At 73.5% G+C, this 230,686-nt stretch carries 190 protein-coding genes and 1 pseudogene (2 of these 191 running past the window's edge); 104 read left to right on the forward strand and 87 right to left on the reverse strand.

What is annotated here, in order from left to right; all coding sequences use genetic code 11:
• On the forward strand, positions 1-448 hold the end of the coding sequence (locus ACTEI_RS14295; RefSeq protein WP_122978112.1) for a hypothetical protein. Its footprint begins 668 nt before the window's first position; only the last 448 of its 1,116 coding nucleotides appear in the window; the start codon falls outside the window, past its left edge; the stop codon is at positions 446-448.
• Positions 449-563: 115 nt separating this feature from the next.
• Here ACTEI_RS14295 and ACTEI_RS14305 read toward each other — a convergent pair whose 3' ends face one another.
• The 8 genes from ACTEI_RS14305 to ACTEI_RS38320 all read right to left on the reverse strand — a co-directional run bounded on the left by ACTEI_RS14305 (position 564) and on the right by ACTEI_RS38320 (position 9,906).
• Positions 564-1,778, reverse strand: coding sequence for an MFS transporter (locus ACTEI_RS14305; RefSeq protein ID WP_145831085.1), 1,215 nt, complete (start codon positions 1,776-1,778; stop codon positions 564-566).
• Positions 1,779-1,845: 67 nt separating this feature from the next.
• Complete coding sequence (locus ACTEI_RS14310; protein ID WP_122978114.1) at positions 1,846-3,048, reverse strand: LCP family protein; 1,203 nt, start codon at positions 3,046-3,048, stop codon at positions 1,846-1,848.
• Between the two features lie 615 nt (positions 3,049-3,663).
• A complete protein-coding gene (locus ACTEI_RS14315) occupies positions 3,664-4,947 on the reverse strand; it encodes a TIGR04053 family radical SAM/SPASM domain-containing protein (RefSeq protein WP_122978115.1) in 1,284 nt (427 codons plus the stop codon).
• A 171-nt stretch (positions 4,948-5,118) separates the two neighbouring features.
• Entirely contained in the window at positions 5,119-6,069 is a 951-nt protein-coding gene (locus ACTEI_RS14320; RefSeq protein ID WP_164465946.1) for an SDR family NAD(P)-dependent oxidoreductase, read from the reverse strand.
• A gap of 293 nt (positions 6,070-6,362) precedes the next feature.
• The gene (locus ACTEI_RS14325) at positions 6,363-7,157 is read right to left on the reverse strand and encodes a tyrosine-type recombinase/integrase (protein ID WP_239082631.1); all 795 of its coding nucleotides are present in this window, start codon (positions 7,155-7,157) and stop codon (positions 6,363-6,365) included.
• The gene (locus ACTEI_RS38315) at positions 7,154-7,900 is read right to left on the reverse strand and encodes a tyrosine-type recombinase/integrase (RefSeq protein ID WP_239082630.1); all 747 of its coding nucleotides are present in this window, start codon (positions 7,898-7,900) and stop codon (positions 7,154-7,156) included. The genes ACTEI_RS14325 and ACTEI_RS38315 overlap by 4 nt, the downstream gene beginning before the upstream one ends.
• A gap of 256 nt (positions 7,901-8,156) precedes the next feature.
• A protein-coding gene (locus ACTEI_RS14335; RefSeq protein ID WP_372443324.1) for an IS5 family transposase occupies positions 8,157-9,028 on the reverse strand; the annotation gives its coding sequence in 2 pieces (ribosomal slippage) (positions 8,157-8,686 and positions 8,686-9,028; 873 coding nt in all).
• Between the two features lie 539 nt (positions 9,029-9,567).
• A complete protein-coding gene (locus ACTEI_RS38320; RefSeq protein WP_239082602.1) occupies positions 9,568-9,906 on the reverse strand; it encodes a DUF1963 domain-containing protein in 339 nt (112 codons plus the stop codon).
• 249 nt (positions 9,907-10,155) lie between these two features.
• Here ACTEI_RS38320 and ACTEI_RS14345 point away from each other — a divergent pair, with 249 nt between their 5' ends.
• From ACTEI_RS14345 to ACTEI_RS14360, 3 genes are all read left to right on the forward strand, one after another.
• Positions 10,156-11,613, forward strand: coding sequence for an aldehyde dehydrogenase family protein (locus ACTEI_RS14345; protein ID WP_187645989.1), 1,458 nt, complete (start codon positions 10,156-10,158; stop codon positions 11,611-11,613).
• Between the two features lie 68 nt (positions 11,614-11,681).
• Complete coding sequence (locus ACTEI_RS37765) at positions 11,682-12,470, forward strand: putative antibiotic biosynthesis monooxygenase (RefSeq protein ID WP_203723767.1); 789 nt, start codon at positions 11,682-11,684, stop codon at positions 12,468-12,470.
• Positions 12,467-13,705: a low temperature requirement protein A gene (locus ACTEI_RS14360; protein WP_122978118.1), complete on the forward strand. Its 1,239-nt coding sequence runs from the start codon at positions 12,467-12,469 to the stop codon at positions 13,703-13,705. Before ACTEI_RS37765 ends, ACTEI_RS14360 begins: the two co-directional genes overlap by 4 nt.
• Positions 13,706-13,759: 54 nt before the next feature.
• Here ACTEI_RS14360 and ACTEI_RS36970 read toward each other — a convergent pair whose 3' ends face one another.
• Positions 13,760-13,933 (reverse strand): hypothetical protein, encoded by a 174-nt coding sequence (locus ACTEI_RS36970; protein ID WP_164465947.1) that lies wholly within the window; start codon positions 13,931-13,933, stop codon positions 13,760-13,762.
• A 77-nt stretch (positions 13,934-14,010) separates the two neighbouring features.
• Between ACTEI_RS36970 and ACTEI_RS14365 the strand changes: the two genes are divergently transcribed.
• The 4 genes from ACTEI_RS14365 to ACTEI_RS14380 all read left to right on the forward strand — a co-directional run bounded on the left by ACTEI_RS14365 (position 14,011) and on the right by ACTEI_RS14380 (position 18,646).
• Positions 14,011-16,779, forward strand: coding sequence for an ATP-binding protein (locus tag ACTEI_RS14365; RefSeq protein ID WP_203723768.1), 2,769 nt, complete (start codon positions 14,011-14,013; stop codon positions 16,777-16,779).
• A gap of 159 nt (positions 16,780-16,938) precedes the next feature.
• Complete coding sequence (locus ACTEI_RS14370) at positions 16,939-17,763, forward strand: alpha/beta fold hydrolase (protein WP_122978120.1); 825 nt, start codon at positions 16,939-16,941, stop codon at positions 17,761-17,763.
• A 55-nt stretch (positions 17,764-17,818) separates the two neighbouring features.
• Positions 17,819-18,142, forward strand: coding sequence for a putative quinol monooxygenase (locus tag ACTEI_RS14375; RefSeq protein WP_122978121.1), 324 nt, complete (start codon positions 17,819-17,821; stop codon positions 18,140-18,142).
• A gap of 171 nt (positions 18,143-18,313) precedes the next feature.
• Entirely contained in the window at positions 18,314-18,646 is a 333-nt protein-coding gene (locus tag ACTEI_RS14380; RefSeq protein ID WP_122978122.1) for a hypothetical protein, read from the forward strand.
• Positions 18,647-18,686: 40 nt separating this feature from the next.
• Here ACTEI_RS14380 and ACTEI_RS14385 read toward each other — a convergent pair whose 3' ends face one another.
• The 4 genes and pseudogenes from ACTEI_RS14385 to ACTEI_RS14400 all read right to left on the reverse strand — a co-directional run bounded on the left by ACTEI_RS14385 (position 18,687) and on the right by ACTEI_RS14400 (position 22,112).
• Entirely contained in the window at positions 18,687-19,802 is a 1,116-nt protein-coding gene (locus tag ACTEI_RS14385) for a hypothetical protein (RefSeq protein WP_122978123.1), read from the reverse strand.
• A 49-nt stretch (positions 19,803-19,851) separates the two neighbouring features.
• Positions 19,852-20,100 (reverse strand): annotated as a pseudogene (locus tag ACTEI_RS14390) (hypothetical protein); the annotation flags it as partial.
• Positions 20,101-20,430: 330 nt separating this feature from the next.
• Positions 20,431-21,378, reverse strand: a complete 948-nt coding sequence (locus tag ACTEI_RS14395; protein ID WP_122978125.1) for a sensor histidine kinase — start codon at positions 21,376-21,378, stop codon at positions 20,431-20,433.
• Positions 21,375-22,112 (reverse strand): MEDS domain-containing protein, encoded by a 738-nt coding sequence (locus ACTEI_RS14400; protein WP_164465949.1) that lies wholly within the window; start codon positions 22,110-22,112, stop codon positions 21,375-21,377. Before ACTEI_RS14400 ends, ACTEI_RS14395 begins: the two co-directional genes overlap by 4 nt.
• A gap of 166 nt (positions 22,113-22,278) precedes the next feature.
• On the opposite strand from ACTEI_RS14400, the gene ACTEI_RS14405 reads away from it, so the two are divergent.
• The 5 genes from ACTEI_RS14405 to ACTEI_RS14425 all read left to right on the forward strand — a co-directional run bounded on the left by ACTEI_RS14405 (position 22,279) and on the right by ACTEI_RS14425 (position 26,554).
• Positions 22,279-23,196: an alpha/beta hydrolase family protein gene (locus ACTEI_RS14405; RefSeq protein WP_122978127.1), complete on the forward strand. Its 918-nt coding sequence runs from the start codon at positions 22,279-22,281 to the stop codon at positions 23,194-23,196.
• Between the two features lie 133 nt (positions 23,197-23,329).
• Positions 23,330-23,887: a DUF892 family protein gene (locus ACTEI_RS14410; protein ID WP_122978128.1), complete on the forward strand. Its 558-nt coding sequence runs from the start codon at positions 23,330-23,332 to the stop codon at positions 23,885-23,887.
• 188 nt (positions 23,888-24,075) lie between these two features.
• Positions 24,076-24,543 (forward strand): aromatic ring-opening dioxygenase LigA, encoded by a 468-nt coding sequence (locus tag ACTEI_RS14415; RefSeq protein ID WP_122978129.1) that lies wholly within the window; start codon positions 24,076-24,078, stop codon positions 24,541-24,543.
• A 189-nt stretch (positions 24,544-24,732) separates the two neighbouring features.
• Positions 24,733-26,004, forward strand: a complete 1,272-nt coding sequence (locus ACTEI_RS14420; protein ID WP_122978130.1) for an amidohydrolase family protein — start codon at positions 24,733-24,735, stop codon at positions 26,002-26,004.
• A gap of 82 nt (positions 26,005-26,086) precedes the next feature.
• On the forward strand, positions 26,087-26,554 hold the full coding sequence (locus ACTEI_RS14425) for a MarR family winged helix-turn-helix transcriptional regulator (RefSeq protein WP_122978131.1): 468 nt from the start codon (positions 26,087-26,089) through the stop codon (positions 26,552-26,554).
• Between the two features lie 98 nt (positions 26,555-26,652).
• On the opposite strand, the gene ACTEI_RS14430 is transcribed toward ACTEI_RS14425, so the two are convergent.
• From ACTEI_RS14430 to ACTEI_RS14460, 7 genes are all read right to left on the reverse strand, one after another.
• The gene (locus tag ACTEI_RS14430; RefSeq protein ID WP_122978132.1) at positions 26,653-27,150 is read right to left on the reverse strand and encodes a hypothetical protein; all 498 of its coding nucleotides are present in this window, start codon (positions 27,148-27,150) and stop codon (positions 26,653-26,655) included.
• Positions 27,151-27,213: 63 nt separating this feature from the next.
• Positions 27,214-27,561: a transcriptional regulator gene (locus tag ACTEI_RS14435; protein WP_122978133.1), complete on the reverse strand. Its 348-nt coding sequence runs from the start codon at positions 27,559-27,561 to the stop codon at positions 27,214-27,216.
• Positions 27,558-28,169 carry a hypothetical protein gene (locus ACTEI_RS14440; RefSeq protein WP_122978134.1) on the reverse strand — a complete coding sequence of 204 codons (612 nt, stop codon included), beginning with the start codon at positions 28,167-28,169 and terminating at the stop codon, positions 27,558-27,560. The genes ACTEI_RS14435 and ACTEI_RS14440 overlap by 4 nt, the downstream gene beginning before the upstream one ends.
• A gap of 83 nt (positions 28,170-28,252) precedes the next feature.
• Positions 28,253-29,059, reverse strand: coding sequence for a PAS domain S-box protein (locus tag ACTEI_RS14445; protein WP_164465950.1), 807 nt, complete (start codon positions 29,057-29,059; stop codon positions 28,253-28,255).
• 268 nt (positions 29,060-29,327) lie between these two features.
• Positions 29,328-30,512, reverse strand: a complete 1,185-nt coding sequence (locus ACTEI_RS14450; RefSeq protein WP_122978136.1) for an EAL domain-containing protein — start codon at positions 30,510-30,512, stop codon at positions 29,328-29,330.
• 110 nt (positions 30,513-30,622) lie between these two features.
• Entirely contained in the window at positions 30,623-31,153 is a 531-nt protein-coding gene (locus ACTEI_RS14455) for a hypothetical protein (RefSeq protein WP_145831083.1), read from the reverse strand.
• The gene (locus ACTEI_RS14460) at positions 31,150-32,754 is read right to left on the reverse strand and encodes a protein kinase domain-containing protein (RefSeq protein WP_122982142.1); all 1,605 of its coding nucleotides are present in this window, start codon (positions 32,752-32,754) and stop codon (positions 31,150-31,152) included. Before ACTEI_RS14460 ends, ACTEI_RS14455 begins: the two co-directional genes overlap by 4 nt.
• A gap of 211 nt (positions 32,755-32,965) precedes the next feature.
• Between ACTEI_RS14460 and ACTEI_RS14465 the strand changes: the two genes are divergently transcribed.
• The gene (locus ACTEI_RS14465) at positions 32,966-33,136 is read left to right on the forward strand and encodes a hypothetical protein (RefSeq protein ID WP_164465951.1); all 171 of its coding nucleotides are present in this window, start codon (positions 32,966-32,968) and stop codon (positions 33,134-33,136) included.
• A 47-nt stretch (positions 33,137-33,183) separates the two neighbouring features.
• On the opposite strand, the gene ACTEI_RS14470 is transcribed toward ACTEI_RS14465, so the two are convergent.
• From ACTEI_RS14470 to ACTEI_RS14490, 5 genes are all read right to left on the reverse strand, one after another.
• Complete coding sequence (locus ACTEI_RS14470) at positions 33,184-33,513, reverse strand: STAS domain-containing protein (RefSeq protein WP_122978139.1); 330 nt, start codon at positions 33,511-33,513, stop codon at positions 33,184-33,186.
• Entirely contained in the window at positions 33,510-33,935 is a 426-nt protein-coding gene (locus ACTEI_RS14475) for an ATP-binding protein (protein WP_122978140.1), read from the reverse strand. Before ACTEI_RS14475 ends, ACTEI_RS14470 begins: the two co-directional genes overlap by 4 nt.
• A gap of 233 nt (positions 33,936-34,168) precedes the next feature.
• Positions 34,169-34,414: a hypothetical protein gene (locus ACTEI_RS14480; protein ID WP_122978141.1), complete on the reverse strand. Its 246-nt coding sequence runs from the start codon at positions 34,412-34,414 to the stop codon at positions 34,169-34,171.
• On the reverse strand, positions 34,411-35,955 hold the full coding sequence (locus ACTEI_RS14485) for a radical SAM protein (protein WP_203723769.1): 1,545 nt from the start codon (positions 35,953-35,955) through the stop codon (positions 34,411-34,413). Before ACTEI_RS14485 ends, ACTEI_RS14480 begins: the two co-directional genes overlap by 4 nt.
• A complete protein-coding gene (locus ACTEI_RS14490) occupies positions 35,952-36,707 on the reverse strand; it encodes a prolipoprotein diacylglyceryl transferase (protein WP_203723770.1) in 756 nt (251 codons plus the stop codon). The genes ACTEI_RS14485 and ACTEI_RS14490 overlap by 4 nt, the downstream gene beginning before the upstream one ends.
• A gap of 57 nt (positions 36,708-36,764) precedes the next feature.
• Here ACTEI_RS14490 and ACTEI_RS14495 point away from each other — a divergent pair, with 57 nt between their 5' ends.
• Positions 36,765-37,400, forward strand: coding sequence for a hypothetical protein (locus ACTEI_RS14495; RefSeq protein WP_122978142.1), 636 nt, complete (start codon positions 36,765-36,767; stop codon positions 37,398-37,400).
• Positions 37,401-37,546: 146 nt separating this feature from the next.
• Entirely contained in the window at positions 37,547-38,002 is a 456-nt protein-coding gene (locus tag ACTEI_RS14500) for a GNAT family N-acetyltransferase (RefSeq protein ID WP_122978143.1), read from the forward strand.
• A 302-nt stretch (positions 38,003-38,304) separates the two neighbouring features.
• Here the strand turns inward: ACTEI_RS14500 and ACTEI_RS14505 are convergent, their stop codons facing one another.
• The gene (locus tag ACTEI_RS14505; RefSeq protein WP_122978144.1) at positions 38,305-39,420 is read right to left on the reverse strand and encodes a mannosyltransferase family protein; all 1,116 of its coding nucleotides are present in this window, start codon (positions 39,418-39,420) and stop codon (positions 38,305-38,307) included.
• A gap of 462 nt (positions 39,421-39,882) precedes the next feature.
• On the opposite strand from ACTEI_RS14505, the gene ACTEI_RS14510 reads away from it, so the two are divergent.
• Positions 39,883-40,098: a hypothetical protein gene (locus tag ACTEI_RS14510; RefSeq protein WP_145831082.1), complete on the forward strand. Its 216-nt coding sequence runs from the start codon at positions 39,883-39,885 to the stop codon at positions 40,096-40,098.
• A gap of 162 nt (positions 40,099-40,260) precedes the next feature.
• On the opposite strand, the gene ACTEI_RS14515 is transcribed toward ACTEI_RS14510, so the two are convergent.
• Genes ACTEI_RS14515 through ACTEI_RS14525 form a run of 3 tightly spaced genes read right to left on the reverse strand, consistent with a single transcriptional unit; the run spans position 40,261 to position 43,333 of the window.
• Entirely contained in the window at positions 40,261-41,301 is a 1,041-nt protein-coding gene (locus ACTEI_RS14515; RefSeq protein ID WP_372443289.1) for an NAD(P)-dependent alcohol dehydrogenase, read from the reverse strand.
• A 29-nt stretch (positions 41,302-41,330) separates the two neighbouring features.
• Complete coding sequence (locus ACTEI_RS14520) at positions 41,331-42,044, reverse strand: SDR family oxidoreductase (protein WP_164465952.1); 714 nt, start codon at positions 42,042-42,044, stop codon at positions 41,331-41,333.
• Between the two features lie 5 nt (positions 42,045-42,049).
• Complete coding sequence (locus ACTEI_RS14525; RefSeq protein ID WP_122978146.1) at positions 42,050-43,333, reverse strand: glycosyltransferase; 1,284 nt, start codon at positions 43,331-43,333, stop codon at positions 42,050-42,052.
• A 356-nt stretch (positions 43,334-43,689) separates the two neighbouring features.
• On the opposite strand from ACTEI_RS14525, the gene ACTEI_RS14530 reads away from it, so the two are divergent.
• Positions 43,690-44,517 carry an MTAP family purine nucleoside phosphorylase gene (locus ACTEI_RS14530; protein WP_164465953.1) on the forward strand — a complete coding sequence of 276 codons (828 nt, stop codon included), beginning with the start codon at positions 43,690-43,692 and terminating at the stop codon, positions 44,515-44,517.
• Between the two features lie 50 nt (positions 44,518-44,567).
• Here the strand turns inward: ACTEI_RS14530 and hisG are convergent, their stop codons facing one another.
• Complete coding sequence (gene hisG, locus ACTEI_RS14535; protein WP_122978148.1) at positions 44,568-45,224, reverse strand: ATP phosphoribosyltransferase; 657 nt, start codon at positions 45,222-45,224, stop codon at positions 44,568-44,570.
• A 363-nt stretch (positions 45,225-45,587) separates the two neighbouring features.
• Here hisG and ACTEI_RS14540 point away from each other — a divergent pair, with 363 nt between their 5' ends.
• The 16 genes from ACTEI_RS14540 (at position 45,588) to ACTEI_RS14615 (ending at position 60,211) form a co-directional block, all read left to right on the forward strand.
• Complete coding sequence (locus ACTEI_RS14540) at positions 45,588-46,595, forward strand: Gfo/Idh/MocA family protein (protein ID WP_164465954.1); 1,008 nt, start codon at positions 45,588-45,590, stop codon at positions 46,593-46,595.
• A 101-nt stretch (positions 46,596-46,696) separates the two neighbouring features.
• Positions 46,697-47,794: an inositol-3-phosphate synthase gene (locus tag ACTEI_RS14545; protein ID WP_122978150.1), complete on the forward strand. Its 1,098-nt coding sequence runs from the start codon at positions 46,697-46,699 to the stop codon at positions 47,792-47,794.
• The gene (locus tag ACTEI_RS14550; RefSeq protein ID WP_122978151.1) at positions 47,791-48,444 is read left to right on the forward strand and encodes a DJ-1/PfpI family protein; all 654 of its coding nucleotides are present in this window, start codon (positions 47,791-47,793) and stop codon (positions 48,442-48,444) included. The genes ACTEI_RS14545 and ACTEI_RS14550 overlap by 4 nt, the downstream gene beginning before the upstream one ends.
• Complete coding sequence (locus tag ACTEI_RS14555) at positions 48,441-49,190, forward strand: SDR family NAD(P)-dependent oxidoreductase (protein WP_122978152.1); 750 nt, start codon at positions 48,441-48,443, stop codon at positions 49,188-49,190. Before ACTEI_RS14550 ends, ACTEI_RS14555 begins: the two co-directional genes overlap by 4 nt.
• Positions 49,187-49,606: a RidA family protein gene (locus ACTEI_RS14560; protein WP_122978153.1), complete on the forward strand. Its 420-nt coding sequence runs from the start codon at positions 49,187-49,189 to the stop codon at positions 49,604-49,606. Before ACTEI_RS14555 ends, ACTEI_RS14560 begins: the two co-directional genes overlap by 4 nt.
• Entirely contained in the window at positions 49,603-50,586 is a 984-nt protein-coding gene (locus ACTEI_RS14565; protein WP_164465955.1) for a carbohydrate kinase family protein, read from the forward strand. The genes ACTEI_RS14560 and ACTEI_RS14565 overlap by 4 nt, the downstream gene beginning before the upstream one ends.
• A complete protein-coding gene (gene ahcY, locus ACTEI_RS14570) occupies positions 50,583-51,836 on the forward strand; it encodes an adenosylhomocysteinase (RefSeq protein WP_122978155.1) in 1,254 nt (417 codons plus the stop codon). Before ACTEI_RS14565 ends, ahcY begins: the two co-directional genes overlap by 4 nt.
• A gap of 1 nt (position 51,837) precedes the next feature.
• Complete coding sequence (locus ACTEI_RS14575) at positions 51,838-53,268, forward strand: phosphohexomutase domain-containing protein (protein ID WP_122978156.1); 1,431 nt, start codon at positions 51,838-51,840, stop codon at positions 53,266-53,268.
• A 48-nt stretch (positions 53,269-53,316) separates the two neighbouring features.
• Entirely contained in the window at positions 53,317-54,129 is an 813-nt protein-coding gene (locus tag ACTEI_RS14580; protein WP_122978157.1) for an S-methyl-5'-thioadenosine phosphorylase, read from the forward strand.
• 67 nt (positions 54,130-54,196) lie between these two features.
• Positions 54,197-54,868 (forward strand): histidine phosphatase family protein, encoded by a 672-nt coding sequence (locus ACTEI_RS14585; protein ID WP_203723771.1) that lies wholly within the window; start codon positions 54,197-54,199, stop codon positions 54,866-54,868.
• A 30-nt stretch (positions 54,869-54,898) separates the two neighbouring features.
• Entirely contained in the window at positions 54,899-55,648 is a 750-nt protein-coding gene (locus tag ACTEI_RS14590) for a phosphoribosylaminoimidazolesuccinocarboxamide synthase (protein WP_122978158.1), read from the forward strand.
• 2 nt (positions 55,649-55,650) lie between these two features.
• Positions 55,651-56,040: a hypothetical protein gene (locus ACTEI_RS14595; RefSeq protein WP_145831080.1), complete on the forward strand. Its 390-nt coding sequence runs from the start codon at positions 55,651-55,653 to the stop codon at positions 56,038-56,040.
• Positions 56,037-56,894 carry an HAD-IIB family hydrolase gene (locus ACTEI_RS14600; RefSeq protein ID WP_145831079.1) on the forward strand — a complete coding sequence of 286 codons (858 nt, stop codon included), beginning with the start codon at positions 56,037-56,039 and terminating at the stop codon, positions 56,892-56,894. Before ACTEI_RS14595 ends, ACTEI_RS14600 begins: the two co-directional genes overlap by 4 nt.
• Positions 56,895-57,007: 113 nt before the next feature.
• On the forward strand, positions 57,008-58,003 hold the full coding sequence (gene add / locus ACTEI_RS14605) for an adenosine deaminase (protein WP_122982147.1): 996 nt from the start codon (positions 57,008-57,010) through the stop codon (positions 58,001-58,003).
• Complete coding sequence (locus ACTEI_RS14610) at positions 57,993-59,423, forward strand: GuaB1 family IMP dehydrogenase-related protein (RefSeq protein ID WP_122978161.1); 1,431 nt, start codon at positions 57,993-57,995, stop codon at positions 59,421-59,423. The genes add and ACTEI_RS14610 overlap by 11 nt, the downstream gene beginning before the upstream one ends.
• 53 nt (positions 59,424-59,476) lie before the next feature.
• Positions 59,477-60,211 carry an HAD family hydrolase gene (locus ACTEI_RS14615; RefSeq protein WP_164465956.1) on the forward strand — a complete coding sequence of 245 codons (735 nt, stop codon included), beginning with the start codon at positions 59,477-59,479 and terminating at the stop codon, positions 60,209-60,211.
• 33 nt (positions 60,212-60,244) lie between these two features.
• Here the strand turns inward: ACTEI_RS14615 and ACTEI_RS14620 are convergent, their stop codons facing one another.
• The 3 genes from ACTEI_RS14620 to ACTEI_RS14630 are packed head-to-tail and all read right to left on the reverse strand — an operon-like array spanning position 60,245 to position 64,041.
• Entirely contained in the window at positions 60,245-61,264 is a 1,020-nt protein-coding gene (locus ACTEI_RS14620) for an LLM class flavin-dependent oxidoreductase (protein ID WP_122978163.1), read from the reverse strand.
• Positions 61,261-62,790, reverse strand: coding sequence for a cupin domain-containing protein (locus ACTEI_RS14625; protein WP_122978164.1), 1,530 nt, complete (start codon positions 62,788-62,790; stop codon positions 61,261-61,263). The genes ACTEI_RS14620 and ACTEI_RS14625 overlap by 4 nt, the downstream gene beginning before the upstream one ends.
• A 33-nt stretch (positions 62,791-62,823) precedes the next feature.
• The gene (locus ACTEI_RS14630; protein WP_164465957.1) at positions 62,824-64,041 is read right to left on the reverse strand and encodes an MFS transporter; all 1,218 of its coding nucleotides are present in this window, start codon (positions 64,039-64,041) and stop codon (positions 62,824-62,826) included.
• 259 nt (positions 64,042-64,300) lie between these two features.
• Here ACTEI_RS14630 and ACTEI_RS14635 point away from each other — a divergent pair, with 259 nt between their 5' ends.
• On the forward strand, positions 64,301-65,800 hold the full coding sequence (locus ACTEI_RS14635; protein WP_164465958.1) for a GMC family oxidoreductase: 1,500 nt from the start codon (positions 64,301-64,303) through the stop codon (positions 65,798-65,800).
• 186 nt (positions 65,801-65,986) lie between these two features.
• Here ACTEI_RS14635 and ACTEI_RS36975 read toward each other — a convergent pair whose 3' ends face one another.
• The gene (locus tag ACTEI_RS36975) at positions 65,987-66,268 is read right to left on the reverse strand and encodes a hypothetical protein (RefSeq protein WP_145831078.1); all 282 of its coding nucleotides are present in this window, start codon (positions 66,266-66,268) and stop codon (positions 65,987-65,989) included.
• A gap of 27 nt (positions 66,269-66,295) precedes the next feature.
• On the opposite strand from ACTEI_RS36975, the gene ACTEI_RS14640 reads away from it, so the two are divergent.
• The 8 genes from ACTEI_RS14640 to ACTEI_RS14675 are packed head-to-tail and all read left to right on the forward strand — an operon-like array spanning position 66,296 to position 80,455.
• Positions 66,296-67,876, forward strand: a complete 1,581-nt coding sequence (locus tag ACTEI_RS14640) for a condensation domain-containing protein (protein ID WP_122978167.1) — start codon at positions 66,296-66,298, stop codon at positions 67,874-67,876.
• A 40-nt stretch (positions 67,877-67,916) separates the two neighbouring features.
• A complete protein-coding gene (locus ACTEI_RS14645; protein ID WP_122978168.1) occupies positions 67,917-68,648 on the forward strand; it encodes a hypothetical protein in 732 nt (243 codons plus the stop codon).
• 19 nt (positions 68,649-68,667) lie between these two features.
• Complete coding sequence (locus ACTEI_RS14650) at positions 68,668-72,156, forward strand: non-ribosomal peptide synthetase (protein ID WP_122978169.1); 3,489 nt, start codon at positions 68,668-68,670, stop codon at positions 72,154-72,156.
• 3 nt (positions 72,157-72,159) lie between these two features.
• The gene (locus ACTEI_RS14655) at positions 72,160-75,147 is read left to right on the forward strand and encodes a type I polyketide synthase (protein WP_122978170.1); all 2,988 of its coding nucleotides are present in this window, start codon (positions 72,160-72,162) and stop codon (positions 75,145-75,147) included.
• Entirely contained in the window at positions 75,144-76,607 is a 1,464-nt protein-coding gene (locus ACTEI_RS37770; protein WP_203723772.1) for a thioesterase II family protein, read from the forward strand. Before ACTEI_RS14655 ends, ACTEI_RS37770 begins: the two co-directional genes overlap by 4 nt.
• Positions 76,604-78,421, forward strand: a complete 1,818-nt coding sequence (locus ACTEI_RS14665) for a non-ribosomal peptide synthetase (RefSeq protein WP_164465959.1) — start codon at positions 76,604-76,606, stop codon at positions 78,419-78,421. Before ACTEI_RS37770 ends, ACTEI_RS14665 begins: the two co-directional genes overlap by 4 nt.
• The gene (locus ACTEI_RS14670) at positions 78,414-79,202 is read left to right on the forward strand and encodes a hypothetical protein (protein WP_122978172.1); all 789 of its coding nucleotides are present in this window, start codon (positions 78,414-78,416) and stop codon (positions 79,200-79,202) included. Before ACTEI_RS14665 ends, ACTEI_RS14670 begins: the two co-directional genes overlap by 8 nt.
• Positions 79,199-80,455 carry an MFS transporter gene (locus ACTEI_RS14675; protein ID WP_122978173.1) on the forward strand — a complete coding sequence of 419 codons (1,257 nt, stop codon included), beginning with the start codon at positions 79,199-79,201 and terminating at the stop codon, positions 80,453-80,455. Before ACTEI_RS14670 ends, ACTEI_RS14675 begins: the two co-directional genes overlap by 4 nt.
• 64 nt (positions 80,456-80,519) lie before the next feature.
• Here the strand turns inward: ACTEI_RS14675 and ACTEI_RS14680 are convergent, their stop codons facing one another.
• On the reverse strand, positions 80,520-81,008 hold the full coding sequence (locus ACTEI_RS14680; protein ID WP_122978174.1) for a MarR family winged helix-turn-helix transcriptional regulator: 489 nt from the start codon (positions 81,006-81,008) through the stop codon (positions 80,520-80,522).
• A 96-nt stretch (positions 81,009-81,104) separates the two neighbouring features.
• On the opposite strand from ACTEI_RS14680, the gene ACTEI_RS14685 reads away from it, so the two are divergent.
• A complete protein-coding gene (locus ACTEI_RS14685; RefSeq protein ID WP_122982149.1) occupies positions 81,105-81,737 on the forward strand; it encodes an NADPH-dependent F420 reductase in 633 nt (210 codons plus the stop codon).
• Between the two features lie 223 nt (positions 81,738-81,960).
• On the opposite strand, the gene ACTEI_RS14690 is transcribed toward ACTEI_RS14685, so the two are convergent.
• The 4 genes from ACTEI_RS14690 to ACTEI_RS14705 all read right to left on the reverse strand — a co-directional run bounded on the left by ACTEI_RS14690 (position 81,961) and on the right by ACTEI_RS14705 (position 86,176).
• Positions 81,961-83,532 carry an ABC-F family ATP-binding cassette domain-containing protein gene (locus tag ACTEI_RS14690; protein ID WP_122978175.1) on the reverse strand — a complete coding sequence of 524 codons (1,572 nt, stop codon included), beginning with the start codon at positions 83,530-83,532 and terminating at the stop codon, positions 81,961-81,963.
• Between the two features lie 355 nt (positions 83,533-83,887).
• On the reverse strand, positions 83,888-84,631 hold the full coding sequence (locus ACTEI_RS14695) for a hypothetical protein (protein ID WP_122978176.1): 744 nt from the start codon (positions 84,629-84,631) through the stop codon (positions 83,888-83,890).
• 67 nt (positions 84,632-84,698) lie between these two features.
• Positions 84,699-85,838 carry a hypothetical protein gene (locus ACTEI_RS14700; RefSeq protein WP_145831077.1) on the reverse strand — a complete coding sequence of 380 codons (1,140 nt, stop codon included), beginning with the start codon at positions 85,836-85,838 and terminating at the stop codon, positions 84,699-84,701.
• The gene (locus ACTEI_RS14705) at positions 85,835-86,176 is read right to left on the reverse strand and encodes a hypothetical protein (protein WP_122978178.1); all 342 of its coding nucleotides are present in this window, start codon (positions 86,174-86,176) and stop codon (positions 85,835-85,837) included. The genes ACTEI_RS14700 and ACTEI_RS14705 overlap by 4 nt, the downstream gene beginning before the upstream one ends.
• A 774-nt stretch (positions 86,177-86,950) precedes the next feature.
• Here ACTEI_RS14705 and ACTEI_RS36980 point away from each other — a divergent pair.
• Positions 86,951-87,559 carry a Pycsar system effector family protein gene (locus ACTEI_RS36980; RefSeq protein WP_145831076.1) on the forward strand — a complete coding sequence of 203 codons (609 nt, stop codon included), beginning with the start codon at positions 86,951-86,953 and terminating at the stop codon, positions 87,557-87,559.
• A gap of 237 nt (positions 87,560-87,796) precedes the next feature.
• On the opposite strand, the gene ACTEI_RS14715 is transcribed toward ACTEI_RS36980, so the two are convergent.
• Positions 87,797-88,417, reverse strand: a complete 621-nt coding sequence (locus ACTEI_RS14715) for a TetR/AcrR family transcriptional regulator (RefSeq protein WP_122978180.1) — start codon at positions 88,415-88,417, stop codon at positions 87,797-87,799.
• An 89-nt stretch (positions 88,418-88,506) separates the two neighbouring features.
• Here ACTEI_RS14715 and ACTEI_RS14720 point away from each other — a divergent pair, with 89 nt between their 5' ends.
• The gene (locus ACTEI_RS14720) at positions 88,507-89,415 is read left to right on the forward strand and encodes a zinc-binding dehydrogenase (RefSeq protein WP_187645986.1); all 909 of its coding nucleotides are present in this window, start codon (positions 88,507-88,509) and stop codon (positions 89,413-89,415) included.
• A gap of 567 nt (positions 89,416-89,982) precedes the next feature.
• On the opposite strand, the gene ACTEI_RS14725 is transcribed toward ACTEI_RS14720, so the two are convergent.
• Positions 89,983-90,810 (reverse strand): aldo/keto reductase, encoded by an 828-nt coding sequence (locus tag ACTEI_RS14725; RefSeq protein WP_122978181.1) that lies wholly within the window; start codon positions 90,808-90,810, stop codon positions 89,983-89,985.
• A gap of 87 nt (positions 90,811-90,897) precedes the next feature.
• Positions 90,898-92,076 carry an MFS transporter gene (locus ACTEI_RS14730; protein ID WP_122982151.1) on the reverse strand — a complete coding sequence of 393 codons (1,179 nt, stop codon included), beginning with the start codon at positions 92,074-92,076 and terminating at the stop codon, positions 90,898-90,900.
• A gap of 102 nt (positions 92,077-92,178) precedes the next feature.
• On the opposite strand from ACTEI_RS14730, the gene ACTEI_RS14735 reads away from it, so the two are divergent.
• Positions 92,179-92,646 (forward strand): MarR family winged helix-turn-helix transcriptional regulator, encoded by a 468-nt coding sequence (locus ACTEI_RS14735; RefSeq protein ID WP_239082604.1) that lies wholly within the window; start codon positions 92,179-92,181, stop codon positions 92,644-92,646.
• A gap of 150 nt (positions 92,647-92,796) precedes the next feature.
• Here the strand turns inward: ACTEI_RS14735 and ACTEI_RS14740 are convergent, their stop codons facing one another.
• From ACTEI_RS14740 to ACTEI_RS14755, 4 genes are all read right to left on the reverse strand, one after another.
• Positions 92,797-94,341 (reverse strand): peroxidase family protein, encoded by a 1,545-nt coding sequence (locus tag ACTEI_RS14740; protein WP_122978183.1) that lies wholly within the window; start codon positions 94,339-94,341, stop codon positions 92,797-92,799.
• A 289-nt stretch (positions 94,342-94,630) separates the two neighbouring features.
• Complete coding sequence (locus ACTEI_RS14745; protein ID WP_122978184.1) at positions 94,631-95,062, reverse strand: carboxymuconolactone decarboxylase family protein; 432 nt, start codon at positions 95,060-95,062, stop codon at positions 94,631-94,633.
• Entirely contained in the window at positions 95,059-95,523 is a 465-nt protein-coding gene (locus ACTEI_RS14750) for a MerR family transcriptional regulator (RefSeq protein WP_122978185.1), read from the reverse strand. Before ACTEI_RS14750 ends, ACTEI_RS14745 begins: the two co-directional genes overlap by 4 nt.
• Positions 95,524-95,602: 79 nt before the next feature.
• Entirely contained in the window at positions 95,603-98,512 is a 2,910-nt protein-coding gene (locus ACTEI_RS14755) for a sensor histidine kinase (protein ID WP_122978186.1), read from the reverse strand.
• A gap of 172 nt (positions 98,513-98,684) precedes the next feature.
• Here ACTEI_RS14755 and ACTEI_RS14760 point away from each other — a divergent pair, with 172 nt between their 5' ends.
• Positions 98,685-100,331 carry an ATP-binding protein gene (locus tag ACTEI_RS14760; RefSeq protein WP_239082605.1) on the forward strand — a complete coding sequence of 549 codons (1,647 nt, stop codon included), beginning with the start codon at positions 98,685-98,687 and terminating at the stop codon, positions 100,329-100,331.
• Between the two features lie 72 nt (positions 100,332-100,403).
• Here the strand turns inward: ACTEI_RS14760 and ACTEI_RS14765 are convergent, their stop codons facing one another.
• Positions 100,404-100,994, reverse strand: a complete 591-nt coding sequence (locus ACTEI_RS14765; RefSeq protein WP_145831075.1) for a fascin domain-containing protein — start codon at positions 100,992-100,994, stop codon at positions 100,404-100,406.
• A 470-nt stretch (positions 100,995-101,464) separates the two neighbouring features.
• Complete coding sequence (locus tag ACTEI_RS14770; RefSeq protein ID WP_122978188.1) at positions 101,465-101,920, reverse strand: carbohydrate-binding module family 20 domain-containing protein; 456 nt, start codon at positions 101,918-101,920, stop codon at positions 101,465-101,467.
• 471 nt (positions 101,921-102,391) lie between these two features.
• On the opposite strand from ACTEI_RS14770, the gene ACTEI_RS14775 reads away from it, so the two are divergent.
• From ACTEI_RS14775 to ACTEI_RS14785, 3 genes are all read left to right on the forward strand, one after another.
• A complete protein-coding gene (locus tag ACTEI_RS14775) occupies positions 102,392-103,204 on the forward strand; it encodes a DUF4142 domain-containing protein (protein WP_239082606.1) in 813 nt (270 codons plus the stop codon).
• Positions 103,205-103,433: 229 nt separating this feature from the next.
• Complete coding sequence (locus tag ACTEI_RS14780; RefSeq protein WP_122978190.1) at positions 103,434-104,222, forward strand: SDR family NAD(P)-dependent oxidoreductase; 789 nt, start codon at positions 103,434-103,436, stop codon at positions 104,220-104,222.
• Positions 104,219-104,770 carry a hypothetical protein gene (locus ACTEI_RS14785; protein ID WP_122978191.1) on the forward strand — a complete coding sequence of 184 codons (552 nt, stop codon included), beginning with the start codon at positions 104,219-104,221 and terminating at the stop codon, positions 104,768-104,770. The genes ACTEI_RS14780 and ACTEI_RS14785 overlap by 4 nt, the downstream gene beginning before the upstream one ends.
• Here the strand turns inward: ACTEI_RS14785 and ACTEI_RS14790 are convergent.
• Positions 104,752-106,497: a glycoside hydrolase family 3 protein gene (locus tag ACTEI_RS14790; RefSeq protein WP_122978192.1), complete on the reverse strand. Its 1,746-nt coding sequence runs from the start codon at positions 106,495-106,497 to the stop codon at positions 104,752-104,754. The two genes, ACTEI_RS14785 and ACTEI_RS14790, sit on opposite strands and share 19 nt — an antisense overlap.
• Positions 106,498-106,588: 91 nt before the next feature.
• Positions 106,589-107,860 carry an MFS transporter gene (locus tag ACTEI_RS14795; protein WP_122978193.1) on the reverse strand — a complete coding sequence of 424 codons (1,272 nt, stop codon included), beginning with the start codon at positions 107,858-107,860 and terminating at the stop codon, positions 106,589-106,591.
• 261 nt (positions 107,861-108,121) lie between these two features.
• Between ACTEI_RS14795 and ACTEI_RS14800 the strand changes: the two genes are divergently transcribed.
• Positions 108,122-110,602 carry an ROK family protein gene (locus tag ACTEI_RS14800; RefSeq protein WP_122978194.1) on the forward strand — a complete coding sequence of 827 codons (2,481 nt, stop codon included), beginning with the start codon at positions 108,122-108,124 and terminating at the stop codon, positions 110,600-110,602.
• Positions 110,603-110,699: 97 nt separating this feature from the next.
• On the opposite strand, the gene ACTEI_RS14805 is transcribed toward ACTEI_RS14800, so the two are convergent.
• From ACTEI_RS14805 to ACTEI_RS14815, 3 genes are all read right to left on the reverse strand, one after another.
• Positions 110,700-112,148 (reverse strand): glycosyl hydrolase family 18 protein, encoded by a 1,449-nt coding sequence (locus ACTEI_RS14805; protein WP_122978195.1) that lies wholly within the window; start codon positions 112,146-112,148, stop codon positions 110,700-110,702.
• 77 nt (positions 112,149-112,225) lie between these two features.
• Entirely contained in the window at positions 112,226-113,032 is an 807-nt protein-coding gene (locus ACTEI_RS14810; protein WP_122978196.1) for a molybdate ABC transporter substrate-binding protein, read from the reverse strand.
• A gap of 74 nt (positions 113,033-113,106) precedes the next feature.
• Complete coding sequence (locus ACTEI_RS14815; RefSeq protein ID WP_122978197.1) at positions 113,107-113,832, reverse strand: lytic polysaccharide monooxygenase; 726 nt, start codon at positions 113,830-113,832, stop codon at positions 113,107-113,109.
• Positions 113,833-114,189: 357 nt separating this feature from the next.
• Between ACTEI_RS14815 and ACTEI_RS14820 the strand changes: the two genes are divergently transcribed.
• A complete protein-coding gene (locus ACTEI_RS14820) occupies positions 114,190-115,851 on the forward strand; it encodes a hypothetical protein (RefSeq protein WP_145831074.1) in 1,662 nt (553 codons plus the stop codon).
• Between the two features lie 44 nt (positions 115,852-115,895).
• On the opposite strand, the gene ACTEI_RS14825 is transcribed toward ACTEI_RS14820, so the two are convergent.
• Entirely contained in the window at positions 115,896-117,260 is a 1,365-nt protein-coding gene (locus ACTEI_RS14825) for an AfsR/SARP family transcriptional regulator (RefSeq protein ID WP_145831073.1), read from the reverse strand.
• Between the two features lie 291 nt (positions 117,261-117,551).
• Here ACTEI_RS14825 and ACTEI_RS14830 point away from each other — a divergent pair, with 291 nt between their 5' ends.
• The 7 genes from ACTEI_RS14830 to ACTEI_RS14860 all read left to right on the forward strand — a co-directional run bounded on the left by ACTEI_RS14830 (position 117,552) and on the right by ACTEI_RS14860 (position 124,219).
• Entirely contained in the window at positions 117,552-118,670 is a 1,119-nt protein-coding gene (locus ACTEI_RS14830) for an NAD-dependent epimerase/dehydratase family protein (RefSeq protein WP_122982153.1), read from the forward strand.
• The gene (locus ACTEI_RS14835) at positions 118,663-119,814 is read left to right on the forward strand and encodes a glycosyltransferase (RefSeq protein WP_239082607.1); all 1,152 of its coding nucleotides are present in this window, start codon (positions 118,663-118,665) and stop codon (positions 119,812-119,814) included. The genes ACTEI_RS14830 and ACTEI_RS14835 overlap by 8 nt, the downstream gene beginning before the upstream one ends.
• Before the next feature lie 12 nt (positions 119,815-119,826).
• Positions 119,827-120,558 carry a hypothetical protein gene (locus ACTEI_RS14840; RefSeq protein ID WP_122978200.1) on the forward strand — a complete coding sequence of 244 codons (732 nt, stop codon included), beginning with the start codon at positions 119,827-119,829 and terminating at the stop codon, positions 120,556-120,558.
• Complete coding sequence (locus tag ACTEI_RS14845; protein WP_122978201.1) at positions 120,555-120,893, forward strand: hypothetical protein; 339 nt, start codon at positions 120,555-120,557, stop codon at positions 120,891-120,893. The genes ACTEI_RS14840 and ACTEI_RS14845 overlap by 4 nt, the downstream gene beginning before the upstream one ends.
• Positions 120,893-122,005 carry a glycosyltransferase family 4 protein gene (locus ACTEI_RS14850; protein ID WP_122978202.1) on the forward strand — a complete coding sequence of 371 codons (1,113 nt, stop codon included), beginning with the start codon at positions 120,893-120,895 and terminating at the stop codon, positions 122,003-122,005. The genes ACTEI_RS14845 and ACTEI_RS14850 overlap by 1 nt, the downstream gene beginning before the upstream one ends.
• Positions 122,002-122,826, forward strand: coding sequence for a hypothetical protein (locus tag ACTEI_RS14855; protein WP_122978203.1), 825 nt, complete (start codon positions 122,002-122,004; stop codon positions 122,824-122,826). Before ACTEI_RS14850 ends, ACTEI_RS14855 begins: the two co-directional genes overlap by 4 nt.
• A 559-nt stretch (positions 122,827-123,385) precedes the next feature.
• Positions 123,386-124,219, forward strand: coding sequence for a DUF6209 family protein (locus tag ACTEI_RS14860; protein ID WP_145831072.1), 834 nt, complete (start codon positions 123,386-123,388; stop codon positions 124,217-124,219).
• A gap of 118 nt (positions 124,220-124,337) precedes the next feature.
• Here the strand turns inward: ACTEI_RS14860 and ACTEI_RS14865 are convergent, their stop codons facing one another.
• From ACTEI_RS14865 to ACTEI_RS14880, 3 genes are all read right to left on the reverse strand, one after another.
• On the reverse strand, positions 124,338-124,856 hold the full coding sequence (locus ACTEI_RS14865; protein ID WP_164465960.1) for a hypothetical protein: 519 nt from the start codon (positions 124,854-124,856) through the stop codon (positions 124,338-124,340).
• A 106-nt stretch (positions 124,857-124,962) separates the two neighbouring features.
• Positions 124,963-126,960, reverse strand: a complete 1,998-nt coding sequence (locus ACTEI_RS14870) for a M4 family metallopeptidase (protein WP_122978206.1) — start codon at positions 126,958-126,960, stop codon at positions 124,963-124,965.
• 586 nt (positions 126,961-127,546) lie between these two features.
• On the reverse strand, positions 127,547-128,224 hold the full coding sequence (locus ACTEI_RS14880) for a response regulator transcription factor (RefSeq protein ID WP_122982155.1): 678 nt from the start codon (positions 128,222-128,224) through the stop codon (positions 127,547-127,549).
• A gap of 27 nt (positions 128,225-128,251) precedes the next feature.
• On the opposite strand from ACTEI_RS14880, the gene ACTEI_RS14885 reads away from it, so the two are divergent.
• Together ACTEI_RS14885 and ACTEI_RS14890 are read left to right on the forward strand one after the other, a co-directional pair.
• Entirely contained in the window at positions 128,252-128,836 is a 585-nt protein-coding gene (locus ACTEI_RS14885; protein WP_145831071.1) for a hypothetical protein, read from the forward strand.
• 230 nt (positions 128,837-129,066) lie between these two features.
• Positions 129,067-130,422: a sensor histidine kinase gene (locus ACTEI_RS14890; protein WP_164465961.1), complete on the forward strand. Its 1,356-nt coding sequence runs from the start codon at positions 129,067-129,069 to the stop codon at positions 130,420-130,422.
• Between the two features lie 203 nt (positions 130,423-130,625).
• Here ACTEI_RS14890 and ACTEI_RS14895 read toward each other — a convergent pair whose 3' ends face one another.
• The gene (locus tag ACTEI_RS14895; protein WP_122978210.1) at positions 130,626-131,342 is read right to left on the reverse strand and encodes a spermidine synthase; all 717 of its coding nucleotides are present in this window, start codon (positions 131,340-131,342) and stop codon (positions 130,626-130,628) included.
• A gap of 258 nt (positions 131,343-131,600) precedes the next feature.
• On the reverse strand, positions 131,601-134,777 hold the full coding sequence (locus ACTEI_RS14900) for a LamG-like jellyroll fold domain-containing protein (protein WP_239082608.1): 3,177 nt from the start codon (positions 134,775-134,777) through the stop codon (positions 131,601-131,603).
• 230 nt (positions 134,778-135,007) lie between these two features.
• Here ACTEI_RS14900 and ACTEI_RS38955 point away from each other — a divergent pair, with 230 nt between their 5' ends.
• Entirely contained in the window at positions 135,008-135,136 is a 129-nt protein-coding gene (locus ACTEI_RS38955; protein ID WP_262384837.1) for a hypothetical protein, read from the forward strand.
• Between the two features lie 9 nt (positions 135,137-135,145).
• On the opposite strand, the gene ACTEI_RS14905 is transcribed toward ACTEI_RS38955, so the two are convergent.
• Together ACTEI_RS14905 and ACTEI_RS14910 are read right to left on the reverse strand one after the other, a co-directional pair.
• Positions 135,146-136,330 (reverse strand): spore photoproduct lyase family protein, encoded by a 1,185-nt coding sequence (locus tag ACTEI_RS14905; protein WP_239082609.1) that lies wholly within the window; start codon positions 136,328-136,330, stop codon positions 135,146-135,148.
• A gap of 43 nt (positions 136,331-136,373) precedes the next feature.
• Complete coding sequence (locus ACTEI_RS14910; protein WP_122978212.1) at positions 136,374-138,392, reverse strand: prolyl oligopeptidase family serine peptidase; 2,019 nt, start codon at positions 138,390-138,392, stop codon at positions 136,374-136,376.
• Between the two features lie 199 nt (positions 138,393-138,591).
• On the opposite strand from ACTEI_RS14910, the gene ACTEI_RS14915 reads away from it, so the two are divergent.
• Positions 138,592-140,187 (forward strand): methyl-accepting chemotaxis protein, encoded by a 1,596-nt coding sequence (locus ACTEI_RS14915; RefSeq protein WP_122978213.1) that lies wholly within the window; start codon positions 138,592-138,594, stop codon positions 140,185-140,187.
• Positions 140,188-140,278: 91 nt separating this feature from the next.
• Here the strand turns inward: ACTEI_RS14915 and ACTEI_RS14920 are convergent, their stop codons facing one another.
• Positions 140,279-141,457 carry an MFS transporter gene (locus ACTEI_RS14920; protein WP_164465962.1) on the reverse strand — a complete coding sequence of 393 codons (1,179 nt, stop codon included), beginning with the start codon at positions 141,455-141,457 and terminating at the stop codon, positions 140,279-140,281.
• Between the two features lie 16 nt (positions 141,458-141,473).
• Between ACTEI_RS14920 and ACTEI_RS14925 the strand changes: the two genes are divergently transcribed.
• Entirely contained in the window at positions 141,474-142,571 is a 1,098-nt protein-coding gene (locus ACTEI_RS14925; protein ID WP_122978215.1) for a LacI family DNA-binding transcriptional regulator, read from the forward strand.
• 269 nt (positions 142,572-142,840) lie between these two features.
• A complete protein-coding gene (locus ACTEI_RS14930) occupies positions 142,841-143,572 on the forward strand; it encodes a class I SAM-dependent methyltransferase (RefSeq protein WP_122978216.1) in 732 nt (243 codons plus the stop codon).
• Positions 143,573-143,612: 40 nt separating this feature from the next.
• Here ACTEI_RS14930 and ACTEI_RS14935 read toward each other — a convergent pair whose 3' ends face one another.
• On the reverse strand, positions 143,613-144,965 hold the full coding sequence (locus ACTEI_RS14935) for an exo-beta-N-acetylmuramidase NamZ family protein (protein WP_239082610.1): 1,353 nt from the start codon (positions 144,963-144,965) through the stop codon (positions 143,613-143,615).
• A gap of 414 nt (positions 144,966-145,379) precedes the next feature.
• On the opposite strand from ACTEI_RS14935, the gene ACTEI_RS14940 reads away from it, so the two are divergent.
• Both ACTEI_RS14940 and ACTEI_RS14945 read left to right on the forward strand, forming a co-directional pair.
• The gene (locus ACTEI_RS14940) at positions 145,380-147,212 is read left to right on the forward strand and encodes a serine hydrolase domain-containing protein (protein ID WP_122978217.1); all 1,833 of its coding nucleotides are present in this window, start codon (positions 145,380-145,382) and stop codon (positions 147,210-147,212) included.
• A gap of 89 nt (positions 147,213-147,301) precedes the next feature.
• Entirely contained in the window at positions 147,302-147,757 is a 456-nt protein-coding gene (locus tag ACTEI_RS14945) for an ATP-binding protein (protein WP_122978218.1), read from the forward strand.
• Positions 147,758-147,766: 9 nt separating this feature from the next.
• Here ACTEI_RS14945 and ACTEI_RS14950 read toward each other — a convergent pair whose 3' ends face one another.
• Complete coding sequence (locus ACTEI_RS14950; protein ID WP_122978219.1) at positions 147,767-148,561, reverse strand: RNA polymerase sigma factor SigF; 795 nt, start codon at positions 148,559-148,561, stop codon at positions 147,767-147,769.
• 253 nt (positions 148,562-148,814) lie between these two features.
• Here ACTEI_RS14950 and ACTEI_RS14955 point away from each other — a divergent pair, with 253 nt between their 5' ends.
• Positions 148,815-153,305: a HAMP domain-containing protein gene (locus tag ACTEI_RS14955; protein WP_122978220.1), complete on the forward strand. Its 4,491-nt coding sequence runs from the start codon at positions 148,815-148,817 to the stop codon at positions 153,303-153,305.
• 107 nt (positions 153,306-153,412) lie between these two features.
• Positions 153,413-154,579 carry a glycosyltransferase family 4 protein gene (locus tag ACTEI_RS14960; protein WP_164465963.1) on the forward strand — a complete coding sequence of 389 codons (1,167 nt, stop codon included), beginning with the start codon at positions 153,413-153,415 and terminating at the stop codon, positions 154,577-154,579.
• 34 nt (positions 154,580-154,613) lie between these two features.
• Here the strand turns inward: ACTEI_RS14960 and ACTEI_RS14965 are convergent, their stop codons facing one another.
• Positions 154,614-154,820: a hypothetical protein gene (locus ACTEI_RS14965; protein ID WP_122978221.1), complete on the reverse strand. Its 207-nt coding sequence runs from the start codon at positions 154,818-154,820 to the stop codon at positions 154,614-154,616.
• Positions 154,821-154,877: 57 nt separating this feature from the next.
• Positions 154,878-155,528 carry a sensor histidine kinase gene (locus tag ACTEI_RS14970; RefSeq protein ID WP_239082611.1) on the reverse strand — a complete coding sequence of 217 codons (651 nt, stop codon included), beginning with the start codon at positions 155,526-155,528 and terminating at the stop codon, positions 154,878-154,880.
• A 30-nt stretch (positions 155,529-155,558) separates the two neighbouring features.
• Here ACTEI_RS14970 and ACTEI_RS14975 point away from each other — a divergent pair, with 30 nt between their 5' ends.
• Positions 155,559-156,203: a response regulator gene (locus tag ACTEI_RS14975; RefSeq protein ID WP_122978222.1), complete on the forward strand. Its 645-nt coding sequence runs from the start codon at positions 155,559-155,561 to the stop codon at positions 156,201-156,203.
• Positions 156,204-156,239: 36 nt separating this feature from the next.
• Here the strand turns inward: ACTEI_RS14975 and ACTEI_RS14980 are convergent, their stop codons facing one another.
• A complete protein-coding gene (locus ACTEI_RS14980) occupies positions 156,240-157,481 on the reverse strand; it encodes an Nramp family divalent metal transporter (RefSeq protein WP_122978223.1) in 1,242 nt (413 codons plus the stop codon).
• A 112-nt stretch (positions 157,482-157,593) separates the two neighbouring features.
• On the opposite strand from ACTEI_RS14980, the gene ACTEI_RS14985 reads away from it, so the two are divergent.
• Positions 157,594-158,511 (forward strand): manganese catalase, encoded by a 918-nt coding sequence (locus ACTEI_RS14985; protein ID WP_122978224.1) that lies wholly within the window; start codon positions 157,594-157,596, stop codon positions 158,509-158,511.
• Between the two features lie 54 nt (positions 158,512-158,565).
• Here the strand turns inward: ACTEI_RS14985 and ACTEI_RS14990 are convergent, their stop codons facing one another.
• Entirely contained in the window at positions 158,566-158,754 is a 189-nt protein-coding gene (locus ACTEI_RS14990; RefSeq protein ID WP_122978225.1) for a hypothetical protein, read from the reverse strand.
• A 144-nt stretch (positions 158,755-158,898) separates the two neighbouring features.
• Here ACTEI_RS14990 and ACTEI_RS14995 point away from each other — a divergent pair, with 144 nt between their 5' ends.
• On the forward strand, positions 158,899-159,981 hold the full coding sequence (locus ACTEI_RS14995; protein WP_122978226.1) for a glycoside hydrolase family 130 protein: 1,083 nt from the start codon (positions 158,899-158,901) through the stop codon (positions 159,979-159,981).
• On the opposite strand, the gene ACTEI_RS15000 is transcribed toward ACTEI_RS14995, so the two are convergent.
• Entirely contained in the window at positions 159,879-160,430 is a 552-nt protein-coding gene (locus ACTEI_RS15000; protein ID WP_122978227.1) for an ATP-binding protein, read from the reverse strand. The genes ACTEI_RS14995 and ACTEI_RS15000 overlap by 103 nt on opposite strands.
• Before the next feature lie 319 nt (positions 160,431-160,749).
• Between ACTEI_RS15000 and ACTEI_RS36985 the strand changes: the two genes are divergently transcribed.
• The 6 genes from ACTEI_RS36985 to ACTEI_RS15030 all read left to right on the forward strand — a co-directional run bounded on the left by ACTEI_RS36985 (position 160,750) and on the right by ACTEI_RS15030 (position 165,530).
• Positions 160,750-160,956, forward strand: a complete 207-nt coding sequence (locus tag ACTEI_RS36985) for a hypothetical protein (RefSeq protein WP_145831070.1) — start codon at positions 160,750-160,752, stop codon at positions 160,954-160,956.
• A gap of 75 nt (positions 160,957-161,031) precedes the next feature.
• Positions 161,032-162,198 carry a GTPase HflX gene (gene hflX, locus ACTEI_RS15010; RefSeq protein WP_122978229.1) on the forward strand — a complete coding sequence of 389 codons (1,167 nt, stop codon included), beginning with the start codon at positions 161,032-161,034 and terminating at the stop codon, positions 162,196-162,198.
• Between the two features lie 785 nt (positions 162,199-162,983).
• Positions 162,984-164,174 (forward strand): cytochrome P450, encoded by a 1,191-nt coding sequence (locus ACTEI_RS15015; protein ID WP_122978230.1) that lies wholly within the window; start codon positions 162,984-162,986, stop codon positions 164,172-164,174.
• The gene (locus ACTEI_RS15020) at positions 164,171-164,380 is read left to right on the forward strand and encodes a ferredoxin (RefSeq protein ID WP_222942293.1); all 210 of its coding nucleotides are present in this window, start codon (positions 164,171-164,173) and stop codon (positions 164,378-164,380) included. Before ACTEI_RS15015 ends, ACTEI_RS15020 begins: the two co-directional genes overlap by 4 nt.
• Positions 164,381-164,548: 168 nt before the next feature.
• Positions 164,549-164,845, forward strand: a complete 297-nt coding sequence (locus tag ACTEI_RS15025) for a hypothetical protein (protein WP_122978231.1) — start codon at positions 164,549-164,551, stop codon at positions 164,843-164,845.
• A 418-nt stretch (positions 164,846-165,263) separates the two neighbouring features.
• Positions 165,264-165,530, forward strand: a complete 267-nt coding sequence (locus ACTEI_RS15030) for a hypothetical protein (protein WP_145831069.1) — start codon at positions 165,264-165,266, stop codon at positions 165,528-165,530.
• Between the two features lie 174 nt (positions 165,531-165,704).
• On the opposite strand, the gene ACTEI_RS15035 is transcribed toward ACTEI_RS15030, so the two are convergent.
• Genes ACTEI_RS15035 through ACTEI_RS15050 form a run of 4 tightly spaced genes read right to left on the reverse strand, consistent with a single transcriptional unit; the run spans position 165,705 to position 170,341 of the window.
• Entirely contained in the window at positions 165,705-166,640 is a 936-nt protein-coding gene (locus tag ACTEI_RS15035) for a pectate lyase family protein (protein WP_122978233.1), read from the reverse strand.
• Positions 166,640-167,608 carry a pectate lyase family protein gene (locus ACTEI_RS15040; protein ID WP_122978234.1) on the reverse strand — a complete coding sequence of 323 codons (969 nt, stop codon included), beginning with the start codon at positions 167,606-167,608 and terminating at the stop codon, positions 166,640-166,642. Before ACTEI_RS15040 ends, ACTEI_RS15035 begins: the two co-directional genes overlap by 1 nt.
• A gap of 4 nt (positions 167,609-167,612) precedes the next feature.
• Positions 167,613-168,692: a pectate lyase family protein gene (locus tag ACTEI_RS15045; RefSeq protein ID WP_122978235.1), complete on the reverse strand. Its 1,080-nt coding sequence runs from the start codon at positions 168,690-168,692 to the stop codon at positions 167,613-167,615.
• Between the two features lie 59 nt (positions 168,693-168,751).
• Positions 168,752-170,341 (reverse strand): pectate lyase family protein, encoded by a 1,590-nt coding sequence (locus tag ACTEI_RS15050; RefSeq protein WP_122978236.1) that lies wholly within the window; start codon positions 170,339-170,341, stop codon positions 168,752-168,754.
• 573 nt (positions 170,342-170,914) lie between these two features.
• On the opposite strand from ACTEI_RS15050, the gene ACTEI_RS15060 reads away from it, so the two are divergent.
• Positions 170,915-172,120 (forward strand): ROK family transcriptional regulator, encoded by a 1,206-nt coding sequence (locus tag ACTEI_RS15060; protein ID WP_122978238.1) that lies wholly within the window; start codon positions 170,915-170,917, stop codon positions 172,118-172,120.
• A 37-nt stretch (positions 172,121-172,157) separates the two neighbouring features.
• Here the strand turns inward: ACTEI_RS15060 and ACTEI_RS15065 are convergent, their stop codons facing one another.
• The 4 genes from ACTEI_RS15065 to ACTEI_RS15080 all read right to left on the reverse strand — a co-directional run bounded on the left by ACTEI_RS15065 (position 172,158) and on the right by ACTEI_RS15080 (position 177,054).
• Entirely contained in the window at positions 172,158-172,829 is a 672-nt protein-coding gene (locus ACTEI_RS15065) for a hypothetical protein (RefSeq protein ID WP_203723777.1), read from the reverse strand.
• Positions 172,826-173,275 carry a hypothetical protein gene (locus tag ACTEI_RS15070; protein WP_122978240.1) on the reverse strand — a complete coding sequence of 150 codons (450 nt, stop codon included), beginning with the start codon at positions 173,273-173,275 and terminating at the stop codon, positions 172,826-172,828. Before ACTEI_RS15070 ends, ACTEI_RS15065 begins: the two co-directional genes overlap by 4 nt.
• Complete coding sequence (locus ACTEI_RS15075) at positions 173,272-175,692, reverse strand: glycoside hydrolase domain-containing protein (RefSeq protein ID WP_122978241.1); 2,421 nt, start codon at positions 175,690-175,692, stop codon at positions 173,272-173,274. Before ACTEI_RS15075 ends, ACTEI_RS15070 begins: the two co-directional genes overlap by 4 nt.
• A gap of 312 nt (positions 175,693-176,004) precedes the next feature.
• Positions 176,005-177,054 (reverse strand): CE1 family esterase, encoded by a 1,050-nt coding sequence (locus ACTEI_RS15080; RefSeq protein ID WP_122978242.1) that lies wholly within the window; start codon positions 177,052-177,054, stop codon positions 176,005-176,007.
• Between the two features lie 522 nt (positions 177,055-177,576).
• Here ACTEI_RS15080 and hppD point away from each other — a divergent pair.
• The 12 genes from hppD to ACTEI_RS15140 are packed head-to-tail and all read left to right on the forward strand — an operon-like array spanning position 177,577 to position 207,281.
• Positions 177,577-178,587, forward strand: coding sequence for a 4-hydroxyphenylpyruvate dioxygenase (gene hppD, locus ACTEI_RS15085; RefSeq protein WP_244940681.1), 1,011 nt, complete (start codon positions 177,577-177,579; stop codon positions 178,585-178,587).
• The gene (locus ACTEI_RS15090; RefSeq protein ID WP_122978244.1) at positions 178,571-179,716 is read left to right on the forward strand and encodes an alpha-hydroxy acid oxidase; all 1,146 of its coding nucleotides are present in this window, start codon (positions 178,571-178,573) and stop codon (positions 179,714-179,716) included. Before hppD ends, ACTEI_RS15090 begins: the two co-directional genes overlap by 17 nt.
• Entirely contained in the window at positions 179,706-181,055 is a 1,350-nt protein-coding gene (locus ACTEI_RS15095) for an aminotransferase-like domain-containing protein (protein WP_122978245.1), read from the forward strand. The genes ACTEI_RS15090 and ACTEI_RS15095 overlap by 11 nt, the downstream gene beginning before the upstream one ends.
• The gene (locus ACTEI_RS15100) at positions 181,052-181,267 is read left to right on the forward strand and encodes an MbtH family protein (RefSeq protein WP_122978246.1); all 216 of its coding nucleotides are present in this window, start codon (positions 181,052-181,054) and stop codon (positions 181,265-181,267) included. The genes ACTEI_RS15095 and ACTEI_RS15100 overlap by 4 nt, the downstream gene beginning before the upstream one ends.
• The gene (locus ACTEI_RS15105) at positions 181,264-182,868 is read left to right on the forward strand and encodes an AMP-binding protein (protein ID WP_122978247.1); all 1,605 of its coding nucleotides are present in this window, start codon (positions 181,264-181,266) and stop codon (positions 182,866-182,868) included. The genes ACTEI_RS15100 and ACTEI_RS15105 overlap by 4 nt, the downstream gene beginning before the upstream one ends.
• A 12-nt stretch (positions 182,869-182,880) precedes the next feature.
• Positions 182,881-184,122, forward strand: a complete 1,242-nt coding sequence (locus ACTEI_RS15110; RefSeq protein WP_122978248.1) for a threonine synthase — start codon at positions 182,881-182,883, stop codon at positions 184,120-184,122.
• On the forward strand, positions 184,119-185,240 hold the full coding sequence (locus tag ACTEI_RS15115) for an NAD(P)/FAD-dependent oxidoreductase (protein ID WP_122978249.1): 1,122 nt from the start codon (positions 184,119-184,121) through the stop codon (positions 185,238-185,240). The genes ACTEI_RS15110 and ACTEI_RS15115 overlap by 4 nt, the downstream gene beginning before the upstream one ends.
• A gap of 43 nt (positions 185,241-185,283) precedes the next feature.
• A complete protein-coding gene (locus ACTEI_RS15120; RefSeq protein WP_203723778.1) occupies positions 185,284-186,294 on the forward strand; it encodes a pyridoxal-phosphate dependent enzyme in 1,011 nt (336 codons plus the stop codon).
• A 26-nt stretch (positions 186,295-186,320) separates the two neighbouring features.
• A complete protein-coding gene (asnB, locus tag ACTEI_RS15125; RefSeq protein WP_239082612.1) occupies positions 186,321-188,117 on the forward strand; it encodes an asparagine synthase (glutamine-hydrolyzing) in 1,797 nt (598 codons plus the stop codon).
• Complete coding sequence (locus ACTEI_RS15130) at positions 188,117-200,578, forward strand: non-ribosomal peptide synthetase (RefSeq protein ID WP_122978252.1); 12,462 nt, start codon at positions 188,117-188,119, stop codon at positions 200,576-200,578. Before asnB ends, ACTEI_RS15130 begins: the two co-directional genes overlap by 1 nt.
• On the forward strand, positions 200,575-206,352 hold the full coding sequence (locus ACTEI_RS15135; protein ID WP_164465964.1) for a non-ribosomal peptide synthetase: 5,778 nt from the start codon (positions 200,575-200,577) through the stop codon (positions 206,350-206,352). The genes ACTEI_RS15130 and ACTEI_RS15135 overlap by 4 nt, the downstream gene beginning before the upstream one ends.
• Positions 206,349-207,281: a methyltransferase domain-containing protein gene (locus ACTEI_RS15140; RefSeq protein ID WP_122978254.1), complete on the forward strand. Its 933-nt coding sequence runs from the start codon at positions 206,349-206,351 to the stop codon at positions 207,279-207,281. The genes ACTEI_RS15135 and ACTEI_RS15140 overlap by 4 nt, the downstream gene beginning before the upstream one ends.
• Before the next feature lie 132 nt (positions 207,282-207,413).
• On the opposite strand, the gene ACTEI_RS15145 is transcribed toward ACTEI_RS15140, so the two are convergent.
• Together ACTEI_RS15145 and ACTEI_RS15150 are read right to left on the reverse strand one after the other, a co-directional pair.
• Positions 207,414-208,193, reverse strand: a complete 780-nt coding sequence (locus ACTEI_RS15145; RefSeq protein ID WP_122978255.1) for a hypothetical protein — start codon at positions 208,191-208,193, stop codon at positions 207,414-207,416.
• A 135-nt stretch (positions 208,194-208,328) separates the two neighbouring features.
• Positions 208,329-208,607: a hypothetical protein gene (locus ACTEI_RS15150; protein WP_145831068.1), complete on the reverse strand. Its 279-nt coding sequence runs from the start codon at positions 208,605-208,607 to the stop codon at positions 208,329-208,331.
• Positions 208,608-209,026: 419 nt separating this feature from the next.
• Here ACTEI_RS15150 and ligD point away from each other — a divergent pair, with 419 nt between their 5' ends.
• Entirely contained in the window at positions 209,027-210,244 is a 1,218-nt protein-coding gene (gene ligD / locus ACTEI_RS15155) for a non-homologous end-joining DNA ligase (protein WP_239082615.1), read from the forward strand.
• A gap of 182 nt (positions 210,245-210,426) precedes the next feature.
• On the opposite strand, the gene ACTEI_RS15160 is transcribed toward ligD, so the two are convergent.
• The 3 genes from ACTEI_RS15160 to ACTEI_RS15170 all read right to left on the reverse strand — a co-directional run bounded on the left by ACTEI_RS15160 (position 210,427) and on the right by ACTEI_RS15170 (position 212,900).
• Complete coding sequence (locus ACTEI_RS15160; protein ID WP_164465965.1) at positions 210,427-212,043, reverse strand: methyl-accepting chemotaxis protein; 1,617 nt, start codon at positions 212,041-212,043, stop codon at positions 210,427-210,429.
• 71 nt (positions 212,044-212,114) lie between these two features.
• Positions 212,115-212,396: a hypothetical protein gene (locus tag ACTEI_RS15165; protein ID WP_122978258.1), complete on the reverse strand. Its 282-nt coding sequence runs from the start codon at positions 212,394-212,396 to the stop codon at positions 212,115-212,117.
• A gap of 57 nt (positions 212,397-212,453) precedes the next feature.
• Positions 212,454-212,900, reverse strand: coding sequence for a MarR family winged helix-turn-helix transcriptional regulator (locus ACTEI_RS15170; protein WP_122978259.1), 447 nt, complete (start codon positions 212,898-212,900; stop codon positions 212,454-212,456).
• 139 nt (positions 212,901-213,039) lie between these two features.
• On the opposite strand from ACTEI_RS15170, the gene ACTEI_RS15175 reads away from it, so the two are divergent.
• The 4 genes from ACTEI_RS15175 to ACTEI_RS15190 all read left to right on the forward strand — a co-directional run bounded on the left by ACTEI_RS15175 (position 213,040) and on the right by ACTEI_RS15190 (position 219,090).
• Entirely contained in the window at positions 213,040-214,215 is a 1,176-nt protein-coding gene (locus ACTEI_RS15175; RefSeq protein ID WP_122978260.1) for an EAL domain-containing protein, read from the forward strand.
• Positions 214,216-214,381: 166 nt separating this feature from the next.
• Positions 214,382-215,080: a cutinase family protein gene (locus ACTEI_RS15180; protein ID WP_122978261.1), complete on the forward strand. Its 699-nt coding sequence runs from the start codon at positions 214,382-214,384 to the stop codon at positions 215,078-215,080.
• 275 nt (positions 215,081-215,355) lie between these two features.
• Entirely contained in the window at positions 215,356-216,075 is a 720-nt protein-coding gene (locus ACTEI_RS15185; RefSeq protein ID WP_122978262.1) for an aspartate/glutamate racemase family protein, read from the forward strand.
• 291 nt (positions 216,076-216,366) lie between these two features.
• On the forward strand, positions 216,367-219,090 hold the full coding sequence (locus ACTEI_RS15190) for a TIM-barrel domain-containing protein (protein ID WP_122978263.1): 2,724 nt from the start codon (positions 216,367-216,369) through the stop codon (positions 219,088-219,090).
• A gap of 161 nt (positions 219,091-219,251) precedes the next feature.
• On the opposite strand, the gene ACTEI_RS15195 is transcribed toward ACTEI_RS15190, so the two are convergent.
• Positions 219,252-219,833 (reverse strand): TetR/AcrR family transcriptional regulator, encoded by a 582-nt coding sequence (locus tag ACTEI_RS15195; RefSeq protein ID WP_122978264.1) that lies wholly within the window; start codon positions 219,831-219,833, stop codon positions 219,252-219,254.
• A 61-nt stretch (positions 219,834-219,894) separates the two neighbouring features.
• Between ACTEI_RS15195 and ACTEI_RS15200 the strand changes: the two genes are divergently transcribed.
• The 3 genes from ACTEI_RS15200 (at position 219,895) to ACTEI_RS15210 (ending at position 222,601) form a co-directional block, all read left to right on the forward strand.
• Positions 219,895-221,091 (forward strand): FAD-dependent monooxygenase, encoded by a 1,197-nt coding sequence (locus ACTEI_RS15200; protein WP_122978265.1) that lies wholly within the window; start codon positions 219,895-219,897, stop codon positions 221,089-221,091.
• The gene (locus tag ACTEI_RS15205; protein ID WP_122978266.1) at positions 221,088-221,540 is read left to right on the forward strand and encodes an LIC_13387 family protein; all 453 of its coding nucleotides are present in this window, start codon (positions 221,088-221,090) and stop codon (positions 221,538-221,540) included. The genes ACTEI_RS15200 and ACTEI_RS15205 overlap by 4 nt, the downstream gene beginning before the upstream one ends.
• 401 nt (positions 221,541-221,941) lie before the next feature.
• Positions 221,942-222,601, forward strand: coding sequence for a hypothetical protein (locus tag ACTEI_RS15210; RefSeq protein WP_122978267.1), 660 nt, complete (start codon positions 221,942-221,944; stop codon positions 222,599-222,601).
• A gap of 48 nt (positions 222,602-222,649) precedes the next feature.
• Here ACTEI_RS15210 and ACTEI_RS15215 read toward each other — a convergent pair whose 3' ends face one another.
• Both ACTEI_RS15215 and ACTEI_RS15220 read right to left on the reverse strand, forming a co-directional pair.
• A complete protein-coding gene (locus ACTEI_RS15215; protein ID WP_239082669.1) occupies positions 222,650-223,474 on the reverse strand; it encodes a cysteine/serine endopeptidase inhibitor in 825 nt (274 codons plus the stop codon).
• Between the two features lie 28 nt (positions 223,475-223,502).
• Positions 223,503-224,633 (reverse strand): chitinase, encoded by a 1,131-nt coding sequence (locus tag ACTEI_RS15220; RefSeq protein ID WP_122978269.1) that lies wholly within the window; start codon positions 224,631-224,633, stop codon positions 223,503-223,505.
• Positions 224,634-224,997: 364 nt separating this feature from the next.
• Here ACTEI_RS15220 and ACTEI_RS15225 point away from each other — a divergent pair, with 364 nt between their 5' ends.
• Positions 224,998-225,426: an SRPBCC family protein gene (locus ACTEI_RS15225; RefSeq protein ID WP_164465966.1), complete on the forward strand. Its 429-nt coding sequence runs from the start codon at positions 224,998-225,000 to the stop codon at positions 225,424-225,426.
• Between the two features lie 124 nt (positions 225,427-225,550).
• On the opposite strand, the gene ACTEI_RS15230 is transcribed toward ACTEI_RS15225, so the two are convergent.
• Positions 225,551-226,417: a universal stress protein gene (locus ACTEI_RS15230; protein ID WP_239082668.1), complete on the reverse strand. Its 867-nt coding sequence runs from the start codon at positions 226,415-226,417 to the stop codon at positions 225,551-225,553.
• Positions 226,418-226,626: 209 nt separating this feature from the next.
• Between ACTEI_RS15230 and ACTEI_RS15235 the strand changes: the two genes are divergently transcribed.
• From ACTEI_RS15235 to gap, 3 genes are all read left to right on the forward strand, one after another.
• Positions 226,627-227,031: a universal stress protein gene (locus ACTEI_RS15235; protein ID WP_122978271.1), complete on the forward strand. Its 405-nt coding sequence runs from the start codon at positions 226,627-226,629 to the stop codon at positions 227,029-227,031.
• Between the two features lie 132 nt (positions 227,032-227,163).
• The gene (locus tag ACTEI_RS15240; RefSeq protein ID WP_122978272.1) at positions 227,164-227,424 is read left to right on the forward strand and encodes a hypothetical protein; all 261 of its coding nucleotides are present in this window, start codon (positions 227,164-227,166) and stop codon (positions 227,422-227,424) included.
• Positions 227,425-227,721: 297 nt separating this feature from the next.
• Positions 227,722-228,738 (forward strand): type I glyceraldehyde-3-phosphate dehydrogenase, encoded by a 1,017-nt coding sequence (gene gap / locus ACTEI_RS15245; RefSeq protein WP_122978273.1) that lies wholly within the window; start codon positions 227,722-227,724, stop codon positions 228,736-228,738.
• 86 nt (positions 228,739-228,824) lie between these two features.
• Here the strand turns inward: gap and ACTEI_RS15250 are convergent, their stop codons facing one another.
• Positions 228,825-230,686, reverse strand: the 3' portion of a protein-coding gene (locus ACTEI_RS15250; protein ID WP_122978274.1) for a GNAT family N-acetyltransferase. Its footprint extends 418 nt past the window's final position; 1,862 of the gene's 2,280 nt are visible here — the last part of the coding sequence; the start codon falls outside the window, past its right edge; the stop codon is at positions 228,825-228,827.

A 230,686-nucleotide genomic window follows, 5' to 3' on the forward strand; every position in this document is an offset into this window, starting at 1 on the left:
ACTGGCCGACCTGATCCATGTGCAGACCGTGCAGACCGCTCACCGTTACCGTCAGCTGGCGTACGCGGCCGGCTGGTCCGCCGGCGACCGCGCGACGATCCTGTCGAGGGGCTGCCGCCTGCAGGGCGCGTTCGATGACTACCGGCACGCGCTGCTGGACGTGACCAGCCAGCGCGAGTACGACGCGCTGCTGGACCGGGCCACCTCGCAGACGGCGGCGCTCGCCAACAAGAACTGGGACGGCCTGCCGGAGGGCGGCCAGAGCCGGACCGCGAATCTGGCGGCGGGCGCGTTGTACAGCACCACCCTGGGCACACTGAGCGGCCTGGCGGTGAACGCCGCGTCCGAACACCTGCCGGATCCGTTCGGCGAGGCCCGGCCCGCGTGGATCGCGCTGCTCGTCTCGGTGGCTCTGCTCGGCATCAGCGCCTGGCGGAGCGCCCGGTAGCCCCGCGCCCGGTAGCCCCGCGCCCGGAAGCCGCCGGGGCCCCGCCCCCGCACCACGCGCCGCGCCGGCCGGGGCGGCGCCGGTGTCCGGCGGGCGCCGCGCCGGCCGGGCGCCGCTAGCCGGCGGTGGCGCGGTCCGGTTCGGTCTCGCGGGCGGCCAGCGGCGTACGCAGGGTCCACATGACCGCGGTGGCCGCGGCCGTGACCACGGCGAGGCCCAGCCACGGCGCGGCCGGCCCGCGCGCGTGCAGGGCGGTGAAGAAGGTCGGCGCCAGGATGTTCGCGAAGGCGAACGTGTACTGGTAGACCGCCAGGTAGCGGCCGCGCTGCGCGGATGGGGCCGCCGCCGCCGACAGGGCGTTGGAGATCGGCGCGTGGATCAGATCGGCCGCGGCATAGAAGATCATGCCGGCCATCAGGTACGGCACCAGGGCCCAGTCCGGGACGCCGACCGCCGCCGCGTAGACCAGGGCCCACACCGCCCAGAGCGCGCCGGCCAGCACCAGGCTCTGTGCCCGGGACAGCGGCCGCACCAGCCGTACGGCGAGGCGCTGGCCCACGGCGAGCAGCACCGTGTTGGCGGTCAGCAGCGGGCCGACCAGCCAGTGCGGCGCGTGCAGGCCGTCGATCAGGAAGACCGGCACGGCGACGCCGACGAAGATGCTGCACAGCGCGAAGACCGTGTTGACCGCGATCAGCAGCAGGTAGGGCCGGTCGCGCAGGAGCGGGCGGTAGCCGCCGCGCATCTGCTCGCCGGCCGGTGGCGTGGCCTCGCGCGGCACCAGCAGCAGCAGGAGCGCCGAGATCAGGAAGCTGGCCGCGTTCAGGTGGACCACCGGCTGGTACCAGGAGTACGTGACCGCCACGCCGCCGAGCAGCGCACCGACCCCGGTCGCCGCCATCTGCACCATGCCGGCCACGGCGAAGCGGCGGTCGGCGTGGCGGGGGTCCTCGCCCGGTTCGGCCAGGCCCGCCACGACCGAGAAGAACGAGGACCAGAACAGCCGCTGCCCGATCGCGGCCACGACCGCCACGAGCAGCAGGGAGGCCGGTCCGCGCACCAGCCCGTACGCCGCGTAGGCGGCGGCCTGCAGCACCTGCGCGGCCAGCACCCGGTCGAGCGGGCGCGTGCGGTCGGCGAAGTGACCGACGATCAGTGGCACCGGCAGCGAGACCAGGGCCGCGATGCTCAGCAGCGGTCCGACGGTGCTCAGCCGCAGCCCGGTGACGTGGGTGAAGTAGAGCAGCGACACCGGGAGCAGCAGGCCGCTGCCGAGCATGTCGACCGCGAGGGCCAGGGTCAGTGGGACAACCTTGCGTCGAGCGGTCACCCGCAGTGTTCTAGCAACCCGGCCGGCCCGTCTCCACCCATTTATCCCGGGTGATCCGCGCCCCCGGCTACTTGGTCGCGGTGCTGTCGATGACCAGCTCCGGGTGGTTCAGCAGGAACGGTTCCATCTGGTCCTTGGCGGCGGCGTCGAACAGCTGGCGGGTGACGTCGTTGATGCCTTCGCCGTTGCCGTTGGTGACGAAGCTGCCGCTGTTGGTGCGGATCGGCAGCAGGTCGGCGGTGGCCAGCCCCTTGAGGCCGTAGAAGAAGTCGGTGGTGGAGACGCCGTTGGTGTCCATCTTCAGCGAGGAGCCGGCCGCGGCGAGCAGTTTCGACACCTTGCCCAGGTCGGTCAGCACGCCGCTGCTGGTCGCCTTCTTCGCCATGGCGCGCAGCAGCTGCTGCTGGTGGCGCTGGCGGTCGTAGTCGCCGTTCGCGGAGTGCCGCAGCCGTGAGTACTCCAGCGCCTCCCACGGCTTCATGTTGCGGCAGCCCTTGCGGAACCACAGCGCGTTGCGGGGCGGCGAGGTCGGGTCGGCGCCCTTGGCGTACTGCACCTTGCCCTTGGCGTCGATGATGTAGTGGCTCGACCACATGTCCATGTCGACGCACATGTACACGCCGCCGAGCGCTTCCAGGATGTCCTTGAAGCCGGAGAAGTCGATGACCAGGACGCCGTTGAAGCTGATCCCGGTCAGCTCGTGGACGGCCTTGGCGGCGAGCTTGGCGCCGCCGGTCCAGCCGTGCCCGTTCTGCGACCCGAAGTAGAAGGCTGAGTTGATCTTGTCGGTGGCGCCGTCGAAGCCGATCGACCGGTCCGCCGGGATCCGCGCCATCGTGTCCCGCGGAATGGAGATCATCTCGGCCTTGTCGTGTGAGGCCGGGATGTGCAGGACGATGATGGTGTCCGAGCGGGAGCCCTCACCGGTCTTCTCCCAGTCGGTCCGGGTGTCCAGCCCGAGCATCAGCAGGTTGATCGCGCCGTCGGGCAGCTTGCCCCCGGCGCCGGTCTGGGCCACGCCCACGCCGTCGCCGGCGCCGAGCACCGACGCGGTGGTCTGCACGTTGTCGGTCACCTGGTTGAGGAGGTATTTCGCGGCGGCGCCGGTGCCCACGCTGAGCACCACCAGCAGCGCCCCGAACGCGGTGGCCAGCTTGGTCCACCACGGGGCGCGGGGGCGCCTGCGGCGTGCCGGGCCGCCCTTCGGCCGGCCCGCGGGGCCGTCCGCCGGGTGCGGACGGCCGTCGGTCCGGTCGGTTGCCACTGGCATGCGATGACTCCTCGACTGAACGGCAAGGCCCGGCAGACCTCGGAGCGAGGTCTGCGTCCCGCCCGTGGCGGGAAAGAGTAGTGAACCGATCTCACGCTTCCGAGATCGGGCTCTGGCTTGATGCCAGCTGTGAACCTCCTGAGCATCGAGCCGGCCCGGGGCGGGCGTCGCGGGGTCGCCCGGCTCCGGCGCGCGGATCGAGCCCGGAGCGTACCCCGATGGCTCAAGCCCGGCTGACGACCCGCGTCCGGGCCCGGCATCGCCGGGGTCGCCGCGCCGGAGCCGAGCCACCTGAGCAGGCGGGCGACGGCTCGGGGGCGCCTCGCGCCGCGCCGTCGGCCTGTGGACCCGGGGGCGCGCCGTCGGCCTGTGGACCCGGGGGCGCGCCGTCGGCCTGCGGGAAGAACGCTCAGCCGCGACCGACCTGCGAGCGCGCGGACGCCGGACGCCTGCGGAAGCGGCCGTGCCGACCGGCGTCGGGCCGGTGTCCGCGATCCGCCGGGGCCGGGCCGGTGACGCGCTCCCGCGGGCTCGCTCAGCGTGGTGCGGGCTCGCTCAGCGTGGTGCGGGCTCGCTCAGCGTGGCGCGGGCTCGCTCAGCGCGGCGCGGGCTCGCTCAGCGTGGCGCGGGCACGGCGGCGGGTGCGCCGGGCGGTCGGCGTCCCGAGCCGACCGCGGACAGGGCCGCGGCCACGTCCGCGGGGAACGGGAACGAGCCGGGCTGGTACGCGCAGATCGGCTCCTCCGCGTACAGGTCGGCGGTGGCCGCGTACGCCCGGGCCCGCGAGCCGCCGCACACGGTACGGAATTCGCAGGCCCCGCAGCGGCCCCGCAGGCGGTCCGGCTCGCGCAGCGTGGTGAACATCGGCGAGGTGCGGTAGATCTCGGTCAGCGGCTGCTGCCGCACGTTGCCGGCCGGGACCGGCAGGAAGCCGCTGGGGTACACGTCGCCGCGGTGGCTGATGAAGACGAACCCGTTGGCGGCGCTGACCTGCAACGGGGCGCGGCGTACCCGGCGTGGTCCGGTGGCCAGGCCGAGCTCGTCGAGCCGCTGCCGGAGCTGGTGGTACAGCGGGCCCAGATCGAGGTGGTCGGCCGCGGACAGGCCGCGGCGGTCCAGGATCGCGCGCTGCAGGCAGACCCGGCGGAAGTGGTGCGCCTCGGTGGTCTTCACCGGCACGATCTCGCCGAGGTCGTACAGGGTGTGCAGGACGTCCTCGGTCTGCGCGGCGTCCAGCCCGCGCAGCCCGCGACCGCGGCCGGTGGGGACCAGGAAGAAGACGCTCCACAGCAGGGCGCCGCGGTCGCGGATCAGTGCGGCGATGCCGGGCAGGTCGGTCACCGTGTCGGCGGTGACGGTGGTGTTGATCTGCACTTTCAGGCCCAGCGCGTCGGCCTCCCGCCAGGCGCGCATGGTGGCGGCCCAGACGCCGTCGAAGCCGCGGAAGCCGTCGTGCGCGGCCGGCCCGGCGGCGTCGACGCTCAGCGAGATGGCCCGGGCGCCCGCCTGGTGCAGCATGCCCAGCGCCTCCGCGGTGAGCGTCGGCGTGCCGGACGGGGACACCGACATCGCCAGGCCCAGCTCGGTGCCGCGGCGTACCAGGGTGGCCAGGTCGGGCCGCTGGAACGGGTCGCCACCGGTGATCACGAACAGCGGCGACGGCCGGCCGAACGCGGCGACCTGGGTCATCAGGTCGACGGCCTCGTCGGTGCCGAGCTCGCCCGCGTCGCGCAGCGGCTGGGCGGAGGCGCGGCAGTGCCGGCAGGCCAGGGGGCAGGCCTGGGTGGCCTCCCAGATGACGATGAAGGGGCGGTCGGCGCCGCTGCTGCGCGGAATCCGTACGTCGCGGGCGCGGCCCGCGGCCACCGGCCCGGCGGCGCCCTCACTGCCCGGCTGCATCCCGGCCTCCCTCGCTTCGTCGCACCCTGCACTGTCGTCGCGCCGGGGGTCGACGGACAAGGGTCCCGAGGTCCCGCGTCCGGGTGCCCGAAGTCCTGTCCGGGCGGCGGCGGCCGGGGGAGCGGACCGCCGCCACCGGCGAGATGGGCCGGATCACCGGCGCGGACGCGGTCACCGCATGACGCGGTGGGTGAGCGAGCGTACGGCCCGGGTCACCTCCGGGGTCACGTACCGCAGCAGGCCGGCCGCCCCGACGACGGCTCCCGGCCGGAGGCGCGCGTCGGTGGCCGCGCGGATGATCACCTGGGCCGCGTCGGCATTCCGCGCTGTGTCGGCGTCCCGTGCTGTGTCGGCGTCCCGTGCTGTGTCGGTATTCCGTGCTGTGTCGGTATTCCGTGCTGTGTCGGTACTCCGCGCGGTGTCGGCGATCCGCGCTGTCCCGGCATTTCGTGCTGTGCCGGTGTCCCGTGCCGTGCCGGTGTCGCGCGCCGGGTGGGCGGCCGGGGACGGTGTCCGCGCGGCGGCGCCGGACGCCGTGGCCGTGCCGGGATCGGCGGCCACCAGCGTGATCCCCCGCTCGTGCAGCGGCCCGGCCACGTCCAGCGCCCACGCCAGGTTGGCCAGCCGGGCCCGGCCGGCGACCGCCAGCCCGTGGTACTCGCCCGGCGGTTCCACCTCGCTGAAGTCGGGCACCGCGGCCGTGATCGACGAGGAGGTGACCTGGACGACGCGGCTGGGCGCGGCCGCGGCCAGCGCGTCGAGCAGCGCCTGGGTCAGCAGGAACGGCGAGAGGTGGTTGAGCACGAAGCTGCCCTCCAGGCCGTCCACCGTCGTCCACCGGTCGGCGAACACCCCGCCCACGTTGTTGACCAGCAGGTGCAGCGGACCCTCCGCGCTCAGCGTCGCGGCCAGCAGCCGGACCTCGGCCAGCGAGGACAGGTCCGCCCGTAGGAATCGGGCCGCGGGCTCGGCGGCGCCGGCGCACAGGGCCCGCGCCGCCCGGTCACCCCGCCCGGCGTCGCGGCCGACGACGGTCACCGCGTAGCCCGCGTCGAGCAGGCCGCGCGCGGTCTCGTACCCGGGTCCCGCCGTGCCCGCGGTGACGACCGCCCTGGGTCTCATGGTCCGCCTCGCCTCGCCGTGGGGTCGCTGCATCCGCCGGGCCCGGCGGCGTCTCCGATTCTGTCCGCCGGGCGGCGCCCCCGGTGGACGTTCGCGCGTATGACGACCGGGCCGCGCGCCGGCCGGCGGGGCGGTGCGCTTCGTTGACACGGCAGAGGTCACTGGTTCGATCCCAGTATCGCCCACCAGAGTTTGTGCAGGTCAACGGCTCGTTACCGGATTTCCGGTAACGAGCCGTTGCTGTTCGGTGCTTACTGTGGGAGCGGAATGGGAGCGCAAGATCACCTTCGCGGTTATGGTGCTCCAGCCCTGCCGGAGTGGGCGTGTGGTGCGGTCAGGCCGCGTGAAGCCGGCGGTGGCGGCTGGCGGCGGTGCGGGTGGCTTCCCAGCGTGCTTGGAGGCTGTTGGTGATGCGGGCGGTCATGGCGGGGGTGACGTGGCTGTAGACGCCGCGGACGCCGGGTAGGCGGTGGCCGAGTCTGCGGGCTTGGGCTACTTCGGGGGATGTCGTTTTCGATCAGCCAGGTTTTGTGGGTGTGCCGTAGGTCGTGCAGGTGCAGATTTTCGATGATCGGTGGCGTGCGGGTGGCGGGGTCGCCGTTGACGGCGGGTCGCCAGGCTCGCCGCGACATCGAGGAGCGGCGTAGGAAGGCTCCGCGGGCGCCGCAGAAGACCAGGGGATGGTCGTGGCTGTCGATCACGGTCTGGAGCAGTTCGGTCAGGAACGGTGGTAGGTGGATGTCGCGGACGGCGGCGGTGGTCTTCGGCGGTCCGAGGTAGAGGGTGCCTCTGACCTCGTGGAGCGCGCCGTGCTCGGGGTGGATGCGGATGAGGCAGTCGCCGAGGTGGGTGTTTTTCTTGGCGAGGCCGGCGAGTTCGCCCCAACGCATGCCGGTGTAGGCGGCGGTGATCACGAGGACCTGGTCGCTGTGGCGGGAGATGCGCTCGGCGATCCGGTTCACCTGGCCCGCGGTGGCGGTAGGTCGCTCGGCGGGGTGGCGGGTGAGGATGCGGACGCCTTGACAGGGGCTGAACCCGAGGCGTTCGTCGGCGACGGCTTCACGCAGCAGAAGGCCGAGCAGGCTCATGACGCTGGCTGTGCTGCTCTCGGCAAGGCTCCTTTGAGGGTCTTGACGAAAGCCTTGATGTCTTGCCGGGCGATCTTGTTGAGGGGGACGTTGCCGAAGCGGGGGAGGATGTGGTTACACAGGTGGCTGTGGTAGGCCGCCCATTTGGCGTCGCCGGCCTCGTGTCCGGGTTCCCAGATGGTGATCCATTCGGCGAGGGTGATCCGGCCGCGGGCGGGGTCGATGTAGGCGTCGCGGGCGTGTTCGATGTCGACTTGCTTGCTGCGGAGTTCGGCGGCTGCCCAGGTGGGGTGGCTGGAGTCGGTGACGACGTTGCCGTCGGCTTTACGGAAACGCACTCGGAAGCTGTCACCGCGCTTTTCTACCCATGCCATGGGGTGCTTCCCTTTCGATTCGGGGTCATCGCGGTGTGCATGGACGCTTCGCTGCGGGGGTGTTGGCAAGTCGGCGTCGGGACGCGGCCGGGGTGTGCGGCGCTGGGTCTTGCGGCCGATCGGGGGACGTGCCGCCGGGGTGATGATCGCGGTGAGGTCCGCTGGCGAGAACCGCAGGTGCTTGCCGAGGAAGGTGCACGGAATCTGGCGCGCGGCGGCCTTCTTGCGCAGCCATGACTCGCGGACTTTCGAACGGTCGGCCGCTTCGGCGGGTGTGTAGAGGATGGGCCGGCCGGTGACGGGGTTTGGTGGCCGGGGACATCGGTGTCGGTCCGGCGGGGCAGCGGTCGTGGTGACCTGGGCATGCAAGCACTCCTTGGATGAGGACGTGGTGATCGATGCCGAGACGTGAAGAAGCCCGGCGCCACTGGTGCGCCGGGCCGAATGAGGTGCGAAATCTTTCCGCTATCTGCAGGGCTTCGAGCTGGAGTGATCGAGAATCTGACTACGGATCAAAAGGTTAGGGGTTCCCTTTCAGGCGCACAAAAGATCAAGGCCTTGACCTGCGGAAACAAGGGTCACGGCCATTTTTCCCTCTGTCGGCCCCTAGGGAGTGTTTGGTAAGTCATCGGAGCCATTCGCCGATCGCGGCGATTCGCACGGTGGCGAGGTAGCGGACGGCCAACTTGTCGTAGCGAGTCGCCACGGCTCTATACCGCTTGAGGCGGTTGATGCCGCACTCAACGGCATGACGCTGCTTGTAGATCTCGCGATCGAACGCGGGTGGCCGGCCACCGGCGGTGCCACGTCGTTGTCGATGCCCTGCTTGGTCCGAGGGCTCGCTGATAGTGGCCCGGATCCCGCGTCGGCGCAGGTGAGCACGGTTGCTGCGGGAGCTGTAAGCCTTGTCGGCAAGGACCCGGTCTGGACGGGTCCTTGCCGCTCCCCGGCCCAGGCGCGGCACCCGGATCCCCGCCAGGACCGCCTCGAACTGCGGGCTGTCACCGGCTTGACCAGCCGTGACCAGCATCGACAACGGCCGCTGGCCCTGCTCGCAGGCCAAGTGCAACTTGGTACTCAGCCCGCCACGTGACCGGCCGAGGGCATGGTCGTTGGGTTCGGTGTCCACCCCACCCGGCGGATGTTTCTGATCGTCCCCCTTTTCCGGGCGCCGGCGGCATGCTGATGTGCACGGCACACGGTCGAGTCGACGGATACGTCCCAGGTGATGATGTGGTCGGCATCGGCGGCGGCCTGCAGCCGAGTGAGGACCTCGGCCCAGACACCGTCGCGTTGCCACTGCCTGAACAGCCCGTATGCGGTCTCCCACGGCCCATAGCGTTCCGGCATGTCCCGCCACGGCGACCCCGTCCGGACCCGCCACCGGATCCCGTTGATCACCGTCCGGCGATCCCGTGGCGGACGCCCCATCCGTACCGGCGGAAGCACCGCCGACAGCCGAGCCCATTGAGCATTGGTCAGGTCACCACGCGCCACGCATGCTCAACGAACGATCAACAATCCAAACACTCCCTAAACCCACTATGTGGGATCGTGGTGATCGCATGTCGCTGACGTGGTCCGTCCATAGTGATTCGCGCATTGAGCTGGGCCTTCGCTTGGAATCATGGCCGGACCTGAGCCCGACCCGGTTACTGTGCGTGATGCCCGAAGGGGTGTTTGTCTTCTCAATCAGGGCGGCCACGAGTCATGTATGTCAGTGTTTGACGCGGAAGCCGATGGTCGGCACGAGGCGAGACATGTGCGGCTACCGGGGCAGTGTCGCGCCGCCGAGGAGCCTGCATCACCGCGGTGTGGTGACGGCGGCGGCCGGCCCGGCGCCACATCTGCGCCATCCTCGTCGCTCGTGGCAGCTTGAATGGCGGGCGCAGGGACCGAGGTGCGGTGCCGACCCAGCCCCCATGTAGAAGTCCCGACCAGCGGCGCGCAGTAGTACACAGGTATGACATCGACCATTTACAACGGATGTAACGCCGGATTTCTACCCGCCGGGACCGGTAGCTGAAGTCGCCGGTCTATTCGAGAAACGCGGCGAATGACACGGCCTGGTCGAATCGGTGGGCGGCCAGATCCTCGACGCGAATCAGGAATTTGCCCCGGTAGACGTCGTCACCGGGATCGAACTGGACGAGCGGCAACCAGTCATGCCACACCCGGTGTAGTTCCTTCTCCAGCAGGTAGTCCGTCTGCTCCGGCTTGCTGACGGGATCGCCGGCCTGCTCGCGGGGGTCCGGCAGCACTGACACCGGCTCGGTGACCAGTCCGGACAACACCTCCTGCGTGATCGTCAGCCGTTCGATCTCCCGTTGGCACTCCTCGATCAGCCCGGCGATCTGCGCGGCTTCCTCTTCCAACCGCAGCAACTCGACCCGAGCCGCCGCCTCCCGCTCCGCAAGGACATCGATGCTTATCGCAGGTCACTCAGGGAGGAACGCACCCCACCCACCCACCAACAAGATCCCCTTCCAGCGTCAGTACTGACGCGAGCGAGCCGTCGGCCGGATGTCAGTCAGCTGACGGAGGCTGTCGGCACGGTGGCCGGGCCATTCTCGTGGAGACAGCGAAAGTGCCCGGTACCCGGGCGAGACCACGAGGTGCGGACCATGAACACCATCGCGCAGCACTGGATCAACGGACAGTGGACCGGCTCCGGCTCGGTTCTGGAATCGATCAACCCGGCCGACGGCACCGTCGTCGGCTCGTTCTACGACGGTGGCGAGGCAGAGGCCTCGGCCGCCGTGGACGCCGCCGCCGCCGCGTTCGCGACCACCGAATGGGCGCGCACTCCCTCGCTCCGGGCGACCGCACTCAGCCGGCTGGCCGACGCCCTCGAGGCCCGGGTACCCGAGGTTGCGGCCATGCTGTCCCGGGAGAACGGCAAGCTGCTGGGTGAGACCACGTGGGAGGTCAGCGGTGCGGTCGGGTGGCTGCGGTACGCGGCGGCTTCTGTGCGCACCCAGACCGCCGGGCGCGCCGCCGAGACGGCACCCGGCCAGTACACCCACTCGGTGCCCGAGCCGCTCGGTGTCGCCGGGATCATTTCTCCCTGGAACTCCCCCATCATGCTGACCGTGCGGGCACTGGGCCCGGCGCTGGCCGCCGGCTGCACCGTCGTGGTCAAACTTCCGGCTCAGACGGCACTGACCAATCAGCTTTTCGCGCGGATCCTGGCCTCGGTCCCGGAGATCCCGGCGGGCGTGGTCAGCGTGTTCACCGAGTCCGGCAACACCGGAGCCCCGTTCCTGGTCTCCTCGGACAAGATCGACGTGATCAACTACACCGGCAGTACGCCGGTCGGGCGCCATATCGCGGCCGCGGCTTCCACCACACTCAAGCGGGTCGGCCTGGAACTGGGCGGCAAGGCGCCGATGGTGATTCTTCCCGACGCCGATCTGGACATGGTGATCCCGACCGTGGTGCAGTCGCTGGTGCTGATGAACGGGCAGTTCTGCTGCACAGGCTCCCGCGTACTGGTTCACCGGGACATCGCCGATCAGGTGCGCACCCGACTCACCAACGCGCTCGCGCAGGTGCGGCTCGGCTCGGGCGACGACAAGGATGCCCAGCTCGGCCCGGTGATCGACCGGGCGTCCGCCCAGCGGGTGGACGCGATCGTCGAGGAAGCCACCTCGTACGGCACGGTACTGCTGCGCGGCGGCATGGTCACCGACGGCCCCCTGGCCGCCGGTGCGTTCTACCGGCCGAGCCTGATCGAGGTGGACCGCACCGACGTCCGGATCGTGCAGGAAGAGGTCTTCGGCCCGGTCCAGACGTTCGAGATCTTCGACGACGAGGACGACGCCGTGACCAAGGCGAACGCCACCATCTATGGCCTGGCCGCCTCGGTGTTCAGCTCGGACTCGATGAAGGCCCGCCGGATCGCCCGGCGTATCCGCACCGGCACCGTATGGATCAACACCTGGGGAGCCATCAGCGAGGACTTCGAGGAGGGCGGCGTCAAGGGAAGCGGTTACGGGTATCTGTGCGGCCCGCGAGCTATCGAGGAATTCCAGGCCCTCAAGGTGTACGTGGAGCAGGACCACACCCAGTCCGCTCACTGATCAGATCATCACCTGGCCCGGCGCCCACTCGGGCGCCGGGGAGCCCTCCCGCACAGGAAGGGTGCACCGTGGCCTCGACTCTGATCACCGGAGCGACGGACCCTCTTGGTTTCGCTCTGGCTGAGGAGCTTGCGGAAGCCAGGCACCAGTTGCTTCTGCACGGTCGTAACCCGCATCGACTGGTGCCGGTCGCGCAACGTTTCGGGGCCGGGCAGCACATCGCCAACCTGTCCGCTCTGGCCGCGACCCAGCGACGCTGGCTCGAAGTGGCGACACGGTCACCTCGACGTGCTGATCAACAACGATGGTGCGGCTTCACCTGGAACCGCACCATCCGAAGCCTGCCAGCAGACGGATACCAGCAGCGGCTAGCGGTGAGCCACCTAAGCCCTGTACTGCTCACCCGGCAACTGCTGCCGCTGTTGCGCGCGGGCAGCCCATCACGCAGCGCCCACAACCGATGGCATCAAAACGCAGCATTTCGATTGGAGTGGTCCATGAACGAGAGAAGTGTCTCCCATGCCTACGGTGCCGACGATCCTGGACTGCTTAGCCCACCGGCAATGACAGACATCCGGCACACGCTCCGGGAGCAGAGCCGGAACGCGTCCGCGATCGCCGAACTCCGGCTCGACCCTACCGTTCCGGCCGCCGTCCGGCGTTGGAAGCTGTGGCTCCTCACCGTGTGCGCCATCTACCCCACCATCGTCCTGCTGGGCCTGGCCACGAACCCTGTTCTGGAGGACCTGTACCTGCCGGTGCGACTCGCTGTACTCGTCCCGGCAGCGGCAGCAGCGATGGTCTGGCAGATCAATCCCCGACTGCAGCGACATTTCGGAGCTTGGCTCACCAGATGACAAGCAGCCCGGCTCCGCCGCCGGTGTGCTCCGCGGCGCCCGCACACCACCGACCACTGCGCAGGCTCACGGCGCGAAGCCGCGACGAGACCCACCGCAGCGTCTCCTCACTGGAGCTCTTTTTCGACCTGTGCTTCATCGTGGCCATAGCCCAGGCAGGCGCCCAGTTGGTGCACGCCATAGTCGAGGGACACACGGGCGAGGGGATCCTCAACTACTTGATGATCTTCTTCGCCATCTGGTGGGCGTGGATGAACTTCACGTGGTTCGCCTCGGCTTACGACAACGACGACGTGCTGTACCGGACAGTCACGCTGATCCAGATAGCCGGCGTGCTCGTCCTGACTGCAGGCGTCTCCCAGGCGTTCGAGGAACACACGTACCTGGTCGTCATCCTGGGCTATGTGATCATGCGGCTCGCCATGACGGCGCAGTGGCTGCGCGTGGCGCGGTCGAGCCAGGGCCCCGAGCGGACGACCGCGCTGCGGTACGCCATCGGGCTGTGCCAGATCGGCTGGCTGGGGCTACTGGCCCTGCCGGAGGCCGGCCGCCCGTGGGTCTTCCTGGTGATGGCGCTGCTGGAGATGGCCGTACCGCTGTATGCGGAGCGGGCCCACCCCACGTCCTGGCACCCGCACCACATCGCCGAACGGTACGGGCTGCTCACGCTCATCGTGCTCGGTGAGACCATCGCTGCGGCCACCGTCGCCGTGAAGTCGGGGATCGACGAGCACGAGGCCCTGGGTGAGTTGCTGCCCATCGCCGCCGGCGGACTGCTGATCATCTTCGCCGCCTGGTGGGTGTACTTCGCGGTCCCCATCCACGGGCACCTCCGGTCCAACCGGCAGTCCTTCCTCTGGGGCTATGGCCATTACCTGATCTTCGTCTCGGGTGCTGCGATCGGGGCCGGCTTGGAGGTGGCGGTGGAGCAGGCGGTGGGCAAGACGCACCTTTCAGCGCCGTCCGCGTCGGCGGCGGTGACGCTGCCGACAGCGCTGTTCCTGCTCACGGTGTGGGCGCTGCACTCGCGGTTCTACAAGGTGGGGATTGCCCAGCAGTCGGCGCTGCCGGCCACGGCGCTGCTGGTGGTCGTCTGTACGTTCCTGGGCGACTGGGCGGTGCTCGCGGCGGGGCTGGTGGCGGCGCTGGCGGTGGCAGCCGGGGTGACGCTGACGGCGTACGAGGGCGCCCGTGCCGTACACCCGGTGCACCTGTCTTCGTCGCGTCGCACGTGAATCTTGCATTGTCCGCTGGTGTGGGGGCGGGAGGCGAGCTGCTCGACGAGTCGTTCATCCGCCGGGCGGGAGGAAGACCGGCACGATGGTCCACGTCGTGCTGTCGTTGCGGTGGGGCCGCAGCGCCCGGCTGGTGTTCTCCATGATCTTCGTCGGAGAGCTGCGGGTGCCGGCGAAGCAGTTGGCTTCAGGCTCCGCCTGCCGGTGGGTGCGATAATCGCTGGTCAAGTGCGTGGCTGGTGGTTCGACTGCCTCGCGAGGCATAGCGAGGGACACGGCGGATGTGGGCAAGGACAAGGACAGGCATGGGCGTCGGCCCGACCGGGCTGGTCGGCCGAGAGGGCGAGCTCGCCGAGCTTGCGGCGTTCCTGGACATGGCCGGGATGAACGGAGCCGCCCTGCTGCTCACCGGTGATCCGGGCGTGGGCAAGACGGCACTCCTGGACGCCACCGCCGAGCTGGCGGTGGCGAAGGGAATGCGGGTCGTCCGCGGGAGCGGCGACGAGTACGAGACGGACATCAGCTTCGCGGGACTCCATCAGCTCGTCGGCTCGCTGCCGGACGAACTCGGTCGTCTGCCGCGTTCCGCACGGGAGGCCCTCGAAGTCGCCCTCGGTCTCGGCGCCGGTCCCGCGCCGAGCCAGATCGCCGTCCTGAACGCGGCACTGTCCCTGTTCGACGGGGCCGCGAAGGAGCGGCCGTTGCTCCTCGTGGTCGATGATCTTCATGCCCTCGACCAGGCGAGCCGGGCCGCGGTGGGTTTCGTCGCCAGAAGACTGGGGGGTCGTCGCATCGCGCTGCTCGGAGCAGGGCGAACGGAGTCCGACGAATCCTTCCGGTCCACCGGTCTGCCGGAACTCGAGATCGCGCCGCTGGGTGACTCGGACGCCCTGCGACTGCTCTCCCGGCGCTTCGCGCACCTCCCCCGTCGGGTCCTTTCGACCTTGGCGCACGAGGCGCAGGGAAACCCCCTGGCTCTACTCGAGTTCGCCGGGTCCGCCGCGTCCACCGGGGCGTCCGGCGGCCAATACGGCCAAGGGGTGGGGTGGGCGAGCGGCCAGGGACGGGACGTGCGCGCTCTATACAGCGCCCGCGTCGGGCGGCTGCCGTACCGAACGCGCGAGGTACTGCTGCTCGCGGCTCTTGAGGGCTCCGGCGACATCGGCGTTCTCGAGGCGGCCATCGGGCCGGACGGGCTCGACGGGCTCGCTCCCGCGGAGCGCGACCACCTGGTCATGGTCGCGGAGAACGGCCGCACGGTGCGCTTCAGGCACCCGCTGGTCAGGTCCGCGGTGGTCGACGGTTCCACCGGCGAGCAGCGGCGCAGCGCCCACCGCCGTTTGGCCGACGCGCTGGGCGACCAGCCCGAGCGACGCGGTGACCACCTCGCGAGAGCCACGACGGCGCCCGACGAGGCGGTCGCCGCCGTCGTGGAGTCGGCGGCCCGCAGCAGCTTGCGACGCGGTGACGCCGACGGCGCGATCGCGAGGCTGCGGCGCGCGGCCGAGCTGAGCCCCGACCGGACGGTCCGCAGACGCCGCCTCTCGCAGGCCGCCTACGTCGCCGCCTGGGTCGCGGGTCATCTGGAGGTGAGCCACGAGATCATGCGTGAGGCCGAGGGCGATCCGGCGGCCCGGTCGCTCTCGGCGGCCGCGACGGCCGGCTTCCTCGTGCTCGTTACGGAAGGGGACGCCGACACCGCCCACGCGCTGCTGATGGAGGCGATCGAGCAGACGCCGATGTCGCCCGGTCCGCCGTCCGGCGAGCTGGAGACCGCGCTGTTCACCCTCACGCTCGCCAGCCAGTACTCGGGCCGGCCCGAGCACTGGCAGCCTCTGTCCAAGGTCCTCGCACAGCTTCCCGCGGCGGCGCCCGCCGCCGCGGGGTCCTTGGGGCGCGTCCACCACGACCTCGGCTCCGTCACCGACGGCATGCTGCGCCGCCTGGACGAGGAGATCGCGCGGCTGAAGGACCAGAGTAACGCCGACGTGGTCATCCGCACCGCCCTGACCGCCTCCTACCTCGACCGGCTTCCGGGCTGTCGCGAGGCCGTGTCCCGGGTCATACGCGACGGCGGCGCGGTGGGGTTGAGCATGCCGGCCCTGATGTTCGTCGCCCTGGACGACCTCTACACCGGCCGGTGGCAGCCGTCGGCCGACGCCGCGGACGAGCTCATCGCCCTGTCCGAGGAGACGGGATACCACTTGTTCGCCCAGGTTGGGCACTACATCGCCGCGATGGCCGCGGCCCAGCGCGGCGACCTCGACGCGTGCCGCCGGCACTGCGAGGACATCTGGGGGTGGTCAGGGCCCAGGGGACTGCGGCGGCTGGAGAACTGCGCCCACCAAGCGGCGGCCCGGGCCGCCCTCGGCGCCGCCGACTTCGAGACGGCCTTCCGGCACGCCACAGCGATCTGCGCCCCCGGTGTGCTGCCGCCGTTCAACCCCGAGGCCGTGTGGTCCGCGCCGGACCTCGTCGAGGCCGCCGTGCGCACCGGGCGGCGCGCGGAGGCGCGACGGCACGCGGACGCGCTGCGCGACGCCGGTGTCGGCCACCTCTCGTCGCGGCTCGCGCTGAGCTCGGCCACGGTCAGGGCGATGACATCGGCTGCCGAGGACATGGTCCGGTGCTTCGAGGAGGCACTCGCACTGCCGGGCGTCGAGCAGTGGCCCTTCGAGGTCGGCCGTGCTCGTCTGGCGTACGGCGAAGCGCTCCGCCGACAAGGACTCAACCGCGAGGCCCGGGTGCAGCTGGCCGCCGCCCTCGGCCGCTTCGAGGAACTCGGGGCCCGTTCGTGGGAGGCTCGGGCCGCGGCGGAGCTCCGCGCCACCGGCATGACGCGGACCGGCCGAGGCAAGGCCGGTGAGGCCCTCACCCCGCAGGAGCTGGAGGTCGCCAGGCTGGCGGCGACGGGGCTGTCGAACCCGCAGATCGCGTCGCGTCTGTTCCTTTCGCCGCGGACCGTGTCGTCGCATCTCTACCGTCTGTTCCCGAAGCTGGGCATCACATCGCGGGCCGAGCTCCGCGATGCACTGGAGGCGCTGCCTGCCGAGCCTTCGGCCATCCGGCCGTGAGAGCTACCGGTCGGGTCCGAGCACTGCCCCGGTACTGACGTAAGCGACCGTCGGCCGGATGTCAGTCAGCTGACGGAGGCTGTCGGCACCGTGGCCGGGCCATTCTCGTGGAGACAGCGAAACCGCCCGCTACCCGGGCGAGACCACGAGGAGCCGACCATGCCTTTCGTCACCGGCAGAGACGGAAGCGAGATCTTCTACAAGGACTGGGGCTCGGGCCGGCCGGTCATGCTCCACCACGGCTGGCCGCTGAGCTCCGACGACTGGGACGCCCAGCTACTGTTCCTCGTCCAGCGCGGCTACCGTGTCATCGCCCACGACCGCCGCGGGCACGGGCGCTCCGCCCAGGTCAGCCACGGGCACGACATGGACCACTACGCGGCGGACGCCGCCGCCGTGGTGGCACACCTCGGCCTGCGCGACGTCGTCCACGTCGGCCACTCCACCGGTGGTGGAGAGGTCGTCCGGTACGTAGCCAGGCACGGTGCCGGGCGGGTTGCCAAGGCCGTCCTCATCGCAGCGGTTCCGCCGCTCATGGTCCAGACCGAATCGAACTCGGGAGGGCTGCCGGTCGAGGTCTTCGACGGCTTCCGCGACGCCGTGGCCACCAACCGCTCCCAGTTCTACCTCGACCTCGCCTCCGGGCCGTTCTACGGGTTCAACCGCCCGGGCGCGGACATCTCCCAGGGCGTCATCCAGAACTGGTGGCGCCAGGGAATGGCCGGCAGCGCGCAGGCGCACTACGAGGGGATCAAGGCGTTCTCGGAGACCGACTTCACCGACGACCTCCGGGCGATCGGCGTGCCCATGCTCATCATGCACGGCGACGACGACCAGATCGTCCCGATCGCCAACTCCGCCAAAATGGCGGTCACACTGGTCAAGAACGCGCGCCTGAAGGTCTACCCGGGGCTGTCCCACGGCATGTGCACCGTGAACGCCGACACCGTCAACGCCGACCTCCTTGACTTCATCGAGAGCTGACACCGGCTCGGTACCGACACACAGCCCATCGGCACGGAACAGAAGAGGGATCACCATGACCACAACAACCGCCGGCTACGTGACCGTCGTATGGGATGCGAAGGCCAAGGCGGGCAGGGAGGCCGACCTCAAGGCGTTCATCACCGCCGCCGTCACCCCCTCGCGCAACGACCCCGGCAACATCGACTACGAGGCTCACGAAGTCGAGGGCAGACCTGGCGAATTCGTCATCTACGAACGCTGGGAGACCCGCGCCCACCTCGACGCCCACCTCGCCGCGCCCCGGATGCGGGAACTCGTGCCGCAGATGCTCGAACTAATCGATGGATCAATCGAGGACGGCATCCGCCTGCTGCGCCCGTTCCGTCCCGCCCACTAGCACCGGACGCCCGCCGGCATCGACGCCGGCGGGCCGCACCCCGCGAACCGATTCCGCGGCTGCTTCCCCGGTAACCGCCCCCGGGTGCACCCCGCTCCGACGACACGCACAAGAGAGACATGACATGACCACCACATTGATCACCGGCGGCAACAGGGGCCCAAGCAAGGCATGGAGTTCACCACCTTGATCCTGCCGCCAGCCACCCTGCTGGCCGAGGCATGGATGATGACCGTGGTCTACGGCGCGATGTTCCACGTCGCGGCCACCGAATACTTCGCCGGCCGCACCGACGTGACACTGCCCGCATATTCGGACGTGCCGACCGGCCCCGAACCGCATCAACTCCTGCAAGACGAGATCCTGGGGATCCGCCATCCGGCCACTACGCCGCCCGGAGGCGGCGAGATCACTCGGGGTTTCGGCATCGCCTTCCACGAGCGGTTCGTCCCGATGGACATCGACTACGCCGCGGCCTACGACAGCGTGATTGTCGACGGCTGACTCGCGACAAGAGGGGGTCTCGGACTCAGCTTCGCGGTCTTCACCCGGTCGAGATGGGCTTCGCCTCCTGGCCGGCGACGAGTCGCATGACGGCATCAGGACGAGTGAGGGCGTACGCGCTAGCCGCATAGAAGTCCGTGAACTCTCGCCGCGTCGGTGTGCCCTTGCTCCGCCAAGCACCGACCGCCGCCCTGAACTTGTCGGCCACCACCGGGCACACGCCGTCCAGGTACCGCTCGGCGAGGGCGTCCTCCAGCGCTGACTCCTGCTCACCGATCGCCTCCTCGATCCGCTGCACCCGGGCGCCGATACCTGAGGGATCTCGCTCCGGCGCGAGCGCCATCAGCCTGAGACGTCCAGGCGAGATGCCAGAAGTGTTGGGCATCTCGGCCGTGCTCTGCGCCACCCGTCGATCAACGCGATCGATCAGCTCATCAAGAGATGGACCGTGGTCAGGCACAAAGCCAACGATCGGCAATGCGATCCGCTGAAGCGACCGGATCGATTCCGGTAACAACGCCAGCGACAGCGAACCCATGTCCTCGAAGACGTTCAGGTACCGGATGGCGGAGAGCTCTTCGGCTAACAGTTGCGCCACCGTCAGTTGCGCAGCCGGTTCATGGTTCTCGTCGCGATACCCGTCGTTAACACGCCCCGGGTCGACGGCGAGCCCGACACGGTAGAGGTAGAACTGTGATGCCGCGTCGCCCTGATTCCGCATTCGGCGCAGCATGTTGACGATCGCTGCCTGGTAAGTGCCGACATGTAACGCCTTGGTCGCGGGCGGTCCGCCCATCCCGGAGCTCATGCCTGGGTGCTGACGACGGAACTCCTCGAACCACTTCAGCTGTTCAGCCTCGTACGCCGGGGAGGGCCAGTCCGGCGACGTGCTGGTGTGATACCAGGCCAGCCGGCTGATCCGCGCGTTGTCGAGTGCGAGGTCATCCACATCCCGAAGAGCGGCGACTCCCGGGCCGAAATGGATGGCATTATCACAGTGCTCGCACGGCATCATCGCATCAGCCGCGGAGCGATCGAAGTAGACCGTGCTGGAGATGGACGAAACGCCACCGCACTCACAATTCATCCGGAAACCGCTGGTGAAGTAGCCGGACCGCTCCTCAAGGGCGGGAAGACCGCCGCTCTCGCTTACCACGCGCCAGAGACTAATAGGGGTGCGATTGAGTGAGTGTTTGAGAGGGCTGTTACTCGGGCGTGCTGAACGTTCGGCGGCGTTGGCGGGTGGCGGGCCGGCCGCGGTCGAGGCGACGGATCATGGTGTCGATCGCGGCCCAGCGGATCAAGGCTTCCGAGATTGCAGGGTCACGTTCGTGGTCGCGGGCCAGCCGTCGGTGCGCGGTCAGCCAGGCAAGGCTGCGCTCGACCGCCCACCGTTTCGGATGCACGACGAACCCGCGCTGATCGGCGGGCTTACGGACGATCTCGACGGTGGTGCCGCGGGTTCCTGGCCATTTCGGGACGGTTTAGCCTTTCCGTGGGCTGTGGTGATGGGAGCAAATATGAGAGCAGGACCGCGCTCCAAAAAGGACTGAACCGCGCTGAACACCGCTGTTCTTGCTGGAACGGCAGCACGAATACGCAGGTCAGCGGTAAACCTGCTGGTCAGGGCCAACCGGACCGTTCCTGGGTCGAGCCGCGTTCCGGCGGGGCGGCGCGGTTTGCCGGTCGGGCAGCATTCCGGCGGGGCGGTGCCGTTCGGTGGTCGGGCCGCGTTCCGGCGGGGCGGCGCGGTTCGGGGGTCGAGGCGCGGGCGGGCCGGCCGGTTACGGCCCGGCGGTCAGGCGGACGGTGAAGCCGTCCTCGTCGCAGCTGAGCGTGACCTGCTCGCAGGACTGGTGGGTGATCCAGAGCCCGAGGCCGCCGCCGTCCGGCCCGCCGGCCGGCAGCAGCCCGGCGAAGGGGTCCTTCGGCCCGCTGCCGCGATCGGTGACCGTGATCACCATCCGGTCGGTCCCCGACCAGATCCGCATCCGGGTGGGTGGCAGCCCGTGCCGGTGGGCGTTGGACACCGTCTCGCTGACCGCGACGATCAGATCCGCCAACTGGTCGGCGGGCAGGCCGGCGGGCGCGGCGGCCCGGACGGCCTGCCGCGCCTGGCTCGCGGTCGGGTCGGCGAGTTCCAGCCGCGGCGCGACCCGCTGCAGCGGGTCCGGCGGCGCGGGGCGCCGCTCGGCGAGGAAGAGCCGCGGATCGACGTACGCCGGGCTGGGCAGATGGCGGTCGCCGGGCAGCGCGGTCCGCGGGTGGGTGCGGGCGACGTCGGCGAGCACCGGCTCGGGCGTGCGGCGTACGTCGTAGGCGCACATGCTCCACAGCGGGAAGTCGTCGTAGGCGTGGTTGATCGCCGACTCGTACCGGGCCCAGCAGTCCCAGCCCGGGCCGAACGTCGCGGCGGGCAGCTCACCGATGATCCGGATCTGGGCGGCCCCGTCGGCCATGTGGCCGGTGAGTATCCGGCGGTAGGAGCGGATCGCGGCGGCGGGCCGGGTGTACGTGGCGGCGCCGGTCAGGTAGACGACCGGGCTGTCGTCCGGCATCGCGTCCCGCACCAGGGCGGCGTTGCGCTCGCCGAGCGCGACCACGGTGGGTTCGCCCGCCGCGACGCCGCCCCGCAGGAACGGCACGACGACGCCGAGCAGATGCTCGTCGGAGTCGTAGCAGACAGCCTCGTGGAAGTAGCCGTGATGCCCGGCGGCGGCCCCCGTCCTCATGCGACCACCTCTACCCGGATGTGCGCGGGTTCGATCAGCTCGGCCAGGCGACGCACCGCGCTGCTGCGGGTGCGCAGCACCAGCGTGGTGCGGTGCTGTTCGGCGTGCCGGTCGAGCACGAGCAGGCTGCGATGGTCGATGAAATCCAGCTGTTCGCCGTGCAGGACCAGCGGCCGTCCCGGCTCGGTGCGCCGCAGCGCGGTGGTGAGCAGCTGCTCGGTGGTCACGTCCAGCTCGCCGGTCAGGTGGACGTGGCCGGGCCGCGGGCTGGCCGGGTACAGGTGGAACGGCGCCGACCCGGCGGTGGCCCGGGGGTGCAGGCAGGCCAGCTCGGCGATCACGGCGTCGCCCAGGGTCGCACGGTCGTAGCCGCACACCGCCCGGAACGGTGCGGTCAGCATGTACCTGCCGATGGCGAACTCGTACCGGGCGAAGGCGTCCCGGTGGGCCGGGGTGGGCAGCAGGGTGCTGACGTCGGCCGCGACGCGCAGGCCGGTGTATCCCGCCGCCAGCGCGGCATCGGTGGCCGCGGCGTACGCCGCGACCTGGGCCGCCGGGTCGAGCAGATCCGCGCCGTAGGCCTGCGCCGTGTCGATGATCCGGCCCGGCGCGTCGATCGGCGCGGGGCCGGCGGGGCCGACGAACCACACGTGCTCGCCGGCGGCGACTCCGGCGGTCAGGAAGTCGGCGGCGTGGGTCCGGAACTCGGCCGCGTCGTCGTATGCCAGGCACATGTGTTCGACCGGCGGTGCGGGCGTCAACGAGCCGCCCGGCGCACGGGGGTGGTGGGGCGGGGCGCGTTCACCGGACCAGCCTAGCGCGTCGCCCGAGTTGCTGATCTGGAACATTGTTCCGTATAGTTCGAGCGGAACAGTGTTCCACTTAGATGGGGAGTTCCGCATGAACCAGCCTCGCCACGCCCGCCCGGTGATCTCGGTGCGCCCGGTGGTGCTGCCCGCCCCGGGCCGCGGCGACGATCTGCAGGTTCGGGTCACCGCCCCGGCCGCCGGCGGCGACCTGCCCGTCATCGTCTTCTCGCACGGGTTCGGCCAGTCGATGGACGGCTACGCCCCGCTGACCGACCACTGGAGCGCCCAGGGTTTCGCGGTCGTGCAACCCACCCACCTCGACGCGCGGACGCTGGGCCTCGCGCCGGACGACGCCCGCCACCCGGACATCTGGCGCCACCGGGTGGACGACCTCGTCCGGGTCCTGGACCACCTCGATCTCATCGAGGCGGCCGTGCCCGGCCTCGCCGGCCGCCTGGACCGCGGCCGCGTCGCCGTCGCCGGCCACTCCTGGGGCGCCCAGACGGCGAGCATGCTGCTGGGCGCGCGGGTGCTCGACGCGGCCGGCGTCCCGGGCCCGAGCCGGGCCGACGCGCGGGTCCGGGCCGGCGTGCTGCTCGCGCTGACCGGCACCGGCGGCGACAGCCTGACGCCGTTCGCGGCCGAGCACTTCCCGTTCATGCACCCCGACTTCACCGGCCTGACCACGCCGTCGCTGCTGGTGGCCGGGGACAGGGACCGGTCGATGCTCAGCGTCCGGGGTCCGGAGTGGTTCACCGAGGCGTACTCGCTCAGCCCCGGGGTGCGCAGCCTGTTGACGCTGTCCGGCGCGGAGCACTCGCTGGGCGGGATCACCGGGTACGCCAGCACCGAGACGACCGACGAGAGCCCGGAGCGGGTCGCGCTGATCCAGCGGGTCAGCGTGGCGTTCCTGCGCGACCGGCTGCACCTCGCGGACTCGGCCTGGGCCCGGCTCGGCGCCGCGCTGACGACCGGCACCCACCCGGTGGGACGCCTGCGCTCGAAGTGACCGGCGGCGGCGCGCCCGGCTCCGGATCCCGCGCGAATCAGCGGGAACGGCAGGAGTTCATGAGGGTTTCTCGGGGTATGCGGCGACGGACCGACTACCACAAATCCCATCCAACACGACAAAGGAGTCAGTGATGTCCGTACGCAACGTGCAGGAAGCCTTCCTCTTCGACCTGTCCATGGCCTACGCGGGGGAGCGGGCCGCGGCCGAGATCGTCGACCGGTGCGCCCGCGAGGTGGCCGACGACCGGGCGCGCATGCTGCTCGGCCTGCACGCCGAGGAGATCCGTGCGCAGATGAAGGGCATCGAGCAGATGTTCACCATGCTCCGCGCCCAGCCGCAGAACGTGCGCTGTCCGGTGGTCGAGGGGGTGCGCGAGGAGATCGAGCAGTTCCGGCAGCAGGACCCGGCGCCGGAGTTCGTCGCCGCCACCATGCTCTTCGGCACCGTCAAGATCAGTCACGGCGCGATGGACACCTTCGGTCTGCTCGTCGACAAGGCGATGCTGATGGGTGAGATCGACGCCGCGCTGATGCTCACCACGATCTGCAAGCAGAAGGAGGACACGGCCGGCATGGCGCACCGGCTGATGCACGAGATCCTGCTCGAGTGCACCGGCGAGACGAGCGGCGCGCTCACCGAGCTGGCGGCCGCGGGCGGTGCCCGCACCATGGCCGGCACCTCGGCGTAGGGCGGACCGGTATCCCCCCGGTTTGCCGGTCGGCTGTGCGGTTGGTCCGGGTCTGTCCCGGTGTGCTGCGCGATTTCGCCTCCGCGCGCGGCGCAACGGAGGATGATGTCGGACTAGTGGTGGTGAAACGCCGCGAATGTTCCGGCCACCACCGTCACCGGAGGACTCCGGACGGAAAGGACATCACCATGGCCTCGGGATCGGCTGCCAAGAAATCTCCGGCCGGGTTGATCCGCCTGCTCGCGCTCCTGGTCGTCGCCGCCGGCGTGATCATGCTGATCGCCGGGGCGGCCACCTGGTTCACCGTGGCGAACCAGCTCGCCGACGAGAAGATCACCGTCTCCGCCGACGCCGACAACTTCGCCGGTGACAAGATCGACGGGCCGCTGACCGCGTACGCCGAAGCGCAGGTCATCGAGAAGCACGCGCTCGCCGCCAGCGGCGGCAAGACCTACGCCGAGCTGGCGAAGGAGGACCCGAAGCGGGAGGTCGTCATGACCGGCTCGTTCCTGCGGTCCTCGCTGTTCACCTCGGTCGTCTCGTTCGGTGTCGCGGCGATGGCGATGGGTCTCGGGGTGCTCTTCCTGATCATCGGATACGCCCTGTTCGCGGTGGGCCGGTCGCTGCCGCCGGTGGGCTCGCCGGCCATCGACTGACCGTACCCTCGCGCCCGCGGGCCGCACGCGCCCGCCTCGCGGCCGGCGTCGTGCCGGTCGCGGCCCGTCGCCTTCCCGGCGGCCCGGCACACCCGGGTGGTTGCGTATCGCAATTGTGTGCAACTATGCATACAACTGCGGTGCGCAAATCCGTGCGCTCCGCACAGGATCGCCCCGCCGGGAGGAACCATGGCCACCGCCGTCGTCCACGCGAAGATCTTCGACGGGTGCGACGTGACCGCCGCCAGCACCGTCGTCATCGAGGGAACCGAGATCACGGCGGTGGGCGGGGAACCGCCGGCCGGCGCCGAGGTCGTCGACGCGTCCGGGGCCACGCTGCTACCCGGGCTGATCGACGCCCACGTGCACACCGATGCGCGCAGCCTCGGGCTCGCGCTGCGGTTCGGGGTGACCACCGAGCTGGAGATGCAGGGCACGAACACCGCGCCGAACCGGGCGCACCTGCTCGACGACGACACCGTCGCGGACGTGCGCTCGTCGGGATTCGGCATCACGCCGCCCGGCGGGCATCCGAGCGAGCTGTTCCCGGAGGGTTTCCGGCCCGGCCCGCCCGGCGGGCGGCCGCACCGTCCCGGCCCGCCGCCGGTGATGCCCTTCGCCACGACTCCCGAGGAGGCGGTGGCATTCATCCCGCGGCTGATCGAGAGCGGCTCCGACTACATCAAGTTCATGGTCGACGACGGCACCGTCGAGGGCCATCCCGGCCTGCCCATGCTGGACCGGGCCACCCTCACCGCCGGGGTGCGCGAGGCGCGGCGCCGCGGGATGCTGACCGTCGCGCACGCGCTGACCGTCGACGCGACCCGGATGTCGGTCGAGGCCGGGATCGGCGGCCTGGCCCACCTGTTCATGGACCGGCCGCACACCCCCGAGATCATCGATCTGATCGCCCGCTCGGGCGTTTTCGTGGTGCCGTGCGTGGTCCTGAACGCCTCGATGATGGGCATCACCGGCGCCGCGCTCGCCGACGACCCCCGGGTCTCGGCACGCCTGGACGAGCCCTGGACCGCCACCCTGCGCTCCAGCTTCGGCCACTACCCGCAGGGCCGCCTCGACGACGTGCTGGCATCGGTGCGAGCCCTGCACCGGGCCGGCGTCGACCTGCTCGTCGGCACGGACGCGTCGGTTCCGCTGCCGTTCCTGGGCGGGCTCGCCCACGGCGCGAGCGTCCACCACGAACTGCAGTACCTCGTCGCCGCCGGGCTCACGCCGATCGAAGCGCTGCGCGCGGCGACCAGCACCCCGGCGCGCCGGTTCGGGCTGACCGACCGGGGCCGCATCGCCCCCGGGCTGCGGGCCGATCTGCTGCTGGTGCAGGGCGACCCCACCGCGGACATCGGTGACACGCTGAACACCCGGGCGGTCTGGCGGCGCGGCACGCCGGTGGCCGGCGCGGCCGTCGCCGATGGTGGGACGCGTGCCGGCGGTGCCCAGCCCTGACGTCGTCGTCGCGCCACGCCGCGTACCGACATGCATGAGGTCGAGCACATGCGCGACGCATACGCCGGGGTAGGCTGACCGGGTGACGGGCCGACACCAGCCGGACGACGCCGACGAGCTGTTCGACGCGGTCGGCGCGGCGTTCGCGCGGCTGCGCCGGCGTACCACCCAGCTGCCGGTCACGCCGCCCGTCGAGCGCAAGGATCTCAACCGCAACCTGGTGCTGAACGTCGTCGACGAGGCCGAGGGGGAGATGAGCGTCGGCGCGGTGGCCGACGCCCTGGCGGTCGATCCGTCGGTGGCCAGCCGCATGGTCACCGACTGCATCACGCACGGTTACCTGGTCCGGGTGCCGTCGCAGTCCGACGGCCGCCGGGCGGTGCTGGAGCTCACCGAGGCCGGTCACGCGTTGCGCGACCGCTTCCGGTCCCAGCAGCGCCAGGCCTTCGAGCACATCACCCGGGACTGGCCCGAGACCGAGCGCCGCGAACTCGCGCGTCTGATCATCAAGTACGCCGACTCCGCCGCGGCCGCCGCCGGTCGCGGCTGAGCCGCGGCTCACCGCGCGGGCCGAGACCCGTGCCGTCAGCTCGCGGCGACCAGCTCGCCCAGGTCCGAATGCTGGTGCTGACCGCCCGGGACCGTGGCTCAGGGGGTGAGGTGTCGCGGTTCGGTGCGCAGCGCGGCGTCGACGATCGCGCATGTCCTGCCCTCGGCCAGTCCGCGAGCCGGTTGTTTCGGATCCTGCTCGCAGAACAGCCACAGTCGTTGGGTCTCCAGGTGGCGCACCAGGTCCAGGGCCAGTTGGCGGGCCTCCGGCGACCCGGGCTCCAGCCCCGGGCGGCAGAACGCGATGAACAGGGCCGGATTGCGGAACCGCAGCTCGAACAGGTCGTGCGGCCAGGTCCGCAGCGCCTTGCGCGCCCGGTCCAGGATCTCGTCGTCGCCGATCTCCTTGAGGACCCGCACCCGGGCCATGCCGCCGGCCGCGGCCCGGGCGATCTCGTTGGAGGACCAGCGACCCGTCGCCTTGGCCTTCGGCAACAGCCGGCGCAGGACCTCCACCTGCTCCTCCACCAGCTTGCGGGTCTGCTGGACGACCGCCGCCTGTCGCCGGACGGCTTCCAGCTCATCCACGTCACTCATGGTTCACAATGTACTGGTTCACAGTAAACCGGTACAGCCAATATCGTCGCTTGCGCTTCCCGATCAGTCCCGCTTGCCGGCCTCGAACCGGCTCAGCAGGGCGGCCAGCAGCCGCATCTCGGCGGCCAGCGCCTGCTCGCCCTTCGCGGTGATCGTGGCCCAGGTCTTCGGGCGGCGTCCCGCGTAACCCTTGTCCAGCTGGACGAGGCCCTGCTCGGCGAGCACGTCCAGGTGGCGGCCCAGGTTGCCGTCGGTGAGCGAGAGCGTCCGTTTGAGGTACGAGAAATCCGCCCGCCCGGCCTCGTCGAGAACCGTCAGCAGCGCCAGACGGGTCTTCTGGTGAACGACCTCGTCCAGGCCGAGCGCGGGATGCGGCGGCTCCGACTCCGGCTCCGGTTCCGCGCCGGTCACCGCACCGCCCGCCCGCGGCGGCTCGCCATCAGGCCGGCGAGCGTCAGCGCGACGCCGAGCGCGACTTCGACGCCGATCGCCGCCCAGGCGCCGCTCGACCCGTGCGGCGTGGCGGCGAACAGGCCCTGTGCGAGACCGGCCAGCGCCGTGCCGACGGCCGCGCCGTAGAGGGTGTTGTTGCGCTGGCGTACCGAGATCGCGGTGAGGATCGCCGCGGGCCACTCCAGGGTCGCCCAGTAGCCGCCGACGAAGAAGACCGGCACGAACAGCACCGCCAGGACCGGAAGGCTGGCCACGTAGCCGATGGTGACCGGCCGGTACGACCGGCGGCCGCCGCCGACACCCGCCCGCTGCGCCACCCGGCCGGCGTGCCACCCGAGCACGAGCAGCCCGATGGCGCCGGCGCACGGCCAGTACAGCAGCAGGGCCAGCTTGGCGACCGCCGTCTGGCTGGTCGCGGCGTGCGCCGCGACCAGGGCGGCGTTCGCCAGGGTGAGCGCCCCGAACACCGACAACGGCAGACCGATGGTCTGCCGGTCAGCGCGTACCCGCTGGCGAAGGTGGTGCAGTTCGGCCGCCGTTTCGGCGACGCCGGTGGTGCCGTTCATGGGTGAGCTCCCCCCTCGGTGTGGTCCAGGAGAGAGTACTCTGCACTACAGAGCTCAGGATGCGGGGCCCCGCGCGACGGGGTCTACGACGAGCTCACCTCCGTCGCGTTGATGAAGGCGCACAGCAGGGAGCCGGCGGAGCCGTGCACCATCGACAGCGAGGCCGGCACCGTCAGCAGGTCGCCGTTGCGGGTGCGTAGGCGCAGCTCACGCCGCATTCGTACCTGCGACGGCGCGAACCGCATCTCGCCCAGCATCCGGCTCATGATCTGGTCCTCGTACTCCGGGCACAGCGTCTGCTCGATGGGCCGGTTGCAGACCTGGTCGGCCGCCCAGCCGAGCATTTGCTCCGCCGCGTGGTTGAAGCCGACCACGACCGAGTCGCTGGTGATCGCGATGAACGCCTCCTGCATGCTGCGCAGCAGCCCGGCGGTGTCCAGCGCGGTGGTGGGCAGCGGGGTCTCCGGCCGTTCGGCCGGGATCGGCCCGATGAGCTCGGCGACATCGTTGATCTTGAGCAGGTCGGCGGCCGTCCACGGCCGCGGGACGGTGTCCAGCACGGTGAGGGCCCCGACCGGTTCGCCGGCGCCGCCCCGCAGCGGCACGGCGAGGAACGCCCGCGCGCCGTAGTCCACGGCCAGCGGGTGTTCCCGGATCCGCCGGTCGTCGTCGGTCAGCATGTTCTCGCTGAGCACGGGGTGGTCGGCGCTGACCACGAATTTGCACAGCGAGTGCGACAGCGGCGCGTGCCCCTCCGGCGCCAGGTCCGGCCACATCCCGTAACCGGCGGCGAAGTAGTACTCGAGCTCGCCGACGAGGGTGATCTGGCACATCGGGGCGAGCACGGCGTGCGCCGCGAACTCGGTGACCCGGTCGAGTGACATGGGCATGCAGGGGAGCACCAGCCGCGCTCGCCGGGTCTCCTGCAACCGCTCGGGTGAATTGATGACGGCTTGATTGATGGCAGCCATTTTGTTCGGCGAGCCTCTCGCTGCGGTGGGAGCCCCTGGCTGGCGAGGTTGCAAGTGTCGTGTCCGCAGCCCGTAGTCAGAGGCACTTGCACTGCCCAGATTAGGTTGTTTGCCGAGCTCAAAGCGGTAAAACCGGGATGCTGACCGTTTCGCGGCCGGCCGCGGGCGAGGTTCCGGGCGGGCCGTGTCAGCCGCGCGTGTGCCGGTTCAGCAGCACGCGCGTGACGGCGGCGACGGTCGGCAGGTCGTCCGTGGTCGCCAGCTCGGGGCCGGCCGCCGTGTCGACGCACACCGCGTACCCGTAACCGGGTCCGATGACCGCGACGGCCAGCTCGCCGGGCACCGGGCGGTCCAGCAGGACGGCCGAGCGGGCCCGGCCGGCGAGCGCGTGCGGCGGCGCCGCGACGCCCGGAATGCCGGTCGCCGGGCAGGAGGCGACGACGACGGCCGTGGCGTCCGCGGCGGCGATGTCGCGGACCCGGGCCAGCGCCGCGTCGACCGCCTCGGCGGTGCCGGGCGCGCTCGCGGCGTGCGCCGTGGCCATCTGGAACGGGGTGCCGTCCGGCTGGTGGAAGCCCGGTCGCGGGACGCGCAGCGCGGCGGCGGCCGCCGGGTCGTAACGATGCCCGGCCCGGTCGAGCGGACCGGGCCGGCCGAACAGCCAGCCCTGTCCCCAGCGGGCGCCGAGCTCCTGAGCGGTGACCAGGTCGGCCTCGGTCTCGACACCCTCGGCGATCACCAGGGCGCCGGTCCGCCGGGCCTCCGCGCGCACCACGGCGCAGACGGCCCGGGTGTGCGCGGCGTGCGGGTCCCGGAGCAGGCTCATGTCCAGCTTGATCACCTCGGGTTCGAGGATCGGGAGGAAGGCCAGCGACATCGGGTCCACCCCGACGTCGTCCAGGGCCACCGCGTTGCCGCCGAGCTGGATCGAGCCGGCCAGGCTCAGCAGGCTGCCGGGCACCGCAGTCAGCGCCCGCTCGGTGTACTCCAGGATCGTCCGGAACGGCGGCCGGGCGGCGAACAGCTCGATCAACCGGGGTGACAGCGGCTGGTCCATCACGGCGGGCTCGCCGTTGGCGAACAGCAGCGGGGGAGCGACCCGCGCCGCCATCGCGCCCTCCAGGGCGCGCTCGAAGCACAGCATGTCCAGCTCGCCCAGTCGTCCCGCGGCGCCGGCCGCGGCGAACAGCCGGTCCGGGAACTCCAGCGCGCTGCCGGCCGGGCCGCGCGCCAGCGCCTCCACCCCGACCACGGCACGGGTGGACAGCTCGACGATCGGCTGGAAGAGCGGGCGTACCAGCCGGCCGGCCAGCACGGCGTCGAGCGTGACGTCGGTGGCCGGCGCCGCAGCCGAGACGGGGGCGATGGGCATTGCGGGCTCCCTGGCGGTGAGGGGTGCGGTGTCGCCGTGGCCCCTACCGATCGGTTCCCGGCCCCCGCGGCTGCCGACAATCGCGCGTGAGCTGGGTCACGCTGCCCGGCTCACGGGACGTAGATCTGCGCCATCCGGGTGATCGTGCCGTCCACCATGGTGACCGCGACCATGCCGCCGGGATCGCCGGACAGCCACCGGCCGAAGGCCTTCGCCGTGGTCGGGCAGGTGCCGCCGGCGTCGGGCGAGTCGACGCAGACGTCGCCGTTCTCGTCCTGCCAGGTGTAGAACCTCGGCCGGGCGGCCACCGGCACGGTGATCTTGGTGTGGCTCTCCTCGGTCGTCCACTCCCGGTCGCAGCGCCCGTCGGTGGGCGCCGGCCGGAACGCCCGGCAGTACTGCTCGCCGGTCATGAAGAGGATCGGCTCCACGACCGCGGACCGGTTGCGCGCGTCGTAGGCGTACATCTTCACCACCGAGCGGGTGTCGCCCCGGGTCAGGTCGGCGAAGCTGGGCTCCGGCGCCGGGGCTGCGGTGGCCGAGCGCGCCGGCCCGGCGGTGCCCGGCGTGTCGCCGGGGTGCGTGCCGCACCCGGCGGTCAGAAGCAGCGCCACCGCCAGCGTGACCAGTCGCCGTCTCATCGGCTGCGCACCTCCGCGTTGGCGAACGTGACCCGGTCTCCGGTGTCGTCGATCATCGCGCCCAGCTCGACCCGGCCGGCCGCGAGCGACGGTTCGCCCAGCGCGGTGGCGAGCACCGGGGCGCCGTCCACCGTGACCGTGGCCCGCTCGTCGCGCACGTCGATGCCGATCCGGCGGACCCGGCCCGGGGCGGTGCCGGCGACCGGGGTACGGGTCTCGCCGGTGAGGTCGGCGGGTGTCTCCACACCGAACCGGATGTCCTTCTCGCACACCGCAACCCGGTAGGCGCCGTCCGCGGTCGACCGGAACCAGATCAGCGCGCAGGCCCCGGCGGACACGATGGACACGTCGACGGCCACCGACTGGTCCCCGGCGAAGGTGTCGGCCGGGCCGCGGCACCGGTGCACCGAGTCGGTGGTGACCGTGAGCCGGCCGCCGGTGAAGGCGCACCGGCCGCCGTTCCCACGCGAGGCGAACCACTGACCCGGCCGGTCCAGCCGGTCGATGATCGACGTGCCGGGCACGGTCCGGCGCCGCGGGCCGGCCGGTGCCGGGCTGCCGGCCGGGCCGGGCGCGGCCGCCGCGCCGCCACCGCCCTGGCCGAAGGCGGTCCGGTCCACCGTGCCGGTGGCGACCAGCGCGCCGGCGCCCAGCGCCAGGCCGGCGAGCCCGGCGAGGGTGGCGAGGGCGGCTCGCCGGCGGCGCGGCCGCGGCTCGCTCCGCTGGGCCGCCTCCGCCGCGCGCAGCACCTCCGCCGGCACCAGCCGGGTCTCCTCGTCGAGATCCGGAACCAGCAGCAGGTCGAGCAGCTCCTGTGCGGTGGGCCGGTCCCGCGGGTCCTTGGCCAGCGTGCGCTCGACCACCGGGCGCAGCGCGGCGGGCAGGCCGGACAGGTCCGGCGGCTGGGTCAGGATGCGGGCCGCGGTGGCGGCCGCCGAGTCGGCGTGGAACGGGGTACGGCCGGTCCCCGCGTACGTCACCACGGCGCCCCAGGCGAACACGTCGGCGGCCGGGCTCACCGTCGTACCGCCGTGATCGGTGTCGAAGCGCTCCGGCGCCATGTAGGCCACCGTGCCCACCATCTGGTCGGTACGGGTGTGCTGGCTGGTCACCTCGAACGCGCGGGCGATGCCGAAGTCGATCACCTTCGGCGTGCCCAGGGCGAACAGCACGTTGGCCGGTTTCAGGTCGCGGTGGATCACCCCGGCGCCGTGGATCGCGGCCAGCGCGGTGGCCACCCCGACCGCGACGCTGTGCAGGCTGCCCGCGGCCAGCGGCCCGGACCGGCTGATCACCTGGGCCAGGCTGGGCCCGTCGACGTACTCCACCACCAGGTACGGCGTGGCGTGGTCCGGGTCCGCGTCGAGCACCTCGGCGGTGCAGAACGGGGGCACCTGCCGGGCCCGGTTGACCTCGCTGCGGAAGCGACCCCGGAACTCGGCCTCGGCCGCGTACTCCGGGCGGATCACCTTGACCGCGACCAGCCGCCCGCCGGCCCCGCGTCCGAGGTAGACCGCGCCCATGCCGCCCTGCCCGAGCCGGCCGATCAGGTGGTAGCCGCCCAGCTCGGTCGGATCGCCCGGGCGCAGCGGATCGGTCACCCGCAGAAGATACATCGAACCGGCAGGATCGCCCCCGCCCGGGACGGCCGCCGCCCGGCCGGCAGCGGGCCCCGGGCCGAGCCGGCGTCCCGGGCGGCCCCGCGCCGCGACGAGGGCCGCGACCGGTGGCCGTTAGCAGCGGTGTCCTGCGGGTATGCGCGGCTCGACGCACGTGGCGGATGCCACGGCGCGAGCCGCACGGGAGGTTGTCGTGTCGAAGAAGGTGGACCAGGACCAGCTGCAGGCCGCCGCGCGGGAGGCCAAGGAGCACGGCATGAGCGCCAGTGAGGCGGGGGTGTCGCAGGGCGCCGCCAAGCAGATCGATCACCACACGCACCGGGAGCGCGCCGAGGAGGACACCCCGCGCGGCGGCAAGTCCTGAACCCGGTCGCGGTTTCCCGCCGCACCCCGGCGGGGAACCGCGGCCGTTCAGAAACCGGCGTCGCCCCCGCTGACCGTGGTCAGTGGGCCGAGCAGGCCGGTGATCTCCAGGGTCCGGCGGGCCATGCCGGTGAGGTTGGTCAGCACGAACGCCGACCCGTGCCGGTGCGCGGTGTCGCGGGCGCGGACCAGCGCGTGGATGCCGGAGGAATCGCAGAAGGTCAGGCCGGTCGCGTCGATGACCAGCCGGCTCGGGCGGGTCTCGGTGACGCTGAGGCCGACCTGCTCGTCGAGCCGCTCGGCGGTGGCCATGTCGAGGTCTCCGGCCAGGGCGAGGCGGGTGATGCCGTCGCCGTCGGCGTGGGCGGTGATGTTCATGCCGGCTCCGTACGGTCGGTTCCGGTGGCGGTGAGGTCCGGACCCGGGCACGGCGGCAGCTGTGCGCGCACCCGCTTGCCGCCCTGATGCGACTCCACGTACCAGCGGATCGTCAGCGCCTCGATCATGGTGAGGCCGAGCCCGCCGGTCTCGTCCGGTTCCCGCGGGCGGGGCACCACCGAGGAGCCGTCGGCGACCGAGACGGTGACCTGCCGCCCGTGCGCCTCGACGTCCAGGGCGATCTGGCCGCCGCCGTGCCGGACCGCGTTGCCGACCAGCTCGCTGACCACGGTCATCGTGTCGGCCACCCAGCCGGCGTCGTCGAGTCCCCAGCCGCCGAGGACCGCCGCGACGGCGCCGCGTGCCCAGCGCGGCGCGGTGGTGTTCAGCGGCAGGTCGAAACGTGCCGTCAAGGTGCTCACCTGACCTGCCACCTCCCTCGTGCGCCGGCCGGGACGGCGGATGCGTGCCGCCGACCGGATCCGTGTCGTCCGGATCTGCTCGTCTGACGGTGCTCGTGCGATGGTGCGTCGGTTCGTGCGTCGTTTCCGGGTCCGCTGCGATCGTACGTCGATCCCGGCCGGGGTGGAAGCCGGGAACCGGAAACATCGGGACGGGTGCATCCACCGGTGCTGTGGTCGGCGTGCGCGCCGGCTCACGTCCACCACGAGCGCAGCGCCCCGGCCAGCCCGGCCAGCAGCAGCACGGCCAGGTACGCCAGCACCACCCGCACGTCGCGCAGCAGGCAGGCCGAGCGGCGCAGCCCCTGCCGGTGCGCGCGCAGGTAACCGGCCAGCGCCAGCCCGGCGAAGAACACCACCGCGACCGGGCCGCACCACCAGGTCAGCGCGGCCACGGTGGCGTACACGCAGAGCCGCAGCGGATCCGGCGGCGCGGTCACGGCGCGGCGCCGGGCGCGGCCCGGGACAGGCGCTGGGCGGCCAGGGCGGGCCAGGCCTGCACCGCGCAGAACGGCGCGCACTGGTCCCGCTCGCCGCGGCGGGTGCCCACGTGCACGCAGCACTGCAGCAGCCGTTCCTCGATCATCGTGGCGATGTCCATGAACGGTTTCACGGTGATCCGTTTGACCCGCTCGGCGAGCAGCCCGCGCAGCCGGTCGCGGCCGCCCGGCAGCGCCAGCCTCGCCAGCGTGCCGATGCCCAGGTCGCACGCGGTGCACACGTCGCGCCACAGGTCGCCGACGCGCGGATGCGACAGCGACGACTGCTCGGAGAGCAGCCCGAGCAGCGACTCGCGCACCGCGCGGCGCAGCTCGGCGGGCAGCTGCGTGTCGGCGATCCGGTTGGCCACCGCGTCCGGCGCCTCGGCCAGCAACGCCAGCAGCCGGTCCGGGCCGAGCAGCGCGGTCAGCGAGCGCCACCGGCCGGTGTCGTCGCGCAGCAGATAGCCGACCGAGCAGCAGTGCGGATGCGAGCACGGCAGGGCGGTCAGGTCGCGCCAGGTCACCCGGTCGCCGGTCTGCGGGCCGAGCCGGGCCAGCACCCCGGTGTGGGTGAGCCGCCGGTTCCAGTCGATCGGACCGGAGCGGCCCGAGCCGAACTGCGGCTGGACGGTGACGCCCCCGACGTACGCGGTGGCCAGCGCCCGGTCGATCACCGCGCCGATCTCGCCGTCGTTGACCCCGAGCGCGGCGGTCATGGTCAGCGTGGTGAACACCCCGGCGAGCGACAGCCGGTCGATCGCCCGCTCCTTGTGCTCGGTCAGGTCGGCGCCGCGGTGGTGCCGGTGGGCGGCGCCGGAGACCCCGTCGTACTGCAGGTAGACCTCGACCCGCTCGCGGTGGCGCGCGATCAGGTCGAGCAGCGCGTCGTCGCGGGCCAGGGCCAGCCCGTTGGTGTTGAGCAGCACGCGCACGATCGGCCGGCCGGCCACCTCGTCGAGCAGCCGCGGCAGGTCGGGGTGCAGGGTCGGCTCGCCGCCGGAGAGCATCAGCACGTCCAGGCGGCCGTTCTCGCGCCGCAGCCGGGCGTCGATCCCGGCCAGCAGGGTGGCCACCGGCACCGGCTGCCCCGCGCCCGGCGCGGACTCGGCGAAGCAGGTGGGGCAGCGCAGGTTGCAGCCGTCGGTGAGGTCGGTCAGCAGGATGCAGGTGTGCTGGGTCTGCATCTCCGGCAGCCCGTCCAGGTAGGCGGCGGGCACCGGGGCGAAGTTGCCGGTCACGTCCGGCACGTGCCGCTTGGTGGGGGCGGTCCACTGCTCCAGGTAGGCGAGGATGGCCGGGTCCTCGTCGTACAGGGTGCGGATCAGGCCGTGCCGGGCGCAGCCGCGTTCCAGCCACACCCGGTCGTCGCGGACCGCCAGCCGGCCGGCGAGCCGCGGCACGTCGGCGAGGTCACGGCCGGGGTCCTCCAGGTGGCAGCGCGGGCAGAAGGCGTCGACGTACCGGTGGATGCGGTCGCCGCGCAGCGGCATCCCGGTCATCGCGCCCACGTCGCCTGCGGGGCGGCGCGCAGCGCGCGCAGCCGCCAGCCGAGCAGCGGCAGGCAGCACAGCAGGAAGATCTGCGGCCGGGTCAGGCCGGCGGCGGCGACCTCGTTGCCGCGGACGAACTCGACCGCGAACCGGAACCCCGCGTAGCCGGCCAGATAGCCGGTGAACAGCGCGTCCGGGCGGGTGATCCGGTCCCGCAGGGCGATCAGCAGGGCCAGGGCGACGAGCTGGAAGGCGATTTCGTACGCGAACGAGGGGTGCAGCGGCGTGTCGGCGGGCGTCCCCGGGAAGCGGGCGGCGTCGGCCGCGCTCAGCGTGACGCCCAGTGAGGTGCCGGTCGGCGTGCCCGGGCGCTCGGTGAGCAGGCAGCCGACCCGGCCGACGGCCATCCCGGCCGCGACCGCCGGCGCGAACAGGTCACCGGAGCGCGCCCGGTAGCCGCACAGGCGTTTGGCGGCCAGCACCCCGAGGTACGCCCCGGCGAGGCCGGAGAGGATGCTGCGGCCGCCGGAGAGCCACTGCTGCGCCAGGCCCGGGTTACGGCCGGGGTCGAGGTGCTGGGCCCACCCGGCGAGCCGGCTGGCCAGCAGGCCGCCGGTCAGCGCGCCGGCCACCAGGTAGCACAGGCGCGGATCGCGGCGGTCGCGGCGGCGTACCTCGTGGGCGAGGACGGCGCCGGCCACCGCGAGTCCCGCGCCGACGAAGACGTCGTGGATCTCCGCTGGAAGCAGGGCGATTTGCACCTTTTAAGGCTATAGCATCATCCTGATGTACTGGATGACCTTGCCGCAGGCGGGCCGGTGAGCACCCCGGCGGACGATCTGTGGCGGAGCGTGAGCGAGCGGCTCGACGCGACGCTACGGGCGTGCCGGATTCCGCCGGAGGCCGTCGAGCCGGTGACGGCCGAGCCGGGATCGACCGGCCTGCCCCCCGACCCGCCCGGGGTGCGGCGGGTACGCCGCGCCGTCCGGATCCGCACCGTGCCGCCGGACGTCGACCTGTTCGCCGTCGCCACCGACCTGTGGCAGCGCGGCGGCTGCCAGGTCGGCGAGACCTTCACCGGGTACGGCGGCACCCTGGTCGGTCAGGACCCGGCCGGCCACGTCCTGTCGCTGACCGCCGGGGACGGTGGCACGCCGCCCCTGCTCGTGATCTCCTCACCGCCCATGCCGCGTCCCGACCGCGGCATGACGCTGGGCGTCGTCACCGGCGCCGTACTCGGACCGGTTGCCACCTGCGTGTCGGTCCTCACCGCGCTGAACAGCCTCGCCGAGCCCAACCTGTGGGCGATGTGGCTCTGGTTGCCGCTCTTGCTCGTGGTCGGTGGCCTGCTGGCGCTCTCCCCGCAGAGCCGGCGTTTCGGGACCGGCCTGCTGATCGGCGGCGCGGCCACCGGCATCGCCACCTCCGGCCTCTGCACCGCGATGATGCGCTGACCGGCCGGGCGGACGTCGTGCGGGACGCCCGGTGCGGGCGGGGCGGGCCGGCGTCCGGATGCGCGTGACCACCGGAGCCGGCCGTGGACCGGCGGCCGGAGAACCGCGAGCGCGTCCGGTTCTGCGCACGCGGTAGGTTGCCGGTCATGGCGGATGTACGGCTGGAGCCGATGACCGAGGATCACTACAAGCCGTGGCGGGCCGAGGCCGAGGCGCACTACGCGCGGAGCGTCGCCGCCTCGGGTCAGTCGGCGCGCGACGCGGCCCGCACGGCCGCCGACACCTACGCGCGGCTGCTTCCCGACGAGTTCGCCACCGCCGGCCACCATTTCTGGTACGCCTACGACGGCGACCGCCGGGTCGGTTTCCTCTGGATCAAAGTCACCCACGACACCGGGTTCGTGCACAACGTCGCCGTCGAGCCGGACCTGCGCCGCCGGGGCTACGGCCGCGCGATCATGCTGGCCGCCGAGCGCTGGTGCCACGACAACGCGCTGACCAGGATCGGACTGCACGTCTTCGCCCACAACTCCGGCGCCCGGGCCCTCTACGAGCAGCTGGGCTACACCGAGACCGGCCGGAACCTGGCCAAGAGCCTGTGACCGCGCCCCGCGCGGCCGGTCGCCGGTGGTGGACGGTCCGTCAGGCGCCCCGCCCCGGCGGCGTCGTACGGTGCGAAGAAGCCGCCGAGAGCACGTCTGGACCGGCAGAGACCTCCGCGCTGCCGCGCGCTCCTGTCGTGGTCGATCGGTCAGCGGGTCACGCCTCACCACGTATACCCCAGAGGCGCCACCCCGGCCGGGCCGCCGACGCACGCCGCGCCGGCGTCCCCCGCCGCCCGGTCGATCGACCGCGATGAACAGGTGAGCCGTCCACCGAGTCGTCCGGCCCGGGCACGGGCCGCTCAGGCGACCAGGAACGTGCCGGCCATGAAGATCGTCAGGAAGACCGCGTGCAGCGCCGCGCCGACCATCAGCACGACCCGGTCGACGGTCTGGTTCGCGCCCATCCGGGCCAGCACCAGGAAGATCGCCACCGCCTCCATGACGTAGCGCGCCGCCGACTGCATCGACCGGCCGCCGACCTCCGTCGACATCAGCAGGATCAGGGTGAGACCGGCGTGCGCCACCAGGTAGAGCTGGTCGCGGCGGAACCGGAACGGCCCGGCCACGCACGCCACCAGCAGCACCACCGCGAGCAGCACCGTTCCGGCGTCCAGGACGGCGGCCAGCGTGGCCGGCTCCAGCAGGCGGTGCCCGGCGGCCTGCCGGATCGCGACCACCCACGCCTCGCCCGGGAACGTGTACCGCCGGCCCCACTGGTCCTGGGCGGTGCTGAACGCCAGCGGGTTGCCCAGTTCGACCAGGCAGTAGACGCTGTAGCCGACCACGCCCAGCGGCACCAGCGCCAGAGCGAGCACGTCCGGCCGGATCCGGCGTGGCCGCCACCCGAGCTGGCGCAGGTACTCGAGCGCCAGCGGGGCGACGAGCAGCACCCCGAACAGCCGGGTCGCCGAGGACAGGGCGCCGAGCAGGCCGGCCGGCCACCAGTGCCCGCGGCGCCCGGCATAGAGCGCGCCGACGGCCAGCAGCAGGAACAGCGACTCGTTGTAGCCGATGAACAGGAAGAAGCCCGTCGGGAACGCGGCCAGGTACCAGGCGGCGCGCTGGGCCACCGCCGGGCCGAACTCGTGGTCGGCGAGCCGGTACAGCACCGCCAGCGCGCCGAACGCGGCGGCGTTCGCGACGAGCAGGGCGGCCACCAGCGCGCCGCCCGGTGTCACCGCGTCGGCGGCGTGCACCAGCAGCGGGTACAACGGGAAGAACGCCGGGAAGCCCGGGCCGAGGTGGTAGCCGCTCTCGGCGATGCGTACGTAGTGGCCGGCATCCCACTGGTTCCAGCCCAGGGCCACCGTCCACAGATCCGGCGCGGCGACGCCTCGGCGCGGCAGCCACGCCAGCGCGCTGACGGCCAGGTGAACCACCGTGGCGACCGACCACACCGCCAGGGCCGCCAGCAACGCTGCGTGCCACGGGCGGCGACCGGGCGGCCGGACCGGGTCCGGCGCGGGACCGCGGCGCGCCGCCGTGTCCCGGGTGGGCTCCCCGGCCGGCAGGGTCTTGATCAGCGATTGAATGGCGAGACTCCCATCGATCGGACATCACTGGCGGACGGGAGCCGGCCGGCGGCGTGCCGGCGGCCGTCGCGGGCCGTGGTCACCCGGGCCGCCCGATCATGATCTTCACGGGGAAGAGCCTCGCCCACCACCCGGCGGGCCGGGCGTGGTCCCGCCGGGCCTGGCACGAACCCGGGACCGCGCGCGGGCCGCCGGGCCGTGCCGGTCGTGCCCGGCGGCGGCACGGTGGCCGTCCACGAGGTGAGCGACCGGTGAGGCGTCTGTGTCTACGAGAACCGGAACCTGTCCGGCGGACTGGTCCAGCGGTACACGTCGTCGGGAACGTTGTCGCGCACCCCGATCCCGGTGTCCGATCTGTACGACTGCAAGCGGGTCCGGATCGTGCACGGCCATGCGTCGTCGGCCACGAACAACACCAGGTGCGCCTTCGAGCTGTGGTGGAAGAACCCCGGCAACATCGACGACCATACGTACGTCGGCACGATGGCGCCGTACACGAGCTACGACGGCCTGGGCACCGGCGACGACGACACCAACGACGTCTTCAGCCCCGGCTGCTGACCGCGGCGGGAAACACTGCCGGGCACGTCCTCGGCAGCGTTTCCCGGCTCCGAACCGGGCCACCGCGGCGCGGGCCGGACACGCGACTGCGCGGGTGCGGCCCGCCGGAGCCGATCCCGGCCGGCACGTGGCCGGCGGGCCGGCGCCGCGCGGAAGGTGACCTCACGGCCGTAGGGTGCTCGCGTCGATGACGAAGCGGTAACGGATGTCGCCGGCGATCGCACGGTCGTACGCGTCGTCGATCTGCTCCGCGGTGATCAGCTCGACGTCGGCGCTGATGTCATGGGTGGCGCAGAAGTCGAGTGTCTCCTGGGTCTCGGCAATGCCCCCGATCATCGAGCCGGCCACGATGCGGCGCGCGCCGTTGAGGGCGCCGGGGGAGAAGCTCAGGGTCTCGTTCGGCATGCCGAGATTCACCAGGACGCCGCCGCGGCGCAGCAGGTTCAGGTCGGCATTCAGGTCGAGACCGGCCGCTCGGGTGCTGATGGCCAGGTCGAAGGTGCCGGCCAGGGCAGCCGTCGCCGCGGGGTCGGTCACGACGACGTGGTCGGCGCCCAGCCGGCGGCTGTCGGCCCGCTTGGCCTGCGACCTGGTGAGTACCGTGACCTCGGCGCCCATGGCGTGGGCCAACTTGACGCCCAGGTGCCCCAGGCCGCCGAGCCCCAGGATGGCGACGCGCTTGCCCGGCCCGGCGCCCCATCGGCGGAGCGGGCTGTACAGCGTGACGCCCGCGCACAGCAGCGGCGCCGCGGCGGCCAGGTCCAGGCCGGGGCTGATGTGGAGGGTGTAGTTCTCGTCCACCACGATCTTCTCGCTGTACCCGCCGTCGGTGGTGCGGCCGTCCGGCCCGACGCCGCTGTACGTCCAGGCGATGGCGTCGCAGTGCTGTTCCTCGCCGGCGGCGCAGCTGTCACAGGAGCGGCACGAGTCGACCAGACAGCCGACGCCCGCGCGGTCGCCGACCGCGAACTTCGTCACCTGCGACCCGACCGCGCTGACGGTGCCGGTGATCTCGTGGCCGGGTACGAGCGGGAAGACGGTGAAGTCCCAATCGCCGCGGGCGCTGTGGATGTCGGAGTGACAGACGCCGCAGTACGCGATGTCGATCACGACGTCGTGCGGGCCCGGATCGCGCCGTTCGATCATGGTGGGGGTGAACGGCTTGCCGGGGCCGGCGGTGGAGCGGGCATGGACGGTGGCCACTGTTCGACTCCTCTGTGGGCGCGGCCGGGTCAGACCGACTGCAGGCGGATCATCCCGGTCGGGACGGCCGGGTCGAGTAGCGCGGGCCTGATCTCGACCTCACCGATCGCGATGTCGGCCGGCAGCGATGCGGCGAGCGTCACGACGAGCTTGCCGATGGAGTCGGGCGACATCTTGAACGGCGAGCTGTCCGCCTCGCGGTTGGCGATCGCGCCCGGCGAGATCACCATCGAGCGCACGCCGTGCGGCCGTTCCTCCAGCAGGAGCGTCTCGAACAGCGCGCGGGCGCCCGCCTTGGTGCTGCTGTAGAGGGCGCCGCCCTCGAAGAACCGGTCGGCGGCGTGCGACCCGATCAGGATCGCCAGCCCGGCCGTCCTGCGCAGGTGAGGCAACAGGGCCGACACCATCAGGGCCGGCGCCGCGATGTTCGCCATCAGCGAGCCGTGCCAGTCGCGGGCGTCGGCATCGGCGACGCGCCGGCGCAGGCGGGTGGCCGCGTTGCACACCACCAGATCCACGCGCTGACAGTCGCTGCGGATCTCGTCCAGGGCTTCGGTCAGAGCGGCCGGGTCGGCCAGGTCGCACAGGTGCTCGGGCCCCACCGGATCGGCCGATCGGCTTCGGTTGATACTGACGACGCGATACCGGGCGGCCACCAGCGCTTCGGCAATCGCCCGGCCCGTGCCTCGGTTGCTGCCACTCACCACGGCGGTGCGTGGGTGGACGTCCTTCAGGTCCGACAAGTGCGTCACCTGCCTGTCGTCGCGGTATGCGCCGGACTCGGAACGGCGTTCAACACCGGCGAGAGCTGGACCGACGCCCCGATCCGGTACGCCTCGTCCAGCAGCTGCCGTCCCCACCGTCGCCAGAGGCCCTCCAACCGGGACGTGAGCACGACGGTGTCCATCGATCCGGCGGGCAGCGCTGTCCGCAGGCCGATGGCGTGGTGAAGCCGGTGCCGTCCGCCGTCGAGGTCGGGGCGCAGGGTCTCGTCGAACTCGATCAGTTCGGCGTCCGGCAGATCCGCGGGCAGGTGTCGCCCCGCGCCGAGCACGGCGATCCGGCCGGCGCGGACCGGCCCGGCGGCGCGTACGGCGTCGGCGATCTCGCCGCTGACGTCGCGTCCACGTGCGTTTTCCTGCCACTCGGTCAGCTCGCGGTACGCGTCGGCGATCGGCCAGAGCTCGTTGCGCCGGAACACCGCCCAGGTCAGCTCGCCCAGCGGATCACGGTGCAGGTCGAGGAAGTGATCGAGGTTGACGAACAGGCTTGCCAGATTCTTCTCGGCGTCGCGGTCGTGCGGGCCCTCCAGCACCCATGCCGACCGGCTGAAGCTTATTTTTATACCGTGCCGGACCAGGCGCAGCCCGAGCTCCATGTCCTCCGAGCCCCAGCCCGGAAAGGTCGCCGTGAATCCGCCGACCCGGAGGAAGTCGTCACGGCGGACCGAGCAGTTCATCGACCAGTAGAAGATCCACGGCAGCGGGTGGCGGCCGGGCTCGAAGTCCAGCTCGGCCAGGTGCTCGTGGCGCCAGTCGAAGAAACGGGAATCGTGTCCGTGGCGCTCGACGACCGCGGCGGCGCCGCCCTCGGCGGCGAGCAGCTCGGCGAGACCGGGGGTCGGATCGTACGGGCGGTAGCAGTAGGAGTATCCCGCGACGGCGTGCCCGCCGGCCGGGCCGGTGGTGTGCGCCGTCAGGTGGGCGTCGAGGAATCCCGGGCCGGGAAGGGTGCCGCTGTCCAGGAAGACCACGATGGGAGCGATGGCGGACCGGGCGCCGCGGTTGCGCGCGGCGGACGGCCGGAAGCCGAGATCGGGCTGGTAGACGTAGCGCAGCGGCAGGATCGCCTGGAACGCGTGGCAGACGTCGAAGGTGTCGTCCGTCGAGCCGTCGTCGACGACCACGATCTCGAACCGGTCGCGGGACATGTGCTGCCGCACGAGGTGGTCCAGCGTGGCGCGCAGGTGACGACTCCGGTTGTACGTCGGGATGACGACCGACAAGTCGGGCGCCTCAGGGAGCGTGCGCATGACTCTCCTCTGTGGTGCGGGGGGTGATCACGGGTCACGGGCCGTGTCCTCGAAGCCAGCGCCGATCTTCGCCGGGCGGCGAGGCCCACGCTAGGGCAGATGCTGTCACCGCGCAACCACTGTCTGTTGTGGTCGACGGTTGTCCGGCATCGGAGTCTGCCTATACGCTGTCGCTGGCGTCGCCGGGCCCGCTGTCCGGTCGGCGACCAGCCGGACCCGCGGTCGACCGCGTCCGGATTGGCCCTTGCAGCGAACCGCGTCGCGGGATGCCGGCCGACTTCATCACCTTCCGGATGTGCCGGTCCAGGCTGCCTCATGTCACCGCACCTCGTCACTCAACGTCTCGGAGGACACTTGTGATCGACCTCGGCATCATCGGTGGTACCGGCTTCTACCGCTTCTTCGAGGACGTGGAGTCGCTGACTGTGGAGACGCCGTACGGGGAGCCCAGCGCTCCCGTCACGGTGTGCACCTGGGCCGGCCGTCGCATCGGCTTCCTGCCCCGGCACGGGATGCATCACCAGTACGCTCCGCATCAGGTGCCCTATCCCGCGAACGTGGCCGCGCTCAAGCAGCTGGGCGCCCGGCAGATCCTCGGGTTCAACGTGGTGGGCAGTCTGTCGGCGCACGTCGCCAAGGGTCACTTCCTGCTCCTCGACCAGTTCATCGACATGACCTGGGCGCGGAACGCCACCATCTTCACCGGCCTCTCCGGGGCCCATGCCGATCTGGCCGAGCCGTACTGCGCGCGTCTGCGGCGGCTGGCCATCGCGGCTCTGGCGGACACCGGCGAGGTCGTTCACCCGAAGGCCACGGCGCTGGTGATCAACGGGCCGCGCTTCCAGACCAAGGCGGAGAGCCGCCTGTTCAACTCCTGGGGCGCCGACGTCATCAACATGACCCAGTCCTCCGAGGCCACGGTCGCCCGTGAGCTGGAGATGTGTTACGTGAACCTGTCGTACTGCACCGACTACGGCGTGATCGCCGAGGACATCGCCCCGGCCAGCGGGGATGCTCCGGTGCGGCACATCGACGTCGTGTCGGAGTTCCAGGCCAACATCGGCCGGGTCGAGCCGATGATCCGCAGGACGGTGGAGGCGCTCACCGACGGCCCGGACTGTCCGTGCCGCACCGCTCTCGACGGCTGCTGGCTGGACACCGAGGCCGGGGCGACCCGCCGCTGACCCGTGGGTGGCCGGGCCGTGCCGCGACCCGGCCACCGAGCCTGCGGTGCTCAGGCGGCGGTGGTGTAGACCAGCGCGGCCAGCTGCCGGGTCAGCTCGACGGTCGCGGACCGGCTCGCGCGGTCGGGCCGCGCGATCAGCACGGCCTCCGAGCGGATCAGCGGCGGGCCGATGATCTTCAGTCCGTGTGCGGCCAGAGTCCGGCCCGAGTCCACGACGTCGGCGATCGCATCCGCGATGCCGACGTGGACGGCGTTCTCGACCGCGCCGGTCATGCTGACGACCCGCGCGTCGATGCCGCGCCCGGCGAGGTCCCGGCGGGTGAGGGCGGGTAGCGCGGTGGCGACGCGCCGGCCGTGCAGCACGTGCAGGTCGCTGTCCTCACCGGCCGGCACGGCGTAGTGCACGGACGCCCGGCCGAAGCCGAGCGCCAGCAACTCGACGAGATCGCGCTCCGATTCCGCGACGAAGTCGCGCCCGGTGATGGCCGCGTCGATCAACCCCTCGGCGACCAGGGGAGGGATGTCGCGAGCGCGCAGGTAGAGGAACTCGGTGTTGTTGCCGGGGTCGCGGCACTGCAGCCGCTCGCTCGGCGTCCCGCACCGGTATCCCGCGGCCAGGAGCAGCTCGCGGGCCTTCGGCGCGAGCACGCCCTTGTGGGGCAGCGCGATGCGGTACGGCGGCGCTTCGCTGGTGAACTCGGGCATCGTGCATCGACTCCTTCGGCGCGCCGTGCGTCGGTGTCCGCGTGGACGCGGTGACGAGGGAAAAGTGAGGCCGCAAATAGTGCCGGCGGCCTACCGGCGTAAATGATCAAACCCTTTGCGGACGGCCCGCGGGCTCCCCGAGCATGGTACGTTCCTCAGCCACCGGAGAGAACATGTTCCGATCCATGATTGCAATGATGCAGGTGGATGCCATGTTGATCGTTGCCGCCCGTGGGCGGAAGTGCTGTCGGTGGTTGCGCCGTCGCGGTGCGTGAAGTAACGTCATCGGCGACCTTCAATTGATCATTCCGGTTGTGGGTCCATTCGAAGGGCTTCATTGGACGCGGCTTCGGGGAGCTGTCCGTGAAATTCGCAGTAGTTGGCACGGGTTTCGGCGCAGTACACCTCTCGTGGTTGACCGAATGTCGGTCCGCGTCGGTCGAGGTGTTGTGTTACAACAATGACGACAGTCGTGCCCGGCAATTGGCCGAAAAGCATGGCGTCGGGCAGATCAGCTCGGACCCGGTTGCTGTCATACGAAGCGGCTCGGTCGACGCGGTGGCTGTGATCGCCCCGCCCGGCGCGCGGTCGGAAATTTTGACCGCGGCGCTGGATGCGGGCCTTCTCGTGGTCTGCGACAAGCCGTTGTCGGTCGACGCTGGATCGGCGGAAACCCTGCTGCGGCAGGCCGAGAAAGCGGGGGTCGCCGGATTCGTGACCTTCCAGTGGCGGCTCAACCGGGCGTTGCGGCAGCTGCGGACGATGCTGCGCGAGGGCCGGCTCGGTCGTCTCGTGGCGCTCGATCTGGAGTTCCATCACGACTTCCTCAGCGGTCCGCGGACCGCCTGGCCGTGGCGGCACGATCGCCGCGTCGCGGGCGCGGGAGCGCTCGCTGATCAGGGAGTTCATCTGTTCGACACGATCCTGTGGTTGACCGGTACGCCGTGGTCGGTGGATGCCTGCCGGACGGACACGGTCTTCGCGTCCCGGCAGACGCCCCACGGGGTGGTCGACGGGGAGACGGAGGACGTCGCCTCGCTCCGGCTCTCCGGCGGTGCCGGCGCTTCGGCTCGCATCTTCGTGTCCCGCGTGTCCGCCGGCTATCGATCGATCCGGATCCTGGTGCAGGGCGAAAAGGGCACGGCGGTCCTTTCACTGGACCCGGACGACGGTTCCGGGAACCTCCGGGTCAGTGTTCTCAAACAGCCGGTGGAAGTAACGGAATTCGGACCGGACGCCATGAACGTCTATCGTGCAATCCTTGGTGAGGATGCCGACGCGGCCGATGTGGCGACCTTCGCGGACGCCGTCGCGGCGCAGAAACTCGTGGATCAGGCGCTGTCCCGGGTAACGCATCCGGAACGCGACTGATCGCATTCCCAATCTATTGATAGGCGTTTTGACAATCGCTTATGACCGCGCGTGCGCGTGGCTCCAGGACAGTCCTGGAAAAACACAGATTGGTGGTATTCATGGCTGCAGCGATCCGACTCGCCGTGGCGGGGGTTGGAAACAACATCTCGGCCCTGTTCCAAGGCGCCGAGTTGTATCGGAAGATGCGGGAAGAAGGTATTCCGGAGGATCGTTTTCCGGGTATCAAGCGCCCTCGGATCGGTGGCATCGGAGTCAGTGACCTGGAATTCGTCGCGGCCTTCGACATCCACCCCAACAAGCTCGGCCGGCCTTTCAGCGAGGCGGTGCTGGCGGAGCCGAACAACTATCCGATCCTGGACGTCGACCTGCCCGACGTGCCGTTCACGGTGGCTCCCGGCCTGGCGACCGAGGCCGACGCCGACCCCGCGTCGCCGGCATTCCGGACCCTGGTCAAGCAGCTGACCGACGCCCGTGCCGAGGTCCTGCTGTACTCGCTGCCCACCGGCCTGCAGTGGGCGGCCGAAGCGTACGCGCTGGCTGCCCTCGAGGCGGGGGTGGCATTCGTCAACTGCACCCCCGAGATCGTCGCCCGCTCGCCGGAACTGCTCCGGGCCTACGAGGACGCCAAGGTTCCGCTGGTCGGCGACGACCTGGCCAGCCACCTCGGCACCTCGGTGGTGCACCGCGCGCTGCTCGGTCTGCTCAGCGAGCGCGGGCTGACCCTGTCCAGCTCGTACCAGCTGAACCTGGGCGGCAACGAGGACTTCCGCAACCTGCGGGAGCGCGGAGCCAGCAAGCGCCAATCCAAGATCAATGCATTGGCGCAGGAGGGCGTCGACACCAGCAACGTCGAGGTCATCCCGTCCGCCGGGTTCGTGTCGCATCTGCGCGACAACAAGGTCGCCATCCTCAACATCGAGGGCCAGGGCTGGGCCGGTACGCCGATCTCCCTCGACCTCAAGCTCAAGGTGCAGGACTCCAGCAACGCGGCCGGCGTGATCATCGACCTGATCCGGATCGCCGCGGCCAGCGGGCGCCTGGGCATCGCCGGCTTCCCGGCCGCCGCCGTGCCGGTCCTCAAGTCGCCGTCCGGTGGGCACCCGAAGTACACCGCCGAGGACGTCGCCGAGAGTTTCCGCCAGCTCGACGAGGCCGCCGCCGAGGGCAAGGTCGGGGAAGCGGTGTCCCAGCGATGACCGACCGGCCCGTCACCGAACTCCCGCTGCACATCGCGGTACTGGCCTATCCGGACGTCGACGAGCTGGACCTGTTCGGCGCGTACGCCGTGCTGAGCAAGGCCGGGCTGCTGGCGCGGCCGGGACAGGTGGTCACCTGGATCGCCGCGCCGCGGGAGACGGTGACGGGCTCCGGGGGCGCCGTCGTCACCGCCCACCGGGACCTGGCCTCGGTCGCCGAGGCCCGGGCCGTCGTCATCCCCGGTGGACGGGGTGCGGCGGCCGCCGCGTCGGACCAGCGGATCGGGCAGGCGCTGCGTGACGCGGACGCCTCCGGAGCACGCCTCTACAGCGTGTGTTCCGGTGCGCTCCTCGTCGCGGGCGCCGGGCTCGCCGCGGGCCGCAGGCTGGCCATCCACGCGGGCAAGACCGAGCAACTGCGGGAACTGGGCGTCGAGCCGGCGCCGGGCGGAATCGTACGGGAGGGACGGTTGTGCTCGGTCGGTGGTGACCGTCGGCCGTCGGTGAAGTCGGTCGACATCGCGTTCGCGCTCCTGGACGACTTCCTGCCGGCGCTCGGTGAGCCGGTCATGGCCCGTACCGAGATCGAGCCGGGCCGCCGCGCCGGCCTGCCGGTGAGCGCGGGCGAGCAGGGCGGAGCGCGTCGATGACCGGTGCGGGACGGTGGGTCCTGGTCTCCGGGGCCAGCCGGGGTATCGGCCGCGCGACAGCCGTCGCGCTGGCGGCCGACGGCTATCGTCCGGTGCTCTGGGCCCGATCCGGCGCCGACCTGGCGGCGGTCCGCGCAGAGGTGCGTGAGCGGGGCGGCGAGGCGCGCAGCGCCATCGTGGACGTCGGCGACCCGGACGCCGTGGCCCGTGCCGCACGGGAATCGCTGGCCGGGCTCACCGAGCTCGCCGGCGTGGTCCTCAACGCCGGACAGGGCCGGTGGGCACCGCTCGCCGAGATCGAACCGCAGGACTGGGACGGCACGCTGCGGACCAACCTGTCCGGCTCGTTCCACGTGCTGCGTGCGGCCCTCCCGCTGCTCACCGCCGCACCGGGGGCACTGGTCGTCGGTCTGCTCTCCGATTCCGCCGTCCATCCGTTCCCCGAACGCGCCGCGTACGCGGCCTCGAAGTCCGGCCTGCGGGCCCTGCTCGAGGTGGCTCGCCGCGAGCTGCGCGAGCGCGGAGTGCGGGTGAGCCTGGTCGTTCCGAGCCGGGTGGACACCTTCTTCGAGGGCGCGTACACCGATGCCGCACCCGGAACCCGCAAGGGCGCCCTGACCGCGGCCGACATTGCCGCGCTGGTCACCGGCATCTTCCGACTACCGCCGGAGATCGAGGTCCGAGAGACTCACGTCGCCGCCATGACCTCGACCTTCGGCCCGTTCCAGGAGAGGGCATCGTCATGACCACCCCGCGTTCGAGTCTGATTCCCCGCGGTCACTCGAAACCGATCGGCCGCTACTCGCCGGGCGTGCGGGCCGAGTTGCCGGCCGGCGCCTCGCTGGTGTTCGTCAGCGGCCAGGTCGCCACCGACGACGCGGGCGTCGTGCTGTGCCCGGACGACCCCGGCGGGCAGACCCGGGTGGTGTTCGCCCGGATCGCCGATGTGCTGGCCGAGGCGGGCGCGACGCTGGCGGACATCGTCAGCGTGACCATCTACCTCACCGATGTGGCCGCGCACTTCACAGCGGTGTCGGCGGTCCGCAACGAGCTGCTGCCCGAACCGCCTCCGGCCAGCGTCCTGGTCGAGGTCTCGCGGCTCGCCGAGCCGGGATGCCTGGTCGAGATCAGCGCTGTCGCGGTCGCCGGAGACGGGTCGTGACCGCCGGCGTGCGGCCCGCCACCGAGCGCGAGACGGCCGCGTTGATCGCGACCGCGGCGCGGGCGTCGGTGTTCGTGGTGGGCACGCTCAACATGGACCTCATCGTGCAGGCTCCGAGCGAGCCGGCGGACGACGGCGCCGTCGTCGCCGAATCCATCGTCACCGCGCCGGGCGGGCACGCCGGCAACTGCGCGGCGGCCCTCGCCGCGCTCGGTCTGCGGGTCGGTGTCTCGGCGGCGATCGGCGTCGATGCCGACGGCGACCAGTTGCTGGCCGATCTCAGCAGCCGGGGGATCGCCATCAATGCCGTGCACCGCTACGTCGGCGCCCCGACCGGCCGGGTGATCATCCCGGTGTTCCCGGACAAGCACTACATGCTGATGCATCGTGGCGCCAACAGCCTGCTCAGTCCGGCCCAGGCGCGCGACGCGCTGAACGCTCCGGTGGACGCCGTGGTCATGTTCGACCCGGGCCCCGAGGTGGTCCGGGAGGTGGTCGACACCCTGGCACAACGGCGCCCGCGCCCGCTGCTGTGCTGGTGCCCGGGCGGGCTGTACGCGGGTGATCCCCTGGCCCGGGAGATCGCCCCGTACTGCGACATCCTGATGCTCAACCGCGACGAGCGGTATCGGCTGGAGACCGAGGCCGGTTGGGTCGCTCAGTCGCCTGACCAGCAGGTCGTGACGACGCTCGGCGCGCACGGCGCGTCGGTCCGCCAGGGCGGGCGGGAGTGGTCGGCGCCGGCCTTCCCCACCGCGCTGGTGGACCCCACCGGCGCGGGGGACTCGTTCACCGCCGGCTACCTGCTCGCCACGCTGGCCGGACTCGACCCCGCGGCGCGGGTGCGGGTCGGCAACGCGGCCGGGGCGCTCGCGGTCGGCGCGGTCGGCGCCCGGGCCAGCGTGGCGACCCTTCCCGAGTTGCTGGACCGGTTCACCGGCGCGGCACACGAAACTACAGAACGGATGAACCTCAGATGAGTATGGTCCGAGATCTCGCCCTCGCCGACGAAGGCGGGCGGAAGATAGCGTTCGCCGGGCGGCGGATGCCGGTGCTGTCCGCGCTGGTCGATCGGTTCGCCGAGACGAAACCGTTCGTCGGCCAGCGGATCGCCGCCTGCCTGCACGTGACCACCGAGACGGCGAACATGTGCCGCGCGCTCGTTGCCGGCGGCGCGGAGCTGTCCCTGTGCGCCTCGAACCCGCTGTCGACCAAGGACGACGTCGCGGCCGCGATCCAGCGCGACATCGGCGCCGAGGTGTTCGCCATCCACGGATGTGACCGGGACACCTTCTACCGCCAGGTGCAGGGCGTTCTCGACGTGCGCCCGACCGTCGTGGTGGACGACGGGGCGGACCTCACCACGACGATCCACAACGACTATCCGCAGTTGCTCGACGACATCATCGGCGGGACCGAGGTCACCTCGACCGGCGTGCTGCGCATCCGCAACATGGCGACCGACGGCGCGCTGCGGTATCCGGTGCTGCCGACCAACGACGCCGCCACCAAGCACCTGTTCGACAACCGGTACGGCACCGGGCAGAACACGATCGACGGCATTCTGCGCGCCACCAACGTGCTGATCGCCGGGTCGACGTTCGTGGTCATCGGCTACGGCTGGTGCGGCCGCGGGGTCGCCGCCCGAGCCCGCGGGATGGGCGCCCGGGTGATCGTGACCGAGGTCGATCCGATCCGCGCTCTCGAGGCGAAGCTCGACGGCTTCGAGGTCATGCCGATGATGGACGCCGCCGAGCGCGGCGACGTCTTCGTCACGGTCACCGGCAACCGGGACGCGATCACGCTCGACCACATGCGGCGGATGCGGGACGGGGCGATCCTCGCCAACTCCGGACACTTCGATGTGGAGATCGCCGTCGCGGACCTGACCGACGCCGCCGTCGAGCGGCGCGAGCTGCGGCCGAACTGCGTCGAGTACGTCCTGCCGTCCGGCCCGGGCATCATCCTGCTCGCCGAGGGCCGGCTGGTCGGCCAGTCCGCCGCCGAGGCTCATCCGGCCGAGGTCATGGACATGACCTTCGCGACCCAGGCGCTGGCCCTGCAGTACCTGGTCGCGAACGCGGGCCGGCTCCAGCCGGGCATCGTCGAGATCCCGCGCGCGGTCGAGGACGAGGTGGCCCGCGCCAAGCTGACCGCCTACGGGGTCCGCATCGACGAGCTGAGCCCCGGCCAGCAGCAGTACCTCACCGACTGGCGAGTCGGGACCTGAGATGAGCGGCGGGCGAGTCACCAACGAGCCGCGCGCGAAGAGCAGCGCCGACGGCTGGCGGGGCGTGATCGGCGCGGACTTCACCCCGGCGTACGCCGGCCTGGTGGCGTCCTGCGTGCTGCGCGGCCTGCCGGCGGACGCGCCGGCTCCGAGCGTCCTCGTCACCTACGACGGGCGCCGGTCCGGCCCGGAGTGTGCCGCCGCGGTCGCGGCGGCCGCCGCGGCGGCCGGAGCCAAGTCCGTCCGGCTGGTGCCGCACCTGCCGACCCCGGTGGCCTCGGCGGCGTTGAGCCGGGACGTCGCCGACCTCGCCTTCCTGGTCACCGCCAGCCACAACGCGTCCCGGTACAACGGGATCAAGGTCAAGGTCGCACCGGGATGCTCGCTGCCGGCCGAGGTGGAGCGGCGGGCGGAGCACCTGCTGGCCGCATCGGACGTGCCAGCCGCCGCGGTGGCCGACCTGGCGCCCGAGCCGGTGGCCGACCGGCTGATCGGGGAGCACGTGACCCGGGTGGTCCAGCGGACCAACCCGGCGGCCGACGCGCGGACCGTGGTCGTCGACGGGGTGGGCGGCGTGGCGGGCCCGGCGGTCGCCCGGCTGTGCACGGCGCTGGGCTGGCAGGTCCACCTGCTCGGCGGCTCGCTCGACCCGGATTTCGGCGGCCTGGTGCCCGACCCCACCGTCGATCGGACCCGGGACCGGGCCGCCCACGCGGTCCGGGATCGCGGCGCCGACCTCGGGATCGTGCTCGACGGGGACGGTGACCGGATCGTGGTGGTCGACGACCGTGGCCGGACCGTCCAGCCGCACGAACTGCTGGCGCTGTTGTTGCGCGACATGGCCGGCGGCCGGCCCGGCGACCTCGCCGTGACGGCCGCCGTGGGGATGGCCGTGCGCACCGTCGCGCGCCGGCAGGGCCGGGCGGTCCGGGAGACCCCGATCGGCTTCAAACACCTGTCGCCGCTGCTGGTCAGCGGTGCGGCGGCAGTCGCCGGGGGCAGTGTCGGCGACCTGGCGTTCGCCGAGTACGGCATCGACCGGGACCCGTTCGTCGCGGTGGCCCTTCTGGCCGGCCTGCTGGGGCGCGGCGGCGCCCGGCTCGGTGAGCTCCTCGACGACCTGACCGCCGCGGTCGGCGCGCGACAGTGGTTCGAGTCGCGCGTCGGCGGTGGCGGGAACGCCGAGGTGTTGCACGACGCCGGCCGCGCCGCCCTCGCCGAGGTCGGCCTTTCCCCGGCGATACAGCGGGTGACCAGCATCGACGGTGTCAAGTTCTGGCTCGACGGCGACCGGTGGATGCTGCTGCGCGGCTCCTCCACCGAGGGCGGCGTCCGCGTCTACGGCGAGCTGGCCGCCGACGGCCGCCGTCCCGCCCCGATTCCCGAGCTGCTGGCCGCCGTCGGCCGTGCCCTGCAGCCCTCGCTTCCCTGAAACGCCCGCAGCGGTCGGCGACGACCCGCCCCTTGAAGGGAGACACCCATGTCCCAGGCCCAGGCATCGATCGCGTTGATCGGTGGGACCGGTTTCTACCGGTTCATCGACAGCGCCGGCGAGGTCACCGTCGAGACGCCGTACGGCAAGCCCAGCGCGCCGATCAGCATCGCGGAGGTGGCCGGTCACTCCGTCGCGTTCCTGCCGCGGCACGGGCGCAATCACGACTTCCTGCCCTCCGAGGTGCCGTACCGGGCGAACCTGTGGGCGCTCAAGGAGCTCGGCGTGCGCCAGGTACTGGCCTTCAACACCGTGGGCAGCCTGCAGCGCGACTACCGCAAGGGTGACTTCGTCCTGGTCGACCAGTTCGTCGACCGCACCCGGCGGCGCCAGGACACGTTCTTCTCCGGCACGCAGGCGGCGCACATCAGCTCGGCGACGCCGTACTGCGCCCGGATGCGCGAGATCGCGGCCAAGGCCCTGACCGGGGCGGACGCGACCGTCCACCCGGCCGGCACCGTGGTGGTGATCGAGGGCCCGAGGTTCTCCACCACCGCGGAAAGCCGGTGGTTCAGCCAGCAGGGCTGGCATCTGGTCAACATGACCCAGTACCCGGAGGTGGTGCTCGCCCGCGAGCTCGAACTCTGCTACGCGAACCTCTCCTACATCACCGACTACGACGTCGCCGCCGCCGACGTGACCGACGGTGAACGCGCCGAGGCGGTGTCGCACGCCGGCGTCCTGCAGGCATTCAGCGCGGACTCCAGCCGGGTGATGGACATCGTCCAGCGCATCGTGGGCGCCCTTCCCGCGCAGACCGACTGCGGCTGCCAGCACGCGTTGCAGGGCGCGTTGACCTGACCGTGGCGGGCGCCGCCCGGGCGGCGCCGGTCCGGCCCGATCACCCGTGACGACGAGGAGACCCCAGATGCCCGACCCCCTGGAGCCACGCTGCCGGCTGGTACTCGTCCGGCACGGTCAGACGCCGTGCACGGTCGACGGCCTGTTCTGCGGCTCGCACGACGCCGCGCTGAGCAGCGTGGGTGAGCGGATGACCGAGGCCCTGGCCCGTCATCCCGCGCTCGCCGGGGTGGAGCTGCTGCTGACCAGCCCGGCCCTGCGGGCCCGGCAGACCGCCCGGGCGATCAGCCGGGCCAGTGGCCTGGACCCGCAGGTGGACGACCGTTTGCGGGAGCTGTCGTTCGGCGCCTGGGAGAACCTGCGGCCGGCCGAGGTGCCCGACCCGGCGGCCCACCGCCGCTGGGTCCGGGACCCGGCGTACTTCGCGCCGCCCGGCGGCGAGACCGGCCTGCAGGTTCAGGCGCGGGTGCTCGACCTGGTGCGGGACGCGACCGCCGGCCGGTCCGCGGTCGCCGTGGTCACGCACAAAGCGCCGATCCGGCTGATCGTCGCCTTCTTCCTGGGGATGCCGGCGTCCCGCTACCGGGACATCGGCGTGGTCTCCGTCGGCTCGGTCACCGAGCTGACGATCGGGGCCGGCCGCGGCGACGTGCGTGTCCTGGGCGACGTGACGCACCTGCCGCAGCCGTGGCGCCGTGACCCGGACCGGGCCGCCGACGTGCTCGCCGCCGCGGGCTGACCCCACCTCGCCTGATCCGAAGGATGCGCCATGACCGACACAACGCAGACGCCGCGACCGGCCGACGTCAAGTCGCGCGAGCCGGACGTGCGTGGCCGGAGCAAGAGACTGTGGTGGAACGAGGACGGCACCTGCCTGGTGGAGCTCGTTCCGAGCCTGCGCAGCTTCACCTACGACCGCGACGAGATGTTCGACGGCACCGGCCCGCTGCGCCTGGACTTCTACGAGCTCGCCGCGCAGCGGCTGGCCCGGGCCGGCGTGCGCACCGCGTTCCGCCGCCGGGTCGACGCGATCACGTACGAGGCGGACTACCTGCCGGCGCCGCCGTTCGAGGTGATCGTCAAGAACATCGCCACCGGATCGACCGTCCGCAAGTATCCGGGTCTGTTCCCGGAAGGTCACCGCTTCGACCCGCCGGTGGTCAAGTACGACTTCCGCGTCGATCCCGAGGACCAGCCGATCGCGGAGGACTACCTGCGCGCGTACGGGGTGCCGGTCGAGGCGTTCCACGAGACCGCGCTGCGCTGCAACACCGTCCTGCGCGACTGGCTCAGCCCTCTCGACCTCTGGGACTTCTGCCTGGTGCTGGCCACCGGGCCGGACGGGACACCGGTGGTCATCTCGGAGGTCTCGCCGGACTGCATGCGGCTGCGTGACCAGGCGGGCCGGCCGCTGGACAAGGATCTCTTCCGGGCCGGCGCGGACGAGCAGGACATCGTCGAGCGCTGGACGGCGCTGCTCGCCCAGGTCCGCGCCGGTGCCGCCGGGCCGGGAGAATGACCGTGGAGACCACCGGCGCCGGACACGCCCCGCCGACCGGTCCGGCCGTCCACTGGGACGTCGCCGACCGCGACGGGACCGTGAGCTGGCCCGGGCTGGAAGGCGAACAGTGGACCCTCAGCTGCGACGCCCCGGTCCGGCTGTCCTTCTCGGGGGAGCGACTGGTCACGGTGGACGTGCTCAGCATCTCGGACCGGCTGCGCGGCGTCGGCATCAGCGGGGCGCCGGGCCGGCACTATTTCGACAGCGGCTGGCTCTGGCTGCCGCTGTCGGACGCGCCGGTCACCCGGCAGGTCTCCGGCCCGGCGCGGGTCGAGGTGACCCTGGTGGGCCAACTGCTCGTGCGGGTCCGGTTCCGACTCGACCCGGCGACGTCCGGAGAGGAACGGTGAGGCCGGATCATGCCCGGCTCGGCTCGGTGCGGATGGTCGCGGCGGATCTGGACGGCACCATGCTGACCTCGGCGGGGGCGATCTCCCCGCGGGTCCGGGCCGCCCTGGCCGCCGCGTCGCGGCGCGCGGTACGGCTGGCCTTCGTCACCGGCCGGCCGCTCGCGCCCACCGCCGTCCTGCTGCGCGACGCCGGGGTACGGGGAAGCCTGGCCGCCAGCAACGGTGCGGTGGTGTGCGACGCCCGCGGCCGGGTGCTGCATCGGCGGATCCTCGACGGGGCACGGGCGCAGCGGGCCCTGCGCGACCTGGGCCGGGTTCCCGGCCTGGTGCTGGGCGCGGTGCTGGAGCACGAACTCGTCCTCGACCGGGGTTTCCCGGCCGACCTCGCGCACGAGTGGCGCGACCAGATCTGTGCGGGGTCGGTCGCCACGGCGGTTGCCGACGGCGTGGTGCTGAAGCTGCTGCTGGCGCACGCCACGGAACCGGTCGACACGCTGGCGCCGGTCGTCCAGGCCGCCCTCGGCCGCGACTTCGCGGTCACCTACTCGACCCGCCGGTTCGTCGAGGTGTCGCATCCGCAGGCGAACAAGGGCGCGGCGGTGGCCGCCCTCGCGGAGGCGGCCGGGGTGCCCTGCTCCGCGGTGGCCTGCATCGGCGACATGCCGAACGACCTGCCGATGCTGTCGTACGCGGGAGTCGCGGCGGCGGTGCGCAACGCGCATCCGGCGGTGCTGGCCGCCGCCGACATCGTCACGGCGGGCAACGACGAGGACGGCGTGGCGCACCTGCTGGAGGCGATCGTCGCCGCGCGCGGCGTGGCGCCCTGCGGTCCCCTCGCCGACCATGCCGGATAACCGTACCGATAATGGGAATTCTGCTGGGAGCGGTGTCCCGTCTCCGGCCGCGGCGCGGCAGCCGGACCGCCGACGCGGTGAGTGCCGGGTGGGTGTCGAAGGAGAGGAGCCGCATGACGGACCGGGTGAGCACTGCGGAGATTCCCAAGGCGGAGATGCATGTACACCTGGAAGGCACGGTGCGTCCCGCCACGCTGCTGGCCATCGCCCGCCGTAACGACGTGGCGCTGCCCGCCGACACGGTGGCCGGCCTGGAGCGGCTCTACCGGTTCACCGACCTGCAGCACTTCATCCAAACCTGGATCATGACGACCAACTGTCTGCGTACCGGTGCGGACTTCCGCCGGATCACGCTGGCCTACGTGGAGGAGATCGCGCGGCAGGGCGCCGTGTATCTCGAGGCGATCTTCTCGCCGGCCGAGCGGGTGCAGCGTGGCGTCGACTGGGACGAGATCTTCGCCGGGTACTGCGACGCGGCCGCCGAGGCCGGCGAGCGTCACGGCGTCACGGTGGTCCTGGCGCCGGACCTCTACCGGGGCATCGACGTGCGGCTGGCCGAGGAGTGCGCGCGGGTGGCCGGCCGGTACCGCGACCGCGGCATCACCGGTCTGGGCATCGGTGGCCGGCCGGAGGCCATGCCACTGTCCGCCTACGACCGCGCGCTGCGGATCGCCGCGGACCAGGGGCTGGCCTTCCTGCCGCACGGCGGGGAGGGCTGCGACCCGGAGTCGGTGCGCGAACTGCTGCCGTACGCGCCGGCGCGCATCCGGCACGGCATCGGCGCGTGGCGTGACGAGGAGCTCATGGCCGAGCTGGCCGAGCGGCGGATCGTGCTGGACGTGTGCCCCACCTCGAACCTGCGTACCGGTGCGGTGCGTGACCTGGCCGAGCATCCGCTGCCCCGGCTGCGCGCCGCCGGTGTGCGATGCACGGTCAGCACCGACGATCCGGCGATGTTCCACACCGACCTGACGACCGAGTACCGCGTGGCGGCCGGCCTGGGCGTCAGCGCGACCGACATCTGGGCGGCGGTCGTGGCCGGCGCCACCGCGCCGGAACCGATCCGGACGCGCCTGGCCGCCCGAGTGGAGAGCTCACATGCGCTTTGAGGGCCGAGTGCCACCTCACGAACTCACCTACGCCGACGTCTTCATCCGGCCGGCACGCTCGGCGGTGGCATCCCGCCACGAGGTGGATCTGACGACCGGCGACCGCAGCGGTACGACCGTCCCGGTGATCGCCGCGAACATGACCTCGGTGTCCGGCCGCCGGATGGCCGAGACGCTGGCCCGCCGCGGCGCGTTGGCGGTACTCCCGCAGGACCTGCCGCCCGGCACCGCGGCCGAGGCGGTGGCCTGGGTCAAGAGCCGGCATCCCCGGTACGAGACGCCGGTCGTCGTGCCGGTGGACACCGCGCCCGAGGCGGCCGCGGGGTCGATGGAGCGCCGCGCGCACCGCTGCGCGGTGGTGGTCGACGGGGACACCCCGGTCGGCGTGCTCACCGAGGAGGCCGCGCGTGCCGGCCGGGCCGCCCGGAGCGTCGCGGAGCTGATGGACCGTGACCCCCTCACTCTCGCCGACGGAACGGATCCGCTGGCCGGGTACGAGGCGCTGCACGCGGCGCAGCGGCAGGTGGCCCTCGTGCTCGCCGCGGACGGTTCGCTGACCGGGATTCTCACCCCGGCCGGCGCCGTCCGGGCGAGCATCTACCGGCCGGCGCTGGACGCCGGCGGGCGGCTACGGGTGGCCGCCGCGCTCGGCGTCAACGGCGATCTGGAGATCGCCGTCAAGCAGCTCGTCTCGGCCGGCGTCGACCTGCTGGTGCTCGACACCGCGCACGGTCATCAGGACCGGGTGATCGCGGCGATGCGGACCCTTCGCGAGCTGGCGCCGGACATCCCGCTGGCGGCGGGCAACGTGGTCACCGCCGCCGGGGTCGCGGACCTGGTGCGCTCGGGCGCCGACATCGTCAAGGTCGGGGTCGGTCCGGGGGCGATGTGCACCACCCGGATGATGACCGGGGTGGGCCGGCCGCAGTTCAGCGCGGTGCTGGAATGCGCGGCGCAGGCCGGCGAGCTCGGCGCGACCGTGTGGGCCGACGGCGGCTGCCGGCACCCGCGCGACGTGGTGCTGGCCCTCGCGGCCGGCGCCTCCGCGGTGATGGTGGGCTCGCTGCTGGCCGGAACGCACGAGTCGCCCGGCCCAGCCCGCCGCGACGAGCACGGCCGGTTGTACAAGGACCACTTCGGAATGGCCTCGCGGCGGGCGGTGACGGCCCGCACGGCCGGCGAGCCGGCCCTGGTGCGAGCGCGTAAGGCGTTCTTCGAGGAGGGCGTGTCCGGCGGCCGGCGCTACCTGGACCCGGCCCGGCCGGGCGCCGAGGATCTGCTGGACGTCATCACGTCCGGCATCCGCTCGGCATGCGCCTACGTGGGGGCGCGGACGCTGCCGGAGTTCCGGGAGAACGTGGTGCTGGGCGTGCAGAGTCCGGCCGGCTTCGCGGAGGGTGAACCGCTCCGGGCGGTCTAGTCCACCGTGGTTACATGACAGGATCGTCCAGCACCCCCACTCCAGGAGAACGTGTGAACGTGACGCCGACCATCGACCACATCGTCTGGGACTGGAACGGCACGATCTTCGGTGACAGCCGCGCCCTGATCGATGCGACGATCGACGCCTTCGCGGCCTGTGGCATGGCGCCCATCACCCGCGCCGACTACCAGCGCCACCACATGCAACCGATCACCGAGTTCTACAACCGGCTGGTCGGCCGGCGCCTCACCGACCGGGAACAGGCCGACCTCGATCGCAGCTTCCACGAGGCGTACGCCCGGCACCGCGCCCGGGTCACGCTGACCGGTGACGCCGCGGAAGCCCTGGAGCTCTGGGCCGGCACCGGCAAAACCCAGTCACTGCTGTCGATGTACCCGCACGAGCGCCTGCTGCCCCTGGTGCACGAGGCCGGCATCGCGCATCACTTCACCCGGATCGACGGCACGGACGGCATCGAGATCGTCCGCAAGGCCCCGCACCTGCGCCGGCATCTGGAGCACCTGGGCCTGCCGGCGGAGCGGGTGCTGATCGTGGGCGACAGCGTGGACGACTGCGTGGCCGCGCGGGAATGCGGCGTGCACTGCGTCGTCTACCACGCGGGCGAGGACGCGCTGCACGCCCGGGAACACTTCGCCGAGCTCGACGTACCGATCGTGCCCAGCCTGCGCGAGGTCCTCGACCGCCTGTCGCACGACGGCGACCTGCTGGCCGTGCGGGCGCTCAGCCCCGAGACGCCGGTCGTCGCCGCGGTGCCGGGCGAGTGACCGCGACGTGATCCGTGGTGCGCACACCGCGGATCACGTCGCCGAGCCGGTGATCCGGGCGGTCACCGCCGGCACGACTTCGGTCGCGAAGGCGGTGACCGCCTCGACCGCCGCCGGATGACTGAACCCGGGCAGCCGGCCCCACAGGCACAGATGGTCGAACGGCACCTGCCGGTGCAGGTCCACGATGCGGTCGGCGACCGTGGCCGGGGAGCCGACCAGCACCGCGTCGCGGGCGACGGTCTCCGGTCCCGGTACCGGTGGCACCGCGGCGCCCGCCGGCAGCTGGTGCGTCGCGAAGCCGTGGTCCAGCGCGGCAATCGCCGGAGCGGCCTCCCGCCAGGCCGTGGCGTCGTCCCGGGCGACGTGCACGGTGGCGCCGAGGACCAGCGGCACGTGCCCGGTGCGCCCGGCGTCCGCCAGAGCCTCGCGCCACCTGGCGTACCGCTCGGTGACGCCGGCGCCGCCGTACAGCAGCAAACCGTCGGCGATCCGCGCCGCCCGGTCGAACGCGGGCCCGCTGAAGGCGCCGACGTAGATCGGGACGCGCCGGCCCGGGACCGGCGTGAAGGGCCCGTCCGGCAGCGTCCAGCGGCGGCCCGCGAAGCCGGTACGACCGGTCTGCCACACCTGCCGGCAGATGGCGACCGCCTCTTCCAGACGGGACGGCCGCTGCCGTGCCGGCACGCCGAACAGCTCGTTCTCCCGGTCCACGTAACCCTGCACCAGGGTGAGCGTCAGCCGGCCGCCGGAGACGAGGTCCGCGACGGCGACGTCCTCGGCCAGCCGCAGCGGATGGTGCAGCGGCGCCACGACGGCGTTCGTACCGATGCCGATATGCCTGGTCCGGGCGGCCACCGCGGCGGCCATGACCAGCGGCGAGGGCAGAAAGCCGTCGATCGCGCCGTGGTGCTCCGGCAGCCACACGGTGGCGTAGCCGAGGGTCTCCGCCAGCACGATCTCGTCGAGACACTCGGCGTAGTAGGCGGCGTCGGTGATCCCGGGCAGCGGGCGCCGGAAGTCGTGGACGACCCCGAAGGTCGGCGCGGTCATCGCGGCGACCCGTCGTCGTGATGGTCGGCCGGTGTCCACGAGGGGGTCGACACCGCCCACAACCGCATGCCGTCCGGCCCCGCGCGGAAGCCGTGCCGGACGCCGGGTGGCACGACCACCACCTGACCGGCGGTCACGCTCGACTCCGTGCCGTCCAGCAGCACGCGCCCGGAGCCCGCCGCGACGATGAACGTCTCCTCGGTGGTCTCGTGCCGGTGCACCGGTATCCGGCCGTCCGGGCGCAGCGTGGAATGCGCGAGGCTGTGCCGCCGCTGCGAGCCGGGCAGGTGTGCGCCCACGACCTCGCGCAGCTCGTGGCCGCCGTCGGCCGGGCCGATCGGCGCGAGGTCGGCCGGATCGACCACGGTGGCCGGACGGTCGCGTACCTCGGTCAGCATCAGCTCGGCGAGCACCCGCTGCTCCCGGTCGGGGAAGGGCACCAATCCGCTGGCGGCGGTCTGCCACGTGCCGTCGAGCAGCCAGCGGCAGCCGAACATCATCAGGCCGTTGAACGGGTCCCACAGGTCGTCGCCGAGCGAACCGTGCGGGTAGGCGAGGTTCAACGGGCTCGCGTCGCCCAGCACGAACAGGTGCGACCCGTCCGGCCGGGTGAAGCCCGCGACGCCCGGCCGCTGCTGCCGGCACGGCCACCGGTGCAGATGGTCGAGGTCGAACTCGGTGGGCGCGTGGCCGGCGTTGATCAGGATCGCCCCGTCCGGCAGCCGGTCCATGACGGCCGCGTCCAGGGTGCCGTCCCGGCCGGACGCGGTGACGACCACCTCGGCCCGGGCAGCCGCGGTCGTCGCGTGCGGCGCCGTCGCGCAGCCGTGCAGGCGGGCCTCGACCAGGCGCAGCGGGTCCGGGTCGGCCACGGTCACGATGGCGCCCAGCGCGCGGGCCTGGGTCGCCACGCCTTTGCCGACGTTGCCGTATCCGAGCACCAGCACCCGGCGGCCGAGCAGACCGATCCCGGTGAGTGCGGAGAACGCCGTCCAGAGCGCGTCGGCGACGTGGAAGCGGTGCTCGACGAGCTGCTTGAGGGGGATGTCGTTCCAGTTCAGCACCGGCATGGGCAGTGGCGCCACGGCGGACAGACGATGGATGCCGGTGGTGGTGGACTCCATCGCGGCGCGGGGCGGGCAGCCGCGCCGCACCAGTTCGGCGATGAGCTCACCGCCCATCTCGGTGACCAGGTCGGGACGCCAGGCGACCGCCTCGTCGAGCGCGGCGCGCCGGTCCGCCGGTTTCGGCCCGCTGCTGAGCACCCGGGCGCCGCGCCCGCGCAGCTGATCCACCACGGCCGGATCGGCGGTCCCCGGGTCGCAGCTGCCGATCAGCAGCTCGGCGCCGGTCGACATCAGCCAGTCGAACAGCGGCATCATGTTCGGCACCAGGTGCAGCCAGCAGGCGAGCCGGCGGCCGGGATAGCGCAGCCCGGCCAGGTCGCCGGCCACCCGATGACTCACCGGCAGGGACCGGCGCAGCCACGGGTCACCCGGCACGTCCCGTTCGGTCAGATGCTCCATGCACGGTCCCCTCGCTGTGTCGGATACCCGCCGCTACGGCGAGTCGGCTCCCTCGACCGCCATCGCACGCGCCGGCATGTTGTCGGCCGGACGGCGCAGCGCGAGGAAGAGTGTGGTGAGAAACGCGGCCGTGCTGCCCGCGGCGCCCAGCGCGAAGGCGGTGGTCAGTCCGGTGTGCGGCAGCACCGCCCCGACCAGGGCCGAACCGCAGGCGCTGCCGCCCAGGAAGACCGCGGTGATCCAGGCGAACGCCTCGGTCACCGTGCCGGTCGGCACCACCCTGCCGACCAGGACGAAGCAGCAGGTCAGCACGGGCGCGAGCCCGAGGCCGGCGATGCCCATCAGGACCAGCTGCAGATTCGGGCCGGGCACCAGCACGAGCGGCCACGTGGCGACGGCCATGATCAGCGAGATGACGAGCAGGCGGCGCAGCGGGTCACCGGTCCACTGCCGAGCCCCGTACGCCAGACCACCGACCAGGCTCCCGACCGAGAATGCCGCCAGCTGCAGGCCGGCCAGTCCGTCCCGGCCGAGCATCTCGGCGTAGGCCACGGTGGCCACGTTGAGCACACCGACCAGGCTGCCCAGGAACACCATGGTGACCAGCAGCACGACCAGCGTCCTGGAGCGCAGCGCTCCGGCCCAGTCCGGCACCCGTTCGGCGCCGCGCCAGGACCGCACCGGCGGCAACGCCACGAACGCCAGGGTGCCGACCACCGCGATGCCGCCGATGACCAGTACGGCGGTGGCCGGGTCCACGGCGCCGTACAGCAGCACGACCAGCACCGGGCCGGAGACGAAGAGGATGTTCTGCAGCGCCGAGTCGAGCGCGTAGGCCACCTCGACCGTGGACTCGTCCGGCAACACGCTCGGCCACACGCTGCGCAGCGCCGGTTCCAGCGGCGGCATGAAGAAGCCGGCGAGCCCGACGCCCAGGAGCACGATCGGGGTGTGCCGCACGCCGAACCCGGCCAGCAGCGCGAATCCCAGCCCGGAGATGAGCGCGGCAACCGGCAGCGGCACCTTCTGCCCGCGCTTGTCGATGAGCCGGGCCAGCACCGGGGCCCCGACGGCGGAGCAGGCGGCGTACAGCGCCGTGATCGCGCCGAGGCGGCCGTAGGCGACGTCGTGCGCCCGCAGGAACAGCACGATCGCGAGCGAGCCCATGCCGGCCGGGAGGCGGCCGAGGAAGTTCCAGATGAGCAGCGATGATGCGTACCTTTGGCGGAGGCAGAAAAGGTATTTGCGCATCAACATCCATCCTTCGGGTGACCGAGTCGGCGCGCCGGCAGCCGAAGCGCCATCTTCGCAGTACGCCACAAACGTGGGCAAGCCGCCGTAGCTAGACATCGATCAAGTCGCATGACAGGCTATCCCACGGTTCCGTCGCCGCCGCGGGATGTGCGGCGCTGCCCCCGGACGGCTTCCTGCTCGGGTCTCGCCGAGGCGGTCCGGTGTGGACCCGGCGGCGAAAGCGGAACACATGGCGTCAACCGATCGAGGAGCGCGAATGCACAGTCCTCCTGCCGGAACCTACGACGTGATCATTCTGGGGGGAGGGGTGGCGGGTTGCGTCCTCGCCGCCCGCCTGAGTGAGTCTCCAGAGACCTCCGTTCTGCTCGTGGAGGCCGGCCCGGACTACGGGCCGGACCGCTCCGCATGGCCCGAGAAGGAGCTCAACGCGCGCGTCCTGCCCCGCGAGGACGTCTGGGAGCCGGTCGCCGAGCCGTACCGGATCCGCGCCCGGGTGCTCGGCGGCTCCTCGGTCATCAACGGCTGCTGGCACACCTGGGGCAGCGCCCACGACTACGCCGAGTGGGCGGCCGTGGCCGGTCCGGAGTGGTCCGAGGCGGCGCTGGAGCCGTTCCGGCGGCAGGCCGTCGCCAAGATGCGGGTGCGCCCGGTGCCGGACAGCGAACTGTCCCCCTGGAGCAGCGGCTCGCTCACCGCGGCCGGCGAGCTGGGCTACCCGTGGGAGGCCGACATGGCGGCGCCGTCGTCGGGCCCCTCGTGCGGCTGCCCACCCGTCAACGCGGTCGGCTCGCTGCGCTGGAACGCCGCATTCGCCTATCTGGAGGAGGCCCGCGCACGCCCGAACCTCACGATCCTCGACCGCACGGCCGTCCATCGGCTGATCATCCGGGACGGCGCCGTGACCGGCGCGGAGGTCGAGCGGGACGGGCAGCGCAGCACGCTCACCGGCGGCGCGTACATCCTCTCCGCCGGCGCCTTCGGCTCGCCCGCGGTGCTGCTGCGCAGTGGGGTGGGCCCGGCCGCCGACCTGGAGTCGCTGGGCATCCCGGTCCAGATCGACCTGCCCGGCGTCGGCGCGAACCTGACCGATCATCCCAGCCTCGTGCTGCCGTTGACGCCCACCGCGGAGCTCAATGCCGCGCTGCTGGAACGCGAGGAGGCCGGCGAACTGTACGCCAGTCAGGTCGCGATCAAGGCGGCCAGCCCGCTGTGCGCGGACGGATCCTGGGACCTGCACCTGCTGCCGACCGCCGGCGCGCCGCTGTTCGGCACGCTCCCGCGCGGCCAGTACGAGGTCGGCATCGCCGCTTTCCTGATGAAGCCGCACTCCCGTGGCCGGGTGTTCCTGCGGTCGGCCGATCCCGCCGTGCCGATCGGCATCGAGCCGGGGTTCCTGAGCGACCCGGAAGGCCGGGACCTGCGGGTCGCGCGGTGGGGGCTGACCCGGGCGGTCGAACTCGCCGGCAGCGTGGCGCTGAAGTCGCTGGCCACCGTGCGCCCCGGTCCGCTGCCGCACGAGTTGCCCGACGCCGACCTGCGCGCCCAGGCCGGCAGCTACTGGCATCCGGTGTCCACGTGCGCGGCCGGCCGGGACGGCGATGAGGCGGCGGTCGTCGACGGGACCGGCCGGGTGCGCGGCCTGTCCAACCTCCGCGTGATCGACGCCTCCATCCTGCCCACGATCACGGCCTCGAACACCCAGCTGCCCACGCTGGTGGTCGCCGAGATGCTGGCTGCCCGGATCCGCGGGCAGTGACGACGCGCCGCGTCGCCCCGGCCGCGCGACGGCCGGGGCGACGCGGCGCGCGAGACGATGTCGTCGACCCGGCGGCCCCGGGGCGTTCCGGCGCTGTATGCGGAGCCGCCGGGACCGTCTCGCGGCAGTCCGGCCGCCCGGCCGGGAGTCGCACCCGGGAACCGCCGGTTGGCCGGCATCCCCGGCTCACGTGCGCGCCCGGCCCGGCTTCAGCGCCTCGAACGGGACATGCCGCGTCGCCGGAATTCCCGATCCGAACACCGAGAAGCCATCCCGGCGCGGGCCGGCGGAGGCGCCGGTCGGCAGCCCGCCGGTCGGTGCCCGCGTCACCGTCCCGTGCGGAGCGACGTGACCTGCCAACATGGTGCGGCCTGTTGCGATGTCGTCACCCCATTGGTTAGCGTCGATGGCCGCGACCGATCGCCCGCGGCGCGGTCCGCCCGCGGCCGTGGTCGAGCGTGACGTCATGGATACGAGCGGGGGACTTGATCCAGCGTGACCGTCGACGAACATCGGATGCCGGCCGTGCTCGCCACGATCGCGCAGATCTGGGCAGCGCTTCTCGGCAGCTGTCCGGAGCGGGACAGCTCCTTCTTCGAGGCGGGCGGCGACTCCCTCACCGCGGTCCGGCTGCTGGCGCGGATCCGCCGCGAACTCGGGATCGAGCTCACGCTCACCGACATCATCACGCACCCCCAGCTGGCCACCCTGGCCGCTCTCGCCGAACGCCGCCGTGCCGTCGCGGACGCCCCCGCGGACCCCGAACCGGTGATCACCGCCGCCGGGCGGCACCCGGTCAACGCCAACCAGGCCGCGCGTCTGATGCGGGCCCGGCGGGCGCTGGCCGCGGGCACCGGCGGCTGGAACACCACCACCTCCGTCATCGCCGCGGGCTACCGCATCGAAGGCGATCTCGATCAGGCGGCGCTGTCGGCCGCGGTCGCCACCGTCGCGGGCCGGCACGACGGGCTGCGCACCGCGTTCTCACCGGACGACTTCACCCAGTGGGTGGTGCCCGGCGCCGTTGTCCGGCTGCAGACCGTGGCGGCCGGCGGCCCGCCGCTCGGCGAGCTGGCGACGCGGCCGTTCGACCTGGGCGCGGGTGTGCTGGCCCGGTTCCTGCTGCGCCGCGTCGGCCCGCGCGAGCACGAATTCTGGTTCGGAGTGGAGCACCTGGTCGCCGACCGGGCGGCGGTGCGCATCCTGCTGGAGGAGATCTCCCAGGTCTACCGCGCCGCCGTCACCGGCGCGTCCCCGCCCGGACTGCCCGAGCCCCTGCCGAACCACGCGGTCGGATACCTGGAGGACCGCTACTGCGCCTCGGCGGCGGGCCGTCGCGCGTACGACTGGTGGGCCCGGTACGCCGGTGACCGGCCGCTGTGGCCGGCACTGGACTATCCGGGGTCGCGGCAGCCGCGGGGCGACGAGTGGGAGCACGGCGTCACGCACCGGGTCGAGATCGAGCCGGACGTGGTCGCGGGGCTGGCCGCCCACGCCCGGCAGGACGGGTCGCTATGGCTGCTGGTCTCGCTGGCGGCGCTCATCGGGGCGGTGGCCGAGCGTACCGGCGCGGACCGGGTCCCGGTGCTGGTGCCGATCGGCAACCGGCAGCTGCCGGGCACGGAGAGCGTGGTGTCGTTCCTGACCACCAACCTGGCCCTGGACGTGCCCGGCCTGCGCGAGGCCGAGCCGCTGGACGCGCTCAAGCAGGTGCGCGAACTGCTGGTCGACGCGCTCACCCACGCGGCGTACCCGGCACAGCGGCTGATCCGCGAGCTCACCCCGCAGGACTGGGGCCATCCCCGCCGCCACCCGATCCTCTACCTGGACCTCGACAGCACCGTGGCGTGCGATCTGGAACTGGCCGGGTGCACGGTCACCGACCTGCCCGAGCCGGACGGCGCGGTCGGCCTGGGCATCTGGATCTGGATGCGGGCCGCCGCGGGCGGCATGCGTTTCACACTCAGACACCCCCGCGGCTACCTGCCGCCGGAGGAGAGCGCCGAGCTGGCGCAAGCGATCCGGCGCGGCATCGTCCGCCTCGCGGGCGCACTGAGCCGAGGGGAGCACAGGTGAAGCAGGTCCGCCACGGCCGTCGCCGGCCGGGGGTGCCCGGATGACGCCGCGCAGCTGCGTCGTGCTGGGCTGCGCCCGCAACGGTACGAGCATCAGCACCGCCGTCATCGCCGGGCTTGCCGGGCACCGGCTGGGCCCGGCGCTGCTGCCGCCCGATGAGTGGAACCGGGGCGGCTACTTCGAGAGCGAGCCGGTCAACGCGATCAACGACGAGCTGCTCGGCCGGCTGCCGTCGGTGACGCCGTGGGTTCCCGCGCCCCGCCACCGCTACCTCAGCGCGGTGCCCGCCGACCGGGTCGCGTTCGGGCCGGTGCCGGAGGCGATGCGGGGCACCATGGCCGAGCTGACCGGGCAGCGCCCGTTCTGCCTGAAGGACCCGCGCTTCTGCTACACGCTGACCGCCTGGGAGCCGTACCTCGACGACGCGCTGCGGGTGTGCGTCTTCCGTGACCCGCAGTCCGCGGCGCGCTCGCTGGTCCGCTTCGGCTCCGAGGTCAGCGCGGTGCCGATCGACCGGGAGATCGCGCTGGAGATCTGGCGGCTGGCGTACGCCAGCGCGCTGAGCCAGGTCTCGCGCGGCGAGTGGCTGTTCGTCGACGTCGACACGTTCGGGTCCGCCCGTACCCGCAAGCGCCTGGAGGCCGCGATCGGCGCGCCGCCGGCGTGGCACCTGTTCGACGCCCGCCGGGTCGGCGGCGAGCCGGGCCGCGGCCGGGACGACCTGCCGGCGAGCGTGCGCGAGGTCTACGACGAGCTGCTCGCCCGCAGCTGACCGGGTGAGGGGGCACCGGGTGGAGACCGCATGGACGCGCGTGATCGCGCGGGTGCTGCAACTGCCGGAGCGGCGGCTCCTCGCCGACGCGCCGAGCCGGTCGTTCGTCGCGCTCGGCGGGACGTCGATGCGCGGCGCCGAGCTGACCGCGCTCGCCGAACGGGAGCTGGGCCGCGCCCTCGATCTGGCCCGGCTGCTCAGCGCCGAACCACTGGCGCGGGTCGTGGCGCAGGCGGCGCCCGTCGCGCCCCCGCCCGAGCCGGCGCCCCCGGGCGCGGACGGCCCGCTGGATCTGCTTCCCGGGCAGCACGCCATGCTGGAGGCGGCGGACGTGCTCGGCAGCACCGCCTACCACCTGCTCTTCAGCGCGGTGCTCAGCGGGCCGCTGGACCGCTCCCGGCTGCGCGCGGCGCTCGACGAGGTGGTGTCCGCGCACGAGTCGCTGCGTACCTCGTTCACGCTGCGCCCGGACGGGACCCGGGGGCGAGCCGTCCACCCGCGGTGGAGGCCGGCGCTGCGGGAGCAGACGTTGCGTCCGGCGCCGGGCGAGGACCCCGTCGGGTCGGTCCACACCGGGCTCGCGGCGGCGAGCGCCCGCCTGCTGCACCCGTACGGCGCCCCGCCGGTGCATCTGGTGCTCACCCGCGTCCCGGACGGACCGTACGTGCTGACCCTGCTGGTGCACCACGCGCTCGCGGACGGCTGGAGCATCGGCATTTTCTGGCGCGACCTCGCCACCGCCTACGCGGGCGGACCGGTCACGCCGTCGACCACCGCGCTGGTCGCGGCGACCGCCGGTACCCAGCGGCAGGCGAGCGCCGCCGCCGAGCGTGCCCGCCAGCTCGCGGACGCGCCGTCGACGGTGCAGCTGCCGTCCCGGATCAGTCGTCCGGCCACGTTCGCCCCGGCGGCGGCCCGGCAGGTGTTCACCCTGCCGGACGGGGTCCGGGCCGGTTGCGACACGCTCGCCGCCGCCCTCGGGGTGACCCGCAACGCGCTGCTGCTCGCCGCCTGGGGACTGGTCGTCGCCCGCCGCTGCGACCTCGACGACCTGCTGGTCGGCGTGCCCGCGGCGGGCCGGCCCACGGCCGGGATGCGGGACGTCGTGGCCCTGTGCACCCGTGTGGTGCCGGTCCGGTTGCGACCGCGCGGGCGGATGTCCGTCGGCGACTACCTGACCGATGCCGCCGCGGCGCTGTCGCGGGCGCTCGCCTACGCCGACGTGCCGTTCGAGCGGCTCGTGCGGCACCTGCGCCGGGGCGGGGACCTCGCCCGCAACCCGCTGGTGCAGACGGCGTTCGCGCCGCACGACGAGCTGGTCCCGGCCCGCCTGGCCGCGGGCGGGGTGGAGTTGCGGATCCACGAGGGTCACTGCGGGGGGACCCCGTTCGACGCGATGCTGTACGTGCGGCGCTGGTCGCCCACGCCGGTGCTGGCCGTGGAGTACGCGGCCGCGGTGCTCGCGCCGGACGAGGCGGCGAGCCTGGCCGAGTCGTTCGTCGCCGCGTTGACCGAGCTGACCGCCGACCCGGGGGCGCCGCTGGAGACGGTGCGCACCATCGCCGAGGCGGACCGGGCGCTGCTGCGCGCGTGGGAGCAGGGACCACCCGTGTCGCAGCTGCCGGACCTGTGGGAGCTGTTCGCCGCCCAGGCCGCGGCGACACCGGCGGCGCCCGCGGTCTCCGGGGCCGGAGCCACCCACAGCTACCGCGAGCTGCTGGACGCGGCGACCGGCCTGGCGGCACGGCTGGCCGAGGTGGGCGTCGGGGTCGGCGACACGGTCGTCGTGGCCGTGCCGCGCTCGCCCGACGAGATCGTCGCGGTGCTGGCCGCGCTGCGCCTGGGCGCGGCGTACGTCGGCCTGGACGCCGAAGCGCCCGCGGCGCAGCAGGCCGCGATCCTCGCCGCGGCCGAGCCCCGGGCGGTCGTCGGCCGGCCCGGCGCGGGGCTGCGCGCGCCGCTGCCGGCGGGCTGCGTCCCGGTCGGACCGGGCGAGCGCGGCGCGCACCCGCCGCCCCGCCCGCCCGCCGATCCGGAGCGGGTCGCCTATGTGGCGTTCACCTCGGGGTCGACCGGCCTGCCGAAGGGCGTCCGGGTGCCGGTGCGCGGCGTGGTCCGCCTGGTGCACCGGGCCGGCCACGTCCGGCAGGGACCGGGGGAGCGGTACGCGCGCCTGGCGCCGCTCGCGTTCGACGCCTCGACCCTGGAGATCTTCGCCCCGCTGGTCAGCGGCGCCGCGATCGAGGTCTTCCCGGACACCCCGCCGAGCCCGTCGGCGCTGGCCGGCTTCCTCGCCGAGCGCGCGGTCACCGTGCTGTGGCTGACCGCCGGACTGTTCCGCCTGCTCGCCGAGCACCGGCCGGACGCCTTCGCGGGACTGCGGCAGGTGCTCACCGGTGGCGACGTGGTGCCGCCCGCGCAGGTGCGCCAGGTGCTCGAACGGTACCCCGGCCTGCGGGTGAGCAACGGGTACGGCCCGACCGAGAACACCACCTTCACCACCGTGGGACACCTCGACGACCCGGCCGAGGCCGACGATCCGTTGCCGATCGGCCGGCCGATCGCGGGAACCCGGGTGGCGGTGGTGGACCGGTCCGGACGCCGGGTCCCGCCCGGCGCGGTGGGCGAGCTGCGCACCTCGGGTCTCGGCCTCGCCCTCGGCTACGCGGGCGACGACGCCGCGACCGCCGCCGCGTTCGCGCCCCTGCCCGACGACCCGGACGAGGTGTTCTACGCGACCGGCGACATCGTGCGCTGGGACGCCGACGGGATGCTGCGGTTCCTCGGCCGCCGTGACCGCCAGGTCAAGGTGTTCGGGCACCGGATCGAGCTGCACGGGGTGGAGCGGGCGCTGCGCGAGCACCCGGCGGTCCGGGACGCGTACGTGGCGGTGGTCGGCGACGGCGCGTCGGCCCGGCTGCTGGCCGGGGTGGTCGCCGCCCCGGGCACGGACCCTGCCACGCTGCGCGAGCACGTCGGCCGGACGCAACCCGCCTACGCGGTGCCGTCGGACTGGGCGCTCGTCGCGCAGCTGCCGCTCACCGCCAACGGCAAGGTCGACGTCGCCGCGCTGCAGCGGCACGCGGCGGTCGCGCCCGCCGACGGTCCGGTCGCGCCCGCCGACGGTCCGGTCGCGCTCGCCGACGGTCCGGCCCCGCCCGCGGTGTCTGCCGGTGCGGCCGGTGCCGCCGGTGTCGCCGGTGCCGCCGGTGTCCGCGGTGTCGGCGGGGCCGGTGTGCCGGCGGCCGGGCCCGTCCGCCGGCTGGAGCCGGCGGACGTCGAGGATGTCGTCACCGCCGTCTGGATCGACGTGCTCGACGACGACGACTTCGGGCCCGAGGACGGGTTCTTCGAGGTGGGCGGCAGCTCGGTGCAGCTGATGGCGGTACGCAACCGGCTGCGCGACACCTGGCCCGGCTGCGCGCTCTCCACCCTGGACATGTACCGCCACCCGTCCGTGCGGGCGCTGGCGCGGCACATACACGCCCTGCTGCCGGCGGCGGGCTGAGCCGTGACCGGACACCGATGGGCCGACGGCATCGCCGTCATCGGCCTGGCCGGGCGCTTTCCCGCCGCCGCCGACATCGCCGCCTACTGGGCCAACCTGCGCGCGGGGCGGCACTGCGTGAGCCGGTTCGACGACGAGCAGCTCGCCGCTGCCGGGGTGAGCGCCGCCGAGCGCGCCGCCGAGGGCTACGTGGCCGCCGGCGGGGTGCTGGCCGGCGCCGACCTGTTCGACGCCGACCTGTTCGGCATGTCGCCCCGGGAAGCCGAGATCACCGACCCGCAGCACCGGATCGCCCTGGAGTGCGCCTGGCAGGCGCTGGAGGACGCCGGAATCGACCCGGCGCGCACCGCGGCCGCGGTGGGCGTGTTCGCCGGGACCGGCGTCAACACGTACTTCACCCGGTACGTGCTCGGCGATGGTGAACTGGCCGACTCCTTCGGGCCGTTGCCGCTGGTCGTGGGCAACGAGAAGGATCACGTGGCGACCCGGATCGCGTACCGGCTCGGCCTGCGCGGCCCGGCGGTGACCGTGCAGACGGCGTGCTCGACCTCCCTGGTGGCCGTGCACCTGGCCTGCCAGAGTCTGCTCACCGGCGACAGCGACGTGGCCATCGCGGGGGGTGTCCGCATCACCGTCCCGCAGGAGGCCGGGTACGTCTACGACGAGCACGGCATCAACTCGCCGGACGGCCACTGCCGGGCCTTCGACCGCGCCGCCCAGGGCACCGTCGGCGGCAACGGGGCCGGCCTGGTGGTGCTCAAACGGGCCGCCGAGGCGATCCGCGACGGCGACGCGATCCGCGCGATCATCCGCGGGTCGGCGGTCAACAACGACGGCGCGGCGAAGGTCGGCTACACCGCGCCGAGCATCGACGGCCAGGCCGCCGTGATCCGGCGGGCGCACCACGCGGCGGGCGTCGGCCCGCACGACATCGACTACGTGGAGGCACACGGCACCGGCACCGAGGTCGGCGACGCCATCGAGGTGGCCGCGCTGGCGCAGGCGTTCCGCACGCAGCGGCGCCGCACGACGCCGTGCCTGCTGGGCTCGGTGAAGCCCAGCATCGGCCACCTGGACGCCGCGGCGGGGATAGCCGGCCTGATCAAGGTGGTGCTGGCGCTGGGGCACGAACATCTGCCGCCGAGCATCGACTGCGCCGAACCCCACCCGGACATCCCGTTCGCGGACGGGCCGTTCGAGGTGGTGACGGCGGGCCGGGCGTGGCCGCGTACCGACCGGCCGCGGCGGGCGGGGGTCAGCTCGTTCGGCATCGGCGGGACCAACGCGCACCTGGTGGTCGAGGAGGCGCCGCTGCGCGAGCCGTCGTCGCAGCCACGGTTCCCGCAGCTGCTGCCGCTGTCCGCGCGCGACGCCGACGCCCTGGCGGCGATGACCAGCGACCTGACCGGGCATCTGGCCGCGCACCCGGAGCTGGACCCGCCCGACGTGGCCCACACCCTCGCGTACGGCCGGGCCCGGCACCGGCTGCGCGGCGGCCTGCTGTGGGCCGGCGACGGCGACCTCGTTGCGGTCCCGGCCCGCACGGCGGCGCGCAGCAGCGTGTGCCTGCTCTTTCCCGGCCAGGGCAGCCAGTACGACGGCATGGCGGCCCCGCTCTACGCCGCCTACCCACGCTTCCGCGAGGTCATCGACGAGTGCTGCGCCCACCTCGCCCCCCTGCTGCGCGGGCGTGACCTGCGCGACCTGCTGCTCCGCGCGGATGGCACGCCGACCGGCGAGCTCGACCGGACCTGGCTCACCCAGCCCGCGCTGTTCGTGACCGGCTACGCGGTGGCCCAGCTGCTGCTGAGCATGTCGGTCGAACCGGCGCTGATGCTCGGCCACAGCGTCGGTGAGTACGCCGCCCTGTGCGTGGCCGGCGGTGTGTCGCCGGCCGACGCGCTGCGCCTGGTCGCGGCCCGGGGCCGGTTGATGCAGGACATGCCGGGCGGGGCGATGCTCGCGGTGCTCGCCGGCGAGGACCGGGTCCGGGCGCTGCTGCCGGACGGCGTCGAGGTCGCCGCGGTCAACGCGGCCCGGTCGGTGGTCGTCTCCGGACCGCCGGACCTGATCGAGGTGACCCGGGAACGGGCGGACGCCGGCCACCTGCGGACCCGTCGGCTGCGCGTCTCGCACGCCTTCCACTCCGCGGCGATGGACGGGATGCTCGACGCCTTCCGCGCCGAGGCGGCCTCGGTGGCGTTCACGCCGACCACCCGGCCGGTCGTGTCCGATGTGACCGGGCACGTGCTGCCCGCCGGCACCACCATCACGCCGGCCTACCTGGTCGAGCAGTTGCGGCGGCCGGTCCGGTTCGCCGACGGCGTCGAGCGGCTGCTGGCGCTGCGCCATCCCGTGCTGATCGAGACCGGCCCGGGACGCACCCTGGTCACGCTCGCCGGGCAGGGCGCCGGCGCCGGCGCGGTCCGGCTCACCACGATGGGCGCCCGGGACGAGCCGGACGCCGGGGTACGGCCGTTCCTCGGCGCGGTGCTCGGCGCGTGGGCGGCGGGCGCGGCGGTGACGTTCCCGGGGCGGGGGCGGCCGGTGCCGCTGCCGGGATACCGGTTCCAGCGGCGCCGGTACCGGCTGGACCGAGCCCGGCCCGGGGCGCCGGCGGGCGCCCCGCTGGACCCGGTGGCGGCCGGGCCGGCCGAGGTCTCGCGGACCGGCGCCCCGCCGGACCCGGTGGCGGCCGGGCCGGCCGAGGTCTCGCGGACCGGCGCCCCGCCGGACCCGGTGGCGGCCGGCCTGGACGCCGCGCTCGGCGAGATCTGGCAGTCCCTGCTCGGCGGCGAGCCGCCGGGACCCGGGACGAACTTCTTCGAAGCCGGTGGCGACTCGCTGCTCGCGGTCCGGCTGATCGCCCGGGTACGCAAGCGTCTGGCTGCCGACCTGGAGTTCGAGACTCTCCTGGAGACGCCGACGTTCGGCGGCATCCTGCACGCGGTGCAGGCCGGACGCGGCGGCGCGACGGGGGCGCCGCGATGAGCGCGGCGCCGGCGAAATGGTGGACGGTGGTGCGCCGGGCCGCCCGCGAGCCGATCCGGGTACGCCTGCTCGTGCTGCCTCCCGCCGGGATCGGTCCGATGCCGCTGCGGCCCCTGGTGACCGGGCTGCCGGACGACGTCGAGGTGTTGGGCCTGCAACTGCCCGGCCGCGAGCGCCGCCACGGCGAGCCGCCCGGCGCGCGTCTGACGGACGTGCTGGCGAGCCTGGGCCAGCTGCGCGAACGAGGTCGTCTCCCGACCGTCGTCTACGGCCACCGCCTCGGCGCGCTGCTCGCCCCGCTGCTCGCGGCCGAGCTCGGCGACGACTGCCGGGCGGTCGTGCTGAACGAACCCCCGGACGGTGCGCTGCCCGGGCGGGGAACGGCATCGTCGGGGGACGGCTGGGCCGGGGTGGCGCCGGTGCCGGCGCAGGAGCTGCTCCCCGGCGATCCGGCCGCGCGGGAGTCGCTGCTGCCGGTGCTGCGCGCCGATCTGACGCTCGCCGGGGCGGCCGCCGAGGCACTGCCCGAGGTGCGTCTGGCCGCCCCGCTGACGATCCTGACCGGCCCGGACCGTGCCCCGGACACCGTCGGCGTGTGGCGCGACCGTACCCGCGGGCCGGTCGAGCTGCTGACCGAGCCGCCGGGCGGCCCCGGGGAGTCCCCGGCCGGGCGGCCGGCCTGTGCGGCCGCGCTGCACCGGGCCACCGAACGGGTCGAACGGGTGCCCGGCGTCGGCATTCTCTGCCTGCCGTTCGCCGGCGGCGGCGCCGGGTACTTCCGGAGCTGGAGCCGCCGGGCGCCCACCGGGTACACCGTGCGCGGACTGCAACTGCCGGGCCGGGAGAGCCGGATCCTGGAGACGCCGGTCACCGACGTGCGGGCCGCGGCGCGGTGTCTGCTGCCGCAGGTGGCGCAGGCGCTCGACGAGTGCACCCGGGTGGTCCTGTTCGGACACAGCCTGGGCGCGGTGCTCGGCTTCGAGCTCGCGCTGCTGATCGACCGGACCCGGCCCGGCGCCGTGAGCCACCTCTACGCCAGCGGCTCGGCGGCGCCGCACCGGGGCCGGGCCGAGCGGGCGACCGGCCTCGACGACGACGCGTTCGTCGCCCGGGTGCGCGAGTTCGCCGGGCACCACGACGCCGCGCTGGACGACCCGGAGCTGCGCGAGCTGCTGCTACCCACGCTGCGGGGCGACGTGGCGATGCACGAGGCGTACCGGGCCGAGCCCGGGGCGCGGCTCGACGTGCCGATCACCGTGCTGCGGGGGCGGCACGACGAACTGGTGTCCGCGGCCGAGGCGGCGCGCTGGGCGGAGGTGGCCGGCGCCGCCGTCACCCAGGTGGAGCTGGCCGGCGGGCACATGTACCTGCTGGACCAGACGGACGCGGTGCTCGCCGTGATCGCCGGGACAGCGCCGTCGGCGGCAGTCGTGCCGCACGCGCAGAACGGAGCGACGTGAACGCGCAGGAGAACACCCGGGGACCGCAGGCGGATCGACCGCCGATCCGCGGCCTCGGCGACGGCGTGGCACTGACCCCAGCCGACCGGATCAGCATCCACCAGGCGTTCGCGCGGGTGGCGCGGCGGCAGCCGGACCGGGTCGCCGTGTCGGCGGGTGGCTGCGACCTCACCTACCGGCAACTCGACGAGCGGTCCGAGCGCGTCGCCGCGGGACTGGCCGCGGCCGGTGTGACCCGCGGCGACCGGGTGGCCGTCTGCCTGGACCGTGACGAGACGCTGATCGCGGTGCTGCTGGGCGTGCTCAAGGCGGGTGCGGCCTACGTTCCCGTCGATCCGGCGTATCCCGCCGACCGGCGGGGGTACACCGTGGCGGCGGTCGGCGCGCGGGCGGTGGTGGCCACCACCGGGCTCTTCCCGGCCGGGACGCCGGTGGTCACGCCGGACGAGCTGGTCGCCGCGCCACCGCCGCCCGGCTTCCGGCCGCCGGACGCGGGCCGCGAGGACGTCGCGTACGTCATCTTCACCTCGGGTTCGACCGGGCGCCCCAAGGGCGTCGTCATCCCGCACGGCAACGTCCTCGCGCTGGTCGCGGCCACCCGGGGCGCGATGGGGCTGCACGCCGGCGACGTCTGGTCGATGTTCCACTCGGCGGCGTTCGACGTCTCGGTGTACGAGATGTGGGGCTGCCTGCTCACCGGCGGGCGGCTGGTCGTCGTGCCGTACTGGACCGCCCGCACGCCGCCGGACTTCCTGGACCTGCTCGCCGAGCGCCGGGTGACCGTACTGAGCCAGACGCCGTCGGCGTTCGCCCCGCTCATCGACGAGGACCGGCGGCGACCGGCCGATCTGGCGGTCCGGCTGGTGCTGTTCGCGGGGGAGACGCTGCCGACCGGGATGCTCGGCGGTTGGCTGGAGCGTCACCCGTTGACCCGCTGCCGGCTGCTGAACCTGTACGGCATCACCGAGACGACCGTGCACACCACGCTCAAGGAGATCACCGCCGCCGACGTGCGGCGCGGCTCACGCTCGGTCGGCCTGCCGCTGCCCGGCTGGACGGTGTCCATCCGCGACGCGAACGGCGACCCCGTGCCCGACGGCGGCACCGGCGAGATCTGGGTGGGCGGGGCGGGCGTCGCACAGGGCTACTGGAACCAGCCGGAACTGACCGCGGCCCGCTTCGTCCCCGACCCGCTGACCGGGCGCCGCGTCTACCGCAGCGGCGACCTCGGCCGGATCGCCCCGGACGGCACGATCGAGCACCTGGGCCGGATCGACGACCAGGTGAAGGTACGCGGCTTCCGGATCGAACCGGCCGAGATCAGGTCGGCGCTGCTCACCTCGCCCGCGGTGGCCGAGGCCGCGATCGTCGTACGCGGGGACGGGGCCGAAGCGGCCATCGAGGCGTACGCGGTCGGGTCCGCCCCGGTCACCGTGCCGCACCTGCGCGGCCACCTCGCCGCGCTCCTGCCCGACTACATGCTGCCCGCATCGATCACGCTGGTGGACGCGCTGCCGCTGACCGTGAACGGCAAACTGGACGTGGCGCGCCTGAGAACCGCGCCGAGCGCGCCCGCCGCCCGCGGCGTGACCGGCGCGGGCGACGTCGAGGAGCGGATGCTCCAGGTCTGGGAGCGGGTCCTCGACACGGAGCTGTCGGTGTTCGACGACTTCTTCGAGGTGGGCGGCAACTCGCTGCTGGCCGCGCGGCTGTGCGTGGCGGTGCGGGAGGCCGGGCTGGGCCGGTGCACGCCGAGGGAGATCTACGTCCATCCGACGGTCAGCGAGCTGGCGCGGGTGGTGAGCCGTGCTTGAGGTCACCGTGGAGCAGGTCGCGTCGGGCTCCGGCGGGCGCCTGCTGGTGGTCGACTTCCGCCGGCCGGACGCGCGGCCGACGCTGACCGCGGCGCTCCTGCCGCACCTGGACCTGACCGTGTGCCGGGCCGACCCGGTCAGCGACCTGACCGCGTCGGGCCGGCCCGCCGACCTGGAGGAGCTGGCCTCGGCGTACGCGAACCGGCTCACGGCCCCGGCGCAGCGGCCGGACGTGGTCGCGGGTTACTGCAACGCCGGCACGCTGGCGCTGCGGGTGGCCCGGCTGCTGAGCGACCGCGACCGCGAGGTGCCGTGCGTGCTGGTGGACCCAAGCTGGCCGACCGGGGCCAGCATCCGAGCCGAGTTCGCCGCCATCCGGGCCTCGCTCGGCGTCACCCGTCCCGGCCCGGCGGCCGAGGCGGGCGAACCGACCGTCGAGGCGATGACCCGGCAGCTGCGCCGCGACCTGCTGGCGATGTTCGCCGGGGACGGCGACGAGCCGGACGAGGCCGAGATCGCCGCGGCGGCGTTGCTGCCACGCTACCGCGCCTGGCTGGGTTTCCTGATCGCCTCGTCCGCACCGCCGCCCGCGCCGGCGGTGGACCCGCTGGTGATCTGCGGCCGGGAGGCGGTCGGCCCGGGGGCGTGGCCGGCGGACCGGTGGCGGCCCACCGTCCTGGACCTGCCCGGCGCGGACCTGCTCCAGCCGGGCTCGCCCGCACCGGAACTCGTGGCGCGCCGCATCGCCGCGCTCGCCGACCTGAGGGGGCTGCCATCGTGAACCGGGCCATCCTGCGCCGCGTCCTGCCGGAACCGGGCCCCGGCCGGCACATGGTGGTGGCGACCCTGCTGATCAGCATCGGCTTCAGCCTCTACTCCTCGGCCAGCGTCCTGTACTTCCACCAGCACGTGGGTTTCCCCACCGGACGGATCGGGCTCGCGCTGACCATCGCCGCGACGGTCAGCCTGCTGGTGCAGGTGCCGCTGGGCCACCTGGCCGACCGGTACGGCCCGCGTGAGGTCACCATCGTCATGGAGACGCTGGTCGGACTGGCCCTGATCGGGCTGTGCCTGGTCACCTCGTTGGCCGCGTTCACGGTGCTGGTCAGCATCATCGCGATCGCCGAGACCGGAGTCGTGTTCAGCGCGCTGCTGGCCGGGGTTCTGGGCAGGGAGGACCGGGTCAGGATCTCCGCGCACATGCGCAGCGTGTTCAACGGCGGCTTCGCTCTGGGCGCCGGGCTGGGCGGGGTGATCCTGGCCGTCGACAGCCGGGCGGTCTACCTGGCCGCGCTGGGCGGTTACGGCGTGGTGCGCCTGGTGATCGCCGCGGCCCGGTTCCGGCTGCCGCACGTGCCGCCCGTGCCCAGGCAGGCCGCCGGCGCGCCGAAGCGCTCCGCCCTGCGTGACGTGCCGTACGTGGTGCTCGGCCAGGTCAGCAACGTCTACGTGCTGTGCGACAAGATCCTGCTGGTCGGCATTCCGCTGTGGATCGTCGGGCACACGCGGGCCCCGGCCTCGCTGGTCGCCGTCCTGCTCGGCATCTCCACCGGCATGGTGACGCTGTTGCAGGTACGCGCCAGCCGGGGCGCCGGCACGGTGGCCGGGGCGGGGCGTCTGCAGACCTGGTCGCTGCTGTCCACGGCGGTGTGCTGCGTGCTCATCGGCGTGTCGGCCTGGGGCGGCGACGCGTGGGTGAGCGCGGGGATCCTGCTGGCCGCGGTGATCGTGCTGACGCTGGGCGAGATGTGGGGTTCGGCGGCGGAGTGGGAGCTGCGCTTCGAACTGGCCGACCAGAGCGCGCAGGGGCAGTGGGGCGCGGTGTTCGGCCTCGGCAACGCCGTGCCGAACATCCTCGGGCCGCTCATGGTGACCGCGCTGGTGGAGCGGTTCCTGTTCGGCGGCTGGCTGGCGCTGGCCGCCCTGTTCGCGGTGGTCGCCCTGCTCTCCGGACCCGCGGTCCGCTGGGCGGTGCGGACCCGCGACCGGTACACGACCCGGCCCGACGTCCCGGCGGCGGCCGAAGCAGCCTGATCGGGCCGGAACCCCGGGACAGCTCCCGGATCCCGCAGCATCGCGGCCGGCCGTCGGTTGCGCCTCAGGACGAGCCGGTGCGGCGCGGCTCGTCGCCGCCGGCCGTGCGCAGGTGGGTGCGGGCGCGGCCGAGGGTGTCCGCGAGGGTGACCAGTTGATCCCGGTCGAGCAGGTCGATCAGGTTCTCGCGGACCACCCGCAGGTGGCCGGGCGCGGCCCGGCGCAGCGCCTGGACGCCCTGCTCGGTGAGCGCGGCCAGGACGCCGCGGTCGTCTCCGGCGCAGGCTTCGCGGCGGACCAGGCCGGCCTTCTCCAACTGGGTGACCTGATAGGTGAGTCCGCTGCGCGAGGCGACCAGGGCGAGCGCCAGTTCCGCCATGCGCATGCGCTGCCCGGGTGCCTCGGCGAGGCGGGTGAGCAGCTCGTACTGCGGCTGAGTAAGGCCGCCGTCCTCGCGCAGCTGCTGGTCGAGGCGCCGTTGCAGCAGGTTGCTGGTGTCCAGGAAGGCCACCCAGGCCCGCATCTCGATCTCGTCGAGCCACCGCTCCGTCATGTGATCACGATAGCAGTTGATTCGAATTGGAACGACGTGTAGCGTCCAGCGTAGTTCGAATTCGAACGACCTCGGATGCTCACCCTGGAGACAACGATGAAGATCGCAGTGCTCGGCGCCGGCAACGTCGGATCCGCTCTCGCCGCCCGTCTGACCGAGCTGGGCCACCACGTCACGCTCGCCGCCAGCGATCCCGGCTCACCCCGGCTGGCCGCCGCCGCCGCGGCCTCGGGCGCGGACACCGGCGCCCCCGACGAGGCCGCCGCCGCGGCCGACCTGGCCGTGATCGCCGTGCCGTACTCCGCGATCGACGACCTGCTCACCGGAGAGGTCCGCGACGCGCTCGCCGGCAAGATCGTGATCGACGCGACGAACCCGCTCGCCCCCGACTTCATGTCCCTCACCGTCGGCCACACCAGCTCGGCGGGCGAGCAGATCGCCGCCCGGCTGCCCCGGTCCCGCGTCGTCAAGGCCTTCAACACGGTCTTCGCCGCCACGCTCGGCACACCGGTCCTCGCCGGTACGGCGCAGCTGCTGCCGGTCGCCGGTGACGACCGGGACGCCAAGAAGGCCGTGATCGACCTCGGCGATCAGCTCGGTTTCGACGCCGTCGACGCCGGCCCGCTGACCAACGCCCGCTACCTGGAACCGGCCGTCGAACTGCTCATCCAGCTCGCGTACGGCCAGGGCCTCGGCGCGAACATCGGCCTGCACCTGGCCCGCGGCTGACCATCGCACCGGCCGGGCCGGCGCACACCCGCGCCAGCGCGCCGACCGCCCGGGTCAGGGCCTCCGGGATGCCGGTAGCCGGTCGCCGGCGCCGCCGTCCGGCCGGGCCCGGCGGTCACGCGGGCCCGTCCCGGGTGCACGGTGCGGGTCCCCGGGTGCTGTCGTCGGGGTCCGGGCGACGTCGGCCGCAATCCCGCCCGCGGCGGCCGCCGTGGCGCGCCGGTCACCGCAACATCCCGTCCGCCAGCCGTAGCCGCCGGGTGATCCCGATCGCGTCGAGGAACCGTTCGTCGTGGCTCACCACCACGAACGCGCCGCGGTACGCGGTGAGCGCGGCCTCCAGCTGCGCCACGCTGTCGAGGTCGAGGTTGTTGGTCGGTTCGTCGAGCAGCAGCAGCTGCGGCGCGGGTTCGGCGAACAGCACACACGCCAGGGTCGCGCGCAGCCGCTCCCCGCCGCTGAGCACGCGGACCGGCAACGCGGTCCGGCCGCCCCGGAACAGGAACCGGGCCAGCAGGTTCATCCGCTCGGCGTCGGGCCGGGCGGGCGCGGCCGCGGCGAGGTTCTCGGCCACCGACCGGTCGTCGTCGAGCAGGTCGAGGCGCTGCGACAGGTACGCGACGTGCGGCCCGGCTCCGGCGATCATGCGCAGCAGCGTGGACTTGCCCGCGCCGTTGGCGCCCACCAGCGCGATGCGTTCCGGCCCGCGGACGGTCAGCTGCAGACCGTCGCCGGCGAACAGCGGCCGGCCGTCGTGGACCGCCTGGAGGCGCTCGCCGTGGAACAGGGTGCGCCCGGACGGCACCGCGGTCGCGGGCAGATCGATCACGATGCGGTCGTCCTCGCGGGCCGCGCGCCCGGCCTGGTCGAGCCGGGCCTGGGCGCCGGCGACCCGGTTGGCGTGGGTCTCGTCGGCGCGGGCGGCCGACACCTGGGCATCGCGTTGGAGATTGCCGGCCACGATGCGTGCCAGACCCGCGTCGGCCAGGTTGCGCGCGGCCGTCGACGCCCGGCGGGCGGCCCGCTCCCGGGCCTGCTGCGCCTCCCGCTTCTGCCGCTTGAGGTCCTGTTCGGCGTTGCGGACCTGCCGCTGCAGCACCTCCCGCTCGGCGGCGACGGCCTGCTCGTACGCGGTGAAGCCGCCGCCGTACCAGCGGATCTCGCCGTGGTCGAGGGCCGCGATGCGATCCATCTCGTCGAGCAGCGCGCGGTCGTGGCTGACCACCAGCAGGCAGCCGTTCCACGTGCGCAGCAGCTCGGTCAGGCGTTCCCGGCTGACCGCGTCGAGGTTGTTGGTGGGCTCGTCGAGCAGCAGCGCGTCGGGCCGGTTGAGCAACTGGGCGGCGAGTCCGAGGGTGACGACCTGACCGCCGCTGAGCGTGCCGAGCGGGCGGTCGAGCGCGATGGCGCCGAGGCCGAGCCGATCGAGTTCGGCGCGCGTACGTTCCTCGACGTCCCAGTCGTTGCCGACGGTCGTGAAGTGTTCCTCGGCCGCGTCCCCGGACTCGATGGCGTGCAGGGCCGCGACGACCCGGTCGACACCGAGCACCTGCGCGACGGTCTGGTCGGTGGTGAACGGCAGGTGCTGGGGCAGGTAGCCGAGCGCGCCGTCGACGGTGACCGAACCGCCGGTGGGGCGCAGCTCGCCGGCGATCAAGCGCAGCAGGGTCGTCTTGCCGAAGCCGTTGGCGGCCACGAGACCGGTGCGGCCGGCCGGAACGGCCATCGACAGGCCCTCGAAGACGGGGGTGTCATCGGGCCAGGAGAAGGACAGACTGGTGCAGACAATGGACACGGGGGAATCCTCGAAGTCGGGAAGCGCCGGGCATGACGACGGGGGCCGCGCGCTGCATCAGCGGCGGCCGCATCGGGGTGTTCACCCCGCGATGTCGTCGTCTGCCGTCACGTCTCTCCCCGTTCTCCGGACGGGCCATTATCACCGGTACGACGCGCCGGACGCATCCGAGTTTCCCCGCATCGGGGGTGAGGAGCGACGCGGTGCCGCCGGGCGCCCGGCATCCGGCCCGGGGTGGGCAGGTCCGCGCTGCTGACGCACGTCGTCGAGGCCGCGGGCGGGCCCGAGGTCGTGCGGGGCCGGTGGCGTCGGGTCGGAGATGCGGCTGGTCGCGGACGCGGGCGGACCGCCTCGCTCAGGCTTTCTGCGTCGTGTCGCCGGCGCCGAGGATGATGGCGCTGAACCAGCTGGTGCCGATGCGGCGGACAAGGTCGGGCAACAGCTCGCGGTCGCTGAGCGCCGGCCAGGACAGGAGCAGGTGGCGCCACTGCCGTCCGACCGCTTCCAGTTTCTTCTCCGCCTCATGGCTGAGCATCTCGGTCATCCGCGCCGGCCAGTCGGGGCTGCGGATGTCCGCGTCCGGAGCCGCGAGGGTCATCACCTCCTGCTCGACCTCGGCGAGGTCCAGCAGCAGGTTGACCACCCGCCGGTGGGTGGCCGCCTCTCCGCGATCCGAGTCGACGAGGAACTCCACGGCTTCGTAGTCGGCGGTGGCCAGGCCGACGAGTTCGGCGCGGTCGGCGGGGGGCGCCTGGGGGAGCTGACGAAGCAGGATGTCCTCCGCGGCGATGAGGGAGAGCATCGCCGGGTCCTCCTGATCCGTGACCAGCGGGGGGAGGTTCGCGCCGACGCCTTCCAGCTCACGCAGGACGCCGATGAGCTCGTCCTCGGCGTCGGCGCGTAGCCGGTACTGGATCGGCTGGCCACCGCGGCGGCCCTGAGCTCTGGTGCCGCCGCGCTCGACGAAACGGGCATCGCGGGCCAGGACGGTCCGGACGGTGTTCTCCTTCACCCCGCTGTACCCGGCGAGGTCGGTGACCGTGAACTCCCGGAGCGCCAGGATGGCGTTCAAGACGCGATAGCGGCTGAGCACGGCCATCGCTCACCTACCTTTGCCTGCCGGGATGCTGCCGAGTCACCCTCGGATGTCTCAGCCTTCTACATCGTCATTCGTTTGTCAAGTGAATAGCCAAGATGCCGTGGACCAGTTGGTGCAGATCGTCGGTGCTCAGGTACTGCCGGATCTGGGTCACCAGACCGGCGTCGACCCTTCCCATCGTCGCCTTGTGCACGCGCGCCACGAAGAGCTCGCGTTGTCTGTTGCTGAAGGTCGAGCTGTTGAGCCGGGTGCTCAGGCGGGTGAAGGCCGCGGCCGGGTCGGTGCGGGTTTCCGGCAACTTGGCCAACAGCGCCACCGTGCTCTGCGCGGCCTGGGCGCCCATGGCGCGCTGCGCCCAGGATCGGCCGTGCGGAGTGCGTTGATGGCGGGCCCGGTGCACCTTCTCGGCCGCCTCCAGCCGGGCGGCAGCCCGGCGCGGGGCCAGCAGATCGAGTCCCGACGCGTCGCCGAGCCAAGGATAGTCCAGCGTCTGGTGCGCGAGGTAGGCCGCGACGTCCATCCAGCCCTCGGCGAAGCGGTCACCGGGATCGGGCTGGCTGCGTCCGGACTGCCAGGGACCCTGCAACACGTGGCAGACGCACTCGTGCAGCAAGACGTACGGCAGGGAGAACACCGTCAGCTCGTCCAGCAGGCCCGGGTTGATCACCACGTCGACGCGGGCCGACGGCCCTTCCGGTTGATCTTCGAGGTACGTCGTCGCGGTGAGCTGGATCGGCAGCTCGGACTGCACGGGCATGCCCTGGTGCCCGAAGGTCACCGACACCCGTTTCACGACGTCGTCCGGGACGCCCTCGCCGTGGCGGTGGTACAACTCGACGGCCGCCTGCATCGTCGCGGCGAAGGCGGACATCAGCAGGTCCTCCCGGAGCTGGCCCGCGTCGCGGAGCACCCGGTCGATCTCGTCCAGCAGGGGAGCGCACGTTCGTTCGGCATCCCGGTCGGGGAACGGGATGCCCGCCCTGATCTCCGTACCCAGGTGACTCAGGTAGGAACTCAGCGAGCCGGCGGGGCAGAACTCGATCTGTGCCGCGGTCGAGGTGAGCAGCCGTTCCCTGACCGCGTTCCAGAACAGGCCGTATCCGGCCGCCTCCAGCTGCACATGGTGCAGATCCAGCACCTGGAACACCAGGGCTCGCGCCCAGAAGGCCTTCTGCACATGCGGTGGCAGGGACCGATCGGTGCTCACGGTTCAGGCGGTTTCTCATCCCGGATGGCGTCACGGCCGTACCGGTCGCGGATCCGCGGCAGCAGGACCTGGTTCCACAGCGACACGAGCACCTCGGAGACGGCCGGGGCGAAGGCCACGATCAGCGAGACGGCCGCCGGGTCGATGCCGGCGCCCCGCACGCTGACCCGGATGGCGCCCGGCCGCTCCGGTGCCGGCACCGCGCCCGGGTCGATACCGGCGCCGGCCAGTTCCTTGCGCAGCTCTTCGCTGGTTTCCCACTCGACCCAGAATTGGTCGATCTCGCGCTGGACCTCCTCGGCGGTGCGCGTGCCACGCCCGTACCACAGCTCCGTCATCTCGATCCCTCCCGTCGCGGAAGCCGCCCCTGGAAAGTGATCTCTGTATCGCGATGTCTCCTGGATCAGCCGGGCAAGCCGGTATGCACCTCGCCAAGCTGCGGGAAGCCGCTAAGGCCGCATCCGGGGTAAAGATCCGAATCTCACCAGAATAATACGAGGTTCTCCGGGTTTGACGTTCGGAAAGTCATAGACGTCCTTGCCCAGGCCCGTGCCGGCGACCGGATGACCACGTGGAGCGGTCGCGCCGCCGGCGGGCCAGCTCGCGCAGCGGCGAAGGCGGCGCCGGGCGCAGCGACCCGGACGGCCGGCCCTTCGGCGCCGGACGGTGGCGCCCGGGCGCGCGCCGGGACCGGACGGAATTCGGAAGCAGGTCCGGGCCCGCTCGGTCTCCGGAACCGGGGGCCGCGCGGGACGCGTCCGGTGAATCCGGCCCCGGCGCAAGCGGCCGGCGTCTTCGGCGAGCGCGGGTCGCTCGTCGTCGAACGGACGGCGGGTGGCGCGCCATGCCACGAGCCTGTCGCGTGCGTCGATCTCGACGTCTTCGTCAACAGTCGTGTCATCCGGTCGCCCGGATGCACGCGGTGTGCGCCGCGGCGCCGTCAGGAGCGGGCCGGGCGGCGATCATCGGCCGCGGCAATCCCGCGGCCACGCCCTTCCGGTGGCAGCGGTCCTCGCGCTGCGGAGACGATCCGCCACGTCATGGCGCCGGCTCCGTCCCGCGCCGGCGGCCGTCCACGGAAAGCGACAGGGGTTCCGCGAACGTGCCGCAGAATGGTCATGCTCATGAAACGAGGAGCGCCGCGCCCGGATGATGGCGTCGATTCCCGTTCTCCCGGATCCGATCATCTCGGACCGCCGGCGAGATCATCGATCCGGCCGGTGGGCCGGACGCGGCTGTGCGCGGTGCGGAAGGACGCAAGAGAGGTCACCATGACAGCCCATCCAGGCGTCGACAGCGAGACCGCCAATGTTCGTGGCGAGATATACAGCGCGAACACGCAGGCGTCGATCGTGCTGGCCACCATCGCCATCGCCGTGGGCCCGTTCGCCGCCAACGCCGGAAACCTCATCGATCGATGGTGGCTGATCAAGGCGCTGGTGCTGACGGGCTGCGTCGCGGCTTTCGGCGCGGTCTGGTTCCTGTTGAACGTCGTACTGCCACGGCTCGACGCATCCGGCCGTGGCAGCTTCCTGCACTGGGCCCGACTCGACCGGGACAGCCTCCGCGACGCGCTCGGACAGGATTATCAACTCGACGAACTTCTGGTGCTCTCGCGGATCGCGACGGCCAAGTACCGGTCCCTGCGCCGGGCCGGTCGCCTGTTGAAAACCGGGTTGGTGATGCTCGGGACAGCGATTGTCCTGAACCTCATCCACTAGTGCGTCGTCCATGAACGGTCGCTGTGTCTGACACCGGCCGGACCGCGATGCCGGCGGACGCGCCAACTCGGCGCCGCACTGATCGCCGCGCACTGAACCACACGGTTCGCCAACCAGAGCCTCTCCGTCGCCGCCGATGAGGCCGAGAATCGAGTCACTCTCCGGAGACCCCGGCCGGTCGAGGGCCGGCAGACCGGATGCACGCTTGCGCCGACAGTAGTGCGGCGGCGGCAGGGATCAGCGCCCCGGCGTGTGGGCATGGCTGCCAGCCGGTGGATCGGTGGCGTGGGCGCTCATGGCTGGCGCGATGGTACGGGCCAGGTCGCGGACCGCTGTTCGTAGACGCTCGACGCCGCCGCGGTCGGTGATCCGCCGGACGAGCTCACCATCGAACGAGCCGAGCAGCGTGTGGGCGAGGAACTCGGCGTCGGCGTCCGGGCGGATCTCGTGGACGAGGCCGACGAGGTGTGCGTGCCAGCGCTGGTAGGTGGGGTCCTGGTGTTTGTCGGCCGCGCAGGCCTGCTCATGTGCGGCGATGAGGGTGATGTTCTTCGCCGCGAGGGTCGCCAGTTCATCGAGGAATCCGATCAGCCGGTCGCCGGCGGGAGCCCCCGGGCCCAGTGGTGGCGGGCCGTTGTCGATCGCGTCGCGGATGCGGGCCGCGCGCTCGGCGAGCAGCTCCCGGAACAGGCCGGTCCGGTTGCCGAATCGCCGGAACACGGTGCCCTTGCCCACGCCGGCCCGGGCGGCGACAGCGTCGAGGGAGACATGCTCCAACCCTCGCTGGACCAGCAGTTCCTCGGTCGCCCGCAGAATCGCGAGGCGATTGCGTGCAGCGTCCGCCCGCTCGGCGGCCATGTCAGCTCCTAGAAAATGGACTGTCAGTCCGGATAGCCTCGCACACGTCAAGCGGACTCATGGTCCGCTTCATCCGTGGAGGTGTAGTGATGCAAGCAGTGATCGCCGACCGGGAGGCCCGCGGGGGGTTCCGGCGGGCCGACATTCCGGAGCCGGTGCCGCAGGCCGGCCAGGTGCTGATCGAGGTGAGGCATGTCTCGCTCAACCGTGGCGAGGCCCGCCACCCGGGTGCCTTCCCTGCCGGTGCGGTGCTCGGCTACGACGCCGCCGGCGTGGTGATCCGAGCGGCCGAGGACGGCACCGGCCCGGCTGTCGGCGAGCGGGTGGTCGCCTTCGGTCCTGGCGCCTGGGCCGAGCGTGCCGTCTTCGCCACCGCCGATGTCGTCGTCGTTCCCGAGAGCCTCGATCTCGGCATTGCCGCCGCGTTGCCGATGGCCGGCATCACCGCACTGCGGACGCTGCGCGCGGTCGGCTCGGTGCTGGGCCGTGAGGTGTTGATCACCGGCGCCTCGGGCGGTGTCGGCCGCTTTGCGGTGCAACTGGCCCGGCTGGGTGGCGCGTACGTCGTCGCATCGGTCGGTTCGGTGCAACGCGGTGCAGGGCTGACCGAGCTCGGGGCCGATGAGGTGGTGGTCGGCCTGGACGGCATCACCGGCCCGTTCGATGTGATCCTGGAGCATGTCGGTGGGGCGCACCTGGTCAGGGCGTGGAGTCTGCTCAGGCCCGGCGGGGTGCTGCAGAGCATCGGCTGGGCGTCGGGTGAGCCTGCGGTATTTCCGCCCAACTCGATCTTCGCGCACGGGGCGGCGAAGACCCTGCGGTCCTTCGGCGACGCGGCCGACCCTGGCCGTGATCTGGCCACGCTGGTGGACCTGGCCGCGCGCGGTGCCGTCTCGGTCCAGGTCGGCTGGCGTGACTCCTGGAAGCGCATGGAAGGCGCGATCCAGGCATTGCTCGGCCAGCAGGTGGCCGGAAAGGCTGTCATGGACATCGACTGAATGATCGCTCAGGCTCCGCCGCATCCGGCGCCTGTGGGATGGTTCCAGGTCCAGCACCGGCATCCGGATGTGCCGCGGACAACGCGCGCTCGACTCTCGGTAGATCGTGACCATCCGTGACGATTCCATCAAGAGTCAGCCAGAGGCCAAGATGGCTCCGGCTGCTGGTGGTGGTAGCGGTCAGCGACCTGAACCGGCTCCGGTGCTCCGGTGCGCGCACCGTCCTCTGGTGGGAAAGCCTGGCCAGGGCCTGCCAGGATGACCTCATCCTGTCCCGGCGGGAACGGGTGGTAGGTGTCGAACGTGGCCAGCGCCGATTGCAGGTGCGTGGTGATGCCGGCGGCCCAAGTGCGGACCCGGCGCGGTCGAGAGAGTCGGATCTCACTGAGGCGTCCTGTTGATCGAGGTGGCAGGGCCTGCGCGGCGGCGCGACGCGCCGCCGCGGCCGAATCGATCCCGGCGGATCTCGGGTGCCGTCCCGCCCGAGGCGGCACGCGTCGCGCCACCCGTCCGGCCCGCCCCGGGAGCCCGCCCGCCCGGCCGGAGCGCGCCGCGCCGCCGCCCGGGTCAGCCCTGGAAGGTGGCCGGGTGGGGGCCGGTGCGGCCGGCGCGGTCCAGAGCGTCGATCGCGGTCAGTTCGGCGGCGGTCAGGTCGAAGCCGAAGACGTCCAGGTTGGCGGCGATGCGCGCCGGGGTGACCGACTTCGGGATCACGATGCGGCCCTGCTGCAGGTGCCAGCGCAGCACGACCTGGGCCGGGGTGACGCCGTGCGCCCGGGCCGCGGCCACGATCGGGGCCTCGGTGAGGACGGCGCCCTGGGCGAGCGGACTCCACGCCTCGGTGGCGATGCCACGGGCGGCCGCGGCGGCGGCGGTCTCCCGGTTCTGCAACGCCGGGTGCAGCTCGATCTGGTTGACGGCGGGGACGGTGCCGCCCAGCGCGACCACCCGGTCGAGGTGCTCGGGCAGGAAGTTGGAGACGCCGATCGCGCGGGCCAGGCCCTCGGCGTACAGATCCTCCAGGCCCTGCCAGGCGTCCAGGTAGGCGTCGGTCGCGGGGGCCGGCCAGTGGATCAGGTACAGGTCCACCCGGTCCAGGCCGAGCCGGTCCAGGCTGGCGCGGAGGGCGTCGCGGGCGGCGCGGCGGCCCAGGTCGGTGATCCACAGCTTGGTGGTGACGAACAGCTCGTCACGGGGCAGGCCGGACGCGGCGAGCGCGCGCCCGACGCCGGTCTCGTTGCCGTAGACGGCCGCGGTGTCGATGCTGCGGTAGCCCGCCTCCAGGGCGGTGGTGACCGCGGCCCGGGTCTCGGCGTCGGGGATCTGGAAGACGCCGAGGCCGAGCTGCGGGATGGTGACGCCGTTGTTGAGCGTGACGGCGGGGATGGCGGTCATGGTGTCCTCGTTTCGTGGGTCGGTACGGTCAGCGCGTGGCGCTGCGGGCGGGTGCGGAGTCGGTGCGGGCCACGGCCGGCGCGCGGGTCAGCGCGCGGCGGCCGTGGTGGTGGGGGTGGCGAACTCGCCGCCCGGAAGACGGGTCGCCAGCAGGTAGACGAGCAGGGCGGCGACGGTGACGGCGGCGCCCGCCCACAGCGGCGAGGTGTAGCCCAGGCCGGCGTCGATGGTGCGGCCGCCGAGCCAGGCGCCGAAGGCGTTGCCGACGTTGAAGGCCGCGATGTTCGCGCCGGAGGCCAGGGTCGGGGCCTGCCCGGCGTGCCCGAGGATGCGCATCTGCAGGCCGGGCACGGTGGCGAAGCCGAAGCCGCCCATCAGCAGCAGGCCGGCGACCGTGGCGGCCTGGTTGCCGGCGGTCATGGCGAACCCGGCGAGGATCACGGCGAGCCCGGCGAGCAGGACGATCAGAGTGACCGCGAGGTTGCGGTCGGCGGCCCGGCCACCGGCGATGTTGCCGGCGAAGAGGCCGACGCCGAACACGATGAGCAGCCACGGGACGGCCGCGGCGGGGAAGCCGCCGACCCCGGTCAGGGTGTAGGCCAGGTAGCTGAAGGCGCCGAACATGCCGCCGTACCCGAGAACAGTCACCAGGATCGACAGCCAGACCTGGCCGCTGGCGAAGACCTTGAACTCGCCGAGCAGACCGCCACCGGCCGGGACGGGGGTGGCCGGGGTGAGGACGGCGATGCCGGCGAGGGCCAGCACGCCGATCACCGCGATCGCCCAGAACGTGGCGCGCCAGCCCGCGGCCTGTCCGAGGAACGTGCCGAGCGGCACGCCCAGCACGTTGGCGACGGTCAGTCCGGCGAACATGACCGAGATGGCCGCGGCTTTCCGCTCGGCCGGCACCAGGTCGGCCGCCACGACCGAGCCGATGCCGAAGAACGCGCCGTGGCACAGCGCGGCGAGGACGCGGCCGAGCAGCATCGGGCCGTAGCCCGGGGCGAGCGCGGAGAGCAGGTTGCCCGCGATGAACAGCACCATCAGGGCCAGCAGCGCGCGGCGGCGGTCGATGCGGCCCAGCGCGGCGGTGAGCGCGATCGCCCCGACCGCGACGGACAGGGCGTACCCGGAGATGAGGCCGCCGGCTACCGCCTCGGTGACGTGGAAGTCGGCGGCGACCTCGGGCAGCAGGCCGGCGATCACGAATTCGGTCAGGCCGATGCCGAACCCGCCGATGGCGAGTGCGTACAGAGCGATGGGCACGAAGAACTCCTCAAGCGCGTGCAATATCCAGCGTGTGCACTAATTGCATATGCAACGAACAGATAGTTGCAGGCGCGCTATATCCGCGCAAGGCGGTGTAGGGTGAGGAGCATCTCGCGGGAGGAGACCGGCATGGGGATCGCCAACGACGCGGTCGAGATCCGCGCCCAGGGCTGGCGGCGGCTCGCCGCGCTGCACGGCCTCATCGAGACCGCCCTGGAGAAGGAGTTGCAGGCCGCGCACCGGCTGTCAGTGGTGGAGTACACCGTGCTCGACGCGCTGAGCCGCCAGGACGGGTGGCACATGCGCATGCAGCAACTCGCCCGGGCGGCCGCCCTGTCCAGCAGCGCGACCACCCGCCTGGTCACCCGCCTGGAGGACCGGGGCCTGCTCACCCGCATCCTGTGCGCCGACGACCGGCGCGGCATCTACACCGAGCTGACCCCGGCCGGCCAGCAGCTGCTGGCCCAGGCCCGGCCGACCCACGACCGGACGCTGGCCGGCTCGCTGGCCCGGGCGGAGCAGCTGCCCGAGTTGCAGAGCCTGGTGGGGGCACTGCACGCCACCTGAGATCCCGGCCGCGCCGGATCGGATGCGATGCGGTCCCCGGGCCGGCGCGACCGAGGCGTGATGGCGAACCCCGACGCGCGGCGACGTCGCCGGCCTCCCGGGCGAGGCGGCACGCTGGGCCGCGGATCGCCGGAGAGCAGGGTGACCGGGTCAGAGGTTCTGAGCGAACTTGATGAAGTCGCCGATCCGGAACTGGCCGGTGGCCGGGGCGATGGGCGCCGCCGGGCGGAAACCCGGGTTCCGCTTGAGGAAGCCCTCCTTGTCGGGATCCATGATGCCGAGGATGACCTCGGCCACGAGCCGGCCGCCGACCGGGCCCAGACGCTCGCCGGAGCGGGTGAGCTCGGCCTCCTTCAGCAGGTAGAACCAGAGCGGCGCCTTGCCCTGCCAGCCGGCGTTGCCCGGGTCGGGCAGGCCGAGCTCCGCGTTGGTCAGCGGCGTGGCGCCCATCAGCCTCGCCACGTCCTGACCGGCGGGCAGGCCCAGGCGCTTGCCGCGGATCAGGTTGCGCTCGGCGAGGGAGGCGCTGGTGCCGTCGGACACCACCGTGCTCGGCAGGTTGAACAGCGGCAGCGACAGCTTGCCGTCGATGCGGCGGGCCCGGTTGCGCGGCGTGGTCGGCTTTCCGGGTACGTCGAAGAAGTGCCACCAGTCGATCTCGAGGCGGGCCGGCAACGGCCGGTTACCGCGCAGGTCACTGCCCTCGGCGCCGAAGATGGCGGCCGCCGCGGGCGGGGTGGTGCGGGTGTTGAGCAGGTAGCCGGCTCGGATCATGCTGTGTCCGAAGCGGTACGCGGCGACCGAGTACTCGATCGGGATCATCGGGCGGTGCGGGTTCTTCGGCTTGTAGAACTGCCGCTTCACCTTGCCCTTGTTGTCCAGGAACCGGCCCACCACCTCGGCGCCGGCGACCTGTTCCAGGAAGTCGTGAATGATGATCCACTGGTAGTGCCAGCGGGTCAGCCGCTGCGCCTCCGCCAGGCTTGTGGCCAGGCCGGTCTCCAGGAGGCGGTTGTGGAACTTCGCGAAGACCAGGTGAAGCTGGGCGACGATGAGGTTCTCGTCGTTGCGGGCGTCGCCGATGATGGCGCCGCCGTCGGCGCGGCGGGGCAGGTCGTCGACGCCGTTGGCGTTACGGACCACGCGCATCCGGGTGCGGTCCGCCTCGTACAGGCCCGGGTCCTGGTCGGGGCCGCGGCCGTAGAGCGAGCCCAGGTCGAACAGCGGGGTGTCGAAGTTGGTCAGAGCCCGTGGGTCGGTCTGCTGCTCGGGCAGCGGGGTGCGGTCCAGGGTCATGTCGTGGTCGATGAACTGGCCGAGGAAGGTGAATCCGGCCGGGATACGCGGGTTGTCGAAGTCGGTCGGGTTCGGGCCGGTCGGCTCGCCCATCTGCGCGGCGAGCGACTTGAGCAGCTCGTCCGGCGGTGCGTACGCCTCGGCGTGCTTGAACATGACGCCGAAGCGGCCCTCCTTGTCCCGGCCGGCCCGCACCGCGATGTCGCTGCCGCGGGTCCACTCGACCGCATGTCGCCAGACTGCCGGCACATCGGGGGCCGCGGCGCTGGCCACGGCGGCGCAGGGCGGGGTCAGTGCGCCTGTGCCCACCGATGCCGCGACGGCTCCCGCGGTGCCGGCGAGCAGGGTTCGCCGGCCGAGTTTGGTCGATTTGTCACCGTGCGCCGCTGGCTCTACCATTTCGCTCTCCTCTGGCAGTTATTGCCGCTATTGAGGACCCATGCCAGCAAGTTAACGGCTTGCGGTGACCCGTCGTGGGCGTTACCGGGGAACATCGGGCTTACGGCCCGGTCGGGCTAACCCGACCCGGCGACCTTCGCCTCCGTTGGGGGGAGCCGGCCGCAACCCGTGGCGCCCGCGTCACGTTGGCGCGGCCCGGCCCGGCCCGGCGCGGCCCGGCGCGGCCCGGCGCGGCCCGGCGCGGCCCGGCCCGGCGCGGCGCGGCGCGGGAGCGTGGCGTCGTTCGGGGTCACGGCGCCGGGGAGGTGGGCTGCGGGCGCCGGGCGTCGAAGACCCCCTTCGCGGCGAACGTGGCGTTCAGCGCCCGCGGGAATCCGGCGTAGACCGCGCAGTGCAGGATCGCCTCGACGATCTCGTCCCGGCTGAGGCCGACGTTGAGCGCGGCGCCCACGTGGATCCGCAGCTGAGGTTCGCAGCCGCCGAGCGCGGTCAGCACACCGATCGTGACCAACTGCCGTGAGCGCGCGTCGAGGCCGGGCCGGTCGTAGATGTCGCCGAACGCGAACGCCGCCACGTGGTGGCTGAGCGCGGGCGAGACGTCGGCGAGCGAGTCGACGACCGCGGTACCGGCATCGCCGTCGATCCGGGCCAGGACGTCCAGGCCGTGCTGACGCCGGGCGAGGTTGCCGGCGTTGTCGACATCGTGCTGCGTGGTGCTCATGGCTGAGTCGCCCCTCCGTACATTGCGATCTTGTATTCGGTGGCGGCCAGCGCCAGCTGGAGCTGCGCGAGCTGGGCCCGCAGCGTGTCGCGGTGCTCGACGAGCAGGTCCAGGCGGTCCGGGATGGTGACATCACCGCGGTCGACGAGCGTGACGTACTGCCGCAGGTCGCTGATCGGCATTCCGGAGGTGCGCATCCGGGTCAGGAACACCAGCCGGCGCACCGCGGCCGCGTCGTAGACCCGGTGGCCCGCCGCATTGCGCGGCACCGTGACCAGTCCGGCGCGCTCGTAGTAGCGCAACGTGTGCGGACTCACTCGTACGTGCTCGGCGGTCGTGGCGATGTCCCACCGGCCGGAGTCGTCGTCCATGACGAGGTTCCGCAGAGCGTCGACCGACACCTCGTCCGGGGGGTCGACGGCGAGCCGCAGCGCCTGCATCAACTGCTCGTTCCCGTTCATGACCACGACGGTAGGGCTTCGAGCGCGCTCCAACGCAAACCCGCACCGTCCGGTGTGAGGTCACCGGCGACGGCTCCGGTCAGAGGGTCGTGGGCAGTCGCACGGTGAAGGTGGTGCCACGGGGCCGGTTGGGGCCGGCGGTGATGGTGCCGCCGTGGGCGTCGATGATCGCCTTGGTGATGGCCAGTCCGAGGCCGGTGCCCTTGATGCCGCGGTTGGTGGCGGTGCTGGCCCGGAAGAACCGCTCGAACAGGTGCGGGTACTGCTCGGGCGGGATGCCGATGCCGTCGTCGCTGATGGTGATGGTGGCGTGCTGGTCGTCGTGGTGTGCGGTGACGGTCACGTGGCCGTGCTCCTCGCTGTACTTGACGGCGTTGGACAGCAGGTTGTCCAGGGCTTGGCGCAGCCGGGCCGGGTCGGCGTGGGCGGGCAGGTGCCGCGGCAGGTCGACGTTCATGGTGAGGTGCCGGGCGTCGGCGGCCGGGCGGTGGTCGTTGATGCTCTGGTCGATGAGGCGGCGCAGCGACACCGGGCGGGCGTCGATGCTCATGCGCCCGGCGTCGAGGCGGGCCAGGTCGAGCAGGTCGTCGACGAGGTGTTGCAGGTGGGCGCTGTGCCGGTCGACGAGATCGGCGAAGGCCCGGTGGTCGTCGGACAGGTCGGGGTCGTCGTGCGTCATCTCGATGTAGCTGCGGATGGTGGCGATGGGATTGCGCAGTTCGTGGCTGACCAGGGCGACGAGTTCGTCCTTCATCCGGTCGAGTTCCTGCAGCCGGTGTACGTGCTGCTGCTGTTCGGCCAGCAGTTGCTCGCGCTGTTCGGCCAGGTGCCGGCGTTCGGTGATGTTGGTGCTGATGCCGTCGATGAACAGCCGGTCACCCTCGTGCCGGGCGACGCCGCGGGCCCACAACCACCGGACGACGTTGTCGGTGCCCAGCAGCCGGCACTCCAGCTCGGCGGACCGGCCGTCGGCCAGGGTGTGCAGGAAGGTGTCGAGGGCTCCCCGGTCGTCCGGGTGCACGTGGCGCCGCATGGTCTCGGCCGGGTCGGCGTCGGTGGGGAAGTGCCCGCCGAACACGCCGCTGCTGTTACGGCTGGCGAACACGACCCGCATGCCGGCGTCCGGCAGGACCTCCAAGGTCCAGACGAAGTCGTTGACCTGGTCGATGATCCGGTCGAGGTCCCGGCGAGCGGCGGCCAGTTCGTGGGCGAGCTCGTCGGCGCGCCGGCGTTCGACGTGCTGCCCCAGCTGGCTGCACACGTCGTGCAGCACGGCCAGCAGCTGCGGGTCGGGCTCCTCGATGGTGTCGTGGTGGAACGTCAGCACTCCGACCAGCCGCTCGCCGCCGTGCACCGGGAGCCCGATGGCGTCGTGCGGACCGGCCTGCCGCAGCTCGGCGTCGCGGGCGCCGGGGGGCAGGTCGCGGGTGCGCCGCGGTTCGCCGGTGGCCCAGACGAGACCGGGCAGCCCCTCCCCGCGGCGCAGGGGGCGCTGCGCCGCGCCGCCGGGCACGGACACGTCGCGGTCCGCTGCGCTCCACACACCGAGCCGGTGCAGTAGCTCGCCGTCGGGCTGCCAGTACTCCCCGTACGTCCACCCGAAGGCGCCGGCGATGGCGGCGAGGGTCGCGGTCGCGGCCTGCTCGGCGCTGTCCGCGTCCGCCAGCGCCTGAGCGACCGCGTGCCGCACCCGGCGCAGCGCCTCGCTGGTGTGGCGTTCGGTGATGTCGTGCAGGGCGACCACCGCGCCGAGGCGGCCGCCGTCGGGGGTGTCGATCGGCCGGCCGTTGACCGCGAAACGCCGGGCCGGCACCCCCGGCTCGCGGAGGACGATCTGCTCGTCGTCGATGCGTTCGCCGTTGAACGCCCGGGTCAGCGGCACCTGGTCGGAGCGCAGCGGGGTACGCCCGTCGGCGGCGTACAGGTGGAAAACGTCGGCCCAGTGCTCCGGGCCGACCTTCTCGGCGCCGGGACCGAGCACCGCCTGCAGCGCCTGGTTCAGCAGGGCCAGCCTGCCGTGGCTGTCGCAGGCGGCCACCCCGGTGTCCAGGCTGTCCAGCAGCGCCTGCAGGAACGTGCGTTCATGTTCCAGCTCCCGCTGGGCGGCCTTGCGGACGCTGATGTCATGCAGGAACGCGTGACAGCGATCCTGGTCGCGGCCACGGCCGGCCTGCAGGGTCAACTCGACGGGGAACTGCCGCCCGGCGCGGTCGACAGCGGCGATCTCCAGGCGCTGCCCGGCCGGCGGACACGCGCCGGTGTCGATGACGGTGGCCAGAGCCTGCTCGTACGCGTCCCGGCTGGGCGGCGCGATCAGCAGCTCGGCGGCCGAGCGGCTGACCGCCTGCTCGACGCTCCAGCCGAACAGCCGCTGCGCCGCGGCGTTCCACGCGGTGATCGTGCCACGCTCGTCCAGGGAGATGAACGCGTCGTTGGCCGTGTCCAGCACCGTGCGCAGCCGGTCCGCCGTCGCCGCCAGCCCGGCATGGGCCATCCGCAGGGTGAGCTGCGATGCGGCGACCTGCGCCATGTCCTGCGCCGCCGTCAGTTGCCGCGGCTCCCACTGCCGCACCCTGGTGTCCAGCACGCAGAACACCCCCAGGACCGGCCCGTCCGGCCGGCGCAGCGGGAACCCCGCGTAGGCCAGCGCGCGCTGGCCCACCGCCGGAGCAGCGCCCAGCAGCGGATGGAGGCGGATGTCGGCGGCCACCATCGGCTCACCGGCGTCGACGACCCGCTGGCACAGCGCGTGGCACAGCAGCGTCCGCCCGCTCGGGTCCGCCGCCTCCGGCAGCCCCGCCGCGCTGAGCAACACCTGCCGACCGGCATCGGCCAGCATCACGGCCGCGGCCGGGGCGTCGGCCAGCCGCGCCGCCGAGCGGGTCAGCCGATCCAGCACCGGCACCAGCTCGTCGTCCCGCGGCCCGGCCACCGCCCACGCCGGCAATCCGCTCGGATCACCGGCCCGCTCGCCCTCGGCGGTCCCCACCTCGCCTCACCCCCCACCCATGGTCCAGCGATTTCCCGCGGGGTGCGGCGATTCCCGCGGTACGGGGACCGGCGCCTGGCGCGGGACCGGGGTCCTCGGCGCGGCCCGCCCGGGCGCCGTGCGGCTGAGCTGATCAGGTCCGCGGCTGCGCGGCCGGCGCGATGATGAGTTGATGGGGGAGGACGAGCGCGGCGGCGCGGCGGTCACCGGGTCCGGAGGGATGCCCGCGGCGGTGATGACCGCGATGGAGATGGATGCCGGCGGGATGACGCAGAGCGCCGCGGACCGGATGGCGGCGCTGACCGCGCGGGCCACCCGAGCCGCCTGCGCGATGATCAATATCAGGGACGGCCGGCGGCTGCGGTTGATCGGCGGCTACGACGTACCGGCGCTCTTCCGCCGCGGGGAGCCGGTGCCGATGTTCTCGACGCTGGCCGGCATCGTGATCAGCGGTGGCTTCCCGCTGGTCATCACGGACGTGGACGCCGACGACCGGGTGCCGGTCGACGCGCCGGCCCGCTCGGCGGGCCTGCGCGCGTATGCCGGGTTCCCGATCCTGGACCCGGACGGGCAGATCGTCGGGGTGTGCGCGGTCATGGACTACCGCACCCGCGCCTGGTCGGCGGAGGAGCTGACCGCCGTCGACGACGGGGCGCAGGCCTGCACCGCGTTCGTCGCCGCCCAGTACGCCCGCGAGCGCGAGCACCAGCAGCGGCTGTTCCTCGACACGCTGCTGGACAGCCTCGATACCGGGGTGGCCGCCTGCGACGCCGCCGGTGAGCTGGTCGTGGTGAACCGCTCCCTGCGCGAACGCCTGGGGACACCGAACCTGCAGCGCAGCGCCGAGGACTGGGCCGCCCGCCTGCCGATCACCGACACCGACGGCACCCCGATCCCGGCGGAGGGCACGAGCCTGCTGCGCGCACTGCGCGGCGAGGCCGTCCGCGGCGAGGAGAACATCCTGCACCTGCACGGGGAACGCCGGCTGTTCCGGATCAACGGGCATCCGATCACCAGCCCCGACGGGCAACGCCTCGGCGCGGTCGCGGTCTTTCACGACATCACCGCCGCCCGCCGCGCCGAGCAGCTCCAGCAGGTGCTCAGCCGCACCAAGGACGACTACCTCAACCTGGTGGGCCACGAGCTGCGCACCCCGCTGACGGTCATCGACGCGTACCTGGATCTGATGCACGCCGCGGACCCGGACGAACCGGTGGCCGACCTGCTACCCATGATCCACGCCGCGCGGCGCGGCAGCATCCGGCTGCGCCGGCTGGTCGAGACGCTGCTGGACCTGTCCGCGCTCGACGCCGGCCGCAGCCCGTTGCGGCCGGCCGACATCAACTTCAGCACCGTCGTCACCGGCGCCGTCCATGACCGGCAGGCCCAAGCAGCCGCCAAGAACATCACCCTCACCTGCGACGCCGCGCCGATCACGCCGCTGCACGCCGACCGGCACCGGCTGTACCAGATGGTCACCGCGCTGCTGGACAACGCCGTCACCTACACCCCGGCGGGTGGAGCCGTCACCGTCCGGCTGACCAGCACCGGCCACCTCGCCGACCTGGTCGTCAGCGACACCGGATTCGGCATCCCCGAGCACGAGCTGCCGCACGTCTTCCAGCGCTTCTTCCGCGGCGCCATCACCACCGAACTCGCCATCGCCGGAACCGGTCTCGGCCTGACCATCGCCCAGCTGATCGTCGAGCGCCACCACGGGACGATCACCGCCGGGCCCAACCCCGACGGGCAACGCGGCACCACCATCCGCGTCACCCTGCCGCAGACGACCGGCGCGCCCGCCGGCGCGTCGCCGTAGCCGGGCGCCCGCCACCGGTATGCGAGCTGGACCGGGCCGCCCGGCTCGACACCGCCCGGCGGGCGGGCCCGGCTACCAGCGGAAGGTCTCGGTCCGGCCGGCGCTGGGCGAGGCGGCCCGCAGGACAGCGTGCCGCAGCCCGGTCAGGCCCAGCTCGGCCGTGACGTACCGGTTGTCGATCTGCATGGTGAACGCGCCGTGGCCCGGGTCGGCGCTCGTGTAGTACCCCTCCCACGACCAGACCGAGCCGGCGCGGGCGCGCAGCGTTCCCTGGTAGTCGCCGGTGTAGTCGAACTCGGCGGAGACGTAGAGGTTGTTCGCCTGCGACTTGAGTGTGGTGTAGCCGGTGACGTTGTTGCGGCACACGTAGAACAACTCGTTCGGGCCCGGGCCCGGCGCGACGGCGCGCAGCGCGTTCTCCAGCAGCGCGTCGTAGTCGACCTCCACGGTCACGTACTGGCCGTTGGCGTCGGAGAGGATCGACACATCGGAGTAGCACTGCTTGGCGGCGGCGGCGGTGCCGGCCGGACCGACCGCCTCGCGCATCCGCTCCAGCACCGCCGGGCCCCGGCCCGCGGCGACCAGCACAGCCGTCGAGCGGAACGGACTCGCGGCGGCCGGGGCGGCGCCGGCCGCCACGGCCGGCAGCACTGCGGCGAACAATGCGGCGACCGTCCGGAATGCTGTGCCGGATCTGGACCGACGTCGGTTCATCGCGCTGTTTCCTTCCGTTGTATCGGGGCGCGGCGTCACCCGGAGCCATTCTCGACACGAGAACTCACCAATCTCGGCGATGGTGTTCCCGTGGGCGGTGACACCCGCGTTGAGCTGCGGTTCGACGACACCGAAGCCTAGCGAGCGCATCGCTGCCGCTCCGGTGGAACACCGAATTCGCTACCGGGGCGAGGGTGCGGCTCGTGGATGGATCCCGGACGTGGTGATAGTGCGGCGGCCGGTCCGGAAGGGACCCGGGTGAATTCCGTTGTCAAAGGAGCGCGGCGGCGGAACATGCCGAAGCCGGCGATGCCGTGGCGGGGCGCGACGGGCGGCTTCGGGGGCGCCGATCGGTACGATGAGGCCGGTGCCGCGCCGAGGGATATCTGCGACATATCCCTCGGCGCGGCCGGAGCCGATCAGTACCCGCCGTAGGTGTCGTGGGTGAGGTAGGTGCCGGTCGGCGGAGTGATGGTGATCCGGTTCTGCCGGGGGCCCTTCTCCCAGCGGGCGACGCTGCCGTCCGGGTTCTTCACGATGTACTGGAACTCGATGTAGGTGTTCGGCGGCAGGGCGGCGCCACCGGTCCAGGTCGGGAACGTGGTGCGGGTGGTGGCGAGGGGGACGGCCTTGGCCGGGTCCCAGGCGCCGAGCGCCGGGATGCTGCCGACGACGTACACGTTCTGGCCCCAGGTGGTGAAGTCCGCGGTCACGTTGAACGTGGCCGCGATGGGGGCGACGTCGGCGGCGCTCGCGGTCACGGGCACGTTGTCGACGGCGGCCGGGGCCGCGAGAGCCGGTCCGGTGACACCGAGAACACCCGCGATCAGGCCGGTGGCGACCACGCCGAGGCGGACGGTGGTGCGGTTCGTCATGCGGATCTCCCTGGGAAGAATGGGTCTACCGTCTTCCGCAAGAACTGGAACATCTTGCGGTCCCACAGGCTTGGCTGCGGGGCGGCAAACTCCACCTTGGACGGGAAGGCACCTCGGGTCAAGCTCATCGCCCAAGCTGTGAGCTGCATCTATGTGTCATGACTGCGCCACATTCCACCGCTGGAGCGGCCAAACATTGCAATGAAATTTCTTTCAAGCCGTGTCCGGTGGCCGTCCTGTTCGACGGTTTGCGGCCGTCGGCCGCTTCGCCGGCGTCTGTGCCACCGCCATGAGCCGGTCCCGTCGCCGTCGCAGGCCACCCACCACCGGCTGCTGACGCGCTGTCGGCCGGGAGCCCGGTCGCTTCGCGCTGCAAGCCGAACTCCACGTGCGCCGGTTGATCCCGACGCGGTCGCCATCCGTGTTGCTGCTTGTCGAGATCAATTACGACCGAGGTCCGAGGAGGTTGACGTGTTCGCCATTGATCGCCGGGTGCGCTGGCGCCGGCTGGGTGGTGCGGCGCTCGCCGCGGCGGCTCTGACACTGCTCGGCCCGCAGCCGGCACGGGCCGAGCCGGGCGTGCCGGTCCCGCCGAACGACCTGCTGTCCGACCGCGGCCGAGGCGAGGTCACCGACGCCGACCGCGACTTCGCGGTCAAGGTCCGCCTGGCCGGGCTGTGGGAGATCCCCGCGGGCGAGATGGCTCAGCAGAAGTCGACGGACCCCAGGGTCCGGGCGATCGGACGCGACATCGCCGCTCAGCATGTCGTGCTGGACCGGCTGGTCCGGGACGCCGCGAAGAAACTCGACGTCCCGCTGCCGGACGTGCCCACCAAGGACCAGCAGACATGGCTGGCCGAGATGCGCGCAGCCGAGGGCGAGGAATTCGACCAGATCTACATCGACCGGCTCCGCGCGGCACACGGCAAGATCTTCCCGGCGATCGCCACCATCCGGGCCGGCACCCGCAACGACACGGTGCGCAAACTCGCCCAGCGAGCCAACCAGTTCGTCATGACGCACATGACGCTGCTGGAGAGCAGCGGCATCGTCGACTTCGCCGCTCTGCCGACCGTGCCGGCGCCCACGACCGCCGCCGCCAAGGCCGGCGCCGACCTGGCGGCGGTGCGCTCCGCGGCCGGATCCGACACCCCGTCATCGTCGGTGAGCGCGCCGGTGATCGCCCTCCTCGCCGCCGTCGGCGCCGGCCTGGCCCTGGTCGTCAGCAGGCGGCTCATGCGGGACCCGCGTGCGCGATACCGGCGGCAACGGCGCCGGCTCTAGGGCCGCGCATCCCGCCCGCCCCGGCGAGTCACGCGACCGGGCACTCGCCGGGGGAGGCGGTCGACCACCGCGTCAGGACGTCGGCTACAGTGGGTGCCTCAGGTGCTGAGGGGCGCCTGCCCGCGCAAGAGGCTCTCACCCTCCCCACACGATCGTCGTCTCCTCGACAACCCTCACGAGTCGTTTTCGGCCACACGCGGATGGCCATCGGAAACGCAGTGGAGTTGTCATGTCCTCTCTGCCCTCCCTGGCCGTGGTCACCGGCGCTGGTTCCGGCATCGGCTACGCCCTCACGCAGGCTCTGCTCGCCCGGGGCGTCGAGGTGGTGGCCGTCGACCGCGACACCAGCCGCCTCGACGACCGCGTCCAGGCGCACCGGTTCGACGTCCGTGACGGAGCGGCCATGCGCGAACTGGCGGAGTCGCTGGCGGCGCGACCGGTGAATCACCTGTTCGCCAACGCGGGAGTCGGCGTCGCCGGCGATGTGCTGTCCGCGCCGGAGCAGGCGTGGCAGTGGGCCTGGGACGTCAACGTGGTCAGCGTGCTGCGCACCCTGCGCCTGTGGTGGCCGCACCTGGTCTCCGGCCGGGGCAAGGCGGTGGTCACCGTGTCGGCGGCGGCCCTGCAGAGCTACCCGGGCGCGGGCCCGTACCGTGCCACCAAGGCGGCGTTGCTCAGCGCGCTGGAGGGTCTCTACTACCAGGCCCAGGGCAGCGGTGTCGGGGTGCACGCCCTGTGCCCGGGTCTGGTGCGCACCGACATCACCGCGGTGCACCGCTACGCCGAGGCCACGCAGGCCGCACCGGCCGGGCCGAACCCGTTCGAGACGTTCATGCGTACCGCGGTGCGCGAGGCCGAACCGGCCGACGCGTTCGCCCGGCGGGTCCTGGACGGCCTGGACCGTGGCGCACCGTTCTACTGGTTCACCCATCCGGAGACCATGGCGTGGACCGAAGGGCGCCACCACTGCGCGGTCCACGCCGGCACGCCGTTCGCCGACTTCGGGGCGCCGGCGTGAACGAGCTGGTCGCCGAACTGAAGACTCGCGCGCGACTGGGCCTCAACGCCGCCCGGCGCGGCGATGTCGGCCTCATCGACCGGGCCCGGGCCGGACTCGGGCGTGTCCCGTCGCCGGTGGCCGAATGGCGCTTGCGGCACTGCCTGACCCTGGTCGCCAACGAGGCCGGCTTCGACGGCTGGGAGCAGGCCCGGCGGGTGCTCGGCGGCGAGGCCGTGACCGGCGACGACATGGGCGCCTTCTGGCACGCGCCACGCTGCGCCGGACTGCTCAGCCACTGGTTCACCGGATACGCCGAGGCCAGTGCGTTCCTTGCCGGCGCCGACGGTCGGGTGCTGCTGCCGTACCGCCGGCAGTTCGTCGTCGCCGACGACAACTATCTGGAGGCGGTCGGCGTACCCGGCGACGCCGAACCGTGGCGCCGCGCCGGGCGTGACCTCGTCGCCGCCTACGGCACGCCCGGCTGGCTCGCTCTCGCCCGGCACCGTCTGCACGCCACCCGCTCGGCCGACGTCCCGGGCCGCCGCACTCAGATGATCAGGCCGTGACCGTACGGGTACAGCGGATCGGCCGTGTCGTTCGGCACGTCCTCCCGTGACGCCGCCACCGCGGCCATCGACGACGGCAGTTCGAACGGCAGGGTCCCGCCCGACGGGGAACGTCCGAACAGCACGTCCAGCAGCGCCTCGTCGCTCGATCCGAAGCTGCCCACCAGCGCCGCGGCCTGCCCGGTGAGCGGGGTCAACACGGCCGGCCGGTCCAGCCAGACGTCCACCACGGTCGGCACGGTCGAGGCGACCTGGAGCACCGGGGCCAGTTCGTCGGCCGTCCACTCCAGGCGCCCCGCGTGGAAGAACGCCTCGAACCCGCCGCCGCGTGGCTCGAACGGCGCGGCGCGGCGGACGATCGCCACGTCGGCCCGGGCCGGATCGTCGACCACCTCGGCGTAGCCGGCGGCGACTGCCGGGTCGACGCCGTCCAGATAGACCGCGGCGCCCTCGGTCAGCGGGAGGACGCCGTCGTTGTCGAGGACCACCAGGGACCGGCGCTGGGCCTCCAGACCGGCGGCGCGGAACGCGGACCGGCCGACGACGCGCGCGGTGGCGTCCGGGTCGACGTACCGGCGCTCGTCGAACAGGCCGAGGCGGAACTTGTCCCGCAGGATCCGGCGCACCGAGACGTCGACACGGGCCTCGCTGACCCGGCCGCGCTCGACGAGCTCGACGATCAGTTCCGGGCACTGCTCGCCGCCGAGCTGGTCGGCGCCGGCCTGCAGGATCCGCTCGATGCGGCCCAGCCGGTCCAGGTGCTCCACACCCCACGCGCGTGCCGGCATCGGCGTGCCCATGATCTCGGCGTCGGTGACCAGGCCCCAGTCGGTGCAGACCACGCCGTCGAAGCCGTACCGGCCGCGCAGCAGGCCCTCGATCACGCCGCGGTTGAAGCCGAAGCCGACCTGCTCGTGCTCGGTGTCCACCGGCATCCCGTAGTACGGCATGACCTGCGCGGCGCCGGCGGCGAACGCGGCCTCGAACGGCTTGAGGTGGTAGTCCCACATGCCGCCCGGGTAGACCTGTTCGCGGCCGTAGGGGAAGTGCGCGTCCTCGCCGTTCATCTGCGGTCCGGCGCCGGGGAAGTGCTTGACCATCGCGGCCACGCTGTCCGGGCCCAGCGCCGGGCCCTGCAGACCCTGGATGTACGCGGTCAGCAGCGCGGACACCATGTCGGCGTCGGAGCCCAGGGTGCCGCTGGTGCGGGCCCAGCGCGGCTCGGTGGCGAGATCGGCCATCGGGTGCAGGGCGACCCGGATGCCCGCGGCCACGTACTCCTGGCGGGCGATGTCGGCGAACTCGCGTACCAGATCGGGGTCCTTGGTGGCGCCCAGGCCGATCGGTTCCGGCCAGGCGGAGAAGCCGCCCGCCGCCGCCGAGGCCGCCGGGTTGTCGATGACGCCGTGCCGCGGGTCGGTCGAGACGGTGACCGGGATCCCGGGTCCGGTGGACTCGGCGAGGGCCTGGATCCGGTTGTGCCACTCGGCGATCCTGCGCGGCGCGACCGGCCCCGTGGTCAGGATGTTGACGTGGTTGATGAGCTTGCCGGCGACCAGATCGGTGGCGGAGGCGACCATCGCGTCGCCTTCGTGCAGCGTGCCGTCCGGGTTGACGATGATCATGGTGTGGAACATCAGGCCGGCCTTCTCGGCCAGGCTCAACCTCGAGAGCAGGTCGCCGACCCGGTCGTCGAGACAGCGGGTGGGGTCTTGGTAGGGGTGCATCGTCGTGTCTCCAGGCGGTATGGGTGTGGGCGGGCGCCGCGGATCGTGACCAGCAGCGATCCGATTCCCCGGCGGTGTGGGAGGGGCGGGATCAGCGGGCGCCGCGAACCATGTGGACCAGCAGCGATCCGGCGACGGCCACGACCGCCCCGGACAGGAACAGGGCGCTGTAGTTCGCGTCGCCGCCACCGATGGCCAGGATCGGCGCGGCCAGGATCGGCACCAGCGACTGGGGCAGGGCGTTGGCGATGTTGAGCACGCCCATGTCCTTGGCCGCGTCGTCCGGGTTCGGCAGCACGTCGGTGGCGAGCGCCAGATCGACCGCGAGGTAGACGCCCTCGCCGAGGCCGAACAGCGCGCAGGCGGCGAGGAAGACGCCGAAGCTGCCGGCGAACGCGATGACCGCCAGGGACGCGGCGATGACCAGGCCCGCGCCGAACACGAACGGCCTGCGGCGCCCGGTGCGGTCGGACAGCGTGCCGCCCACTGCCGAGCCGGCGACCAGGCCCGCCGTGGTGATCAGCGTGGCCAGCAGGATGCCGTTGGCGACGGTGCCGCTGGTGTATCCGAATCGGTCGATCAGCAGGTAGGCCTGGTAGGTGGTGAGCGAGGAGAGGCCCATCCAGAGCAGGAAGCGGCTCAGGATGTTCCAGGCGAAGTCCGGGTGGCGGCGCGGGTCGACGGCGAAGGTTCGCAGGAACGCGCCGAGGCGGTACGGCGCGAAGTGTCCCTTCTCGGCCGGGCGGTCCTTGAGGATGGTCACCAGCAGGGCCACGGTGGCCACCCCGATCGCGGCGGGAACCGCGAACATCAGCAGGGCGTTGCCGGCCAGGGCCGCGGCGAGCGCGCTGCCGGCCAGGATCGCGACCGAGGTCATCAGGCCGAGGATGCCGCTGACCTTGCCGCGCTGCCGGGCCGGGATCTGGTCCGGCAGCAGCGCGGTCAGGGTGGCCAGGGTGGCGTTGACGCCGAGCTGCGCCAGCGCCCAGCCGGCGGTGAGCACCGGCACGCTGCCGCCGAGCGCGACGACCAGCAGGCCGGCGAAGCCGACCACCATGCCGCCGATCAGCCACGGGCGGCGGCGGCCGAAGCGGGAGGTGGTGCGGTCCGACATGGCGCCGAAGAAGGGGTTGCCGAGCAGCGCGAGGACGGCGCCGACGGACAGCACGGTGCCCAGGGCTGCGGCCTTGTCGTCCGGGGCGATCTGGGAGACCCGGATGGACATGGTCACCACGACCGGCGTGAGGATCGTCAGGTACGCCCCGAGCTGGGCGAGCGCCATCGCGACGATCAGCCGGGCGGGTGCGTCCGGTGCGGGGGGAACGGCCGTGGTGGTGGCCGGCCGGGACGAGACAGTGGTCATCGCACACCTCGATGGTCGGGGGGAGGGGAGTCGGGCGCGACCGGGCCGGCTTCCGGTGTGTTAACGCCGCGTGTGCTGAAGGTATCGACTCGATGTGCGCTGAACCAGGGGCGTCAGCGCTGCTCATGGTCAGGATTCGTCTGGGCCTCCGCTTTCTCGCCCGGCGTTGTGCCGGTTTTGTTGCCGACTGGGCGTGACCCCGGTCGCCGTCGGGGGCGGATTATGTCCAGCTTCGGCAAAACCGCAGGTTAGGCTCGCCGTATGTCTCCGCCCGCCGGTGGCCGCCGCGTTCACCAAGTCCGCCGCGATCTGCTCTTCGCCGCCGTCCGTGACGCCGGCCGGATCAGCCGCGCGGACCTGGTGCGCCGCACCGGCATGGCCAGGATGACGGTCAACGGCTTGGTCGCGGAGCTGGTCGCGGCCGGGCTGCTGGCCGAGGAGGAGGCGGTGCCGGACGGCACCCGCGCGGGCCGGCCCGCGCGTTCGGTCACCGTGGCCGCCGCCGCCGGCGGTGTGGTGGGCGCGGTCGTCGAGGCCGACGGCGTACACGTGGTCACGGTCGATCTGGCCGGTCGTCCCCGCGCCGAGCGCCACCTGCGGGTGGACACCGCCGACCCGCAGGTCGTGCTCGACGCGATCGCCGAGTTCGTCTCCTCCGCCGGCCGGGTCTGGTCGACCGTGGTGGGCCTGTCCGCCCCGATCAGCGGCGGCGTGGTCCAGTCCAGCAGCGTGCTGCCCGCCTGGTCCGGCATCGCCGCGGCCGGTGAGTTGCGGCGCCGACTCGCCCACCGGGTGACCGTGCGCAACGACGCCGACCTGTGCGTGCTCGGCGAGGTGCGGTACGGCGTCGCCGCCGGGCATCAGCACGTCTGCCACCTGCGGGTGGCCTCCGGGATCGGCTGCGGTCTGCTGCTCGGCGGTGTGCCGCACACCGGCGCGACCGGGGTGGCCGGCGAGATCGGCCACGTGCAGGTGGACGAGACCGGCGCCCTCTGCCGGTGCGGCAACCGTGGCTGCCTGGAGACGATCGCGTCACCACGGGAGATCCTGGCCGCGCTCTCCGCGACGTACGGCGAGCCGCTCACCGCCGCGCGGGCCGTGGAACTGGCCCGGCACGACGCGACGGCCGAACGGGTCCTGGCCGACGCCGGGCGCATGATCGGCCGGGTGGTGGCGGATCTGGCCAACACCGTGAACCCGTCGCTGGTGGTGCTGGACGGACCGCTGATCGAACCGGACGGGCCGTTGGTGCACGGGGTCCGGGACTCGCTGCGACGGTATGCGCAGCCCGAGGTGGCGCAGAGCACGCAGGTGCGGGTCAGCGCGCTCGGTGGCCGGGCGGCGCTGCTGGGGGCGGTGGCGGCCGCGCTGCGGGCCACACCGTCGGCCCGGGGGGACAGGGCTTTCACCCGAGCGGGTGCCGGGCCCGTCGCGCCGTTCGCCCTCGCACCGGCGGCGGTCGTCCCCGCGGCCGACGCCCCGGCTAGCCGGGATGGCGCGGCCCCGGCGGCGGGTGAGGGTCTGACCAGCCGGGATGGCGCGGCCCCGGCGGCGGGCGATCCCCCGCCGGCCGGGTCGTCCGCGGCGGTCGCGCCGGCCGCTGCCGCGCGGCGGCGGGAACTGTCGCCGGCGCGGCGGGAACGTCTCGTGCGCCGCGACATGATCACCGATGTGCTGCGGGGGCGGGGGCCGACCGCGCGCAGCGACATCGTACGGCTCACCCGGCTGCCCCGGGCCGCGGTCGTCGACCTGCTCGCCGAGCTCTGCCACGACGGCGTCGTCGAGCCGTGCCCCCCGGGCGCGAGCCGCTCCGGCCGGCCTTCGCCGCACTTCCGGCTGGCCGCCGCGGCCGGGGTGCTGCTCGGGCTGGCGCTGGGACCCGAAGGCGTCCGCGCGGTGGTCGCCGACGGCGCGGGCCGCGTGATCGACGACGGCTTCCGGCCCCTGCCGGCCGGTCACGAAACGCTGCAGCTGATGCGCACGGCCGCCGAGTTCGCCCGCGAGCTGATGGACCGGCACGGCGCGCACGCCACGGTGGCCGTCAGCGTGCCGTCGCCGGTACACCCGCTCACCGGCCGCTTCGGCGCCCGCAGCGTGTTGCCGATGTTCTCCGGCTTCTCCCCGGCCGAAGAGATCGCCGCGGTGCTCGGGCGTCCCGTCCAGGTCCACAACAACGCCCAGTTGTGCGCCCTCGCCGAGGCCCGGCGCGGCGCCGCCCGTGGCGCCCGCGACGTGCTCTACCTGCGCGCCGACCAGTTCACCGGCGCCGGCATCGTGGCCGGCGGGCGGATGCACCAGGGCGCCATCGGCTATGCCGGCGAGGTCGGTCACCTCAACGTCCGGGAGATCGGGCCGCTCTGCATCTGCGGCAGCCGCGGATGTCTGAGCGCCTTCCTCGCTCCGGCTTATTTCGGCGCGCTGCTGGAGCGGCCCCGTCTCGGCTCGCTCAGCGAGGACCGGCTGGTGGCCCTCGCTGTCGCCGGCGACCGCCCGGCCCGGCGCGCCCTGGTCGACGCGGGCCGTCTGATCGGGCGGACCGTCACGCCTCTGTGCGACGTGCTCAACCCGGCCGTCGTCGTGGTCGGCGGCCGCTACACCGAACCGGGCGCGTTCGTGGTCGACGGCGTGCGGGAAGCCCTGCACCGCCACTGCGCCCCCAGCGCCGCCGCCGGGCTGACGGTGGTCCCCGCCGCGCTGGGCCGCGACGCCGAACCGCTCGGCGCCATCGAGTCTCTTCTCTGACCCGGTCCGCGTCCCCGCGCCGGAAGCGGCCGCCGGTGATCGCGTGGTGGCGCGCGGACGGGGAGCCGGGACGGCCGGCTCCCCGTTTCCCGCGGTGTTACAGGTTGTTGCGGATGGCGGTGATCAGCTCACCGTTGGCGGTGTCGCCGGAGAACTCCCAGAAGAACGCTCCGCCCAGACCCTGCTGCTTGGCGTAGCTCATCTTCCCGGCGATCGTGGCGGGGGTGTCGTAGCTCCACCAGTTGCCGCCGCACTTGGCGTACGCGGTGCCGGCTACGGTGCCGGTGGCCGGGCAACTGTTCTTGAGAACCTTGTAGTCCTCGATGCCGGCCTCGTAGGTGCCCGGGGCCGCGCCGGTGGCGGCGCCGCCGGGTTCCGCCTGGGTGACCCCGGTCCAGCCACGGCCGTAGAAGCCGATGCCGAGCAGGATCTTGTCCGCCGGGACGCCCTTGCTCTTCAGTTTTGCGATCGCGGCGTCGGAGTGGAAGCCGGCGGTGGGGATGCCCGGGTAGGAGGTGAGCGGGGAGTGCGGGGCGGTGGGGCCCTTGTCCGCCCAGGCGCCGAAGTAGTCGTAGGTCATCGGGAAGATCTTGGTGAGCTTCTGCGCCGCGGTGGCGTAGTCGGTCGCGTCGATCTTCCCGCCGTCGCTGCCGTCGGCGGTGATCGCCGCGGTGATCAGGTAGCTCTGGCCGAACTTGGCACGCAGGGCCGAGACGACCCTGTCGAAGGCGTCCGGGCCGCTGGTGTCGCACTGCAGGCCGCAGGCGTTGGGGTACTCCCAGTCGATGTCGATGCCGTCGAACACGTCGGCCCAGCGCGGGTCCTCGATCATGTTGTAGCAGGAGTCCGCGAACGCGGCCGGGTTCTGCGCGGCCTGGGTGAAGCCGCCTGACCAGGTCCAGCCGCCGATCGAGTAGATGACCTTCAGGTGCGGATACTTCTTCTTCAGCTTGCGCAGCTGGTTGAAGGAGCCGCGCAGGGGCTGGTCCCAGGTGTCGGCGACGCCGTCGACCGACTGGTCGGCCGGGTAGGCCTTCTCGTAGTCGGCGTAGGAGTCGCCGATCGAGCAGCGGCCGTTGGCGCTGTTGCCGAACGCGTACAGGATGTGCGTGATCTTCGACGCCGAGCCGGACGTGTCGATGTTCTTCACGTGGTAGTTGCGGCCGTAGACGCCCCACTCGGCGAAGTAGCCGACGACCCATTTGTCGCCGGACGGGCCGGTCGGCGGGGTGGAGGGTGAGGTCGGCGGGGTGGACGGCGAGCTCGGCGGCGTGCTCGGCCCGGTTCCGTCGTCACAGGCGCCCCTGTCGGTCCAGACGCCCCACTGGCCGCCGGCGGTGGGCACGTCGCCCTGGGTCCACCACTTCGCCGAGTAGTTCCTGCCCTGGTACGACGCGGTGGCGCCGCCGGTGTAGACCTGGGTGGCGTTCCACGCCGGAGCGCAGGGCGTGGCCGCGGACGCCGGCGCTAGCGGTAGCAGCATCGCCGCCGCCGCGATCGCCGTTGCGGCGCCGGCCCCGAGGGCACGGCGTAATGACCTGGTCATGATGACACTCCGTCCTAACATCGATAAGCATCGATTGATTTGAGCGCGGGACGCCCTTGTCGCGCGCTGCGGTGCGGTCAGGCTGCGGTGAACCCGGCGTCGGAGAAGACCCGGGTGGCCAGCGCCGAGGTCATCAGCGCCCGGAAGGCGTCCGCGGTGACCGGGTTCCGGCTGTGCGCGGCGACCGTGAGGACGTACCGGTCGGCGTGCTCCAGGCCCTCGCGGAAGTCGACGACGCGCAGATCGGCGCCGGCCGCGACGACGTCGGTGCGGTGCACCAGGGCCACGTCCGCGGCTCCGGTGACCACGGCGGCCACCGCGCCACGCCCGTCCGCCCGCACCGTCACGCGATGCCGTCCGGTGCCGAGGCGAGCGGCGTCGCCGCAGCTCGTGCCGGTGGCGCACAGGGCCACCCGGACGCCGGGCCGCAGCAGGTCCGCGGCCGTGGTCCCGGTCGTCGTGCGGGCCGTGGCCAGCACCAGCGGGTCGCGGGCGACGGTCACGGAAGCGCCGTGGGCCGCGGCGCCCGCGGTGGCGGCCGGGTCGCCGGTGACCAGGACGTCCACCGCGGCGCCGCCGGCGAGGTGCCGGGCATGGCCGGCGCCGTACTCGACGAGCACGTCGGTGTGCGGGAATGCCTCCTCGAAGCTGGCGGCGAGCCGGTCGAGCACCGGGCGGAGCTGGTGGTCGGCGTGTACGACCAGGCGTCCGCGTGGTTGCCCGTGCGCCGTCGCGGTGCCCGGGGCCGCGGCGGCATGGTGGTGCTCCCCGGATGCGGCGCCCGGCGCCGGCGCCTGCTGCGGCGGCGCCGGAGCGGAGCAGGCCGCCGCGCCCAGCGACGCGGCCACGGCGATCGCGGCGGCGACCCGTCGAGCGACGATCATCGTTCTGGCCTTCCATGGTCGGGCGGTTCCGGCGGTTCCGGCCGGGCCGCGCGGCCCGGCCGGGTGGTCACCGGTCAGCAGGCGCCCTTGTCCTGCCAGACGCCCCACTGGCCGCCGCTGCCCGGTTCCTCGCCCTGGGTCCACCAGCGGGCGCTCCAGAGGTGCCCGGCGTGCGACACGGTGGCGCCGCCGGTGTAGACGGCGGAGGCGGACCACGCGGGCGCGCAGTCGCCGCCGGGCGGCGTCGTGGGCCCGGTCGGCGGCGTGCCGGGCTGGCCGCCGGTGCCGCCGACGTTGACGTCGGCGCAGGCGTAGAAGGCGTTCGCGGTGTCGTAGATGTTCCAGACGCTGAGGATCTTGTGGCGGCCCGCCGGCAGGTTCGTCAGGGTGTGCGACACGGTGGACGGTGGCTGCGAGGCGTTGCCGCTGATCGTCTGGTGCAGCTGGCCGTCGACGTAGTACTGCCAGTTGAGGGTGCGGTGCGCCGCGGTGTTGCGCCAGGTGAACGACGCCGTGCTGCCGATGTTGCTCACCCGCCAGCCCGCGGCGTCGTTGTCCAGGACGGTGAAGCTGCTGCCGCCGCTGCAGGTCCGCGCGCCCTTGGGCGCCTCGACGCTCTGCGGCTCGTAGGCCACCTGGCCGCAGTTGGCCACGACGCCCGTGGCGCACTGGTCCTGGCGGCTCGGCGGGCTGGTCATCCAGCCGTGTGCGGCGGCCGGGGCGGCCGGCAGGACGATCGCGGCGAGCGGCGCCAGCATCACCGTCGCGGCCGCCACGGCGGATCTCTTATTGATCTTCATGTCACTCCTGAACGCAGGGGGATGAGCGGGGAAGTGCGGCGAGACTTCGACGCCCGCCGATAATCATCAGAACGATTAACAGTTAACTTTGTCAACAGTACGAAGGAGAAAGTGCCGCCGGAGAACGCTCTCTTCGCAATCGGCCGCAAAAGAGCGCTCTCTATTGGCCATCACGTCGGCGAATGCATCGACCACCGTGCCCGACGTGACCGCCGCCGCGGTCGGCCCGAGGCCGGCACGGGCCCACCGGCATCCACCGGGGCCGCTCAAGGTTTTCTCACCCCGTTCTCCAGCGCCTCTCCAGCGCCGTCGCCACGGTGGAGAAAACCCTTCGCTCCCTACGGCATGGAGGTTCCAATGGCATCGCCGCCCCGCCCCGTCGTCCTGGCCGCGGCTCTGCTGCTCGCATCGACCGCTCCGGGCGGACCCGCCGTGGCAGCATCACCGGATACGGCGGCCACGACCGTGGACACCAGCGTGGTACTGCGTCCCGACGGGGACGTCGTGCGGGAGTGGTCCAGCGGCACGCCGGGCCCGGCGTGGGCCGCGCTCGACGACGCCGTCGTGCAGCCCGCGTCGGTGTCCGCCGCCGACTACATCTACGCGAGCGGCGCCGGCCGGCGTACCGAGGTCACGCTCGGCAGCACGCCGCTCTCCGCCGGCACGGCCGCCGTGACCGGCTGGTTCTACGCCAACACCGGTGGCGCCACCCAGCTGTCGGCCGAACTCGTGACGTCCGGCCGGGCGGTGGCGGCCACCACGGTGGCGGCCGGCGCGGGGTTCGCCTGGCGTTCGGTGAGCGCGACCGGAATCGGTCAGGCTGATCTGGACGATCTGCGACTGCGGTTCACCACGGCCGGGGGCGGCGACAGCAACGTGCGGGCCGCGTACGCATCCGCGGCGGTGAGCCCGGGCCCGGCGTGCACACCGGGCTGGGGCTCCTTCGGCCCCGGGGCGTGGCCGCCGGCCTGCTGGCGGCCGTTCGAGGCGAGCAGCCCGTTCAACACGCCGCTTCCGGCGAGTCCGCGGCTCATCGGCGGCAGCCAGCAGCGCTCCGACGCGATCAGGGCGCGGATCCTGGGCGACATCTCCGCCCGGGACTACCCGGGCCACATCAGCGCGGATCCGAGCGGTCTCGGCGGCGAGCCCACCTACTACGCGCAGCCGGGTGATCCGTCGTACGTGATCGACTGCCTGTCGTACGGCGGCGCCTGCACCATCGACGGCATGAGCGTGCGCATCCCGGCGCAGGCCGCGCCGGAGGGCGGCTGGTCGGCGCCGGCCGGCGCGGACCGGCATCTGACCGTGGTGGATCAGAGCACCGGATGGTCGTACGACATGTGGCAGGTACGCGGCAGCGGCCTGCCCGCGCCCGGCGGCACCCTGCAGATCTCCTTCGGCGGCCGGTCACGCGTGGTCGGCGAATGCCCTCCCGGCGTGCCGGCGGACGGCACCAACTGCGAGCCCACCGGCGTCGGGCACGGTACGGCCGCGCACTTCGCGGGGCTGGCCGGCCGGGTACGCGCCGAAGAGCTCCAGGCCGGCCGGATCGACCACGCGTTGAACATCGTGATCGACTGTGACAACGGCAGTTTCGTGTACCCGGCCCGCGGCAAGGGCAGGACCTGCGCGAACACCGTGGACGCACCGCCCATGGGCGCTCTGCTGCACCTGGCGATGACGCCGCAGCAGATCGACGCGCTGCCGGTGCAGCCCTGGAAGAAGGTCTTCCTGCGAGCCATGGCCGAGTACGGCATGTACTTCGGCGACACCGGCTCGCAGAACCTGTTCTCCATCGAGACCGAGTCGGGCAACCAGTACACCGCGTTCGGCCGGCCCGACCCCTGGCTCGCCTACGGGCGGGCGAACTGGGAGCCGTACACCGCCGACGGGGTGACCTCGTACGTGGCGAAGCTCTACAACCGTCCCGGCGACCCCGATCCCACCCTGGACTGGACCTCGGCGGTGTGGAGTCACCTGCGGGTGCTCGACCCGTGCGTGGCCCAGCGGAGCTGCTGATCGCGTGAGCGTTCCCGCCGGCGACCGTGCGCCGGCGGGAACGCTCAGTCGTTCAGGACGGTGACGTGCAGCGGCAGGACCGACTGCCGGCGTTCGGGCATCCGGATCACGGTGAGCAGCGCCCACCGGCCGGCATGCGTGCGCAGGCACATCTCGGCGCCGGGGGCCAGCCCGGCCAGCCGGACGTTGCCACCGCCCTTGCGGGACAGGCCGCGGCAGACCTGCGGCGGGTCGCCGGGATTGACCGCGTGAACGGCGTTGAAGGCGTTGGTCTCGGTCAGGTCGACCCCGGAGATCTGGTCGTGCGGCGCGTCCGGGCTGGTGCGGTACAGGTCGAGATGGTGGTAGTCGGGCGAGCGCGGGTCGTTGGTGGCATGCCAGTCGCTGGGCTGCCCGGCGGGGATGTCGAGGTCGTAGCCGATGCCGGGCCGGACGGCCACGTCGAACTCCGCGAAGATCCCATCCGCGGGCGGCGCGTGCGGCGTCCCGCGGTCACGCGCGCCCAGCCCGGCGACAACCATGACCGCCAGGACGGCCACCGCGGCGATCCGTCCCCGTCCGGGCCGGCGCGCCGCTCGGGAGGGCGCCGTGGGCCGTGCCCGGGACCGGGCCACCGGTGGCGGCGGCAACGCGCGCCGGGCGTCGTCGATCCCGAGATCCGGGTCCTGCCGCAGGATCCGCTGCTCCAGCCGGTGGAGTTTGGGGCCGGGCTCGACGCCCAGTTCCGCGACCAGGCGGGCCCGGGCGGCGCGGTAGACGCCGAGCGCGTCGGCCTGCCGGCCGGACCGGTAGAGGGCCAGCATGAGCTGCGCCACCGGCTCCTCCCGCCACGGGTTCGTCAGCACCAGGCCCTCCAGCTCGCCCACCACCTCGGCATGCCGGCCCAGCGCCAGATCGGCGTCGATCCGCAGCTCGGTGGCCACCAGCCGGCACTGCTCCAGCCGGGCCGCCTCCCGCCGTGCGCTGTCACCGGGCGCATTGCCGTACGCGGCCCCGCGCCACCAGCCGAGGGCGGCGTGCAGCAGATCCGCGGCCTTGTCGTACTCCGCCGCCTCCAGGGCCGCCCGGCCCCGGCGCACCGCCTCCTCGAACCGGCGGCTGTCCAGCTGGTCCGGCGGCAGATCCAGCACGTAGCCGCCGGGGACCGAGCGCAGCACGCGCGGTTTGTCGCCGGGGCCGCGCTCCGGTTCGAGCAGGCGGCGCAGCTGGGACACGTACGTCTGCAGGGTGTTCGTGGCGCTCACCGGCGGACCGTCGGGCCAGACCTCCGCGCCGAGGGCATCGAAGGAAACCAGCTGTCCGCAATGCACCACCAGGTACGCCAGCACGGCGCGCGCCTTGGCGGCGCGGACGACGACGTCCCGCCCGCCGTGCCGCACGGTCAGCGGACCCAGTACCAGGATCTCCACGGCCCCCACCCTGTCACCGATAGCCCGGTGTCAATGCACAGCGTTGCGTATCGGACAGTTCGAGCTCCTGTTCCGACGCCTCGTCGCCGGACGCCGGCCGTGCCAGCAGCGGTTCGGGTGCGTTCCGCGATCCGCACGCCGGGGACGTGGCCGCCGCCGGCGCCGGCGTGCTGACGCGGCCCCACGACGGCCGGCGCGAACCAGCGCCGGACGCTGCCGGCAGCGCCCGCGGCCGTCGCGCCGGCCGGCGGGCGGGACGGCCGCCGTCGCCCGTCGGCTAGAGTGCCGCTGGTGCGGGTAGTGGTGACCGGAGCGGCCGGGTTCGTCGGCAGCCATCTCGTCGCCACGCTCGCCGCCGCCGGGCACGACGTGCTCGCGGTCGACGCGCCGGGCCGGGCCGCGTCACCGGAGGCCGCCGTGGCCAACCGCGCCGCACTCGCCCGAGCCGGCGTGCCGGTGACCGACAGTGATCTCGCCACCGACGACCTGGCGCCGCTCGTGCGGGCGGACGCGATCCTGCACCTGGCCGGCCGGCCCGGGGTGCGCAGCTCCTGGGGGAGCGGGGCGGCCGACGCGTACCGGGACAACATCACCGCCACCGGCCGGCTGCTGGCCGCCTGCGCCGCCCGGCCCGCCGGACGGCGCCCGCGGTTCGTGCTGGCGTCGAGCTCCTCGGTGTACGGCAGCGCCGAGCGTCCCTGCGCCGAGGACGACCCGATCTCGCCGCAGAGCCCGTACGCGCGATCGAAAGCCGTGGCGGAACGGCTCGCGCAGCGGGCCGCCGCCCGGGACGGGGTGCCCACCGTCATCCTGCGCTACTTCTCCGTGTACGGGCCGCGGCAGCGGCCGGACATGGCCTTCCACCGGTTCATCGAGGCGGCGCTGGACGGCGTCCCCGCGCCGCTGTACGGCGACGGCCGGCAGAGCCGGTCGTTCACCTTCGTCGGCGACGTGGTGGAGGCGACCGTGCGCGCGGCGCGGGCGCCGCTGGCCCCGGGCACCGTGCTCAACGTGGGCAGTCCGGTCCCGGTCGGCGTCCGCGACGCCCTGGCGCGCATCGGTACGCTGCTCGGCGCCCCGGCGCCGACCGTGGCGGCCGCCGCCGCGCCCGGTGACGTCGCGCGCACCTGGGCCGGCGCCGACCGGGCCGCGCGGCTGCTCGGCTGGACCGCCCGGACCGGCCTGGACGAGGGACTGGCCCGGCAGGTCGCCTGGCACCGCGAACGCCGCGACCCCGGCCGTGAGCTGCACCGGCCCGGCCGCGACACCGACCATGACCAGCACCGGCCGGACCGGGACACCGACCATGACCAGCACCGGCCCGGCCGCGACACCGACCATGACCAGCACCGGCCGGGCCGCGACCAGCACCGGCCCGGCCGGGAGCGCCGGGAGCCGAGCCGTGCCTGACCTCCACCGCGCGGCCTACATCGCGTTCGACCGCTTCCCGTCGGCCAAGGGCTCCGCCGTGCACATCCGGCACATGGCGGCCGAGCTGTTCACCCGCTACGGCGGTGGCCTGCTCTGCGTGCTCGGCGGCGGGGGCCTGCCCGGGTACCAGCGGGAGAACGGCGTGGAGATCGTCCGGTTCGGCGCGGTGGTGCCGAACCTGCTGGACCGCGCCGAGGCGTTCTCCGCCTGGGTCGCCGAGCGCCTCGCCGCGCACCGCGCCACGCTGCGGCTGTGCCACGTGCGCGACCCGTGGGGCGCGCTGCCCGCCCTGGACACCGGCGCCCGCCTGGTCTACGAGGCCAACGGCCTGCCCTCGATCGAGCTGCCGTACGCCTGGCCCCGGGCCGCGCCCACCACCCTCGCCAAGATCGCCGACCTGGAGCGGACCTGCCTGGCGCGGGCCGACGCGGTGGTCGTCCCGTCCCGGGTCATCGAGCGGGCGGTCATCGGCCGGGGCGTGCCGGCCGAGCGCGTCCACCTGATCCCGAACGGCGCCGACCCGGTGCCGGCCGGCCTGCCGCGCCCGGCCGGCGCCCCGGACCGGTACCTCGTCTACGTCGGCGCGCTGCAACCGTGGCAGGGCGTCGACGTGCTGCTGCGCGCGTTCGCCCGGCTGGCCGACCTGACCGGCCTGACGCTGGTGATCTGCTCCTCGGTGCCACCGGCACGGGCCCGCCCCCTGCACCGGCTCGCCGAACGCCTGGGCATCGCCGACCGGGTCCTCTGGCGGTACACGCTGCCGCACCGTGAGGTCGCCGCCTGGCTGGCGCACGCCGACGTGTCGGTCGCGCCGCTGACCGCCAGCGCGCGCAACGTCCAGCAGGGGTGCAGTCCGATCAAGGTGTGGGAGTCGATGGCGGCCGGCACCGCGGTCGTCGCCTCCGACCTGCCGGTGATCCGCGAGGTGCTGGGCGAGCACGGGCGGCTGGTGCCGCCGGACCGCCCGGCCGAGCTGGCCCGTGCCGTCCGGGTGCTGCTGGAGTACCCACAGGCCGCCGCGGACCTCGCCCGGCAGGCCCGGCAGCACGTCGAACAGGGCTTCACCTGGGCACACGCACGGGCTCGGCTGGCGGCCGTCTACGACCGCCTGGAGGCCCGCTGATACCGTCCGGTCATGTTCTGGCGCAGGCAGAAGGCCGCCATCGCGGATTTCCATCCGGTACACCAGGCGCTGATCTTCGACCGGGCGTTCTCCGCGGCGCTGCCGGCGGCCGGCTGGGCCGCGCTGACCGCCAGCCTGGCCCGGCACGGGCTGGTGCGGCGCCGCAAGTGGGCGCTGCCGCAGCGCGCCGTGGACGTCGTCGTGCCGCTGATCGTCGAGCTCTGCTCCGATCTGGGGCCGGACGGCACCCTGTCGGTCACCGCCGACCTGCGCGGTCCCGACGCGCCCGGCAAGACCAGCGCGCCGCGCGACCTGCCGGTGCGCCCGCCGCTGCGGTCGGCCACCGAGACCCGGACCGTGGACCCGTGGCTGCGGATGCGCGGCGAGCTGCGCGACGGCAGCGTTCTGGAGATTCTGGTCGTCGACCGGGAATGCCGCCGCCGGATCACCAAACGCAACCCGCGCGGCAAGTACAAGTCCAAGCGCAAGAGCAAACTGAGCCAGACCATCCGGGTACGCCGGAGGCTGCCCAAGAACGTGGCCGGCCGGCGGCCCGCCACACCGCCGCCACGCTGGATCGGGGTGGTCCTGCGACCGGGGTCGCGCCGCAGCGTGCTGGCCACCGCCAAGCTGTCCCGGTTGCCGGCCAGTGGGCCGGAGCAGGTCCACCGGATCCTGACCGTGGCCGTCGAGCCGTTCCGCTGGACGCCGCAGCCCGGCGCCGGACAACGAGGTGTCGCATGACTCCCTGCGCGGTCACCACCGGCTTCTTCACGCTGGGCAAGTGTGGGCAGATGGCGGTCGCCGGCTGCCCGGCGTGCGGCCGGCCGATCTGTGCCGACCACGTGGCCGACGGCGGGCTGTGCCCGGAGTGCGCGGCCGCCCGCAACCAGGTCGGGCATCCGGCCGCGGCCGCCGCGCAGCGGCGCCGGGCGTACCGGCACAGCAGCTCCGCCGAGTACCGCGACACCGGCTGGTACGCCGGGTTCGACGCGTACGACCGGGCGGCGTTCGACCCGGGGTCCGCGGCGGACCAGGACTACCTCGACGACGGTGACGACGCGCTCGTGGACAGCTGATGCGGCTGCTCTGGATCACCGAGAACTACCCGCCCAGCCCGGGCGGGATGGCCAACTCCTGCGACCGGATCGTGCGCGGGCTGCGGCAGGCGGGCGTCCTGGTCGACGTGGTGCACCTGAGCCGCCGCGCCACCCCGCCGCGGGTGTCGCACGAGCCGGGCGGCCGGCTGCACACCGTGCCGCTGGGTGAGGACCCGGAGCACGCGCTGCGCCTGCTGTGGACCACGCTGGTGCCGCAGGCCGGCGGGTACACCCACGTGGTCGCGTTCGGCGGCGTCTACCCGCTGCTGGCCGCGCCGGTCTACGCCGCCTGGGCCGGTCTGCCGCTGGTCACCCTGCTGCGCGGCAACGACTTCGACACCGGCATGTTCTCGCTGCGCCGCCAGCCGGTGGTGCTGGAGGCGCTGCGCTCGTCGGCGCACGTCTGCGTGGTGGCCGCCGGCACGGCCCCGCTGGTGACCGCGCTGGCGCCGGCGACCCCGGTCACCTGGATCGCCAACGGCATCGACACTGATCAGTGGGAGATCCTGCCGTCGGAACGGCAGAAGGCGGCGGCGTGGCGCGCCGAGCACGTCGCCCCGGACCGCCGCACGATCGGCGTGATCGGCCAGCTGAAGAGCAAGAAGGGCGTGCGTCTGCTGCTGGACGCGGTGCGGGCCGGCCGGCACGCGCAGCGCTTCCACGTGGTGCTGGCCGGCGAGCTGGAGCCGGGCATCGACGCGTGGCTGCGGGCGCACCCGGAGACGGCGTACACGGTGCTGCCCTTCCAGGACCGCTACCAGCTGCTGAGCGTGTACGCCGCGTGCGACCTGGTGGCGCTGCCGTCGTTCTACGACGGCCTGCCGAACGTGGCGCTGGAGGCCGCGGCGCTGGGCGTCCCGCTGCTCGCCTCGGACGCCGGGGGGCTGGCCGACCTGGTCGACGAGGAGATCGGCTTCCGGTTCCCGGCCGGTGACGAACATGCCTGCCGGGCGGCGGTGCACCGGGCCGCGCTGGCCGGCGACGACGAGCTCGCCGCGCGGGGCGCCGCGGGGGCACGGCGGGTCCGGGAACGGTTCGGTGTGGCCGCCGAGACCGACGGCTACCTGCGGGTGCTGGCCGCCGTACGGTGATCGTCTGCTATGCGCAGGGCGGCGGCCTCGGGCACCTGACGCGGGTCCGGGCCTACCTGCACACCGTGCACGCCGACGAGCCGGCCACGGTGCTGACCACCTCGCCGTTCGGCGCCGATCCGCGGGTGCTCGGCCCGCACCGGCCGCGGTCGCTGCCGCCGGGCGCCGATCCGGCCGCGGTGCTGCGCGAGCTGCGCCCGGACACCCTGGTCGTCGACGCGTTCCCGGCCGGGATCCGCGGGGAACTGCGCGCGGCATCGGTGCCGCCGGGCACCCGCACCGTGCACCTGGCGCGGCTGCTGCGCTGGGACGCGTACCGCGAGCTGCTGCCGCCGGACCCGATCCGTTTCGACCGGACCTGGACGGTGGAGCCGGTGACCGGCGCGCACGGCGCCCACCTGACGCGCACCTCGGCCGCGGTCGCTCCGCTGTCACTGACCGACCCGCCGGCCGGGGTCGGCCCGGATGGGGGTGTCGCGCACGGTGCCTGGCTGATTCTGCACAGCGGCCCGGACGCCGAGATCGACGAGCTGATCGGGTACGCCCGGGAGTGCGCCGCCCTGGAGGGGGAGCGGCCCCGGCTGGTGCTGGCCGCGCCGCGCCGCCCGTGCGGACTTCCGGACGACGTCGGGCACCTCGCCACGTACCCGGCCTGGCCGCTGTTCGAGCGAGCCGCCCGCATCGTCACGGCGGCCGGCTTCAACGCGGTACGCCAGGCGGCGCCGTGGCGCGCGAAGCACCGGATGCTGCCGTTCCCGCGCCGCTGGGACGACCAGTTCACCCGCGCCGCGCGCGCCCGGCGGGAGGTGGCGCTCGGCTGAGCGGGAATCGTCCGCGGGGCCGGGCGCGGGTGGCGACGATCATCGATGGCTCGGGACGCTCGCGTCGCCGCGCTCGACGAGCGCGGCCGGCGCCGTCCTGAGTGGACCGGTGCGGGTGTCCCGAATCCTGCAAATTCTTGCAGACGCGGGCCGTATTTCCGCGCGCGCGGCGCAGCGACGCTCGTTGCTGGCCGGTCCGTGGTCGTCCCCGGCACGGCGATGGTGAGTGTCCACTGTCTCATCGCGGTGAAGTCGATGGGGAAGACGCTGGCCACCGTACCGCCAGCCGGCTCGACTGATCGTCAATCTTGAATGTCGCCACATGGCGTTCACTTCCAAGAAATGAAAGAACTTGCAAAGCTCCGTGCCCACTCCACTATGGTCATCGGCGTACCCGACATCGCCGTCCGGCCGTGACGTCGGCCGCACCACCGCCATCGCGTCACGCCCCAGGCTCTCAGCGTTCCCACACGAGCGACCCGCAACGAGCGTCAGGTTCTCTCCTCCGCATGACGCTCGGCGGTCCCGGATTCGCGCTCGTCGTCAGGAAGGAAAGTCCATGACCATGTCACGCATGCCGCGTAGTGTGCTGACGGTGGCCGCGGCGCTCATCGCCGCTGCCGGAGTCTTCGCCGCTCCGGCCGACGCCAGCCCGTCCCCGGCCGGCACGGGTGCGCCTGTGCTGCACTTCCACGCCGATGGAAGCACGTCGGTCGAGGGAGTCATCGAGTCCGGCCGTCCCGTCCAGATCGACTTCGATCCGGCTCGCCTGTCCAAGTGCCGCGGCACGGACGAGTACGGCGACTCCTGGGGCATCTCGGTCCAGTACCGCATCGACGGAGGTCAGGTGCGGGTGTACCCGGTCACCGCAAGAGTGACGGCCGACGGCACGGACACCACGGTCAGGAGCCTGGGCATCCTGCAACTGCGCCCGGACACCCGGCACCTGCAGATGTGGTTCGTCGGCGAGGACCGCACCGGATGCCACGAAGAGGACACCGACCACGGCGCGAACTACCAGTTCGACATCAACCAGCCGCCGGTGCTGGCCCGCGCCACCTACCAGGCCGACTGGTCCGAGACCCTGACCGGGTCGCTGCGCCAGGGCGGTGCCCTGGTGATCGACTACGATCCGGCTCGGCTCCCGCAGTGCCGTACCACCTACCGGGGCTACCCCGCCTGGCAGATCGACGCCTTCTACCGATTCGACGGCGGCCCGGTGCGGTCCACACCGGTGAACCAGGGCGCCGAGGCGATCCCGATCCGCATCGACGTTCCGGCGAACGCCCAGCAGATCGAGACGTGGTTCACGATCGGAGTTCCCTACCCGCCCACCGGGTGCTCGGCGTACGACTCGGACTACGGCAAGAACTACACCTTCTCCATCGACTGACACGAGCGTGGGCCAGTCGGTGCACCCGCCTGGCCCGGTACGCATCACCGCACCCCTCGAAGGGGCGGGCACGCGGCGCCACCGGCAGCACGGGTGCCGGTGACGCCGCCCAGGCCCGTCAGCGGGCGAACAGGCCCGCGCTGATGCTCAGGAGCCGGTCGAGAGCGGCCCCGTGCCCGCCCCCGCAGTCCGGTACGACCGTGGTCGCCGACGGGGTGACGAACCGGTACTCGTAGCCGTCGGCGCACACCGGCGCCCCGGGTGACGGCGCGGCCCGCGCGGCCAGATCCGGCGTGCTCAACAGCCGCCGCAGCTCGGCGGTGGTGGCGGCCGGCACCCGTACCGGCTCGGGCGCCCGGCCCTCACGGGTGAGGGTGGCGGACCCGTCGGCGGCGATCGAGGCGCTCTCGTCGAGGCCGGCGAACCCGCCGCGGCGGGTGACGGTGAGCGGGAACGCATTGCTCACGGTCGCCGCCGGTTCCGTGGTCGCCCCCGGCTCCGGCGGCGCGGAGGGCACCGGCGGCGCGGTGGCCGAGGTGGCCACCGGCGGCGGCGTGGTGGCGGCCGAGGACGGCCCGCTTGCCGGCTCGCCCTCGGCGCAGCCGGCAGCGGCGGCAAGCAGCAGCGCCGCAAGCACTACGGAGGTGTGTGACTGTCGCACCGCGGTGTCTCCAGGATCGTCGTGATGGCGGGCCGGCATCGGGCCGGGGCGGCGCGGCGCCACCCCGGCCCGATGCCGACGGTCAGCTCGCGGCGGGAACGTTCCAGCCGAGAACAGCATTGCCCGAACCGCTGTACGAGACGATCCGGTACCGGTAGGTGCCGGCCGTGCCGGTGTAGGACAGCGCCTCGCGTGACGTCTCCCCGGTCGAGCGGGCCACGACCGCCCACCGTCCGCCGACGTTCTTGTCGAGGTACAGGTCGAAGTCGGTTCCGCTGGGCCCGGCGAGGCAGGCGGTGTGGCGCCCGCGGCCGGCGGTGAACGTGTCGGTGGCGACCGTCTGGCCGGTGGTGACCGCGCCGCTGTCGTGCGAGGAGAACCCGGCCTGGCAGTCGCCGGTGGGCGACTGGGTCGGGGCGGGGCCGCCGGTGGCGCTCGGGCCGGCGGTCGGGCTGCCGGTCGCCGTGGGACCGGCCGTCGGGGTGCTGCCGCCGGTGCAGGCGGGCTCGCCGCTGCCGGCCGGGACGCTGACGGCGCTCCAGGCGGCCTTGACGGTGGCGCACTCGGGGCCGTTGCCGAACAGCTGGGCGGCGGCGGCCACCGAGGCCGCGCGGGCCTTGGCGTGGGTCCAGCCGCTCGTCTTGCGCATCAGCGTGTTCATGTAGATCTGGCCGGCCTTGCGGATGCCGATGCCGGTCACGGTGCTGTTGTTGCAGGTCGGGCTGGCCGGCTGGCCGTTGGTCGGACGCGAGCCCTCGGCGAGCAGGTAGAACCAGTGGTTCTGCGGGCCGGCCGCGGCGTGCACCTCGGTGGACGGGATGCTGCTGGAGAAGCAGTTCGGGTCGCCGAGCTTGGACGGATCGGCCATGTTGCGGATCGGCCCGTTGCCGGTCAGGTTCGCCACCTCACCGGTGGTGTAGTCGCCCGGGTCGTTCGGGTTGTTGGCGTAGAACTCGGTCAGCGCGCCGAAGATGTCACCGGTGGACTCGTTCAGGCCGCCGGCCTCGTTGCCGCCGCTGGAGCCGCCGGGGGTGAACTGGTTGATCGCGTGCCCGAACTCGTGACCGACGACGTCGATGCTGTTGAGCAGGCGGCGGCCGTCGGAGGAGCGGCCGATCTCGATGCGGGAGCCGTTCCAGAAGGCGTTGACGTCGGCCAGGCCCTGCCGGATCGGGAAGCCGCGGCCGTTGCCGTCGATGCCGTTGCGGCCCAGCCACTCGCGCAGCATGTTCCACTCCTGCTGGACGGCGTACATCGCGTCCACGCAGCCGGTGACCAGGTCGGTGGCGCTGCCGTTGCCCCAGGTGTCGGTGGTGCTGGTGAACGGCGCGCCGTTCTGCCCGCCGCAGGCCAGGCCCGGCCGGGTCGGGTCGTTCATGCTGAAGCTGCCGCCCGAGCCCCGGGTGTCGATGTTCACGGTGCCGTAGTAGGCGCCGCGGCCGGTCGCGTCGACGATGTCGTCACGGGTCAGGTCGTCGATGACCTTGCCGGTGGCGGCGTCCACGAACACGTGCAGGTTGCTGGGCGCGGTTCCCTGCGCGGTGCGCTTGGTGCCACTGACGACGACCTCGTACGCCAGGACACCGGCACCCTGCGCGACGACCGTCAGCGTCGGCTTGCCCGTGGTCCGTACGGTGGTGAGCTTCTTACGGGCGGTCGCGGCGGCGGCCCCGGGGCTGACCTTCGCGGAGGTGCCGACCGTCAGCGCCTGCTCCTGGGCCACGTAGTTGCCCAGCACCGTGCCGGCGGTGTCGGTGACCACGACCGCGTCGCCGCCGTGCACCGGAAGGCCCCGGTAGGTGCGCTCGTAGGCGACGTACTGCAGGCCGTTCTGGCTGATCACCTGGCGCCGGACGAGCTTGTCGCGGCCACCCTTGAAGAAGATCTTGGGCTTGTTCGCCACGAGCGCCTGCGCCGACGTCGTCGCGCGGGAGGTGGCGAGGGTGGTCGGCACCGGTTCGGCCGTGGTCGCCGTGGGGGGCTTCGTGGTGGCCGCGTTTCCCTGCGGCATGGTCAGGGCGATGGACCCCGCTACGGTGACGGCCGCAAGGCCGGTCGCCACCGCGACTTTGTGCTTCAACGGTGCTCCTTGCACGGATGCTCACGACGCCGATTGCCGGGTGGTGCCCGGTCGAGCGCCGTCGTGAGGTGAGGGGATTCGCTCGTGTCCCGAGCGAGTGCAAGTCTTGGTCGAAGCAATACCTCGGTCAATGCACTTAATGCATGCTTAATCCTCGGAAGCTTTCCGTTTCAGTTCCTTACGGTGCCCTTACGGGAACCTTTATCGGAGCGATGCGGTACGTCACGATGGGTGCCGCCGCCGTGACGACCCCGGGCTCGGCTCCGCACGCGCCGCCCTGGACCCGCCACGCGGGCCGGCCCACGGTGCCGTTCCGCCCGCGGATCGGCGCCCGAGCCGTTCGGCGCAATGGCTGCCGTGACGCCGGAGCCGCCGTCCGGGACGCCTTTTCGCGCGGCCGTCGAGGTGGTCGCCGGTGTGGTGCGGCGGACCCGGGACCTTCCCGATATCGGCGTGGCCACCCGCGACCCGGAGGGCCCGATCGCCGATGGACGGCGGAGGGATCCGGGGCCGGACGGGTCCGGGCTCACCGCGAGCGCCGCCGCGCGTGCGGTGCCGCCCGGGTGACCGCCTCACCACGGCGGGTCTACCGGGCGGGCTCCGGCGGGGAGAGGCGGATGCCGACGCCGCGGACGGTGTGCACGTAGCGGGGCTGGGCGGCCCGTTCCCCGAGCTTGCGGCGCAGCCAGGTGACGTGCACGTCGACGGTCTCCAGCGACCGGCTCTCCGCCGGCCACACGTCGGTCAGCAGCTGACGGCGGGTCACCACCGTGCCGGCCCGCCGCATCAGGTACGCCAGCAGGTCGAACTCCAGCCGGGACAGTTGCAGCGGCACCCCGTCGAGGGTGGCCGTGCGCGCCTGCGGGTCCAGCGACAGCCCGCCCACGGTCAGGCCGGCGACCGCCGGGCCGCCGTGGCCGCGGCGCAGCACCGCCGCGATCCGGGCCTCGATCTGCTCGGCCGAGTACGGCTTGACCACGTAGTCGTCGGCGCCGGCCCGCAACAGCCGGATCATCTCGCTCTCCTGCTCGCGGGCGGTCGCGACGACGATCGGCACCTGCGAGGTGGCCCGGATCCGGCGCAGCACGGCCGCGCCGTCGAGGTCGGGCAGCCCGAGGTCGAGCACCACCACGTCCGGGGGCCACGCCGCCGCCTCGCGCAGCCCGTCGAGGGCGGTCCCGCACAACCGCACGTCGTGCCCGGTCGCGCTCAGCAACCGGCCGATGGCCTGCCGGACGTCGACGTCGTCCTCGATCACCAACACCTGGGACATTGCCACACCGTATCGCTCGTGCAGAATACGACCATGGGCCGGAGCTGGAGTTATGTTGCGGGGTGGCTCGCGGTGACGATCACCGCGGTCGCCGTCTCCTGGTTCGGTGTCCAACTCGGCATCGCCCCGGCGATCACCGACGAGCCCCCGGTGGCGATCGACGTGAACCGCCGGTACACCGAGATCCGGTTCGGGCTCGCCGAGTCGGCGACCCCGAGCCCGGCCGCTTCCCGTCCGGCCACCCGTCGATCGTCGAAGGTCCGCCCGTCGCGTACCACGGCGTCACCGGCGCCGCGGAGGACGGCCAGCCGACGCCCGAGCGCCACCGTCTCGTCCAGCACCTCGCCGTCCCCGTCGCCGACGGCCGACCAGCGGCCCCGCTACCGGATCAACGCCGACGGCGGGACGATCACCGTCGCCTACTCCGCGACCCGGGTCGACGTGGTCGGCACCGATCCGCTGCCCGGCTACGCGGTCAGCGCCGTCCGGCGCAGCGACACCATCGTCGTGGCGCGGCTGTCCGGTCCCGGCCACACCTCCGCCATCACGGCGTACTGGAACGGCGGCCCGGCGGCGCAGGTCATCGAGGAGTACGGCTCCTGAGCGGGCCGTCGAGGGCCGCTCCGGCGATGCCACGTTCCCGGCGGTGGAGCCGCGATCCGCGTTCCCGGCGGTGGAGCCGCGATCCGCGTTCCCGGCGGTGGAGCCGCGATCACCACGCCGCGGCCCGGCGCCGCGCCGGTCGTCGACCTTGACCTCTGAGCCGGCAACCAGGCCGGGCGTGCTACCGCCGCTGGTGGAGCACGGCCGGTACGGCTATGGTCGGCGGTCCCATGAGACGCAGCTACGTACTGGTCGCCCTCGCCGTCACCACCCTGGTGGCGCTGGCGTTCGTCATCCCGCTCGCGCTGCTGGTGCACAGCGCCGTCCAGGATCGTGCGATGCGCGAGGCCGAACGGCAGGCCCTCGGCCTCTCCGCCGTGGTCGTGGTCGCCACCGACCGCGACCTCGTCCTCAACTCGATCATGAGCACGCGCGCCGGGCAGCATGGTGAGCTCGCCGCGCACCTGCCCGCCCTCGGCACCGTCGGAGTCAGCCGGGTCACCCCCGGCGCCGTCATCCAGGTGCGGCAGCGCGAGACGGCCGGCACCGTCACCGTCGACGGCGGCCGGGTCTACCTGCGGCCGGTCGCACTGCCGCAGGGCCTGATCGCGGTCATCGAGGTGTTCGTCCCGGGCACGTCGCTGCGGGCCGGTGTGCCGACCGCGGTGCTGGTGCTCGTCCTGGAAGCGGTGGTGCTGGTCGGTCTGTGCATGGTCCTCGCCGACCGGCTCGCCGCCCGGGTCGTCCGGTCCACCCGTGACCTGGCACGCACCGCCACCAGCCTGGGCGCCGGTCAACTGCATGCCCGGGTACGCCCCAGCGGCCCCCGCGAGATCGAGGAGGTCGGCGCGGCCCTCAACGTGCTCGCCGACCGGTTCCTGGAGCTGCTCGCCAAGGAGCGGGCGCTCGCCGCGAACCTGTCCCACCGGCTGCGGGTGCCGTTGACCGCGCTGCGGCTCAACGCCGAGGCGCTGGCTGCCGGCGACGACCGGGACCGCCAGCTGCGGGTCGTCGACCGGCTGGAGCACGAGATCAGCGCGGTGATCAGCGAGGCGAGCCGCCCGCTGGCCGCCCGTCCCCGCCTGCACTGCGATCTCGGCGCGGTGGTGGCGGACCGCACCGCGTTCTGGGGCGCCCTCGCCGAGGATCAGGGCCGGCCGTGGCAGGCCGACCCGCCGCCCGAGGGCATCACCGTGCCGGCCGCCTGGTCCCGGGTCACCGAGGCGCTGGACGTGCTGCTCGGCAACGTCTTCCACCACACCGGCGAGGACGCGGCCTGCCGGGTCACCGTCGTACGGGCCGCCGCGTCGGCGACGGTGATCGTCGACGACGCCGGCCCCGGCTTCACCGACCCGGACGCCGCCCTGGCCCGTGGCGCCAGCGACGCCAACTCCACCGGCCTGGGGCTCGACATCGCGCAGCGGCTCGCCGCCGACACCGGCGGGGGCCTGACGGTGGGTCGCAACGAGTGGGGTGGTGCCCGGGTGCGACTCACCCTGGGCACGTTGCCGGATGAGACACCGGCCGCCGCCCCGCGCCGGCGCCGCTGGTGGCGCGGTCTCGGCGGGGTCCACGCCCGCCTCTGAGATCCGGGCCGGCACGCCGCCGCCCCGAACCGTCCCCGGTCAGGCGGCGGCGGCGACGTGGAGGGTGTCGGCCGCCGCCCGGGACCGTCCCCGGTCAGGCGGTGGCGGCGACGTGGAGGGTGTCGGCCGCCGCCCGGGACCGTCCCCGGTCAGGCGGTGGCGGCGACGTGGAGGGTGTCGGCCGCCGCCGGGACCGTCCCCGGTCAGGCGGTGGCGGCGACGTAGACGGTGTTGGCCGACTCGCCGCCGGTCAACGGATTGGCGAAGGTCACCACGTGGGCGTCCGCCGTGTGGAAACACTGCCGCAGGGCGGTCAGGAACGCCTCGTCCGGGGCATCGTCGGACCACAGGCCGAACACCCCGCCCGGCGTCAACCGGTCCGCGACCCGGCCCAGCCCGGCCGGTGTGTACAGGTCGGCGTGGGTCGCGTCCAGGACGTTGCCGGGCGAGTGGTCGATGTCGACCAGGACGGCGTCGAAACGCCGGTCCGGGGCGGCCGGGTCGAAGCCCTCACCGTCGCGCAGCAGCGCGAAGAAGTCACCGTGCAGCAGCCTGGTCCGCGGGTCGGTGGCCAGCGCGCCGCCGCCGGGCAGCAGGTCACGGCGGTGCCAGTCGATGACCGGCTCCAGCGCCTCCACCACGGTCAGGCTCCGGACCCGGTCGTCGGCGAGGACGGTGTGGGCGGTGCAGCCGAGGCCCAGACCGCCGACGACCACGTCGCACGGCCGGTCGGGCAGCATCGCCAGACCCAGCCGCGCCAGCTCCCGCTCGGCGACGGTGAACATGCTCGACATCAGGTACTCGTCGCCGAGTTTGACCTCGTACACCTCGATCCCGGTGATCGGTTCCCGGCGGCGGCGCAGGCTGATCTCGCCGAGGCGGGTCGAAGCCCAGCCGAGTTCGGCGAATCGGGACGGCATGGGTGTCCTCCGGAGCGGTGCACAGCGCGGGGGCCCGATGCCCCGGTGGGGAACGTACGACGCCGCCGACCCTAGTCGCTCCGGCGCCGCGGGGCCCCACGTCACCCGCCGGATCGTCCGTTCCGGGGACCCGGCGGCCGGTCACCGGGGTGCCGCCGCGGGTCGCATCGGGCGGGAGCCGTTCGTCGATCGCGCGGTGACCGCGGACGAACGCGGGACCGTCCGGTCGGACGGCCCCGCGTCGTGTCCCGCCCGGCGTCAGCGCGCCTCGGCCGTGTACAGCGCCGCCACCTCGTCGTCGGTCAGGGCCCGGTCGTACGCGTGCACCTCGTCGATCGACCCGGACCAGTAGTCGGTCCGGTTGCCGGCGTACCTGGCCCGGCCCAGCGACAGCGGCCCGGTGCTGACCGTGTCCGGCCCGGCCGCCGTGGCCGCGACCCGCTTGCCGTCCACGTACAGCCGGATCTCGCCGCCGGCGTGGTCACGCACCCCGACCAGGTGGTACCAGCGGTTCAGCTCCGGGGTGACCACCAGCCGGGCACGGTTGCCGCCCGGCGTGCTGAACGCGAACGCGCCCTGCCCGTACTGCAGGTAGAACGGGTTCTCGGTGCGGCGGCCGTCCTGGCTGACCGCGGTGGCGTAGTTGCCGGGCAGCTCGTCGAGCGTCACCCAGGACGCGACCGTGTAGTCGCCGGTGGTGTCCAGGACCGGGGCGGCCGTGTCCGCGTGGTCGCCGTCGCCGTCGAACCTGAGCGCGGATCCGCGCACGCCGGGCGCCCAGCCGGTGTCGCCGGTCAGCGTGAGGTCGCTGTCCCCGCCGCTGTCGGCGGCCGTGCCGCCGCTGCCCTCGTCCAGGCGCCAGTCGCCGTGCCCGGGGAAGACCGCGTCCGCGCCGGCCGCCGCCCCGGCGGCGATCACCCGCTGGTTGATCGCCCGGACCGGCGCCGGGTCGACCTTGATCTGCCGCCGGTCGTACGTCCACAGGCCGTTGAGCTCGTTCTCCAGGTCGGTGATCTGGGTGTAGACCGAGCCGGACAGCTCCGCCCCGGCGGCCTCCAGGTAGAAGCGCTGGGTGTTGTCGACGTACTTGGCGGTCAGCGCGGCCCTGTCGGCCACCCCGCTGTAGATCACCGTGGGCGCGCCCGGCCACATGTGCCCCGGCGTGCGCAGGGTGAACCCGCCGTGCTCGCCGTCCATCGCGATGCGGGTGGCGTCCGGGTACGCCGGATCGGTGTTGTTGTAGTCGTGGTGGTCGATGACGTCGCCCTTGCCGGCGTCACCCTTGGAGTTGCAGCAGTTCACCCCGCTGTGCGCGTTGACGATCCGGGACGGGTCGGCGGCCTTGACCCGCTCGGCGATCTGCCCGGTCGCGGTGCGGTCCCACTCGCCCCAGCCCTCGTTGAACGGGATCCAGCCGATGACCGACGGGAAGTTGTGCAGTTCCGTCATCTCGCGCAGGCCCTCGGTGAGCCATTGCTGCCGGGCCGCCTCGGTGGTGTTGTCGCCGGACACGAAGTCCTGCCAGACGAGCAGGCCGAGCTCGTCGGCGTGCCGGTACCAGCGGGCCGGCTCGACCTTGATGTGCTTGCGGACCGCGTTGAAGCCGAGCTTCTTGGTCTCCACCAGGTCGAAGCGCAGCGCCGCGTCGCTCGGGGCGGTGTACAGGCCGTCCGGCCAGAAGCCCTGGTCCAGGGTGGCCAGCGAGAAGATCGGCCGGCCGTTGAGGACCAGTTTCGGGAAGCCGCCGACGTCGCGCACGGCCACCGACCGCATGCCGAAGTAGCCGCGGACGCGGTCCCTGCCCAGTTTGACGTCGAGGTCGTACAGGTAGGGGTCGTCCGGGCTCCACAGGTGCGGCTTGTCGATGGTCAGCCGCAGGGTGGCGCCGACGGCGCCGGTGACGGCGCCGACCCGGTGGCCCCTGCGGTCCAGCGCGGTGGCGGTGACCCGGGCGCCCGGCTCGGCGCCGGCCGACTCGACCCGCACGGCGAGCGAGTCGGTGGTCAGGTCCGGCGTGGTGACGACGTCGTCGATGCTCACCTCGGCGACCGGCTCCAGCCACACCGTCTGCCAGATGCCGGACGTCGGGGTGTAGAAGATGCCGCCCGGGTTCGGCGACTGCTTGCCCTTCGCCTGGTTCGGCCCGGTCGTGTCGGTGACCTCGACGATGATCTCCTGCTTGCCGTGCCCGCGCAGCGCGCCGGTGATGTCCGCGGTGAACGCGGTGTAGCCCCCGGTGTGCTCGGTGACCAGCGCGCCGTTGACGTACACCTTGGCCTGGTGATCGACCGCGCCGAAGTTCAGCCTGAGCCGCCGTCCGGAGCCGATGCGCCAGTCGCGCGGCACGGTGACGAGCTTGCGGTAGAACATGTGCGATTCGCGCCGCTCGATCCCGGACAGCTGGGACTCGACCGGGAACGGCACGATGATCCTCTCGGGCAGCTTCGTGCCGAAGGCCGGCTGCTCACCGGCCGCCGCGCCGGCGAACTCCCACGGCCCGTTGAGGTTGAGCCAGTCCTTGCGGATCAGCTGCGGCCGCGGGTACTCCGGCAGCGGGTGCTGCTCGTCGAGCCGGTCACCCCACGGCGTGGTCAGCCGGTGCGTGGAGGTGTTGGCCGCCGAGCGGATCACCCGCGGGACGCTCTCACCGCCGACGACCAGGCCGCCGGCGCCGTCGTAGTCGACCCGCACCCGCTGGCCGGCCTGGATCGGCTCGCTGAGGGTGACCACCAGCCGGGTACGGTCGCGGCGGTCGGCCCGGATCGAGCCGATCGGCATCGGCGTGGTGTCGGCCTCGATGCTCAGGTGCGTCGCGGTCTGCGCGATCACGTCGACCGGCGCGTCGAAGTCGGCGGCCACCGTGCGGCCGTCGGCACCGACCTCGAAGGCGACCGGGAAGACCTGGAAGCCGTCCGGCGGGGTGAACGCCGACTCCGGCACGAGCTGCCTGGGCAGGCCGGCGGCCGACCAGCGCAGGAACAGGTTCGCGCCGCCGACGTCCTGGAACATCTCGATCCGGACGTCGTGCGCCTCCCCGGCGACCAGGTGCACCGGCGCGCTGGTCTGCTCGATGTCCCAGTCGCCGACCCAGTGGTCGATGACCGGCTTGCCGTCCAGCAGGAACCGGAACCCGTTGTCGCCGACCAGGAAGAACGTGTAGTCGCCGGTGGCCGGCGCGGTCAGCCGCCCGGTCCAGCGGGCGGTGGTGTGCTCGGTGCGGCCGAGAAACGACTGGAAGCTGCCGGTCAGGTCGGCCAGGTCGATGTTCGGGTCCAGCGAGATGCCGCCGAGCTCGGCGAAGTCACGCGCGCCCGGGGCGGACATCCGGAAGTACTCGCCCTTGAGGCCGTGCACCGCCGGGGCGGTTTCGGCGGCTGCGGCCGGGGCGGCGCCCGGCGGCGCCGCGAGGATCGACAGGGCCAGGAGGGCGGCCATCAGGAGGGCTCTTACCGGCGATCGCGCCATCGAGTGTTTCCCTTCGCGCAACGACGTAACGAGATCACATTGAGCTAGTTACATGTGTCATGTCAACGAAAAGAAACAGGAATCGACATTTCCGCTAGTGCCCGCAAGCGCGGCCCGCTTCCGGCCGGACCTTCGGACAGCACCCGATCCGCAACGCCGCCGCTGCGCCGCCCGCACCCGGGCGTGCCGACCAGACCGGCATGCTGACGCTCGCAGAGTTCGCCACGCCGGTGGTCGCCGGTCTCGCCGGGATGCTCGGGGTCTACGCGGTCGAGGACATCCTCGGCCGGCTGCGCCGCTCCGGCCGGTGCCCCCGCCGCTGGCGCTGACCGCCGGGCTCAGGTCCAGTAGAGGATGCGGCAGGACGGCAGCCGGTCCGCCAGCTCGTGCTGGAACCAGGATCTCAGCTGCGCCATCGTCTCGGCCGGGTAGACGTACTTGACCGCGCCGAACCTGCCGTGCTTGCGGCTGCGCGCCTGCTCGTCCATCTCCACCCGGGTACGCGGATACCACCCCAGCAGGACCTCCTTGCTGCCCGGCGTGAACCGGTGGGTGATCAGCTCGGCGGTCAGGTCGAGGCCGGGCACGTCACCCACCGCCGCCGCGACCGCGTCCAGCAGCTCGCCGTAGTGGGCCTGCCAGTCCGGCACCGCGATGATCGGCGCGATCGTCACGCCGACCGGGTAGCCGTCGCGGGCCAGGCGCCGCAGCCCGGCGAGGCGGTCCTCCAACCGGCTGGTGCCGCCCTCGACGCGGGTGGTGACCGGGCGGCAGTTGACGCTCGACCGCACCCGGGTACGCCCGTGGTGGGCCAGCCCGACGAACCCGTCCACGTCGTCGAACTTCGTCGTCCAGCGCAGCTGCACCGGAGCGTCCCAGGCGCCGAAGTGCTCCACCGCGCGCCGCCAGCTGCCGGTGAGGTGCTCCAGCGCGAGCGGATCGGTGTAACAGGACGCCTCGAAGGTGGTGCCCTCGTCGCGCCGGTCCGCGCGGCGGCTGGTGATCGTGCCGCGGCCGGCGTAGTCGGCCAGCCCGGCGAGGATGTCGTCGAGATCGGCGTAGATCCGGGTGACCGGCGGCCCGGTCAGCGAGCCGGCCAGGTAGCAGTACTGGCAGTGCGCCGGGCAGCCCTCGGCCAGATCGACGCGCCAGTCCGCGCTGGGCGCGATCGGCTGCAGCTTCCGGCGCGACGGCGGGCTCACCACGATCGCCATGGTGGCTTTCGCCCGGGCGTACGTCTCCCGGTCGCTCTCCCCGCGCAGGCCGGTGAGCCGGTTGCCGCGCAGCCGCTCCACCTCGAGACCGTGCGCCTCGACCAACGCCATGATCCGCCGTCCGTGCGCGTGGTCGTACGCCGCCGGGGTGGCCACCACCCGTTTCGGCGTCCACCGCCGGGCCGGGCGCGGCGGCGGCGCGACCGCGTCCAGGTCGTGGGTGTCGACCGCCTCGCCGCTGGCACTGTGCGGGGCCGCCGGCGCGCCGGGCGCCAGCGGCCGGGTCACGTCCACCGAGTCGGGTCTCACCCGCCGGTGGGTACCCGGGCTGCCGCGGGTCTACCGCCGCGGGTCAGCCCAGCAGCTCCGGACGCCGCCACCCGGCGCCGCGCACGTGCTGGTCGAGGAAGGCCAGGACGGTCGCGTACCACGCCTTGACGTTGCCCGGCTTGAGGATCCAGTGGTTCTCGTCCGGGAAGTACAGGAATTTGTGCTTGCCCGGGCCCGAGGGCGACGACATCAGCGCCCACCACAGGCTGAGCCCCTCGCCGATCGGCACCCGGTAGTCCCGGTCGCCGTGGATGACCAGCATCGGCGTGGTGATCGCCCCGGCGGAGCGGTGCGGCGACCAGGCCGCGGTCATCTCCCGGGTCATCTCCCGCGCCCAGTACGACGCGACGTCGGTGGTCGGCACGAACTGCTCCAGCGACCACAGCGACGCGTGCGTGACGATCGCGTCGAACCGGTCGGTGTGCCCGGCGATCCAGTTGGCCATGTAGCCGCCGAACGAGCCGCCCATCGCGGCGGTCCGGCCGGCATCGACGTCCGGATGCTCCCCGGCCGCGTCGGTCAGGGCCAGCAGATCGGTGTACGGCCGGTCGCCCCAGGCGCCCCAGCCGCGGGCGATGAAGTCCCGCCCGTACCCGGTGGACAGGGCCGGGTCGGGCAGCAGGACGGCGTACCCGTGCGCGACCGCGATCCACGGGTTCCACCGCCACGACCAGCTGTTCCAGGAGCCCTGCGGGCCGCCGTGGATCCACAGCAGCAGCGGCGCCGGCCGGTCCGCGCCGGCGGTGTCCGGCAGCGCCAGCCAGGCGCGCAGCCCGGTGCCGTCGGCCGCCGTCGCGGTCACCTCGGCGAGCCGTCCCGGGATGGCCGGGGATTCGGCCGGGCCGGGCAGGACGGTCAGCTCGGGCACGCCGTCGAGCGCCACCCGGACCGGGCTGGGCGGGCTGTCGACGGCCGAGCGCAGCGCGTAGACCCAGCGGCCGTCCGGCGCGACCTGCCAGTCGGTGTACGCCCCGTCGTCCGGGGTCAGCCGGGTGACCGCGCCGCTGGCCGCGTCGACGCGCCACAGCGGGGCCCGGCCCCGGTCGTCGGCGGCGGTGACCAGCGCGGACCCGTCCGGCGTCCAGCGCGGCGCGCCGGGCAGCCGGTCCCAGGCCCCGGTCAACGCCCGCACCCGGCCACCGGCGACCGGGACGGTGGCCAGCCAGGCGTCGCCGGGGTCGGTGGCGGTCGAGCGCCGGACGGCGACGAACGCGACCCGCGTGCCGTCGGGGGAGATGCGCGGCGCCTGGTAGTCGTGATCGGCGTCGTCGGCCAGCGTCCGGCGCTCGCCGGAGGCGACGTCGACGGCGACCAGGGTCTGCCGCTGCGCGCCGCCCGGCCCGACCACCTGCCACTGCGCGACGGCGGTCCGGCCGTCCGGCGTGACGTCCCAGGTGCACACGTCGTGCAGGGCGAGCCCGGCGTGGCCGGTCAGGTCCCGCAACGGCAGCGCGGCGTCGCCGTCGGCGAGGTCCCCGGCCAGCAGGCGGGTGGCCGCCGGCCCCAGGTCGTGGTCCCAGTACCGCACCGGGTACTGCTCGTGCAGGATCGCCGAGACCCCGGCCTCCTTACGCGTGGCGCGTGCCTTCTCGTCGGCGGCCGGGTCCGCGGACGAGGGCAGCAGCGGCGATCCGAGCAGCACCGTCCCGCCGACGCCGGCCACGACCCGGCTCACGCCGCCGGGCGGGGCGGCCAGCACGTGGGCGTCGCCACCGGCGGGCTGGCGCCAGAGCGCGGTCACCGGCTCCCTGTCCGGGTCGCCGCCGGGCCGGGGCCGGGCCGAGGTGAACAGCAGGTCACCGCCGGGCGTGAAGCCGGCCGGCGACTCGCCGGCGTCACTGCGGGTCAGCCGCCGGGCGGGGCGCTCACCGGCCGGATCCACCTCCCAGATCGAGGTGCGGTAGGCGGTGTTGTCGCGGTGCGGCGTGCCGACGCCGACGACCAGCCGGCGGCCGTCGGGTGACAGGCGCAGATTCTCCAGGCGGGGCAGAGCGACGTACGCGTCAAGGTCGGCGAAGACGTCCTGGGCATCCATGGTCATCCCTCTTCCTACCATTGGCCGGTGCTCGCCGGGCTGCCCGCGGGCGGGCCGCGCCGGGCCACCGGCCCGGCCCTTGACCAGTGACGCGGCGGCGGTCACGGCCCGGCCTTCGAGGTTCGCCGGAACGGGCGCGCAACGGCCGTTCCCGCGCAGATAGTGAGGGGACAGCGGATGCCACCGGCGTGACTTCGGAGGAGACATGGCCGCGCAGAACTGGTTCGCCGATCGCAGTGTCAACACCAAGGTGCTCGGCGCGGTCGGCGTGGCCGCCCTGGTGGCGGTGCTGGTGGGCATCACCGGGTTGATCGGCATGGCGCGGGCCAGCGACGCCGCCGAACTGATCTCCACCAGCAACATCGCCAGCGTCAGGGCGGTCGGACAGTTGCAGACGATGGCGGAGAAGACCCAGTCGGACTCCTCGAACCAGGCCCTGTCGCCGGACGCGGCGGTGAGCAGACGGTTCGCCGACGCGGTCACCGCCGACGTGCAGGGCTTCGACGACGCGCTGGCCGCGTACCGCGCCAGCGATCCGGCCGGGGCGCCGGCCGCCATCGACGCGTTGGAGTCGGCCTGGGACCAGTACGCCGGCCTGGCCCGGGGCACGCTGCTGACGCTCGGCACGGCCAACCGGCTGCGGGAGTGGTCGGCGGTGCGGGACACCCAGAGCCAGCCGTTGCTGGCACAGGTCAACGACCGGCTGCAGGAGCTGACGGCGGCCGAGAACGCCGACGCGGTGAAGAACTCCGAGGGGGCCAAGAGCGCCTACCACGTCAGCCGCAACCTGTCGCTGGCGATGCTGATCGCCGGGCTCCTGCTGGCGCTGGGGCTGGGCCTGCTGGTGGCCCGGCGGATCGTGCAGTCGCTGACGCGGGTGCGCATCGTCTGCGAGGCGCTCGCCGCGAACGATCTGACCCTCTCGTGCGGCCTGACCTCCCGGGACGAGCCGGGCATGATGGGCCGGGCACTCGACACCGCGATCGCCAACCTGCGGCAGACCGTGGGCACCATCGAGCAGAACGCCGCCTCGCTGTCCAGCGCCTCCGAGCAGCTGACCGCCACCGCGGCGCAGATCGCCTCGTCCGCGCAGGAGGCGGCCACCCAGGCGCAGTCCGTCTCGGCCGCCGCCGAGGAGATCTCCCGCAGCGTCGACACGGTGTCGGCGGGCAGCGTGCAGATGGGCGCGTCGATCGGCGAGATCTCGCAGAACGCGGCCGAGGCCGCCCGGGTCGCCGCCGAGGCGGTCAGCATCACCGCGTCGACCTCCGGCACCATGCGTAAGCTCGGCGAGTCCTCCGCCGAGATCGGCAACGTGGTCAAGGTGATCACGTCGATCGCCGAGCAGACCAACCTGCTCGCCCTCAACGCCACCATCGAGGCGGCCCGGGCCGGGGACGCGGGCAAGGGCTTCGCCGTCGTGGCGTCCGAGGTGAAGGACCTCGCGCAGGAGACGGCGCGGGCCACCGAGGACATCGCCCAGCGGGTGGAGGCGATCCAGGCGGACGCCGGCGGCGCGGTCTCGGCGATCGAGCAGATCTCCCAGGTGATCTCCAAGATCAGCGACTACCAGACGACCATCGCGTCGGCGGTCGAGGAGCAGACGGCCACCACGACCGAGATGGGGCGCAGCGTCTCGGAGGCGGCGACCGGCACGAACGAGATCGCCCAGGGCATCACCGGGGTGGCGTCGGCGGCCGAGGCGACCAGCCGGGGCGTGGCCGACACCAGGCAGGCCACCACCGAGCTGGCGCAGATGTCCCAGCAGCTGAGCGGGCTGGTCGGCGGCTTCCGCCGGTGAGGCGCGCCGGCCGCCCCGATCGCGCGGTGCGCCCGGCGCCCGGCGGGGTCGGTTGGTGCCCGGCCGCGCCCCGCTCCGGATTGGACGCCCGTCAGCCGTGCCGGTGGCGGGTGCGCAGGCCGGCCCACAGCAGCAGCACGCTGAGACCGATCAGGGCCGGCTCCAGCGCGAAGGCGGCGACCAGTCCGTGCCGGTCGGCCAGCGCGCCGAGCAGGTACGGCGAGGCGCCCGACACCAGCCCGGCGATCAGCTGGGTGCGCGCGTTGGCCCGGTCCTCGCGGCCGGCGGCGGCGTCCAGGGTCAGCGCGAGCCCGAGCGGATAGAGGTTCGCGATGCCCACCCCGCAGGCGAACAGGCCGAGGACGGCCAGGACCGGGCGGCCGGTCAGCCAGAACAGGGCGAAGCCGGCGCCGGTGACGGCCAGCGACGCGTACAGCACGGTGGCGGCGCGGCCGGGGCGGCGGGTGAGCCGCGCGCCCAGCAGACGACCGGACAGGATGCCGAGATAGTTGGCGCTGAGCGCGGTGCTCGCGGTGGCGGCGGACAGGCCGGTGCGCAGCAGCATCTGCGGCCCGAAGTACACCAGGCAGAACTCGATCGCCGTGCCGGCCGCGGTCAGCACGGCGAGCAGCCAACAGGCCGCCGGCAGCCCGCCGCCCGCGGTGGCGGCGTGGCGCGGTGGCGCGGCCGGCAGCGGCTCCCGGCGGTAGCGCAGGTAGAGCACCGCGAGGACGAGCACCGGCAGCGCGAACGTGGCCCGCCAGCCCAGCGCGCTGGCCGCCAGCGCGCCGAGCACCAGCGGGGCGAGCACCGCGGAGGCGCCGGCGCCGATGTTGGCCTCGGTCAGGGCCTGGTCGCGCCGGCTGCCGTGCCGGTCGGACAGCACCGCCTGCAGCACGGTCAGCAGCGTCGTCCCGGCCAGGCCGAACACCGCGGCGCCGAGCAGGGTGCCCGGCACGCCGCCGCCGAGCGTGAACAGGCCCGCGCCGGCGGTGGTGGCCAGCGCCGAGCCCCACAGCAACGCGGTGCGGCTCAGGCGGCGCGTCAGCCCGGCGAAGCCGGCCCCGGCCAGGGCCGCGCCGGCCGCCCAGAGCACCTCGTAGACGCCCAGCAGCGTGTAGGAGAACCCCAGCTCGGCGCGGAGCAGGGTGAGGGCGGGGCCGAACGCGTACAGCCAGAAGGTGAAGCAGCCCAGCGTGGCGTAGGACAGCACGGTGGGCGCGTCGCGGACGAACACGGTGCGTTCCGGGTCTTCTGTGTATCGATACACAAGTAGAGTCTGCGGCATGGAACGCTCCGCCACCACCGCCCGGCCCCGGCCGACCATGCGCGACGTGGCCCGTGCCGCCGGCGTCTCGCCGATGACCGTCTCCTACGCCTACTCCCAGCCCGAGCGGGTCTCCGCCGAGGCCGCGGCGCGGGTGCACGAGGCGGCGCGGCAGCTCGGCTACCCCGGGCCGCACCCGGCGGCCCGCTCGCTGCGCCGCGGCCGGGCCGGCTCGCTCGGCGTCGTGCTCGGCGAGCGCCTCAGCTACGCGTTCGACGATCCGCAGGCGGCACGTTTCCTGGCCGGGGTATCCGACGTCTGCGCCGCCGAGGGCGTCGGGCTCACCCTGGTGCCGATCACCGGCGCGCCGTCCGACGCCCAGCGGGTCGCCCAGGCCGCCGTCGACGGCTTCGTGGTCTGGACCACCAGCGACGACGACCCGGTCCTGGACGCCGTCGCCGCCACCGGCCTGCCCGCGGTCGTCCACGCCGGCCCGCACGGCCGCGACATGCCGGTGATCGGCATCGACGACCGGGCCGCCGCGGCGGCGATCGGCCGGCTGGCGTTCGCCCGGGCCCGGCGTCCGCTCGTGCTCGGCTTCCCGCTGGACCGCCACCGCGAGCGCCGCCTGCTCACCGGCGACGAGCAGGTGGCGGTCCGGTTCCCGGTGACCCGGCACCGGTGGGAGGGCTTCCGGGACGCCTGGACCCGGGCCGGCCATTCGCCCGCGCGGCTGCGGCTGGCGGTGTGCCCGGTCAACCACATCACCGAGGGCCAGACGTTCACGTCCGAGCTGCTGCGCGGCAGCGACCCGCCGGACGCCATCGCCGCGATGAGCGACGAACTGGCGCTCGGCGCGCTGCAGGCCGCCGCGAACGCCGGCCGGCACGTTCCCGGCGACCTGACGGTCACCGGCTGGGACGACAGCGACGCGGCCGCCTCCGCCGGGCTGACCACGCTGGCCCAGTCGCTGCGCGAACAGGGCGCGCAGTGCGCCCGCGCGGCGCTCGGCCGCCCGGCCGGCACGGCGGTCCAGCACGGCTGGCGGATCGTGGTGCGCACCACGGCCGGATCAGCCGGCAGCCCCCCGGAGAGCCGGCCCGCCGATCCCGGGTGACCTCCACCGTGGCCGGTCACCGGCCGCCGGCTCGAAGCCGGCAACCCGGCGTGGACCCGATCGCGCATCCGTCCTCCCCGGACCGCGCGGCGCAGCACCCCGGTGTGGCCGGTGCCCGAAACACCGGCGCGGCGCCGCCGGAACACCGCGACCTTCTGGGGCGCCGGCATCCGGGCCGCGGGACCGTCCACCGCGGCGCGCGCTTCGATAGTGGTGAATCGCGGCACTTCCTCTTGCTCCCCGCGCGGCCCGCAAGGTGGAGTCGGCGGATGGCTCTGATCGCGTACGACGACATGGACGCGGCGGCGTTCGCGGAGACCCGGCACCTGCGGGACGACGACCTTGCCACCTGGCGCGCGGCGATCGGCCGGTACTTCCGCCCCCGGCCCGGGATGCGCCTGCTCGATCTGGGATGCGGCACCGGCAGCTGGACGCGGGCATTCCGTGCCTGGTGGCCGCGGGTCGAGGTGGTGGCGGTGGAGCCCGCGGCGGCGATGCGCGAGCGCGCCGTGATCAGGCCGGTGCTGCCCGGCGCCGCCGACGACATCCCGCTCGCCGACGCGAGCCTGGACGCCGTCTGGCTCTCCACCGTCATCCATCACCTTCCCGACCTTCCGGCGGCGGCCCGGGAGATCCGACGGGTGCTGAAGCCGGGCGCGCCGGTGCTGATCCGGTCCGCGTTCGCCGGCCGGCACGAGGCGATCAGCCTGTTCCGCTGGTTCCCGGAAGCCGTCGAGGTGCTCGACCGCTATCCGAGCATCGCCGGGGTCGAGGCCGCGTTCGCCACCGCCGGATTCACCACCGCGGGCTGCGAACCCGTTCCGCAGGTGTCCGCCCGATCGCTGGCCGAGGCCGCCGCGGGGCTCCGGCGTGCGGCGCACACGCCGCTGCAGCTGATCAGCGACGAGGCGTACGCGGCCGGGGTCGCGCGGCTGAACGAGGCCGCACGCACCCGGTCCGGGCCGGTCGTCGACGCCCTCGACCTGCTGGTGCTGCGGTGAACGGCACCGGGACCGGCCGCGGCTGACGACGGCGTCCGCGTCACGGGTCGGCGCGGGGATAGCGAAGGTACGGCCGCCGCCGCGCCTGGAACGCGGCCAGCTCCGCCGCCCACGCCCCGGTCACGTCATCGGCCGTCGCCCCGGCATCGATCATGGTGCGCAGCCGGGCGGAGCCGGTGAGCAGGTCGATCCAGTGCCGGGCCCCGTCCGCGCGCCAGGCGAACCCCGGCTCCCGGCGCGCCTCGACCAGCATGGCGACCGCCGTGCGGATCGGGTCGTACGCGGTCCGGTCGGTCACCTTCACCTCGACCCCGGCGCACAGCCGGCCGGTGAACCCGTGGAACGCCGGGGTGAAGTAGGCCTCCCGGAACTCCACGCCGGGCAGGTCGAGCGCGGCCAGCCGGTCGCGCCAGCGGTAGTCCATGCCGGGCCCGCCGATCAGCTCGAACGGCCGGGTGGTGCCGCGCCCCTCGGACAGCGACGACACCCCCTCGACCATGCCGGTGCCGGGGTAGACGAGCGCGGTGTCCGGAGTGGGCACGTTCGGGCTGGGCAGCACCCAGGGCAGATCCGTGTCGGCGGCGTACAGCCCCCCGTGCCAGCCCCGGCAGGAGATCACCTCCAGGCGCACCGGCCGTCCGGCCTCGGCGGGCAGGAACTCGCCGTTGTAGAAACGGGCCAGCTCGCCGACGGTCATCCCGTGCTGCTGCACGATCTCCAGCCGGCCGACGCCGGAGGTGAAGCCGCCGGTCATCATCGGCCCGTACGCCCGGCCGCCGATCGGGTTGGGCCGGTCCAGCACCAGGTAGCGCAGCCCGAGCCGGGCGGCGGCGGCCATCGAGTCGTACAGGGTGTAGATGTAGGTGTAGAAGCGGGCGCCGATGTCCTGGATGTCGAAGACGACCGTGCGCACCCCGGCCGCGGTGAACATCCGCGCCCATCGCGCCGGCGAGGCGCGGTAGGCGTCGTGGACGGTCAGCCCGGTGCGCGCGTCGGTGCCGGTGCCCTCGCTGCCGCCGGCCTGCGCCGAGCCGCGGAAGCCGTGCTCGGGACCGAAGACCCCGCCGATGGTGACGCCGCCGGCGTGCATCCGGTCGATCAGGTGGCGGTACTCGCGGTCCACGGCGGTCGGGTTGGCGACCACGCCGACGCGCTCGCCCCGGACCGCGGCCCAGTCGTCGGCGGCGAGCCGGTCCAGGCCGGTGCGCACCGGGACGCGGGGGAGCGGGCCGTGCTCCGGCACCGCGGCGGCCAGCCGCGCCGGGCCGGTCGGTTCGGGCGGGCCCGTCGGTTCGGCCGGGCGGGTCAGCCGCGCCGTGCCGGTCAGCCTGACCCCGGCGGTCAGGCCGGCCCCGGCGGTCAGGCCCGCCGCCAACAGCCCGCGGCGGTTCACCCGGCGCTCCGGGCCGGGCCGCGGCCGGGCGGGTGGTGGTCCGCCGTCATCCCCGGGTCGCCGGTCGTCATCCGGCCCTGTCCGACGCTGGGCGCCGCCGACGTGGAGCGCCGGCGGCGGAAACCGTCACCCGCAGGGTGGTCCGGGCGAGCGAAGTGACGGCTCGAATGCTCATGGTGACTGAAAGTAGTCTGATCATGGCGTGGTGGCAATGATCTTCGTTCCTTCCGCGAGTCGCGGGAGACGCCTGCGCCGCTTCGGAGCGGCTGCTGGGGGCTGCCTGCGCCGCTTCGGACCGGTTGCTGGGGGCTGCCTGCGCCGCTTCGGACCGGTTGCTGGGGGCTGCCTGCGCCGCTTCGGACCGGCTGCTGGGGGCTGCCTGCGCCGCTTCGGACCGGCTGCTGGGAGGCGCTGATGACCGGATCGCGGCTCCTGCCCCGGTTCGGCCTGGCCGCCATCCTGTCCGTCGCGTCGCCGTCCGTCGCGTCGGCGGTCGGGACGGCGGTCGGGACGGCGGTCGCCGCGCCGGTTCGGGCGCCGGCGGGCACGCCGGCTCAGGCGCCGGCGGTCACCCCGGCCGACATCCGCTTCCGGCGCGACGTGCTGCGCCCCGGCGACGCGCGCCGGGCCGGTCTGCTGCCGGGGCCGATCGCGCGGCTGCCGGGTACCGCCGCGGCGTACCTGCGACCGACGCCCGAGCATCCCGGCCATCCCGCGTACGCGGGCGCCACCGTGCTCGCCGCGCACCACGGCATCGTGGTCGCGCGGTTCGCGGTCGGCGACGCGGTCCGCTACACCGCGCGGCCCGGCGGGATCGCCGAACTGCCCCCGCGGCGGCGCATCCCGGCGCGCGCCGACACGCTGTGGGATCTCGCCTCGGTCTCCAAGCTGTTCACCACCATCGTGGTGCTCCAGCAGGCCGAGGCCGGGCGGGTGTCGCTGGATGCGCCGGTCGCCGCCTACGTGCCCGAGTTCGCCGCCGGGGGCAAGGCCGGCGTGACCCTCCGCCACCTGCTCACCCACACGTCCGGGCTGCCGGCGTACCGGCCGCTGCACCGGTGCTGCCGGACGCCCGCGCGGCGGCTGGCGGCGGCCCTGGCCACCCCGGTCGGCGCCCGGCCCGGCGACCGGTACGTCTACTCCGACATCGGGCTGATCGCGCTCGGCGCGCTGATCGAGCGGGTCACCGGCGGCCCGCTGGCCGACGCGGTGCGTGCCGGGATCACCGGCCCGCTGCGGATGCACGACACCGGCTACCGCCCGGACCCCGCGCGGCGCGACCGGATCGCCGCCACCGAGTACCAGCCGGCCGCCGGCCGGGGCCTGGTGTGGGGCGAGGTGCACGACGAGAACGCCTGGGCGCTCGGCGGGGCCGCCGGGCACGCCGGTGTCTTCTCCACCGCCGACGACCTGGCGGTCCTGTGCCAGGCGCTGCTCGACGGCGGAACCTACCGCGGCCGGCGGATCCTGTCCGAGCCGATGGTCCGGCAGGCGCTGACCGACCACCACGCCGGCCTGCTGCCGCGTGGGCCGGGCAGCGCCCGGGGGCTGGGCTTCGAGCTGGCCAACCACGCGTACATGGACGCGATGGCCTCGCCGGTCACCTTCGGGCACACCGGCTTCACCGGCACGTCGATCGTGATCGACCCGCTCGACCAGTCGTTCCTGATCGTGCTCGGCAACCGGGTGCACCCGGACCGGGGGTGGGGCGGCGCCGGGGTGGCCCGGCGCGCTCTGGCCCGTACCTTCGCCTCCGCCCACCCGGTCCACCTGCCGCCCGGCGGCGCGTGGCGAACCGGCCGGCGCGACGGCGCGACGATGACGCTGACCGCGCCGCTGCGGCGCGCGGCCGACGGCCGGGCGCGGGCCGCCTTCCTTCTCCGGTACGACACCGAGCCCGGCCGGGACACCGCCCACGTCGAGTCCTCCGCCGACGGCGTCACCTGGACCGCGCTGCCGATGAGGCTGCGCCACGGCCGCCGGTCGTGGCGCAGCGACGGCCCCGTGACCGGTTTCGGCGGCCGGTGCTGGTGGCGCGTCACCGCGGCGCTGCCGGCCGGGGCGACGCGACTGCGTTTCACCTACCGCACCGACGGCGCCGCGCAGGGCCGCGGTGTCCTGGTGGCCCGCCTGCGGGTGGCCGGACCGGGTGGGGTTCCCACCGGCGGCGCCGCCCGGCACACCGCCGACGGCTGGACCCTCGTGGGTGGCGGACGGCCGGTTCCGATCACATCCCGGCCGGGGTGACGCCGGTGCGGGCGTACCGGTGATCGGGTGCCGGACGCCGCGCCGGGCGCGAAGACAGGCCTTTTGCCTCTGGCGGGTAATCTCCCGGCATGACCGACAGTTCCGCCGTCGAGGATGCCGCGCCGTCCGAGGCGCCGACCGATCCCGGCGGGGCGGTTCTGCTCGCACAGACGTTCGTGGCCGAGGACATCACCGTGCTGCGTCACGCGCTGGCCGAGCGCGTCGCCGCGGCCGGGCTCGGCGGCGAACCGGCCGAGGGTTTCGTCCTGGCCGTCCACGAGCTGGTCACCAACGCGGTCCGGCATGGCGGCGGCGCCGGCCGGCTGCTGCTGCGCCGTGCGCACGACACGCTGATCTGCGAGGTCAGCGACCACGGCGGGGGCACCGCGCGGGTGCCCGGCGACCTGCCGGCCACCGACGTGCCCGGGGGGCGCGGGCTGTGGCTGGCCCAGCGCCTGGCCGAGGACCTGCGCATCGAGGCCGGCCCCACCGGGCTGCGCGCCTCGGTCAGCGCCCGGCTGGGCGGGCCGGCCGGGCGCGGCTGAGATCCGGCCTCAGAGCACCGCGTCGCCGAGTTGGCGGCGCAGTTTGGTGAGGGCCTTGGCGAGCAGGCGGGAGACGTGCATCTGGGAGATGCCGATCTGCTCGGCGATCTGACTCTGCGTCTGGTTGCCGTAGAAGCGCAGGGTGAGGATGCGCTGCTCGCGCTCGGTGAGGGTGGCCAGCGCCGGGTTCAGGGCGGCGCGCAGCTCGGCGAGCTCGTAGCCGCTGTCCTCGCTGCCCAGGGTGTCGCCGAGCTCGGCGCCGGTGTCGGCGACCGGGGTGGAGAGGCTGGTGGAGTTGTAGGCGCGGGCGCCTTCCAGGCCTTCGATGACCTCGTCCTCGGTGAGCTGCAGGTGGGCGGCGATGTCGGCGACGGTGGGGGCGCGGCCGAGGGTGTGGCTGAGCGTGTTGTTGGCGGCGGTGATGGCCAGGCGCAGTTCCTGCAGGCGGCGGGGAACCCGGACGGACCAGGTCTTGTCCCGGAAATGGCGTTTGAGTTCGCCGATGATGGTGGGGATGGCGAAGCCGGCGAAGTCGACGCCGCGGTCGTTGCGGTAGCGGTCGACGGCTTTGATGAGGCCGATGACGGCGACCTGGTGCAGGTCGTCGCGGGGCTCGCCGCGGTTGGCGTAGCGGTTGGCGAGGTGGCGGGCCAGCGGGAGCCAGGCCGCGATGGCGTGGTCGCGCAGCGCGGGGCGGTCGGGGTGCCCGGCGGGGAGGGCGGCCATCGCGTTGATCAGCTCGCCGGCCCGATCGGTGCTCGTGGTGGCATCGGCCGGGGCGGCGGTGTCGATCAGGACGGTCATGCGGAACTCCTCGCGTGGGGGGCGACGGCGGGACGGCATCGTGCGCCGACCTATGTGCCCGTGCGCGCGGCCCCGACAAACCATCCGATCGGGCCGGGTTTTTCGGCCGCAAGGGGGATGCCTGAGCGATTTCCCCCGGCCGTGACCAGCGACATGGCACGCATGTGCGACATCCGGCCGCCGATGTGCATACTTACCGCCGGTCAAGACTTCCATTCACCGCTGTGGCTGTGGCAGAAACGGGGCTTTTCGGATGGTGCAGAGCGCGGGCGCAGTCGCCGACGGTGATCTGAGGCAGCTGCTGGCGGGCCTGACCGCGGTACGTGACGGCGACTTCCGGACCCGGTTGCCCGAGGACGGCGACGGGCTGCTGGGTGAGATCGCCACCGTCTTCAACGGCATGGTCGACCAGCTGTCGCTGTTCACCTCCGAGGTGACCCGGGTCGCCCGCGAGGTCGGCACCGAGGGCCAGCTCGGCGGGCAGGCCGAGGTCCCGGCGGTCTCCGGCACCTGGAAGGACCTGACCGACTCGGTCAACGCGATGGCCGGCAACCTCACCGACCAGGTGCGCGACATCGCCCAGGTGGCCACGGCGGTGGCCCGCGGCGACCTGTCCCAGAAGATCACCGTCGACGTGCGCGGCGAGATCCTGGAGCTGAAGAACACCATCAACACGATGGTCGACGAGCTCTCGTCGTTCGCCGACGAGGTGACCCGGGTGGCCCGGGAGGTGGGCAGCGAGGGCCGGCTCGGCGGGCAGGCCGAGGTGCCGGGGGTCGCGGGGACCTGGCGCGACCTGACCGACTCGGTGAACTTCATGGCCGGCAACCTGACCAACCAGGTCCGCAACATCGCCCAGGTGACCACGGCGGTGGCCCGCGGCGACCTGTCCCAGAAGATCACCGTCGACGCCCGCGGCGAGATCCTGGAGCTCAAGAGCACCATCAACACGATGGTGGACCAGCTGTCGTCGTTCGCCGACGAGGTGACCCGGGTGGCCCGGGAGGTGGGCACCGAGGGCCGGCTCGGCGGGCAGGCTCAGGTCAGCGGCGTCGCGGGCACCTGGCGCGACCTGACCGACTCGGTGAACTCGATGGCCGGCAACCTGACCGGCCAGGTGCGCAGCATCGCCCAGGTGGCCACCGCGGTGGCCCGCGGCGACCTGTCCCAGAAGATCACCGTCGCGGCCCGCGGCGAGATCCTGGAGCTCAAGAGCACCATCAACACGATGGTGGACCAGCTGTCGTCGTTCGCCGACGAGGTGACCCGGGTGGCCCGGGAGGTGGGCACCGAGGGCCGGCTCGGCGGGCAGGCCGACGTCAAGGGGGTCTCCGGCACCTGGAAGGACCTCACCGAGTCGGTCAACGTCATGGGTGACAACCTGACCGCCCAGGTCCGCAGCATCGCCGAGGTGACCACGGCGGTGGCCCGCGGCGACCTGACCCAGAAGATCCGGGTCGACGCGCGCGGCGAGATCCTGGAGCTCAAGGAGACCATCAACACGATGGTCGACCAGCTCTCCGCGTTCGCCGACGAGGTGACCCGGGTGGCCCGGGAGGTGGGCACCGAGGGCCGGCTCGGCGGGCAGGCGCGGGTGCTCAACGTCGGCGGCACCTGGAAGGACCTGACCGACAACGTCAACGTGATGGCGTCCAACCTGACCAACCAGGTGCGCTCGATCGCCCTGGTGGCGACCGCGGTGGCGCAGGGCGACCTGAGCAAGAAGATCACGGTGGAGGCCAAGGGCGAGGTCGCCGTGCTGGCGCAGACCATCAACACCATGGTGGACACGCTGGGCGCGTTCGCCGACGAGGTGACCCGGGTGGCCCGGGAGGTGGGCACCGAGGGGCAGCTGGGCGGCCAGGCCCGGGTGCCGAACGTCGCCGGCACCTGGAAGGACCTGACCGACAACGTCAACTCGATGGCGAACAACCTGACCGGCCAGGTGCGCAACATCGCCCAGGTGACCACCGCGGTGGCGCAGGGCGACCTGACCAAGAAGATCGACGTCGACGCGCGCGGCGAGATCCTGGAGCTCAAGACCACCATCAACACCATGGTCGACCAGCTCTCCAGCTTCGCCGCCGAGGTCACCCGGGTGGCCCGGGAGGTGGGCAGCGAGGGCCGCCTCGGCGGCCAGGCCGAGGTCGAGGGCGTCTCCGGTACGTGGAAGCGCCTCACCGAGAACGTCAACGAGCTGGCCGGCAACCTGACCCGGCAGGTACGCGCCATCGCCGAGGTGACCAGCGCGGTGGCCACCGGGGACCTGACCCGGTCGATCACCGTGGACGCCTCCGGTGAGGTGGCCGAGCTCAAGGACAACATCAACTTCATGGTGGAGTCGCTGCGCGAGACCACCCGGGCCAACCAGGAGCAGGACTGGCTCAAGACCAACCTGGCCCGGATCTCCTCGCTGATGCAGGGCCACCGTGACCTCGAGGTGGTCGCGACGCTGGTGATGAACGAGCTGTCCCCGCTGGTCAACGCCCAGCTGGGCACGTTCCTGCTGGTCGACGACGCGGCGGCGGGACCGGCGCTGCGCGTGGTCGGCAGCTACGGCCACAACGGCGCCGGCGGCCGGTTCGCCTTCGGCGAGTCGCTGGTCGGGCAGGCCGCGGTGGCCAAGCGGCGGATCGTGGTCGACGACCTGCCGGCCGGGTACTTCACCGTCTCGTCCAGCCTCGGCTCGGCCACCCCGCTGCAACTGGTGGTGCTGCCGATCGTGGTGGAGGACCAGATCCTCGGCGTCATCGAGCTGGCCAGCATGACCCCGTTCACCCAGGTGCACCAGGACTTCCTGGATCAGCTGATGGAGACCATCGGCGTCAACGTCAACACGATGGTGGCCAACGCCCGTACCGACGTGCTGCTCACCGAGTCGCAGCGGCTGGCCGCCGAGCTGCAGGCCCGCTCGGAGGAGCTGCAGGCGCGCTCCGAGGAGCTGCAGCGCTCCAACGCGGAGCTGGAGGACAAGGCGTCGCTGCTGGCCCGGCAGAACCGGGACATCGAGACGAAGAACTCGGAGATCGAGCAGGCCCGCCAGGAGCTGGAGGCGCGCGCCCAGCAGCTGGCGCTGGCCTCCAAGTACAAGTCCGAGTTCCTCGCGAACATGAGTCACGAGCTGCGTACGCCGTTGAACTCCCTGCTGGTCCTGGCGCAGCTGCTGGCGCAGAACCCGACCCGCAACCTGAGCCCGAAGCAGGTGGAGTACGCCACCGTCATCCACTCGGCCGGCACCGACCTGCTCCAGCTGATCAACGACATCCTGGACCTGTCCAAGGTCGAGGCCGGCAAGATGGACATCGCGCCGGAGGCCTTCGAGCTGCGCAACCTGCTCGACTACGTGGAGGCCACGTTCCGCCCGCTGACCTCCTCGCGGGGGCTGGCGTTCGAGGTGTCCACCGGCGCCGACGTGCCGACCGATCTGTTCACCGACGAGCAGCGGCTGCGGCAGGTGCTGCGCAACCTGCTGTCCAACGCGGTGAAGTTCACCGAGGCGGGCCGGGTGCAGCTGCGCATCGAGCGGGCCCGCCGCGACGAGCTGCCGGAGGCGCTGGCCGAGCACGCCGAGGTGGTCGCCTTCCGGGTGATCGACACCGGCATCGGGATCGCCGAGCAGCAGCTGACCGCGATCTTCGACGCGTTCCAGCAGGCCGACGGCACCACCAGCCGCCGCTACGGGGGCACCGGCCTGGGCCTGTCGATCAGCCGGGAGATCGCCTACCTGCTCGGCGGTGAGATCCAGGCGCAGAGCGTGCTCGGCCAGGGCAGCACCTTCACCCTGTACATGCCGGTCGAGACGCCGGTGGCGCACGACGGCGGCCCGGTCGCCGAGCCGCCGGCCGACCTGCTGATCGCCGACCCGGCCGTCGAGCACGTGATCGACGGGCCGGACACCCGCCGGCTGCTGGTGGTCGAGAGCGACTCGCACGGGCTGCTCACCCTGATCGCCCGGGGCGCGGCGGCCGCGGTCGCCGACACCCACGGCGCGGCGCACGTGGTCACCGCGGTCGACCCGGAGACGGCGATCGCCGAGCTGCTGGCGCAGCCGTTCCACACGATCGTGCTGGACCTGTCGCTGCCCGCGGACAGCGGCTCGGCCTTCGTCAAGGCGCTGCACGAGCAGACCGGGCTGCGGCACGTCCCGGTGCTGGCGTACCGCACGCACCCGCTGCCGCCCAACCATGACACGCTGCTGCAGGCGCTGGCCCAGACCCGCCCGCTGGAGCTGCTGTCCAGCCTGGACGAGCTGCGCGAACGCATCACCCTGCACCTGTCCACCGACGCCGGCACGCCGGTCATGCCGCCGACCGTCGAGACCGGCGTGCTCAGCGACCTGGCCGCTTTGCCGGGCCGGCTGGCCGGCCGCAAGGTGCTCGTGGTCGACGACGACGCGCGCAACGTCTTCGCCCTGACCAACATCCTGGAGCTGCACGGCATGGAGGTGGTCTACGCGGAGAACGGCCGCAAGGGCATCGACGTGCTGGCCCAGCACGACGACGTCGACCTGATCCTGATGGACGTGATGATGCCGGAGATGGACGGATACGCCGCCACCGCGGCGATCCGCTCCATGCCCAAGTACGCCCAGTTGCCGATCATCGCGGTCACCGCCAAGGCGATGCACGGCGACCGGGAGAAGAGCCTCGCCTCCGGCGCCAGCGACTACGTGACCAAGCCGGTCGACGCCGAGGACCTGCTGCAGTGCATCGAACGGTGGCTGGGCGGGGCGGACCGGTCCTGAGCCCGCCGGCCGGCGCCGTCCCCGTGTCGCGGGGGCGGCGCCGGTCCGGCCGAGTTCGCCCGATGTCCATCTCACGATGGTTGACCCGGCACCCTAGCTTGTGGGCGGTGAAGATCCGCTACGTGCTCCACAACGCGTACGGCACCGGGGGCACGATCCGTACGGTCGTGAACCAGGCCAACGCGCTGTGCGCCACCCATGACGTCGAGATCGCCAGCGTGTACCGTTCGGCGCAGGCGCCGGTGTTCCGGCTCGACCCGCGCGTGCGGCTGGTCTCGCTGACCGACCTGCGCGAGGACGGCTCGCGGTGGACCGATCCGGCGGGCACCAATTCCCGGTTCTGGCGCAAGACCCGGCGTTTCCGCAGCCCGCTGCCGCACCGCGCGGACTTCCGGTACAAGCGCTGGGACCCGCTGGTGGACCTGCGGGTGCTGGACTATTTCCGGGCGGAGTCCGACGGGGTGCTGGTGACCACCCGGCCGGCGCTCAACCTGATGTCCGCGTGGTTCGCGCCGCGGCGGCTGGTCCGGGTCGCCCAGGACCACCTGAACTTCCGTAGCTATCCGGCCCCGTTGCAGGCCGCGATCGTGCGCGCCTACCCGCGGCTGGACGCGGTGTCCGTGCTGACCCGCGCCGACCTCGCCGCCTACCGGGAGGCGCTGGGCGACTCGGTACGCCTGGAGCACATCCCGAACGGCACCCCGGCGCCCGACGGCGTACCGGAGGGTGAGCGCGCCGCGGTCGTGGTCGCCGCCGGGCGGCTCACCCGGCAGAAGGGCTTCGATCTGCTCATCGACGCGTTCCAGCGGGTGCACGCGGAGCACCCGCGGTGGCGGCTGGACATCTTCGGTGAGGGTCGGGCCCGGCCGAAACTGACCGCCCGGATCGCCGAGCGCGGGCTGGACGGTGTCGTCCGCCTGCGCGGGCGCACCCGCGAGCTGGACCGGGAGATGGCCCGGGCGTCGGTCTTCGTGCTCAGCTCCCGCCGGGAGGGGCTGCCGATGGTGCTGCTGGAGGCGATGCGCACCGGGCTGCCGGTGGTGTCCTTCGACTGCCCGACCGGTCCGGCCGAGGTGGTCGAGGACGGCGTCAACGGGGTGCTGGTGCCCGCCGAGGACGTCGCCGAACTGGCCGCCGGGCTGTCCCGGCTGATCGGCGACGCCGGCGAGCGCGCCCGGATGGGTCAGGCGGCCCGGCAGACCGGCGCCCGGTACGCGATGCCGGTGATCGCCGCGCGGTGGGTGGAGCTGTTCGCACAGCTGAGCCGCCGCTGACCGGCGGGTCGCGGCTGGGGGCCGGTGCGCCCGGTCAGGCCTGCCGGGAGACGTGCACCCGGCGCATCCGGGCCGGTGACCGCGGCTGCCGGTGAGCGAGGTGGTCACGGACCAGCGGGGCGGCCCAGACCAGGACGACCGCGACGGTCAGCAGGCCGGTCCGGGGGCCGGACGGGGCGTGCAGCAGCAGCGCCAGCAGCCACGCGGCCAGGACGGTCGTACGGAAGATGTGGTCTCGCATGCGACCGGGATGCCCGCCCGTGGTGGCCCCCGGGGGCCAACCCGTGGCCCGCGCGGGTCAGTGCCGGTACCGCGGCAGCGCCGCCTCCACCGCCAGCCCGCCCGGGTGCAGGGGCCGGGCATGCAGCGTCCCGCCGAGGTCGGCCAGCAGGTGGCGGACCACCCACAGGCCGAGGCCGTGCTCGTCCGGTGGGGGAGTCCGGCGGCGCAGCGCCACGTGCAGGCCGGGGGTCGGACCGCCCTGGTCGATCACGGTGATCCGGAGCCGGCGGGCCCGGACCCCGGAGCGCACCCGGACCGGCCCGGTCCCGTGCCGGACCGCGTTGCTCACCAGGTTGATCAGGATCTGCTTGGTGTGCCGCGGATGCACCGGCCAGCGCAGCGCGACCCGGCTCGCCGAGACGGTCAGCCGGCCGGGCGGGGCGGTCACCGCCACCGCGGGAAGGATCGTGCCCAGCGGGGCCGCGGGGACCGCCTCGTCGGCCAGTCCCTGGGCGGTCGCGGCGGCCTGCTCCAGGACCTCCTTGGCGTAGGCGGCGTGCTCGGCGGCCAGGCGGGCCAGCTCGCGGCGGTGCGGCTCGGGCGGTGCGCCCTCCAGGGCGCGGACCAGGCCGGCCAGTGTCGCCATCGGCGGGCGCAGCTCGTGGCAGACGCTGCGGACCAGCAGCAGTCCCGGATCCGGCCGGGCTCGTCTGCGGATCAGGCGCATGACTCGTCCGCGGCGGGGCACCCGGGCGTCATGCGCACCGGAATCCGACTGGCCGTCATCGACGATCACCACCTCTTCGTACGGGGGTTGGAACTGCTGTTGCCGGAGGTCAGCGACGGCCGGGCCACCGTGGTCGCGGCGACCGGCGACGCGGCGTACGCGGCCAGCGTGGTCCGCCACGCCGTGCCGGACCTGGTGCTGGTGGACCTGCACATGCCGCCGCCCGGCGGGGTCCGGGCGATCGCCGCGGTGCGCCGGGCCGCCCCACGGGCACGGGTGCTGGCCATGTCCGGCGACGACGATCCGGCGGTCGCGGTGGAGGCGCTGCGGGCCGGGGCGAGCGGCTTCCTGCCCAAGAGCAGTGACGCCGCCGAGCTGATGCAGCCGCTGCTCGCCGCGCTCGACGGCTGGGCGGTGCTGCCGGACGGCGTGCTCGCCGCGCTGGTCGAGCAGGGCCGGCGGCGCTCGGCGCCCTCGGCCGTCGAGTCGCTGGGCGGGGCCGACCGGGAGCTGCTGCGGCTGATCGCCGGTGGCTGCTCCACGATCGAGATCGCCGATCGGATGCACGTCTCGGAGCGGACGGTGAAACGGCAGACCGCGACGCTGCTGCGCCGGCTGCACGTGGCCAGCCGCGCCGAAGCGGCCGCGCTGGCCGGCAGCGCCGGGTTGCGGTAGAGGGGCACGGCCCCCGGATGCCCCGGCTGAGCGCGCTCAACCCAACGTTCTGACCAGCAAAAACCCGTTGAGCCCGATGATCAGCAGCGCGACGGCGCCGGCACACGCCGTGGTGGCCGGGTGGTTGACCTGGTCGCCGAGCACCCGGCGGCGGCCGGTCAGCCAGATCAGCGGCACCAGCGCGAACGGCACCCCGAAGGAGAGCACGACCTGCGACCAGACCAGTGCCCCGGTGGGGTCGACGCCCAGCGCGAGCACGGCCATCGCCGGCGCCATGGTGATCAGCCGGCGGGCCAGCAGCGGGATGGCGCGGCCGATGAAGCCCTGCATCACCACCTGCCCGGCGTAGGTCCCCACCCCGGAGGAGGCGAGGCCGGAGGCCAGCAGGGCGATCCCGAACGCCAGCGCGGCGTGCCCGTCCAGCACCGCGGCCAGGCCGTGGTGGATGCCCTCCAGGGTGTCGGTGCCGTCGATGCCCGAGCCGAAGAAGAGCTGCGCCGCGATCACCAGCATCGCCAGGTTCACCAGCCCGGCCGCGCCGAGCGCGACCAGCGTGTCGGCGCGCTGGTAGCGCAGCGCCTCGCGGCGGCGGCCGGGGTCGGCGGCGGCGCTCGCCCGGGACTTGGTCAGCGCCGAGTGCAGGTAGATCACGTGCGGCATCACGGTCGCGCCGAGGATGCCGGTGGCCAGCAGCAGGCTGTCCGAGCCGGCGAACGACGGCACCAGACCGGTGGCGAACGCCTGCGCGTCGGCGCCCGAGCGCAGCGCGGTGTAGAGGAAACCGATCAGGATCACCCCGAGCAGCGCGCCGATCACCGTCTCGAACCGGCGGTACCCGCGCCGGTGCAGCTCCAGCAGGGCGAACGCCACGACGCAGGTGACCAGGCCACCCAGCGGCAGCGGCATACCGAACAGCAGATTCAGCGCGAGGGCGCCGCCGACGATCTCCGCCAGGTCGGTCGCCATCGCCACCAGCTCGGCCTGCACCCACAGCCCGCGCGACACCGGGCGGGGCAGGTGGGCGCGGCACAGCTCGGGCAGGTCACGTCCGGTGACCAGGCCGAGCTTGGCCGACAGCGACTGGACCAGCATGGCCATCAGGTTCGCCGCCACGATCACCCAGACCAGCAGGTAGCCGGAGGTGGCCCCGGCGGTGAAGTTGGTGGCGAAGTTGCCCGGGTCGGCGTAGGCGATGGCGGCCACGAAGGCCGGGCCGAACCACGGCGCCACCCGGGCCACCCGGTTCTTCAGCGGAACAGCGAGATCGAGAACCACCATGCGGGCCCCATGCCCCGCCCCGCCGGCCTGCTCGGGCCACGGACGTCCCCGCGGGGCCAGTCCGCCGGGTAACTGATTCGTCGTACAAGCATCCCGCTGAGAGGAGCAAGTCGTGTTCAAGCACGTCGACTACCTGCAGTTCCAGGCGAAGCCGGAGAAGCCGGACGCCCTTTTCGCGGCGAAGCTGCAGGAGCTCGTCGGTGGTCAGTTCGGTGAGATGACCGTGATGATGCAGTACCTGTGGCAGGGCTGGTCGTGCCGCGTGCCCGGCAAGTACAAGGACATGATCATGGACATCGCGACCGAGGAGATCGGTCACGTCGAGATGCTCACCACCATGCTGGCCCGGCTGCTGGAGGGCGCCCCGAACGAGGCGACCGAGAAGGCCGCGGCGGCCAACCCGCTGCTCGCCGCGGTGCTCGGCGGGATGAACGTCCAGCACGCCATCGTCACCGGTGGCAGCGCCCTGCCGCGTGACTCCGCCGGTGTGCCGTGGAACGCCGGCTACATCGTGGCCAGCGGCAACCTGCTCTCCGACTTCCGCTCGAACGTGGCGGCCGAGGCGCAGAGCCGGCTGATGACCAGCCGGGTCTACAACATGACCGACGACCGCGGGGTCAAGGACATGCTCCAGTTCAACCTGGCCCGCGACACCTACCACCAGCAGCAGTGGCTGCTCGGGATCGAACAGCTGATCGCGGACGGCTTCACCGAGAACGGCATCGAGGACTCCAACGCCGAGTTCGAGCACCCCGAGGCCAACCACACGTTCTACAGCTTCGACCCGGAGAGCAAAGCGGGCGAGGGGCGCTGGGCGCGCGGGCCGGCGCTCAACGGCAAGGACGAGATCCGCTACGTGCCGGACGCGCAGCCGCTGACCGACGACAAGCCGCTTGGACCGGCGCCGGACCCGAAGCTGTACGTCACCTACGACGGCTCGATGGGCAAGGGCAAGCCGGGCACCGGAGCCGGCGCGCACGCCCAGGGCGTGGCCAACGTGGTCAACAAGATCAAGGGCGCGCTGGAGTAGGCGCGTGCGGAACGGGGCCGGCCCTGCCACGGTCCGGCCCCGTTCCGTGTCCGCTCAGGAGTTGTCGTCGGCGGTCTTGCCGGACGGGCCGTACGGGGACGTCTGTCCCGCCGGGGTCGGCTGGTTCGCCGTCTTGTCGTGGCTGCCGTGCGGCGGCTGGGTCGGATCGGCGTCCTCGGTGCGCTGCTTGCTGGTCGGCGACTCGCCGCTGCGCCGCAACTCCGGCTGCTGAACGTTCGTCATCACGAGCTCCTTTCTCCTCCGGACCGGCGGATACCCCGATCAGCGCGGAATATGTCCGGACCTGCCCCGTTTGCCGTGCGCTGGATCGGGAACCACGGTCGAGCGGCTCCCGCCATCCGTCGTTCGACAGCGAGGTGCACGGCGATGACGCTTCCCGGCTACCGGTTCCGCCGGCTCACGACGATCATGTACCCCGACCCCGGTGATCCGATGGAGTTCTGGGGCGCCTTCAACCCGACCGTCGGCCGCACCCCGGACGGCCGGTGGCACCTGATCGCCCGGGTCACCGCCGAGGGCAACGTCTCCCGGCTGCGCATCGCCGAGCTGCTGCTGGACGGTGACGTGCCGGTCGGGGTCCGGCGCGGCGACGTGGTGCTGGGACCGGACGAGCCGTGGGAGCGTGGCGGCGGCCGGGGCGGCGTCGAGGACCCGAGAGCCACGTGGGTCGCGGCGCTCGGCATGTACGTGATGGGATACACCGCGCAGGGCGGCGCCTACGGCGCCCAGGCGGCACTCGCGGTCTCCGCGGACTTCCGGACCTGGCGGCGGCTGGGACCGCTGCATTTCGCGTACGACACGGCGCTCAAGCACGACCTCAACGTCTTCCCGAACAAGGACGTCGCGCTCTTCCCCGAACCGGTGCGCGCGCCCGACGGCCGGCTGTCCTACGCGTTCCTGCACCGGCCGATGTGGGGTGCGGTGATCGACCTGCCCGCCGGCCTCACCGACGCCCGGCACGGCATCTGGGTGTCGTTCACCCCGGTCGAGGCGGTGCACCGGGATCTGCGGAACCTGGTGCTGTTGGACCAGCACCGGCCCGTCGCCCAGCCGGAGTTCCCCTTCGAGTCCACCAAGATCGGCGCCGGCCCGCCGCCGGTCCGGGTGCCGGAGGGCTGGCTGCTGGTCCACCACGGGGTCAGCGCGCACGACACCGGAGACCCGGTGCCGCGCCTGGACTACGCGGCCGGCGCGATGCTGCTCGACGGCGATGACGTCACCCGGGTCTGCTACCGGACCAGCGCGCCGCTGCTGGCGCCGGAGACCACCGAGGAACGGGCCGGCATCGACCGGCACATCGTCTTCCCCAGCGGCCTGGCCCGCATCGGCGCGGCGGACTATCTCTTCTACGGCATCTCCGACCGGTACATCGGCGTCGCCGTCCTGGAGCGCGCCCCGGGCACCGGCGACGGCAACCCGTGGCAGCCGACCGTCGCGCCACCGCGCTGAAGCTCCTCCAGGGGCAGGTCGGCCCAGACCACCTTGCCGCCGCCGGTGCGGGCGTAACCCCAGTCCGCGCTGCTGGACGCCACCAGGTGCAGGCCCAGCCCGCCGGGCCCGGCGGGGTCCCGGTCCGGGTGCAGCACCGGGGGAGAGGCACATCCGTCGTGGACGGCGAGGCGCAGGAACCGGCCACGCAGACCGATCTCCAGGGTCATCATGGTGTGCGCGTGCATGACGACGTTGCTGACCAGCTCGGTGACGATGAGCGTGGCCGGGGCCAGCAGGTGGGCCAGACCCCACCGCAGGCAGCTCTCGGTGACGACGTTGCGGGCGTGCCGTCCGGCGAACGCGACCGGGAGCAGGTCCTCGACGACGCCCGAGGCTCCCGCACGGCCGCGGTGCACCCGCCCGCCGGTGGGCCCGTCGGTCGTGTCGCCGTCTCCGGAATGATGCATGGTCGATTCCCTCCCTGCGGGCACGGCACGACTACCCGGGTTGCGCGGGCTTACGCCGGTCACCGGACCGACATTTCCCGCGGCGGTGCCGGGCGGGTCCGGCCGTGCCGCTGCGCCGCGCGTGCCGCTGCGCCGCGCGTGCCGCTGCGCCGCTGCGCGGGCCGGCGGCCCGGCGCGGCTGTGGTCCACGTCGTACACCATCCGGTCCGGCGCCGGGATCATCGGTCCGGCGCCGGGCGGGCCGGCCGGCGCGGGAACCGGCCGTGTCCCGGTGGCCGCACCGACGTTTGCCCGGCTGTCCTGGGGGAAGTCGCCGGTCATGAGCGATACCCGAGAACCCGTCACCCGGCACCCGACCGACGAGCCGGACGGCACGACCGCGTACGCCGCCTCGCTGCGCCCGCCCGGCGAGTCCGTGACCGGGGACACCGAGCCGGAGAGCGGCGAGGACACCGGCCCGGACCCCCGGACCGGATACGACCCTGCCGCCACCTCCGGGGACACCGACGTCTACCGCCCGGACTGAGCGGCCGGCGTCACCGGCACCGTCCGGCCGCCTTCCGCGGCCGGTGACTTGGCCGAACGGCTCTGGAGGACCTTCATGGCTGGCACATGGCTGCTGGGAACCGGCGTCCGTGACGATGCGCGGCGACCGAGAGCGGTTCTGGTCGCCGTGCAGCAGCAGGAGCCGGCGCAGGACGGCGCGCCGGGCACACCCGCCTCGCTGGCGGAGCTGCGCCGGCTCGCCGACACCGACGGCCTGGCGGTCGTCGACGAGGTGGTGCAGCGGCGCGGACGTCCCGACCCGGCGACGTTCGTCGGCTCGGGACGGGCCGACGCGCTGGCCACGGCGGTGCAGGACGGCGGCGCCGACCTGGTCATCGCGGACGGCGAGCTCACCCCGGGGCAGGCGCGGAACCTGCAGGACGTCGTCGGGGTGCCGGTCGTCGACCGGACCGCCCTGATCCTGGACATCTTCGCCGAGCACGCCCGCAGCAGCGAGGGGCGCGTGCAGGTGGAGCTGGCGCAGATCGCGTACCAGCTGCCCCGGCTGCGCGGCGAGGGCCGGGCGCTGTCCCGGGTCGGTGGCGGCCGGATGGCCGGGGGCGCCGGCATCGGTGTGCGTGGCCCCGGTGAGATGCGCCTCGAAGTGCAGCGCCGCAGGCTGCGCCAGCGGGCCACCCGGCTGCGCGCGGACGCGGTGCAGCTGGCCCGGCGGCGCGAGATGGCCCGCCGGCGGCGGCTGCGCAACCAGGTGCCGGCGGTGGCGATCACCGGTTACACCAACGCCGGCAAGTCCGCCCTGCTCAACCGGCTCACCGGCGCCGAGGTGGTGACCGAGGACGTGCTGTTCGCCACGCTCGACCCGACGGTGCGGCGCACCACCGTGGACGGCCACGCCTTCACCCTCACCGACACGGTCGGTTTCGTCCGTAACCTGCCCCACCAGCTCGTCGACGCCTTCCGCTCGACCCTGGAGGAGGTCACCCGCAGCGACCTGGTGCTGCACGTCGTCGACGCGTCGGCGCCGGACGCGTTCGGCCAGATCACCACGGTGCACGGGGTGCTCCAGGAGATCGGCGCCGGGGACCTGCCCGAGCTGCTGGTGCTCAACAAGATCGACGTGGCCCCGGAGGAGTGGGTCACCGCGCTGCGGCGCGCGCACCCGGACGCGGTGCCGGTGTCCGCGCTGACCGGCGAGGGCGTCGGCGAGCTGCGGATCGCGCTGTCCGCGTACGCGAAACTGGCGACCCGGCCGGACCGGTGAGCCCGCACGCGGTGTCCGGGCGGGCGACGAGCGTCCGGGTGCCGAGGGCGACGGCCGGCGCCAGCCGGTCGAGCGGGCGCTGCACGCGCGGGGTGACCCGGGACGCGACGATGCCGGCCCCGCCGCCCGGAGCAGCACCGGCCGGATCAACACCGGCTCGGCCTCCGGCAGTGTCGGCTCGGCCTCCGGCGGTGCCGGCTCGGCCTCCGGCGGTGCCGGCTCGGCCTCCGGCGGTGCCGGCTCGGCCTCCGGCGGTGCCGGCTCGGCCTCCGGCGGCGACGCCGGCGCACCGTGCTGCGTCCGGCGGACCTCGCGGCTGCGCTTCAACGCCGTCGAACCCGGCCTCACCGCCCGGCTTCCGCCTGCGCCGGGACCCGCGCCCGGCTCGCCGCCGTTCCGCCAGCCGCGCATTCCCCAGGGCGCCGGACCGTCTCGGCGGCGGTACCACCCCGGAGCGCTGCGGCGGCCCGTGCCGCGCCCGGCCGGGTGCCGGTTCGCCCGATGGGCCTCGCCGCCCACGCCGGCATCCGGCCGCGTGTTCTGCCGCTCAGCGGGATTTCCGGCCGTTCCGGTGAGCGCGAGGTGCGCACACACTGTGGAGTTGTGGCCCGCCGGGCCGCCCGCGGTGTGGCTCGTGATATCGATCAAAGACAATATCTATGTCGCATTGTCGCACGTCAGGGCCGTGGTCCCGCTCCGACCCGGCTGGTTCGACGGTAGACGGTGGGCGGTCAGGTGAGTAAATTCAGGCTTAAGCGGAAAATCTCCGGTTAAGGAGTACCCCGATGCTGCAATTCCCTCTGGTCCGGGAATGTCCGTACGCGCCCCCTGCGGAGTACACGCAGATCCGCGAGGACGAGCCGATCACCACCGTCCGTCTCCCGAACGGCCGCGAGGCCTGGGTCGTCACCAAGCATGAGCACGTCCGCCAGGTGCTCAACGACCCGAGCTTCAGCGCCGACCGGCTCCACCCCGACTTCCCGAACCTCGCGCCGGCCGGGCAGCCGATCCCACGTGACGACACCGCCCGGAGCATGCTGATGATGGACCCGCCGGAGCACGGCCCGGCGCGCAAGACCGTGCTCGGCGAGTTCACCGTCCGGCGGATCGCCGCTCTGCGGCCGCGGATACAGGAGATCGTCGACGAGCGGATCGACGTCATGCTGGCCGGACCCAGGCCGGCCGACCTGGTGGAGACGCTGTCTCTGCCGGTGCCGTCCATGGTGATCTGCGAGTTGCTCGGCGTCCCGTACGCCGACCACGCCTTCTTCCAGGCCAACACGGCGGCCATGATCAAGCGCGAGACGACGGTGGACGACCGGCAGGCGGCCTTCGAGCGGATCCGCGACTACCTGGAGGACCTGATCGTGGTCAAGGAGGCCGACCCGCCGGACGACCTGCTCGGCCGGCAGATCCGCAAGCGCCGGTCCGAGGGCGCCTACGAGCGCGCCCCACTGGTCAGCCTGGGCTTCCTCCTGCTGGTCGCGGGCCACGAGACCACCGCGAACATGATCTCGCTGGGTACCCTCGCGCTGCTGGAGAACCCGGCGCAGATGCACGCCCTGCGGGCCGATCCGGCCCGGACGCTCGGCGCCGTGGAGGAGATGCTGCGGTACTTCACCATCGTGGACACCGTGGTGGCGCGGCTGTGCACCGCGGACACCACGGTCGGCGGCGTACCCATCCGCGCCGGCGAGGGCGTGCTGACCCTCGGGCAGGCGGCCAACCGGGACCCGGACGCGTTCGACGCTCCGGACGACTTCGACATCGACCGGCCGGCCCGGCACCACGTGGCGTTCGGATTCGGCCCGCACCAGTGCCTGGGCCAGAACCTGGCCCGCGCCGAGCTGCAGATCGTCTTCGACACGCTGCTGCGGCGCGTGCCCACGTTGCGACTCGCCGCGCCGGTCGCGGACCTCCCGTTCAAGTCCGACGCCGCCATCTACGGCATGTACCACATGCCGGTCACCTGGTGACGGAGGCCACCATGAAGATCGTCGCTGATCTGAGCCGGTGCGTGGGCGCCGGCCAGTGCGTGCTCACCGAGCCGGCGCTCTTCGACCAGGACCCCGAGGACGGCACGGTCGTGGTTCTCGACGAGCAGCCGTCCGGTGACCTGGTCCGGGCCGCGTACGACGCCGTCCGGGTCTGTCCCAGCCAGGCCCTGTCGATCGAGGAGTGAGCCCGGCGGGAGCGGACCCGCCGAACGTTTCGGGAAGTGTGCCAGGGTTGTCACCCATCAGGGCGGACAGTCCGGGATGGCCGCGTGGTCCGTTCGGTGCCCGGGTAGGACCCGTGCACCGCCGGACGGCGGAACCCCGGATCACCGCGACGACAGGGAGACATCGCCATGGCCACCATCACTCACCCGCGTACCGACGGCGCCCCGGTCGCCTACCGTGCGCACGGCGAGGAGACCAAGCCGTCCTTCAAGACCACCGAGCTGATCGTGTACGTGCTGTCGGTCATCGGCGTGCTCGTGGCCTCCAAGATGGTCGGCGACGGCGCCGCCGACAACGGGGCGGACCGCTTCGCCGCCGACCGGGCGTGGTGGTACATCACGCTCCTGACCATCGGTTACATGGTCAGCCGCGGCCTGGCCAAGGCGGGCAGCCGCAGCCACGACCACGACCCGCGCACCCGCTGACCGCGGGGCGCTCCGGCGAGGCCCGGCGGGCCCGGCCGATCCGTACGGATCCGCCCCCGGCCGGGCCTCGTCACGTGTCCCGGGCCCACGGTGGTGAGCGCGGCGGGAAGGTACCCCGTCCCGGCGGTCCGGCGGGGGGCGGCGTGGTCCGCGGCGCCGGCCGGCGATCCGCCCACGCGAACGCGGTGATCTCGACGGCTTCGGCTGTGCCGGGCCCGCGGGAACGCGGTGATCTCGACGGCTTCGGCCCCCGGCGGGCCCGCGGGAACGCGGTGATCTCGACGACTTCGGCGTCCGGCGGCCGGGCGGCGCGCGGCGAAGACGGGACGCTCGGCGCGGGTGGCGGGACCCTGTACCCGCTTCCAGCCCGGACCTTGATCATTACCGTGGGGGAGGAAGATCAGGAAGGGTGAGTTCCGTGAACGAACTCGACGCCGGCGCGGGCTGGCAGGACTTGTGGCTGGGCAACACCGACACGCGGACCGGGCGGGACGCCGGATCCACCGGGGCGACCGGCCGGGCGGAGAGCCGCGACGGCTCGATCAGCGTCACGGTGGGGCCCTCCGGCCAGGTGGAATGGCTGGCCCTGGACGACCGGGTGCGAGATCTGTCCGGCCCGCAACTCGCCCGCGAGATCATGATGGTGATGCGCTGCGCCCGGGCCCGGATCCCGGCCGCCGGGTAGGCGGCACGTCCCCCGTGGGCCGCCGCGCCCGGGTCCGGATCCCGGCCGGCGAGCGGGCGGCACGTCCCCGCGAGCCGGTGCGCCCGGGTCCGCGGGGATGTTCGGCTCGCGGGGATGTTCGGCTCGCGGGGACGTTCGGCTCGCGGGGACGTCCGGCCCGCGGGGACGTCCGGGTCAGCGGCCGGCTCCCGCGCCGGCCTCGACCAGTCCCGGCACCGACGACGCCGGGTCGAGGGCGTACGCGTAGTACGTGCGCGGCTCGGCGACCGACCCGCCCGCCTCGCACGCGCCCGATCCGGTGAACAGGTTGGCGCGCTGCACCAGCCGCCCCGGGCCGCTGTCGGCGTAGCCGCTGGTGGAGTGGCACGGGTACGGGACCGCGGTGAACGCGTTGCCCTCCACCACGACCCCGGCGTTCATGGTCGACGCGACCCCGTACAGCTCGTTGCCGTCGAACCAGTTGTTGTAGACGTGCACCGGCTCGCCGAACCGGACCCGGGGATGCCGCTGCCGGGAGCCGTCGAACCAGTTGTGGTGGATGCTGACCCTCAGGTGCCCGACGTCGCTGGACGACGCCCCGTCGGAGTGGCCGATCAGCATGCTCTTGTCGGTGCCGGCGAACCGGTTCCACGACACGGTGACGTAGTCGGCGCCGCGCACGATGTCGATGGATCCGTCGACCGGGCGTACGAAGGTGTTGTGGTCGATCCAGATGTGGTGCGACTGCTGGCCGACGTTGATCGCGTCGTCCTCGGCGTCGACGAAGGTCAGGTTCCGTACGATCACGTTCCGTGATCGGTAGAAGTCGAACCCGCCGCCGGTGATCGTCGGGTCGGCGCCGACCCCGACGATCGTCTTGTTCGGGCGCACGCCGTGCTTGCTGGTGATGGCGATGGTGCCGGACACCTGGATGACCAGCGGGCCGACCGTGTCGATCGCGTCGAGCAGCTCGTCCGTAGTGTCCACCGTGACGGTCGGCCCGGCCACCCCGCCGGTGGTGCCGGACAGCCCGAGCGCGGCCACCGAGGCGAAACCGTCCGGGGCGGCGGCCGCCGGCGCGGCGACGGCCAGGCCGCCGGAGAGCAGGACCGCGGCCAGCAACGTGTGCATCAGATCCTCCCCACGCCGGCGCCGGCGGTGACCAGCGACGGCACCGACGTGGCCGGGTCCAGTGTGTAGCCGTAGTAGGTGCGCGGCTCGGCGACCGTGCCGCCGGCCTCGCACGCGCCCGAGTTGACGAACGCGTTGGCCCGCTGCACCAGCCGGCCGGGGTTGCTCTCCGCGTAGCCGCCGGTGGAGTGGCACGGGAACGGCACGTTCTCGAAGTAGTTGCCCTCGGCGACCACGCCGGCGTTCTCGGTGGACGCGATGCCGTACAGCCCGATGTCGCGGTAGTGGTTGTTGTAGACGTGCACCGGCTCGCCGAACCGGACCCGGGGGTGCCGCTGGTGGGAGCCGTCGAACAGGTTGTGGTGGTAGGTCACCCGCAGGTGGCCGACGTCGGACGGGTAGTTGTCCGAGTGCCCGAGCAGCATCGTCTTGTCGGTGCCGGCGAACCGGTTCCAGGACACCGTGACGTAGGTGGACTGCCGCTTGATGTCGAGCGACCCGTCGTACGCGGGCAGGAACTCGTTGTGGTCGATCCACACGTGGTGCGCCTTGTTGGTGACGCTGATCGAGTCGTCGGAGGCGCCGCTGAACCGGATGTTGCGGATGATCACGTTGTTGCCGGGCCGGGTGGTGGTGCCCAGTTGCAGGCCGCCCCCGGTGATCTCGGCGGACGAGCCGACGCCGAGGATGCTCTTGTCGGCCACCACGGTGACCATGCCGCCGACCGCGATCCGCCCGGCGACCAGGATGGTGTACGGGGTGTTGGCCCCGGCGTACCGGGCCAGGTCGGCCGCGGTGCTGACGGTGACCGTCGGCCCGGCCACCCCGCCGGTGGTGCCGGACAGCCCGAGCGCGGCCACCGAGGCGAAACCGTCCGGGACGCCGGGCGCCGCGGTGGCGGCGTGCGGCGCGTCCAGCAGCGCCGCCGCGGTCAGCGCCGCGAGGGCGGTGGGCAGGAGTCCACGCATGTGATCACACCTTTCCGGTGCCGGCGCCGGCCGGCACGATGGTGGGCACCGAGGCCGCGCGGTCCGCGGTGTACGGGTAGAAGGTGCGCGGCTCGGCCACCGTGCCGCGCGTCTCGATGGCGTGGTTGCAGTCGACGAGGATGTTGTCGCGCTGCACCATCCGTCCGAGCGGCCCGCTGAAGTCGACCCGGCCCGGGTTGTTCACGCTGACGAAGTAGTTGCCCTCGACGAACAGCCCGGCGTCGTTGGTGGACGCGATGCCGTAGCTGTTGTCCAGGTAGTAGTTGTTGTAGACGTGCACCAGCGGGGCGAACCGGACCCGCGGGTTGCGCTGGTCCGAACCGTCGAAGAAGTTGTGGTGGTAGGTGACGCGCAGCCGGCCGGCGTCCTGCGCGGCGTTGTCGTCGTCGTGGCCCAGCAGCAGCGTCTTGTCGTGGTCGTGGAACCGGTTCCAAGAGACGGTGATCAGGTCCGAGCCGCGTTTGATGTCGACCGCGCCGTCGTCGCCGTCGGAGAAGTCGTTGTGGTCGATCCAGATGTGGTGGCTGAACATCTGCACGTTGATCAGGTCGTCGGGCGACCCGGAGAACCGCAGGTTGCGGATGATCACGTTGTGCACCGCGGCCGGCGGCGGCGTGGTGAGGTCCTCGTCCACCGGCAGCCCGACGGTCAGGCCACCACCGGTCAGGGCGGCGCCCGGGCCGAGCCCGACGATGGTCTTGTCGGAGGCGACCGGGTGCATCCCGTCGTGCGCGCCGACCGGCAGCGCGATGGTCCCGGAGACCTGGACGACGTACGGTCCGGGGCGGGCGATGTGGTCGAGGAAGGCGGCGGCGGTGGTCACCGTGACGGTGGGCCCGCCGGCGCCGCCGGTGGTGGTCGCCTGGCCGTGGCCGGCGACGGTCGCGAAACCGTCCGGTCCGGCGGCCGCGGGGACGCCGGCCGCGGCGAGCGGGACGGCCGCCGCGGCGCCGGGGATGGTGGGGAGGGCAGGAGTGACGGCCGCCGCGGCGCCGGGGATGGTGGGGACGGCGAGCGTGACGGCCGCCGCGGCCGCCGCGCCCAGCGTTCGGGGAAGACGCATGGCGATGATCCTTTCGGCGGCCGGCGGGACGGCCGGGGGACCGGCCCGCCGGCGCGTGCTCAGAGCCGGCCTGCGCCGGCGCCGGCGGTGACGACGGCCTTCACCGCGTTCGGGTCGTCCAGGATGTACGGGTAATACGCCGAGGCCTCCTGCACCGTGCCGCTGCACTCGGGCGTGCCGGACTCGCCGACGAACACGTTGTTGCGGGCCACGCAGCGCCCGGCCGGGCCGGCGTAGGTGTTGGTCACCGGCTCCTCGACGTCCTCGAAGTAGTTGCCCTCGACCAGGCACCCGGCGTTGTTCTGGCAGGCCACCCCGGTGTCGGTGGTGTAGAGGTAGTAGTTGTTGTAGACGTGCACCGGCTCGCCGAAGCGCACCCGCGGGTTGCGCTGCGGGGTCGCGTCGAACCAGTTGTGGTGGTAGGTCACCTTGAGCCGCCCGGTGTCCTGCGCGCCGTTGCCGTCGTCGTGCCCGAGCAGCATGTTCTTGGTGTGGTGGTGGGTGTGGTTCCACGACACGGTGACGTACGACGACCCGCGCTTGATGTCGATCAGCCCGTCGTAGCCCTGCGCCAGGTCGTTGTGGTCGATCCACACGTGGTGCGAGAACATCTGCACGTTGATCGAGTCGTCGCTGGCGTTGCGGAACGTCAGGTTCTGGATGATGACGTTGTGCACCGCGTCGGCGGGCGGCGTGGTCACCGCCGAGACAGTCAGCCCGATGTTCAGCCCGCCACCGGTGATGCCGGCGTCCGAGCCGACGCCGATGATGGACTTGTTGCTGCTCACGTCGTACATCCCGGCGGGCAGGGCGATCGTGCCGCGGACGCAGACGGTGAGCGGGCCGGGCGCCGCGATCGCGCTCAGCAGCTCGGCGGCGTTGTCCACGTCGACCGTCGGCCCGCCGGCGCCCCCGGTGGTGCCGCCCTGCCCCCACGCGTTCACCGTGGCGAAGCCGGTCGGCGCGCCGGTGACCGAGCAGTCACCCGGCGGCGGGGGCGAGGTGCTCGTCGGCGGGGTGGAGCCGCCGGGCCCGGGCGCGGCGGTGTCCACGACGACGTCGTCGTAGGAGGCGCTGGCGTACGCGGCGACCAGCCCGATCCGCCCGGAGCCGAGGGCGGTGTCGGTGGCCCGGAGCGCCTGGACGCCGTCGATCGAGCCGCGTAGCGTGCTGCCCTGCACGGTCAGCGCCAGGGTGTGCCAGGTGCCGGTGGCGCCGCCGGTCGCGGTGGTGGCCAGCACCGTGGTCGCGCCGCCGGTGACCCGGTGCAGCTGGGCCGCGCCGCCGCCGGTGAGCACCAGCGCGTAGTAGGAGCTCGACGACTGGGCGCGGGCGGCGATCCCGGCCGTACGGTCGGTGGCGCCGAAGGCGATCGGCTTGACCCGGGCCTGGACGGTGTAGTCGGTCCACGAGGTGATGCCGGCGAGCACCTTCGCGTTGGCGCTGGTGCTCGTCTGGCGCAGGGTGGGAGAGCCGTCGGTGACCACCGACCAGGAGCCGCCGGAGCGGCTCCAACCGTTGGCGTTGCCGTCGTCGAAGGTGTCGCCGAACAGGGCCTCGGCGTACGCCGGACCGGTTGCCAGGGTGCCGGCGAGTATGGCGGCCGAGGCCGCGGCGACACCGCCGATGATCCATCGAATACGTTTCATACCGGATCCTCAGGTGGGGGACGGGTGGATCTCACGGGCGCGCCGAATTGCCGCCTGACCGGGGAGGCGGGGCCGCCTTACCCGGGTGGCGGGGGCGAAAAAGAATGATCAGGAAATGTCTACGGAATGCGCTTTCCAGCTGCGTAACGTCCGTGAAACCTTGAGCCGACCATAAATTCGCCAATCGGAGGCAGTCAATGCTTTCCGTTTGCAGGAATGTTGCAGGCACGCCGACGCGAGGATTCCGCCGACGCGCGGGCGTCGCGGTGCGCGGGGGTCTCCCGGCGGGTGTCCGGGTGGGCGTCGCGGTGCGCGGGGGTCTCCCGGCGGGTGTCCGGGTGGGCGTCGCGGTGCGCGGCGGTCTCCCGGCGGGTGTCCGGGCGGGCGTCGCGGTGCGCGGGCTTCTCCCGGCCGGTGTCCCGGCGGGCCGGCGGGGGGAAGGGTGCTAGAACTGTTAAGTGACTTTACCGAGCGCGGTCTATCGTGGAGCTCCGGTCCTTGACGCCGGCAGAGGGGGTGGCCGAGGATGGGCCGACTGTTGACCAGCCTGCCTACGACTCACCGGGGGCTCCGATGACGCGTCCGGTCGGCTCGTCCAAGCTGCTGCGCGTCATGAACGAGAGCGCGGCGCTCGCCCACCTGCTCGACGCTGGCCCGCTGACCCGTTCCGACCTGCGCGGGCTCACCGCGCTGTCGATGCCGACGATCTCCGAGGTGCTGCGCCGGCTCACCGGGGCCGGACTGGTCGATGTCGTCGGGTACCACAGTGGCCGCCCCGGGCCGAACGCCGAGATCTATGGCGCGAACCCGGACGCGGCGTACGCGGCCGCGGTCTCCGTGCGCGACGTCGGCACCAGCGGCACCCCGTCGGTCACCGCCGCGCTCTGTGACCTGACCGGCGCGGTCCGGGCCCGTCTCGAGTCGCGCGTCGACTTCCTCGCCACCGATCCGGCGGCGGCCGTGGTGGACGTGGTCGCCCGGTTGCGCCGCCGAGCCGGGACTCCGGCCGAGCGGATCCGGCACGTGCGCCTCGGCGTGCCCGGGTCGTACGACCCGGCGACCGAGACCATCCGGCTGGTCGAGGTGCCCGGCTTCGCCCGCCCCGGCCTGGTGCCGCAGATCGCCGGGAGGCTCGGCACGCCCGTCGGCGTGGACAACGACGTGAACCTGGCCGCGGTCGCCGAGCGCAACCGCGGCGCCGGCCGTGACGCGGAGAACTTCGCGCTGCTCTGGATCGGTCAGGACGGCCTGGGTCTGGCCATCGACATCAACGGCGCGCTGCTGCGCGGCAACCGCGGGGGCGCCGGCGAGATCGGCTACATGCCGCTGTACTCACCCGACTCCGCGGACCGTAAACTCGACCTGCAGAGCCTCTTCGGCGGCGCCGCGATCATGGAGCTGGGCCGCGACCACGGGATCCCCGGCGACACCCCGGCCCAGGTGGTCGCCGCCGCGGTCACCGCGCCCGGCGAGTTCCTGGCCTGCCTGGCCGACCGGATCGTGGTGGGTCTGGCCGCGGTCGTCGCGGTCCTCGACCCCTGCCTCGTGGTGCTCGCCGGTCCGACCGCCCGGGCCGGCGGCGACGCGCTGCTGACCGCGGTGCACCGGGCGTTTAGGCGAGCCGCCCCGCTGGAGGGATCATTCGCGGTCACCGCCATCGACGACGACGCCGTGCTGCTGGGCGCGCTCGACGCCGGTCTCGCCGCGGTCCGCGACGGCCTGCTCGCCGCCATCCGCAACGATCAGACCCCGGCGGGCGCGGCGCGCCGGGCCCGCTGACGGACTCGCCGCGCCTCACCGCGTCGCCTGACGGAGGCTACCGGGGCCGCCGCTCGAAGCTGCGGGCCTTCGAGCGGCGGCTCGGATCGAACGCGTCGACCGCCCCCGCGCCCTCGCCTCCGGGGCCGTTCCGCCAGCCGAGCACCTTGCGGGCCGCGGACCGGACCGTCCGGTGCCCGGGCGGGTACGCTATCTCGAAGTGTGACTCCTTCGGCCGGTCGAAGTCGCCACCCCAGACCACCGCGCCGTCGAGCTCGGCGAGGATGTCGCGCACCACGACCAGTTCGGCGGGGTACAGGCCGCCCCTGACGCCTGCCGGGTAGGCGTGCGGGCGGATCGCGATGGCCGATCCGGACAGGTGGTTGGACTCGTAGGGTTCGTGGACGGTGGAGTCACCGGTGTGGCCGTGCACATCGCCGGGTCGCAGCTGGTCGATCTCGTAATGGAAGCGGCGGGCCACATGGGTGAGCAGCACCGCCGCGTCACCGGCGGCCAGCTTGACCCGCTGACCGCTGCCCTCGATGGGATGCCAGGCGGTCTCCTCCAGCACCGGCCAGCCGTTCGCGGAGGTGGAGTCACGCCACGGGCGCGCCCCTCCGGCGGCCGGAGCGGCCTGCGCGGCACCGCCGGGCCGGATCACGGCCACGGCCGCACCGGTGATCGCCGCCGTACCGAGCAACCGGCGACGCGACAACTTGACGTCTTTCACGACGTTGGTCCCTTCTCGTTCATGGGCCGTGTCCTCCGGCGCACCGATGCCCACCCGAGGCCCGCCAGACTGGCCACGAGGAGCAGCAGCAACACGGCCACCGTGGGGTTCACCCAGGCGGCGACCAGGTCGTAGCCGGCGTGGCACTTCCTGCTCAGCGGGAAGAGCCGGAAGTAGTCGTCTCGATGAGCGCGGTAGTACGTGTCGTCGTACGGCTCGTGGTGCTGGAACCGGCAGGTCTCCTCGAGGTCGAGTCCACCCGACAGGGCGCCCAGCAGCCACGCCAGCACGAGCAGGAGGAACGACGCCCACGCCGCATGGCCGAACCAGCCGGGCCGGCGCCAGTCGCCGGCGCGCAGGCCGCGCCCCAGCCGCCACAGGCTCCAGGCCGGGACGGCCAGCAACGGCAGCAGGGGCAGCAGCGAAGCGACACGCTCGAAGCTCATCGTTGTGGGTTCGCCCTCTCGGCTGCCTGACGCAGGTAGTCCTGGTGGTTGGCCTTGAGGGCGGCCGCCATCCGGCTCTCCATTCCCCTGCGGGCCTGCAGTGCGTCCACGAATCCCTGCTCGAAGTCGACCAGTTTGTCATATCCGCCGGGCAGGTTCTGCAGGACCGTCGGGAGCATCGCGCCCTTCATCGAGATGAGCTGCTTGCGGGCGATGCCGAGGGTGGCGTCGCTCGCGGTCAGCGCGTTGTGCGCGGCGAACTTGCAGTTCTCCGCGGTGCCCCACCGCTGCTGGAAGTAGTCGTTGAACCGGCGCAGCCCGCCGCCGCCGTTGTAGTGGTGCGTGACCGCCTGCAGGATCGTCCGGCCCGAGCGCACCGCCTGGGCGATCAGGAAACCGTCGGCGTCCTCGACGAGATCGCTGAAGCCGAACGTGGACTCCACTCCCGGTTTGGCCAGCTTCGCCTCGCAGAAGGCCCGGCCCGAGGCGTACTGCTCCTCGGAGTTGCGCCAGTCGCTGTAGAAGGTCATCAGGTCGCCCGCCCAGCCGGCGACGTCCCCGCCGTTGGCCGACTTCTGGTTCGCGTCCGGAGGCACCACCAGGTGGCCGTTGGCGGTGGCCATGAGGTGCTCGGCGCCCAGCTCGTAACCGGTGTAGGGATCCTTGAACGCCTTCATGATCGTCATGCCGCGATCGTTGGCGTACTTGACGAACTCCTCGTCGTAGGCGCCGATCAGGATCAGCCAGCCGAGTTCGTTGTCCCAGCTCTTGTTGCCGTACTCCTGGTGCCGGATGTACTCCATCACCAGCTGGGACGCCGACCTCGTGCCCTTGTTGGGGTAGGCGACGGCCAGGTCGTACAGCCGCTGGATGTAGGAGAGGAATCCGTCCGCGGGGCCGGCGATGTCGTTGACCGTCGACGTCCCGGGATCGGAGTTGCGGCGCCACACGTCACGGTCCAGGTCGAAGACGTCCGAACCGTCGGTGACCTTGAATTCCTTGATCTGATTGAACGACCAGTTCGACGGGAGCGTGAAGCCGAGATTGCCGGAGAAGCCCCACGACATGCCGGAGACGAAGGAGAAACGGGCGAACGTCTTGTTGGTGACGTTGATGCAGACGTTGCGGGAGCCGTAGACGCCGTGGATGTAGCGCTTGCCCTTGCTGGCCAGCCCGGCGGACACGCCCTGGAAGTACGGGACGATGGCGCTGTCGATCTCCTCCTGGGTGGCGTCGTAGTCCACCGCGAAGTAGATCACCGTGCCCCTGTTGAATCCGTAACCCAGGGCCAGCTCGTGCGCGTTGAGCGCCTCCTGGAAACCCCGGCTGTAGGTGAAGTCCTCGAGTTTGCGGGCCCGGTCCTGGAAGATCGGGAAGACCTTCAGGCCCGCGGCGAAGATCCGCTGCAGCTCCCCGGGCTTGATCTCCTTGTCCAGGTCCGAGCCCGGCGGGTCGTACAGATAGCGGCCCACGATCTCGTAGCCGTTACGGCGCAGCCACGCGGCACGCGTCGCGGTGATCTCGAAGCGGGTGTCCGACCCGGTCGCCGGACGATCGGCGTCGCCCATGGAGACCAGCAGCTGGGCCCAGGTCGGGTAGTCGCCGATCCCGTTCTCCTCCAGCTGGGCGAAGCGCTGGAAGGCCTTGACGAAGTCGGCCAGGCCGGCGTCGTAGGAGCTGCGCTTGTTCGTGCGGTAGACGCCGACGGGCTCGTTGAACACGCAGGCCGCGGAGAAGAGCTCGACGAAGATGCCCGAGTCGCCGCTGCGCAGGGTGTGCGCCCGCAGGCCGGCCTGCGTGCCGGGGCCGAAGTTGCCGTTCGGGCTCAGGCCCAGCTCGTACTGGATGGCGATCATCAGGGACTTCTGCACGTCCCGCGAGTAGATGCCGTCGCAGGGGCCGATGCTGTACGCGTCGCGTTGCCAGTAGCGACTGTTCAGCCAGCGCTGGATATCCCGGATCTTGTCGGTGCCGCCGGCCACCACCACGTAGGCGTCCATGTTGAGGATGCACTTGGCGATCCGTACGTCGATCTTGCCGTCGCCCTCGGGGATGCCCATGTTGGAGCGCAGGTCCATGACCGCCTGCCGGGTGACCCCGGTGAACCATCCATAGCTCTCCGGCTCGACGCCCCAGTAGCCCTTGCAGAACAGACCGTGTTGAAGGATGGCGACGATGTTGCGGTTGCGGTCCCAGCCCATGCCGAGCTCACCGAGGGCCTGGAACCGGGACGTGGTCGTCGGGCCGAAGCTGGCGGTGACGGGCGTGATGCCCAGCTCGTGCTGCAGACCCATGATGAGCGAGAACATGGTCGACCATCCGGTACGGCCGTTCTCGGGGCATCGTTGATAGCCGGCTACCGCGCCGTAGGTCGCGTTGACCCACTTCTGCGCCTCGAGGACCTTCGGGTCCGACACGGGTGATCCTTTCGTCGCGTTCCGAATCGGTTCTCAGCCCGCACCGGCTGTCCGGGCCGGCGCTCGCCGGGTCGCCAAGCGGACACCACGTTCACCCTCGCATGTGTGCCACGCGAGGGGGAGCGCAATGCCGTGAGTCGTGGGCGGTGCCCGGCTTGTCGTCGGTGCGCCGGGCATCGCGGAGTATCGGCAGGCGAGTGTTCATGGCTGGCCGCGCCAGGCCACGTGATGATATTTACCGATATCGACGCCAAGAGCAAGGGGCATTCGGCGTACGGGGCCGGGATTGCCGCCGGACCCGGACTGCGGTGCTCAGGGCAGGTCGGCGAAGAACCGGGTGATCAGGTCGCTCGCGTCGATGTCCTGGCTGGTCGCGCCGAGCGCCCTGGGTTGATCGCCCCGGCTCGCCGGCCACGTGTGGCCACCGCCGCGGACGGTGTAGAGCAGGACCGGCCCGCCCTCCGGCCGTGCCCGCCAACTGGTCCGTCGCACCCTGGTCCCGTCCCGCTGGTCGACGTCGGGCAACCACTCCCGGACGCCGTCGCCGGCGCCGGCCGCGAACGCGCGCGCGGTCTCCTCCGCGCCGATCGTCGGGGTGGGCGGCTCCTCGAAGCGCGCCGCGGCCGGGGGTGGTGTGGCCAGGCCGCTGTAGGGGCGCAGCGGGTCATCCGTGCCGTAGATCAGCAAGGTGGGGATGCCGCCCCGCGCCGCGGGCGCCGAGGGCGCGACGGGAAGCTGGCCGGCCACCGAGGCGACGGCGTGGAACCGGTCCGGGGCCTGGACGGCCGCCCGCAGCGCCATGTTGCCGCCGTTCGACACGCCGAGCAGGAAGATCCGCCCGGGGTCGGCGCCGTGCCGATCGGCCAGGTGCCCGGCGAGCGCGGTCAGGAAGGCCACGTCCGCGTCGGGGTCGGGGCGCAGCCGGGTCGGCCGCCACCCGTCCCCCCACGCTCCGTGCCGCCCTTCCGGGTACACCACCGCCATGCCGCGTCTCGCCGCCCAGGAGCGCAGTCCGGTGGCCCGCTCCATCTCGGCTCCGGAGCTCTGCTTGCCGTGCAGCGCCACCACGACCGGATAGCGCTCCTGCGGGGGGCGGAAGAGCCGGTAGGTGCGGCGTACGCCGCCGATCGACAGCTCTCCGTCGGCTCTGGTCAGGGCGACCGGGGAGACCCGGCGAGGGCTGGGGCCGGGGCTGGCCGCCGGGGCGGCGCTGCCGGCGGCGGAGGCGGGGTCCTGGCCGGCGGACGGGGCGCTCTCCTGGCAGCCGGCGAGGAGCGTGACGGCGACGACGAGGGCCCCGACGGTGCGCAGACGCGCCTGGCCGGTGCGCCGCGACCGTCGTCGCGGACCTGTAGCGGTCACCCCGAAGGGCGGATCTCTGCGTACGGCCGTCACCGGTCACCCTCCACGCTGAGCATGCGCACCGCGGGAATGTTAGCAGATGGCCGATATGTCCGGGTCCTGCGCGGGGCGACGGTGGAATGCGGCGCTCAGGGCGCGCCGGCGGTCGCCGGTTCGGCCGGCGAACGACACGGACCTACCGTACAGCGGCTCTCGATTTTCTGCCGCCGGCCGAGGGGGTCGTGCGGCGGGTCCCCGTTATACAGATACAGACGTTTTGCGACATCGTTGCGGCAGTGTGACATTGGCTACATTGATGCCTGCGTATGGCCCTGCCTACGGTGATCTAGACATCGACGGTCCTGGATCGTGGTCGCTCCGACGTGGTCGGTGGTGTCGCCAATGGCGCCCGCAAACGGCCCCGACTGGGACAGCAACACGGGGGACAACGTGAATACGGATGAAAGCATCGCCATGCCCGCTGGCCGTCATGGCGACAGCAACCTGCATCATGTCGAGTTCTACGTAGCCGATGCCGAAGCCGTGGCAGCCGACCTGGCGGCCGGGTACGGCTTCCAGCGTGTCGGCGCCGCCGACCTTCCCGGCGGATGCCGCTCGGTGGCCATCCGCAACGGGCGGGCCACCCTGATCCTGACCTCGGCGACCGACGACGCCCACCCGGTCGCCCGGTACGTCGAGGCGCACGGTGACGGTGTCGCGAGCATCGCGCTACGGGTCGGCGACGCCACGGCCGCCCGGCGCGACGCGGTGGACCGGGGCGCCCGGCCCGCGGTCACCGCCACCCACCTGGCGCACGCGCCGGGCTGCGTGATCACCGAGATCCACACGTTCGGCGACGTGACCCAGCGCTTCGTCGAGCTCCCGGCGGAAGCGGAGGAGGGCGCGATCCCGTGGCTGCGCGCCACCGCGCCCGCCACGCCCACGCCCACCGGCGTCCAGCTGCACGAGATCGACCACATCGCGATCTGCCTGCCCGGTGGAGACCTGGCGCGGACGGTCGCGTTCTACGAGTCGGCTCTCGGCTACCCCGTCGTCTTCGAGGAGCGCACCGAGGTCGGCGGCCAGGTGATGAACTCGAAGGTGGTCAAGGAGCCCGGCGGAGCGCTCACCCTGGTGCTGGTGGAGCCGGGACACCTCAGCGGCGAGCCCGGTCAGGTGGAGAAGTTCGTCAAGGCCAACGGCGGAGCCGGCGTCCAGCATCTCGCCTTCGCCACCGCGGACATCGTCCGGACGGTCGACCAACTGCGCGGCAACGGCATCGCCTTCCTCACCACCCCGGCCGCCTACTACGAGCTCACGCATGAGCGGCTCGCCTCCGGCCGGCACGCCATCGAGGACCTGCGACGGCTGCACATCCTGGCCGACGTCGACCAGTCCGGCAAGCTCTTCCAGATCTTCGCCCGGTCGACCGCGCCGCGGGGCACGTACTTCATGGAGATCATCGAGAGGGACGGGGCGACGACCTTCGGCAGCGGCAACATCCGGGCTCTGTACGACGCCGTGGAGATGGGGCAGCGTGGGCAGGACCGCTGATCGGTCGGCGCCCTGGTTCCACGTGGAGGATTTCGAGAGGTCGGCGGCGGAGGCGCTGCCCGGACCGGTGTGGGACTTCGTCTCCGGCGGCGCCGGCGACGAGCGGACCGTCGACGCCAACCGGACCGCGTTCGCCCAGGTGCGACTGACCCCGCGGATCCTGATGGGGGTCGCGGAGCCGGATCCGTCGACGCGGCTGTTCGGCCGCGAGCTCTCGATGCCGGTGGCGGTGGCCCCGATGGCGTACCAGGAGCTGATGCACCCGGACGGGGAGCCGGCGGTCGTGCGGGCCGCGGCCGCCGCGGGCGTCCCGTTCACCGTCGCCACCCTCGGCAGCCGGCGGCTGGAGGAGTTGGCGGATCTCGGCGCCGACCTGTGGTTCCAGCTCTACTGGCTGCGGGACCGCGGGCGGGTGCGTGAGCTGCTGGCCCGCGCCGAGCAGGCGGGCTGCCGGTGCGTGATGCTGACCGTGGACACCCCCCGGCTCGGCCGGCGCCTGCGCGACATGCGCAACGGGTTCGCGCTTCCGGCGTCGATGTCGGCGGCCAACCTCGTCGATCCGCTCCAGGACCTCTCGCACACCGGCGTGCAGGGCGAGTCGGCGGTGGCCCGGCACAGCACCGCGCTGCTCGACCCCAGCCTGAGCTGGCGCGACCTCGACTGGCTACGGCAGAACACCGGGCTTCCCCTGGTGCTCAAGGGCGTCCTCGACGCACGCGACGCGGCGCAGGCCGCGCGGGCCGGCGTCGACGGCCTGGTGGTGTCCAACCACGGCGGCCGCCAGTTCGACGCCGCGCCGGCCAGCCTGTCGGCGCTGCCCGACGTGGTGGCGGCGGTCGGTGACACCTGCCCGGTGCTTCTCGACAGCGGTGTGCGCAGCGGATCGGACGTGCTCAAGGCGCTGGCCCTCGGGGCGTCCGGGGTGCTGGTCGGCCGCCCGGTGCTGTGGGCCCTGGCGGCCGGCGGGGAGCGCGGCGTGGCGCGACTGCTGTCCGTCCTGCATGCGGAGCTCGTCGACGCGCTCGCGCTGGCCGGGTGCCCGGCCGTCGGCCCGGCCCGGGAACTGCGGGTCCGGTTGCCGGAGTGCGGCTGGTCCGGCCGGACGGGGCGGGCGGCGCATGACGGTTGAAACCGGCTCGGGACCGACCCCGCCACGCCTGGTGACGCTGTCCGTCGAGGAGCTGCACGCGTCGCTCACCGATCCGGCGCTGGAATCGATGAATCTGCTCAACGAGATCGCCGCCCGCTTCCCCGACGCCGTGTCGTTCGCCGCCGGCCGGCCCTACGAGGGCTTCTACGACATCGAGGACGTGCACCGCTACCTGCGGACGTTCTGGTCGTACCTGGTGGAGGAGCGCGGCCACGACGCCGAGCGGGCGACCCGGCTGCTGTTCCAGTACGGGCGCACGAAGGGCGTCATCCACGAGCTCATCGCCGGCCAGCTCGCCGTCGACGAGGGCATCACGACAGATCCCGAGGACATCGTGGTGACCGTCGGCGCACAGGAGGCGATGTTCCTGACCCTGCGCGCCCTGCGCTCCGACGACCGTGACAGGCTGCTGAGCGTCTCGCCGATGTACGTCGGCGTGACCGGCGCCGCCCGGCTCGTGGATCTGCCCGTGGTCGGCGTGACGGCGGGCGCCGACGGTGTGGACCTGGCGGACCTGGCGGCCAAGGCGGAGCGGGTTCGCGCGGCCGGACACCGCCCCCGCGCGCTCTACCTGGTGCCGGACTTCTCCAACCCGACCGGGATCAGTCTCCCGCTCGGGACCCGGCGCCGGCTGCTCGACCTCGCCGACCGCCTGGACCTGCTGATCCTCGAGGACAACCCGTACGGCATCTTCGCCCACGGCGAGCGACGCATGCCGACGCTCAAGTCGCTGGACCACCGCGACCGGGTCGTCTACCTGGGCTCCTTCGCCAAGACGTCGCTGCCCGGGGCCCGGGTCGGGTTCGTGGTCGCCGGCCAGCGGGTGACCGACGCCGCGGGGGCGGACCGCGGCTCGTTCGCCGACCAGCTCTCGAAGATCAAGAGCATGGTCACGGTCAACACCTCGCCCCTGGCGCAGGCCGTGGTGGCGGGCCAGCTGCTGGCGAACAAGGGCAGCCTGGTCGCGGCCAGCACCGCGGAACAGTTGGTGTACCGGCACAACATGCGACAGCTCCTCGACGGCCTGGCCCGCCGCTTCCCCGACCCGCACGCCGCGGGAGTGAGCTGGAACAACCCGTCCGGCGGCTTCTTCGTGACGCTGACCGTGCCGTTCCCGGCCGACGACCTCGCCCTGGCCGACAGCGCCCGCCGGTACGGCGTGCTGTGGATACCCATGCACCACTTCTACGAGGCACCGGGCGGCCTGCACCAGATCCGACTCTCGTGCAGCTGCCTGAACCCGGCCGACATCGACGAAGGACTCGACCGACTCGCCGCGTTCGTCACCGGACGCGGCCGGAAAGGAGAACCCGGATGACCGACACCAGCGACTCCGCCGACCGCACCGAGCACGTGGTCGTCGTCAACGACGAGGAGCAGTACTCGATCTGGCCCGCCGAACGGCCGGTCCCGGCCGGCTGGCACCCGGCCGGCCAGCGTGGCGACAGGCAGGCGTGCCTCGACTGGATCGACGAGCACTGGACCGACATGCGGCCCAAGAGCCTGCGGCAGGCATTGGGCCGGCGATGACGGCGCCCCAGGACGGTTCGCACGTCGTCAGCCTGCTGGACACCTTCGCCGGACACGGCGACCGGGTGGCGTTCGACGAGGGGGCGCGCACGCTGACCTACGCCCAGCTGCCGGCCATGGTGTACCGGCTGGCCCGGGCGCTGTCGGCCGGCGGGCTGCGACGGCACGACGGCATCGTGGCCCTGGCCGCCAACCGGCCCGAGATGCTGATGGTCCAGCTCGCCGCCCAGCTGATCGGCTGCTACTACGCCGGCGTGCCCGGCGTGCTCTCGGTGGACGATCAGCGGGCGCTGATCGCCGACAGCGGGGCGCGGGCGCTCCTCTACGACCCGGCCCAGCACGCCGAGCGGGTCGCCGAACTGGTCGGGCACCAACCGGTCGACATCCTTCTGAGCCTCGGCAGCGGCGACGCCGGCGTGGACCTCCTGGCGGCCGCCGCCGGGCACAGCGCCGACCCCGTGCCCCCGCGGGGCGACCCGGCCGACATCGCCGAGCTGGTGTACACCAGCGGCAGCACCGGGCGGCCCAAGGCCGCGTCCTTCACGTTCCGGCAGTGCGCCGCACTGGTCGACTTCTGGCGCCGGCAGCTGGCCGGTGACTCGCCGGAGGCGGCCGTGTACCGGGCGGCGGGGTGCCGGGTGCTGTGGTCCATGCCGTTCCTGTGGCTGTCCGGGCCGACCGTCCTGCCCGCCCTGACCGGCGGCGCGGCGTTCGTCGTCCGCAACACCCCCGCAGCGCGGGACGTGCTGCGGGCGGCCGAGCAGGAGGCGGTCACCGTGCTGACGATGCCGCCGTCGCGGATGTACCGGCTGCTGGACGAGCCGTACCTGGAGCACGCCGACCTGTCCCGGTTGGAGCTGCTGGTGTACCACAGCTCGGCGGCGACGCCCGCGCGGCTGCGGGAGGCGGGGGAGAGGCTGGGACCGGTGCTGCTGCAGAGCTACGGGCAGACCGAGACCAAAATGATCTCCGCGCTCGACCCGAGCGAGCATGCCCGCCCGGACGGCGAGCTGCTGCGGTCGGCGGGGCGGCCCCGGCCCGGTGTCGAGGTGCAGGTCCGCGACGACGCCGGGACCGTGCTCGGCCCCGGCGAGGTCGGCGAGGTCTGGGTCCGGTCTCCGATGATCATGGAGGGGTACTGGCGTGCGCCGGAGCTGACCGCCGCCACCAAGATCGACGGCTGGATCCGCACCCGGGACGTCGGCCGCTGGGACGCCGACGGATACCTCTACCTCGTCGACCGGCTGCGCGACGTGGTGATCGTCGACGGGATCACCTGCTACACCCGCGAGATCGAGGACGTCCTGGCCACCCACCCCGCGGTGCGCCGGGCGGCGGTCGTCGGCCGGCCCGACGACCAGACGGGCGAGGCGGTGCACGCCTTCGTGGTCCTCGCCGCCGGCGCGCGGGTCGACGAGCAGGAGCTGCGGGACCTGGTCGGCGCCCGCAAGGCCGCGCCGCACGTGCCGCGGACGATCACCGTCGTCGACGACATCCCGCAGACCGCCGTCGGAAAACCGGACAAGAACGCGCTCCGGGCCGAGCTGGCCCGGCGTGCCGAGCCCACCCAGCCGTCACCACGCACGCCGTTACCGCGCTGACGGGAGACAGCCATGTTGACACTGAAGTACCGGGACCTGATGCGCGACGCCGGTGCCGCCGGCGGGGGATACCGCTGGTGCTGCATAGTCTGCGGCCGGCAGTCCGACGAGCTGCTGCGCAACCGGTGCGCCAGCTGCGACGGGGCGATGGACGCCATCCACGACCTCGCCCGGGTGACGGTCCACGACAGCCACGACCCGCTCCAGCGGTACGCCGGCCTGCTGCCGGTGCGTGACCCCGCCGCCCTGCGGTGGCTGGGCGAGGGCAACACGCCGTGCTTCCACGCGGAGGCGCTGGGCCGTCGACTCGGCCTGGACGCGCTCTACCTCAAGGACGAGACCAGAAACCCGACCCGGTCCACCAAGGACCGGATGGCCTCGGTGGCGCTCGCCCGGTACACCGAGCTCGGCGTCCGCGAACTCGCCCTGGCCTCCACCGGCAACAGCTCCACCGCGTACGCCCGGGCGGCCCGCCTGCTCAGTGGGTTCCTCCTGCACATCTTCGTCGGCCGCGCGTTCCTGTCCCGGCTGAACTACCCGGATCACCCGTCGGTCCGCACGTACGTCCTCGACTCGGACTTCGTCTCGGCCGGCAACGCCGCCAAGCGGTACGCCCAGGCGTCGCACGTGCTGTTCGAGGGCGGCTTCTTCAACCCCAGCCGGCGCGAGGGCCTGAAGCTGGCCTACCTGGAGGCCTACGACGAGATGCCGGTGGCGCCCCGGCACGTGTTCCAGGCGGTGAGCAGCGGCATGGGGCTGCTCGGCGGCTACAAGGGAGCGCTGGAGTACCAGCTGCTCGGCCGGTTGCCCGAGCTGCCCGCCTTCGTCGGCGTGCAGCAGGACACCTGCAGCCCGATGGCCGCCGCGTACGCCGACGGCAGCGCGGTGTTCAGCTCCCGGTACACCGTGCCGAACCCGACCGGGCTCGCCGAGGCGATCCTGCGCGGCGACCCGACCCAGGCGTACCCCTACATCAACAGCATCTGCCGCGGCACCGGCGGCCGGATCATGTCGGTCGGCACCGAGGAGATCCGGCAGGCCCGGCGGCTGCTGCTGGAGACCGAGGGGCTGGACGCCTGCTACGCCAGCGCCACGGCGCTCGCCGGGCTGATCGCCATGCGCCGTGCCGGGGACGTCGCGCCGGACGCGCCGGTGCTGGTCAACCTGACCGGCGCCGACCGCCCCCGGGGCCTGGTCCCCAAGGCCGTCCAGCAGGTGGGGGACGCCCCGCACGAGCCGCAGGCGACCCGGTGAGCGCCGTGCGGGCCACCGTGATCGGCGCCGGGATCATGGGAGCGGCGGTGGGCTACCACCTCGCCCGGACCGGTGCGGCGGTGCAGATCCTGGAAGCGGCGGCCCCGGCCACCGCCACGACCGGCGCGACGTTCGCCCGGCTCAGCGCGTTCGACAAGTCGCCGCGGGAGTACTTCGAGCTCAACCACGCGGGGATGATCGAGCACGCCCGCCTCGCCGAGCAGCTCGGGACGGCCGCCTGGTACCACCGCAGCGGCTCGGTGCTGCTGGCCGAGGAGGCCGGCGACGATCTGGCCGCCCGGGCCGAGCTGTTCCAGCAGTGGGGATACGCGCTGCGCTGGCAGGACGGCGACCGGACCACCCGCGAGCTCGGGGTGCGGGCCGAGCTGCCGGACCGGGTGCTGCACGCCGACGACGAGGGCTGGGTGGACGCCGTGGCCCTGACCCGCCGGCTGCTCACCGAGGCGGCCGGACACGGCGCGGCGCTGCGGACCGGGGCCCGGGTGACCGGCCTGGAGCGCGGCCGCACCGGCTGGACGGTGACGGTGAACGGCGCGGAACGGCTCGGCTGCGACATCGTGGTGAACGCCGCCGGTGAGGGCAGCGTCGCCGTCGCCGCGCCGGCCGGCTCCGCGCTGGCGCTCGTACCGAGCCAGGGTCTGCTGATCCCGGCGGCCACGCCGGACGGAACGCTGCGGCGGACCCTGCACGGTTCGCGGGTCAGCATCCGGCCGGACGGCCCCGGCCGGGTGCTGCTGCGCTCGGAGCCCGTCGACCGCGTCCTCGCCGGGCACGACGCACCGCCGGAGCCGTCGCTGCTGCGGAAGCTGGCCGGCGAGGTGCTGGCCCATGCCACCCGGCTCGTCCCCGGACTCGCGCCGGCCGACCCGCGGATCGGCCGGCGGGTCCTGCCGCGCGGCGGGTACCCGCGCGTCGGCGGGTCGCCCGAGCTGCCCGGTTACTACGAGGCGGTCGCCCACAGCGGCGTCATCCTCGCGCCGCTGGTGGGCCGGCTGATCGCCGAGGAGATCAGCACGGGCCGGGTGCCGGACCTCGTCGGACCGTACCGGCCGCAGGCGGCCGCCGAGCAGGGAGGGCCGGACCATCGAGACGCATGACGGCGGACGGCCGGATTTCGGCGGTCTCCCCTCGGTACCCCTGGTGCCCGGCCCCACCCCGCTGCACCGGTTCGACTGGGCCGCCGGCCCGGCGTACGTCAAGCGCGACGACACCTGCTCGCCGGCGTTCGGCGGCTGCAAGGCGCGTTCGCTCGAACTCACGCTCGGCGCGGCGCTGGCCGAGGCGGCGACCCTGGTGCTGACCGCCGGCACGGTCGGCTCCAACCACGTCGCCGCGACCGCCGTGCACGCCCACCGGCACGGCCTGCGGGTCAAGGCCTTCGTCCTGCCGCAGGCGCCCGGTGCGCTGGTGAGCCGGAACGTGCGGCTGGCACTCGGCGCCGGCGCGCAGCTGGCGCTGACCCCGCGCGGCATGTCGCTGCGGCCCACCGGGGAGCTGTTCACCACCGAGCTGGAGCGGCTGCGGCGGGCCGGGGAGCGGCCGTACGTGATCCCGTTCGGTGGCGCCGACCCGCGCAGCGCGACGGCGCACGCGTACGCGGCCGCGGAACTGGCGGCGCAGGTACGCGCCGCCGGTCTGCGCACACCGCTGCACGTCTACCTGCCGGCGGCGTCCATGCTGACCGCCGCCGGCGTCGCTGCCGGGCTGGCCCTGACCGCGACGCCGGCCCGGGTGGTCGCCGTGGACGTGGTGGGTGACCGGCGGATCGCCGGGGACGGCCTGCTCGCCCGCGCCCGCGAGACCGTCGCCCGCCTCGGCGGGGACGCCGCGGCGGTGCGGCCCGACGGCGTGGAGGTGCGCGACGCGTGGGCCGAGCGGTCCTTCGGCACCTACGCGGCGCCCGGGTCCACGGTGGTGCCGCTGCTGGGCGGCGACCGCATCGAGGTGGAGGAGGTCTACGGGGCCAAGGCGTTCGCGCACTTCCGCCGGGACGCCACCGATCCCGGCCGGGCCCCGGGCACCTGGGTGTTCTGGCACACCGCCGACACCCGTCCCCTGACACCGCGGCAACCGGTCGGGCACCCGCCCGCGGACCTGCTGCCATACCTGACGCCCGGTGGGGCGACCGAACACGTCCGAGGAGCTGACTAGTCGACATGTGCGGTATCGCGGGATGGGTGGCCTACGGCCGCGACCTGGAGGCCGAGCGCGAACGGGTGGAACGGATGACCGCCACCATGCGGCTGCGCGGCCCCGACGACGGCGGCGTCTGGATCGGCGGCCCGGCCGCCCTGGGGCATCGCCGGCTCGCCGTCATCGACGTCGGCGGCGGCCGGCAGCCGATGACCTCACCGGACGGACAGGTGGTGCTCAGCTACAGCGGCGAGATCTACAACTTCCAGGAACTGCGGGAGCAGCTGCGCTCGCACGGCCACCAGTTCCGCACCCGCAGCGACACCGAGGTGGTGCTCGCCGCCTACCTGCAGTGGCCCGAGGACTTCGCCGCCCGGCTCAACGGCATGTACGCGTTCGCCGTGTGGGACGCCCGCAGCCAACAGCTGCTGCTGGTCCGCGACCGGCTCGGCATCAAGCCGCTCTACTACTACCCGACCGCCGACGGGCTGCTGTTCGGCTCCGAGCCCAAGGCCATCCTCGCGAACCCGCTGGCCGAGGCGGTGATCGACGGCGACGGCCTCTGCGAGCTGCTGACCTTCGCCAAGATGCCGGGCCATGCCACCTTCCGGGGCATGTACGAGGTCCGGCCGGGCGAGATCGTCCACCTGCGCCGTGGCGGGCTGAGCCGCGCCGCGTACTGGAACCTGCAGGCGCGCGAACACACCGCCGACGCGGCCGCCACCGCCACCGCGGTGCGTGAGCTGCTGGAGGACGTCGTCGCGCGGCAGCTGGTCTCGGACGTCGCCCTCGGCACCCTGCTCTCCGGCGGACTGGACTCCAGCGCGATCACGGCTCTCGCGCAGCGGTCGCTGGTGAGCAGCCGCGGCGAGCCGGTCCGTTCGTTCACCGTGGACTTCACCGGGTACACCGAGAACTTCACGACCGACGCGTTCCGGGCGACGCCGGACGCGCCGTACGCCGCCGAGTGCTCCCGGGCGCTGGGCACCGACCACCGCACGGTGGTGCTCGACTCCGCGCAGCTGGTCCGGCCCGAGGTCCGCCGCGCCGTGCTGCGGGCCCGCGACCTGCCGTACGGGGCGGGCGAGATGGACATCTCCCTGCACCTGTTGTTCCGGGCCGTCCGCGAGCACTCCACCGTCGTGCTGTCCGGCGAGGCCGCGGACGAGGTCTTCGGCGGCTACCCGTGGTTCCACGACAGCGCCGCGGTGAACGCCGGCACGTTCCCCTGGATGGCCGCGCTCGGCGGGTCGTCGTCGGGGGGATTCGTCTCGCCGGAGCTCACCGCCCGGCTCGATCTGGACGGCTACGCCGCCCAGCACTACCGCGACGCGGTCGCCGAGGTGCCCCGGTTGCCCGGGGAGTCCGCGGCGCAGCGGCGCGCCCGCGAGGTCTGCTACCTGCACCTGACCCGGTTCGTGCCGATCCTGCTGGACCGCAAGGACCGGATGAGCATGGCCACCGGCCTGGAGGTACGGGTGCCGTTCTGCGACCACCGGCTCGTCGACTACGTCTTCAACGTCCCCTGGTCGATCAAGAGCGCGGACGGCCGGGAGAAGAGCCTGCTGCGGGCGGCCGTGGCGGACATGCTGCCCGCGTCGGTGGCCCAGCGCCGGAAGGCGCCGTACCCCTCCACGACCGACCCGGCCTACGCGCGGGCGCTGGCCGGCCAGGCGACCACGCTCCTGGACGCCCCGGCCGAACTGATCCACGTCGACGCCGTGCGGGAACTGCTGCGGCGCCCGCCGGACGCGATGACCCGTGCGGAACGGGTGCGGTTGGAGGCGGCGCTGGCGCTGTGGACCTGGGTCCGGGAATACGACGTACGGGTGGAGTCCTGATGACGAACGCGGTGCACAACGGCCGGCGACCAGGCCCGCTGCGGTTCTGCCTGACCGGCGCGGCCGACCTGACCGTGCAGTGCGCGGAGGCGATCCTGGCGGCCGGCCACCAGGTGGTCCTGATGGTGTCGGGCAGCCGCCGGGTGACCGACTGGGCGGCGCAGTCCGGCGTGCCGGTGCTCGCCGGCTTCGCCGCCCTGGACCCCGGCCGCGCCGAGGCGGACTTCGACTACCTGCTCAGCGTGGTCAACGGCACCATCCTGGACGCGGGCGTCCTCGCCCTGCCCCGGGTGTGCGCGATCAACTATCACGACGCGCCGCTGCCCCGGTACGCCGGCGTGCACGCCACCTCCTGGGCGATCCTCGACGGCGCGGCCCGTCACGGCATCACGTGGCACGTCATGACCGAGCGGGTCGACGGCGGCGCGATCCTGCTCCAGCGGACCTTCGACGTCCCGCCGGGGGCCAGCGCCTTCGACCTCAACCTGCGGTGCCACGAGGCCGCCCTGGACTCCTTCGCGGAGCTTCTGGAGCGGCTGGCCGCCGGCACCGTGCAGCCGCGTGAACAGCCGGCGGCCGGGCGGTCCTACTTCGGCGCGGCACGGCGCGAGCCCGGTGGCGGCCTGCTCTCCTGGAGCATGCCGGCCGAGCATCTCGACCGGATCGTGCGCGCCCACACCCTGGGGCCGGTGACCAACACGCTGGGGACCGCCAAGGTCTGGCTGGACGGGGAGTGCTTCGTCGTCGCCGGGCTGGACGTCCTGGCGACCCGTGCGGCGGCGCCGGCGGGGACGGTGCTGGCGGTATCCGACGAGGGCGTCGACGTGTCCACGACGACGCGCGACGTGCGGCTGCGGGAGCTGACCGACCTCGGCGGCCGGCAGCGGGCCGCGGCCGCCGTACTGGCCGAGCGCGGTGGCCGGCCGGGCGCCCGGCTCACCGAGCCGGACGAGTCCACCCGGGCGCGGTACGGGCGGGCCCTCGCCGACTGCGCCGCGGACGAGACGTACTGCCGGCGGGCGCTGGAACGGGCGGCGCCGGTGGTCGCGCCGGTGGCCGCCGCGGAGGGGCCACGCGCCCGGGTCGCGGTCCGGCTGCCGCAGGCGTGGGAGCGGCGCCGCGCCGAGCTGCTCGGCCGCGACCATGCCGGCGCGGTCGTCACCGCGCTCCTGCTGTACCTGGCCCAGGGCGGGGCCGGGCCGGTGTCGGTGTCGGTGTCCACGGCCGCCACCCGCGACCGGATCCGCGGACTGGAGGCCTTCCTGACCGACGGCGTGCCGATCACCCTCGCCATCGGGTCCGACGCCACCGCGGCCGGGCTCGTCGACGAGGTGGCGCGCCTGATCAGCACCGTCGACCGCCGCGGTGTCCACTCCCGGGACCTGCCGGTGCGGTACCGGACGCTGCCGCGGCGCACGCCGCCGGTGGGCGTCGTCGCCGACGCGGACGCCGACGTCCCGCCCCGCTGGCCGCTCACCCTGGTGGTCGAGCGCACCGGGCGGGTGTGGCTGGACTCCGCCCCCACGGCCGCCGGGCCCGGCTACGACACGGCCGGCCTGGAACGCATCGCCGCCGGGCTGGCACAGGCGATGGACCGGCTGCTGACGGCGGCGGCCGGAACCGGCGGCCCGCCGGCCGTCGAAGCGCGGGACATCGCGGGGTGGGAGTGCGGGCCGCGGTCCGGCCGGGGTGACGCCGACCTGCTTACCGCCCTCGCCCGGCGGCTGGCCGGCGAGGGGGAACGCACCGCCGTCGTCTGCGCCGGCGCGGCGTACAGCTACCGGGACCTGGATCGCCGCTCGGCCGCGCTCGCGCAGCGGCTGCGGGCGGCCGGCGCCGGGCCCGAGACCACGGTCGCCGTGCACGGCGAGGCATCCGCAGAGTTGATCATCGCGTGTCTGGCCGTCCTGCGCGCCGGGGCGGTCTACGTGCCGGTGGATGCCGCCTGGCCCGCCGGGCGCACAGCCGCCGTCCTCGCCGACGCCCGGCCGGCCGCGCTCGTCACCTGCGGGCCGACGGCACCGGCCTTCGACGGTCCCCGCCTGACGACCGGTCCCGGCGACGACACCGGCGCCGGGCCGGCCGGGGAGTGGTCGCCGGTGCACCCGGACCAGGCCGCCTATCTGATGTACACCTCCGGCTCCACCGGCCGCCCCAAGGGCGTCGTCGTGACCCGGCGCGGCCTGACCAACCGGCTGCTGTGGTGGCAGGAACGTCACCCCGTCGACCCGGACGACGTGCTGTTGCAGACCGCCTCCTGCGGGTTCGACATCTCGGTGTGGGAGATTCTCGCCGGGCTGATCGCCGGAGCCCGGGTGGTGGTCTCCGAGCACCGGCGGTACGGGATCGTGCCGTACCTCAGCGACCTGCTGGTCAGCGAGCGGGTCACGGTGACCCACCTGGTGCCCTCGGTGCTGGAGCAGCTGGCCGGTGACGGTGCGCCCGGCGCCGGGCGCGGGCTGCGTCTCGTCGTGACCGGCGGGGAGGTCGTCACGCCGGCGCTGCGCGACAGGTGTCTGGCGTGGACCGGCGCGACGCTGGTGCAGGCCTACGGGCCGACCGAGGCCAGCATCAGCGTGCTGCACGGCCGGTGCCGGGCCGGGGAACCGGCCGACTGCGTCCCGCTCGGCACTGCCCTCAGCGACACCGCCGTGGCCATCGTGGACGGCGACGGGCGGCGGGTGCCGGCCGGGGTGGCCGGGGAACTGGTCGTCGCCGGCGCGGCGCTGGCCCGCGGCTACCACGGGCGCCCCGCCGAGACGGCGGCCCGGTTCCGCCCGGACGCGCTGGGCCTGGACCACACCGGCGCGGGCCGCGTGTACCACACCGGCGACCGGGCCCGGTACCTGCCCGACGGCACCGTCCAGTTCCTGGGCCGGGTCGACGACGAGCTGAAGATCCACGGTCACCGGGTCGACCCCGCGGCGATCGAGGCGCTGCTGCACGCCGTGCCCGGGGTCCGCCGGGCGGTGGTGCGCCCGGCCACGGACGCCGCCGGTGGCACCCGGCTGGTCGCGTACGTGACCGGTGACCACGACGACCCGGCCGTGCTGCGCGCCCACCTGGCGGAGCAGCTCCCGCAGCCGCTGGTGCCGACCGGATGGGTCATCCTCGACGCTCTCCCGCTCACCCCGACCGGCAAGGTCGACCACCGGGCGCTGCCGGACGTGGGGGCCGGCGGCACCGGCGCCCCGGTGACCGGCCGGCCACCGCGCAGCGAACTGGAGCGCGACCTGTGCCGGCTGTGGGCGCGCCTGCTCGGCGTCGCCGAGGTCCACCCGGACGACGACTTCTTCGCCCTCGGTGGACACTCCCTGGTCGCGACCCGGGTCATCGCCGCCGTCTGGGCCGAGCACGACATCCGGCTCACCTTCAGCGACGTGATGGGCTCGCGTACGGTCGCCGCGCTCGCCTCGCTGGTGCAGGACCGCCGCGGCGCGGCCGAAGCCCCCGGCAGCCCGCCGCCCGGGGCCGCCGGACCCGGTCCGGAGGGCCCGTTGGCGCTGACCGCCGCCCAGTTGCGGGTGCTCTTCGAGGAGGAGTTCCTGGGCGGTCCCGGCGTGTTCAGCGTGCCGGTCACCACCCGGTGGCGCGGGCCGGTGGACGAGGCGCGGCTGCGCGCCGCGCTCAACGGCCTCGCCGCCCGGCACCCGTTGCTGCGCGCCGGCGTGCTGGCCGGCGGTGAGCAGCCACGGCTCGTGCTCGCCGACCGCGTCGAGGTCCCGTTCGCGGTCAGCGACCTCGGCGCGCTGCCGCCGGCGGAGCGCGACGAGCGGCTCGACGCGGAGCTCGCCGCCATGCTCAGCGAACCGTTCGAGCTGGCGCGACCGCCGCTGCTGCGGGCCCGGCTGATCCGTCTCGGCGGCGACGAGTCGGTCTTCGCCGTGGTGCTGCACCACCTGGTCTGCGACCGCTGGTCGATGGAGGTCCTCTTCGACGACCTGCACCGGCTCTACGACGCCGCGGAGCCACCCTCGCCGGCAGCACCGGACGCGGTGCTCGCCCTCCTGCGCCACCTGCAGGCCCGTGACGCGTCCTCCGCGGAGCGGGACCTGTCCTACTGGGCGGGCCGCCTCGCCGGCGTGGAGTTCGACAGCGAACTGCGGGTGGGCCGGCGTGCCGTGGACGGGCACGGCCACCTCGCCGGCTCGTGGCGGTGGCATCTGCCGCCCGAGCTGACCGATCGTCTGCGCCGGCTCTGCGCCGACCGCGCCGTCACGCCGTTCATGGTGCTGCTGGCCGCGTTCCAGACCCTGCTGCACCGCTACTCCGACGGCGACGACGTCGTCGTGGGCACCCCGGTGGCCGACCGGGACAGCCCGCACGCCGCGACGCTGGTGGGCATGCTGGTGAACACGGTGCCGCTGCACGCGCACCTCGGTGGTGACCCGTCGTTCGCCGGTCTGCTGGACGACGTCCGGCGTACCACGCTGGCCGCCCTGGAACACCACGCGGTGCCGATCGACCAGCTCAGCCGCCGGTTGGGCCGGCGTCGGGGGCTGGGCCACCACCCGCTGATCAGGTACCTGCTGGTGTGGGAGGACTCCCCGGGGGTGGTGGCCCGGCTCCCCGGGGTGGTCGCCGAGGCCAGGACCCCACCGGTACGGGTGACCGCCTTCGATCTCACCCTCATCGCGCGCGCCGACCAGGCCACCGTCGGCCTGGAGCTGGAGTTCAACCGCGACCGGTTCGACGAGCAGGCGGCCCGGCTGCTCGCGTCCTCCTTCACCGATCTGCTCCGCGCCCTGCTCGCCGACCCGGACGCCCGCGTCGGCGCCGTGGCGCTCGCGCCGCTGCTGCCGGACGGCTCCGCCGCCGTGGCCCGGCCTGCCGCGCCGGATGCGGCCCTGGTCGTCTCCCTGGTGGAGGCGGCGATCCGCGAGCACCCCACGGCCGTGTGCCTGGTCGACGGCGCCCGCCAGGTCAGCTACGCCGAGCTGGGTGAGTACGCCGACGCGGTGGCGGCCGCGATCGGCGCCACCGGCGCGGCGGCCGGGTCGGTGGTGGGCGTCTGCCTGCCCCGGTCGGCCGCGTTCGTGGGCACGCTGCTCGGCGTGCTGAAATCCGGTGCGGCGTTCCTCCCGCTCGATCCCGGCGACCCGGACCAGCGCCTGCACCGGCAGCTCGCCATCGGCGCGGCGTCGGCCGTGGTGACCGGCGCGGAGTTCGCCGGGCGGTTCGCCGGCACCGGGCTGCCGGTCGTCGACGCCGACGCGCCGGCCGCCGGACCGCCGGTCACCGGGCCGTCCGCGTCACCCCACGACCCGGCATATGTGATCTTCACGTCGGGCTCGTCCGGGGAGCCCAAGGGTGTCGTGGTCGAGAACCACTCGTTCACCGATCACGTCCGGTGGGCGGGCCGCGAGTTCGGACTCGGACCGCAGGACCGGGTGCTGCAGTTCTGCGCGCCGACCTTCGACGTGATGGTCGAGGAGATCTTCCCGACCCTCTGCGCGGGCGCGCGGCTCGTGCTGCGTTCCCCGGACGCGGCCGGCTCGGTGGAGGCGCTCACGGCCGAGTGCGCACGCTCCGGCGTGACCGTGGTGAACCTGCCGACCGGGTACTGGACCGAGCTGACGGCCGCCCTCGCCGACGGCGATGTCCGCCTGCCGTCCACGCTGCGGCTGTGCGTCATCGGCGGGGAGCAGGTCCCGGCGGGTGCGCTCGGGCAGTGGCACGCCCGGGTCGCCCCGCAACGGCCGGACGTCCGGCTGCTCAACGCCTACGGACCCACCGAGACCACGGTCGGGGCCACCGTGCAGGACCTGACCGGCGCGTCCGGCGGCGACGTGGCGATCGGCGCGCCGATCCCGGGCACCCGCATCTACGTCCTCGACCGCTACCTGTCCCCGGTGCCGGACGGGGTGGTCGGGGAGCTGTGCATCGCCGGCGCGAGCGTCGCCCGCGGCTATGCCGCACGACCCGGCCTGACCGCCGAACGGTTCCTGCCCGACCCCCTCGTCCCGGGCGAGCGCATGTTCCGCACCGGCGACCTGGGCTACCGGCGCGGCGGCGTGCTGTACTTCGTGGGCCGGGCCGACCGCCAGGTCAAGCTGCGCGGGTTCCGGATCGAGCCGGACGAGATCGAACGCGCGCTGGCGGCCCATCCGCTGGTCCGGGAGGCTGCCGTCCTGGTCGCCCCCGGCGCCGGCGGGCCGCGGCTGGTGGCCTTCGCCGCGACCTCCGGGCCGGTCGAGGCGGACACCCTGCGTACGCACCTGGCCGGCATGTTGCCGGGGTTCATGCTCCCCACGGCGGTCCGGACCGTGCCCGCGCTGCCGCGTACGGCGGCCGGCAAGGTGGACCACCGGGCGCTGCCCCTCGGCGACCTGAGCGCCGAGCGGACGGCCGCCACCCCGGCTGCGGACGAGCGCGAACAGCGGGTGTGTGCCGCCTGGGCCGCGGCGCTCGGCGTCGAGCAGGTCGGCGTCGACGACGACTTCTTCGCGCTGGGCGGGCACTCGCTGCTCGCCATGCGGCTGGTCCGCCAGATGCAGCGGCTCGGCTACCCCGGGCTGACGGTGCGTACCCTGTTCGAATTCCCCACCATCGCCGGCCTGCGTGCGCTGCGCAGCTCGTCCGCGGACGCCCCGGCGGCCGTGGCGGACCGGCCACCGGTCGCCGTGGCGCCGCTGTCGTGGACCCAGCTGGGCATCTGGCTGCAGGCGAGCGCGGCGCCGAGCAGCGCCTACCACATGCCGGTCGTCGTCCGCCTGACCGGCCCGCTCGACGTCGACGCGCTTCGTGCGGCGCTGACCCGGCTGACGGACCGCCACGACGTGCTGCGCTGTGCCGTCACCGAGGACGGCGACGAGCCGGCGCTGGTACCCCGCCCGCGGGTGGCGGTGCCGTTCGTGACGGCGGACCTGGCCGGCCCGCTGGAGCAGGAGGTGCACCGGCTCGTCACGCCGCTCTTCGACCTGCGGTCCGGGCCGCCGCTGCGGGCCACCCTGCTGCGCGACGGACCCGGGCGGCACGTTCTCGTCCTGGTGATCCACCACATCGCGGCCGACGGCTGGTCGGCTCAGCTGGTGGTGGACGAGCTGGCCGAGCTGTACGCCGGTGACCGCCCGGCGCCGCCGCGGCCCGGCTCCTTCGTGGCGTACGCGGCGGCCGAGCGGGCCGCGGCGCCGGATACGGCCGCGCTGCAGTTCTGGCGGCGCACCCTGGACTCCCTCCCCGAGCAGCTCGACCTGCCGGCCGACCGGTCACCGCGGCGGACGCGGTCGGCGACGCGGCACGTCTGCCGGCGACCCGTGCCGGAGGCGACGGTGCGGGGCCTGCGCGAGATCGCCCGGGAACACCACGCCACGCTGTTCCTGGCGCTGCTGGCCGTCACCCAGGCCTGGCTCGCCCGCTGCTGCCGGTCCGACGACATCGTGGTGGGGACGCCGGTCGCCGTCCGCGACGAGCCGGAGCTGCACACGGTCGTCGGGCCGTTGGTGACGATGGTGCCGGCCCGGGTCGCGGTCCACCCGTACGGCTCGTTCGCCGACCACCTGACGCGTAGCCGCCGCGCGGTGCTCGACGCCTTCGATCACAAGCACGTCCCCGCCCAGCGGATCGCGGAGGAGGCCCTCGGCGCCGACCGTGCCCGGCTGGGCAACCCCCTCACCCGGGTGGTCTTCGACGTCGACGAGGCGCCGGAGCCGGCGACGACCCGGGCCCACGCGGCTTTCGCGGCCCGCGGGCTCCACGCCGAGGTGCTGGTCACCCCGCCCGTGGCCGGCGCTTTCGACCTGGAGGTCACCGTCCGGCTCGACGGCCGGGGCGGCACGCTCGAGGTCCGGGGCGCCGACGACCTGTTCAGCCGAGCGCAACTGGAACACCTGGTCGCGGCGTGGACCTGCCTTGCCGGGCAGGCCGCCGCCGACCCCGGCGCGCGGCTCGCCGACCTGGACCTGCTCGAACCGCAGCGGCGCCGCGAGGTGCTGTCCTGGGCCGAGCGTGCCCCGCGCCGGCAGCTGCCCGCCGGTGGCGTGGCCGCGCTCGTGGCGGCCCGGGCGGCGGCGACACCCGACGCCCCGGCGGTCCGCGCCGACGAGCGCCGGTTGACGTACCGGGAACTCGACGACCTCGCCGACCGGGTCGCCGGCCGGCTGCTCGACGAGGGGCTGCCGGTCGAGGGGCGGGTCGCGGTCGGGCTGGGCCGGTCGGCGGTGCTGCCCGCCGTCGTCCTCGGCATCTGGCGCGCCGGCGGCGTGTACGTGCCGCTGGACCCGCAACATCCGGCCGCCCGCCTGCGTCAGATCATCGACGACTGCCGGCCGTACCGGGTGGTCACCGACCGGACCGACCTCGGCGTCGCCACGGTCGGCGTCGCGGAGCTGTCCACCGGCCCGGCCGACCGGCCGCGGCGGACGCCGGACGGCGACCAGCTCGCCTACCTGACCTACACCTCCGGCTCCACCGGAGAACCGAAGGGGGTGATGTGCACCCACCGCGGCCTGCTCAACCAGCTGCTGTGGTCGCAGGACCACTACCCGCTGGAGCCCGGCCAGAGCCTGTTGCAGGTCGCCGCGACCGGGTTCGACATCTCGCTGTGGGAGATGTTCCACCCGCTGGTCCACGGCGGCCGGCTCGTCGTCCTGCCCGAGGGGCGCCAGACCGACGTACCGGCGATCGCGGAGCTCGTCGCCGGTGCGGACGTCGCCGTCGTGCACCTGGTGCCGACGCTGCTCGACGCGCTGCTGTCCGAGCCGCTCGCCGGCCGGGCGCCGCACCTGCGCCACGTGGTCTGCGGCGGCGAACGGATGCCGGCGGGGCTGCCCCGGCGGTTCGCCCGGTGGAGCGACGCGACGCTGCACCACACGTACGGACCGACCGAGGCGTCGATCATCGTCACGCACCACGAGTGCGCCGGCGCGTCCGGGCCGCCGCCGCTGGGCGAGCCGGTCACGAACACGCGGATCTACGTGCTGGACGCCGCGGGCGCGCCGGTGCCGCCCGGGGTGGTCGGCGAGATCCACATCGCCGGGGACGGGCTCGCCCGCGGCTACCTGCACCGGCCCGCCGCCACCGCGGCGGTGTTCGTGCCCGACCCGTACGCCGGCCGGCCCGGCGCACGCATGTACCGCACCGGCGACCTCGGACGCCACGGGCCGGACGGCACGCTGCACTTCGTCGGGCGGATCGACCGCCAGCTCAAGCAGGGCGGGGTGCGCGTCGAACCGGCCGAGGTCGAGCACGTGCTCGCCGAGCTGCCCGGCGTGTCCGGCTGTGCCGTGGTGCCCCGGGACACACCGGACGGCCGCCGGGTCCTCGTCGGTTACCTGGTCGCGTCGCGGACGGTCGACGACCCGGTGGCGTGGTGCCGGCAGGTCGGCGAGGCGCTGCGGGAACGCCTGCCCCGCGCGCTCGTGCCGGCCGCCCTGGAACCGGTCGATGCGCTGCCGCTCGGGGTCAACGGCAAGCTAGACGTGGCCGCGCTGCCGCCACCGGCGCGGTGGGGGCGGGCACGGACCGGCCGGGCCGCGGCCACCGAGGTCGAGCGGCTGCTGGCCGAGGTCTGGACCGAGGTGCTGCCGACCCGTGCGGTCGGTGCCGACGACAACTTCTTCGAGGCGGGCGGGGACTCGGTCAGCGCCATCCGGATGGTGGCCCGGGCGCGCGCCGCCGGCCTGCGCCTGGACGTCGGGCAGGTCCTGCGGTCGTCGTCGTTGGCCGAACTCGCGGCACTGGCGCGCGTGGAACCGGACGGGACGGCTGCCGCCGAGGTGGTCCGACCCGGCGACGACGGCCCGCGGCGGCTGTGGCCGACGCCCGCGCAAGCCGCCTTCCTCGACGTCAAGCACAGCCGGCCGCACCACTTCAACCAGGCCTGCCTGCTCCAGCCGCGGGAGCCGCTGGACCCGGTGGCGCTGCACGAGGCGATGCGCGCGGTCGCGGTCCATCACGAGGCGCTGCGGCTGCGATTGACCGGCAACGGCGAGCTCGTGCTGGCCGACGCGGGGCAGCCGGCCGAGCGGCTGGCCCGCCTGGTCGTCGCGGCCGAGCCACTCGGCGCCGACCTGACCGAGGCCGCCAGGCCGGTGCACGAGGGCATGGACCTGGCCGACGGGCCGCTGTTCGGCGCGCTGCTGGGGCAGCGACGGGACGGCTCGCGGGTCCTGCTGCTGGCCGCGCACCACCTCGCCGTGGACACCGCCTCCTGGGACGAGATCGTCGCGGACCTGGAGAGCGCCTACCGGGCGGTGACCGGCCACGAGCCGGTACGGCTGCCCGCCCCGCCGACCACCTTCGGCGACCTCGCGGCGGTCCTGCCCCGCCTGGCGGAGCTGGACGCGGTCCGCGCCCAGGAGCCGTACTGGCGGGAGCAGCTGGGCACGCCGGCGCCGCTGCCGGCCGACGAGCCGGGCCCGGCGCCGGCCGCGCCGCTCACCACCCGACTCGACCGGGCCGCCGGCGACCTGCTCCTGTCCCGGCTCGGCAGGCACCGGGTCCGGATCGAGGAGGCCCTGCTGACCGGGGTGGCGCAGACCGTCGCGGAGTGGACGGGTGACCGCGAGGTGGCGCTCCTGCGGGAGGCCCACGGCCGTGACGACCTGCCCGGACGCCCGGACGTCACCCGTACCGTCGGATGGCTCACCAGCGTGCACCCGCTGCGGTTGGTCCTGCCCGAGGACGGCGGTCCGGTCCCGTGCCTGCGCGCCGTCCGGCAGCAGGTGCAGGGCATCCCGGCCGGCGGCGTCGGGTACGGGCTGTTGCGCCGCTACGGCGACGACCCGCAGCTGCGCGCGGCGGCCGAGCCGGAGATCACGGTGAACTATCTCGGCTCGACCGCCGGTGGCGCCGGGACCGGGCTGCTGCCCCGCGCCGCCGTCCAGGACCTGGGCGAGTACGCCGCCGACGGCGACGGACCGCAGCCGGCACTGGAGCTGCTGGCCGGCGTGGACCGGGACGGCATCTGGGCGCAGTGGCGGTACGACGGCGCCCGCCTGGCCGCGCCCACCGTGCGGCGGCTGGCCGACGAGCTCTGGGCGCGACTGCGTGACCTGGCGGACGCCCTGGCCGGTCCGGTCGGCATCGCCGCGACGCCCGCGGACCATCCGGACGTCGACCTGACCCCGGAGCAGCTGCGGGCCGTTCTCGCCGACCGGCCGGGGGCACGGCAGATCCTGCCGCTGGCTCCCGCGCAGCAGGGCATGCTGGCCCACTCGCTGGCGCAGCGCGCCTCGTCGGCGTACCACACCCAGATGGTGTTCGCCGTCGAGGGCGAGGTGGACGAGGCGGCGTTGCGCTCCGCCTGGCAGACGGTCTGCGACCGGTTCGGCGTCTTCCGTACGGCGTTCCTGCACGACGGGCTCGACGACCCGGTGCAGGTCGTCTACGAGCCCGGCAGCTGCGCGATGGACTGGCGGCGGCATGAGCGGCCGGCGGAGGCGGCGCCGCCGGCCGACCCCGGCGAGCTCCCGGCCGACCCCGGCGAGCTCCCGGCCGACCCCGGCGAGCTCCCGGCCGACCCCGGCGAGCTCCCGGCCGACCCCGGCGAGCTCCCGGCCGTCCTGGGCGACGTGCTCGCCGCCGACCGGGCCGAGCCGTTCCGGCTGGACCGGCCCCGGCCGGCCCGGTGGCACTGGGTCGACGCCGGGTCCGCCGGCCGGTGGCTGGTCTGGAGCCACCACCACATCCTGGTGGACGGGTGGAGCCTGCCGGTCGTGCTGGAGGCGGTCGCCGACGCCTACGCCACCCAGGACGATCCGGTCCGGACGCCGCCGGCCGTCGGGTACGCCGAGTACCTGCGCTGGCTTCGCCGCGCCGACCGGGAGGCGGACGCCGCGTACTGGCGGCAGACCCTGGCCGACGCGACCAGCCCCGCCCGGTTCAGCCACGGGCCGGCGGCGGCGGGGCACCGGACGGTCTCGCAGCGGCTGGCGGAGCCGCACACCGCCCGGCTGGCCCGGATCGCCGAGCGCCACCGGGTGACGCTCAACACGCTGGTGCTGTCGGCCTGGTCGGTGTTGCTGCGCAGGCAGAACCCGAAGGCCGACGTGGTCTTCGGTGTGACGATGTCGCTGCGTCCCGACGAGTTGGCCGATGTCGAGCGGCTGGTCGGGCTGTGCCTGGTCACCGTACCCCTGCGGGTGCCCCTGACCGACGGCATGGACCTTCCGACGCTGTTCGGCGCGGTCCAGGACCGGCTCGTCGACGCGTACCAGCACGCCCGCAACCCGCCGCGCGGCCTGGCCGACGGCCTGCTCGACAGCGTCGTGGTGTTCGAGAACTACCCGGGCGACCGGACCGGCCAGCGGCTGGGGCGGCACGGGCGGCTGCGGGCCGTCCGCAGCATCGAACCGACCGAGTTCCCGATCACCCTCATCGTGTCCCCCGGCGCCGAGCTGACGTTCGAACTGACCGCCGCGCCCGCCGCCCTCGACGCCGGCGCCGCGACCGCCGTGCTCGGCAACCTCGTCCGACTTCTCGAACGCATCGCCACCGCCCTATGGGAGGAACCGACGTGACCGTTGGCAAGGACTTCACGGTGTCAGACCTGCTCGGCGCCGAGCCCGACGAGATCGAGCTGCAGATCGGAGAATGGAACGCGACCGGGCGCCGCTTCACCGACGACCGGGGCGTTCACGAGCTGATCCAGGCGCGGGTCCGGGCGCGCCCCGACGCGCCGGCGGTCCGCTGCGGCGACCGGGAGCTGACCTACGCCGAGCTGGATGCCGCGGCCCGGACGGTCGCGGCGCGGCTGCACCGGCTCGGGGTCCGCCCGGGCGAGGTGGTCGCGATCGGGCTGCCCCCGTCGGCCGACCGGATGGTGGCGTTGCTGGGCACCCTCTACGCCGGTGCCGCCTACCTGCCGCTGGACCTGGAGTACCCGGCGGCGCGGCTCACGTTCATGCTGCGCGACAGCGGCGCCGCCGCCCTGGTGACCGACTCCGCGACCGCCGCGGCCGGGCTGCGCGGCGATGCCGGGCCCACACTGCTGCTCGACGAGGCGCCACCGGCCGGGCTGGACCCGGCCGCCCTGCCCGGCTTCCCGGGGCCGCAACTGCCGGCCTACGTCATCTACACGTCCGGCTCGACCGGGCGCCCCAAGGCCGTGCTGGTGGGCCACCGCGGGCTGGTCAACCGCCTGGAGTGGATGGCCCGCGCCTACGCCGTCGGGCCCGGGGACCGGGTGCTGCACAAGACGTCGTTCGGCTTCGACGTGTCGGTGTGGGAGCAGTTGCTGCCGCTCGTCACCGGAGCCACCGTGGTGGTGGCGCCGCCGCAGGCGCGCCGCGACATGGCGGCGCTGGTCCGGCTGATCCGTGCCGACCGGGTCACCGTCACCCACTTCGTGCCCTCCGTGCTGCCCGCCTTCCTCGACACCGAAGGCACGCCGGAGTGCACCTCGCTGCGGCTGGCCGTCTGCAGCGGCGAGACGCTGCCGAAGCCCACCGCGGCCGCATTCGCCCGGGCGCTGCCCGGCTGCGCCCTGCACAACCTCTACGGACCCACCGAGGCCACCATCGACGTCACGGCCTGGCCGGTCGACGTGGACGACTCCCGGCCGTTCGTGCCGATCGGCCGCCCGATCGACAACATCCGGGCGTACGTGCTGGACGAGCGCCTGCAGCCGCTGCCGATCGGCGTCGAGGGGGAGTTGTTCCTCGGCGGGGTCGGGGTCGCGATGGGATATCTGGGCCGGCCCGCCCTGACCGCCGAGCGCTTCGTCCCGGACCCGTACGCGGTGGGGGAGCGGCTCTACGCCACCGGCGACCGGGCCCGGTTCGGGGCGGACGGGGTCATCGAGTTCCTCGGCCGGCGCGACCATCAGGTGAAGGTGCGTGGCTACCGGATCGAGCTCGGCGAGATCGAATCCGCCCTGCTCGATGTCGACGGTGTCCGGCAGGCCGTGGTGGTGCTGCGTGCCACCGGCGCGAACGAGCAGCTGGTGGCCTACGTCTGCGGACCGGGTGGACCGGTGGACGACGACGACCCGGCCGGCCCGCGCGCGGCGCTCGCCGCACGTCTGCCGGACTACATGGTGCCGTCACGGGTGGTCTGGCTCGCCGAGATCCCGCTCACCGCGGCGGGCAAGGTGGACCGGGCCGCCCTGCCGGAGGTGGCCGACCGTACGGACGGTCCGCGGGCCGAGCCGGTCACCGACGTCCAGCGCCGACTCGCCGAGGTCTGGTCGGAGCTGCTCGGCGGGACGCCGCCCGGCATCGACGACGACTTCTTCCAGTCCGGCGGCGACTCGGTGTCGAGCATGCGCCTGGTCGCGCGGGCGCGCCGGCACGGCATCCTCATCGAGGTCGCGGACGTCTTCTCGGGGCGGACCATCCGGAGTCTGGCCGAGGCCGCCGGCCGCGCGCCGCAGCCCGCCGAGGCGCCGGCCGGGCCGGCCGACGATCCGCTCCTGGCCGGCATCGACCCCGGCCAGTTGGCCCGGGTGCGCCGCGACACCGGCGCGGTGGATGTCTACCCGCTGGCCCCGATGCAGGCCGGCATGCTGTTCCGCGGGCTCTACTGGCCCGATTCCGACGCGTACTTCAACCAGAACGTCCTGGAGCTCTCCGGCCCGGTCGACGAGGAGAAGCTGCGCCGGGCGTGGCGGATGGTCGCGGACCGGTACGAGATCCTGCGGACCGGATTCCGCTGGAGCGACCTGGACGAGCCGCTGCAGTACGTGCTCGCCGACGTCGAGCCGCCGTGGACCACCCTGGACTGGTCCGCGCAGGACCGGGACGGCGACCGGTCGGGCCTGGACGACCTGCTCGCCGAGGACCGGGCACGCGGCCTGAGCCTCGACGAGTGCCCGCTGTACCGCGTGGTCCTGGTACGTCGTGGCCCCGGCCGCCACTACCTGGTCTGGAGCCACCACCACATCCTGCTCGACGGCTGGTGCCTCTCGCTGATCTGGGGTGACGTATTCAAGATCTACGAGGCGCTGGTCACCGGGCGGGAGCCCGAGCTGGCCCCGTGCCGGCCGTTCCGCGACTACCTGCGCTGGCTGCGTGGCCGGCAGGACCGGGAGGCGGAGGCGGAGCGGTTCTGGCGGGAGTACCTGCGCGACCTCACGCCCGCGGCCTTCTCCGGCCACCCCGTCGACCAGGAGGGGTTGTTCGGCACGATCGTGCGTGAGCTGCCCGTGGAGCTCACCACGGCGCTCGCCGACCGGGCGCGCAACGCGGGGGTCACCACGAACGCCGTGATCCAGGCCGTCTGGGCGATCATGCTCGGGTTGCGGACCGGTTCGGACGACGTGGTGCACGGTCTCACCATCGCCGGGCGCCCACCGGAGCTGGAGGGCTCGGAGCAGATGGTCGGCCTGTTCATCAACACCCTGCCGCTGCGCACCCGGCTCTCCGGCAACCCGACCCTGACCGAACTGCTGCGACGCATCCACGGTGACCTCGCGGCGACCGCGGCACACGGTCACGTCCCGCTGGCGCAGATCAAGTCCTGGGGGTCGGGTGTCCGGATGGCCGGTGGGCGCGTCTTCGACAGCCTCATCGCGTTCGAGAACTATCCCGAGGACAACCTGCCGGCCGAGGGCGAGTTGAGCATCGGCATCACCGACCTGCACGCCCAGGAGAAGACGGAGTACCCGATCGGGCTGATCGTGCTGCCGGGGCAGCGGCTGTCGTGCCACTTCAACTACGACACCACGCACTTCGACGACGCCGAGATCACTCGGGTGATCGAGACGTTCGAGCTGCTGCTGCGCCAGATCGTGGAGCGCCCCGACCTGCGGCTGCGGGAACTGGAGCTGGTCGGGGCGACGGACGCGCGCCGCCTCGCGGAGCGCAACGACACCGCCGAGCGGTGGCCCGAGTCCGGCACGCTGCTGGAGCTGTTCCAGCGGCAGGCGGCGACGACCCCGCACGCCGAGGCGATCAGCGACAACGGCAGTTCGCTGACGTACGCGGAACTGGACGCCGCGGCGGCTCGCTCGGCGGCCCGGCTGGCCGAGGCCGGCGTCGAGCCGTCCGATCTGGTCGGCCTGTGCCTGCCGCGCGGGACGGACTTCGTCGTGGCGCTGCTGGCCTGCTACCGGGCCGGCGCCGTGCCGGTCCTGCTGGACCCGGACCAGCCGGCGGCGCGGCGGCGGCTGATCGCCCGCGACGCCGGGGTCCGCGCGGTCGTCGCGGCCGGCGCGGCGGACTTCGCCGGCTGGCCGGTCCTGGGCGCCGACGGATCGTTCACCGCGGGCGGCGGCGCGCCCGGCGGCGTCACCCGGTTGCCGGCGGACCTGGTGGCCTGCGTGACCTACACGTCCGGCTCGACCGGGGCCCCGAAGGGTGTCGTGTCGACCCAGCGGGGGATCGTCAACCGGATGCTGTGGTCGCGGCGGGAGTTCGCCACCGCGCAGCCGCCCCGGCTGCTGGCCACCGCCAGCGTCGCGTTCGACATCGCGCTGTGGGAGGTGTTCTTCCCGCTGCTGGCCGGCGGCACCGTGGTGACCGCGCCGCCGCGCGCGGTGCTGGACCCGGACCGGCTCGTCGACCTGGTCGTCACCGAGCGGGCCACCGTGCTGCACCTGCTGCCGTCCCTGCTGGCGGCCTTCCTCGACGCCCCCGGCGTCGGTCGGTGCCAGGGGCTGCGGCACATCCTCAGCGGCGGTGAGGCCGTGACACCGGGCCTGGTGCGGGCCTACGCCGCGTCCGGGCTGACCGCCCGGCTGCACCAGGCCTACGGCCCCACCGAGGCGTCGATCAGCGTGACGCACTGGACCTGCGCCCCGTCCGACGCGCACCGCACCCTGGTGCCGATCGGCGCCCCGATCAGCAACACCCGGCTGTACGTCGTCGACGACCGGCTCCGCCAGGTGCCGCTGGGCGTGGAGGGCGAGCTGGCCATCGCCGGTACGCCGCTGGCCGTCGGCTACCTCGGGCAGAGCCGGCAGACGGCGGAACACTTCGTCCCGGACCCGTTCGGCGCGCCCGGCGAGCGGCTGTACCTCACCGGGGACCGGGCCCGGTGGACGGCCGGCGGTGAGCTGGAGTTCCTCGGACGCCGTGACCGGCAGCAGAAGATCCGGGGACACCGGGTGGAGCCGGCCGAGGTCGAGGCGGTGCTGGAGCGGCATCCCGGCGTCCGGCAGGCGATCACGGTTGCCGGCGCCGACCAGCTCACCACGTTCGTGGTCCCGGCGGCCCGCGAGTCGCTCGACATCGCCGGGCTCACCCGGTGGGCCCGGGAACGGCTGCCCGACTGGATGCTCGGCCCGCTGGTGCCGCTGGACACCCCGCCGCTCACCGGCAACGGCAAGGTCGACATGGTCCGGCTCGCCGAGCTCGTCCGTGCCGCCCCCGGCGCCGGGTCGGCGGACGAGGTCGACGGCACGCCCCGCAACGACCTGGAGCGGGCGCTGCTGGGCTGTTTCGAGCGGGTGCTCGGGGGCCGCCGGCTCGGCATCCACGACGACTTCTTCGACCACGGCGGCCACTCGATGCTGGTGATCCGGCTGCTCCGGGAGTTCCGCGAGCACCTGCCGGCCGGGGTCGCGGTGAACGTCACGCAGATCTTCAAGGCGCCGACCGTGGCCAGCCTGGCCGAGCAGCTGGTGGGCCCGGTGGCGGGCACCGGCTCGGCGTACATCGAGACCCTCAACCCCGACGCCGCCGACGCGTTGTTCCTGGTCCATGCCGGAGAGGGGATGGCGCAGGCGTACCGGACCCTGGCTCCGCACCTGCCCGGGACGCGCATCCACGCGCTGTCGAACCCGCGGTTCGGCCGGGCCGACGCCCGCTTCGCCAGCATCGCCGAGATGGCCGTGGTCTACGTCGAGTGGGTACGGGCGTTGCAGCCGGTCGGACCGTACCGGCTCGGCGGCTGGTCGTTCGGGGGCACCGTCGCCCTGGAGATGGCCCGGCACATGAGCCGGCACGGGGACGACGTCGAACTGGTGCTCATGATCGACAGCCATGACCTGAGCGACGACAAGGCGCGCGGGGACGACCCCCGGCAGGGCGTGCGTGAGCACGTCGCCGCCCTCGGCCTCGACCCGGACGGCGCCGAAGGCCGCGACCTCGTCGATGAGCTGCTGCACAGCGGGCACCTGGCGACCGTCCACCGGCCCGGGGCGTACCCGGGGCGGGTGGTGCTGCTGCAGGCCGACGGAGGCGACAACGGCTGGAACCCGGAACTGCTGCCGGGGCTGCGGGTCGAGCGGCTGCCCGGGGCCCACCTGCGACTGTTCGACCCCGACCACGTCGCCGCCACGGCGGCGGCGATCCACCGGGCGCTGGCCGCCCCGTCCACCACCGACCGTGACACGAAGCCGGAGACAGCATGATGCACACCGCCACCGACAAACGGCAGACGCGCGAGGTCTTCGAGTCGGCCACCGAGGGCAAACCGTACGACCTGTTCGTGCTGCGGCACGGGGAACGGCGCCTGGTCGGGCGCAAGACCGAGGCCGCCTACCCGGACCCCGGCTCCGGGCAGCGCCTGAAGTCCTGCCTCGTCGAGGAGGACATGCTGCTGGGCGTGGTCGAGCACGAGGAGATCTCCGAGGAGGGCGTCACGGTGCACTACCGGCCGCTGTCGCCGGAGCAGAGGCGGGCGGCGTTCGCGGCGGCCGTCCAGGATCGCCTCAGCGACCTGTCGTACCCGTACGCGCCGCTGACCCGGGGCCGGCCGGTCACCTCCACCGCGCCGGCCGGCTGGATGTTCACGCCGGAGCGGGCCCGGCTGCTGGACCACCAGGAGATCGTGCTGCGCGCCGCCGCCGCGCAGTGGCTGGCGCGCTCGGGGATCGTCTCCGGGACCGCCTACGACGCGGCCTGCTCGACCGGCGCGTTCCTCGCCGCCGCCGGCGCGGCCGTCCCGGGGCTGCGCACGGTGGGACAGGACCTCAGCGCGGAGATGACCGGCCACGCCGCGAAGGTGCTCGACGAGGTCCATCACGGGGACTCCATCCGGCCCGGTGTCCCGCCCGGCAGTGCCGACGTCGTCTTCTGCCGGCACCTGAACATCTTCGTCGTCGACCAGGACCACGCCCGGGACCTGTTCCTCGCCGCCGCGGGCGCCTGCCGGCTCGGTGGCCGCATCGTGGTGCTCGGCCACACACCGGTGCTGCTGCCGTCCGCGTGGTTCGAGGAGCTCGGCCTGCACGTCGAGCAGCGGACCGGGGCGACCCCCTCGGGGCACGCGCTGTTCCAGTTCTACGTGCTGCGCAAGGACCGTCCGGTCGGGCCGGAGGCCGCAGCGACACGGTCGTGAGGCGAGCCCCGGGCGCCGCGGACGACCGCGGCGCCCGGGGCATCGTCGCGGCGGCCGGAGGCACGAGGGGTGGCAGCCGGGTCGGCGGCTCCCGGTCGGCCTCCGGCCGTGCCTGGGCGCGGCGTCCGCGGGTCAGGCGGCCCGCTGCACCCAGGCGCCCCGGCCGGCCGGCGCCGCCCGGTGCTCGCGGGCGGGCAGGTCGTGGCGGACCGCGTCGGCCCGCGCGTGCGCGAGCGCGGCCTCCCGGCGCAGGCTGTCGCGGGTCGCCGCGGCCAGCTGCGCGTCGTGCCAGGCGGTCCGCTCGGCGACGGCGGCCTGCCGGAACAGCCGGTGCCGGTGCGCGGCGACGGCCCGCAGCAGGACCAGTTCCTGCTGCACCGGGTGCAGGCGCGGGTCCCAGCCGTCGCGCCCGGCGACCGCGGCGGTCAGCGCCGCGGCCGGCAGGTCGCCGCGTTCCACCGCGGCGCGCACCGCGCGGTGCAGGTGACGCTCCCGGGCGGCGTAGTCGGCCGCGGTCCGGGCGGCGCCGGGCACGCCGAACGCCGCCGCGGCCCGCGCCCGGCCCACCCGCTGTTCCGCCTGCTGCCACGCCTGCCACGCGCTGTCGCAGCGCTCCTCGGCCTGCTCCCACCGCCGCTGCCAGCGGCCGGCGGCCTCGTGCGCCCGGGCGGCGGCGACCCGCACCTCGTCGGCGTAGCGGACCGTCTCGGCGGCCCGGCGCCGCGCGCGCTCCCGGTCGTGCCGGTAACGGCGCGCGACGCCGAGCGTCTCCAGCGCCGCAAGCCGCGGATGCCGCAGCGCCTGCGGGCTGGCCAGCAGCAGCAACGCCGGAAGGGAGACCAGAACCAGCACCAGCCAGATCGCCACCGGCGCGACCGGGTCGGCCAACAGCATCTGCGACACGACGTTCACAGTCGGAGCTCCTTCGTCGGAGAAAGCGCGGAAACGGCTGCGAGGCAGCCGGCAGGGAGGGTGGTCACCGCCCGGCGGCGGCCGGTCGGCGTGCGGATTGCTTCGGTACGGCGCGGGCCGCGCTCGCCGGCGCGGTCAGGCGAGGCTGGCGGGCGGCGCGCGGGAGACGCGGACCGCAGCGGTGATCTGCTCGGTCAGCACGCGCTCCCGGCCGGTGACCACGACAGCGGCCACCGCCTCGGCGGGCTCGGTGTCCCCGGCCGGCTCGTCGCTCGCGGCGTGCCCGGCCGCGACGGCGGCGGGACGGCCGGCGCCGGACGCCGGGGTGCCCGCGCCGCCGGTGACGGCGATCAGCACGGCGAGCAGCAGAGGCAGGAAGCGGCGCAGCACCGGGCGCTCCGCGTCCTCGACCATGATGTCCAAACTACTCAGAGACGACGGTCGTATCCACCCGGCGCGCGGGCGACCACGGCTGTTTTCATCTCCGGCAATCGCCGGCTCGCCGCGCCGTCGTCGCGCGGGCTCGCGCGCCGGGCCGGAACGGGGTAGACCCGTGCCGTGACAAATCGGTGGGTGCGCGGCACGGTAGGTTGCGCGCCTGTCGTCCCACCCCGGTTCAGGGACGTCCGGAACGATCCGGCGCTTCGCCGGTGGGTGGCGCCTGGGTCGTTCCTCCCCCGGTACTGCGCCGGAACGCTCCCCCGGGAGAGCCGGAGCTGGAGCACCGGGCGGGCGAGCTCCACTGACGAGAAGCCGCGCGCTCTCCGGAACTACCCGGCTGTAGTTCGCCGGGACCGGGCATCGGGGTGACCCCCGGTGGGTACGCCGTCCGGGTGACCGTCGAGCCGGACATGCCCGACCTGATCGCGCCCATGCTGGCCGCCGCCGGGGTGTTGCCGGCCGGCGCCGGCTGGTCCTACGAGTTCAAGTACGACGGGGTCCGGGCGATCACGTACCTGCGCGACGGCCGGGTGCGCGCGCTGTCGCGCCGCGGCAACGACGTGACCGGCAGCTACCCGGAGCTGACCGCGCTGGCGCAGCTGCTGCCCGGGCGGCGGGCGATCCTGGACGGGGAGATCGTCGCGTTGGAGGCGGGGGACCGGCCGTCGTTCGCCCGGCTGGCCACCCGGATGCACGTCGCCGCGCCGTCGGCGACACTGCGGGCCACGGTGCCGGTGGTCTACTACGTGTTCGACGTGCTGTGGCTCGACGGCCGCCCGGTGCTGGACGAGCCGTACGAGCGGCGCCGCGAGCGGCTGGCCGGGCTGGGCCTGGACACGCCGGGGGTGCGTACCCCGCCGCACTTCACCGGCGCGGCCGGCGAGGTGGTGCTGCACGCCGCCGAGCTCGGTGGGCTGGAGGGCGTCGTGGCCAAGCGGCTGGGCGCGCCGTACCGGCCCGGGAAGCGGTCGGCGGACTGGACGAAGGTGCCGCTGGTCCGTACCCAGGAGGTGCTGGTCGCCGGGTGGAAGGCCGGCGCGGGACGCCGGGCCGGCACCGTCGGCTCGCTGCTGCTGGCGGTACACGGCGACGACGGCGGGTTGCGGTTCGCCGGGCACGTGGGCACCGGGTTCACCGACGCCATGCTGGGCCAGCTGCGGGAGCTGCTGGGCCCGCTGCACCGCGGCAGCGCGCCGGTGCCGGACGTGCCGCGCGAACACAGCCGGCACGCGCACTGGGTGGAGCCGGTGCTGGTGGGCGAGGTCGCCTTCCGCAACTGGACGCCGGACGGGCGGCTGCGGCACCCGTCCTGGCGGGGGCTGCGCGCCGACCGCGGGCCCGGCTCGGCCCGGCGGCATCCGGAGCCGGCCGTGCCGCCGGCCGGGCGGGTGGAGGGCGCGTTCGAGACGCCGGACGGTCGCTGGCGGGTCGAGGCGGTACGGCGCGGGCGCGACCAGTTCTACCGGTTGTCACACGGCGACAACGTCATCGACGGGTTGGCGATAGCGACCGTGCAACGGCTGCTGGAGGAGGCCGGCGTGGACCTGGCCGACCTGGTCGAGGCCGCCGGGCCGGACGGCCCGGTGCTGAACCGGCGCGGCGTCGCGTGACCCGCCACGGCGGAGCGCCGCGGGCCGCGCCGTCGCATGACCCGGCGCGGCGTCGCGTGACCCGCCACGGCGGAGCGCCGCCGGCCGCGCCGTCGTGTGACCCGCCGCGCCGGAGCGCCGCCCGGCGCGGCGTCCGGTGAGTCCGGCTCGCCGCCCCGGGCGTCCGGCCGGGTGGCGGCGGGTCAGACCTGGTAGTTGCCCACCGCGGCGGTGAGCCGGTGTGCCATGCCGGCGAGCTCGGTGGCCGCGTACCGGGCCTCGCCGGCGCTGCGGGTGGTCTGCTGGGCGGTCGCCGCGACGGCGGTGATGTCGGCGGCGATGTGACCCGAACCGGCTGCCGCCTCGGTGACGTTGCGGCCCATCTCGCCGGTGGTGGCGGTCTGCTCCTCGACGGCCGCGGCGATCGTCGTCGCGTAGTCGTTGATCTGCCCGATCACGGCGCCGATGTCGGCGATCGCCGAGACCGCCGCGCCGGTGTCGCCCTGGATCGCCGCGATCCGCCGGCTGATGTCCTCGGTCGCCCGGGCCGTCTCCTGCGCCAGGTCCTTGACCTCGGAGGCGACGACGGCGAAGCCCTTGCCGGACTCGCCGGCCCGGGCCGCCTCGATGGTGGCGTTCAGGGCCAGCAGGTTGGTCTGCTCGGCGATGCTGGTGATCGCGCTGATCACCGCGCTGATCTCGGCGCTCGCCTGGCCCAGCCGGCCCATGGTCTCGCTGGTGCGCCGGGCGGCGGCGGTCGCCGACCCGGCCACCTGTGCGGCGTCCCCGGCGCTGCTGGCGATCTCCCGGATCGAGGCGCCCATCTCCTCGGTGCCGGCGGCTACCGTCTGCACGTTCGCGGAGATCACCTCGGCCGCGGCGGAGACCGAGCCGGCCTGTTCGGCGGCGGTCCGGGCGGAGTCGGCGAGCTCCGCGGAGAGGCTCGACAGCCGGCCGGAGGTGTCGGCCAGCGCCCGGGCGTCGTCGCGGACCTGCCGTACGGTGGCGGCCACGGTCTCGGCGGTGCGGTTGAGGGTGACGGCCAGCTCCCCGATCTCGTCGGAGCCGCCGAGCGCGGTACGCGCGGTCAGGTCGCCGCCGCCGATGCGGTTGAGCACCTCGACGCAGCGGGCCAGCGGCCGGGTGATGCCGCGCGCGAACAGGACGGCGATGCCGGCGCTGATCAGCAGCACCACCAGGATCGCGGTGAGCACGACGGTCCGCCCCCGCCGGTACTCGGCGGTCGCCGCCCGGTGCGCCGCGGTGGCCTGCGCGACGGCGGCCTCGCTCAGCGCGGTCATGGCCTTGCGCATGGTGGTGACCAGCGGGCTCACCTCGTCGGCGCGGATCGTGCGGACCTGCGCGACGCGCCCCTGGTCGGCGAGGGGGAACAGCCTGCCGGTGACGATCGAGGTGTAGCCGTCCCACGCGGTGGTGAACGCCCGCAGGTCGGCCAGCTCGGTCGCGGAGTTCGACAGCTGCCGGTAGCGTGCCACCGCCGCGGCCACGCCGGCCACCTCGGTGTCGAAGTCCTCCCGCTCCTCACCGCGCGTCGGCGCGTCGATGGCGAGCAGGTAGTCCAGCGAGTTGATCCGGGCCCGGTTGAACGCCGAGCGCACATCCGCGACGGCCTGAGTTTTCAGGGTCTGCGCGTACTCGGCCTCGCCGGCCCTCGCCAGCGAGGACATCCGGTGGAGGGCGAAGACGCCGACCGCGCCTCCGAGCGCCGCCACCAGGAGAACGACGATCAGGATCTTGACGCTGATCCGTACGTTGCCCCACCGGCGCGGTACCGGGGTCGACGACTGGTTTTCGTTCACGCGGTGGTTCGTCCTCTTCGTCAGGCCGGTCGGGGGCCGCAGCGGCTGCTCCGGCGCGCGGGTCGCCCGGCTCACCGCGGGGCGTAGGCGGCGCGGAGCGCCTGATAGGTGCTGACCCGGATCTTCGCGGAGCGTGCCGTGACCCGCAGCAGGTCGCCGAGCTCCTGCAGCGTCTCGCTGACCCGGATCAGGTCGTCCGGGTCGGCGACCGGCCGGCGCTGGCCGAGCCGGCGGCACGCCATCTCGAAGGCGGCCACCGCGTTCTCGTCGCCACCGAGCGCGGAGGCGAGCTCCCCGAGCATGGTCTCCTCGGTCGGCTGCTCGTAGTTCCAGCCGGGAATCGTGGTGCTCATCGGTGTGCCTCTCGGTCGCAGGTGAGGGGCCCGGACGGCCGCCGGTGGCGGCGCGGGTCAGCCGGCGTCATCGGGGTCCAGCATCCGGGTCAGCAGCCGGCTGAGCGTCTGCTGCTCATCGGCCGTGAGCCGGGCGTAGGTGCCGCCGAACAGCTCGTTGAGCTGCCCGCGGACCTCGGTCACGCGGCGCCGCCCGGCCTCGGTGAGCTGGGCCAGCACCAGCCGCCGGTTCTGCGGGCTGCGTTCGCGCACCAGCAGCCCGCGCTCGGCGAACTGGTCGCTGAGCAGGGTGGCGGTCGACGCGCCCAGCCGGGCGCGGCGGGCCACCTCGTTCAGCGGCAGGCCACCGTCCGGGGCGACGGCCAGCTCGGTCAGCAGCCACCATCCGGCCTCGGTCAGCGCATGCTGCTCCAGCACCATCGCCATCCGCGCGGTGAGCTGCCGGGAGAGGGCGGCGATCAGTCGGCCCAGGGGCTGCTGCCCGGCCGGAACCTCGATGTTCATGCCCACCGTATCGGCGTGAACGGTGCACCGCTGAACGGTGCAACCCAGAAGCAATCCGGGGCCGGGCCCGGCCGTTTCACTACAGCCCGTGGAACGTGGGCCGATAACGGTGGGCACATCCCGTCGGCCGAGGAGTTCCATGACGCAGACCGTTGAGATGCCGCCCGCCCCGGTGTCCGGCACGACCATCGGCGCGGTGCTGGCCGGCCGGCTGGTGCAGCCGCTCTTCCAGCCGATCGTCGACCTGTCCAGCCGGCTGGTGGTCGGCCTGGAGGCGCTGGCCCGCGGCCCGGCCGGGACGGCGCTGCAGTTCCCGGACCGGTTGTTCGCCGCGGCCACCGAGGCGGGCCGGCTCGGCGAGCTCGACCTGCTCTGCTCGGAACGGGCGCTGGAGCATGCGATCACGGCCGGGCAGCCGCCGCCGCTGCTGTTCACCAACGCCGAACCCGCGGTGCTGGACCAGCCACTGAGCCGGCGCCTGGTCGAGATGGTGCGCGGCGGGCTGCCGTTCCGCCAGGTCGTCGAGCTCACCGAGCGCGCCCTGCCGGCCGCGCCGGGCGCCATGCTGCGCACCGCCGGACAGACCCAGCGGTGGGGCAACGGTCTGGCGCTCGACGACGTCGGCGTCGACCCGATGTCGCTGGCCTTCCTGCCGATCCTGGAACCTGAAGTGATCAAGCTGGACATGGGGCTGCTGCGCGACCCGGACAGCGAGCACACCCGCGCGGTGTGCGCGGTGGTGCGGGCCGAGGCGGTCCGGACGGCGGCGCTGGTGATCGCCGAGGGCATCGAGACCGAGGCCGATCTCGACACCGCCCGGCGGCTCGGCGCCCGGTGGGGCCAGGGCTGGCTGTTCGGCCGGCCCGGCCCGATCGACCGGCCGCACCGGTACGACCCCGCCGGTGCCCGGCTGCTGCGCGCCCCGCGACCGGACTTCCACCTGTCCACCGGCACCGCGTTCGAGACGGCCGCCGCGAGCCGGGCCCCGGCCACGGTGACCGCCGGCTCGGTCGCGGGCGCGCTGACCCGCCTGCGTGACCGCGTCGCCGCCGACAGCGCCGCCGTGGTGATGCTCTCCGGCCGCGGCGACGAGGTGGACGGCGTCGCCGGGCCGGTGCGGGAGCTGGCCGGCCGCGCCCGATCGGTGATCGCGTTCGACGACCCGGCGCCGGGCGAGTTCGCCGCGCTGGTGATCGGCGCCGGGTACGGGCACGCGGTGTGCGCCCGCACGAGCGGCGTGCTGGAACTGGTCACGCTCGACCGGCTGCCCGCCGTCGCGGCGGTCGGCCGCGCCATCCTGAGCCGGATGGCCTGACGGCCGGCCTCTCATCGGCGATATTCACTACATTGGGTGATCGGTGAACTGCCGGCGCGGAATAGACCCCGCATCCCGAGTGCACAATTCCTGCGCAGGCGGTGAACCCTCCACCGGGCTCCTCCGTACTTCCGGGCGCAAGCCTGGTGGCGGATAGGGGAGACACATGGTCACTCGACGTAATGGTAGGCGTTTCGCGCTGATCGGTGCCGGCGCCGCGGTGGTGGCGGCCGGAGCGGTCCTCGCCCCGCAGGCGTTCGCCGAGACGCAGCCCACCCGGCCCGGTGGGGTCCGGGCCGCCGCCGCGAGCAACTGTGCCGATGTGGAGCTGGTCTTCGCCCGGGGCACCGGAGAGCCGCAGGGGCTCGGCATCGTGGGGCGCCCGCTGGCCCGGGCCCTCGCCGCCGAGCTGCCCGGCAAGCGGGTGGGCTCGTTCGCCGTGGTCTACGCGGCCGCGGCGAGCCAGGCCAGCGCCGGGCCCGGTGCGACCAACATGACCCAGCACATCACCTCGGTCGCGGCCAGCTGCCCGGGCACCGAGTTCGTGATCGGCGGCTACTCGCAGGGCGCCAGCGTCACCGACATCGCCATGGGCATCCGCGGCGCCGGCACCCGCGGGCAGGCGATCCCGGCGAACCTCGCCGACCGGATCTCCGCCGTGGTGGTCTTCGGCAACCCGCTCGGGCTGCAGCGGCGCACGATCGCCGGCAGCAGCGCGGTCTTCGGTCCCAAGGCGAAGGAGTTCTGCAACACCGGCGACCCGGTCTGCGGGGGCGGCGGCAACTTCGCCGCGCACCTGGCGTACCCGAGGAACGGCAGTGTCCAGCAGGCGGCGAGGTTCGCCGCCGGACGGATCGGCGGCTGACCGCGCGGTGGGCGGCCCGGCTGCGGTGACGCGGCCGGGCCGCCCCGGCATGTCCGGGCTCCCCGGCGCGTCCGGGCTGCCTGGCCTGTCCGGGCTGCCTGGCGCGTCCGGGGCGCCCCGGCGTGGCCGGGGAAATTCGCGGGACGCCGCTGACGCGCGGGTGCGATAGTCCGCTGTGGTCGTCCGGCGGGTGTGCGAGTCCGGGCCGGTCGTGTGCCGGTCGCCTCGCCCGAGCCGGGCGGCCGGCGTATCCGGATGAGGTGACGAGGTCGTCGATGCAACTGATCGGACTCCTGGGCGGGATGAGCTGGCAGTCCACCGCCGAGTACTACCGGCTCCTGAACGAGCTCGTGCAGGATCGGGCCGAGGGCCTGCACTCGGCGCGCTGCCTGCTCTACTCGGTGGACTTCGCCGCCATCGAGGCCATGCAGGCGCAGGGCCGGTGGGACGAGGCCGCCGTGGCGCTCGGGCAGGCGGCCCGGGCGCTGGAGACCGCCGGTGCGGACTTCGTCGTGCTGTGCACCAACACCATGCACAAGGTGGCCGACCGGATCCAGGCGGCGATCGGCATCCCGCTGCTGCACCTGGCCGACACGACCGCGGCGGCGGTCAAGGAGGCCGGGGTGACCACGGTCGGCCTGCTGGGCACCCGGTTCACGATGTCCGAGGACTTCTACCGCGACCGGCTCGCCGGCCACGGGTTGCGGGTGATCGTGCCCGGCCCCGAGGACCAGCGGATCGTCAGCGACATCATCTACGACGAACTGTGCCGGGGGATCACCACGCAGCGGTCGCGGGAGGCGTACCGGCGGGTGATCCGGCAGCTGGTCGCCGACGGGGCGCGCGGGATCGTCTACGGGTGCACGGAGATCGAACTGTTGGTGGACCAGAGCGACAGCGAGGTTCCGGTCTTCGCCACCACCCGGTTGCACTGTGTGGCCGCGGTCGAGCGGGCCCTGGCGTCCGCTCCGGTGCGCCGCCCCGGCCTGCCCTGAAAACGCGGCCGACCGGCGGGTCCGGGCGGCCGGTTGCGCTCAGCCGCGGCCGCCGCCGGGCCGGCCCGCCGCGTGCCCGGCCACGACCTCCCACGCGCTGCGGAGTCGGGCCGCGCCCTCCAGCCGGGCCGGGATCGGGTGGCTCGTGCCGGGCCGGGATCGGGTGGCTCCATCGCCGAACGTCGATGCGCCGTCGCCTGTGGACGAGCCGGCCGTGCCCGCCGGCCGAGACTGTTGACGGAGATCGTGAGCCCGTGAGAGCGTTCTCTCCAGCCGAGCCGGGGAGCCGCCATGCCCGTCCGCAGCATCGCCGTCCTTGCCGCCGCCGTCCTCTCGTTGCCGGGCGGGGTCCCGGCCCAGGCGGCCGCGCCAGCCATCACCACGGTCACCGTCGGTAACGCGAGGTTCCAGGTCCTGTCGCCGACGCTCATCCGCACTGAGTACGCCACGAGCGGCCGCTTCACCGACGCGGGCACGTTCAACGTGGTCGGGCGGGCCGACTTCGGGTCGGCGCGGTCCGGCCGACGCCCCGTACGCAAGAAGATCGCCGACGGGTGGCTGACCATCGACACGGGTGCGGTTACGCTGCGCTATCTGATCGGTTCCGGGCCGTTCACCGGGGACAACCTCTCGGTACGGTTGACGGCCGGCCCGCAGCGGGTCGACGCCGCGCCCTGGGCCGGGCCGTCCTGCGCCCCCGGCGTGCTGTGCGAAGCCGAGACGCTGCGTCCGGCGGCGACCGCGACCGACCACGGCGGATACACCGGGACCGGCTTCGCGGCCGGGTTCACCGGCGCCGGCGACGCGCTGACCTTCAGCACCTCGGTCGCGGCGGCCGGCGACCACCACCTCGACCTGCGGTATGCGAACGCGCAGGGCGGCGACGGGCAGAACACCACGCGCACGCTCAGCGTCACGGTCGACGACGGCGCCCCGCAGCGGATCACCCTGGCGCCCACCGGGTCCTGGGACACCTGGGCGGTCGCCGCGACGCCGATCACGCTCGGCGCCGGCCGGCACCGGATCGCCGTGGTACGGACGGCGGCGGACTCCGGCAACGTCAACATCGACAGCCTGGCGATCGTCCGCCCCGGTGAGGCGTACCCGCAACCGGCGCCGCCGGCCGCCCGGCCGTGCGCGTTCGACGCGATCTGCGAGGCGGAGACCGGCACGCTCACCGGCGGGGCGAAGCGCGCCGCCGACCACAACGGCTACGCCGGGGACGGCTTCCTGGCCGGGCTGGAGCGGGCCGGCGCGTCCGGCAGTTACGCGATCACCGGCATCCCGCGGGCCGGCGACTATGCCGTGCAACTGCGGTACGCGAACGCGGAGGCCGGCAGCCAGCCGGTGCAGTCGCGCACCATCACCGTCAACGGGACGCCGGTGTCGCTCGCGCCGACCAGCGGATGGGACTACTGGCGTACGGTCGCCGTCCCGGTGCGGCTGGGAGCCGGAACCGACACGGTGACGCTGGGCTGCCCGACCGACGACAGCTGCCACATCAACGTGGACACCGTCGCGGTGGCCCCGGCCGGCGCGGCGCTGAAGGCGCCGCACGCGCCGCTCGGCGGGTACCGGCGCGGCCTCGACGGCGTCGACGGCGGCGCGCTCACCCAGGCCGGCCTGCTCTATCAGGACGGCTGGTCGCTGCTCGACGACAGCGCTTCGGCGCTGTGGAACCCGGCGACCCGCACGGTCTCCGCGCGTCCGGCGGCCGAGCAGGACGGCTACATCTTCGCGTACGGCCGGGACTTCGCCCGCGCGCTGCGCGAGCTCTCGACGCTGACCGGCCCGACCGCGCTGCTGCCCGAGTGGGCCTACGGCGTGTGGTACTCGGAGTACTACGACCGCACCGCCGCGGACTTCCAGCAGACCATCGTGCCCCGCTTCAAGTCCGCCGGGGTGCCGCTGGACGTGCTGGTGGTGGACACCGACTTCAAGTCGCCGGACACCTGGAACGGCTGGGCGATCGACCCGGCGAAGTTCCCCGACCCGCGCGGCTTCCTGGACTGGGCGCACGGGCAGGGCCTGCACCTGTCGTACAACATCCACCCCAGCATCCGGGAGAACGACCCGAAGTTCGCGCAGGCGCAGGCCATCGCCAAGGGAAAGATCAAGAACGGGGTGTTCGACTGGGGCGACCCGGACCAGCTCGCCGCCTACTTCTGGCTGCACCAGGACCTCCCGCAGGACTTCACCTGGCTGGACTGGTGCTGCGACAACGCCGGCTCGTCGCTGCCCGGGGTCACCCCCGACTCCTGGATCAACCAGCAGTACGCCCAGCGGGACGGCTTCGCCTTCTCCCGCGGCTACGGCTCGCTGCAATCCGGCGGCTACGGCAACCCGACCGCGGTGCCGACCGGCCCGTGGGCGGAGAAGCGCACCACGCTGCACTTCACCGGCGACGCCATCTCCAACTGGCAGACGCTGCGCTACGAGGTCGGCTACACGCCCGGCGAGTCGGCGGCGACCGGGCTCGCCGCGATCAGCCACGACATCGGCGGGCACACCGGCGGCCTGCAGGAGCCCGGCAGCGAGCCGGGCAGCACGAAGCTCCCCGACGACCTGTACGCCCGCTGGGTACAGTTCGGCACCTTCCAGCCGATCGACCGGCTGCACTCCAACCACAGCGACCGCCTGCCCTGGCAGTACGGCCCGGAGGCGGCGGCGTCGGCCACGAAGTTCCTCCAGCTGCGCGAGCGGCTGCGGCCGTACACCTACGCGGCCGCGCGCGAGGCGAACCGTACCGGCATGCCGCTGGCCCGGGCGCTCTACCTGGCCTACCCGGACCAGCCGGAGGCGTACGCGTTCGCCGGCTCCGAATATCTGTTCGGCCCGGACTTCCTGGTCGCCCCGGTGACCACCCCGGGCGCCACCGCGACCACCACGGTCTGGTTCCCGCCCGGCGCCACCTGGACCGACTACTTCACCCACCGCACGTACCGGGGCGGCACCACCGCGCAGATCACCACGACGCTGGCGACGATGCCGGTCTTCGTGCGCGGGCCCGCCTGAGAGGGCGCGCCGCCGATCGACCGGGCCGGCGGCTCTCCCCGGCCGCCGGCCGCGCGGCCGGGGAGAGCCGCCGCGCGCGGGTAGCGCGGCATCGACCGGTCCCGCGCGGCGCTAACGCGCGGCGCGGGTAGCGCGGCATCGACCAGGGTCCGCGCGGCGGCCTAGGCGCGCGCGGGTAGCACGGCATCGACCAGGTCCCGCGCGGCGGCTTCGAGTTCCGCGACGTCGACCGGGTCGTTCGCGTGGACGCCGGCGATGGTGTCGAAGACGATGCCGTCGATGCAGGCGACGAGCCATCGGGCCTGGCGAGGCGGGTCGCCGGCGCCGAGGTCGGCGAGGATCCCGGCGATCCGCCGGCGCAGGCCACTGCCGGACCGGTGCAACTCGGCGGCGACCTCCGGGCGGCGCACCGATTCCAGGGTGAGTTCGTAGCGGGCCAGGTGGCGTTGCCGGCCGGTGGTCAGCCAGCGGTGCAGCACCTGGGCGAGGGACCTGGCCAGGGTGGCCGGGTCCGCCGCCGCGACCAGGCCGGCCAACGTGTCGAGATCGGTGTGGTCGTCCTCCACCAGGCGCTGGACGCAGGCGTTCAGCAGGGCTGCGCGGGAGCGGTAGTAGTAGGACGTGGAGCCGGGCGGCAAGCCGGCGGCGGTGTCCACCGCGCGGTGCGTCAGACCCCGGGAACCGTGGTGGGCCAGCACGCCGAGGGCGGCGTCGGCGATGAGTCGGTGCCGCGCGGAGATCATGACCACACTCTACCGGCGTAGAGCTTGTCTCTCGTTCCTCTACAACTGTAGTGTCGCCTCTATGGATGTAGAGGAACAGCGGTCCGCGGTGGTGGCCGGGGGCGGTATCGGCGGGCTGGCCGCAGCCCTTGCCCTGCACCGCGCGGGGTGGATGGTGACGGTCTACGAGCGGTCCCCGGCCGGGCGGCGCAACGGTTCGGGACTGACCCTGGGACCGAACGCGGTGCGGGCCCTGCACGCCCTCGGGCTCGCCGACGCGCTGCGCTCGCGGGCGGTGGCCCTGCGCGGCACGGGCGTGCGCCGCGTGGACGGGCGGTGGCTGTCGCGCACCGACGCCGAACAGGTGATCCTGCGCCACGGTGGTCCGCAGCTGGCGATCCTCCGGGCCGACCTGGTCGAGCTGCTCGCCTCCGCGCTGCCGCCGGGGTGCCTGCGGCTGGGCGTGACCGTCACCGACGTCGACGCCGGCGGCCCGGACCGGTGGGCGAGCATCCGCTGCGGCGACCGGCTGGTCCACGCCGATCTCGTCGTCGCGGCCGACGGCGTCAACTCGCAACTGCGCCGGACACTCTGGCCGGCCCAGCCGCCCGCGGAGTACCGCGGATACGTCGCCTGGCGCGCCGTGGTGCGTACCCGGTCGGCGGAGAGCGGCATGGCCAGTGAGACGTGGGGCCGGGCGGAACGCTTCGGTGTCGTTCCGCTCGGCGGCGACCTGGTCTATCTGTACGCCACCGCGACCAGCGCCGCCCGCGGCCCCGGCGCGGACGAGCCGGCCGAACTCCGCCGCCGGTTCGGGCACTGGCACGACCCCATCCCGGCCCTGCTCGACGCGATCACGCCCGGTGACCTGGTGCGCCACGACATCATGGCGGTGCACCCGCCGCTGCGGCGCCTGCACCACGGCAGGGTGGCGTTGCTCGGCGACGCCGCGCACGCCATGGAGCCCAATCTCGGCCAGGGCGCCGGCCTGGCCATCGAGGACGCCGTGGTGCTGGCACACGCGGTGGGCGGCGGGTCGTCGATCGGCGCCGGCCTGGCCGAGTACGACCGGGCCCGAGCCGGCCGCGCCGCCCGCCTCGCCCGGCAGTCGCGCCTGCTGGGCCGGCTCACGCAGAGCCGCTCCGCTGCGGTCACGGCGCTGCGCGACCTCACCGTCCGCATGACTCCCGACCGCTTCGCGCTGCGCGGGTTCGACGACGCCGCCGGCTGGCAGCCACCGGCTCCCCGCCCCGCACCCGCCACCCAGGAGAACTCATGAGCCCTCGCATCTCGCCCGCGCGCCGGTGCGCCTGCGCCATCGGAGCCTGGTCGCTGGTCGTCACCGGCGCCGCCCACGCGGGCACGGTGGTGGCGGGCGCCGCCGTGGCCGCGCCGCCGGCCGAACAGGCCGCCCGCCGGGCGATGGCCGCCACCCACGTCGACATCGCGGGACTCGACCGCACCCTGTGGCAACTGTTCACCGGGTTCAGCGTGGCGATGGCGCTGTTCATCTTCGCCCTCGGCGCGCTGAACCTGCTCGTGCTGCGCCGCGCGCCGCACCTGTTCCTCGACAGCCGGGCCGTGCCCGGGCTCAACCTCGGCATCGTGCTCGCGGCGCTCATCCTCTCGGTCCGGTTCTTCCCGCCGCCGCCGATCGTGCTGCTCACCGTCAGCTGCCTGGCATTCGGCTACGTCCTGTTCCGCCCCCGGCTCGCCGGCCCCGCGTGAGGGCGGCGACGCCGAGGGCCGCCACCGGCCCACCGGCCGGTGGCGGCACGGGCCACGCCGCGGACGCGCTGACGCTGCAGCGGCTCGGCCCGTCGGCCCGGAGCGGCCTGCCCACCGATCCGGACGTGACCGCCCGCCCCGGTGCTCGGCGCGCTCGCCGCTGGTGGTGCCGGCGAACTGCCCGGACGGCCGGTGCTGACGCCGGCGCGGCCGGGGTCACGCCGGGCGGCCGGGACGGTCCGGTCCGGAGGGTGGGGCCGGTACCCGGCGGGCACCCGGCCGGCGCACGGGTGGGCGCGTGTGGACGGATCCATCGCTCCGCCCCCACTGCTCTTCGCATTTCCCCCTAAGGTCGAAAAATCGGACGCTACCGTGAAGGAATGGGAAAAATCACTGGAGCTTTGACCACACGCGCCGCCCTGCGGGGCGCGGCGGCCCTCTCGATCGCGGCGACCATGCCGGTCGTCACGGCGATCGCGGCGCCCGCCGCCGCCGCGCCGCCGTCCTCGGTGGCCGATCGCCCGTCCCTGGAGACCCTGGAACAGGCGCTGATCACCGAGAAGGAGGCGCCGGAAGGATACTCGCTCAGCTTCCGCTTCGTCACGACCTCCGCATTGGTCCCGGCCGAATCCGCCGACCCGTGCGCGTCCGAGGTGGACACCACGGACGTCCCGGGCGGGTCCGCCTCCGTCGCCTACCAGAAGGGCGCGGACGGTCCGACGGTGTCCGAGTCGCTCAACCTGATCGGCGCGGAGGCGGCCGGCAAGGCGGTCGAGCGGTACCGGGCGGTGCTCGAACGCTGCCCGGTCACCGAGGACGAGAGCGCCAGGACCACCGTCACCCGGTGGTCGATCCCGCAGGCCGGCGACGACTCGATCGCCGTGCTGGTCACCACGGAGCCGAAGGACTCCGAGGAGGGGTCGTCCCGGGTCGCCATGGCGGTGATCGCACACGGTGACGTGATGGCCTCCTTCACCAAGGTCGACGCCACCGAGCAGGAGAACGCGGATCTCGGGAAGTTCATCGAGGCAGGGGTGCAGAAGCTGCAGAAGACCTGGTGACGGTGTGCCCGCCGGGCGATGCCGGCCGGGCGGGCACACCCGGGCACGCTAGGCCGGTACGGTCCATTTCTGGTTCGCGCCGCCGGTGCAGGTCCAGATCTGGGTGACGGTGAAGTCGGCGGCGGAGTTGCCGGTCAGGTCGAGGCATTTGTTGGCGTGCGGGTTGACCAGGTCGCGGGCGCTGCTGTGGATCCATTGCTGGGCGGGGGTGCCGTTGCAGTCCCAGAGTTGGACTTTGGTGCCGTCGGTGGTGCCGGCGCCGGAGACGTCCATGCATTTGCCGGCGGTGCGGATGGTGCCGTCGCCGGGGAGGGTCCATTGCTGGGTGGGGTCGCCGACGCAGGAGTAGAGGTCGATGGCGGTGCCGTTGGCGGTGTTGCCGCCGGCGGCGCCGATGCACTTGCCGGCGAGCCCGGTGATCTGACCGGTGCGGGCGCCACCGCCACCACCGGCGGTGACGAACTTCCAGCTGACGTCGAGAACGCCCGGGGTGTTCGCCGGGTTCGTCGACGCGAACTGGGCGAACGCCGCCTGGCTCAGGTCGATGTGGGTGGCGTCGCAGGACGGGCACTTGTCCCGCACCGGCACCGTGATCGTCTTGCCGTTGTAGGTCACCTGCACCGAGTACCCCTGGCAGAGCGGGTCGCTGTTGGGGTTCGCCGAGGTCCACCAGGTGTGCGAGACCGCCACGAGCATCTCGGTGGCCGCGTTGATCGGCGTCCCGCAGGCGCCGTAACCGCTGTCGTTGTAGAAGGTCGCCCTGCCGGTCATGGTCTGGCCCACCGGCGGGGCCGCGTGCGCCGCCCCGGCGGGCAGCACGGTGGCCGCCGCCGCCACGACGGCGAGCAGCCCGCGGAGCATTGTGGACGCCACTGGTCGTACTCCTTCTCGTGCCGGAGGGTCAGCAGTAGAGGTTGTTGCCGGCCGGGACGCCGAGGATCTGGGTGAACCGCTGGTAGGCGTCGACGCGGCTCTGCACCTGGGCGGGGTTGGCGCCGTTGCACTCGAGGCTGCCGTTGATGGTGCGGATCGTCTGCCCGAAGCCGGCGCCGCCGACCATCGCGTTGTGCGCCGTCATGCTGCCCGCCCCGGTCGAGGTCATCCAGAACCACAGACCGGTCTTCCAGGCCACCGCGGCGTCGTTCTGCACCAGCCAGGGGTTGGTCAGCAGGTCGATGCCGAGCGCGTCACCGGCCGCCTTGTAGTTGAAGTTCCAGGACAGCTGGATCGGACCGCGGCCGTAGTAGGCGGCCTGACCGGCGGGGCAGCCGTAGGGCTGGCCCCAGTCGCAGTAGTGCGGGTAGTTGGCGGTGTTCTGCTCCACCACGTACTGCAGGCCGCCGGTCTCGTGGTGCACATTGGCCAGGAACGCGGCCGCCTCCTGCCGGCGCACCGTGGCACTGCCGGTGGTGGCGAACTGCGGGTAGGCCCGCATCGCCGCGACCAGCCCGCTGTAGCTGTAGAAGCCGTTGCGGCCGGGGAACATCTGGTTGAACTGCGCCTCGGTCACCACGAAGCCGCCCGGATCGGACGGTGTGCCGGCCGGTACGGTCCATTTCTGGTTCGCGCCGCCGGTGCAGGTCCAGATCTGGGTGACGGTGAAGTCGGCGGCGGAGTTGCCGGTCAGGTCGAGGCATTTGTTGGCGTGCGGGTTGACCAGGTCGCGGGCGCTGCTGTGGATCCATTGCTGGGCGGGGGTGCCGTTGCAGTCCCAGAGTTGGACTTTGGTGCCGTCGGTGGTGCCGGCGCCGGAGACGTCCATGCATTTGCCGGCGGTGCGGATGGTGCCGTCGCCGGGGAGGGTCCATTGCTGGGTGGGGTCGCCGACGCAGGAGTAGAGGTCGATGGCGGTGCCGTTGGCGGTGTTGCCGCCGGCGGCGCCGATGCACTTGCCGGCCAGCCCGGTGATCTGACCGGTAGCGGCCGCCGACGCGGCGCGGCCGGTGACGGCCAGCAGGGCGCCGGCCGTGGTCAGGGAGAGGATCGCGGACAGCAGGACCTTGCCGGTCCCGCGGGGCGGGAGGGATCTCATTCGGGTCCGTCCATGTCGTTCCGGCGTCCGGGGACACCGGAGGTTGCCAGGGTGCGGCGCCGCGGAGCGGGTGGTGTCGGTACCCGACGGCGGCGCCCGCGCCAGATAACACTGACGACCATCGAAGCGTAAAGGGCAGCAAGGCTTCTTTAAAGAAGAGGGGCCGACCGGCCCGCGTCCCGGCCCCGTGAACGGTGGCCGGGAGGCCCTGGCGCCCGCGGCGGCGCACCCGGCCGGGCGCGCCGCCCGCCGTGCCCCCGGATCCGGCGGCTTTTCCGGCGCGCCGCGCATACCAGGCCCGGCCCGGGGAATCCGAGATCCACGACGACGGCACGGATCGCGCGAAACCAGCGGGAGGTCACCAGTGAGCAGCGGACGGCAGGGTGTGGCGGCGCAGACCACCGGGGTCAGCGGCTCGTACGGGTTCACCGGGCCCGCCGAGGTGGTGTTCGGTGTGCTGACCGACCCGGAACGGGCGCCGCGGTGGCTTTCCGGCGCCGTGCGGGTCGACTCGGCCGGCACCGAAGCCGTGAAGATCCGCACGGGGGAGCGGGTGCACGACTACCAGGTGGAGATCTCCACCGAGGATCTGCAGGTGGACTGGCGCGGGTCGGATCAGCGCGGGGTGTACGGCTTCGCCCGTGTCGAGGACGCGCCGGCCGGCGGCAGCGTGGTGCATGCCGAGATCACCGTCCCGGCCTCGGCCGGTGACCGGAGTGCGGTCAAGGGCCTGCTGGACGAGGCCATGCGCGGCCTGCAGGCGGAGGTGAGCGACAACTTCAACGCCGGGTGAGCTCCGGTCGCGGTGGCCCCGCACCGGGTATTCCGCAGGGGCGGCCACGGCTCCACGGCACCCCGATCGCCGCAGGACGGCCGGCGCGGTGCCCGCGCGCCGGGCCGGGTGGCCGGTGGACCGGTCAGCCCCGGACGATGAGCACCGGGCAGTCGGCGTGATGCAGCAACTGGGTGCCGGTGGAGCCGAGCAGCGTCCCGGTCAGCACGCCGTGTCCGTGGCTGCCGACCACGATCAGCTGCGTGCCGTGCGACACCTCGGCCAGCATCGCCGCCGCGCTCTCGTGTGACACCAGCGTCTGCACCGGCACGTGCGGGTACTTGCCCTGCCAGGGCTCCAGCTGCCGGGCCAGCCGGTCGCGCTCCACGACGTCCTGGTCCGGCGTCGCCATCCCGGTGGGCGGGATGTTGCCCAGGTGCGCGGCCATCGCCGGCACGTACGAGCGGACCACGACCAGGTCGGCGTCGCGTGCGTCGGCGGCCGCGAACGCCGCGCCCAGCACGTCGTCGGCCGAGTCGCTGTCGTCCACGCCGGCCGCGACCGGGCCACGCCCCGGATCGGCGCGGCCACGGACCACGACGACCGGGCAGTGGGCGTGCGCGGCCATCCGCCGGCTCACCGAGCCCAGCAGCAGGCCGGTGAAGCCGCCGCGGCCGCGGTCGCCGACCACCAGTTGCGCGGCGCCCGCCGAGGCGTCGAGCAGCTGCGGCGCCGGTCGGCCGACCGGCACCCGCAGCTCGATCGCCACGTCCGGCGCGGCCTCGCCGGCGACCCGGGCGGCCTCCATGATCACGGTGCGGGCGTGGTCACGCGCCGCGGTGAACGCCTCGCCGCTGAAGTCGTAGCGCGAGACCGCCCAGTCCCATTCCAGGACGTGCAGGACCAGCAGCGGCAGGCCACGACGGTCCGCCTCGCGCGCCGCCCAGCGCACCGCGGCCGTGCCGGAGCCGGTGCCGTCGGTGCCGACGACGATGGCCGGAGTGTGCATCATCGCTGCCTCCCAGTCCCCCTGTCGATCGTCGTACCGGACACCGGCCGGCGGTCAGGGGACGAGGTCCCGGGTGCGGTAATCCGGGCGGCCCTGTCCGGTCGCAACCTCGGCGGCGGATGCTGAAGGATCAGGACAAGGGAGGTGTGTGATGGCTCGGTTTCGAGGAAGCGGACCCCTCTGAGGTACGCCACGGCGACATCGTCGTCGGCATGGACGGCTCGCCGTCGGCCAAACGGGCGCTGCGCTGGGCCGCGACGCAGGCCCGGCTCACCGGGGCGCGGCTGAACGTGATCACCACGTGGGACATCCCGCTGTACTACGGCTGGGCGCCGGCGGTCCCGTACGACGAGGAGATGGCCGAGACGGCCGGCAAGATGCTGTCCACGGCGGTGCGGGAGATCCTCGGTGACCAGCCGCCGGATGTGGACGTGGTGGAGACGGTCCTGCCCGGGCATCCGGCACAGGTGCTGATCGACGCCTCGGCGCGGGCCGCTCTGCTGGTGCTCGGGTGCCGCGGGCACGGCGCGTTCGCCGGCGCGCTGATCGGCTCGGTCAGCCAGCAGTGCGTCCAGCACGCCCGCTGCCCGGTGGTCGTGGTCCGCGGCGCCGGCTGAGAGTCCGGGCCGAACCGCCGGCGGGGCACGGCGCCGGCACGAGGAGGTGGCCGCCATGAACGGTCCGGGCGGTGGCGCGAGCCGCCGGGCCCCGGTGACCGGCCGTGGCCCGGCCGGGACGGGATGACGCCCATGGACGCCCTGGTGATCTTCTTCTGCGTCCTGCTGGCCGTGCGGGCGGCCGCGCAGCTGGCGCTGACCCGCCCGGCGCGCCCGCCGCAACCGCCGCCCGCCGTCGACCCCTGCCTGGCCGCGCTGCTGGGGATGCCCCCGGCGCCGGAACCGGACCAGGTGCTGTTCGCCCGGCTGGCGTCCGGCGAGATCAGCAAGCGCGAGTACCGGGACGCGATGGCCGAGCTGGCCGCCCGTGACGCCCGGCGCCGACGCGACTGAACGGGAAAAATCGGAGGTCCCGGACGGCGGGGCCGTCCGGGACCTCCGGTGCGGGCGCGTATCTCGTCGGCCCTGGGGAGGGTGATGCGACGCCGTGGGGAGGAGGGTTCCTCGCCCTCCATGACACCGTGCCCGCGCCGCCGCGGGTAGAGCGGCACGGCCTGTCCGGCCGGGCCGTCCGGTCCGGGGCGGGTGCGCCCCGCCGGCCGGCGCCCACCGCTGCCCGGGACCTTCGTCCCTGCCCGTGCCCGGGTGACCGGACGACGCTGAGGGGAGAGAAGCAAGGGGAGGACGACGATGACATATCGCATCGCGATCAACGGCTTCGGCCGGATCGGCCGTAACTACCTGCGCCGGTTGACCTCCAAGGACATGGTCAACAGCGGTCTGCGGGTGGTGGCGATCAACGATCTGTACGACGCGGCGACGCTGGCCCACCTGCTGGAGTACGACTCCACGTTCGGTCGTATCGACGCCGAGATCGGCCACGACGACGACCAGTTGATCGTCGGGTGGCATCGGATCCCGACGTTCGCCTCGCGCACGCCGGACGGGCTGCCGTGGGGTGAGCTCGGCATCGACCTGGTGATCGAGGCGACCGGCCGGCTGCGGGACCGCGACGACGCCGCCCTGCACCTGAAGGCCGGCGCCGACCGGGTGCTGATCTCGGCGCCGGGCCGGGACGTCGACGCCACCCTCGTCCCGGGCGTGAACGCGGACACCTACGACCCCGGCCGGCACCAGATCGTCTCCGCCGCGTCGTGCACCACCAACTGCGTCGCGCCGCTGGTCAAGGTGCTGCACGAGGCGTTCGGGATCGAGCGCGGCAACCTGACCACGGTGCACGCGTACACCAACGACCAGAACGTGCTGGACGCGCCGCACACCGACGCCCGCCGCGCCCGGGCCGCCGCGGTCAACATCGTGCCGACCAGCACCGGCGCCGCCGAGGCGGTCGGCCTGGTCCTGCCCGAGCTGGCCGGCCGGCTCGACGGGGTGGCGCTGCGGGTCCCGGTCGTCGACGGTTCGATCAGCGACCTCACGCTCACCCTGGCCACCGAGACCACCCCGGACCGGATCAACGAGGCGGTGGCGGCGGCCGCCGCCGGACCGATGCGCGGCATCATCCGCTACACCGAGGCGCCGCTGGTCTCCACCGACGTGGTCGGCGACCCGGCGTCGTGCGTGTTCGACGCCAGGCTGACCCGGGCGCGGGGCACCGTGGCCAAGGTGTTCGGCTGGTACGACAACGAGTGGGGCTACACCAGCCGGCTCGTCGACCTGACCCGGCTGATGGCGGACGCGCGGGCCTGAGCGCGCGGGGCCGGCGCCCGCCGCGGGCGCCGGCCGCCGGGCTTCCCGTCCGGGTCGTGCGGCGGCGGGTCAGGCGCCGGGCCGGCTCAGAGCGTCTCCGGGCCGCGCAGCCGGCGCAGGGCCGGGTCCGGTTCCGCGCCGGGCGCGGCGATCCGCAGGTCGGCGTCGACCACCCGGACGCCGTCCGCCCCGGCCTGCACGTCGAGATCAACCCCGGCGATCTCGGGGTGGTCGCCGGCCAGCCGGCTCAGCCGCAGCAGCAGATCCGCCAGGGCCGCGCCGGTGGTCAGGTTCAGCTGCGGCGCGCGGCGCAGCGACCGGCACATCCGGCCGGCGTCCAGCTCGCTCAGCGGCGCCAGCCCCAGCGTCCAGTCGCCGGGCACCTGCGCCGGCCCGTCACCGAGCAGCACCAGCGCGCCCAGCAGCGGGTCGTGCACCGCGCCGGCCACCAGGTGCACGGCCGATCCGGCCGGTTCCCAGGTGAGGCGGATGCCGTACGCGGCGAGGACGGCCGCGGTGCGCCCGGCCGGTTGCCGCCCGCCGCCGCGGGCCAGCGCGGTGGCGATCGCGGTCCGCGCCCGGTGCGGATCGACGTCGCCCGGCTCCACCGGCGATCCCGCCGGGGTCCGCCGCCACTCCGCGTAGTCGGCGGCGTGCGCGAGCGCCCGCATGGCGCGTTCCGGCAGGTCGTAGACCGGCGCGCCGCGGTTGCCGAGCTGCGCCGGGCCCTCGCCGCCGATCACCACCGCGGCGACCGGCAGCTGCGGGCGCCGGTCGGCCACCACGCCCAGCGCGTCCAGGATCTTCACCGCCGGGCTCACCCGGGTGCCGGCGACGACCAGCAGCAGCATGTCGCCCTCGGCGTCGGCGGCAGCCGCCGCGAACCGCGCGGCCGACGCGGTGGCCTCCACCTCGACGGTCCGGCCGGTGAGGCCGGGGCCCGCGACGACGTCCCCGGCGTTGCTGACCACGGCGAGCCGCCGGCCCGCCGGCAGGGGCTGGCCGGTCAGCATCCGGGCCGCGTCCATCAGGTCCGCCCAGTTGTCGGTACGGACCACGCCCGCCTGCGCGAACAACGCGTCCACGGTGGCCGGCGAGCGCGGGTCACGCACGGCCAGCACCGGTTTGCGGTACGACAGCGTGCGCACCAGGCGGGCGAACCGGCCGGGATTGGCGAACGACTCCAGGTGCAGGGCGACGGCCCGGGTGGCCGGGTCGTCGTACCAGTAGTTGATCAGCTCGTTGCCGGTCACGTCGGCCTTCTCGCCCAGCGTGACCACGCTGGAGATGCCGCACCCGGTCCGGGCGGCGTTCTCGATCAGGGCCAGCGCGACGGCCCCGGACTGGGTGGCCACGGCCAGCCCGCCCGCCGGTGGGGTGACCGGGAACAGGCCGGCGTTCAGCCGCGTCGCCGGCGCGGTGTTGAGCACCCCGAGGCTGCCCGGGCCGATCACCCGGATGCCGAGCGACCGGGCGAGGGTGAGCAGGTCGGTGCGCGCGGCCCGGCCCGAGCCCGGGGTCAGCACGATCGCGGCGTGCGCGCCCGCCGCCGCCCCGTCGCGCAGCACGTCCGCGACGTCGTCCCCGGGCACCGCGACGACCAGCAGCTCGATCGGCTCCGGCAGATCACGCAGGCTCCGGTACCCGGGGGTCGCGCCGATCGGGGCGCCGCTGCGGTTCACCGCGTACACCCGGCCGGCGAACCCGTACTCCTGCAGGGCCCGGACCGTCTCGTGCCCGGCGCCGCCCGGGCGGCGGCCGGCGCCGGCCACCGCCACCGAGGCCGGGGTGAAGAAGGCGCGCAGCGAGGCGTGCCCGGCAACCCGGTCGCGGTGGTCGATCGCGGAGCGGGTGCGGTCGTCGCCGATGTCCACCACGACGTCCATGACACCCTCGCCGAACGCCGGCCGGCAGCCGGGCCCGAGGTCGCGGGCGACCTTCAGCATGC

The organism is Actinoplanes teichomyceticus ATCC 31121, from assembly GCF_003711105.1.
Lineage (GTDB): Bacteria > Actinomycetota > Actinomycetes > Mycobacteriales > Micromonosporaceae > Actinoplanes > Actinoplanes teichomyceticus.

Bases quoted from the DNA above. Each gene is read 5' to 3' on its own strand.
- ACTEI_RS14310 (WP_122978114.1), bottom strand. From the start codon at position 3,048: ATGCCAGTGGCAACCGACCGGACCGACGGCCGTCCGCACCCGGCGGAC.
- ACTEI_RS14315 (WP_122978115.1), bottom strand. From the start codon at position 4,947: ATGCAGCCGGGCAGTGAGGGCGCCGCCGGGCCGGTGGCCGCGGGCCGC.
- ACTEI_RS14320 (WP_164465946.1), bottom strand. From the start codon at position 6,069: ATGAGACCCAGGGCGGTCGTCACCGCGGGCACGGCGGGACCCGGGTAC.
- ACTEI_RS14325 (WP_239082631.1), bottom strand. From the start codon at position 7,157: ATGAGCCTGCTCGGCCTTCTGCTGCGTGAAGCCGTCGCCGACGAACGC.
- ACTEI_RS14345 (WP_187645989.1), top strand. From the start codon at position 10,156: ATGAACACCATCGCGCAGCACTGGATCAACGGACAGTGGACCGGCTCC.
- ACTEI_RS14360 (WP_122978118.1), top strand. From the start codon at position 12,467: ATGACAAGCAGCCCGGCTCCGCCGCCGGTGTGCTCCGCGGCGCCCGCA.
- ACTEI_RS14365 (WP_203723768.1), top strand. From the start codon at position 14,011: ATGGGCGTCGGCCCGACCGGGCTGGTCGGCCGAGAGGGCGAGCTCGCC.
- ACTEI_RS14370 (WP_122978120.1), top strand. From the start codon at position 16,939: ATGCCTTTCGTCACCGGCAGAGACGGAAGCGAGATCTTCTACAAGGAC.
- ACTEI_RS14375 (WP_122978121.1), top strand. From the start codon at position 17,819: ATGACCACAACAACCGCCGGCTACGTGACCGTCGTATGGGATGCGAAG.
- ACTEI_RS14380 (WP_122978122.1), top strand. From the start codon at position 18,314: ATGGAGTTCACCACCTTGATCCTGCCGCCAGCCACCCTGCTGGCCGAG.
- ACTEI_RS14395 (WP_122978125.1), bottom strand. From the start codon at position 21,378: ATGAGGACGGGGGCCGCCGCCGGGCATCACGGCTACTTCCACGAGGCT.
- ACTEI_RS14400 (WP_164465949.1), bottom strand. From the start codon at position 22,112: ATGTGCCTGGCATACGACGACGCGGCCGAGTTCCGGACCCACGCCGCC.
- ACTEI_RS14405 (WP_122978127.1), top strand. From the start codon at position 22,279: ATGAACCAGCCTCGCCACGCCCGCCCGGTGATCTCGGTGCGCCCGGTG.
- ACTEI_RS14410 (WP_122978128.1), top strand. From the start codon at position 23,330: ATGTCCGTACGCAACGTGCAGGAAGCCTTCCTCTTCGACCTGTCCATG.
- ACTEI_RS14415 (WP_122978129.1), top strand. From the start codon at position 24,076: ATGGCCTCGGGATCGGCTGCCAAGAAATCTCCGGCCGGGTTGATCCGC.
- ACTEI_RS14420 (WP_122978130.1), top strand. From the start codon at position 24,733: ATGGCCACCGCCGTCGTCCACGCGAAGATCTTCGACGGGTGCGACGTG.
- ACTEI_RS14430 (WP_122978132.1), bottom strand. From the start codon at position 27,150: ATGAGTGACGTGGATGAGCTGGAAGCCGTCCGGCGACAGGCGGCGGTC.
- ACTEI_RS14440 (WP_122978134.1), bottom strand. From the start codon at position 28,169: ATGAACGGCACCACCGGCGTCGCCGAAACGGCGGCCGAACTGCACCAC.
- ACTEI_RS14445 (WP_164465950.1), bottom strand. From the start codon at position 29,059: ATGCCCATGTCACTCGACCGGGTCACCGAGTTCGCGGCGCACGCCGTG.
- ACTEI_RS14450 (WP_122978136.1), bottom strand. From the start codon at position 30,512: ATGCCCATCGCCCCCGTCTCGGCTGCGGCGCCGGCCACCGACGTCACG.
- ACTEI_RS14455 (WP_145831083.1), bottom strand. From the start codon at position 31,153: ATGAGACGGCGACTGGTCACGCTGGCGGTGGCGCTGCTTCTGACCGCC.
- ACTEI_RS14470 (WP_122978139.1), bottom strand. From the start codon at position 33,513: ATGAACATCACCGCCCACGCCGACGGCGACGGCATCACCCGCCTCGCC.
- ACTEI_RS14485 (WP_203723769.1), bottom strand. From the start codon at position 35,955: ATGACCGGGATGCCGCTGCGCGGCGACCGCATCCACCGGTACGTCGAC.
- ACTEI_RS14500 (WP_122978143.1), top strand. From the start codon at position 37,547: ATGGCGGATGTACGGCTGGAGCCGATGACCGAGGATCACTACAAGCCG.
- ACTEI_RS14525 (WP_122978146.1), bottom strand. From the start codon at position 43,333: ATGCGCACGCTCCCTGAGGCGCCCGACTTGTCGGTCGTCATCCCGACG.
- hisG (WP_122978148.1), bottom strand. From the start codon at position 45,224: ATGCCCGAGTTCACCAGCGAAGCGCCGCCGTACCGCATCGCGCTGCCC.
- ACTEI_RS14545 (WP_122978150.1), top strand. From the start codon at position 46,697: ATGGCTGCAGCGATCCGACTCGCCGTGGCGGGGGTTGGAAACAACATC.
- ACTEI_RS14550 (WP_122978151.1), top strand. From the start codon at position 47,791: ATGACCGACCGGCCCGTCACCGAACTCCCGCTGCACATCGCGGTACTG.
- ACTEI_RS14555 (WP_122978152.1), top strand. From the start codon at position 48,441: ATGACCGGTGCGGGACGGTGGGTCCTGGTCTCCGGGGCCAGCCGGGGT.
- ACTEI_RS14560 (WP_122978153.1), top strand. From the start codon at position 49,187: ATGACCACCCCGCGTTCGAGTCTGATTCCCCGCGGTCACTCGAAACCG.
- ahcY (WP_122978155.1), top strand. From the start codon at position 50,583: ATGAGTATGGTCCGAGATCTCGCCCTCGCCGACGAAGGCGGGCGGAAG.
- ACTEI_RS14575 (WP_122978156.1), top strand. From the start codon at position 51,838: ATGAGCGGCGGGCGAGTCACCAACGAGCCGCGCGCGAAGAGCAGCGCC.
- ACTEI_RS14580 (WP_122978157.1), top strand. From the start codon at position 53,317: ATGTCCCAGGCCCAGGCATCGATCGCGTTGATCGGTGGGACCGGTTTC.
- ACTEI_RS14585 (WP_203723771.1), top strand. From the start codon at position 54,197: ATGCCCGACCCCCTGGAGCCACGCTGCCGGCTGGTACTCGTCCGGCAC.
- ACTEI_RS14590 (WP_122978158.1), top strand. From the start codon at position 54,899: ATGACCGACACAACGCAGACGCCGCGACCGGCCGACGTCAAGTCGCGC.
- add (WP_122982147.1), top strand. From the start codon at position 57,008: ATGACGGACCGGGTGAGCACTGCGGAGATTCCCAAGGCGGAGATGCAT.
- ACTEI_RS14610 (WP_122978161.1), top strand. From the start codon at position 57,993: ATGCGCTTTGAGGGCCGAGTGCCACCTCACGAACTCACCTACGCCGAC.
- ACTEI_RS14620 (WP_122978163.1), bottom strand. From the start codon at position 61,264: ATGACCGCGCCGACCTTCGGGGTCGTCCACGACTTCCGGCGCCCGCTG.
- ACTEI_RS14625 (WP_122978164.1), bottom strand. From the start codon at position 62,790: ATGGAGCATCTGACCGAACGGGACGTGCCGGGTGACCCGTGGCTGCGC.
- ACTEI_RS14630 (WP_164465957.1), bottom strand. From the start codon at position 64,041: ATGCGCAAATACCTTTTCTGCCTCCGCCAAAGGTACGCATCATCGCTG.
- ACTEI_RS14635 (WP_164465958.1), top strand. From the start codon at position 64,301: ATGCACAGTCCTCCTGCCGGAACCTACGACGTGATCATTCTGGGGGGA.
- ACTEI_RS36975 (WP_145831078.1), bottom strand. From the start codon at position 66,268: ATGACGTCACGCTCGACCACGGCCGCGGGCGGACCGCGCCGCGGGCGA.
- ACTEI_RS14645 (WP_122978168.1), top strand. From the start codon at position 67,917: ATGACGCCGCGCAGCTGCGTCGTGCTGGGCTGCGCCCGCAACGGTACG.
- ACTEI_RS37770 (WP_203723772.1), top strand. From the start codon at position 75,144: ATGAGCGCGGCGCCGGCGAAATGGTGGACGGTGGTGCGCCGGGCCGCC.
- ACTEI_RS14680 (WP_122978174.1), bottom strand. From the start codon at position 81,008: ATGACGGAGCGGTGGCTCGACGAGATCGAGATGCGGGCCTGGGTGGCC.
- ACTEI_RS14685 (WP_122982149.1), top strand. From the start codon at position 81,105: ATGAAGATCGCAGTGCTCGGCGCCGGCAACGTCGGATCCGCTCTCGCC.
- ACTEI_RS14695 (WP_122978176.1), bottom strand. From the start codon at position 84,631: ATGGCCGTGCTCAGCCGCTATCGCGTCTTGAACGCCATCCTGGCGCTC.
- ACTEI_RS14705 (WP_122978178.1), bottom strand. From the start codon at position 86,176: ATGACGGAGCTGTGGTACGGGCGTGGCACGCGCACCGCCGAGGAGGTC.
- ACTEI_RS36980 (WP_145831076.1), top strand. From the start codon at position 86,951: ATGGTCATGCTCATGAAACGAGGAGCGCCGCGCCCGGATGATGGCGTC.
- ACTEI_RS14715 (WP_122978180.1), bottom strand. From the start codon at position 88,417: ATGGCCGCCGAGCGGGCGGACGCTGCACGCAATCGCCTCGCGATTCTG.
- ACTEI_RS14720 (WP_187645986.1), top strand. From the start codon at position 88,507: ATGCAAGCAGTGATCGCCGACCGGGAGGCCCGCGGGGGGTTCCGGCGG.
- ACTEI_RS14725 (WP_122978181.1), bottom strand. From the start codon at position 90,810: ATGACCGCCATCCCCGCCGTCACGCTCAACAACGGCGTCACCATCCCG.
- ACTEI_RS14740 (WP_122978183.1), bottom strand. From the start codon at position 94,341: ATGGTAGAGCCAGCGGCGCACGGTGACAAATCGACCAAACTCGGCCGG.
- ACTEI_RS14745 (WP_122978184.1), bottom strand. From the start codon at position 95,062: ATGAGCACCACGCAGCACGATGTCGACAACGCCGGCAACCTCGCCCGG.
- ACTEI_RS14750 (WP_122978185.1), bottom strand. From the start codon at position 95,523: ATGAACGGGAACGAGCAGTTGATGCAGGCGCTGCGGCTCGCCGTCGAC.
- ACTEI_RS14760 (WP_239082605.1), top strand. From the start codon at position 98,685: ATGGGGGAGGACGAGCGCGGCGGCGCGGCGGTCACCGGGTCCGGAGGG.
- ACTEI_RS14770 (WP_122978188.1), bottom strand. From the start codon at position 101,920: ATGACGAACCGCACCACCGTCCGCCTCGGCGTGGTCGCCACCGGCCTG.
- ACTEI_RS14780 (WP_122978190.1), top strand. From the start codon at position 103,434: ATGTCCTCTCTGCCCTCCCTGGCCGTGGTCACCGGCGCTGGTTCCGGC.
- ACTEI_RS14790 (WP_122978192.1), bottom strand. From the start codon at position 106,497: ATGCACCCCTACCAAGACCCCACCCGCTGTCTCGACGACCGGGTCGGC.
- ACTEI_RS14795 (WP_122978193.1), bottom strand. From the start codon at position 107,860: ATGACCACTGTCTCGTCCCGGCCGGCCACCACCACGGCCGTTCCCCCC.
- ACTEI_RS14800 (WP_122978194.1), top strand. From the start codon at position 108,122: ATGTCTCCGCCCGCCGGTGGCCGCCGCGTTCACCAAGTCCGCCGCGAT.
- ACTEI_RS14805 (WP_122978195.1), bottom strand. From the start codon at position 112,148: ATGACCAGGTCATTACGCCGTGCCCTCGGGGCCGGCGCCGCAACGGCG.
- ACTEI_RS14810 (WP_122978196.1), bottom strand. From the start codon at position 113,032: ATGATCGTCGCTCGACGGGTCGCCGCCGCGATCGCCGTGGCCGCGTCG.
- ACTEI_RS14815 (WP_122978197.1), bottom strand. From the start codon at position 113,832: ATGAAGATCAATAAGAGATCCGCCGTGGCGGCCGCGACGGTGATGCTG.
- ACTEI_RS14820 (WP_145831074.1), top strand. From the start codon at position 114,190: ATGGCATCGCCGCCCCGCCCCGTCGTCCTGGCCGCGGCTCTGCTGCTC.
- ACTEI_RS14840 (WP_122978200.1), top strand. From the start codon at position 119,827: ATGTTCTGGCGCAGGCAGAAGGCCGCCATCGCGGATTTCCATCCGGTA.
- ACTEI_RS14845 (WP_122978201.1), top strand. From the start codon at position 120,555: ATGACTCCCTGCGCGGTCACCACCGGCTTCTTCACGCTGGGCAAGTGT.
- ACTEI_RS14850 (WP_122978202.1), top strand. From the start codon at position 120,893: ATGCGGCTGCTCTGGATCACCGAGAACTACCCGCCCAGCCCGGGCGGG.
- ACTEI_RS14860 (WP_145831072.1), top strand. From the start codon at position 123,386: ATGACCATGTCACGCATGCCGCGTAGTGTGCTGACGGTGGCCGCGGCG.
- ACTEI_RS14890 (WP_164465961.1), top strand. From the start codon at position 129,067: ATGAGACGCAGCTACGTACTGGTCGCCCTCGCCGTCACCACCCTGGTG.
- ACTEI_RS14895 (WP_122978210.1), bottom strand. From the start codon at position 131,342: ATGCCGTCCCGATTCGCCGAACTCGGCTGGGCTTCGACCCGCCTCGGC.
- ACTEI_RS14900 (WP_239082608.1), bottom strand. From the start codon at position 134,777: ATGGCCGCCCTCCTGGCCCTGTCGATCCTCGCGGCGCCGCCGGGCGCC.
- ACTEI_RS38955 (WP_262384837.1), top strand. From the start codon at position 135,008: ATGCTGACGCTCGCAGAGTTCGCCACGCCGGTGGTCGCCGGTCTCGCC.
- ACTEI_RS14910 (WP_122978212.1), bottom strand. From the start codon at position 138,392: ATGACCATGGATGCCCAGGACGTCTTCGCCGACCTTGACGCGTACGTC.
- ACTEI_RS14915 (WP_122978213.1), top strand. From the start codon at position 138,592: ATGGCCGCGCAGAACTGGTTCGCCGATCGCAGTGTCAACACCAAGGTG.
- ACTEI_RS14925 (WP_122978215.1), top strand. From the start codon at position 141,474: ATGGAACGCTCCGCCACCACCGCCCGGCCCCGGCCGACCATGCGCGAC.
- ACTEI_RS14930 (WP_122978216.1), top strand. From the start codon at position 142,841: ATGGCTCTGATCGCGTACGACGACATGGACGCGGCGGCGTTCGCGGAG.
- ACTEI_RS14940 (WP_122978217.1), top strand. From the start codon at position 145,380: ATGACCGGATCGCGGCTCCTGCCCCGGTTCGGCCTGGCCGCCATCCTG.
- ACTEI_RS14945 (WP_122978218.1), top strand. From the start codon at position 147,302: ATGACCGACAGTTCCGCCGTCGAGGATGCCGCGCCGTCCGAGGCGCCG.
- ACTEI_RS14950 (WP_122978219.1), bottom strand. From the start codon at position 148,561: ATGACCGTCCTGATCGACACCGCCGCCCCGGCCGATGCCACCACGAGC.
- ACTEI_RS14955 (WP_122978220.1), top strand. From the start codon at position 148,815: ATGGTGCAGAGCGCGGGCGCAGTCGCCGACGGTGATCTGAGGCAGCTG.
- ACTEI_RS14965 (WP_122978221.1), bottom strand. From the start codon at position 154,820: ATGCGAGACCACATCTTCCGTACGACCGTCCTGGCCGCGTGGCTGCTG.
- ACTEI_RS14970 (WP_239082611.1), bottom strand. From the start codon at position 155,528: ATGCGCCTGATCCGCAGACGAGCCCGGCCGGATCCGGGACTGCTGCTG.
- ACTEI_RS14975 (WP_122978222.1), top strand. From the start codon at position 155,559: ATGCGCACCGGAATCCGACTGGCCGTCATCGACGATCACCACCTCTTC.
- ACTEI_RS14980 (WP_122978223.1), bottom strand. From the start codon at position 157,481: ATGGTGGTTCTCGATCTCGCTGTTCCGCTGAAGAACCGGGTGGCCCGG.
- ACTEI_RS14990 (WP_122978225.1), bottom strand. From the start codon at position 158,754: ATGACGAACGTTCAGCAGCCGGAGTTGCGGCGCAGCGGCGAGTCGCCG.
- ACTEI_RS14995 (WP_122978226.1), top strand. From the start codon at position 158,899: ATGACGCTTCCCGGCTACCGGTTCCGCCGGCTCACGACGATCATGTAC.
- ACTEI_RS15000 (WP_122978227.1), bottom strand. From the start codon at position 160,430: ATGCATCATTCCGGAGACGGCGACACGACCGACGGGCCCACCGGCGGG.
- ACTEI_RS36985 (WP_145831070.1), top strand. From the start codon at position 160,750: ATGAGCGATACCCGAGAACCCGTCACCCGGCACCCGACCGACGAGCCG.
- hflX (WP_122978229.1), top strand. From the start codon at position 161,032: ATGGCTGGCACATGGCTGCTGGGAACCGGCGTCCGTGACGATGCGCGG.
- ACTEI_RS15015 (WP_122978230.1), top strand. From the start codon at position 162,984: ATGCTGCAATTCCCTCTGGTCCGGGAATGTCCGTACGCGCCCCCTGCG.
- ACTEI_RS15025 (WP_122978231.1), top strand. From the start codon at position 164,549: ATGGCCACCATCACTCACCCGCGTACCGACGGCGCCCCGGTCGCCTAC.
- ACTEI_RS15035 (WP_122978233.1), bottom strand. From the start codon at position 166,640: ATGCACACGTTGCTGGCCGCGGTCCTGCTCTCCGGCGGCCTGGCCGTC.
- ACTEI_RS15040 (WP_122978234.1), bottom strand. From the start codon at position 167,608: ATGCGTGGACTCCTGCCCACCGCCCTCGCGGCGCTGACCGCGGCGGCG.
- ACTEI_RS15045 (WP_122978235.1), bottom strand. From the start codon at position 168,692: ATGCGTCTTCCCCGAACGCTGGGCGCGGCGGCCGCGGCGGCCGTCACG.
- ACTEI_RS15050 (WP_122978236.1), bottom strand. From the start codon at position 170,341: ATGAAACGTATTCGATGGATCATCGGCGGTGTCGCCGCGGCCTCGGCC.
- ACTEI_RS15060 (WP_122978238.1), top strand. From the start codon at position 170,915: ATGACGCGTCCGGTCGGCTCGTCCAAGCTGCTGCGCGTCATGAACGAG.
- ACTEI_RS15070 (WP_122978240.1), bottom strand. From the start codon at position 173,275: ATGAGCTTCGAGCGTGTCGCTTCGCTGCTGCCCCTGCTGCCGTTGCTG.
- ACTEI_RS15095 (WP_122978245.1), top strand. From the start codon at position 179,706: ATGACGGTTGAAACCGGCTCGGGACCGACCCCGCCACGCCTGGTGACG.
- ACTEI_RS15100 (WP_122978246.1), top strand. From the start codon at position 181,052: ATGACCGACACCAGCGACTCCGCCGACCGCACCGAGCACGTGGTCGTC.
- ACTEI_RS15105 (WP_122978247.1), top strand. From the start codon at position 181,264: ATGACGGCGCCCCAGGACGGTTCGCACGTCGTCAGCCTGCTGGACACC.
- ACTEI_RS15110 (WP_122978248.1), top strand. From the start codon at position 182,881: ATGTTGACACTGAAGTACCGGGACCTGATGCGCGACGCCGGTGCCGCC.
- ACTEI_RS15130 (WP_122978252.1), top strand. From the start codon at position 188,117: ATGACGAACGCGGTGCACAACGGCCGGCGACCAGGCCCGCTGCGGTTC.
- ACTEI_RS15140 (WP_122978254.1), top strand. From the start codon at position 206,349: ATGATGCACACCGCCACCGACAAACGGCAGACGCGCGAGGTCTTCGAG.
- ACTEI_RS15150 (WP_145831068.1), bottom strand. From the start codon at position 208,607: ATGGTCGAGGACGCGGAGCGCCCGGTGCTGCGCCGCTTCCTGCCTCTG.
- ACTEI_RS15165 (WP_122978258.1), bottom strand. From the start codon at position 212,396: ATGAGCACCACGATTCCCGGCTGGAACTACGAGCAGCCGACCGAGGAG.
- ACTEI_RS15170 (WP_122978259.1), bottom strand. From the start codon at position 212,900: ATGAACATCGAGGTTCCGGCCGGGCAGCAGCCCCTGGGCCGACTGATC.
- ACTEI_RS15175 (WP_122978260.1), top strand. From the start codon at position 213,040: ATGACGCAGACCGTTGAGATGCCGCCCGCCCCGGTGTCCGGCACGACC.
- ACTEI_RS15180 (WP_122978261.1), top strand. From the start codon at position 214,382: ATGGTCACTCGACGTAATGGTAGGCGTTTCGCGCTGATCGGTGCCGGC.
- ACTEI_RS15185 (WP_122978262.1), top strand. From the start codon at position 215,356: ATGCAACTGATCGGACTCCTGGGCGGGATGAGCTGGCAGTCCACCGCC.
- ACTEI_RS15190 (WP_122978263.1), top strand. From the start codon at position 216,367: ATGCCCGTCCGCAGCATCGCCGTCCTTGCCGCCGCCGTCCTCTCGTTG.
- ACTEI_RS15195 (WP_122978264.1), bottom strand. From the start codon at position 219,833: ATGATCTCCGCGCGGCACCGACTCATCGCCGACGCCGCCCTCGGCGTG.
- ACTEI_RS15200 (WP_122978265.1), top strand. From the start codon at position 219,895: ATGGATGTAGAGGAACAGCGGTCCGCGGTGGTGGCCGGGGGCGGTATC.
- ACTEI_RS15205 (WP_122978266.1), top strand. From the start codon at position 221,088: ATGAGCCCTCGCATCTCGCCCGCGCGCCGGTGCGCCTGCGCCATCGGA.
- ACTEI_RS15220 (WP_122978269.1), bottom strand. From the start codon at position 224,633: ATGAGATCCCTCCCGCCCCGCGGGACCGGCAAGGTCCTGCTGTCCGCG.
- ACTEI_RS15230 (WP_239082668.1), bottom strand. From the start codon at position 226,417: ATGATGCACACTCCGGCCATCGTCGTCGGCACCGACGGCACCGGCTCC.
- ACTEI_RS15235 (WP_122978271.1), top strand. From the start codon at position 226,627: ATGGACGGCTCGCCGTCGGCCAAACGGGCGCTGCGCTGGGCCGCGACG.
- ACTEI_RS15240 (WP_122978272.1), top strand. From the start codon at position 227,164: ATGGACGCCCTGGTGATCTTCTTCTGCGTCCTGCTGGCCGTGCGGGCG.
- gap (WP_122978273.1), top strand. From the start codon at position 227,722: ATGACATATCGCATCGCGATCAACGGCTTCGGCCGGATCGGCCGTAAC.